Raw genomic sequence first — 230686 nt, 5'->3', positions numbered from 1 at the left:
AATTAGTGGATAATAGCACGCCTTATGCACCTTGGTTCCTGATTGTCTTTCGCTATTTTTGTATATATAAAAATCATCATCCAATTGTTTTTCAGGGTTATGTGGACCAAGTCCATTACATAATACCAATTGCTGTATTTCACCAAGTTCGTTTTGATTTGCAATATATTCTTTATTTGGATGAATATTCCCAGACTTATAATCAATATGGGGTCTTAACGTTTCTTTTTTTGATACTCCATTATTGATAATTTCTTTAGATGCTTCAATCCTAACCGATTCTGTTATTCGAAATAAACTCAAACATATATTATCATAAACAATACCCAATTCTTCATTATTAACTATTTTGTATTGATACCAAGAAATATCTGATAAATTATCTTTTCCATTATGTTTTTTTTCATCCAATACTAAATTAATTCCTTTCTCTAAGCTTATTTCTCTTGGTAATTTTTTTAAAATACTATTTTGCTCCATCACTGATTCCTTTCTACAAATTATAATTTATCTTTCAATTCAACATATTTTCAAAATACCATACTTATCACTTCTAAAAGAACAAGTTTTATTTACCATCACCAATCCCAGCTTCGTAGTATTAGCCTAATGGGTATATGAATAATTTACATTTTTTTATTATTGTTATTTCGATCCAGATTAAAATCATATCTTATAGATTATAACTTATTTAAAAATCCTACCTGATATGCTATGTCTCTTTTGAATTTTGCAAGTGGAACTTCACTAAATTTACTTTTATCAATAGGTCCATTTAATACTACTTGCTCAACAAAATTTGGTATACTTGTATAACATCCAAGTTTTATTAATCTTCTAATTTCTGTATTGCTATATTTTTTTCGCTGTTTGTACATATTTACAACAATATCTTTATGAGTATTATATGAAGACTCTAACTCAAATAAATTAATGCTATGTTGAGTTTCCATACATATTCCTGTTTTGGGTTCAATTTTTATTTTAATATTTTTATTAGTAATAGGTTTTGTATCATCTATCACCTTAAACTTGAATATATAATCATTTTCAAAACCAGTATTGTATAAGTTATGAATATTTAAAATAGTATCACTTTTGAAACTACTATTACATATATTACAACTAGGTATAAGATTAAATAATGACAAAGCTAAGTATGGATAATTTGTTTTAGGATAGAAATGATCTAGTGCTGGCTTATAACTTTTACTCTGACCAATAATTAGATTTGTGTAAATTCGATTACAATACGGACAAGTCATTACACCAATTTCTTTAATAAAATTATATCCTCCCCAGAACAATTTCACTTCATCAGCTCTCATTGTATATTTCAATTGATTATAGTTACCCCAAAATTCGTTTCTCATATGAATCAAATCTAATTTCATACTATCAAATATTTTTAAATCCTCATCCAAAATTATTCTTGTGTTAGGAATAGTAAAAGTTAGAATTTTATTTTTCCATTGATTTGTAATGCTTGTTATTTCAAACTTTGTTCCTATATATATCTTATTCATATTATTAATAGAATTAATAATGCTTTTTCTTAGCTCAATTATATTTAGTGTACCTTTATAAAATCCTTTTCTCTTTTTATTTTTAATTTCCCTTTTCCAACTTGATATAATATTTATACTTTCATTATATAATTTTGCTTCAGAAAAATTTTCATAATCAAATATTCTCATTATTAAATCTTTCATAACAACTTGATTTCCTTTGTTATCCATGATATTCGTTTTATTATTTTCTATATTTATATAATCTTTGTGAATTTTAGAAATTATTCTTTTAATTTCAATATCATCTCCTATTAAAATATTACTTAATTCACAGATAATTTTATCAATAAAAGATATTTCTGAAGTATACTTGCCTCCTGATAACAAAATGCTTCTTTTTGAATTTAATTTATCTTTTATTTTCTTATAATATTTTATTTTGTGAAAATCCTTTGCTCTTTGAAACTTATTGTTTTCTTTGCATTGTATCTTCAACATTACTTTCTCCTCCATTTTTTAATGCATTAATGAGTCTTTCATAATATTCAATCATCTCTGTTTTATAATCTTGTCCCATTTTTTCACTCAGTTTTTCCATTAAACTATTCTGAATCAATGGTTCTTCAATAAGCTTAACTATATCTATATAATATCTTATTTGTTCTTTAGAAATTTCTTTATTATTTGAATCGTTAGAAATCTTCCTTATTACTTCTGTAATGTATTCTCCTTTATTTCCATCTGCTAAAAAAAATGCATCATCTAATAAATCAATAATATTTGCTCCAAGCGTCTTATATTCTGAGTCTTTCTTTATTTTCACTTCATCATTCTCTTTATTTTCACAAAGTAAAACTGTATTATTCTTAGGAATATCCGATAAAATGTATGGTTCATTTGTTGTCATAATAACGTGAATACTCTTATATTTTTCTTTATCAAATAATATTTTCAATAAATTATTTAATAAATATATAAGCTTTCTTTTCCATTCTGGATGTAGATGAATATCTAATTCATCCATTAATATAACAATATTATTAACTTCTTTATTATCTTTTATCATATCTGAAAATTTAAATAATTTCGAGAATATTTGCACGCATGCCTTTTGTCCAGATGAAAGACCACTAGCGTTTATATAAAAAGGTAACACTTTTGTTGAATTATAAAATTCATTTTGAATATTAGCTAATTCCCTTAAAAAGTCAAAAATCTCCTTATTAGATTCAGTTTTATTAATTTCTTTAGTTAATATTGGAACATTTACTTCCACACTCGAGATGACCCCATCTCCAACATCTTTTATATTATCAAGCTTCCTAATTAGTTTTTCTTCAAAGTAACAATTACATTTTATATTTTCTATATTCTTTATCATTTTAGCTGCAGCTAAAATGAATTCTTTTATTCTAGAATGAATAATTTGTATTTGTCTTTTCATTAAACTCTTGTTACTAGGTAAAAAATTATTAATAAATTCTTCCTTCTTTTCTTCTAGGTTAATTGCAATATTTTCAAGCAAATCTACAATTGAATTGAATTTTTTAAAATCACTTCCATCATTTATAAATGCAACTACTTTTTCTTTTTTTATAAACTGCTCAGATAAAATTAATTCTGCTATTAAATCACAAATTCTTTGATTCAGAAAATCAAAAAAATTATTTTGAGATGATTTTTTCATATGCATTTCAATAAATTGTTCAAAGTTAAATTTATCAATAGCATTATTATTAAATCTTTTCACATCTGAATCGAATAAATTATGATTTTCAGAAGTATAATCTAACATAATATTAAAATATTTAGGCGCCACCAACTTGATACTTTTGATAAGTTCTTCATAGATTGTAGAGCACATAAATTGAATATCCCAATTAAGTAGTTCCATTTGCCAAAAATCAAATGGATTTAAAAGTCTATCTTTAAAATCAACAATTTTAAACAAATCACTTTTCCCTTTTAAATAAGTATTTAACAAATAATGATAAGATAGATTTATACTATTACTATCTACTTTATTATCACAAGTTTTTTCATAAGAATTTGATAAAAATAGCGTAGCCACACTATTTAATTCCGGGAATTCAATTGTTTGTCCATCTTCTTTCACATATAATTTTTCTGCAACTACATCAAAAATATTTATGGTATATTCACTTGTATTATTCTCAAAACAATCCAAAGGAATTTTTTTACTATTAATATATATTTCATTAACAAAACCATTTTCAAAGACGATATATTTTTTATTATTAATTTCATATATGAATATATAATTTTTTTTATATTCCTTTGTAACAACTGAACCTTTATTTGATAATATTTCTGAAATAATTTTTAAAGTTGTGGTCTTTCCAATACCATTTATACCTACTATCGCTGATATTTCTACAGGTATTAAATTTTCTTTTTCATCCAATACATTAAAAAAATTATCACTACTTCTCTCTTTACTCACACCAATTAATTTTTTTAATTTATTGTCATATGAAAATTTATGTTACCAGATAAATTACAGTTATAGTTTCTTAAATTTAAATATTCATCACACCAAAAATATAATATTTTCATTTTTCCTCCGTTATTTCTAGTTTATTTTATAACTTTTACATACATCTCTGTTACTTTATTATGTGCTTCCCATTATAGACATTATGTGAACCTCAAATACATAGTTTATTTTTCACTTAAAGAAATAATAAGTATAAATTATCTAATTTAAATAATCTATCCTTATTATACTACAAAAATTTATAATTTTACCTATATTTATCCAGTGTTTTTCTATTAATCTCTATAAATTAACAAATTACATATGATAGCAAATAATTCATTTCATTAAGCCTTAGCTTTCTAAGTAAGAGAATGCATATAATCTTTACATCCTAATCAATAAAAGACAATCCTTTTTCTACTAGCAGCCTTCCTATTTCAAAAATAGCAGCAAACTCAACATTAGTAACTTTAGCTATAACTTTATTGTCTTCAGTCCTAATAAAATTTTCTCCATCACAGTATACATATTTATATACATCACTGATATCATAATAATATTCTGGCTCCAATTCGCCACCTTGTACTATCCCCATAGTAATAGAATGATTTCCTCCATTGACCCAAGCTATTCCCATTGGAAGCCATACTTCAACAAAGTGATTATTAAAATCTTGTTTCCATTTCTTTTTCTTTCGACCTTCACCTATATCTATAAGTGCTCTAATTAGCCTATCCTTGTGCCATGGCCATGGTAGTATTAAATCAGTACTTAGATTTATTTTCTTTTTGCATTTTACCTCCTCTTTTAAATCATGTATATTAAGATATTTGCCTTGGTTATTAGATATACAAGCCCTTTCTTGAAACCCTACACTACTCCAGCTTAAACCATGGACACTATTATCTTCATCTCCATCTATATATAATAAATATTTCATATAGTCCGTTTGTAATCCTCTACCTAAAATCCTTATTACATCAAATATTGGATGTTGTTTTGCATCTTTACTGACGTTAGACTCTAATATTTCTTTTGCAAAATTAATGATATTATCAAAGTTATATTTTGATGATAATTTTGGTACGTCTTTAGATCCTCTTTCTATCTCTGTAACTGTCTTATTTTTAAAAATCAAATTTTTAAACATCATTATTAGCTCCTTTTTATTAAATCCATTACTATAATACTTTGATGCTACATATAATTATTACAATAAACTAACCTTTTTTATCGCTTAATAAGCTAACATTTTACCAGAACTAAACTAAAAAGAGCTGACAAACATAAAAATCACTATGTCTATCAGCCTCTAAATCTAAATAACTAATTTATCCAAGCACCATCGGCATTAACCTTCCACCCATCAGGCGTAACACAATCACAATACATCTTCCCTTGTTCATCAAAAGCATAACATCCACTATCTATACACTTCCACAAAGGCTTATCCTTACTCCCCCTAAGCATTTTGCAATCAGAATCTAAGTAGTACCAGGACTTATTATTAGTATCATAATACCAGGTATCTTGCAATGCATATCCTTTACCATCAAATATATACCACTCACCATCAATTTCTTTCCAACCATTATATGAGGTATAGTAATATTTATTTTCTATATCCGTGCAATACCACCAGCCAACATCATTACTATTCCAACCAAATTTCCATTCTCCATTGCTAGAACCATCGTCTCTAACTAATCCCTTAACAATAGCTCTTGCAATTACTTCCGGATTATATTTATTTGCATCATCACTATCAGCAAATAAACATTCAACTAAAATTGCAGGCATAATAGTTTCGTTAAGAACAATTAAGTTTCTTGTTTTTACTCCTCTATTAGGTAAGTTCAGAGTACTTGATAATTCATTGCATACTTTAGCAGCATATTGATTAGCTACTTCTGATTTTCCAAATGCTAATACTTCAGGGCCACTACCTCCTCCTGCATTAATATGAATCTCAACATAAAGTTTTATATCTTTTGTCTTTGCTATTTCATTAGCTTGATTTGCTCTTTCATAACAATCTTCACAGTTATAGCTATTGCTCTTATCAATCCTAAGTAAGTTAACACCGTAGCCTTTCTCCTGTAAATACTGTGCAACTAAAGCTCCAATTTCTCTTGTACAATTGCTCTCATCTAACTTATCAATAACTCCACATCCAACATTACCACTAGCGGTATGACCTGCAGCTATTATAAAATTGCTCATTTTACATCTCTCCCTATAATTCTTAATTTTTTAATTACTCATATACGTTATATGAATTTTAACCATATATACTATATGTAGAGGTAAATTTAACATTAGACACAATATATGTAAAATATTTAATTCATAACTCTTAGTTGCAGAAGGAGGCTTATATGGATTTTAATTATATTGAAGTTTTAGTTATCAAGTGTAAAAATAATGATGAAGAAGCAAAAGAAAAATTAGCTGAAGAATTCAGGACTTTAATTTATAATATTTCTAAAAGAACTTTCATTGATGGATATAACGCACATGATATTATGCAGGAATGTTACCAATCACTTTTTAAGTCTGTTTACATGTACAATTTAGAAAAGCATAGATTCGTTGCCTATGCTACTAATGCCATTAAAAATAATATGAGTGATTTAATCAAAAGAATTAAAACTAGAAGATCTACTGAAGGTAGTGATGCATTAAGTTTACATGATAATTTTGAAAGTAATCTTCCTTCAGAAGAAATCTCCACTGAAGTATCATTATGTGAAATGTGTGATTATGAAGATTTAAAATTAGCCCTTAAGAATTTAAATGAAGATGAGCTTGAACTCATAGATTATGTATTCTATAAAAATTATACTGTAAAAGAATATGCTTATTTTAAAAATATGTGCTACTCTACTGCTATCCTAAAAAAGAACACTATTCTAAAGAAAATATTAAACAATATATCGCATTATTATGAAAGCATCAAAGCGTAAAAACTCCAAGGCTAACCTAGGAGTTTTTATTTTATATAACTATATTAATCTATATCCACTTATTCAAAATTAAAATTATTAATAACATCTGTAGTCTTATCAATATAGTTTTGAGCTACTTGATCAATGCTATCACAAATATATTTAAGAGAACATCCTTCACATTTATTAAGTATTCCTTCAGTAATTAAAGAACATTGGAGTTCATCATTAAAAGTAGAATTCCTAATTGCTAAAGCAATCTGCTTTTTATCAAAAATCTCTCCTTCTTCTGAATTAAGTTTAATTTCATCTCTAATCATTTTTACAACACACTCCAATAATTTATTTACAGCTTCAAAATTTAGCAGCTGCTATTATGGATATATGTTTTATGCTGTAACATAACATTAAAATAATGATTAAATTTGTATGCATAATCTCTTAGCCCGCATTTTACAAGCAAATTCTTATATTCTTAAGTTCTCGTATTCTTAAGTTCTCGTATTCTTAAATTCCATTATTCTCAAGTTCTTTTATTCTAAAATTCTAAAAAATATACACCTTGAAAAAAAGCAGTTATGCTGCAATTAGGATCATTACATATAAATTCTTTAGAATTTTAGAATCTCTAATAAATAACCATATATCCTTTACGAGGATACATAAAAATAAGGCTAAGGAGGGTATATAATTTATGGCTAGAAGAAAAACATCAAAGGTTCCTAAAAATGATTTTGAATATGATGAAGGTGAAGTATATGGATTTACTAGCGAAACTCCTATAGCTGGTGACTGCATTTCTTCATTCTCTTTTGATGATGACTCTAATATTAATATTATTCAAAATAGCTCTGATAGTAAATCTAATAATACTGTTATTCAAGAAGATCCTAAAACCAATACTCAAGCTAATACTGCTTCTACTATTAACAGCAATTTTGAAAATAATATAACCAACTCCTTAGAAATAAAAAATACTTTAAGCTCTACTAAAGAACTGTTTGATAATAGAAGAACTCCACTGCCTAATGGTGCTACTCCTGCCATTGATGGTGAAACTCCAAATATTAAAAGAAGCTACACCCTTAGAAGCTCTACCATAAGAAAAATAAATGAATTAAAGAGCATACATCCTGATATAAATGTATGTGTCAGTACCATAGTTGATATTGCTATAAATTATTATCATAATCACATTGCAAACGAAGGCGGCACTCAATAATTTAATTTATCTATTTTAATTTCACATAATTATTTATTTCCTAAATATGAACTAATATATTTTATTTCATATATCCATTATAGGAGGTGATAGATTTATGGAAGTAAATAAATTAATTAACCTTATTGTTAATAATGGTTTTCCAGTGGCAGTGTCTGCATATTTGCTAATACGCTTAGAGAAGCAAATTGTTAGCTTAGCAAGTTCAATTAATAAGTTAAATACCATAATATCAGCTAAACTTGGTGTTGCTATCGATACAGATAATTCTACTGATGATTCTCATAAAGTGGCATGAGTAAAAAGGCGATAAACATTGATTATTAGTGTTTATCGCCTTTAAATCTTGCTCATATTATGAGAGCAAAACGAAATAGTTCAATATGAATTTATATTATAAAAGCATACGCAAGTTAAGAATACTATGTAAAAAGTTAATTACTTTGATATAAACTCATCTTTGAAAATTTAATACTCTCTTTCACAATAATTTACTATTATATTTTATAAGAATGTAATGAATTAGTTTGATGGCTTTTTACATAAATAATGCAAAAATAGACTTGCTACTGCTAACTTATATTTTTTCTCGCAGGAAACAGAATTAGTATCATTCATAAAACTTTGCAAATCTCGTAGCTCAAGTCCTGAATATATAGCTAATGTTTCATAGCTAATTCCAAACTCAGCTATTAGCACATCTATTACCCCTTTAACTCGATCATCTTCATTTACCATCCCTATCCCTTCAGATAGCATGAAAATCATGTTGCATAAATGCGAAGGGTTCGGAATATTGGAATTTTTCAAACTCTCTTCATTATTCTCACCAGAATTTACGATATTGGTAAAAAAATCATATAATTTATTTTTTCCATCCATATAATCTTTCAACCAAACATAATCTACTCCTATCATCTTACTCAAAGATTTCAGTTCAATTTTATATTTTTCAAGCAAATTTTCTATATCTTTTCTTATAACATCTTCAGTTTGATTGAAGTTTGTAGAAACGATAGTCTTAATTGAATTAATTTCCATTATAGCCTCCTTTTATAATATTTATAGTTTATTCTTATTTTGCATTTTATTTGATTTGTGCACTAAAAAGTCGCAAATTCAATCATCTTGAATAATGCAATTTTACAATTTATTATTTGATTTTAATAATTTATGATTTAAGACAAAATATACATTTGCTCTTTATAACATTAGCTACCTCCACTATTTTTTAGATCAACATACCATAATCCTAAATCACTTTTCTCTACAGCTATAAAATCAGGTCCAATTCCTGGATTTTCACAGTAATATTTACCTTTCCATAGTGTTTCATTACTCATATATATATCTGTTTTTAACGCCTTTACTAAATATCCGTTAAAAAACAAGTGTGTTCTTATTGAATTTTCAGGTGTTGAATGGCAAAATAAATAACTTCCTGCAAGCGCCAACACTATTATTACAAATATAATATACTTCTTTAGTTCTTTCACTTGCTGCTCCCCCTCCTTTATCAAAATTCCCACTCTATTAATGAACAATAAATTTACTGTTATGACACAATTTAAGAATATTATTCTTCGACATAATATAAAAATTTCTACTAGAAATAAATTTTACAGGTAATTCAAAGGATTATCTAAAATTTCTTGAATGATATTAAAATATTGTCCAATATGTATTCCATCAACCACGGCATGATGTACCTGTACAGAGATTGGCAACTTAATCCTACCATTCTCTTCAAAGTATTTCCCCCATGATATTCTTGGTATGCTATCAACAGGATTCATCTGAATTGGGTGAGTTATATTAGTAAATGAAACCCATGGAATGCTGGTAATGTATAATAGGTCGTCACGCCTTGGTTCATCTTCTATAATAACGTTGTTTTTTACCTTCTCAATTTCCTTTAATGTATTATTTTTGAATTCCTTAAATCCCTCTATAAAATTAGATGTGCAGAAACTAAATATTTCCCCCTCTGTCATCACAGTAAAAGAAGGGCTTACAGTTTTATGTTCAATCACCTTATCTTCTCTTATTCTAAATCTAAATTCTTTTACATTGTTTGCTGCTTTTGTGGAAACATATAACATTGATACAAAAAACGGAAAATCATTTTCTTTAATATATCTATAAAACTTTGTAATATCAAGGTTTCCACAAATATTAAAATGCGGGTAATCAACTTTCTTAAAATAATTATAGTGATCTTTTCTCTTCCAGTTTTCTATATCTATAAATTTCATTAGGATATCACTCTCCATTAAAATTTTATTATCTATATTGCACAATAATTTATTATCAAGAAATATTTTAAAAAAGCCACCTTAAATTCATTTCTTGTTTTCTTCGAGTGTCTCTAAAATGATGTCCAATTTTTCATTCATTTGTTTATTCTTTTTTATAAAACTTTTAAATGCGTTTACCCCTTTATATATTCCTATTATTATTAAAATTATTAACCCAAAATTGATCCAATTCATAATTAGAGTCATATAATTAATTTGCATAAGCTTTCTCCTAACCACATAAATTGTTTACTTTTAATATAATTTTTTATAAGCCTAGAGTTTTTAACTATTTAATATCACTTTATATAATTATTAGTATATTACAACTGAATTTATTTACAAGTTTTCATATTATTGCATCAATATTATTATGTAACAAATTAAAATAATATAAGGAGTTAAGATGGACAGAATAAAGCTATTATAACCATAATGTATTTTCAAATCTAGGTATAGCTTCATTCAGTCCATCTTTTGTAATCCAACAACGTCGCTTCGCTCCTAAGGAAGAGAAGTTCAAGCTAGTTTATAGATTCTACTGTTTTTAGTACCTATATATTATGGGGGTATAGTCTAAACATTTATAATCTCTACTTCTCATTAATTGTTGTAGCCTGCGGCAGCAAGGAATAAATATATTGGAGCACTACGTTCTCCTTGTGGCTGCGCCACTCTATTAGTTTAGTTTTATTTCTACGTGCTTAATTTAAATTATCTTTATATACCACTAACTAGTTTCTAATTAATTATACTTTATCTATGGTCTTTATGTTATAGCTATTATTGGTATAGCTATATACGCATTTTCTAAAGGACAAGTTTATTTGCTTTAGAGTTCTTTGTGTGCCATATCCACCACCCAAAAATGGACAGGTCATATAGCTACAGGCTTCTAACATTGTAAAAGTCTCCTCATCACTCGGAACCTTTTACAAAGTAAGAATCTGTACGCATTAGACTAGCCCATTGTTTGGGTTCCCGGTGGGGCACTTCGGGATGGCTAATTGAATGATTATATCCAAATGTATGAATATGTAATTGGATTGTCTCATTAAAAATTAGTATAAGAATACTTAGCCACCCCTCTGACTGGAATTTTTGTTTATGGTTCTTTTTTAGTTCATTGTTAAATTATGTTTCTGGTATAGGAAAATGTAAAGATAATGTTTAGTTGGCCAGACAAGCTGACAAGAATTTTGGGGGCTTAGACATGCCATCACAATTATATAAGAAAGCATTAGTAATGTGATGGCGTGCCTATCTTGTACAGGCTTAGGTTTATTTCTGTAATATTTGATTATCTGGTTTTTCCTCTCTAAAAATCCAATCACTAAAAATAATAAATTGTATTACAGGGAAATTATTTTTACTGATACGATTTTCAGAGCTGTTACCTATATCTAATTATGCAGAAGTATTAGAAAAGCCAGTCCAAGACCGCCCCCATTGATAAACTCTAGATTATACATTTTATATAGTTTTTTCATATAACATGGTACATTTATTTAAAATGTAGCTCAAGACACGCTTCGCTTTTGGTCTTGACCTGCCTTTTAAATAAATAGGTAAAGTTAATATGAAAAATCTATGTGATATTATACCGCTTGATTGGACATGCTGTTTTTAATTTATCGGTTGAACCTTTAAGAATATAGCTTATATTATTTTCTTTAATCATAGGTTCCTAGTGCTAAGTGCTTGTCCTTATTATCTCTTTATATATAGGGGATTTCTCCCCTTATGTATTTAGTATGACAGCTCCTCGCATGATAAACTTTCTAATATATTTTCATGTTCTGCATTTACTTGTTTATAATATTCTTCCCTGGCTTTTTCTATATCTTCATTTCTTTCAGCTTCATAATCTACAAAACTGTTACCCTCAATTTTGCCTCTAAATGACTTCCAAAATTCATAATCATCACTTGTAACACTGAATATTCCTTTTCTTGCTATATTCTTGTTATAACTTAATTTCAATCCATAAAGACTTAATGGTGCGCCTTCATACTCAATAATTATTGATCCATTCTTTAGTCTATACGCTGTTTCAGAAAATCTGAATTCTTTATTTTCGCTTAAATATCTGTACTCTGCTATTAATGTTTTTGATTCATATTTTCTCTTTTCCACTTTTATGGCCACCTTTTCTTTTTAGTTCCTCTCCTACCATATTTTTATTATGCCCACTTACATAAATTTTAGACATTATTTATGTACAAAAAAGCACCTTTTCAGGTACTTTCATTATTTATAATTTATTCTCCAATACATAGTTTCATATACCCTCTTATCGCTTTACTAACATCTTTTCCATTCCTATGACAATACGCCTCAAAGTCTTCATATAACTTGATTTCACATTCCACATGAAGTTGCTTTGTTGGTGGTTTTTCTTTTTTTATTCTATTTCTATTTTCCATTATTATTCCACTCCTTATCTGTAAAATATTCTAGCCAACAATCAAATTTCTTATACTTAAATAGTTAAAAAATATATACAAATAAGTACAAACGCATACGAATATTTGTTCGCGTAATTGGCAATAATTATAATATAAGGTTAAGAGAGGATTTGAAAAAATATGAGAAACTTCACATTTACAAAATGGCTTACTACTAAAGAAGCTTTTAATTCCTACGGACACTATAAAGAATGGCTTTCTATTTTATCAAAAGAAGAATCTAAAAGAACTGATTTATATTATCACGAAAAATATCAATACTTTATAAATTACCTACAGACTGAATGGGATTAGAGAAATACGCATCTCTATCCCCTTCTAAAAGTTTCTATATGAAAGGATTAAATCTAATGACATTTGCAACATGGCTTATAAAAGAAAAAGGCTTTGTATCAAAAGCTCAATTTGATTCACTTGTAAATACACTACCATATGAGGGCAGAAGAAAGTTAATCATATACTATAAAATAGAATATGAACATTATCTTGATACAAGACCAATGCAGCTTGAAATTGAAATAAAATAATCCTGGAGAGGTCCTCTCCAGGATTATTTTATTTCTTTTAATATTCCACAAACTACAGAATTAACTGCTAAAATTATAGGACAAGCTTATGTTGTTTTTTTAGCAAATACTTAAGCCCATAGAAAATAAATATTGTACAGGGGTGAGCGCAGCGAATTTCCCCTTTACAATATTTATTTTCTATTGGTATAATTGCTCTCCCAAAAAACATTATTTTAGATAAGTTCCATTACTATAATCTTAAAATCCAACTTTTCTTTATTCAACGCTATATCCATTTATTGAAATTATTTTTATTAATGGAGCTTGTTTAAAATTTCCTTTTTGGCACTTCCATATACCATAAATTATCTAGCTCTATAGAGAACAAAGTGGCTGCGCATGCTCATTCCTAATCATATTTTTATAAGCCAACAGCCTCTTAACTATTGATATAATTGGTTTTAAAGACACAAAATCCATAGATATTAAAAAAACACCCGAAGGTGCTCTTACTCATATATCTCAAAAATATTATCTACTAATTCTGTTCCTGTCCCTGTCAAATAAATAATCTCAATAATAACAAACACTAAATCTAAATAATTACCATCTGAATACCCTTCTTCGCAATGAGCAACTTTGTTCCGCATTTTCTCATAGTCATATAGCTTATTATACAAATAACCATATTTCTCAAAATCTACAACACATTCGTGTATTACATCTTTAAATTTCTCATCTATAATTCGCCTATTCATATTTTGATATCTTTCAATTTTATCACAGTATTTATCAAATACTTCAGCATTTCCTATTCTTGGCAGTAAGTTATAATACGCAGTTTCTAGATTTGCATATAGCATTTCTATATATTGGTCTAGTGCCGCAAAAGCAGAAAAAAAAGCCAATCTTTCATTTCCAATGTTGTACATAACATAACTTGTAAGCAAATATTCTACCCACATGGGATAATCATTGTCTATTGGTAATCCATATGCATTGCACTCTAATGTTCGTTCTGAAAACTCAATAATAGTCCAACCATCTATATTGGGTACATAATCAAAGTCACATTTAAAAAAGATTCCAGGTGCAAAATGATCTATTGTAATAATATCGCCTATCATATTACATTCTCTCGCAATATTTACAGGCTCATCAATAGAATCGGGTTGTATTACTATTTCAAAATCTTCAACTGAAGAAAGCAATTTCAAATTTTCAACTTCAAGATAATCACTAAAAGAAGCACTGTATGCTTCTTTAGGCAACTTTACTCCAGCAAATGAAATTTCAAGTTTTAACTTGGTTTGCTCTATTCCAAAGATTTTATACAAAAAGCAATGCTCTTCACAATCATAGATCTCTCTGATTAATGAAGATAAATTTTTTTTCCTCAAATTGTGATTCCATACATATTCTTTTACTTTTGAACCTCCTGACTTATTCTTTTCCATCCTCTTTCTTACCTTATAAACATTAGTCTTAAGAAATGGAACCTTATTTGCATTTCTGTATCCCAAATCCGCTCTAGCTTCATCTTGTAATTGTTCTAATGTACAAATACCTTTCAATCTAATCTTCCCCCAACTCTTCCAATAATAAAACATGCTATAACTGTACAATTACTCTAATTTTTTCTTCAATATTTATTTTTTTATTGTATAACTTAATATTTTCAATTGCAACTTTGTAGTTATCATATTGCTTTACTTACATATATAAAAATTATACATTGATTTAACTTTATTATAATAAAAAAAGAATGATCTATTATTGTGAATAGACCATTCTGAATACTGGTTAATATTTATTTAATAGGGGATAAATAATGTTTAACTACTTTGTGTTTATATATTGCAAGAGATTTGTGACAGCAATATGGCAAAATTGAACTTTCTTGACCTGGTGTTATACTTATAATCTTTCCAACAGATCATAACTCAATGTCCTAAACACCTGACAATATTTTTGAAATCCATCTTGTCCAATAATATAAATATTAGGCATATAATCCATTCTTACTTTTGAATACATAATACGCTCCAAACCATTATCTATAGCTGTATGATTACTTAAAGCCACATCTACTTTTTTACTAATTGCTTCACTAATAAAATAATCTAAGGACTTAAGATATTGTTGTACTTCATCTTTTGTCCATGGTGGAGTTGTAGCCCCCCATAATGCTGCCATGTGGATTTCACCATCATCTTTTACAGGGAATATATAGCTTAATCCTCCTGGAGTATGACCAGGAGTACCATAAACATATATTGTTTTATCACCCAATATTATGGTATCACCATCTTGAACATAAACATCAATTTTATAATCTTTCCACGTTTCTGGTCTATCAGGCTTAGTAGGATGTTCCTCCCAAAAAATATCATCTATTTTAGAAAGATATGTGTAAGCATGGTATTTCTCAACAAACCATTTTCCACAGCCTGTATGATCAACATGTCCATGAGTTAAAACCAGCTTTTTTATAGTATAAGGATTCCAACCTACATCTTTAATCGCAGCTACTATTGCATCAAAAGCTTCCTTTGCTGGCCAAATAGCATCTATTACTATTAGCCCATCACTTGTCTTTAATACAAAGCAATTTGTTTCTTTTTGTGCAACAATTAGTAAATCGTCAAAAATCATAGCATGGGTAAAAAATGACATGTCCTCCATTGCTTTGATTGTTTCTTTCGTAATAACTGGCTTATTTAATCTATTCATTTAATATACACTCCTCTGTACAAAATTAATTTTTTGGTTGTACAGAGGATAAACGATTCTTTGGGTGCATACGTAAAAATATTTTCATGATTCACCTTCCTTATAAATCAAAATTTATCTTTTTTAAATTATAACTATTATGTAAATATCAGACTTTCTTTAAGATAATGTACTATATTAAATATATTATTCATTATTGTTTTTATTAAACCAATAGTTTTTCATCTCTATTAGGAATTCTTTTGTTATTTGATATCCTGAACTTTCGCTAATTATAGAATCTGTACCACAATACGGACAAATACCTGTACCACCAATATCCTCAACCCAATCTACAATTTCTTTTGGACTAAAAATTTTTAAACAATAAAAGCAACCACATTTTTTATCTCTTAACAATTGATTTCTGTGATTAGATGAATATTTATGTGCTTTTATATACTCCATCATATTTCACCTCTTATTTTCACTACCAGCGACTTGAAAATTATAATATTATTACACTAGTTTCTAAAAGCTATTCCTTGAACACTTGCACGATCCTCAGTTAATAAATTTCTAATAATTCATTTTCAGTTACAAAGAAATTTAATTGTGAATAAATATTTGCATTATTGGCTGAAAATTCAAGTTCAATCATGGTTTCATCTGACCAAATTCGCTTAATATTAATACATCCCATTTAAAATACTCCCTTTATCTACTATAAACAAAAATCTGTCTTGTTTTATCAAAAACTACTATCAGAACATATTATAACACATTTTGTAAATAACATATTATTTAGTTTTCAAAGAACAATTTCTTATTTTAATTTACTCTGTCTAATCTACTCTACTCTCATTATAACTACTATTAAAAAAACTTTTATTCCACAGGGCGCCGTCAATGTGCTTGCTTTTCTGCCTGTCCTTATTAGTAATGAGTGTTATTGAAGCGCAAGAAATCGTATCACTAAAAATAATTTCTTCTTAAATATTTATTTCTATTATTTTTAGTGATTGGATTTCTTAAGCGGAAAGAACGCCTTTACTAAAAAGGACTAGCAGGTAAGCATGTACATTGTGGACCTGCCCTCACCCATCAAACCTTATCTCTATCTTGGTGAGGGCAAGTCCAAGGCGCCCTTTTCCCTATGCGTATGCATCACTTCTCCATAAATCATTTAATACACCAAACAGGTTCTCTCTATAATATTTATACTAATTCTCTATTTAGTAAACTTTCAATTGTTCATTGGATTTAAGGCGCAGCCTTTAATCCAATCACTACACTTAAAACATTCTCTTAAGAAAGTGTCAATGTAATAGCAAGGGGCAGAGCTCCGTGGCTATTACGTATTGACTCTTTCTGGAGTTGGAATTTAGAAATACATTTAAAGTATCCTCTTTGAAAATAAAAACATTAACTTTCTCTCCCCATTCTCACATTTCAACAAAAACTCTTATCTGGGCATGCAGCATTATCTCCAGTATTACAATACACCAAAAACTATAATAACACCTTCTCTATAATCTGCACCAGAAAAACCCATTACCACAAAGAAGGCATGTACATTTTGCTAAATAACGTTTCCCGAAGTGTCCCAGCTGAAATTAAGGAATAAACCTTCATTTCTCAAAATCTTTATAACCACAAAAAGACCATAAAAATTCATGGCCATAAATATTTTAGCTTGGACATTTACGGGACAACGACTTATCTTAGCGAAGTGTACTTGCCTTCTTTTCTCCTAATGTCATCAGCTTAAGAAATTCATATAAAAATTAAATATTACATTCCCTTAAACTTGAGATTACTATATCATTATATTTCCCCTCTAATATAATACACAAAAGACTTCGCGTAATCTACACAAAGTCTTTTGTATCTATACTTATGAACATATATAATGGTCTATGTCTTTAATGTTGACAATTAAATTTAAACTCATCACTAAAACTACCTACTCATCTTACTAATTTATTCTATTAATTCTACATTAGCTTGTGTATTATTACATTTACATATATATTAAAAATATATTCATTTTAATGATACATAATGTTTTAACGTTAAGCCTTTGTTTCATTCAAATTAGGTTTTTGAGTATTCTGAGTACTTTTATCATTTTGTGTATTTTGTGCACTTTGCTCATTTTGTACCTTCTCAACTCTCGCAGCTATACTTAATCTCTGTAGTTGAATTAATGCCAGAATATCACCTATACTAGTGAAAAAGAGTGCCAATACGCCTAACTGGTCACCTTCAGTATATTGTTTTGCAATTCCTATAGATAGAACCGCTGTTAAGGCAGTGAGTTCTTCTGGCGATAAATCGAAAATATCCATAAATATTGCCTAAATAATTGCTTATAATTTATTTATATACAATACTTATTATAAAAGTGCCAGGCGAACTTAACTATTTTAATTCTTTTAAACTTTAAATATTAATAACCCACCATATTTTTATGAAATTCTGCCATATTTTCTCTGCCTACAGATTTCATCATATTAGCCATAGATCCATATCTATTATTTTGCATTATATCAATTATCTTGCTATAATCATCATCACTTAGTTAGCCATTAAATTTTTCATGGTATTAAAATCTCTATTTTTCATAGCATTTGCTTCATCAGTAAAACCATTCTCTTTCATTAATTCAATCATTTTATTCATATCATCATCTGATTGAACTCCATCCCCCATCAGGCTCATCATATTTCCTCTATAATCTGATAATGATTTAACCCCACTATCTTGTCCATTAAATTTATTAGAATCTATATTATTGCCACCTTCTGCATATGCAAGTGACATGCCACTTACAGTTACTATGATTGCTAATACTAGAATCATAACTTTCTTTTTCATTGTATATCACTCCCTCAATTGTCTTCTCTTTATGTGTTTATTCTACATCTTAATTGTGGATCAATTATGAAGATGATATAGTTATAATAAAATTTTTTAATTATATTTAATTCCTCCAATTTAAAAAATCATTTCCCATAAACCCTAGTATCAATATAAACCAACACAAAACTTAAACCATTAATAGATCTTGTTTTAAATTTTCTTATTTGTATTAGCAACACCTTAAATCCAGTAATTGGTGTAATTGTATTATTCATTAGTAGTACTGCAATCTATGTTTGCTTAGGTAACTCAGCTAATGCACATGCTTCAATTCTCTTATTATTGCAATTTTTAACATTAGGACATTTTCTAGATTGCTCTGCTGTTTTGCTTAATGTTTGCATTGCATTACCTCATCTCTTTGTCTAGATTATTACGAAACAGTATCTTAAATAAAAAAATATCGCAAATCTATTCTCAGTTTTACGAATAGTGCGATATTCTAATTTATTATTTATTTTGCTAATTAATAATTAAACGACATCACTCTGTAAGTTCCAATGGATTAACAAAAACTGCACCTTTACCAAGTAATATAATTGTGTCATTAGGACCTATAGGTATTGTGTTATGCTTTTCTGAATTAGGTTTTAGTCGTATAGATTGAAGTATATTTTGTTCTTCATCCGTAATAATAATGGACATATTATCCTTTGATGAAACGTTTTGAACTGAATAAACACTGTTTTTCGAAGGGTTAAAATCAGATATTTTATAAATACCTTGGTTAAATGTATTACTGATTGTAACTGGAAATGCAGGTTTTATTCCGAATACAGTAAGCGTTAAACATAAAAAGACCAATAATAAAACAGTAAATCTTTTCATCGCATATCCACCTTTCGGTACTATTATGTCCAATAAATTTAATAATATTTATGCTTATAACCTATACAAGTATATACTTGTTATACCGAACTTTGTAAACATCGCACATTCAATTTTCAAAGAACTTTCGCATAAAGTTAACATATATTTTAAGAGAATAGTATAAGATATCAAAATCGTTTCTATGAACTTTTTAATTACATACATTTTTATTACCTCTCATAATTTTATAATTACATTAAATAATGCTTTTTAATAAACTAATAATATATTATTAATATACAACTATTTATTTAACACCCATACTCATATTATTTAATCAAATGTCATAATTATTAATTATATGTTATAGTAAGTGGGTGTAAATAATGACAGGTTTTGAAAACTTAACTCCTGAAGATTCTCTAATTTTAACAAATGCAATTGTTATTTCTCTTGCAAAAGGTAAAAATGCTGAAGAGCTAAACGTCCTTGGAAACTTCATTGTGGGCATAGGCTGTTTATTAGTAATAACAATAATGGTAACCAAAATAACAGCAATAATAACAACATGAATAATAATGCTGTTGATGATGATATAATAATTGGATAAAGATTTAATCTACCAAAGTAATCCCAAGTTTTTCATAAAACTCTTTATTAATATCATGACATTCTTTAAGGTTATTTTCTTTCCTAAACTTTATTACATACAGTTTCATTCCTTCGCCATATATTCCATCTAAATTTTTAGGATAATAGCCTTTTTCTTTCATTTTTCTTTGCACTTCTAAAACATCCGCCCCTCTATCGCCAGGCTTTAAATTTACAAATCCTTTTTCAAAAGGGCCATATGGGCCTGCGTATATGCATACTATCATTCCACGCTTTACATACTCATATAATTCCTCTATATCCTTATTTCGCATTCTAATACATCCATGGGAGGCTTCGCTCCCAATAGAGTATGGTTTATTTGTGCCATGAATTCCATAAATTCCCCAAGGTACATTTAATCCAATCCACCTTGTGCCAAAACCTCCACTCCATTTAGCCATACGTACCACTTTCCATGTACCTACCGGAGAAGGTGTTTCTTGTTTACCACTAGCTATTGTATATTTTTTTAATATTATATTTTTCTCAGTATCTATTAAATAAAGCCTTTCTTCACTAATATCAACTAATATAGATATATTACTATTAGAATGAATTTTTGATTCCGCATTAACTGCATACCTCAATGAATTTAATATAAAAACAAATATAATTAATAAAATAGTGTTCCTAATAAATCTTCTTCTTTTCATTTGTTACACTCCGTTTCATCTACCCTATTTGTAATATCTTCACGTTACGATATCTTTTTAGACTTTTTGTATACGATTTATTTCTTTATTGGAAAATATAGCTCTTTTGTTTCTTCAGTTATTGTTCTAAATTCATAACCTCTTGATTTATAGTATTTTATTATTTGAGGAAGAGCTTTACACGTATTTTGGTGATTGTTTGTGCAATGCAAAAGCAATATAATCTTATTCTTATTTTCACTTCCATTTATAGCTTTTTCATATAATTCACATGATGATGTTTTAGGTTTTAATCCATCACTATTTTCCAAATTCTAATCATACACTTTAAAATTCTTATCATGTAATTTTTTAAGAAAATTATTACTTAAACGTTTATGACCGCCGCCTGGAAACCTAATTATATTAGGTGTTATTCCAGCAACCTTGTTTATTGCATTCCTGCAATCGATCATTTCTTTAATAAAGTTATCTTCATCACTGTAAATTATGTTATAGTCATGTGTATAACTATGTAGGCCTAAACTATTTCCTTCATTATAAATTCTCTTTACCACCGCTTCCCTGCCTTTAATCTGATTTCCAATCAAAAAAAATGTTGCCTTTACTTTATTCTCTTTTAATATATCTAAAACATTACTTGTCACAGTAAAACTTGGTCCATCATCAAATGTTAAATAAATAATTTTTTTCTTATTTGTTGCAACAGTCTTATCTTCTTCGACTATTTCGCGTGATTCAGATGTAGCTTTCTCATCAGATTTCTCAGTAACATTTTGGCTGGATTTTTCAGATGATGCTTCATTATTGTTTTCTTTAGATTCTGCCTAGCTCTTTTCTTCTTTATTTCCATCAGAATTTTTACTTGGTTCATTACTAGATTTTTCACCTAATTCTTTCTCATCTGATTCATCAGGTTTTGCCTCTGATTGTTCATTATTTATTTGATTTTCAGGAGAAGGTACAGTTTTACCGAACTTACAACCAATAAGCAATACACCAAAAGCAAAGATTAAAATATATTTTAATTTACGTCTCATAATAGTTCCTCCAATCCAGCTTGCTTTTTTCATTGATGAATTAGTTTATATTTCTTATTGTTTGTTTTTTTGTCTTCTTTATTTGTGGTAATTTAAAACACTTCGTAGTACCTATTTAATTGCAAATCACGTGTATCATTAAGATAATTATTAAATTAATATTTACATATTCTTTTAAATAATATCAAGTTGTCAATTATATCCTATAATCATAATTAATGTTTTGACAAAATTTCACCTCACAATGTGGTATTTCTTATATAATATTGAATATTATATAATTATATTGTATTATTATTCCGTTTTATTGTATAATATATCCGTAGCATTATATTATGTAAATATGAGAGGAGTTTTTATTATGGTAGAAAAAATGTTTTGTTATCAATGTGAACAAACTGCTGGGGGTAAGGGATGTACTAAAATAGGTGTGTGTGGTAAAACACCTGAAATTGCAGCAATGCAAGATTTATTGATTTATCAATTAAAAGGAATCAGTGTTTACGCAAAAGAACTTTTAAACAAAAATGAAAAGGTTGACACATCAGTAGCCTCTTTTGTTGAAGATTCTTTATTTATGACATTAACTAATGTTAATTTTGACCCTAAGGCTCACCTTATTCAACTTAAAAAGTCTCAAGAAATTAAAGAGTCTTTAAGAGCAAAGGTTAAATCTGAAAATATCACCTCTCCTGAAGCGTTGTACAACCTAAGTGATTCTAAAGAATCTATACTTGAAGATGCTGAAAAAGCTGGAATAATGTACGATGAGAACTTAGATCCAGATATTCGTTCTCTTAGAGAAACTATAAAATATGGTTTAAAAGGAATCGCTGCTTATTCTCATCAAGCTAGATTTATAAAATATACTAGCGATGAAGTAAATGACTTCTATTTTAAAGCTTTAGCAGCTTTAGCTGATGATAGTTTAAATCTTGAAGATTTGATTAAACTTGCAATGGAAACAGGTACTATGAGTGTTAAGATTATGGAAGTTTTAGATACTGCTAATAATACTACTTATAGTTCTCCATCACCTACAAAAGTTAATGTAAATATTAAAAAAGGTCCATTCATAGTAGTTTCTGGACATGATTTAAGAGATCTAGAAATGTTACTTGAGCAAACTGAGGGTAAAGGAATAAATATTTATACTCATGGCGAAATGTTACCTTCACATGGATATCCTGAATTAAACAAATATCCTCATTTAGTGGGTAATTTCGGAAGTGCATGGCAAAATCAACAAAAAGAATTTGATAATATACCTGGTTGTATTTTAATGACAACAAACTGCTTAATGAGACCAAAAGATTCTTATATAGATAGAATATTCTCAACAAGTGTTGTTGGATTTGATGGTATTAAACATATTGAAAAAGATGAAAATGGATATAAGGATTTCTCTGAAATAATAAATAAAGCACTTGAACTTGGTGGTTTCACAGAAGACGAAGAAGTTAAAGAAATTTTAGTAGGCTTTGGGCATAAGGCAACCTTAGGTCATGCTGAAACAATTATTAATGCAGTTAAAGACGGAAAAGTTAAGCACTTCTTCTTAATTGGTGGATGTGATGGTGCAAAGCCTGGAAGAAATTATTATACAGAGTTTGCTGAAAAAATTCCAAGTGACTGTATTATTCTTACTTTAGCGTGTGGAAAATATCGTTTCAACAAATTACAATTTGGTGAAGTTGCAGGACTTCCAAGATTGCTTGATGTTGGACAATGTAATGATGCATACTCAGCAGTTAGAATAGCTTTAGCTTTAGCTGATGCATTTAACTGTACAGTTAATGATTTACCTTTATCAATAGTATTGTCTTGGTATGAACAAAAAGCTGTATGTGATTTACTAGCATTACTTTCATTAGGCGTAAAAGGAATGTATATCGGGCCAAGCTTACCTGCTTTCTTAACTCCTAATGTATTAAATTTCTTAGTTGATAATTTCGATCTTAAACCAATCAGTACTCCTGATGAGGATTTAAAACAAATATTAGGCTAAACTTTTAAAGTTGGACAAGTATTTGAACTATTGCAAAATGCATAAAGCCACTGTATAAAATTGAAAACCATGCAATAAGGGAGATAAATCTCCTTATTGCATGGTTTTTGTTATTCCTATTTTGCTATTAATTTTCCAAAATCTCTGCATTTGTCTTCATCTTCACCTTCAGGAGATTCCTGCACGGTTAAACCTTCGTTTATTAATATAGCACCATATGACTCCATTCTCTTTTCCCATTCTGTCATCCATTCACCATTGCCCCATCCCCATGAACCAAAAAGAGCAACTTTCTTTCCTTGCAAACTTCCTTCTAATGATTTAACAAAAGGTTCCATTTCACTTTCATCTAATTCTTCTGATCCATAAGCTGAGCATCCTAAAATAAGTATTTCTTCATTATTAACATCATCAAGTGTTGCATTTGATACTTCAACTAATTCGGCTTTCTTCCCCTCTGATTCTATTCCTTCTAGAATTAAGTTTGCCATTTTTTCTGTATTTCCTGTTTGACTAAAATATATTATTTTCATATTAATACCTCCCAAATTATGCTATCTACTTCTTAAATTGTTTTTTTATTTAACTTCTGACATTATTATAACTTTATTTGTTTTTAAAAAATGTGATTGAAATCAAATCTCAATAGAATATTTCATTTTTCTGCCACTCTTAATTATGTATTGATAGATTTATTATAGTAGCCTTAGGTCTAGACATAGATTCAATTGAATATTTTATCCCCTGAGTTCCTATACCAGAAGCTTTCACACCAAGGAATGGGAAATTATCAGGACCTCTTTCTGTTTTATTATTTACTTGAACTGTTCCTACTTCTAACTTATCAGCCACATAAAAAGCATTATCTATGTTCTTTGTAAATACAGCACTTTGAAGCCCATATTCTGATTCATTAGCTATTTCTATAGCTTCATCTTTATCTTTAACCCTAATAATTGGAAGTACAGGGCCAAATGGTTCTTCCCATGCAATTCTCATGTCTAAAGTAACATTATCAAAAAGTGTTGGATAAATTAAATTTCCATCTCTGTTTCCTCCTACAATTAAGTCAGCTCCTTTACCCTTTGCATCTTCTATTAATTCAATAACAAAATCTGCAGCTTTAGAACTAATAAGAGGTACAACATCTACATCTTTCTCTAAAGGATTCCCTACAGTAAGCTTTTCCATCTTTTCTTTGATTTTTTCTAATAATTCATCTGCTACTTCATCTACTACTAAAATTCTCTTTACCGCTGTGCATCTTTGACCTGAATATGAATATCCACCTGCAACTATATTACTTGCAGTTAGTTCAAGATCAGCATCTTCTAAAACTATAGCTGCATCCTTGCCACCTAATTCCATTAAAAGAGGTACCATACTAGTCATCTTAGAAATTCTAGTTCCTACTTCTGTACTACCTGTAAAGTTGATGAAATTTATCCCTTTATGAGTAGTAATATAATCTCCAATTTCACTTCCTTTACCTGTAACTGTATTTAGTACTCCGGCTGGAACCCCTGCTTTTTCGAATATTCTTGCTAGATATAATCCACATAAGCTCCCTTGAGTTGCTGGTTTTAATACAATGGAATTTCCCGCCATTAAACCAGGTGCTATTTTAGAAGCTGATAAATTTATTGGATAATTAAAAGGAGATATTGCAAGTACAACTCCTAATGGTTCCCTTTTTACAACTGACATCTTATTATTCTTAAAACCTGGGAAGCTATCTCCTGGAATACTTTCACCAGATAAATTCTTAGCTGTATCTGCTGTAAACCTTATAAAATCTGCTGTTCTGGATACTTCTGATCTGCAGCTTTTTCTATCTTTTGCAATTTCCATCATCATAAGTTCTGATAATTCATCTATATTTTCCAGTAAAATGTCTGATGCTTTATATAATATTTCTGCTCTTGCATTTATAGTTGTGTTATTCCACTTTCTTTGAGCTTCTTTAGCTGTTACTACTGCAGTATCTACCTCTTCCTTTGTCATAGCCGGTACTCTACCTAACAATGAATTATCAAGTGGTGATTTTATCTCTACAAAGTTTTCACTTCTGCTGCTAACCCATTCCCCATTTATTAAATTTTTAAAAGTATTGTTTTTATTTTTTATATGATTAAACATAATCAATTTCCTCCTCATTTGTTTATACTTTGTTACTCTTTTGTTATATCTACTCCTGCTTCAAACATTTCAAAGTTTATATTTTCCTTTTCAATGGCCATTGATATTAAATTATGATAAACAGTTTTCATAAATGGCACTGGTCCACAAAAATAGAAGTCTCCATCCTTTGGCAAGTTATCTATCATCCATTTCTCTGATATCCTGCCTTGTACATCAAAATCTTTTCCTAATTTTTCATTTTCTTTAGGACGTGTATAAAATACATTACTTTTGAAATTATTATTATGTAATTTTACTGTTTCTTCTTTAAAACTATGATGAGTTGAATTAGGTATGCTATAAATGAAGTGAATTTTTCTATCACTGTTTACTGCATCATAAGCCATTGTAAGCATCGGTGTTATTCCAATTCCCCCTCCTATTAAAACTAGTGGCTTTTCACTATCCTTTAATATGAAATTTCCAAGAGGTGCAGTTATTTGAAGATTATCTCCTGCCTTTATTTCATCACATAGTTTTTTGCTTAAGTAACCATTCTCTTCTCTCTTTACACTTATTCTATAAAATTCTTCATTAGAATTCATGGACAATGTATATTGTCTAGGTTTAGTAAAAGTATTATCTTCATTTTTTATTCTGACAGTTATAAATTGCCCTGCTATAAATTCAGGAAGCTTACTTCCATCTAATGATTTTAAATAGAATGATGTAACTACCTCATCTTCTTTAACTGTTTTATATACAAGGAAGTCTTTAAATCCCTTCCATTTGTTATTTGAATTTATCTTATTAGAATCTATCATTGAAATCCTCCTCATTTTTCTTCAGTTCTTTATTTTAATGCTTGTTTTTCTTAAGCTTGTTTCATTTAGCTCATGAGCCTATTATATCTTTGCAAAAATAAAAACAATATGATTTCAATCAAGTTTTAAAAAAATTCAAATTCTAAAATTAAAATGAAATAAACACTGACTCAATTTATACTGCATTACTAAATTTATAATTATATATAACAAAAAAACTATCTCTAAAATTGAGATAGTTTCTATTTAAATTATTATTATTTACATTTATACACTTTGTTTTAAGCAAGTTTTTAAATCTTCGTCAGGCTCACTTATTGTTTGTAAGTTAAATGTATCAACTAAATATTGCAATACATTAGGACTTATAAACGCTGGAAGTGATGGCCCAAGGAACATTCCTTTTATACCTAATGAAAGTAATGCTAAAAGATCAGCAACCGCTTTTTGTTCATACCACGAAAGAACTATTGATAATGGTAATCCATTTACACTGGTATCAAATGCATCTGCAAGTGCTGTTGCAATTCTAACTGCTGAATAAGCATCATTGCATTGGCCAACATCTAATAATCTTGGAAGTCCAGCAACTTCTCCAAAATCTAATTTATTAAATCTATATTTCCCGCATGCTAAGGTTAGGATAACACAATCTTCTGGAACCTTCTTTGCAAATTCAGTATAGTAATTTCTTCCTGGCCTAGCGCCATCACACCCTCCAATTAAGAAGAAATGTCTAATGCTTCCGTCCTTAACTGCATTAACAATTGTTTCTGCATGACTTAATGTAGCGTGGTGACCAAACCCAACAAGAATTTCTTTTGGTTCTTCTGTTTTTGTAAACCCACCAAGTTCTAATGCTTTTTCTATTATTGGTGTAAAGTCTTTATGACCATCTTTGTCGGCAGGAATATATTTAACTCCATCCCATCCAACTACACTTGTTGTAAAAATTCTATCTTTATATGTTTCCCTAGGTCTCATCAAGCAATTTGTAGTCATTAAAATACAGCCTGGTATACCATCAAATTCTTTTTGTTGATCTTGCCAAGCACCCCCATAATTTCCTACAAGGTGTTCATATTTTTTAAGTTCAGGATAACCATGACTAGGTATCATTTCACCATGAGTATATATGTTAATTCCTTTGCCTTCAGTTTGTTCTAATAACATATCTAAGTCTCTTAAATCATGCCCTGAAACAATGATAAATGGTCCCTTTTTAATATTTACATTAACTTTATGAGGACTTGGATTCTTATAAGTCCCTGTATTAGCTTCATCTAATTTACTCATAACAGCAACACTCATATCACCGGTTCTCATAGTCATTCTAATTAACTCTTCAACGCTTAAATTATCATTTGTTGTACATTCTAATCCTCTAAAATAGAAATTATCAACTTGATCATCATAATAACCTAAACACCTTGCTTGATGCCCATATGCACTTATTCCCTTTAAGCCATAAACTATTGTTTGTCTAAGTGATCTTACATCAGCATCTAAATCTTGGTCAAACATAATTCCAGCTCTTTTTGCATCTTTAAGCATTTCTTCCTTAGTTTCACTTAAGTTATAAGTTGCTTGTTCTGGATATTCTTTATCAGAACTCACTTTATCTCTTAAACTCTCTTTTATTTTTTGAGATTCCTTAAGCATTTCTACATGAACTTCTGCATCAAAATTAACATTTGTAAGTGTAGTGAATAACGAATTTTCTACAAAACTAACTATACTTTTATCTATTTCCTCGCCTTTTTCTATAAGATCCATGACATAACAACTTATACCTTTGCATTGGTATAAAAGTAAATCTTGAAGATTAGCTATTTCAGGTGTTTTTCCGCACACACCCATTTTGGTGCATCCTTTTCCCCCTGCTGTTTGCTCACACTGATAGCAAAACATAGGATTTTCATCCATAGAAATCACTCCTTAAAATTAATCTATATTATTATTTGTATAAATTAAATTATTATTCCTTATTGGTCAAACGTTGAAAATCATTATTAAACTCATTATAATTTTTAATGATGATTTAGTTAGTCGCATAATTTAATTATACATTCAATGTGAGCTCTTCGAAATTCACATTATTTTATTGTTGAAATAAAGAGCCGCTATAAAACAAACTCTGTTAGTTTTATAGCGATCCCTTGCAAGCTCATTGCTTCTCTACTATTTTAGTTCAAAACTAATTTATGCCCTATAATCATATTATTCTACTTTTTCAAAATCCGATTTTGGTACTCCACATAAAGGGCATACCCAATCATCAGGAATATCTTCAAATTTTGTTCCAGGATTAACACCATTATCAGAATCCCCTACCGCTGGATCATAAATATAACCACATACTGTACAAACATAACTATCCATAATAAACCTCCTATCTTTTTATGACTTTGTGTGCGTATATATCATTTGCACTTTAGTTTACTTTAATTCACCGTATGCAAACTTTGTATGATAATCTGATAAAATATAACTTTTTAAGTAAAACAAAAAAATAACAAAGGATATAGTTATTTTTTCCTTATGGGATTTAGCTAATCTTATAAGGTACTTTTTTAGTAAAATACGCCTTACTGTTACGCAAAAAGATGCCTTAGATTAATATCTGAAACATCTTCTTTAAAATATTTATTTCTTTGTAATTGCAACTCGCCATACCTCAGGACCTTCTTCGAGGTATTCCCATTCAAATTGTTCTGGAAGTTCCATTATAAATTGATAATGTAGTGGACGTGGATCATGATCATTTATAAGCTCCATTTTTTCACCAGATCCTAAACTTTCAAAAGTTTTAAAAATAACAGGATGCTTATCTCTTGGTTCATATTTTCTAGCATCCACAGTTGCAGCAAAATTTGACATATTTAATTCCTCCTAAATTCTGTTATTTATTTATAAAATTTATTTTACTTAATTTCTGACTTCATTATAACCTCATTTCTTTTAATAAAATATGATTGAAATCAAATATCAATAAAAATTTATTTTTATATATAATCCTTTAATTTCTTTTCATCTAAAATTATAATGTTCTTAGTTCCTACTATCTTTATTATTTTTTCATCTTCAAATTTTTTAAGTTTTCTACTTATAGTTTCCGGAGTTACTCCAATATAATTCGCCATATCTCCTCTTGAGATTGGTAATTTAATAGATATACTATCTTCAATGTTTTCTCCATAACTGGTCATTAAATCTGTTATTAAATAAGCCATTCTAGAATCCACATCCTTGGTTGCTAGATTCTGTACAAGATCTTCAACCTTTGACAATCTTTCTCTCACAGTTTCTAATAATTTTATTCCAATCTCAGGCTTTCTCATCATTGCATCCTTCAGCTCATCCTTAGTAAGTGTGCATACCTTAGCATCTACTATTGCTTTAGCGTTAAATCTATACGTAGAAGGCTTTATTAGATCTAATTCTCCAAAAAAGTCTCCTTCTGAAAGTATATGTAATATCTGTTCTTTACCATCTTTAGTATACCTATATAATTTTATTTTTCCTTCATTCACGAAATAAAGTGTATTTGCTATATTACCTTCACTAAAAATTATATCGCCTTTAATATATTCTTTATGATTTATCATATTTACAATATCTAATAATTCTTCATCATTTAAGTTTTCAAACATTGGAACCTTGCTTGCACAAAGATTTCCTCTACAATTATTACAACAGTTACCGCAATTATTATTCATTCCATCATCCTCCTTGTTTTAATTTACTAAGCGTTGATACTAAAGCCTAAAAATAAATCCTAGCTACAATTTCGCAGCTAGGATTCTATATTGTAGATTATAAATAGGGTGCATTTTTATTGTGCTCATTCGCTGATCATTTTTAATGAGAACTACTTATTTTAAGCTTCCATAAACATCTTCATATCGTCTTCTACATTAGTGATTCCACCAATACCAAAGTTATCTACTAATACTTTAGCAACATTTGGTGAAAGGAATGCTGGAAGTGTTGGTCCTAAGTGAATGTTTTTAACTCCTAAGTGTAATAATGATAATAATACTATTACAGCTTTTTGTTCATACCAAGCTATGTTGTATGATATAGGTAATTCATTTACACTCTTTAATCCAAATACTTCTTGAAGTTTAAGTGCTATAACAACTAATGAATATGAATCATTACATTGTCCTGCATCTAATACTCTTGGAATTCCTCCAATATCACCTAAGTTTAATTTGTTATATTTATATTTAGCGCAACCTGCTGTTAATATAACTGTATCCATTGGTAACTTTTGTGCGAATTCTGCATAGTAATCTCTTGATTTAGCTCTACCATCGCATCCTGCCATTACAAAGAATCTCTTTATAGCACCAGATTTAACTGCATCTACAACCTTATCTGCTAAAGCTAAAACTTGGTTATGAGCAAAACCTCCAACTATTTGTCCTTTTTCTATTTCAGTAGGTGCTTTACATTTTTTAGCCATTGCTATAACTTTTGAGAAGTCCTTTGTTCCATCAGCTTTAGGTTCAATATGAGGACATCCTGGCATTCCTGTAGCACCTGTTGTAAATAATCTTTTCTTATAAGAATCCTTTGGTATAACTATACAGTTTGTAGTCATAAGGATTGGTCCATTGAATTTTTCAAATTCTTCTTTTTGTTTCCACCATGCATTACCATAGTTTCCTGCAAAATGACTATATTTTTTAAATTTTGGATAGTATTGCCCAGCAAGCATTTCTCCGTGAGTATAAACATCTACTCCAGTACCTTCTGTTTGCTCAAGTAACATTTCTAAGTCTCTTAAGTCATGTCCTGAAATTAATATTCCTGGATTAGTTCTAACTCCAATATCTACTGTTGTTATTTCTGGATGTCCGTAGCTTTCAGTATTAGCTTTATCAAGTAATGCCATACCATCTACACCAAATTTACCTGCTTCTAATGCAAGTCCAACATAATCATCAACTGTTAATGTATCATCTATTGTAGCAGCTAATGCTTTTGCCATAAATGCATGAACTTCTTCATTATTATATTTTAAGTTCATAGCATGCTTCATGTAAGCAGATAATCCTTTTAATCCATAAGTGATAAGTTCTCTTAAACTTCTTATATCTTCATTTTCAGTTGCAAGAACTCCAACCTTTTCTGCTTTTTCATCAAATTCTATTGTATTGTCAGCTGTCCAAGTAGCTGCTTCTGGCATAATCATTTCTGTAGTTTGCATTCCGAATATTTTCTTGAAGAAACCACCAGTTACTTTTACTTCTCCAACTTTACCACCAGAGCTAATTACTTTAGCTTTTAATTCTTCTCTTAATTTTAAAGTTTCTTTAACTCTATCTAAAATAGAATCTCTATCAAAATTAGCGTTTGTAATTGTTGTAAATAAGTTTTCTGTTATATATTTATCAACTTTACTATCCTTAACTCCAACTTTTCTGCCTTCATTACTTACTATAGCTAGTCCTTTAGTTACATATATTAATAAGTCTTGAGCCTTTGCTACATACTCATCCTTACCGCATACCCCTACTTTAGTACAGCCCTTACATCCAGCTGTTTCTTGACATTGATAACAAAACATTGACATATTATGTCCTCCTATTTTACCTTTTATTTTTGTATAAAATTAAATAATTCCTTTTTATTATTTCTTAACTTCGGCAATTTAAAGTTTACTATATTCTTTTCATCATTTCTGTAACACACGTTACTATTCTAAAATTAATAAATTTCTTTTTATTTCTATACGTGAAAAAATAAAAAAGATACTTGATTTCTAGTATTCTGAATCAAATATCTTTTTCATCAAAGTTAAAGCTTAGTTTCGCAATAACACATAAATTTCAATCGTTCTATTTCAAAATTTGATTTAGCTAATATTTCTGGCCAAACCTTAACGATTATATATATCTTATTTTTTTGTCATTAGCGTAAAAATTGTTCTTCATCTACATGCAATTTTAATTGTTTCTTAGATGGAAGATATGATTGCTCCCACTTTTTTCGCATTAGTCAGCATACTCATTTCGAGTATTGCTTCCATAGATCTTGATTCATATTTATATCTCTTGATTTTAAGTTTGGATTCTATAATCTCGTTTAATGTCACTTCCGGATTTCTCCCCCTTGCTTCTATAACTGAGCCATTAGCTTCTCCTATCATCTTTAGCGTAACTACTAATTAAGATTCTAGGAAGTTATTATTTTAACTTCTGTTTTAAATTTGTCATCTGACCTATACATTCTTCTACAATTAAACATTATGAGAATAACTTATTATACTATATAATCCATACTTTTCATCTAGGAATAATTATCTACATCTAGAGAAAAATAAATATAGCAACATTTGTTTATGTTGCTACACTATAAATCACCTAAATATTTTCTTTATTGACCATATTATTAATTTTTATTTTCTCTAATTATTGATTAAGAACTATAAATTTTTTAGCATATTTTATTATCCCTATTATGTAACCAACTACTGCTACTGAAATAAATAAACATCCCCATAATAGAAATAGAACCATATTATATAAATAATTTATTATATCAACCATAAAGATCCTCCTAAATTCTTTCTATCTTAATAATTGCCTAATTTATACAAGCTTAATCAACTGAAATCATTTATTTAGGATTATTTATCTTACTTACATTCTTATAATAAAAAGCTGTTTGTTTTCCATCCCATTTCACATTCACGGTTTCTCCATTATTATATACCCTAACAACCTTCCCAACGGTCTTTATGCCTTGATATTCAATATTAACCTCATCGTCAATCTTAAATTCTATATCATTCGTTTCAAGATCTATTTTATTCTTTTTATCATCCACCTCATTAATTTCAAGATTAAATTCCGTATTAATTAGTTCATTTGAATGATAACTTGGCTTTTGATTATATTCTAATATCCATCCTTTTGGATTTATCACTATAGTTTTTTCTCCAGGTATTATTAAATTAGCATCACCTTTTCTTTTGATATATTGTTTAGGCTTAAGAGCCTCTAACTTTTGTTTTTGTGTTTCATTTATTTTCTTATCACTATTCGCAATAAGTATTTCTTCTCCAGGCATGATTCCCACATCTTTAGGTAGACTAAACTCATTTATGCCACTTGCATTAAAATACAAAGTTTTATCGTCTAATTCAACTAACACTGCGCCACTCAGTGTCTTAACTATTCTGCTACAACTTTGTGAATATAATCTAGTGATTGCATAAAACTTATCCACTTCTTTAGTTTCTTCTTTAATAATAATTTTCTTGGGTTTTATAACTTCTATAGCAGGTAAATCAAATATACTAATTTGTCCTTCGATGAAACATTCACTTTTCATATTCATCCTTTCAATATCTTTAATCTGTTTTAGTTCTTTTGTTCATAAAAAACAAATAAATTTTATCTATTTATGTAATGTTAAGCATTTATCCATATATCATTTATGAAAACAAAATGAAGGAGGTTAAAACTATGGCTGTAACTAAAACTATCGACTCAGTTTCTCTTAGTATCGAGGTTCAAAAAGCTTTAGATAAAGCTGGGGACCCAATTTATACCAAGAAAACTTTCTCAGGTATAAAAACAGATGCTACACCTGAGAATGTCTATGCTGTCGCAGATGCAATTAAAGGTGTTATGGAAGCTAATACTAGAGATTATTTTATTAATGAATCTTCTAGCTTAGCAAATGCTTAGGATCTTATTCTAAAAAAAATATTGTAGGAAACTCGACTCACATTCGTTCGCTGAGTAAGTGATTCACACCGAATCATAGATTCGAGTTCTCTACTTAAGATTGGGGGGAAATTAAATGGAATATTCTTTATCTATGACTTTTTTAACTGTAGCTGGTGAAAAAAGTACTTTAAGTGTTTCTGGTGTTAAACCTACTCTTACAAAAGATGAGGTTAACGCACTTATGGATACTGTAATTGCTAAGAATGTTTTCAAAACTAATTCTGGTGATTTAGTTAAGAAATCTGGTGCTCAAGTTACTCAACGACAAGTTACTAAATTTGATGTAGCTTAGTTTTGAGTAACATTATAGAAGCTTGTCTTTATATGATAAGCTTCTATTTTTTGTACTTTCTTCATTAAGTAACTTGACTCATGGCTCATTAATCTTTTTCCTTATAAATTCTATTCCTTTTTGAAATACCATTGTTTTTATATTGATTTTAGTCTCTCCATTTGGTACTGTATATTTTTGCTCTAATACTCGAAAATACCTCATGTCTACAAACTGCTGATAAGGAATATTATTTTTATCCAAGACTTTCTTTTCTCTTAATAATGAAAATAGTCTATTTCTTCCCATTCTTTTAATGCCAAGAACCTTTGCAACATGGCCCATTTCAATAGAATCTTTAGAGCCTGCAACATCATCATAAAATTCCCCTTTAGGTTCTAGTAATTTTACTTTATTTTCGGCTTCCAACCTTGCTTTTCTCTCTTCTTTTAACTTAGTAGCTGCAGCAATAAGTAAATCTGGATTATCTAATAATTCATCTGTAGCATACATCCCTGTTTTCCTTATGCAAGGTAACACCTCATCAAAAATCCAGGCTTCAAATTTCTCTGCACCTGGTAATTCAGATTTAGCGACTAAGCGATATATATCTCCTTCAGGAATTACACTCATTTCTACATTTTGGATAGCATCAGTTCCATCTTTTCTTTTCCCCGTTACTACCCCTACTCCGTGTTTCACGGACCCTCTACAGTGTCTTGAAATTGCATCATTAGGCTTTTTATATCCTAAAGCTTTTGCTATATCAATCCCAACAGCATAATCTTTATTATTAATTTTTACCCATCTTATTTCTCCAAATCTTTCATTCTTGAAAATTAGTAAACCTCCCATTTTGATTATCCCCTTTTTTAAAATTTTATCCTTTTAATCCTTAATCAATAATTCAAAATATTCATTTCTTCATGTGACTCATTTAATAACCTTTAGATTTGGTTTATTAGTTTCTTTTTTATAATTCTCACTAAACTCATTAATAAAATAATCAAAGTTACATTTAACATACAACAAACCTTTTCTTTCATTCCAGCTTAAAGCATATATCTTATTTATTCTGATTTTTGTATCTTGATTATATATTGTCCATCCATCTCTCCACATACCAACTGGTGGAATATCACTATATAGATTAAAAGGTATACTTTGATCTATATTTCTTATACATCCTTTTTCATCCATGCTAAAATAAAGACAGCCATCTTCATTTCTATTTGTGCTTTTTCCCTGACATTCTCCACCATGTTTATAATTCCTCTTGCAGTATGCGCATTCCAGGCGGTTAGGTAAATCTTTCGGCCTGTTCATTCTAATTCTGTCCTAAAATCTTTCTGCAGCCACTACAAACAAGCACATTATTAAATTCACTTATATCTTTATCACTTCCACAAAAGATGCATCCTTTACTGTATTTCCTCAAAACTATATCATTATTAACCTTAGTTATTTCGATTGAATCCCCTTCATTAATTCCTAATACCTTTCTTATTTCCTTTGGTATTACAACTCTCCCTAAATTATCAAGATTTTTACTATCCCTGATGCTTTCATTTAAATAACTTCCCTTCATAACTTAATTTTGATTAATTCTCAAAAAAATTCATTTTAATGCGAATTTTCACTCTGTAATTGTTTATTGTGAATTGTGCTGTGTGCATTGTAAATTTACTTAAGCCTATAATTATTCCTAATATCCTTCTCAATTTCTACTACATAATCTTTTGACATTTCATATATTCTTGAAGCTACCCCTTCATCAAATGCTAATAATCTATCAATAGAAAATTCGCTGCTGACTATTATAGGCAGAAAATTAAGGTACCTATAATTAATGATTTCAAACATAATATTCACGTCGGTTTCATTGACCTTTCCTTTAAAGAGGTCATCAATCAAAAGGACCTCGCATAATTGATACTTTGAAATTGTCCTAGTATAATATTCTTCATCAATCATGTTTTGTTTTATCTTTGTGATCACATCACGATAAGGCATGTACACTACTTTAATTCTTTGTTTTAAAAAGTTTAATGCAACAGCAATGCTGCAGTGCGTTTTACCGCTGCCAACCTGTCCGCATAATAAAATGCTATTGCGCCTATTGTTTCTAATTTCATCAAACTCAGTACAATAAGCTGCAGCAGTATCCTTAATTTTGCTTGACGCTTCATTCCAAATTTCAAAACTAGAGAAAGTAAGTTTACTTTGCTCAACATTGATTCCTGAATACTTCCATTCACTTTTTAGCTTTTCTATTTTCCTGCATTCACAAGCTACAGCAAGAGGTTGCATATGCTCCTGCTTAATAAGTATCCATCCGGTGTCGCAGCATTTGTCACACCTATATGAGGTTTGCTTCAATCCTCTTTCTTTCAGCTTCTGTAAGCTTTCGTGGTTCCTTTGGCTTGAATCCTGCAAATTCATTTTTATCTGCTGTGTTACTCTTTCTAGTGCCTCTAAAGCCATTTTTCTTCACCTCCACATTATCTTCTGAACATCCATCTCTCTTCCAGTTTTTTAATATTCCAATTGCATAATTTATGTCTGGACAATTTTTTTGAAACCCAACATCCATAGCCTTCTTAACCCACTTTTCTCCGTAAAGATCAATAGCTGATCTAAGCGCAACATACTCACAACTACCTGGTTTTCCTGTTATTTTTTCATGATACTGCATAAGCTCAATTGCTTTAAGATTTATATCATCCTCTGCTACAGATTCACTTTTAGTATTATTATGTTGCTCAAAGAGACTTGACTGACTTACATCTTCATCACAAGTTGAACTTTTATTATTTATATCAAAACCATTATTCTTTTTACTCTCTATGTTTTTATCTATCTCTTTTTTCTTTTTCTTATTCTCTATCTCTTTCTTATTCTGTACCGTTACTGTAACGTTACTTTTATTTCGTGTAACGTTACTGATATTTTTAGTAACAATACAATTATTATCATCACTTCCTATAATATTGTTACTGATATCTTCATTACTATTAGCTCTTTCTGCACTTATATCACTAGCTGCTTCATTAGTATCAGTATTAGTTTTATCATTAATATCAGTATTTGTAGAATCTTCTTCACTAGTTTCTAAATTTCCTAGTATATCATTTTTACCTAGATCTCTGTTTTCTTCTATAGTATAATTCTCAGCGTAATCTTTCTTTCGTTCTAAATTATTAGTTTTTTTTAATTCTACATTTTCATTCAAATCTTGATTTTCTTCTAAATCTATAAATTCTTCTAAGGCTTCATCTTCCTGAGTTTCTTCCTTATTACTTTTAGCTAAATTATTCTCTTCTTTTTTCTTTTCTCTATGATTCTCAACTCTTTTTCTATTTTGTTCACGGACCCTTTCCATTCCCTCTATGTTCTGATGCTTATCCCAGTTCACAATTCTAATTACTTTATCAGAAGCTATTTCAATCATGCCAAAGTTAGATAATACTTTTAATGCAATCTTAATATCCTCTAAAGGCCTAGAAAATAATACAGCTAACATTTTGGCAGTAAGAGGTTTTCCTTCTGATAAGAAAACCTTTCCATTAGCATTAAGTTTTCCACCAAGTAAGAGTATTCTTATCCACACGTAATGAATTGTATCCCTCTTAGGCATTGAATCTATTAACTTCATTTTTTCATCATCATGCATATTAGTAGCTAATTTAATCCATTTAATATCTGCCATTATTTCCACGCTCCCATAAATAAAATTGCCTAAACCTTTCGAGACCATTCCATGATGGGTTTAACTCAATTAACTTACAAACATGTATATAACATTTAAAAATCCTAAAATTCATTTGTAAGTCCTCACTTTCTTTTTATACATTTTTATTAAAAGTTGAATCCCCATACATTCTAAATCAAGGTGTATGAAAATAATTTTACATTTATGTTTTTAATTTAAGATTACTATTTTCTTAATTCTTGGTGAACCATAGAAATATTTTCAAGCCATTGATGAAATAGTTTTTTATCTACCATCACCTTCTTTCCTATTTTAAAGAATGGAAAATCTGAATTCTGCTTTGAAATCTCTTCTTGTAACGTATTGAGACCAATACCTGATATATAAGAACACTCTTTAAGGGTATAAGTAAGTTTATCTCCAGCATTCTCTTTTTCACTATTTTTTCTTAATTCAACTAAAATTTCTTTTAATAATTCCTCCATAGCTTGTCCTCCCGTAACAATAACTATTAGCGTAACATAATACTTTTAAATTGGAATAATTAATTTTAGATTTCTAAACAATATATATAAAGTTATTACAATTTACTTTTTAAGTAATTTATTCATAAAAAAATATCTCTATTGGATTCTTTATATCTAATAGTTTTATCATCTTATCGATTTCATTAGAACCAAATATGCCTTTATTAAGTTTATTACCTAAAGTTTTTGGAGACATTCCTAATTCCCTTGCCAGCTTTTCCTGAGTATATCCCTTTGCTCTCATCTTTCCTTTTAACTCATTAATTAATATCATAAATGCTCCCCTTTCGTTACTTGTTAAGTAATATTTTATATATTATGGCTATTATTGTCAATACCTCTCACGTAATTTTTTCTATATAATGGAAAATAATTGTTGCATATCCAGAAACAGATGTTATAATAAATTAAAATATATAAATTTTGGACTGTTTTCCAATACATTAATATTGTATAAATGCTATAATATATTTTATCTACACTGTCTTAATTTATAGACTTTAACCAATAAATTAAATACAATTGATTATTCTGATTTATAATAACTCTTTAATTGATTGACCTTAATTAAAAATTAAATGCTAATATTTATTACCAGAACTTATCTAAATATTTTTATTTTGTTAGCCATTGTAAATAAATTATATTAATAGTTTCCAAATTAGAATGATTTTTTAATTTACTTTATTGCAGTAAACAAAATAAATAAAAAGTTATTAAGCTTTATTAGGACGCTTCGATTTTACTATAGGTTATCAATAAATTATATATAAATTGATAATCTGTAATTTACTTACTTTTAATATAGAACTAAGAGGTGATATAAAATGGGTTTGAAAGAAAATATCAAGAATAGACGATTAGAATTGAATCTCACATTAGAAGATGTTTCTAAAAGATTATCTATTAGTAAGCCAACACTTCAAAGATATGAAAGTGGTGTAATCTCTAATATACCTTCTGACAAAATCGAAAAACTTGCAGCAATATTAGAAACAACTCCATCTATTTTAATGGGATGGGATGAAAACAAAATAAAAACATCTTTACAACTATCAGAAGAATTAGAATGTTTATTAAAAAAATATAATTCTTTAGATAATCTAGGCAAACATACGGTAAACACTGTATTAGAAATGGAATTTAATCGTTGCTCACAACTTAATAATCAGGATAAAAGCTTTTAATTTCTTATCTATAATGTGAAGTTATTTAATAATAATAAATTAAAAGAAAATACAGAAATTAAATTATAGCACGTCTAATTAAATATACAAATAATTTCTATTACTGATATATAGCATTTTAATTATTAATTTTCATATATAATTAATAACGCTGTATAATTCACTCTAGAATAATACAGCACTTTCACTTCTTGCCTTAAGCTATATTTTAATTTCAAGTTATTTTTAATTACATCCTCCTGCTATTTCACTTTAATAAACTTTCTTTTATTTGTTCTATAATCTACTCATAGATTATAGTTAAAATTCAAATTTGCTTTATAATTTATTTACAACTTATCTTCTCTAATATCCAATATAATTACAACCATAGCTAATCCCATTTCTTGTCTATCCTATTTATTTTATACAGGATTCCTAGTTATATTTTATCTTACTGCATATTAATTAGGCTTGTATAACTTTAAACCTGATTAGTTCTTTATAATTTATTTTATTAACTATCAAATTAAGTATCAGCATTACTCCTTGAAACATTGGCCATATTCTTCTATTGCATCCTCTATAGGTAATGTATTATCTATGTCATACTTTTCTATGAAAACTTAGTATATTTATCTTAATATTTATATAAACGTATATCTATTATGAGTATATTAATTTATTATGAAAGCGGCATATTTAATTAATCTTATAATCAATAACGAGTATTTTGCCAAGTAGCATTATACTTGCTTATTCACTTAGAGAAATAAATTAATAGTGTATCTTTTTTAATTGATAAATAAATTACAAGAATATCAATTAAGTTTAGAGTTATTATAAATACAAATCAATCTAATGATGCCTATCATAAAGAAAGACAATAAACATTTGATTTCTAAGTGTTTATCGTCTTCCTTTACTCATACTATTTTTATTAATTTATTTTATCTTTCTTCTAATAAAATCTTTAGCAAAAAATATATAATATTTTAATCCCTTTATTTAAATGTCTGTATTTTGAGTAGTTTCTAATTATATTTTATTCCTAAGTATTACAAAAGTAACTTTCATTTAATACTTATTATATAATTTATCTTTCAATATTGTGTCTGCATATATAGCTAAAAATTTGCTTATAAAAGCAACATTTTTTACTATATATGCTTATCAATATCAACTCCTCATTAACCTACTATATATTTCTTCCATTAAAATTTTATTTATATAAAAATCCTAAGGAAACATAATTTAATCTAAGTAAATTCTTTACTTATTTTCTTTCAAAACTTAAAATAAGTACAATTATGATTTTTTGAATTTTAATACTAGCTTTAATAACCCAGAGTTTGAATATATTATCCTTCATCATTTTTCCTCCTTCCATTCTAATCTTTTTATTTTAAAAACAAAAAGACTTATAGGGATTGTCTCCCTATAAGTTAGTATAATCAAAATATAGTTTTTTGTCAATTATAACATTAAAATTATATCACATTCAACATTTGTATGTCAATATTTTTTTTATTACTATATATTTTGTTTTAATTCATTATATATAAGGTAATTAAATATTACATTTTTTAACGCAAGTAGTTAGACAGACATAAAAAACTATTGAAATACTTCTTATAATCCAATAATGTCGCTTCGCTTCTAAGCAAATATAGACAAACTAAATTTATAGTTAAATATATTTTATTTAAAGTATATCATTCTGGTGTTTTAAAACAAAATATCACTTTTCAAAATTCTATTTTAAATATATAAATTCTAAAATAAGCTTCAACTTCTATTCCTTTATCTGAACCTTACCCAGTTAAAATAAAAAGATATTAATTACTTTAAGCTGAATACAATATATAAGACCATAAAAACCTTAGTTAAGAAGTTCTATATCTCGTACATTATCTATTGCTTAAAGTATATTAATATCTTCCTTTTTATAATTCTATTTATTTTGTTTTATTAGTTTGAATAGCTATTCTTATTATTTTAATTTCTCTTATAGATAGACCAACCAACTCACTAATCAGTTCGTCACTCATACCTTGACTTATGGCTCTCTTAGCAACAACCTCTATTGATTTTTTTAATTCACCTTGCTCGAATCCTTGTCTATAACCATCTTCCCTTAACATAGTACTTAATTCAGTCATATACTTTCCCTTGCGATACTAATTAGTTTCAATAGTTTTTCTTATTATTTTAATTTGTTCAATTGTTAATTCTGTGAGTTTGCTAATAAGTTCATCACTTATTCCTTCCTTAATAGCTCTTTTTGCAATTTCTATTGAATTTTCTTGCTTTCCTTCCAATTTTCCCTCTTTTATCAAACTTCTACCTAATTCAGTCATTTTTATCTCCTCCCTTACTTTTTCTAAATCTTTACCTTCTAAAAATTTACTTGCAAAAGCATATAGGATTGACTCTACATCATATCTGTAATCTTTATCTATATCTTTAACCACTCTAATTGCATTTATTATCTTATCACTTTTACTAAGCTTCCCACCCATTATTGGTGTAAATGTTAAAGATATAATATCCTGCTTGCTTAGTTCTTCTTTATCATTTATTTTATTTATTATATCATTAAAGATTGCATCTCCATCCTTATTAGCCATTGATATTGCATTGACTTTATAAGAATTTATTCCACTATTGTATTCACTTATAGGATCTTTTATATCTCCTGAATAAACAACGTATGTCACAACATCTTTACCAGTTTGAAAATTAAGGAGAGATTCATAGGTTCTAAACCTTCTTAAATCTTCAATTCCCTTGTTAGTAGTTTGAAATTCAAAATGAATATAAGTATCATCTTCCATTAGGAAAGTGTAATCCATTAGCATATTCTTTATCTCAAGGACAACAATTTCAGTAGATCCAGTATCTTTTACTTTTTTATCTATACCAAAAAATTTCAAACCTTCTTCTGCAAATATATCCATTGCTCTTTTCATTATCATATCTTCATAATTTATTTGTTTCACCAATGCACCCCCTCATGTAAAAATATTTTTATAATAATCTATTCCTCTAATAAAACCTTACTTATATAATTTAAATTTATTAATTTAATTTTAACATATATAAGCAAATTTCTAAATATCATAACACCACTATGCTATATTTTTATTCAATCTCCTATCAATATTATAATCGACATATGACTTATACAAAAGTCTATCCTTTATTATATAAACGCAAAGCACTCATATCTCTAACATTAAACAATTCTTTGTATATTTTATTTCTTTATATAATTTATACTGCCTAATTAATAATACTTATTTAGCTATATCTATTATATAGATTTAATTATTGCCACTTTAATAAATTGTTATCATTGTTTATTCCAATAATTTCCATCTCTATATATTGGCATGTTAAAAATCAAATGAGGAGCACAATACACTATATTAGCTCCTCATTCTAAATCTTTGATAAGAACATGAATATGATTATACATTCTATATTTTATTTCATAATTTATTTTTTATCTAGGAGAGGAGGATTTCCTCCTTTCTAGAAATTCAAAATAAATTAATCATGATTATTTATATATAAAACATATAATTGTTAATGTTAATATGCTAAAAATCATATTTGTTCATATTCCTTTCATCTCTATTCTATTTTAAAATAGAATAGAATTTTCAAGTTATTATGTAGGACGCCTTCAATAATCAACGATTTACGCCATAAGACTTTCCCGATTATTCCCGACTTTTTCCCGACTGAGTTCTAAATCAATATGATATGTTATAATTATCCATATCGCTACAACCTAGTATTTAAGATATTCTACAGATATTTATAATTAAATATAATGATATGTAATTGGTAATTTCCAGACTCAGGAGTTCGATTCTCCTATGGGTCACCAAGTCAGAAAACATCAAGGTTTTAAGTATTTAAAATCTTGATGTTTTTATTATTTTACACCATTTTTACACCATAGTTTTTTATTGATAAATTCACATTTTTAATTTGTGTTTTAAGTCCTGTTGCTCAATTTTATTCTAGCTAAAACTAAAAGGGAGTGTCGCAAAATGATTAAATTTTAATCAGGAGCGATGCTCCTTTTCGGTTTAAGCCAGCAAATCTCCAAATATTTGAAATACAATATTAATTATTTAAAGAATTCTGATTTTTAAGCACACTAAAATAAGCCTAGTTAATTTATTCCATAATTAGGCAGTAGGTTTCAATTCATGAAGATGATTCTGAGTTTTTTCATTTTGTATTTTTGAATGTAATTTGTTAATATTATAACCAAAACAAAGCAAAATAAATTCAGTTTGAACGCTATTTTTTCCACGTGTTAAAAATCTATTGAATTCATAATCACTTTTTAGAACTCCAAATGCTCCTTCGACCTGAATAGATCTATTCATTCTTAATTTAGTTCCAAATTCAGTTGTAATATTTTTATAGGATATTTCACGCTTTTCCACAAAAGTTTTTGAAACCTGCATTTTTCTATTTCCTTTTGCTTTTGTGCATTTTACTTTGTAATCGCAATTATCACAGTTTTCGCATTCATACACAGTTACTTCTGATTTGTATCCACTTGCGGATTTTCTATAAATAATAGAGGTAGGTATTAATTTTCTATTGTTATGACAAATATAAAAATCCGATTCAGCATCATATTTCATATTTTCGCGCTTACTTATATCATTTTTAAAACTTCTTTTTTTCCACTTCTCATAAGTTTGTGGTTTTATATAAGGAGTTTGCTTATTTGATTCTAAGAATAAATAGTTTTCTTCGCTTTCATAACCTGAGTCTGCAATTATATTAAGATATTTACGACCGATTTTTTCTTTCATATTATTAAGCATAGGTATTAATGTTGCTATATCATTTCTATCATCAAATATTCCGACGCCGGTTACGTATTCACTTTCAACTGCGATTTGCACATTATATGCAGGTTTTAATTGACTATTTCTCATATGATCATCTTTCATATGCATGAAAGTTGCGTCTGGATCAGTTTTAGAATAACTATTTCTTTTTGAAAATATTTTTTTACTCAAATTATATTTTTCTTCTCTCTCTTTATATTCAGATAGTTGCTCTGTCCACTTTTGAATTTTGGTTTTTCTTTTACCAATTCCATGAACAAACTCTATGTTTCTTTTCTTTTTTTCATATTCAAGCCATTGAAGAATTTTATCAATATCATCTATTAATGTTTCTTTCTGAACAGTAAATTTTTTTAATTCTCCAAGGTTAATATTTTCTAAAAGAACAAGAATTTTATCAAACATTTTTTCTTCATTTTTTAAAATAGTTTTTTTCCAAACAAATGTATAACGATTAGCATTCGCTTCGATTTTAGTACCATCAATAAATGCATTTTCAAATAGTATTTCATTTTGATTTGCTAAATAATTAACTTGTTGATAAAATAAATCTTCAATTACCTCATTTGAAATATAGTCTTTACGAAATCTACTGATTGTAGCATGATCCGGTGCCTTATAACATTGAAGTAACCACTTAAAATTTATATCTCTTTTGCATGCTTTTTCGATTTTCCTGCTTGAATAAATATTTTGAGAATAAGCATATGATATTATTTTGAACATAATTTTAGGTTCCACTGCCGGTTTTCTTCCAACGGAAGAGTACGCCTTATACAACTTCGTGTAATCTAATCCCTCCAATACATGGCTTAGCAAGCGGACTGAATCATCTGATGGTATTAAATTTTCTAGATTTAATGGTAATATAAGTTGAAAATTATCATTAATCTCAGTATAATCTTTATTGTGTAATTTGGTTTTTAGCATAAGTAAATTATACAATGAATGTGAGTTCTTCGGAATTCACATTTTTTATATCTAAAAAAATGAGCCGCTACAAAACTAACTATGTTAGTTTTGCAACAGCCCCTTAATTCTAATTATATGAATAATGGGAAGTTAAAATATTAGAATTAATTAGTAAAATGATTTTATATTACTTTAATCTCTTAATTTTTTTAAAAGACATCTTCCTTATTGCTTTAACAAACTACCTAAACTTCTTTTTCTGTTATTCGTTTATTAGTTTAAGGCTTGTACTTACAAATTTTTGCACGCCTTAAGCGTGCTTACTACTTATAGTAATATTTTGCAGATAAAAAATTATTGTTATCATCCTAGAGTAATGTAAATTTCGTGAAAATTAATAAGCTATCTATGTTAACACGCAGCAAACATTTTAAGCAAGAACAGGTGGTATATTGTTTGCTAGCTCATCTAATTCTTTTTCTTGCAAATCATATTGTTTCAATAATGGTCCAAAATCTATATTTTTATTCATTATACCATTACTAATCTCTAAAAATGCATTTACCTTATTATAGTCCATGCCTATTCTTTCACACATTGCCTTGAAATTATAACACTCATTGTTGTTAATAGCATTTAATCTATTTATAGTCCATAATAATCTAGCACTACCTATTGGATTTATCATATGCACTACTCCTTCCTATTCACACGAAAATATTTAATCAAATATATATTAATAATAGAGTGTGTAAATTTATAGAATTTATTCTTAAATTTATTATCTATTGAATAACTATACTAATAATAAATTTTATAATATAGGATGATTAACTTCATTATTGATAAGGGCTTCTATACTTTCATCACAACCATTTATTATGTAACCATACTCCTCAAATTCTTTTATTCTTTCTTTGATTGTATTATAATGAATCGCTATGCATGTTAATTTTTGTGCTCTACTTAATGCCACGTATGCATTCGATAACGCTTCTTTATCTGATTGTTCTACACTAGTCTTCTTATTAAGCATATAATCTAAGATTCTAGAAATATCACTTCTATCTCCCCAACTTGTTTTATAGTTACTTTCTAAGTAAAGTGTAGCTAAATGCTTTTCTCCTTTAGCTCCAAATACTGTACTAATATCACTTTCACCTGCGTTTGCTTTATTCTCCTTAGTTACTGCTGCTTCTTCCTTACTAGTATTATCGTCATAGGTAAGAAAATTATTTAATTTAGATTCGTCAAATTCAATTTCAGTAATCTTGTTTAAAAACTCTGTACTTTCTTTAGCTATTTGCAGAAAAACCTTACTAGAATTTATGTTTATATTTTTATACCATTCTATCATTTTAGCTTTGTATTTTATAAATAACTCATAATAGTTCATTTCAATAAACTTAATAAATTCATCTTTGCTTATCTTGTTTCTATCCTTAATTAAAACTAATATTAATATAGATATTAAATTATTATAAAATTCATATAAATTTTTTGATTGTTTTAATTTTATGCATTTTTTTATGTTTAGAGGATAACTTCTGTTTGACTTATCATATGTTGGTACATAAGTCTTTATTGATAAATACGGATCATTTACTTGTATTCCAATTTTTCCTATTACTTTTATCTTTTCTCCATAATTGCATTCAATGCCATATTTATTTAAAATTTTATAAAATGTCTCTATTACTAAATTAACATTGCTATCATCAAAAATTATTATGTTTGGATTGATAGTTTTTATTTTTTTATTTCCTTCCATCTCGCCACTTTTTAATATTCTTAATGGTGATAAAAATTTTATTAATTCATCTCCATATCTTTTACTTGAATTAATTAGCATTGTATTAGAATTCGGTTCCCAACCGCATTGATCTTTTCCCTCTCCTTCACCAATGCTTTGATTAAAATCTCCAAATCTCTGTAATACAATACTATTTTGATTAAATATACTTTTAAAAATTTCTTGTTGATCTTTTTTAGTATCTTGCATTTCATCAATAAATACATATTTAAATCTTTTAGAGAAATATATTTTAAGATTCTCATGTCTACTTAGGTACTCTTGTGCTAATGTAATAGTATCTTCGTATCTTAGATAACCTTTCATGAGTAATTTATCAACCATTATATCTTTAAGTTCATTATAATATCCTTTGCTTTCAAGCGTCGCTCCAGTATCATTAGCTATAAATAATTCTCCATTAACATATTTTATATGTTTGTTTGAAATAAATCTAATAAAATTATTACTAAAATCTCCATTAGGATATAATCCCTTGCCAATGCAAAATTGAATTGCTCTTTTTATTAATGGAAAGTTTCCCGTTGATAACCTTTTTATAATATCAAAATAAATATCATCATCTATACTTCCAACATTGGCACAAGTCAATTTTTTTAAAAATGGTATAGCTAAATATTTATCTATAAACTGTTGTATAGTTCCAAAAAAATTGGGATATTTAAATAGTATATCGCTTTTATCACCTAATCTTGTTTTAATTTCATTAATTGCTACATTAGTATGTGTCAAAACACATACTCCTTGTCCATTATTTAATGGTAATTTTCTAGCTAGTATTATTAACTTTGCCAATAATACAGTTGTTTTTCCACTTCCCGGACACGCATTTACATCGAATGATTCTTGAAAATTTATTATTATGGGTAATCGTTCTTCTTTATCAAACTTATCCTCATTCTTGAGTAACAATTTTTCTGCATATTCAATATCTTCTTCTGTAACATTAATATCCATACTTAGGTTATTCTTCAACATTAACTTTTCCTCCATCGACTTCATCAGTTACATATTGAATAGCTTTAATTATATACCCTAGATATTCATCATCTTTCATTTTATCAATCATCTTGTTATTTTCTTTAACTTTATTGACTAATATTTTAGCCAAATATTGAGCACAAACAGCTTTAGAACATATTCCATTTAGTAATGGTTTATATATTAGATATGCAATTTCATAATCTGATTTCCCCTTATATTCTTCTAATATTTTTTTTGTTGCATCTTCTATGTACTTTTCTTCATTTATCTCACTTATTATATCCTCATTATTTCGTATTTCAGTTCCAATTAAAACTGCTGCAAATAGATACTCTCTAATACAACTTAAAGCAATATCATATTCCATTGTCCATGTATTGGTAAATACCTTAATTTCATTATAAGTATACTTCCGATTTTTTTCTTCTTTTTTGGCTACCTTATATTCTTCATAATCATCTTCAATAATATCTACATTTTCTTGCAAAATTTTTTTACTTATTTGTAATATGTCTAACTCATTTCTTAAATATCTTTTAATATCATCTAAATTTGTATATTTAGCGTTATCTTTCTTTAATTCATATACTGTGTATTTATGCTCTTTATCTTTTTCATCGTCTAAATATTTATAAAATTCTGGTGGTCTTACATCCAAATCTGTAATTATAGATATAGGTACTCCTAATGTAGTATCTTTCCCTTTTGAAATAAATATATTTCTATATCTTAGAAATGCGACATTTCCTACATTAACAATAGATACGCCATATTTATATAGTGGTAAATTTATAATATCTGCAATTACAGGTATCAAAATATTTTCTGCATCACCCTCAACAAAAATAATACCTTTGGCAAAAAACAAGTTTGCCTTAGTAGAATCTAAAAACCTTTCTAGGAATTCATAATCACCTTTTGATAAATTTGTATATTTAGAATTCAAAGAAAATGCTTTTCCATCTCTGCATAGAATTAGGCTTCCTAATTCTACAATAGATGCCAAAGTAATGCTATGTGTTGTCAATATTGTTTGTGTTTTTGTATTCTTTTCTAAATGTTTTATTACCCTTAATTGAGCCTGCGGATGTATATGTGCTTCTATCTCTTCAATTAATGCTAACGAAAATTCATTATTATCATTTTTAACTTCTAATAAAAGTAATTCCATTGCTATATACAATTGATTTAATGTTCCTAAACCCACTTTATTTTCATCTATACTTAACATAAGACGTGATAATATCTTGTTTAATTCCATATTAGATATATTTATTTTCGCATTATATTTTTCTTTTTCTATACCCATAAAATTTTCTAAGGTATTATCAATAAATTTAATTATATGTCCTGGATCATTAATATTTTCTCCATCATTATCCGTAATAAAATATTCTTCTATTTCCTTGTTTGTATGCCTCATAAGTTCTTCTAATTCATGTGGTGAATTAATATCATTTTTCTTAAATAACGGATGATTTTTTAATACCTGAGCAAATCTTGATTTATACCCCGGACTCAATTCATTTTCGGCATCTCTTAAGGGCTTTAAATAAGTAACTCTTAAATTATCTGAAGCCTCAAATGTAACATCCACACCATCTTTTCCTGCTGTTTTTTTAATAATGATTTTATTTTCTTTCAATCTAGCTATAACTCTAACAGTCAAATATGGATATCCAAAATCATCAAATTCAATCCATTCCAAGAATTTTCCACATTCTATGTCACTTAATTGCTCGAATTTACACTCAATTTTTAAATTTTCTTGTCTTTTACTACTTCCTTTATAAAAATCATTTTCTTCAATTCTTACATTATCATAACTTTGAGTTCCTAATGCAATTTTTATTGCATCAATTATAGTTGATTTTCCACTATCATTTTCCCCTACAATCAAATTTAATCCGCTATTAAAATTTACTATAAGATTTGCTTGCTCATTTCTTCCCTCGTCACATCCATATTTTCTAAAATTCCATAACTTTAATTGTGATAAAAACACAAACTCACTCCATTCCCCAGCTTATTACTTATTAATACTTATATACAACAAATTTAAATTTTAAACTTCCTACTATAGACATTATGTGAACCTCAAATCCATAATTTATTTTTTACTAAAAAAATAATAAGGATAGATTACCTAATTTAGAAAAAGATAATCTATCCTTATTATACTACAAAAATTTATAATTTTACCTATATTTATCCAGCGATTTTCTATTAATCTCTATATAAATTAACAAATCACATATGATAGCAAATAATTCATTTCATTAAGCCTTAGCTTTCTAAGTAAGAGAATGATATATCGTTGTTACATCCTAATCAATAAAAGACAATCCTTTTTCTACTAGTAGCCTTCCTATTTCAAAAATAGCAGCAAACTCAACATTAGTAACTTTGGCTATAACTTTATTGTCTTCAGTCCTAATAAAATTTTCTCCATCACAGTATACATATTTATATACCTCACTGATATCATAATAATATTCTGGCTCCAATTCCCAACCTTGTACTATCCCCATAGTAATAGAGTGATTTCCGCCATTAACCCAAGCTATTCCCATTGGAAGCCATACTTCAACAAAGTGATTATTAAAATCTTGTTTCCATTTCTTTTTCTTTCGACCTTCACCTATATCTATAAGTGCTCTAATTAGCCTATCCTTGTGCCATAGCCATGGTAATATTAAATCAGTACTTAGATTTATTTTCTTTTTGCATTTTACCTCCTTTTTTAAATCATTTATCTTAAGATATTTGCCCTGGTTATTAGATATACAAACCCTTTCCTCAAACCCTACACTACTCCAGCTTAAATTAGGAACACTATTATCCTCATCTCCATCTATATATAATAAGTATTTCATACAATCAGTTTGCAGTCCTCTGCCCAAAATCCTTATTACATCAAATATCGGATGTTGTTTTGCATATTTACTGACGTTAGACTCTAATATTTCTTTTGCAAAATTAATGATATTATCAAAGTTATGTTTTACAGATAATTGTTGAAAAAATCTGTATTTTGATTCAACACTTATAAGGGCTAATCTTAATAAGCGTAAACTAGAAAAAGTTGAGGTTAATGTAATTCCTAGCAAATTAATCCCTCCTAAAATAAAAATAAATAGACTCCTACTATATTTTACTATAGTAGGAGTCATCAATCTCAAACAAGATATTTAAAGACGAACTTCATCACCTATGAACTTTTATATTCTTAATACATTATAATTTCATTTAGTTGTACCTTAAATTCTAATATATTTCAACTTATATCAATCTAATTTCGTAACATTTTTTCCTTCTCTTTATTTTATTCAACGCTTTATATTTCAGTAATTACTGGCAAGACCATAGGTTTTCTTTTCATTTTTGTATATACATAAGTATTTACTTCTCTTCTTATGGCACTCTTAATTTCTGACCACCCAGTTACATCATTATCCAGGCATCTTTCTACACTCTTAGAAACTATTCTTCTAATCTCTCTCATTAGCTCTTCTGAATCTCTAACATATACAAAGCCTCTTGTAATTATATCTGGACCAGATATTACGGTTTTACTTTCTTTATTTATAACAATAACTACTGTTATAATACCATCCTTTGCTAAATTCTTTCTATCTCGAAGTACAATATTTCCTATATCACCTACACCTAAGCCATCTATAAGAACCCTACCTGCTGGTACCTTGTTAGTTATTTCTGCTTTATTTCTAGATAATTCTAATACATCTCCTATTTCTAATATAAACATATTTGATTTATCCATACCCATATTTTCTGCAATCTTAGAATGACTTAATAAATGCCTATATTCACCATGTACAGGTACAAAGAATTTAGGTTTTAAAAGTGCATGAATTAATCTAAGCTCTTGCTCACAAGCATGGCCTGAAACATGTATATCCTCTATTGCTTCGTATATTACCTTAGCACCTTTTTCTGTTAAATCATCCACAACACACGATACAGCCTTTTTATTACCTGGTATTGGTGTTGATGATATGATAACCGTATCTCCCTTTTCTAGTTGAATACTCCTATGATTGCCTGCTGCTATTCTTGTAAGTGCTGCCATTGGCTCACCTTGGCTTCCAGTCGTGATTATTGTAACTTTATTATCTGGATATTTTTTAACGTCATTTAAATCTATTATCATTTCTTCTGGTATAAATAAATATCCTAGCGACATAGCAACTTCAGATATTTTTTCCATGCTTCTTCCACTAAATGCAATCTTCCTACCATTTTTTATAGAAGCATTAGCAATCTGCTGCACTCTATGAATACTTGATGCGAAAGTAGCTACTATTACTCTTCCATCTGCCTTAATAAATAGATTATTTAAAGTTTCACCTACAGTCTTTTCCGACATTGTATAACCTGAACGAGTAGCATTAGTACTATCAGCCATTAAAAGCAGTACTCCTTTTTTTCCGAGCTGTGCATATCTTTGCAAATCTATAATTTCTCCATCAATTGGAGTAAAGTCAATTTTAAAATCACCAGTATGAACAATTATTCCTATAGGTGTATGCAAAGCAATTGACACACTATCTGCTATACTATGATTTGTTCTAATAAATTCAATATTGAAATTGCCTGTTTCTATTATATCACCTGGTTTAACCATATTTAATGTGCAATCACTAAGAATATTATGCTCTTCTAATTTACTTTCAATTAATCCCAAAGTTAACTTTGTAGCATAAATAGGAACATTAATTTGCTTCAAAACATAAGGTAATCCACCTATATGATCTTCATGTCCATGAGTTATAAAAAATCCCTTTATCTTATCCTTATTTCTTAGTAAATACGTTATATCAGGAAGTACAAGGTCGATTCCAAGAAGTTCTTCATCCGGAAACGACATTCCACAATCTATAATTACTATCTCATCTTCATATTCAAAGACAGTTAAATTTTTTCCTATTTCCCCTAACCCTCCTAGAGGTATAATCTTTACTTTGCTTTTTATTTTGCTTTTATTTATCATTTTATCTCCTAACTTGTAACTAAGTGCATAAATATATTCTAAGATTCAATTGAAGTTCTTCTAATAGAAATACAACTTCACTTACTTGTATCTTAGAAGAATCTGTCCACTTAAGTGGCACAATATTCCTTCAAGATGAAGCTTGTATACGCAAAGATTCAATGAACTTTTGAGTACAAAAATAGAACTTAATTATCATTAAATTTTTTGATATTAATTTTTTGTGTTATAAATTTTTCATAATTCCGAAGAGCAATATATACTGTTAAAAGCTTTAACTTTTATAAAAGTTATTTTGTCTAAGCATTTAATTAATAATAATTAATTTTGCAAAGATTAAAAATATCTTACAGTATCTGCGCCTTAATATTTTTATGTAATATTTTGATTATCATAAAAAAACTTGAATAAATACAAATTTAATAACTTATATTCATTCATCTTTTTTTATTATTAAATTATAACGAACTTTACACTTCTTACTAAATATTATCATTAATATTCCTATATAGTCAATTTATATTTATGCTATCATTCAATTCTAATCTGAATCTAAGATGAATAAGGTTTACTTATTCATCTTTAATATTAAAGATTTTATCTCTATTTCAAAATGATTTATACACTTTTTCTATATATTTCACCGCATTTTCTAATCTTTTTTCAGACTCAATAATATTTTTGATTTCTTTAGCATTTCTTATATATTCTTTATTTTCCATGTCCTTAAATACCTTTATTAAATCAACTGATTCTAGATTTTTCTCTTTTAAAGTACCTACTGAATACCCTTTTGAAAACAATCTATGTGCCCTGAATGGCTGATCCGCTGTAAATGGAATTATTAACTGAGGTACCCCGCTTAAAACTCTATCCTTCCAACTCTTCACTTCTTTAAATAGAAACGGACTAATTGGATATACTACTGGAATATCTTTTCTGTTTACTTGAAATGAAAGCTCTCCAGCCTTTCTCTTTTTTAAATGAAGTGATTCACTTCTAAAATCTTTAATTTCTTTTATTTCTTATTCAAAACTAAAATTGTTAACAACCTCTGTAGTTTTCTCTACATAACTATCAGCAAGCTGATCTATTCCATCACAAATATATTTCAAGCTACATCCTTGGCATTTATCCAATATACCATCATCTAATAAAGAACATCCAAGTTCATCATTAAAAGTAGAATTTCTAATAGCAAGAGCAATCTGCTTTTTTATCAAAAATCTCTCCTTCTTCTGAATTAAGTTTAATTTCATCTTTAATCATTTTTACAACACACTCCAATAATTTATTTACAGCTTTAAAATTTATCAGCTGCTATTATGGATATATGTTTTATACTGTAACATAACATTAAAATCATGATTAAATTTGTATGTCTAATCTCCTAGCCCGCATTTTACAAGCAAATTCTTAAATTCTAAAGAATATATATTCTTAAAATCTTACATTCTAAAATTCCTTAATTCTTAAATTCTTTAATTCTAAAAAATTTATATTCTCAAATTCTTTAGAACTTTAGAATCTCCAATAAACAGCCATATATCCTTTAAGAGAATACATAAAAATACTGATTAAAAAACACCAAGGGAGGTTATATAATTTATGGCTAGAAGAAAAACATCAAACGTTCCTAAAAATGATTTTGAATATGATGAAGGTGAAGTATATGGATTTACAAGTGAAACTCCTATAGCTGGTGACTGCATATCTTCCTTCTCTTTTGATGATTCTGATAATAATATTATTCAAACTAGCTCTGATTGTAAATCTAATAATAATTCTATTCAAGAAGGTCCTAAAAACAATACTCAAGCTAATACTGCTTCAACTATTAACAGCAATTTTGAAAATAATATAACTAACTCCATAGAAATAAAAAATACTTTAAGTTCTACAGAAAATATATTTGACAATAGAAGAACTCCTCTTCCTAATGGTGCTGCTCCTGCCATTGATGGTGAAACTCCAACTATTAAGAGAAGCTACACCCTTAGAAATTCTACTATAAGAAAAATAAATGAATTAAAGCATCTACACCCTGATATAAATGTATGTGTCAGCAGCATAGTTGATATTGCCATAGACCATTATCATAACTACATTGTAAATGAAGGTGGCACTCAATAATCTAATTTATTTTATCTATTTTAATTTCAGATAATTATTTATTTCCTAAATATGAACTAATATATTTTATTTCATATATCCATTATAGGAGGTGATGGATTTATGGAAGTAAATGATTTAATAAATTTGATAGTGAATAATGGTTTTCCAGTAGCTGTTTCAGCCTATTTGCTGATCCGCTTAGAAAAACAAATAGTTAGCTTATCAAGTTCCATTAACAAATTAAATACCATAATATCAACAAAACTTGGAGTTGTTATAGATAATGATGATTCTAATAAAGTGGCGTGAGAAAAAGGCTATAAACATTTTGTTTTAAGTGTTTATCGCCTTTAAATTTGTTTGTATTAGGACACCGAAACTAAGTAGTTTAATTTGAATTTAAATTATAAAATGATACAAAGTTTACAAGAACACAAAGAGCTCAACTATAAATTGGAATTTATCTTTTAGTTAATTATAGCATATTTTGCAAATATAATAGTATTGAATTTTCAAGAACAATATTTTCATTAATTGCTACATTATTTGATTAAGACGTTGTTATTTATGGCTGTAATAATAAAAGTGGAAACCTTCATTATATGTGAAAATATGATATTCCCATACGTGAATGTGGCAAATATTTAACATTAATATTTTCTCCTACTCTAAAATCATATGATGGCTGATTAAAAAAAGTAATAGTTATATTTTCATTTTTAATATTATCATGCATAGTAAGTTCTGTTTCCATTGTTATTCTATACTTTAAATTTGTACGTTTCAATTCGGCTGATACAACTGGGCCATTAATCTCTCTATAAGATCTCGTTATCATTGTATATATATCCATGTCTAAAGGTAATGCTAAATTTATAAAAATCAAGCCAAATCCTATGGCGAATCCAATAAAAGCTATAATTCCTAGGGCCTTTTGATCTATGTCAGTATTAAATAGTATTAATATACTTAAAATTAATGAAGCTATAAAGAAAGTTAGGATAGATGCATAATTAGTAATTATAAAATAAAGCCAATACTTTGTTACATTTCCAACAAAATAAGTAGCTACTGCACATGTACCAACTAAAAGAGTAATTATAATAAAACTATATGATATAATTTTTGATTTTCCTAATTTTCTTATATTTTTTTTCATACTTTTACTCCAAATCTAAATTATTGTCTCATAATTATAGCTTATTTTATTATATCAGGTAGAGTATATATTTCCTAATAAATGGATAGATTGTAATTTTTGAAGAAGAGCTCGGAAGACTGCTTATGTAAACAATTGGTTTTAATGATGCTTATGAAAATTTCTATATAAATGAGTAGCATGCATATTACCCCTATGTATGTTACTATTTGTTATACTTGCATTGTTTTTAGGTTGTACATTATTAAATAGAAGAACGTATCAACTGTTGATACGCCTTTTAAGTATAACCACTCCTTAAATAATTTCATTTTAATTTTGTAAATATGATCTATTCTCCCAATGCAAATTTATTATTTGTAAGATTTAGTTTAAAGTTTGAAAACTAAATATTATACTCAGAATGTGCTATTTTTTCTTAAGTATCAGATGATGAAAAGAGGCAACCGCTTTAAATTCATCTCTTTCACAAACATTCTGCTCCATGGCAATCATTTGTTTCTGCCATTTTTCATCTTTTTGTATATCTTGATTTTGTTGTAAATCCCAAAATGTTCTCATTCCTAATATTTTTTCTATTTCAAAATCATTTGACCACTTTAGAATATCCATATCATCATAGTAGTGAATATCTCCAAACTTTTCTGTCTTTCCATTCTTTCCTTCTAATAATTCATTAGCATGCTCAAAATTATTTAATAAAACAACCATCTGCATAATTCTTCCTACTCTATTATGTTTCAATATAGAAAGCACTCCATCTTTTTTTAGAATCCTTGCAAATTCTTTAGCAATGTTTTCTCTTTGTAGAGCATATTCAAAAACATTATGACATAATATAACATCAAATGATTCATCTTCAAATTCTTTCAGAGCCTGCATATCTCAATGTATTTGAGTATAGTCATTATCCGTAATTCTTTCTGAAAGCATTTTATTATCTGGTTCAATTGCAACGACTTCATTGTCCCTTGCAAAATGTGAAGCTGTTATTCCCATTCCACTTCCAAAATCCAATATTTTTTTATTATGTATAAAACTCAACTGATTCCATGTTATTTGCTTTTGCAATAATTCCCATACTGGAATACTTGTACTATCCATTTGTATCTTCCCCCACAAATTATAGTTTACCTTTTGGTTAATTATAACATATTTGAATATATAATATTGTCTAACTAAATCTTAATCCGTCATTATACTGACACAATAATACACTATAATAAAGTTATAAGATTGATAAAACTTTTTTTCATAAATATTTACCCTATTATAAAGAAGCAACATTCATATTCCCCTATGAAATGTTGCTTTTTCTTTATGTTCTATACTTTTAAATTATTATTCTTATTAAAAAAGGAATATATTAATATACTTAAAGCAAAAGAAAATCTATGTATTAAAGAATTTCATTTAATATAACTCTTACCTCTTCTATATTCTTTTCAGCTTGAACTAATTAATATCTTCTGATTATGCTCGTTACACTCGTAAGTTAATGTTTTTCTCATCCATCCTGCTTACTTTAGATTTACTTTTAAACTTTAAGTCCAGAAAGAGTCAATCCTTAATACCAATACGCTCTGCTCTATTGGCATTACATTTTTTGTAATCCAATAATGTCGCTTCGCTCCTAATGAAGAGAAGTTCAAGCTAGTTTAAGGAATAAATATATTGGAGAACTACGTGCTCCTTGTGGCTGCGCCACTCTATAAATTTAGTTTTATTTCTACGTACTTAATTTAAATTATCTTTATATACTACTAACTAGTTTATAATATATTTTATTCTAATATACGCATTAGCTTGTACTTCTCTTCCTTTGTCTGAGCCCTGGCGAGTTAAAATAAAAAGATATTAATTACTTTAAGCTGAGTATAATATACGCGAACCCAAAAAACTTAGTTAAAAGGTTCTTTATCTCGTACATTATCTGCTGTTTGAAGTATATTAATATCTTCCTTTTTATAACTTTATTCAATTTGTTTTATTAGTTTGAATAGCTATTCTTATTATTTTGATCTCTCTTTTAGATAGACCAACCAACTCACTAATCAGTTCGTCACTCATACCTTGACTTATGGCTCTCTTCGCAACCTCTATTGATTTTTTTAATTCACCTTGCTCGAATCCTTGTCTATAACCATCTTCCCTTAACATAGTACTTAATTCAGTCATATACTTTCCCTTGCAATACTAATTAGTTTCAATAGTTTTTCTTATTATTTTAATTTGTTCAATTGTTAATTCTGTGAGTTTACTAATAAGTTCATCACTTATTCCTTCCTTAATAGCTCTTTTTGCAATTTCTATTGAATTTTCTTGCTTTCCTTCCAATTTTCCCTCTTTTATCAAACTTCTACCTAATTCGGTCATTTTTATCTCCTCCCTTACTTTTTCTAAATCTTTACCTTCTAAAAATTTACTTGCAAAAGCATATAGGATTAACTCTACATCATATCTGTAATCTTTATCTATATCTTTAACTACTCTAATTGCATTTATTATCTTATCACTTTTACTAAGCTTCCCACCCATTATTGGTGTAAATGTTAAAGATATAATATCCTGCTTGCTTAGTTCTTCTTTATCATTTATTTTATTTATTATATCATTAAAGATTGCATCTCCATCCTTATTAGCCATTGATATTGCATTGACTTTATAAGAATTTATTCCACTATTGTATTCACTTATAGGATCTTTTATATCTCCTGAATAAACAACGTATGTCACAACATCTTTACCAGTTTGAAAATTAAGGAGAGATTCATAGGTTCTAAACCTTCTTAAATCTTCAATTCCCTTGTTAGTAGTTTGAAATTCAAAATGAATATAAGTATCATCTTCCATTAGGAAAGTGTAATCCATTAGCATATTCTTTATCTCAAGGACAACAATTTCAGTAGATCCAGTATCTTTTACTTTTTTATCTATACCAAAAAATTTCAAACCTTCTTCTGCAAATATATCCATTGCTGTTAAGTGAGAATCCAAATTTTATATTTGGTTATTCGAACTTACCCAGCGAGTGCATTGAGTCGGGCTTCATTATCACATCTTCATAATTTATTTGCTTCACTAATGCCCCCCTCATGTAAAAATATTTTTTATAATAATCTATTCCTCTAATAAGACTTTACTTATCTAATTTAAATTTATTAAGTTAATTTTAACGTATATAAGCAAATTTCTAAATATCATAACAGCGCTATGCTCTATTTTAAAATAGAATAGAATTTTCATATTCTGTATCCAACTCCCCATACTGTTTTAATATATCTTGGATTTTCAGGTTCATATTCTATTTTTTCCCTTATTTTCCTTATATGAACCATTACAGTATTGTCTGATTCAAAAAATACATCTCCCCATATCTTCTCATAAATCTTTTTGATACTAAAAACTATACCTTTGTTGCTTGCAAGAAGCTCAAGTATATCAAATTCTTTTTGTGTAAGCCTAACAATATTGTTTGCTATAAATACCTGTCTTGTATCACGATTTATAGTTAAACTTCCAATTTTAATATTAATTTTATCTAATTTTTGATAACTAGGGCTAATTTTATATCTTTTGATCCATAACTTTACTATTTCTATAAGTTCCTCAGAATTAAATGGCTTTTTAACGTAATCGCCCATTACTGATGGCAAGGCTTGAACAGCATTAATGTTTTCTATCTCCTTAAACATAAAAATAATAGGTATAACATTATTTTTTCGAATTTTTAAGCAATCTTCAATCCAGTTCATAGTAAAAATCTTAATATCTATTAGTATAAGGCTAATTTCACTTTCGCATACTTCTTTAAGTGCCTGCTCTCCATTTTCTGCACCCAATACCTCATAACCTTCGTTTTCTAAATACATGCCAGCAATTTTCCTTATTTCATTATCCTTATCCACTATTAAGATTTTATTGAGCATAAAGCCACTCCTTTCTTTTAATGACTTTCACATTTAAAAATATAGGTTTGGAAGGCATTAAGTCAAAAGAATATATATTCATTTCTTTTTCCTATCATACAAAAACCTTACTATATAAAAAGTGCTTATACTTATTGTCAGCACAGCAAAAGTAATACTACAATTAGACTCCATATTTTCTCCTCCTACTAGCATATTTTAAAAATTAACGCTTCTATTCCATCTCCTGTAATTTATATAGCTCATTAGAATTACAACAATAAATGTAGCAATAAATACATATAGAGAATACTTCATGCTTATCCCTAGGAAAGTATATAGAAGGATAACAGGTGTATCAGCCACAAATATAGTTAATACATACTTTGTGAAAGACATTCCAGTTAAAGTAGAGAAGAAACATACTATATCTGACGGTACTACAGGCGACGAAACACCTAAAGCTAGGATTTTAACATTATTATTTTGAATTAGTGAATATATTTTAGGGTACTTATTAATTATCTTTTCTTGATACCCCATACCAATTGTGGCTTTAACAAATAAAAATAAAAGAATCTCACTCAACAAGTTTGCTATGGCAACTAAAACAAATGCTTTTAATGGATCAAATAATATTCCAGCACTAACAATGAAAACAGTACAAGGAATAAAAGTAAAGATCCTAAATGAAGCAATTATTAAAAATAACAACGTACTATACTTAGGATATGATTCCAAAAATCCAGTAATTTTTGCAACTCCATTGATATATAATTGATATTTAATAAATACAAATAAGATTGCTATCCAAAATAAAAAAGCCAGACATTTAAATAACTTATTCATTATTAATCTCTCCATTCTTAAAGTTATTTTTATAATAATATGTAGGTATATCAATATTTGAAATAACTACTTTCTGAATCTGACTTTATTATAAATCCTATTTATTAAATAATTTTCGAGGAAAACATTAAGAATTATTAAGATCTTTTCTTAAATAATTAATCCTTTCTTAACAAAACTAGAAGAAATGTTTTGACAAAAATTAAAAGAGCTCTCAGTGCTTTCTTTAGCTCTAAGAACTCCTTATTTTGTATATGTAATACTAAATTATGAACTTTTCTAATCTATTCTCATTCACTTATTTTAGGTAATTCAATATTAAATTTAATTTTATTATCATTGCATTCTGCCCAAATTCTACCTCCATGAAGTTGAATAATTTTCTTTGAAATAGGAAGTCCCAGGCCAGATCCCTCAATTTCAGCATTCCTAGATTTATCGATTCTATACATTTCATCAAATATTTTCAGTAAATCTTCTTCATTTATATTATCACCTTCATTAATAAAGGAAAGTTTAATGTTCTCTTCATCATCCCACATTATAATTTTAAAAGTTGAGTCTTTATAGCTATACTTTTCAGCATTTTTCACTAAGTTTTCAATAACTCTAACAAATTTTTGCATATCAATTTCATAAATCAATTCATTTTTAGCACATTCAATTTCAACCTTTATATTCTTTTCAGATAAAAATAAAACATGCTCCCCCACTATCTGATTTACTAGAACAGCTATATTAAATGGAACTTTATCCAGTTTCACATAGTTATTTGAAAGCTTAGTATATTCAAAAAGTTCATCAATTAACTTCTTTAAATTTTCACTCTTTTCATAAGCTACTTTTAAAAACTCTTGCTGTTTTTCTGTAAAACTTTCTTTATCTTTATTAAGAAGTTCCAAATATCCAATAACAGATGTTAGTGGTGTTTTTAAGTCATGTGAAACAGCAACTATAAGCTCGTTTTTAGCTTCTTCCTGCTTTTTCTCTTTTTCATAATTTTCTTTAAGTCTCTCAGACATTGTATTTATATCCTCAGCTAACTGAGAAATCTCGTCATTTCCCTTTATCTCTATAGGATTTAAATAGTGCTGTGTCTTTATATTAGTCACACTTTTACTGATATAATTTAAATATTTAATCCTTCCATTAATTGCAATCAGAAAAATAACTATAAAAATTACTAATTCCAATACGAAACTTACGATAACTATGACAGCTCCATATTTTTCGTAAAAATCAATATTGTCACCAATTATTCTATGAAGCATATTAAGAAGAAATCCAAAAAATAATAAACTTATTATTATATCGATAGGAATTAATATCAGTAATTTTATTCCTACTTTGTTGATTATCCCTTTCTTCATATCTTATATCCAACTCCCCAAACTGTTTTAATATATTTTGGGCTTTTAGGGTCTATTTCAATTTTTTGTCTAAGGTTTGTTATATGAACCACTATAGAAGTATCTGATACTGCAAATTGTTCATTCCAAATTGTCTCATATAATTTTTGTACAGAAAATACTACACCTCTATTTTTAGCTAAACACTCCAATATATCAAACTCCTTTGGAGTAAGCTTAATTTTATCACCTCTCACTGTAACTTCATGAGTATCAAAATTAATAGTTAATTCTTCAATAGTAATACTGCTACTATTTTGAGGTTCTGCATTAAACTTCTTATATCTTCTAAGTTGAGCCTTTACCCTTGCTATAAGTTCCATAGAGCCAAAAGGTTTAGTAATATAATCATCAGCGCCAACTGTTAAACCTTCAATTTTATGAATTTCTTCATCTTTTGCCGATAAAAATATTATAGGCATGGTGTAATCTTCTCTAATTTTAAGACAAGCGCTTATGCCATCTAAAACTGGCATCATAACATCTAAAATAATTAAATCAAAATTATTTTCATTAATCAAAATCAAAGCTTCCGCTCCATTTGAAGCTTCCATAATATTATAACCTTCATTCTCAAGATAAACTTTGATTAAATTACGAATACTCTTGTCATCATCTACAACCAAAATATTTGTCTTCATACATACATCCCCTTTCTAGAATTGTACTTATTACACGGCCTAACTCTTCTTACTATATTTTTTATTATTCCTTCACCAAAAATTGTACTGATAATTAATATTACTATTACCATATATCCAATTGATCTATTCTTATAGCCTAGTAATATAAAAACTGCTATTATAATCCAAATAGCTTCTAGATTCCCCATTACTGTTATTGCAGACATTAATATATCTAAATATTTATTATTTATGCATCTCTTTATATAACATAAAATATAATTATCAAATTTATTTATTGTTTTTAAAATATTTAAAACACCCTTTCCCTCCATTCTGTTAGTATAACACCTTACCATTTTAGCTTCCTACTAAATGTTTTTAATTAAATTCACTAAGATAAATATATTTCTACTTTTCCCAGATTTTAATTTTCACATTTCAAAACATAGGCTGGTGGCAGATTTAATAACACCCTTTTCCTTCTAATTTTACTAAAATATATTTTAAAAAGCTTGATTTTTAATAAAGTATATTGGAAAGTTATAAATACGCCGTGGCCCCTTAGTATCTCTTTTGTTACTGACAATATACTTTTACTCATAGAATCAGGTAAACTTGCAAATGGAAGTCCTGACACTATATAGTCAACTTTATTAATATTGTATTTATTTAGATGTTCTTTCAAATTCTCCGCTGAGTCATTTATAAGTACAAAATTTCTCCTATTTTCAAACTTCTCTTTTAATATCTTATAAAAATCTTCATTATACTCTATTGCTATAAATATTGTACTGTCTTTCTTTTTGTCCAATATTTTCTCAGTAAAAACTCCTGTTCCTGGCCCATATTCAACAATACATGACGCATTTAAAAAATTAATGTCTTCAACCATTTTACATGCTAATTTCTCTGAACTTGGTGCTACCGCACCTACTGTTTTAGGATTTTTTATATACTGTTTGATAAAATTACTAATATCCATTATATTTTGCCTCCAAGATTAATATAGGGATAGTATAAAATACAAATATTAAGCTTTTATCAAAAAAAGTATTAAGATTTATTAAGTTTTTTTATTTCATTCTATAATGAAATCGTCACAAGGACCATGGAACCAATGTCATAATCATTATTGAAATATTTTTTATTAAGCTAATAAAGATTGAATATTTCAATAACTTTATAAAATATCAACTGCTTATTACTGCGCTAATACAAAAAATTTATTTGTTCTCTTTAGAATTTGGGATAATAATTTAATATTTTGCATAAAATCAAACCTCACTATAAATCTAATATCTATAGCGAGGCTTCATTTTTTCTAATTATTGTCAAATATTTTTTTATTAATTTCTTATTTATTTCCTTAAGTTTACGACATTGATCGAACGCATGAGTCGGATTTCCTTTTATATCCCTAGGTTCTAATATTCTTAAATTCTTTTATTCTTAAGTTCTCGTATAAATTCAAATCTCATGCAAAACAAGAATTTACAGATATTTTTTTCCTTCGACCCATGCATCTCCGGCTTTCTCACCTAATGAAAAGTAGCTGTTGCTGAACGAATCAAAAAATAACATTCCTGTTTTCTTGGCATCAATTCTGCCGGTTTTATCTAGCACTGACTCATCTGCCGCTACATTGACAATACTAGCAAGTACAGTAGTGAAATTATTTGTTCTTACAACCTCTATGAGTTCGCATTCGATGACTAGTGGACTGCCTTCGATGATAGGGGCATTGACGTGTTCACTCTTTACAGCCTTCAAGCCTGTTTTTGCAAATTTATCGGGAACTCTATGGCCGCTTACAATTCCAAAGTAATCCACTTCCTTTATTAAATTCTTATTAACCAGTGCAACAGTAAATGCGCGTGTCTTTTTAATGTTCTCATGCGTCTTACTGCGTGGACCAATACATAATGCGAGATCCCCGGCATTCGTCCTTGTGCACTCATGCAAATTCATCACGTTGACTGTTCCATCATCATTATAAGTGCCAACCATTAAAACCGGCGCTGGATAACCATACGAAAAAACGTTTGGGCCTAAATTTTTCATCATAATAAACAACCTCCTTGTATAATCTAGTTGTAACATTTGATAGAAAACTATTTATCTTTCTAACGAACATTACACCTCTTATTATTTTTAATATTCTAATTTATTACTTTGCCTACGCCCCGATAGGGAATATGCATTTCATATCTTAAATAGTTTTTTATTTAAATTCCTTAAAGGAATCTAACCAAGTTTTATATAGTCTAGTATAATACTCCTGAATAGAAGATAGATGTAAACCTCCTGGGAGGTCTTTTAGAACCTATACCCGTAAAAAAGCGTATCATTTCATCAGGTAGAATTCTATGTTTAGCTGGTTGGGTTTCCCTTCGGGAATTACCCGTGTCACAAACAAGGTTATAAGCTATCTGACAGAGTGGAAGTTCTATTCTATATCTAAAATTTAATTTAAGGAGATATATACAATGTCTAATTTTTTTTATAGTCCTGTAATAGGAATTGATGTTTCAGCTGATTTTTCATATACTGCAATACTCGCACCGAATGGTGATATTTATAAGAAGTCATTTAAAATAAAGCATGATCTCAATGGCTTCAACCACTTAGTTGATGAAATAAAAAAAGTGGAAGAAGAGTTTAACATGAAAACTGCAATTTTCATGGAGTCCACTGGCGTGTACCATTTATCTCTTTTCCACTATCTTAATAAATATTTCGATAACACATTTGTTATCAATCCACTCGTTACTAAGTCTAACAAAAATGGCGACATAAGAAAAGTGAAAAATGATAAAAAAGACGCTTTATCTATTGCAACAATAGGAAAATTTCAAAACATTAAGTTATCACAACAACTTAGCCTTGATATTTTTCTTCTGAAAAATCTTGTAAGAGAGTATTACAAACTTACAGATACTAGCTCTACTTTTAAGAAAAAATTATCCGCTGATTTAAGAGTTATTTTTCCTGGCTATAATACTATATTTTCAGATTCAACATCTAAAAGTTCAATTGAGCTTTTAAGTCAATACCCAACGCCACAATCAATTTTAGAGGCACCTAAGGAAAATATAATTAAGATTTTCCTTAATAGCTCTAAAAAGGGCATTATCTGGTCGGAAAATACATATTCCAAATTATTTAAGGTTGCTAATGAAGCTAAAATAATTGGCTTACCGTTAGACGGTTTAGCCGTCAAAATAGCCAGCTCTATAACATTAATAAAAACTATTCAATCAGAGATTGATACATTGCTACAGAAAATTAACAATTTTATACAGTCTGAAACTTTTCCTGAATCTATTAGAGCTAATATTGAACTAATTGATTCAATTCCTGGCATAGGGCAATTAACTGCTATTACTATAATAGCTGAAATAGGTGATATTGATGGTTTTCTTAAGCCCAAACATCTTGTAGCTTTCTTTGGTATTGATAGCTCAGTTAATCAATCAGGTAATTTTAAAGGCGATGATAATAAAATTTCAAAAAGAGGAACTCGAATCGGTCGAAGAGCATTATATTCTGTTGCACTAGCTTCAATCCGTAACAATCGTAATGGAGTTCCTATAAATAAAGTCCTATTAGATTATTATCAAATAAACCTTAAAGGCAAAAAGCCTAAAATCGCCTTAGTCGCTATAATGCATAAAATTATAAACTACATTTTTGCTGTTCTCCGAAATCAAACTCCGTTTGAGCAAAGAGATCCAAAAATACATAAGCAAATGTTCCTAGAAAATAACTCTTTAAACAAAGTCGCTTAATTTTATTCCAATTTCTGTAACCGTTCGTGTTTTGAAACGGTTTGTTTGCCATACTCTTTTTCCAAAAACTATTTTTTTTAAAATTAACTTGACTATTATTAGCTGGTCTCTTAGTTCTTCTTTCTCAACTGAAGTCCGTCGTGGTAAGCATTACCGGCCTTCTTACCAACGGACAGATATGACTTATTCATCCAATCGAAAGTGATCGGATGGAATTTTTCAAATGATACCTTGCCATCTTCTCCAAGAATCCGTTCATCCAGACTTACATTGACGATTTCCCCTACCAGTCTCCAGTTTTCCTCATCATAGCTCTTCACTCTGCATTCAACGGCAAAAGGAAGCTCATCGATAATAGGTGCATCTACGAATTCGGACTTTGTTGTATGGAATCCGGACTTCTCAAACTTATCTTCCACTTTATTTCCTGTTGTTATACCAAGGTAATCACAGGCGACTTCATTTTCTACATCCGCCATACTTACGACAAAGGAACCTCTAGCAAGAATTCCCTTTAACGTATTTCTCTGGGATGCTACGGTAATAGTAATTTCTGTTTCGTTCGTGATTCCGCCCCATACTGCTAACATGGCCGTCGGCTTTTCAGCCTCATCATAAGATGAAATCATTAAAACCGGCATCGGTGTGATGTATGGCTTTGCTCCGATATTTTTTCTAGACATATTTATCCTCCTAATTATTTAATAAATCACAGTTATTCGATGCATTATGCTCTTAACAATATGATTTCTTATAGATTTCCAGATAATCTTCATCCGTAAGCGGTAACGGGTCTGCGGTAATGTCGCCGCCGAGCACCTCATGTATTCTCTTCGGATACTTTGTGAGCTCTTCTTCATTAATTCCTGCATCACTCATGCGGAGATCTTTACATCCGACTGATTCGATCAGTTCATCCAATGCTCTGATAAAATCTTTTCCGGATGTCGGATTCTCAACTCCCATTGCTTTTGCCATTTTCATCATCTGTTCTTCTGCAGCCTTACGTTCTGCAAAGAAATCATAATAGGCATGAGCAATCATAATCAAACCAGCACCGTGGACCAGATTTTCGTGGTAGGATCCCATGGCATGTTCCATTGTATGTGCTGATGTGATGAGCATGTAGTAGCCCGCAAGTGAATTAGCCAGTGCCATATTTGCTCTTGCTTCCTGATTGCTTCCATCACGATATACAACCGGGAGATTGGCGGCAATCAGTTCAATAGCTTTCAAAGCAAACATTTCTCCCATCGGATGCTCATTCTTATTAATCACAGATTCAGCTGCATGGAAAAAAGCATCCATTCCCTGAAAAGCTGTAAATTTAGGCGGTACACTCATCATCATATTGGAATCAACAACAGACAGTACCGGGAACATTGATGGAACTAAAAAACCGGATTTTTCACTTACTTCGTCGTTGCTGAGCACCGCGAACAATCCACTTCACTTCCCGTTCCTGCTGAAGTGGTAATAGCGACAATTGGAGCTGCATCTTTTTCTGGATTCTTTTTTCCTCCGTTTAGCGAATAACTGTAATCCCAGATATCACCCGTATTGGTCATCATGAGCGCGATACATTTGCTTGAGTCCATGACGGATCCTCCCCCAAGTGCAATGACAAATTCACAGCCTGTCTCATTTGCTTTCATTGCACCATCCATAATATTACGGTTTGTCGGATTTGGACGTATCTCATCAAAGATCTCATAGGTAACTCCCGCAAGATCCAGTTCTTTCTCAAGCGCGTCCAGATATCCGAACTTCTTCGTAGATGAACCGTTCGATGTCACGATCAGTGCTTTCTTTCCTGGAAGCACTTCTGTATGCAGCTCCTGAAGTTTTCCAGCTCCAAATAATACTTTTGTCGGCATATAAAAATCAAAATTATACATATATTCTCTTCCTTTCAATTTGAACTTTCTTGCTACTACTCCATCATATAGATTTTCACCTTCCAAATCAGCGCTAAATATTAACTTGAATTATGGCGTATTTTAACCTACAATTGGATATAAGAATATCTGATTTACAAAAAACGTTGCAATGCTTGAAAGAATTACTCAGAAATCTGAAGAAAGGAATGTTGTTATGTCTTGGAATTGCGATACTGAAATCGATCACTCATTAGAAAAACTCGGTCAGGACTTTCCGCACCTCAATTGGGACTTTAGCCCGGATCCGTCCTCAGGAAATAACGAACTGATTTCGCATTGGTTGGGAGAAAATTCAGAGGAAGTTATGGTGTGTGCATTTAAAGGGAAAAAAATTGAGGAGCGTTTTCACCGCCAGGACTTTTTTTTCATTCATTTTGCTTACCACGGAGATTATGATGCATTAAGCGCCAACTATAATAATCGGATCACGGTAAAAGAAGGAGACTGCTATATCGGTCAGCCCTACAGCGGCTATGCTGTTAAGCGGGATTCTGATCACGAATGTATTATTCTCGGAGTACTGATTCGTAAAGAAACCTTTTTCCGGGAATACCTTAGTGCGCTCTCAGCAGATAGCTCCATGCTTAATTTTTTTCTAGAACCACAGAAAAACAAATATGCAGAAGAGTTCGTTCATCTGGAAATTCCAGCTTCTTCGCCAATCTGGCAGCTACTGAATGTCATGATTCTTGAATATGCTCATAAAACAGAGGACTCGCAGAAAATTTTAAAACCTATGGTCATGTCCCTTGCAATGTATCTTTCCTATGAGTACAAGCGTCAGCATCTACCTACTGGCACGACATTAATTGACCGGATTATGGAATATATGGAATCACACTCTGATTCTGTAACATTAAATGACATTGCATCCCATTTCGGATATCACCCCGTCTATATTTCCCGTCTTTTGCCGAAAAAGACAGGAAAGACCTTTTCTGCTCTACTAGCTGAATCACGTATGCGAAGAGCCAAACTATTATTGGATCATACGGATCTTTCCATTGAAAAAATTGCTGATATACTCGGATACAGTAATAGCAGCAACTTCTATAAGGCCTTTAAACAGTATTATGGTACTTCTCCTCGTCAGCTTTAATGGTCAATGTTACGGCTTCAACGTGAAATGCATCAATAACGTTATTAAACCCTTTTTAAGCCGTAACACTGATTAGTTCATCATACAAGATCTCCAATACGAATCAAGCGAAGGATACTCATAACCATGCTTGTTAAGGGGCTTTTTATCATCCCTATTTTTAATAAGTTTTTTGGCTTTTTTGAACTGCTCCCTGTCAAGTATACAGGGGATATAATAAAAATTATGCTACTAAGGTATGATTTCAATATTCTAGTAGAGCCATACCTTTTAGCTTATTTTGTAGTCTTCTTGTCTTATAAAATTCTATATATTCATCAATAGTTTTTTAAGATCATCAAATGTATTAAATTTTTTAGATAGTACATTTCAGATTTTAGAATGCCCTAAAAAGCCTTCCCTTGGACGATTAGCTATATCTTATCCGAATGTTGCTCTGACAATTTTTTACCCAGCTCATTTAAAACTTCATAAGCAGGCTCTAAATATTTGCAAATATCCGTCAAAGAATATTCCACATGAGGAGGAATTTTATTAAATTCCTTTCTTTTCACAAGACCATGTTCTTCCAAAGACTGCAAGGAACGGGTTAGCATAATATTAGTTATTCCAGGTATATTTCGCTTAAGTTCATTATATCTAATGCTTTTTGTACGGTATATAACGAACAAGATAGGCAGTCTCCACTTTCCACCAATGATTTCAAGAGCGTCAATAATGTGACATTCGTCCTTGTAATAAATTATCTTGTTTCCTTGTTGATCTGTCATCAGTAATACCTCCGATTTTAAGGCACAAAATTGTGCGTACTTGTTATTATCTTACCTATAAAACTATAATAACACTATACATCAAAAGCAAACAATATGTAAGTGATACAGTGCTCAAAGATTAAGAAAATAGGAGGAAATTTGATGATTACTACAATTCAAAATGAGAAATATATTTCGGCAAACACTATGAAGGCAATTCGGTTCCATGAGTTCGGTGGTCCTGATGTGCTACGTTACGAGGACATGCAGCGTCCTGAACTGAAGCCAGGCGAGGTGCTCGTTCGCGTTCACGCAATCGGCATCAATCCACCCGACTGGTATGTGCGTGAAGGGATGAAGATTCTTCCTCTCGAGATGAGGCCGACTATCCCCTTACCTTACACTCCTGGGACAGATATATCCGGAGTTGTCGAGGCTGTAGCTGCGGATGTGAAGGACTTTTCCATAGGCGACGACGTTTTCGGCATGGTTCGTTTTCCTAAACATGGGAGTAATGCTTATGCAGAGTATGTTGCTGCTCCTGCATCGGACCTAGCACTCAAGCCTGCTGGCATCGATCACGTGCATGCAGCAGCGGCGCCGATGTCAGGACTCACTGCGTGGCAGTACCTGATTGACCTTGGGCATAATGAACTAAACCCGCTTCAACCGGCGCCGCATCGCCCAGTGCCGCTTAGCGGCAAGACAGTGCTTATAAATGGCGCTGGAGGCGGAGTGGGACATTTCGCTGTACAGCTTGCCAAATGGAAGGGGGCTCATGTCATCGCGGTGGCATCAGGTGCGCATGAGACGTTCCTGCGCGAGCTTGGTGCAGACGAATTCATCGACTACACCAAGAGCCTTCCTGAGGATGTCGTGCATGACGCTGATCTCGTTATCGACACCATTGGTGGTCCCACAACCGGTCGTTTCTTGCGCACACTCAAGCAGGGCGGCGCTTTGTTTCCGATTTTCTTTGGTTCCGCTGATGCTGATGAAGTTGCAAAACTAGATGTAACAGTCTCCATGCTCCAAGTTCGCTCGAACGGTTCGCAACTCTCGGAATTGGGCCGCTTGCTTGATTTAGGTACAGTACGTGTTGCCATTGACAGTACGTTCCCACTTGCTGATGCTCGCAAGGCGCACGAGAGGGCTGCCCGCGGGCACATTCAAGGCAAAATCGTGCTTACAGTTGTGTAAGGTCTAAAGCAAGAATGTAACTTTCGTTAACAGCTGGAAGTTTAGCGTGCAAACTTAAGGGAATCAGTAGCTATGCAGACCAAACAACTTAATAAATAAGTCACATGACGAGTCATCATTTTAATAAGTGGTGGCTCTTATTTTGGTCACTTTGTTACATGTTTATAAGTGGTTCTATTTTTAAAAATTAGGTTTATGTTGCAACATAATAAACTTAAAGATAAAACGAAGATATGTCAAAAGATAAAGTACTAATTAACAACTCTTTCATTTCAATTATAGCCATATTATAAATATTATTAAATTTCCAAAGAGCGTTGCTATATAATAAATTCAATAGTATACTATTATAATTAAGTACCCAAAAGTACTATAGCACTTAAAAAGTAACTAATAGTTTTTTAGTATTTTAATACATAGATGCTAAAGTGCAAATCACCAAATATTTACCCTTTATCTTAAAATATAAAAAAGAAAGTATGTGCAATTTATGAAAAAAGAATTACCCTCCTGTTCTGTTGAAACAACATTATCACTTATAGGCGGAAAGTGGAAAGTGTTAATATTAAGAGACCTTATTAATGGAACTAAAAGATTTGGAGAGTTGAAGAAATCAATAAATTCTATAAGTCAAAAGGTGCTTACACAGCAGCTAAGAGAGATGGAAGAAGATGGACTTGTAGAAAGAACAGTATATGCTGAAGTACCGCCGAGAGTTGAATATTCACTTACCGAAGATGGCATTAGCCTAAAACCTGTACTTAATTCTATGTTGGCATGGGGAAATCAATATAAACAGAAGATCAATGATAATCTATAATTAGGCACATGAAAATAAATAAATACAATATACAATAAAAATAGTACCTTAGCTTTCAAAAGCTCAGTACTATTTTTGCTAATAATCCTATTTTTCCACGTTAAATGTACCTTTTATATGATTTCCAAGAACCATTACTTGGTTACTATCTGGTAAGCTGACAACTTCAGGTACGTTGTGTGTGTCAAAATCAACATAAACAAGATTTTCAGTATCGGAAGCATTACTAATTACATGTGCACCTTCTTTACCTGCTGGGAAAGTTATAATATCGCCCGCCTTAACTGATTTTATCCCGTCAGGTGTTCTAACTGAGCCAACCCCGCTAATTATATAGAATACCTCTTCATTTTTCTCGTGATAATGGTAACCAAATGCTTGGTTTCCAGGTGGTACTTCAATAAATGATACTGTACATTGGTTAGCATCAGAACCAGCGACTACTGGTTTAATGTAAAATTCATTATCATTTTGTTTTCTTTGAATTGCTTCAATTGCATTTAAATTTTTAATAGTAAGTTCTTTCATAGAGAAAGCCTCCTCAATGTAATTAATTGGATATTATCTATCTATGTTTTTATAATACGGTTATATAAACAATCTGTAAAGTAAGCACTTCAAAGTGGTATAGGCACCTAAAGGTAACTATTCTATCTATAAGAGGAAATCTTGAAAGCACAAGGCTGGGATCATCATATTAATTTTAACCAAATGATGTTGACTAAAATATTTGGTTCTTCAGAATCTCTTTTCAGTTTTGATACTTATCAATTCGAAGATTATTCAAAAGTAGTTACAAGCGTTGATCCTGAAAAGAAAGCAAAAATACGCAAAGAAGTGTTCCCAACGGATTTTGAAGAAGCTTTTAAAAACTTTTTTACTATTATCTTAATTTAACTAGCTAAATCCATATATCTGCACATGCAGCATTATCTCAACTTGCACACTACACCAAAAACTATAGTAGCACCTTTTCTATCAACTGCAGTATAAAACCCCATTACCATAAAGAAGGCATGTACATTTAGCTAAATAACGTTTCCCGAAGTGTTCCAGCTGAAATTAAGGAATAAACATATATAGTATCCTAATTGATACTTACACGCTATAAAAATCGTACTTGTTATTTATACTATACATGTTATCATTATTGCATAATCAATTTTGACATACAGATATAGGAGGAGTAATCATTATGAAAAAAGCATTGGAATTTTTAAAAGAGAGTGGTACTTTTTACTTAGCTACTACTGAGGGTGATCAACCAAGAGTAAGACCATTTGGCGCTGTTTTTGAATATGAAGAAAAATTATATATTGTTACTAACAACAAAAAAGATTGTTTTAAGCAAATGTTACAAAACCCAAAGGTTGAAATCTCTACTATGAACAAAAAAGGTCAATGGATTCGTGTTGCTGGAGAAGTTGCAAATGATGACAGACGTGAAGTAAAGGAATTTGCACTAGAAGCATATCCATCTTTAAAACGCATGTACAGTCTTGATGACGGGATTTTTGCTGTTTTATACTTCACTAAAGGAACAGCTTCTATTTATTCTATCAACGGTGAAACTGAAACATTTTCACTATAATGTATAATTAGAAAATTCAATTATCAGATACATAAAAAAGAGTGTCGCAAAATGATTAAATTTTAATCATTTTGCGACACTCCCTTAATACTAATTGTATTAATAATGAGAAACTGTGTTTTTTTATGATATAGTTCTCCGTGTCAATAGCAAGTGACAATACATTTTAACTCATATATCGCTTTCTTTCATCTAAGTGACTTAAATGACATACTATAACCATATATTTGATTCCTTACAGACTATATGCACGGATAAACAACTATTATATTACAGTATCGATGTAGTATTAAACCGGCTAGTGGCTGTTTTTTTGCTTATCTCGTTGTGCATCCTACTTGTTCTTTAGCTTCTACTTCTGATTTATTTTTCCCAAAGAAAAAAGATAAAATTAATGCAACAAATGCAAATCCACAAACTATCAATGTTGCAGTTGAAAATCCTGTTGCCATTGCAACTTCATTGGTTGCATGGTGCACTTCTAATGCATTAATTTGAGCTGCTGACATTATTCCAATAAAAAGTGATGACCCTATAGCAGCAGAAACTTGTTGAAGCGTATTTACTATTGCTACTCCATGAGGATAATATTCTTTTGGCAATTGATTCAAGCCATGAGTTTGAGAAGGAGACATAAATAATCCAATTCCCACGCTCATGCATATATATATTATTACTAAGTGCACTAAAGATGTATCACTTTTAGATAAAGATATTAAAAATACAAATACAGTTACTATTCCTGTTCCTAATGGTATTAACAACTTTACACCAAATTTATCGTAAATTTTCCCTCCTACAGGTGCTGCTAGTCCAGCGCAAATTACAGCTGGTAATAATGCTAACCCTGCTACAGAACTTGTTTTTCCAAGAGCTCCTTCCATATACATTGGTAACATTATACTCATAGTAAAAGTAACCATCATTGCTATCATTACTAAAATTGTTCCTATTACAAATTTGGGATATTTAAACGGAGATAAATTTAGCATTGGTTCTTTTAAAGTATTTTGTCGTTTTATAAATAATATCAAACAAATAATACCTATTATAAAGCTTATTAAAGTCGTCCTAATATTCCCTTCACTTATACTGCTTATAGCATATATTATTGTTCCGACTCCAATTGTCGATAAAATAATGGATAGGTAATCCATCTTAGGCTTAGTTAATTCTCCTACATTAACTAAGAATAGTGTTCCTATAATCATAAGTATGGCTACAATTGGTATTAACATTATAAATAACGCATTCCAGCTAAAATATTGTAATATAATTCCTGATACTGTTGGACCAAATGCAGGGCCTAATAAAATTGCTGGCACACATATTGCCATTGATATTCCTAGTTTTTCTTTTGGTGCTACTAATAATATGGTATTCATCATAATTGGTATTATCATTCCCGTACCTGATGATTGTATCATTCTTGAAATCAATAACATAGCAAAAGAATTTGAAAATGCCGCACATATTGTTCCTATAAGCAATAATCCCATTGCACTTAAAAATAAATTTCTTGTTTTAAATGACTGAATAAGAAAAGCTGTAACAGGTACCATTACCGCTGCTACTGTCATATAAGCTGTAACAAGCCATTGAACAGTTCCAGCAGATACATTCATGTCTTTCATAATTGCAGATAATGCAACATTAAGTATAGTTTCATTAAAAGTTGCCACAAAGGCACTTGCTACTAATATAGCAATAATACTTATAAAATTTATTCCTTGATTACTTTCTAACTTATATTTTTTATTCATAGTTCCCTCCATAAATTAGACCGAATAAATAATGGATTACATAAAAATGTAACACTAATAATTATGTTAAAATTTAACTCAGTCTTATTGATTCATTATTAGCTTAATTTGTTCTCCGATTTTCCTTAGGTATTCCCCATTCTTCTCACTCAAACTAATCAAAATAGCGCATTCTGCCATAGATTAAATAGTCATAGCCGTTGATTTTGATTTATTTATCTCAATTTTCGAATCCATTGTAATCACTCCTTTTACATTACTTATTTTTTCAAATGCAATACTTGCTTCGTAATTGTAGCAATGTTTCATTAGCTTTCGTAAGCAAAATTTGTTCTAAATATTAAAAAACTTTTTTTATTAATATATGTTCTCGATTACATTAAAGTTTTGGCTCCATTACACTTAATGAATTATTGGTGATACAGCGATTTGTTTAAAAACTGTATTTAAATGAAACCATTATATATTCGTTTCAGCTTCCCATTATAGGCATAATTGAAGTTTCACTTATCTTTCAAATTGCTATCAATACTTAAACCATTTAGATTTAAGTTTGCCTTAGCTTCTTTTCAATGGTTATAGATATATTCAATGATACCGTTTAGTAATAAAACTAGCTTGACCTATTTTAAATTCTTAGCATCTATACAATTTGTTCAATTAAATTAATTATGATAACATTACTAATATATTTTTAGGTGATGGAGTTCGCCTTTAACTGCGTAATGCTAATGACTCCTACAAAATAGCGGTAATCCGCTTTTTTGTAGGAGTCATTTTTAGTTTTCCAAGTAAGGCAACTTTGGACTTGTTATTTATTTTCACGTACCTAAATGCAGTAATATTTACAATTATAACTATAATAAGAAAAGGAGAAATATAATGCAGAAAAGTAATTCAAAAACTTTAAAAACTATTTTATTTATTAGAAACTTAAACATGAGTACTATCCTTGGCCTCTCATTTTTAAAATGGATTGTAATTAGCACAATTGTAGGATCCCTGATAGAATCTGCTGCTGCTTTCTTTTTAAAAAGTTTGGATATTGCTACTACTTTGAGAAATGATAATCCTTGGTTATTATTCCTTTTACCAATCGGTGGTGCCTTTGTGAGTTTCTTATACTCTAAATATGGAAAAAACTCATCCCAAGGTAATAATTTGATTATAGATAAAATTAACACAAGTGAAGATCATATTCCTTTGCGTATGGCACCTTTAGTCTTTCTTGGAACTTTTATAACTCACTTGTTTGGTGGCTCTGCAGGAAGAGAAGGTACTGGTGTACAAATTGGTTCAAGCATAGCAGAAGCCATTGGAAATCTATTAAAATTAGATAAAGTAGATACTAAAATTATTTTAATGTGTGGTATAAGCAGCGGGTTTGGTTCTGTGTTTGGTACCCCCCTTGCTGGTACTATATTTGGACTTGAAGTAGCTGCTCTTGGAACCATGAATTATGCTGGACTAATCCCTTGTTTTATTTCAGCTTTTGTAGGAAATCTTATGACAGAAATATGGGGAATTCACCATACTCATTACAGCATTTTAGATGTTCCTGATATTACATATGGAGTGATATTAAAAGTTGTAATTGCTGCAATTTTATTTGGATTAATTAGTAAACTATTTAGTGAACTAACTCATAAATTAAAAGAAGTTTTTACTTCTGGTTTTGAAAATACATCTATTAAAAGCTTTATTGGTGGATTTATAATAATTGCATTTACTTATATAATAGGAACACGCGATTATCTTGGTCTAAGTATTCCATTAATTGGTGATTCATTCACTGGTCATGTTAACCCTTTTGCATTTATACTTAAAATTATATTTACTTCTTTTACTTTAGGTACAGGCTTTCAAGGTGGTGAAGTTACTCCCCTTTTTGTAATAGGTTCAACTTTCGGTAATACTTTATCAAGTATACTTAATATTTCACCATCCTTTTTAGCAGCCTTAGGTCTTATTGGAGTATTTGCAGGAGCTACAAATGCACCTATAACATCTTTTGTTTTAGGCCTTGAAATGTTTGGTTCAGCAGGTATGGAATTTATGTTTATGACTTGCGCTATAAGTTATTTATTCTCTGGGCATTCAGGTATTTATACCTCTCAAAAAATTGGTATAAGTAAAAGTAGATTAATTAAAGTCCCTCAAGAATCCACTCTTGCTTACTACAGAAAAAAGAAAAGTGGAGAGAAAAAATCTAAAGATAATCAAGTTCTTGCAGGTCAATTTAAATTTGGAATTTCAAGTATAGAATTGCCTAGTATAGAAGGACTAAATATTTATAAGATTAAATGCAGCAGAAAAGGTATTAGACTAGTGCATCGCTCATTTAATCCCGATGGTGGTACATGGTCAGCAAATCCAATTAAAGGTCAGCTAAAATATGTTCAATTAAAAAATGATACCGAAGAAATTCATGCTATTAATATAACTGAATCTTATGGACAAAAAGATAAACTATTTTTAGTAAACACTAATCTATTTGGGAGTATTGAGGTCTCATATACAGTTCAAAAACATCATGATAAACATAGTTATGAGTATAATAATATAGGAAAAGATGAATTTGATGATTATGATAATGAAGCTAAACAAGTTACATTACAAAATCAATTTAAACTCATGAAATCTAGTGTTGAACTTCCAAACCCTAAGGGAGAAAATATTTATAAAATTTCAGTTAAAGGTGGTAAGGTTAGACTAAACCACAATTCATTTAATCCGGATGGATGTACATGGTCAGCTCCTCCAAGCGGCGATCAAGAACAACATATAGATTTATATGAAGGTGAGCATACAATAAAATTATCCATTGAAGAACATTTCGGACGAAAAGATAAACTCACTTTGGTTAATACTAATTTTAAAAATAACGTTGATATAAACTATAGCGTTAATAAAATATCTGATGATTACAGTTTAGAAAATCTCAGCTAATTAAATAGTATTATTTATAAAATAAATAGAAATATAAAAACTCAAGTATTTATGAAAATAAATTGCTTGAGTTTTTAATATAATCTATATTCTACAATAACCTTACATAATGATGTAGCTAAAATAACTCCTCCTAAGCTCAAGAAAATATTTAGATTAATGGTTTTATTATTTATTCATAATTAAATCTATTGGAATTGCAAATACAGCACCATCCTCAACTAAATTTTTGAGTTCATTTAACAAATCATTTAAATTTTCACATGGAACAATACATTCTATTACAATGGGCATTTTTTCACTAAATGAAAATATTTTTTGTTTATGAATAACTCTATCTTTACCATATCCAACAAGTCCTTTAGTTACAGTAGCCCAAATAACTTTCTTTTTTTGAAAAAACCTCAAAACCTTTTCATATTCTTCTTTTTTAAACCACGAATTATCTTCCTTTGTGTAAATTTTAACTACACAATATTTGTTTGATCCCATATTTTTTTCCTCCATTCCTCTAACGACGCTAACTTGTCCATGTGGAATATTGTTAATAAGATCCTGCCTAGCTCTTTCTATTTTATTATTATCAGCAACTGTTTCTATAATGATCGCTAAATCATTAAATTGTATATCTTCGATTGCTACAGAATGCATTATACTTTTATGATCAAGACTTAATTCACCGCGCCTAATTGTAACTCCTGGGAAACCTTTTTTCCATAAAAATTCTTTTATCCAGTTATAAGTTTTTCCTGTCTTAGGATTAAATTCACATTCCCCTACTACTATCCTTAGTAAGCTTTTCATTTTATCACTTCCCCCTTAACACTTAATTTTTAAAACTTTTCAACTAGTATCAAAACTTAATACCTCCTTACTATATTAAATTATGTTTTAAAAATCTATTTTCTATTGGAATAATAAAATAATTGTCTATTGCTTTACATGATATATATTTATTGTGAAAATCCATCAAAAACAAAAAGACCACCACTATAACTTTATTATAGTAGAAGTCATCAATCCCAAAAGAGATGTTTAAAGAAAAATTTTTTTCTCAATATTACTTTTCTATATAAGTTATATGTAACTTAACCATATATACTATATGTAGAGGTAAATTTAACACAAAACACAATATATGTAAAATAATTACTTTTATTCATAACTCTTATATTGAAGATGGAGGTTTATATGGATTTTGATTATGTTGAAACTTTAGTTACCAGATGTAAGAATAATGATGAAGACGCAAAAGAAAAATTAGCTTATGAATTTAGGCCTTTGATTTATAGTATTTCTAAAAGGACTTTCATTGATAGGTATAATTTCCATGATATTATACAGGAATGTTACCATTCACTTTTTAAATCTGTTTCCAAGTACAATTTAGAAAAGCATAGATTCGTTGCCTATGCTACTAATGCCATTAAAAATAATATGAATGATCTAATAAAAAGAACTAGAACCAGAAGATCTACTGAAGGTAGTGATGCATTAAGCTTACATGATGATGTAGAAAATAATTTTCCAGAACTTGAGATCTCAACTGAAACTTCATTATGTGAGATGTGCGACTATGAGGATTTAAAATTAGCCCTTGAGAATTTAAATAAAGAGGAAGTTGAACTTATAGATTTTGTATTCTACAAAAATTACACTGTAAAGGAATATGCCTATTTTAAAAATATGTGCTACTCTACTGCTATTCAAAAAAAGAAAAACATTTTAATGAAAATCCTTAATAATATTTCATTGTATTATTAAGCATAAAAGTCTGGGAGTGTCGCAAAATGATTAAATTTTAATCAGGAGCGATGCTCCTTTTCGGTTTAAGCCAGCAAATTTCCAAATATTTGAAATACAATATTAATTATTTAAAGAATTCTGATTTTTAAGCACACTAAAATAAGCCTAGTTAATTTATTCCATAATTAGGCAATAACTTTTAATTCATGAAGATGATTCTGAGTTCTTTCATTTTGTATTTTAGAATGCAATTTGTTAATGTTGTAACCAAAACAAAGCAAAATAAATTCAGTTTTAACACTATTTTTTCCGCGTGTTAAAAATCTATTGAATTCATAATCACTTTTTAGAACTCCAAATGCTCCTTCGACCTGAATAGATCTATTCATTCTTAACTTAGTTCCAAATTCAGTTGTAATATTTTTATAGGATATTTCACGCTTTTCCACAAAAGTTTTTGAAACTTGCATTTTTCTATTTCCCTTTGCTTTTGTACACTTCACTTTGTGAGTGCAGTTATCACAGTTCTCACATTCGTACACAGTTACTTCAGATTTGTATCCACTTGCGGATTTCCTATGGATAATAGAAGTCGGCATCAACTTTCTATTATTGTAACAAATATAAAAATCTGACTTAGCATCATATATCATATTTTCGCGTTTACTTATATCATTTTTAAAACTTCTTTTTTTCCACTTTTCATAAGTTTGTGGCTTTATATAAGGAATTTGTTCATTTGATTCTAGATACAAATAATTTTCTTCACTTTCATAACCTGAATCTGCAATTACATTTAGATATTTGCGACTAATTTTTTCTTGTATATTATTAAGCATAGGTATTAATGTTGCTATGTCATTTCTATCATCAAATATTCCGACACCGGTCACGTATTCACTTTCAACTGCAATTTGTACATTATATGCAGGTTTTAATTGACCATTTCTCATATGATCATCTTTCATATGCATGAAAGTTGCGTCAGGATCAGTTTTAGAATAGCTATTTCTTTTTGAAAACAGCTTTTTGCTGAAATTATATTTTTCTTGTCTTTCTTTATATTCAAATAATTGTTCTGTCCATTTCTGAATTTTAGTTTTTCTCCTACCAATTCCATAAACAAATTCTATATTTCTTTTCTCCTTTTCACATGAAAGCCATTGAAGAATTTTATCAATATCATCTATTAATGTTTCACTTTGAACAGTAAACTCTTTTAATTCTCCAAGGTTAATATTTTCTAAAAGAACAAGAATTTTATCAAACATTTTTTCTTCATTTTTTAAAATAGTTTTTTTCCAAACAAATGTATAACGATTAGCATTCGCTTCGATTTTAGTACCATCAATAAATGCATTTTCAAATAGTATTTCATTTTGATTTGCTAAATAATTAACTTGTTGATAAAATAAATCTTCAATTACCTCATTTGAAATATAGTCTTTACGAAATCTACTGATTGTAGCATGATCCGGTGCCTTATAACATTGAAGTAACCACTTGAAATTTATATCTCTTTTGCATGCTTTTTCGATTTTCCTGCTTGAATAAATATTTTGAGAATAAGCATATGATATTATTTTGAACATAATTTTAGGCTCCACTGCCGGTTTTCTTCCAACGGAAGAGTACGCCTTATACAACTTCGTGTAATCTAATCCCTCCAATACATGGCTTAGCAAGCGGACTGAATCATCTGATGGTATTAAATTTTCTAGATTTAATGGTAATATAAGTTGAAAATTATCATTAATCTCAGTATAATCTTTATTGTGTAATTTGGTTTTTAGCATAAGTAAATTATACAATGAATGTGAGTTCTTCGGAATTCACATTTTTTATATCTAAAAAAATGAGCCGCTACAAAACTAACTATGTTAGTTTTGCAACAGCCCCATCTTTATTATAATACCAATATTTCATTTACCTATTCAAAACTAAAATTATTTACAACCTCTGTAGTTTTCTCTATATAATCTTCAATAACTTGATCTATTCTATCGCAAATGCATTTTAGGCTGCATCCCTGGCATTTAGCTAAAATTCTTGCAATATTTTTAGAATTATCATGAAGAATTATTTATGCAATGTATATATTTTAGTTTTATGTACTATTTGTTTTCTAACGTGAAATAATACGTTTTATATCATATATCCCTTATAGGAGGTGATGGATTTATGGAAGTAAATGAGTTAATTAACCTTATTGTTAATAATGGCTTTCCAGTAGCGGTATCTGCCTATTTGCTAATTCGTTTAGAGAAACAAATTGTTAGCTTATCAAGCTCAATCAATAAATTAAATACCATAATATCCGCTAAGCTTGGAGTAGCTATTGATACAGAGATTTCTGTTAAAAATTAATTACCATTCCAATGATAGATTAATTGTACAACGCCAGAAGAGAACGTTCTGGTGTTGACCATTTTTAAATTCAATCTCTGTTTTATATCACTAAACAACGGTTTTCCTTCTCCCAAAATAACAGGGTGAATAGATAATCTAAATTCATCAACAAGCCCTAAATTTATAAAGGTTGTAATGAGACTTGCACCTCCATATAGCCAAATGTCTTTACCTGGCTTATTCTTCAATTTATTTACTTCTTCAAGAATATTTTCATTTATAAATATTGCTTGATTATTAGTAGCTATTTGTGTTCTGGAAAACACGTATTTCTCTTTACTATGAATTAATTTCCAAACTTCTTTTTCATCATCTGAATCTTCATCTTGTGGAATATATTGTCCCCATAAATCGTAACTCTTTCTACCATATAAAATAGTGTCAATTTCATTTAAGAAATTAGTGAATCCCATATCAGCGTCCATAATGCACCAATCAACTTCTCCGTTTTTCCCTTCAATAAAGCCATCTAAAGTAGTTGCTAAATCTAAAATTATTCTTCTCTCTTTTACGTTATTTGACATAACTCTTCCTCCTTCTTATATTCATCCTTGAAAACTTTAATTATGACACAACAATTTACTATCAAGAAATGTTTTTAAAAACCGCCTAAATTCATTTGTTTTTTCTTTATGCACTTATTTCTTTTTAATAATCATAGCTATACCTTAAAATTATTAACCATATTAACTAGCTTATTAGTGCTTACATTAACTTCATTAATTAATTCAACGACATTTCCTGAACTTTCAGATATAGTATTCATATTTTCTGCAATATTATTAGTTCCATCAGCTAATTCAGTATTTGAATCATTTATTTGTTTTACTGCATCCGCAACTCTAAGCATAGAATCCATAATACTGTTAGATTTATTGCTAAATTCTGTTGTCATATCATAAACCATAGCTGCATCCTTACTATACTGCTCTCCTGTTTTAACAATCATCTCATAATCATTTATCACATCAACATTAATAAATTTTATCATATCTTGAGAAGTAGAAACTAAGTTGTCTACTATTCCCATAACGATATTACTAATATTACTTATTTCTGATACAGTTTTTTTAGAATCTTCTGCAAGATTTCTAATTTCTTCTGCTACTACTGAAAAACCTTTGCCTGCTTCACCTGCTCTTTGAGCCTCTATTGATGCATTTAATGCTAATAAATTTGTTTGAGAGGCAATTTCTAAAATAGCTTCTGATAAGGCCTTTATCTTTTCTACTTCTTTAGCTTTTTCAATAGCTTCTAATAATTTACTTTGAGTTTGTAAATTAATCTTTTGAGCATTCTCCATAGAATTAACAGCTTTATTTTTAAGTTCATTAGCTCTCTCATTTATAAGCTTCGAATTCTCAGCTTCACTTTTTGCCTTTTGTGCAATTCCCATCATATCTGAGTTAATTAAATATGTAGTATTACCCATTTCTTCTGTTGACGCTGCTGTCTCCTCCATACCACTTGATAATTCTTCTGTTGTAGTATAAACATTTTCGATTAATCCAGATAACTTACCTATATTTTCATTAGTTTTTTCAACTTTATTTTCAACATTTCTTGATTCATTAATAACGACATTGATAATCTGCCTAAAAGACTCCTGCATTAAATTAAAACTTTTTGCCATTTCACCAATCTCATCATTGCTATGAAAATCAATCCTTTGAGTTAAATCTCCGCCATTATTAGACATTTCATTAAGTTTTGAAAGCATAGTAGTTATTGGTGTAACAATATTTTTAGATATATATCTCCAAGTTATAACAAATATTATTACCAAGGCTAGAACAGATATTCCCATTAAAATTATTGTATTTCTTATATCATTTTCTATACTACTTATAGATATTTCAATGTTTTTTGCTGCTGCTTCGTTAAATTTATCAACTTCCTCATTAATCTTTTCTGAAGTAGAATCAAATTCTTCCATAGATAAATTTCCTTTTTCAGGCCCACCGTCTATGTAAGCTTGCGCCATTTTCTTTCCTGTTTCATAATAAGGTTCAAAACTTTTTTGTATATTATCTAATTCACTTGCACTTTCTGGATTTTTTTCTTTAAGATCACTCAAAACACTTTCTAGATCCTTAGCAAATTTTTCTGCATCATCAAAACCATCATCAAAGCCTTTTGCGCCTCTTGTCGCGCTAATATCTGTAAGGAATTGCTGTACTTGTACAACATCTAATTTTAGTTCATCAGCTTTAGTGCTTGTATAAAAATATTTATTATTCATTTCCCGTACCTTTTTTAAATTATTACTTGTAGAGTTAAATTGTATTGCCATAAACACAATAAAAAACAAACTTATTGATATTAATGGCAACAATACTTTTAGCTTTATCCCTTTTATCATTAAAATCATTCCCCTTATAACTTATTTAAACAAAAAATTATACGCTTATTTATAGTTTATAACTTTCGCCAAAATATTTCATCTATTATCTTAATTTTTTATAAATTTACCTAATTATATCATAAACTTATTTTTACTAATCCAAACTTTTTCCATTAATATCATTAATTTTTACAAAATACCAAGATAGTCAAAAAAAAGAATGATCTACTAGGGTGTAATAGACCATTCTGAATACTTGTTAATATTTATTTAATAAGTAGGGGTAAATAATGTTTAACTACTTTATATTTATATAATACTTAAGATTTGTGACAGCAATTTAGCATATATTCTAAGGAAGAATACCAGTAAAGGAGGACGCTTATGTCTGAGTTTAGCTGTCTATTTTGTAGAGTTTGGCGAGCCCACCATCTGCTGTTTCACGGTAATCGCTGCTCATATCCAGCCCAGTTTCATACATGGTCTGTACAACCAGATCAAAAGATATCTTACGAGTGTTTGACAAGAAATTTGCTAGGTTCATCGCATTTATCGCCCTCATCGCAGCCACGGCGTTCCGCTCGATGCAAGGGATCTGAACAAGTCCGCAAATCGGATCACAGGTCAACCCCAAATGGTGCTCCAACGCGACCTCCGCTGCATACTCAATCTGGTCGATATCCATTCCAAACAGCTCTGAAAGAGCTGCCGATGCCATGGAGCAAGCACTACCAACTTCCCCTTGACAGCCACATTTAGCACCGCTGATGGATGCATTCTGCTTGATTAAGTTGCCAATTAGACCTCCAACTGCCAGAGCCCTGATGATCTGTTCGTCCGTGACATGTTTCTTCTCTTGCATATAACGAAGCACTGCCGGCACAACACCGCTGGCGCCGCAGGTTGGGGCCGTTACAATTGTACCACCGGCGGCATTCTGCTCGCTGACGGCGAAAGCATAAGCACAGACAATCCTGTTTTCCCGCGTCTCTGGGCTCTCATCAATATGCCGCTGGTTATAAAGAAATTGCGCCTTTCGTTCTACGTTGAGACCGCCTTCTAGAACACCTGTGGATGTAAGCCCTTCGTTAATCGAATGCTTCATAGCATCCCAGATTTCATAGAGAAAATCCCAAATCTTTTTGCCTTCGCACTGCTCTATGTACTCGCTTAGGCTGATGTTGTTTGCTTTACAGAGACTGCTGATTTCCTCAAAGGTATTTTCCTTATATATATCCGGTGCCAACATCTCCTCACGCCCATCGATAACTATATCCCCGCCACCGACACTTACAACACGCATGGATGTTGTTTGCCGCCCATCTTTGTAAGCTAAAAAATCAATGGTATTTGGATGAGGCAGAATAAAATCTACGTGGGTAATAAATTCAATCTCAGTTGGAACTGGTGACAGTGCCTTAATAATAGCCTTGTCAGTCATATGACCCTTGCCCGTTTTTGCAAGGGAACCATAAATCAACACCTTGAAGAGTTCTGCGCCCTCATTTTCTGCTTTAAAGATTCTAGCGGCTTTTTCTGGCCCCATTGTATGGGAACTGGACGGCCCACTGCCAATCTTATATAATTCTATCAATGATTTCATATCGCCCTTATCTCCTTTCTCTGTGCTGTTTGAAGATCAAAAGACCTTCCTTCCCCTTGACCAATATATTCATCTAATTATAGGCTAGTTCGTCGAATCGGACAAAACGAGTAATTACCAAATCCTTTTAACGAAATGGACTATCTTTCATTCCCCTGAAAACGTCCCTTGATTTTTACTAATCTCTCAAGCACACCCTCTTCATCAATGGACATGTCGTACAATTGGCGAGTAAGTTGGAAACCTTGATCACTGACTAAGGCTTTTTTCCAAGGACGGGATAAAATTGAATGAGTAAGATGTCTCGCAGAGCGAGGTGCCTGCATTATCATTTCTGCGAGTTCCCATGCACGTGGAAGAAGCTTTTCACGTGGCAGTACTTCACTAACCATACCGAGGTTCAATGCCTCTTGAGCATTAATATTCATGCCCGTGTATGCGTAAAATGCCGCTCTCTTAATCCCTAGTAAATTTTGAAGTGTTAAAACGATTCCATCTCCAGGAGGTATACCACCAAGATAATGTGCATCGAAAAATTCTGTTCCTTCAGCACAAATTGTAATATCGCAAAACGTTCCCAGTTGCCAGTGCGATCCTGTGCCATTGATCGCCCCAATTGTTGGAATGTCAATGCAATATATCATATTTTCAATCATTCTCAAGGATTCATGATACATTTCCAGCTTACGGTTCCTCGGCCAATCCATAAATTTTGTTTTCCAGACTTCTGGATTTCCTATTTGCCACAAATCCCCTGTCCCCGTAAGAATCATCACCTCGTTTTCAGGGTCACGTCCAATATCTGACCATACATTACCATATGCGGTTTGGCCCGGCCAGTCAAATTGAAATGGTCCCCCATTAGTATGAAAACGTACTTCGATTATGCCGTTACGGCGGGTCATTATGAAAAAGTCTTTGTACTTCTCTGAGTATTCTTCGAACCTTGTAGGCCCCACCATACATCTATCAGACATTTCGATTCCTCCTTAGCAAAAATGCCAGTATTTCTTAAAAAACTTAACAAAGGGGCCGTTTGCCTTTAGTTTTATACTTAAAGGCATATAGCCCCTCTGTCACTATTTCTTTACTTCCAATATCAATTTAATGCTATTGTCCTTATTTGCCCATTAAGCGTCCTTTCATCTTTGTCAATCTTTCATGAACACCTTCTTCATCAATGGCCATGTCGTACATTTGATGAGTAAGTTGGAACCCTTGATCACTTACTAAGGCTTTTTTCCAAGGACGTGATAAAATTGAATGAGTAAGATGTCTCGCTGAACGAGGTGCTTGCATTATCATCTCTGCAAGTTCCCAAGCACGTGGAAGAAGCTTTTCGCGTGGTAACACTTCACTGACTATACCAAGCTCTAATGCAGTTTGACCATTAATATTCTTACCAGTGTATGCGTAGTATGCTGCTTTCTTAAAACCAATCATGTTCTGCAATGTAAGAATCATTCCATCGCCAGGAGGTGTTCCGCCAATAAAATGTGGATCAAAAAAGTCCGCGTCTTCTGTACAAATTGTAATATCGCAAAGAGATGCAATTTCACAGTGAGTTCCAGGTCCATTTATCGCCCCGATTGTAGGGATGTCAATGCAGAATATCATATTTTCAAGTAGTCTTAGTGATTCATGATATTGTTCAAGTTTCTTTTGCTTAGGCCAATCCATAAATTTTGTGTTCCAGACATCTGGGTTTCCTACTACCCATTTATCCCCTGTTCCAGAAATAATCATTACCTCGTTTTCAGGGTCACGGCCAATATCTGACCATGCATGAGACCATGCGGTATGGGCTTCCCAATTATGTTCATATGATCCTCCGTTAGTGTGCAATCTTACTTCAATTATTCCATCACGACGGGTCATTGATAAAAACTCTTTGTACTTCTCTGAGTACTCTTCAAATTTTGTTGGTCCAATCATACGGTTTTCTGACATTTTAATTCCTCCTAATTTTGTTTTAATATTATTAATTATTTTCAAGCCAATCTCTGGCAAAAGCCGCATAAACAGCAGCACCTTTTTTAAGCACATCATCCGAGAATATCGCCTTTGGATGGTGCATAGGGTAACTATAGCCTTCTTTAGCATTGCCTGCATTAATAAACACCGAGATACTTGGCACCTCTTGCGTTACAAATGAGAAGTCTTCAGATCCCATTAATTTACCACCGGGTGTTAGTTGTGATAGATAAATATAGGAATCTGCACCAAAAGCGTTTGCTATAGTGGTTCTCATTTGACGGCTAAGCTCGCTGTCATTTTTTATTTCAGGACAGCCCCTGGTATAAATCACCTCTGCCTTTGCATTAAATGTTTCCGCAATACCTGTGGAAATTTCCCGGATACGGGTTTCGATTTTTTCTCTCAATACAGAATCAAAAGTACGTACGCTGCCTTTAATCCTGGCAGTATTGGGAATCACGTTGTTTGTAGTTCCGCCTTCCATGACTCCAACCGTAAGAACTGCACTATCAGTTGGCGAAATTTCATGGCTTATGATACCCTGTAGCGCCAGATGAAGATGCGCAATTACATTTAATGGATCTACTGCGGCATTAGGCATTGCTCCATGTGCACCCTTTCCTCTGATGATGACTTCGAACCAGTCTGAAGAAGCTGAACTCGCTCCTCCAGTCTCAGGCGTAATAAATAACCCAATGGGAAACGGAATTCCTGTCATTACATGTAGCATCATTGCCGCATCCACTTTAGGATTTTCGAGGATTCCATTTTCAATCATCATCTTGGCACCATGCAAGGTTTCTTCGCCCGGCTGAAACATAAGTTTGACCGTTCCTAAAAGCTGCCCTTCATTTGCCTTTAGTATCTCTGCAGCTCCTAGCAGCATTGAAGTATGCATGTCGTGACCGCATGCATGCATGTTTCCGTTGGATGATGCAAAAGGAAGGTCCGTTTCTTCTTTAATTGGCAGCGCATCCATATCTGCACGAATAAGAATCACCTTCCCAGGGCGTTGTCCGCCGATGGTTACCATTAAGCCTGATTCTCCCACGGGAGTTGGCTTAAGGCCAATCGACTCCAACGCCTCTTTTACATAAGCAGTTGTCCTAGGTAAACTTAAATCAAGTTCCGGAATCGAATGAAGATGATGTCTGTACATGACCAATTTTTCTTGTAACTGATTGGCCATATTCAAAAATTCTTCAGTTTTTTCAGCCAAAATTAACACCTCCTTAAAAATAGATTTTATTAGTGAACAACAAATCAAAAAATCAAAATTTGCTCACTTTTTATTTTAAGACATTTTAAGAACACTTTTATTGTACTTTAAGAACAAAAAGTTGTCAATAATAAAATAAGACATTTTAAGAACATATTTTTTTCCAACTACTGGTATCGTTGAAATATCATGTTTTTTATGTTATAATTCATGTCATTAATTGTTTATGAAAGGAATTTGCCATGAAAATCATACTTGGTATAATCACGACGGAATCTTATATAGACTATTTCCGTGACATTGAAGAAGAATTGCAGTCGGTATGTAAGTTTCGGATTCTTACAATCAGTAATTTTAGGGAAACAAAAGACGTATATCTAAAAAACTTAGATTCGGTGGACGGATTTGTTATCAGCGGCAGGCTTCTTTACGAGTCAATAGATAAGGAATGTTTAGATACGAAAGTACCTACGCACATTTTGCAGGATAATGAAACCCTTCTATACAGAGAGTTATTTAGGCTGCTGCTTACTGAACCGGGGCTTGACATATCAAGAATTTATGTGGATTTTGCATATATTATCGATTCTTTCAGTGAATTCCAAAAGTACCTTACTCATCAGGGAAAGCCTATTGACAGCGACAATCTGTTCGAAAGAGTGGAAACAATGCTTGAAAACCATATAACACTGTGGGAAGAAAATAAAATAGACTTGTCCATTACGGCATTCAGCCATTTTGTTCCAGAACTTAAAAAACACGGGGTAAGGTATATCTTAATACGCCCCACTTTGGAAAACGTTAAAGAGACCATAAAAGGAATCATCAACGAAATTATTATCCTCAAGCTAAAGAGCAGGAGTGCCGTTGTGGCATGCTTATCGATTGAAACGGTGCACCCACAGTCCGAAGAGCAACTTCATGAGCTGAAAGTGCTAGCCGGCAGATTTCTGCGTAGCATGAATCTTCCAGACACGGCCCAAGTTTCGGAAGGCTTTGTTAAATTGTACACTACCTACGGAAATTTTACGAAAATCACCTCTAACGCGCAGAACTGTGCACTGTTGAAATATTTGGAGGAGCATGCAAGCGACAAAGTAATAATCGGATGGGGCTCGGGGCATGAATATTATCAGGCTAACGAAAACGCCATCAGAGCTCACCGACAGGCCAATGCATTTACGGGCAGCTGCAGCTTTTTTATAAATGAGGATCAGAAGGTCATCGGACCAATGCAGAACATGAATGTTATACAGTTTTGTGAAAAGGCCGATCCAGCAATCATGGCATTGGCCAAAAGCATCGGAATAAATAACATTAATCTGCAGAAAATCATGTATTATGCAGAAATTATGAGAACAAACAAACTATCCTCTGAGGATGTCGCCCAATGCCTATCCATCACCGTCAGAGGAGCAAACCGTATTCTTAACAAAATCGAAGAAAAGGAATATGCGAGAACTGTATTTGAAAAAAGAGACAGCGGCAAAGGAAGGCCCCAAAAGTACTATGAGCTACTGTTTCTCGACAGCGAGGGAAACCTCTTAGAAGGATAACCACGTTCTTTGTGGTTATCCTTTTTATAAATAAACTATTATGATTTCATAGATTAATTATACATAATGTTTTTTTAAATCCTGGTATATAGAAAATTTCTTACGAAGTTCAATAAGATTTTTGCCAAAACTTTCTTCTAATAATTCTCTATGCTTCTCCATGATTTCCATAATATACAGATCATGAATCATTACTTCTGTTATAGGCATAACCAATCCTTGATGCATTGTCCATGCTGCCCTGCTATCTTTACCGAGTGATACAATACCAGCTACAACTTCTGAATTATCAGCACTAGCTACAAGCCAGCGTCCTCCGTATTCATCGGTAATTTCTGTACTCATATCATGTGGGTAAACATTTGCAAAATCAGCTATTATTTCTCCATAAGCAATGATTGTTACTACTACTCCTTTATCAGCTGCCTTTTTTAATTCAGCTTTCAATTCTTTGAATTCCTCTTTCCAAAGTTCAATCAGAATTCTATGTTTTGCTGAGAGGATGCATTCTTTTACTTTATCAAGTATTTCGTCATGACCAGTTATATTCCAGATATTCTCACGATTCTTTGCAGATTGATTATATTGTTCTAAAGATTTTTCTGCAAGTTTAAAACTCTCTTCAGCTTTTACCCTGCGATTTTTAATAAGTTCTTTTGCTGGAATTGGAACGTACTGTTGTGTATTTCCATGGCTAATTAAAATATCTCCACGCATAGCAAGACTATCTAAAACCTCATATATTTTTGAACGTGGCACACCTGAATTTTTTGCTACTGCATAGCCTGTTAATGGTGATTCTTCTAATAATGTAAGGTATGCTTTTGCTTCATATTCTGTAAAATTTAAATTTTTTAATACTTCTAAAATGTTATCTTCCATAAATCCTCCAATAATATTAGTCGCTACTTTAGTAACTAATATTATAACCAAATCTATTGACACAATCAACTAAAACTGATATCGTAATTACAAGTAGTTACGCAAGTAGTCACTAATATAAAAAAGGGGGATATATATTTCTATGTTAAAGGCCAAATCATTATTAGATAATCAAAAAACAAATATACAAAATGGAACTTTATCTTACTATTACTTGGCTAGTACTGGGGCTGTTGTATTATGGAGTGCATCTTTTATCGCAACAAAATTAGCTTATGAAACTTTTGCTCCTATTCAACTCGCTGCAGTTAGAACTCTTTTTGCTGTGCTTCTCTTTTGGTTCATGAGGAAAATCACATCAAATAATGAACAAATACAAAAGGAAGATCGTATCCGTATCGCATTAAGTGGATTTTTGGGGATTACACTTTATTTTGCAATAGAAAACATTGGGGTTAGTATGACATCTTCTTCAAATTCTGCTTTGATAGTAGCTTCTTTTCCTGCTGTTACAACACTACTAGAATTTTTTATTTATCATTCAAAACCAAATGTAAAAAAGGTACTTGGAATTATACTCGCTATCATTGGTGTTGCAGTTTTAACTCAAATTAATGTAGATGGAAATTCTAAATCTATGTTAGGAAATATAATTCTAATAGGAGCCGGAGTTGTATGGGCATTCTACAACTTTATTACAAGAGATTTGACAAATAAATATTCTGCAATGACGTTAACATATTATCAAATGCTAGCAGGCTTCATCTTCTTTTTGCCATTTGTCATCATCGAGGGTAAAACATGGAGAATGCCTACCATGACTTCAGCAAGCGCATTGATCTATCTAAGTGTAGGTTGCTCTATTGTTGCATTTCTATTATATAATTTAGGACTCAGAAAACTCTCTGCTAGTATTTCAGTGTCTCTTATGAATCTAGTTCCTGTTTTAGGTTTGATATTTTCAATATTAATCTTACATGAAAGTGTATCTACCGTACAAATATTAGGAGGAATTATTGTCATCATAGGTGTTATATTAAGTTCTATTCAGAAAGGATAAAATTAAAATGTATAATGAAGTTAATATTTATTTAGTAAATCTATTTAAATTCTTTAACAAATACCTATATCTACCCATAGGCTATAAATGCACCAAAAACAGATTTGGTGCATTCACTATTATTTAAAGCTCTTGTTCGTAGCTTTCTATCATTCTTTTCACCATTTCTCCACCAATTCTACCATTGTCTCTTGAAGAAAGGTTCCCTTTATCAATGTTTTCATAATCACTTAATCCAATTTCTGAAGCCGCTTCAGTTTTTAATCTTTGTACTCCTGGTTTTGCTTCTGGTATTAACGTTGTATTTCTTCCACTGCTACTTGATGCCATATTATTATTCCTCCTTTTGACTATATTTCTTTACAGAAATATATTAACCATAATTTCAAGCTATAGCCTTCAAAAATAATAACAAAAATAGAATTTATTTATTACTCTACCTATGCAAGGTTGATTTTTCTTGAAAAATTATAAACAAGACTATAAATTTGAATTTTGAAGTCTACGTACTCTATCTTCTATAGTTGGATGAGTGCTAAATAGGTTCATTAATCTTTTCGCACTTAGAGGATTGACTATAAACATATGACTTGCTGCGGGATTTACGTCCATAGGAACCACTCTTGAAGCCTGATCTAACTTAAGTAATGCTTTAGAGAGTCCTCTGCTATGTCCTGCAATCCTCGCTCCTGTACTGTCAGCAAGATATTCTCTAGATCTTGATACTGCCATCTGTACTAACATAGCAGCAATAGGTCCTAAAATAATTAATGGTAAAGCTGCTAGGAATCCTGAGCCTTCTTCTTCATCACTGTTACCCATGCCAAACATTAACGCCCATTGCGCCCAATTAGCCATTGTTGTGATTACTCCTGCCATTACAGCTGCAATAGTACTTATAAGCACGTCCCTATTCTTAATATGTGCCAGTTCATGAGCAATAACACCTTCTAATTCTTCATAATTTAGTATATTCAATAGTCCTTGTGTAACTGCAACAGCTGAATGCTTAGGATTTCTTCCTGTTGCAAACGCATTAGGCTGCGTAGAAGCTGTAATATAAAGCCTTGGCATTGGTATTCCTGCATTTGCTGTCAATCTTTCCACCATATTATAAATTTCAATATTATCATTTCTTGTTAATGGCTTAGCTCCAGTCATAGATAATGCAATTTTATCACTAAACCAATAACTTCCTCCATTCATAACTAATGCGAGCACCAAAGCCATCAGCATCCCTGATTGACCTCCAATACCTCTTCCTATTAATACTACTAATATCGTCAGGACACTCATCAGAAGCAAAGTTTTAATTTGATTTCCAAAACTATTCATTTTGTTTTCCTCCTTTTACTTAATTACTAAAATATTTTGACAATTTTTTCTCAATTCAGAAATTTATGTAACAAAAAAACTCTATAGTTAGAACACGTTCTAACTATAGAGTCTCACTAAGCATTTTTTGCTTTCAAAGCCGGGATCTCTCCGTAATGACGACTTTGAATCCTGTTATAATCAACAGGCAGTTACTCCCCCTATAAATGAGATTATCACTGTCTTTTCAGTATTGTTATTAATAATATTACTATTAAATAAAAAACTTGTCAATATTATAGAAATCTTAACATGATAAACTTTTATTGATTTATTCTTACATAATTGTTATATTATTATAAGCAAGTTTTTTAATCACTTTTTTAAAATCATTATAATTCATACAAAAACAAACTTGTATCAATATTGTTTTTACATAAAATTTCGAATATATTAAAAAATATATATAATTTAAATATAAATTTATCTGAAAGGAGCTACAAAAATGTCTACTAGAAAACATTTATTTAAGTTTTTATTAATTACATTTATAGCCGCTATATTTAATTTAGCCATATGGTATTACATGGGTTCTGAAAGAGCTTTAGAATTTCTCGGAGGATATATTATTGAATTAAGTCTTAGTGTCGATAATCTTTTTCTCTTTTTATTAATTTTCTCGAGCTTTGGAATTACTGCTAAACATCAAAAAAGAATTTTAACTTATGGAATTTTTGGTGCGATTATTTTAAGATTCATATTTGTTTTATTAGGAATTGCAATTATTAATGCATTTAAATGGATTATATATATATTTGGTATACTTCTTATTATAAGTGGTATAAAAATGATGATTAACAAAGAAGATGATGTATCATTTGAAAATAGTAAATTAATTAAACTTCTAAAAAAAATGATACCTGTAACTAAAGAACTTCATGACGAAAAGTTTTTTGTGAAAATAAACAATGTTCTTCATGCAACACCATTATTTGCCATATTATTTTTAATTGAAGGATCAGATTTACTATTTGCTATTGATTCAATTCCTGCAATATTTGCAATAACAACTAATGTTTTCATCGTATATACATCAAATATTTTTGCAATATTAGGTCTTAGAAATTTATATTTTCTTTTAGAAAAACTACATAGCACCTTCGAATATGTTAAATATGGAGTAGCCTTAATACTTATATTTACTGGTATAAAACTTGGAATATCATTTAAGTATCATATATCTATAGGGATTTCCATTTCTGTTATTATACTAATTCTTATAATAAGTGTAATTGCCTCTATAATAATTAGTAGAAGAACCCAAAAATGAATTATTAAATAATATCATATTAAAGAAAAATAAGGCACATGAAAAAAACAGCAAGACCCAAATGCCATGATTATTTTTCATTAGGCAAGGAGTTTAATGATTTTCTTTTAAGTATAGTTTCAAATTCCAATAGTAAAGCAAATATCGTACTATTCAATAATAGCTTTCTTATTCAATATTAACCAATATACTTCTTATATGGTAATCTAACAGCTATTTTTGTGTCATCAAACATATATTGCGTATTATAAAGTGGTTCGTCGCCTTGAAATACGTTCATTCCTATTGCATAAATAGCTTGTGCCATATTCAAAGGATCTTGAATAACAGTACCAGCCATAGCACCCTGCTTAATCAATTCTTTCGCTTCTGGTAGAGCATCTATTCCAAAAACTGCTATATATTTTGATTCAACTCCTTTATTAAATCCATATTTTTGAATTGCTTCAATTGCGCCAATTGCCATGGCATCGTTATTTGATATTATTGCTTCAATCCTATTGCCAAAATTTAAGAATAGTGAATCAGCAGTTATTCTGCCTAAATCTACATCCCAATTAGCAACTTTGACTGCAAGTTCCTTTGTTTTTATTCCAGCATTATTAATTGCAGAAATAGCTGCATCAGTTCTTTCATTAGATTCTATATTATTATGCTGACCTTTTAATATAACATATTCTAGCATGCCATTTTTATTTTTATCTATAATTTCTCTATTCTTGTTCCAAGAATCACTAATAATTTCCCCTTGTAATTTACCTGCCTCTTTAGCATTTGTTCCTACATAATAAGCTTTACCATAGGATTTAATTGCATCTACTTGTAATGGCTCACGATTAAAAAAAATTATAGGAATGTTTTTGTACCTAAATTTATCTATAATATCTTGTGTTGCTTGTGAATCAACTAAATTTACCAGTAAAATATCTACCCTACTATTAAATATTTGACTAATAGTTTCATTTTGTACTGCTTGATTTCCTTTTCCATCAAAAAATTCAAATTCTACTTTTCCTTTATTTTGCTTCTGAATCTCTTCTAAGTTTTGACGAACTAAAGAAATAAATTTATCATTAGAATTATATAATAGTACATCTATTTTTATATAATTTTGTCGTATCCCATTTATCTGAGCATTAACATTTTTAGTATCATGTACTGATGTTATTGAAAATACAATAATTACAATTCCTAAAACAGCTAATACTCTCTTTAATACTCTCATTTCTAATCCTCTCTTTCACTGCTATATAAACTTATTATTCTCATCAATAAATAAAATTATTTGTACTAAGTGATATCTATAAAATTAATAATTATTTTTCCACTAAATTAATCATCTTAATTATGCACATATTTAGAAATAAAGTTTCTTAATTCTATTTAGTAAAAAGTATTATATACAATCACTGAATTTAAGGAAGAGTTTACATAATCATGTTAAATCATAAGACTCGCAATAATTATATAAATATAATTGTGGATTAGATTAAAGGGATGAGTGATATTGATTCAAAACACATTAATAAAAAAGCTGAGAATCTTAAAATTTTAAGGATTCTCAGCTTCTATTAAATATGAAATTTATAAAAATATTTGGTCACAACCTTTTTAATATCAAATATACTTCAATTAAGGCTAATAAAACTAAAGATATTATTACAGAATTTATAATTAAATGATATTGTCCTCCGAAGCCATCTTGTGCTGTATGTTTTATTAATATTCCTATATACGCCCAAATTATAACAAGTCCATATGCAATATCTTTATTTTTTAACATTATTCGAATACCTAAGAAAACTCCAAGTACTATTATAATGCTAGTATAAATCTCTGACATTCCAATGTTCCTTAATCCTAAACTAACCATAAGTACAATTGCATTAGCAATTGTTGCAATTGTAATCCATCCATAGTAAATGCTAAAAGGAAGTTTTAAAAAAAGCTTTTCTCTTAATGACAGTTCTTCATTTTTAACAGTCTTTATAATTAAGACTAAGCTTACAAGAATAACAATCATTAGTATCATTGACAATATAATAATATTGTAATGCCATGATATAATCCACATTGCATTTGCTATAGATGAAATACAGAAATAAATTCTAACTTTTTCAAATGCGTCTTCATTAATCATAGTTTTTTCTTCTTTAAAAAAGCCAAGTTGATAAATTATATATCCTGCAAGTAGAAAATATATTCCACCCCATATAATAAATGTTAGTCCTGCTGGTGCAAAAAGATTTTTATATGAGTCAGATACATTACCGGTAGTCACTCCATTAATTGGTAGAATATTTGCTAACGCATTTATGCTAATCATTATAAAAAATAAAACTGTAGTAAAAATACTAATATTGGCTTTAACTTTTTTATAACTCATTTTAGAGCCTCCTTTACAAAGTCCCCCCCCTTATTCAAAATGATTCAAAGATAGATATTTCAACTAAAGAAAGGATTTCAAAATGCTTTCTTTAGTGTTTTTTGTCAAATATTCTCCTAGTTCCATATCTGAATTCATTATATGATCTTTACACCATTTAACCATCTTTTGTTGAGTATTAATTACGAACAATGATGATATCCCTGTAGTTTCAAAAACTCTTCTTAATTCTTTAAGTTCATTTTTAAACTCTTCATGTTGTTTATGCTGAACATTGAATTTAGGGTACTTATTTTTCTTTTGAATTTCCTCTTCATAATTAAAATGTTTAATTACATATACTTCAAGAAAATCCAAAGTATTAATAACTTCACTTTTACCTTTTCCTTCTTTCATAGCCTCTAATAATTTATTCAAACGATAAAATAGCTCTTTGTGTTGATTATCAATATTATCATTTCCTACAGATAAAGAGTTATCCCAATTTAAAATCATATTTTAGCCTCCTTCAACCAATATGTTAAATACTAAATTTTTGAGATAGTTCACCTAATGTCTCAGCTGTTTCTGCTTGACTTTGAGATGATTTGGCTACTTCTTCAATTGCTAATGTTACTTCATTAATACTAACTAATATCTCTTCAGAACTAGTAGCTGATTCTACCGCTGTTGCAGACAAACTTTCTAACGCAGAATTTATTTGATTTATAACTTCTTTCATTTGTTCTGATGAACTTGCAATATCACTTGCTATATCATTTACAAATTCCGCATCTTTTTCATATTGAATCCCTGTATTTTTTAACAATTCATAACTTGGTTTAACACTGTTTTCAATGTAGTCTAAAACTTCTTGTCCACTTTCTGATAGATTATCAAAAGCATTTTGAACCCTATGAACCATTCCTTGAATGCTAGCTACTGCGTTTGATGATTGTTCTGCAAGGCTTCGTACCTCATCTGCAACTACAGCAAATCCTTTTCCCATTTCTCCTGCTCTTGCAGCTTCTATAGCCGCATTTAATGCAAGTAAATTAGTTTGAGCTGCTATCTCTCCTATGGAATCTGCCATTATCTTAACATCTTGAACTATTTTTCCTTCATCAATAGCTTTAAGAATATTCATTTTATTTTCTTCATAAATCTTATTTCCATCTTCAATATTTTGTATTGCTTTTTGTTTTATTTCTTCTGCCCTTTTCTTTATTTCGCTTGCAGATTTAAAGCTTTTATTTGCCTTATTATTTAATTCGCTAGTTGCATTTGCTATTTCTTCTGCTGATGCACTAACTTCTTCAGTTGTTGCACTTAAGTCCTGAACTCCTTTAGTTATTTGTTCAGTAGAATCATTGACCATTTGCATTTTTGAAGAAACTTCTTCAGCAGTAGCTGACAATTCTTCACTAGCAGCGCTGATATCACCTGAACTACCTACCATTTGAGATATTAATACCTTTATATTTTCTTTGGATTTGTTCAATGCATTTGCAACTTCACCAATTTCATCATTATATTTAATATCTATTTCCTTTGTTAAGTCTCCTTCACCTAGAGCTTTTGAAAAATCAATTATTTTTCTCAATTCCTTTGAAATAGATATAGATAATAACATTCCAATAATTATAGAAGCAATAAATATGAATATAGTAATTACAATAACTATAATCTTTGAACTATTATAAGTTATTATATTATTTTGTGAATTAGTGCTTGCTTCATTAATATTCATAGAAATTATTTTATCTAATGATTTGAAAAGATTTTCTCTTATAGCAGCCCCTTTTGAAATTTCTCCCATTGAAGATTTATTATTTCCATCTAAAGCAAAAGTATATATTTTCTTAGCTACATAGGAATAATCTTTTGCTGAATTTTCTATTTTGGTAAACGTATCTTTTTCATGTTCTGCAATCAGTTCATTCTTATAACTTTCTAAAAGTTTTGAATTATTATCTAATAAAGTTTGCACCTCTTTAACAGTACTATTTTTTTGACTTATATCCATTTCATCATTATATGCTAATGCAGTTAGATCTCCACGAATGATTAAATAGTTTTGTTTTATTTCATCCAGTGTCTGTATAGATTTAAAATTATATTCATACATCAATTTAGTATTATTATTTAATTTGTCCATATTGTGTATCCCTAAAAACCCAACTATACCTGTAAATATAGATACAAATGTAAATAATAAAACTAATTTTGATGCTATTTTTAAATTATTAATCCTTTTAAACATAAATAATCACTCCATCATACTTTGCTGATTTTTATTGTAATTTTAAAATTTAAATTAACAATCCAACTACGCATAGGTATTTCTACTAATCTCATCTTTACATTTTCCTTATTTCATATAAGAAACTAATAAATTTATACGGTTAAATGATTTACATATGCTTTTAAGACAAATAGACAATCTTTCATATCACTCAAAATTCATCAAAACCACCTCTTATATCCATATGTTTTATTATATAATTCTACATATTTCAAAAAATCCCTCTATTTATTTTCACAATATTTAGCATTTTAAAGCATTTTTTATAATACCACTTTCCTTAATTACAAAATAAATATACATCAAGTCGAATTATAACCATTAAATTTTTCATCGAAAATTATGCAAAAAAATCAGTCAATAGTTTTTACTCTTGACTGATTAAGAATATAAAATGCTTCCCTTTCCATAACTACTTTCGACAACCACTTTTCCTCCATGCATTTCTACGAAAGATTTTACAAGAGCCAAGCCTATTCCGCTGCCTTCAGCTTTTCTTCTATATAATTAATCAACCTGTGTAAATGTATCAAATATTCTGCTCTGCATACATAAAGGTATTCCTATTCCTGTATCATCTACTGATATTTTTATTTTGCTTTCATTGCAGATGATATTTACATTGATAGTACCTCCTGTTTTTGTAAACTTTATAGCATTTCACAATATATTTAGCATGACTCTTTCAATACCTATAACCTGTTTTAGTTCTTTTCTTAAATAAGAAAACAAATAATTTTCATCTATTTATGTAATGACTAAAATTTATACATATATCCTTTATGAAAACGAAATAAAGGAGGTTAAAACTATGGCTGTAACTAAAACTATTGACTCTGTTTCTCTCAGTATTGAAGTTCAAAAAGCTCTAGACAAAGCAGGCGATCCAATTTATACAAAAAAGACTTTTTCAGGTATAAAAACAGATGCTACACCTGATAATGTTTATGCTGTTGCAGATGCAATCAAAGGTGTTATGGAAGCTAACACTAGAGATTACTTTATTAATGAATCTTCTAGCTTAGCAAATGCTTAGGATCTTATTCTTAAAAAATATTGTAGGAAACTCGACTCACATTCGTTCGCTGAGTGCTCACAGAGTAAGCGACCACCATCAAATCATAGATTCGAGTTCTCTACTTAAGATTGGAGGTAAATTAAATGGAATATTCTTTATCTATGACTTTTTTAACTGTAGCTGGTGAAAAAAGTACTTTAAGTGTTTCTGGTGTTAAACCTACTCTTACAAAAGATGAGATCAACGCACTTATGGATACTGTAATTGCTAAGAATGTTTTCAAGACTAATTCTGGTGATTTAGTTAAGAAATCTGGTGCTCAAGTTACTCAAAGACAAGTTACTAAATTTGAAATAGCTTAATCTTTTAATAAAAATGGAGATTTATCCTGATTGCAAGGATAAATCTCCATTTTTTTTACTTCTAATTTTTATATGAAAGCTTAAGTAAATTGATAAAAATTCACTTAACTAAAGTATCCTGGATATTGTCTTTCTTATACCTTTGTTGATGTTTTTTTGTATAAAATATCACTATATCCTTTTATGAATAATATAATTGTGATAATGCTAGATAAAAGGTCTGTTATAGGTTGAGCGAACCATAGTCCGTCCTGACCAATTACCTTTGGTAAGAAAAATATAGTTAGTGCTAATATCACTGATTGCCTTGATATACTTAATATTACGGCGGTTTTAGGTTTACCTGTTAGCATCATAAAACCAGAGCCAAAGGTAGGAATGGAAATAAGAAAGATAAGCACTGTATATTTTTTTAAGCCATTTATAGAAATATTCACAAGTTCAGGGTTCTGGGTAAAAAGACTAACGGCGAATTTTGGAAATAGCTGCATAATTATAGCACTAACTGCCAAGAATCCAGTACTAAACAAAACAGCAAGGGCAAGAGTCTTCAGGGTTCTGCCATAATTCTTTTTTGCATAATTATAACCGATAATGGGCTGGAAGCCTTGAGCTATTCCATAAACTGGCATCAAAAATAATATTGTAATGGAGTTTAGTACAGTCATTGCGCCAATTGCTAGTTCTCCACCATATAAATTTAAGGAATAATTGCTTACAATTTGTGCAACACTTACGGATAATTGATTAGAAAATGGAACTAACCCAATTAAGAAAATAGCTTTTACAATTGAAATATGTAATTTGAAATTGATCTTTTTAAGTATCAAAGTATTTTTTAATTTCATGAAATAATAAAGTCCAAGAATCACGGTAGTAAATTGAGCAATGACAGTAGCAATAGCTGCACCTTTTATTCCCATGTGAAATACATATATAAATAAGGCATCAAGTAATATATTAAGAATGCACCCTGTAATTGTAATAGCAGCTGAAAATATAGGATTTCCATCAGAACGAACGATAAAAGGCAGACAAAATCCCAGCATATTAAATACGGTACCAGCCATGATGATTGTAATAAAATCTTTAGTATAAGATAATACTTCACCGTTTATACCGAGCCATCCTAATATTGAATTTTGAAATATCATATATAGACTAGTGACCAAAAGCCCTAAAACAATGCTTAGAGATAGTGCATTTCCTGCAAAATTTTCAGCTTCTTCTTTATTGCCTTCTCCGAGTTTTATAGAGATATTAGAGCTGGCCCCCATTGATATGAGAGCAGATAACGCTACTACTATTGTAGTAATTGGCATTGTAAGGCCAATTCCAGTTAAAGCTAGAGTTCCGACTTCTGATATATTTCCTATAAACATCCGATCGATTACTATATAAAGTGAATTAATCAATAAACTGAGTACTGTTGGAACTGAATATTGTATAAGTAATTTTCCAATAGGTTTTTGTTCAAGTTCTTGTATTTTGTCCATTATGTAATTTCTCCTTTAGATACATTAAAGATATATAATATCTGCAATTCAAATATAAAAACCCATATATTAATGGGTAAATATTTATTCTTTGTTGGTTTTGCAGTTTGATTTATTTTGAGTCAGATCATATAGTTTTTTATCTTCTAGATAATTTTCTAGTACATTTTCAGCTCCTGACATTACTTTTTCAATCAAACATTTGCTATTTTCATTTAAATTGCAAACAAATAATGAGCCAGTTCCTTCAGTGGCCTTAATAACATCCATAAAAGAAATAGACTTCATGTCTTTACGCAAAACGTAACCTCCATTTGCACCTGGAGTTGACTCAATTAAATCAGCTTTTACCAGCTGAGTTAAAATTTTCGAAAGATATGTAGTAGATAAATTAAAGTGTTCCGCTAGAGCACTTACGCTTAGTTTCTCACTTTTCGCATTTTCCATCATATATACAATTGTATGTAGAGCATAATTTGTTGCTTTTGTATATTTCAAATTAAAACCTCCTAAAAGATATTGCAGAGCTTATTTATCTATAATAATAAATATAATAGATTATTTTGTCAATAAGTATTTTATTCACATATTTATAATCTACAAAATTTAATAAATTTAAAATATTGACAAAATTAATTTGTGTCTTTATAATAGCAGACAAATAGACTCTACGATATACTTAATTCTAAAGTAGCTATAAAATGAGGCGTTCTAATTAATAGTAAAAAAAACTGTAAGAGGCTCAAAGAATTACCACTTAATTTCTTTTAATTGAATTTGAAAAGTTTTTAGGTATATTAAAGATATTAAATATCCTTAATATATATTATAACAAGTTATATCTAAAAATTATAAGAAGCTAATTAGGAAACTTACAAACGCTTATTTATGAAGGTTACTTTTTGAAAGAAGGTGATATAAATCTGCATAATTATGTATAAAGTGAAGTTAGTTTACTTTACTTAGATAAGTTTGAAACTTTACTTGAAGCATTTATGTAATAATAATTTTATAAGAATATTATAATATTTTGAATAAAAATTAGAGTTAAAAAAGGAGTTTTTAATAATGAAAGTTGTAGCTTTTAATGGTAGCCCAAATAAAAATGGAAACACTTATCATGCCTTAAAATTAATTGCAGAGGAATTAGAAAAACAAGATATAGAAGTTGAAATAATACATATAGGTAGTCAAGCTATAAGGGGATGCATGTCATGTTGGGGGTGTTATAAAAATCAAAATGAAAAATGTGTTTTAAAGGGAGATTCTGTAAATGAATGGATCGAAAAAATGAAAAAGGCAGATGGGATAATACTAGGTTCTCCTGTACATTATTCAGGAATAAGCGGGGCAATGAAATCTTTCTTGGATAGAGCTTTTGTTGTCAATGAAAATAATGGCAGCATATTAAGACATAAGGTTGGTGCAGCTGTTGTAGCGGTTCGACGTTCTGGAGGTATAGCTGCACTTGATCAGCTAAACAAGTACATTAATTATTCTGAGATGCTAATGCCATCATCAAGATACTGGAACGTTATTCATGGCACAACTCCAGGAGAAGTTATACAGGATGAAGAAGGGGTTCAAATAATGAAGACCTTAGCTAAAAATATGGCTTGGCTGCTTAAACTTGTTGAGTATGGAAAAAATAATATAGAAGCACCAGAAAAAGAAGATAAAATACTTACAAATTTTATCCGTCAATAATATATAGCACTGATAAAGGAAAATGGAGGAATATAGTATGAAAATAGTAGATAATAATGAATTCGGAAATGAAATAAAAGGTGGAGTTACGGTCGTAGATTTTTTTGCAACCTGGTGCGGACCTTGTAAAATGATATCACCCATTCTTGAAGAGTTATCAGAGGAAATGAAAGGGAAAGTAAATTTTATAAAAGTAGATGTGGATAAAAGTGTAGATTTAGCAGATAAATATCACATTTCAAGTATACCTACTGTAGTTATCTTTAAGAATAATGAAAATGTGAACCAGTTTGTTGGCTTTTTACCAAAGGAAGAGATTAAAAGACTGATTGAAAATACTTTATAAAACTATAATCTTCAAACGATATATGTAAAATAAGCTTTTTAAGCTATAGATAAAAAAACTATAACATTTATAAAAGTAAAATTTTCAAACTATTTATCTTATTTCTAATAAGTTAAGTTAGATTGCATGTCAAAAACGTTCTTGAGAAAGAGCGTTTTTTGATTATCATTTATAAATGACCTTCATACATGATTGAAAGTTCTCCATAAACCTTACCCAAATTTTTATAAGGCATAGTCCATCTTTTTGTGGCTTCAAATGTTGTTAAATACAAAGCTTTTAACAAAGTTGTATCGGTTGGAAAAACACTTCTTTGTCTATTTGGCCTACGATAAGTACCATTCAAACTTTCTATTGCATTTGTTGTATAAATTATTTTCTTACCTCAGCAGAAAATTTGAATATAGTACTTATTACATTGCAATTAACAGACAAGCTTTTCATTTAATTTAGATAATGCTCTTGCCGCCTTTCAGTTATTTCAACCATACGCTCATGGGCAACAGATTCTGATCGTACAATGTATATTGTTTTAAGTCATTTTAAAGCATATATCTTATTTATTCTGATTTCAGTATCTTAACTATATATTGTCCATCCATCTTTCCACATATCAACTGGTTTAATCCTTCCCTAAAGCCTTTCTGCATCCATCACAAACAACTGCTCCATTAAATTCAACAACATCTTTATCACTTCCACAAAAAATGCATCCTTTAATATATTTTTTAACAACCACCCCATTATCAACCTTAATTATTTCCATGGAATCTCCCTCGTAAATTTCTAGTACCTTTCTTATTTCTTTTGGTATTACAATCCTTCCAAGTGGGTCGAGCTTTCTTACTATTCCTGATGATTTCATTTAAACAACTTCCCTTCATAATTTAGCTTTGTTTAATTCTGAAAAAATTCGTTTTCATGAGAATTTTCACTCTGTAATTGTTTATTGTGAATTGTGCACTGTGCATTGTAAATTTATTTAAGTCTATAATTATTCCTAATATCCTTCTCAATTTCTACAACATAATCTTTTGACATTTCATATATTCTTGAAGCGACCCCTTCATCAAATGTCAGTAATCTGTCAATGGAGAATTCGCTGCTGACTATGATCGGCAGAAAATTAAGATACCTGTAATTAATAATTTCAAACATAATATTTGTATCTGTTTCATTGATTTTTCCCTTAAAGAGATCATCAATAAGTAGTACCTCACATAATTGATACTTTGAGATGGTCCTAGTATAATATTCTTCATCAATCATATTTTGTTTTATCTTTGTGATTACATCACGATAAGGCATGTACAGCACTTTAATTCTTTGTTTTAAAAAATTCAATGCAACAGCAATACTGCAATGCGTTTTACCGCTGCCAACCTGTCCACATAATAAAATACTATTTCGCCTAGTATCTTTTATTTCATCAAAATCAGTACAATATGCTGCTGCAGTGTCCTTCATCCTTTGTGACGCATTATTCCAAACTTCAAAACTAGAAAAAGTAAGTTTACTTTGTTCAACATTGATTCCAGAATACTTCCACTCATTCTTTAGTTTTTCTATTTTTCTGCATTCACAGGCTACAGCAAGAGGCTGCATATGTTCCTGGGGGATAAGTATCCATCCAGTATCGCAGCATTTATCGCATTTATATGAGGTTTGCTTCAATCCTCTTTCGTTCAGCTTCTGTAAGTTTTCGCGGTTCCTTCGGCTTGAATCCTGCAAATTCATTTTTATCTGCTCTGTTACTCTTTCCATTGCTTCTAACCCCATTTTTCTTTACCTCCATATGATCTTCTGGATACCCATCTCTCCTCCAGTTTTTTAATACCCCAATTGCATACTTTATGTCAGGACAATTCTTCTCAAACCCAACATCCATGGCCATCTTAACCATTTTTTCTCCATGGATATCAATAGCCGATCTAAGAGCAACATAGTCGCATCCTCCTGGCTTTCCTGTTATTTTTTCATGATAATGCATAAGCTCTAAAGCTTTAAGATTTATGTCCTCCTCTTCCCCTGATTCACTTTTAGTATTATTGTGTTTCTTAGATAGATTCGACTGGCTAACTTCATCATCACAAGCTGAGCCTTTATTATTTATATCAAAACCATTATTCTTTTTACCCTCTATGTTTTTATCTTTATCTATCTCTTTTTTCTCCTTCTTATTCTTATTCTTTTTCTCCTTCTTATTCTGTTGCGTTACTGTAACGTTACATTTATTTTGAGTAACGTTACTATTATTTTGAGTAACAATACAATTATTATCATCAGTTTCTAAAATGTTATTACTGATATCTTCATTATCATCAATAATTTCTACAGTACTATTATTACCTGCTTCGCTAGTAGTAATATTAGTTTTATCATTAATATACGTATTTCCAGAAGCCTCTTCACTAGTTTCCAAATTTTCTAATATATCATTCTTACCTAGAGCTTTGTTTTCTTCTATAGTAGAATTCTTAGAGTAATCTTTCTTTCCTTCTAATTCATTAGTTTTTTCTAATTCTACACTTTCATCCAGATCTTGATTTTCTTCTAAATCTATAAATTCTTCTAAGACTTTATCTTCCTGAGTTTCTTCCTTATTACTTTTAGCTGCATTCTTCTCTTCTTTCTTCTTTTCTCTATGATTTTCAACTCTTTTTCTGTTTTGTTCACGGACCCTTTCCATTCCCTCTATGTTCTGATGCTTATCCCAGTTCACAATTCTAATTACTTTATCAGAAGCTATTTCAATCATGCCAAAGTTAGATAATACTTTTAATGCAATCTTAATATCCTCTAAAGGCCTAGAAAATAATACAGCCAACATTTTGGCAGTGAGAGGTTTCCCTTCTGATAAGAAAACCTTTCCATTAGCATTAAGTTTTCCACCAAGTAAAAGTATTCTTATCCAAACATAATGAATTGTATCCCTGTTAGGCATTGCATCTATTAACTTCATCTTTTCATCATCATGCATATTAGTAGCTAATTTAATCCATTTGATATCTGCCATTATTTTCACGCTCCCATAAATAAAATTGCCTAAACCTTTCAAGACCATTCCATGATGGGTTTAACTCAATTAACTTACAAACATCTATATAACATTTAAAAATCCTAAAATTCATTTGTAAGTCCTCACTTTCTTTTTATACATTTCTATCAAAAATTGTATCCCTGATATATTCTAGCTCAATGTGTATGAAAATAAATTTACATTTATTTTTTAATTTAAGACTACTATTTTCTTAATTCAATTAAAATTTCTTTTAATAATTCTTGCATAGCTTGTCCTTCTATAAAAATAACCATCAGCTCAACATAATGCTCTTAAATTACAATATATACGTTGCAATTCCCAATGCACATTTCACAATTACGTATAAAATTCTTGCAGCATTTTTAGAATTGTGATGAAGAATTATTTTTGCAATATATATAATCAATTCTAGATTTCTAATACTATATATATAAAGTAAATACATTTTACTCTTTAAGTAATTTATTTATCAAAAAAAATCTCTATTGGATTATTTATATCTAATAGTTTTATCATCTTATCAATTTCATTAGAACCAAATATTCCTTTATTAAGTTTATTACCTAAGGTTTTTGGAGACATTCCTAATTCCCTTGCCAGCTTTTCCTGAGTATATCCTTTTGCTTTTATCTTTCCCTTTAACTCATTAACTAATATCATAAATGCTCTCCTTTCGTTACTCGTTAAGTAATATTTTATATATTATGGCTATTATTGTCAATACTTCTTACGTAACTTTTTCTATATACTGGAAAATAATTGTTGCATATCCGGAAACAGATGTTATAATAAATTATATTAATAGTCTCCAAATTAGAATGATTTTTTTAATTTGCCTAACTGCAGTAAACAAAATAAATAAAAAGTTATTAAGTTTTATTAGGACGCTTCGATTTTATTATAGATTATCAATAAATTATATTAATTGATAATCTATAATTTACTTACTTTTAATATAGAACTAAGAGGTGATATAAAATGGGTTTGAAAGAAAATATCAAAAATAGACGATTAGAATTGAATCTCACATTAGAAGATGTTTCTAAAAGATTATCTATTAGTAAGCCAACACTTCAAAGATATGAAAGCGGTGTAATCTCTAATATACCTTCTGACAAAATCGAAAAACTTGCAGTAATATTAGAAACAACTCCATCTATTTTAATGGGATGGGATGAAAACAAAATAAAAACACGTTTACAACTATCAGAAGAATTAGAATGTTTATTAAAAAAATATAATTCTTTAGATAATCTAGGTAAACATACAGTAAACACGGTATTAGAAATGGAATTTAATCGTTGCTCACAACTTAATAATCAAGATAGAATCTTTTAATTTATTGTCTATAATGCGCACGTTATTTGATAAAAATAAATTAAAATTAAATATCCAAATTACAAAACACTTCTAATTAATTGCACCAATAGCTATATCACTCATATACAGCATTATTAATTATTAATTTTCATATATAATTAATAATGCTGTATAATTCACTCTAGAATAATACAGCACTTTAATTTCTTTCTTTAAGCTATATTTAAATTTCAAGTTGCTTTTAATTACATATTTCTTCTAATGCTAGTATGGTGCATGCCATATTTCATAGTTTTCCAAAATAAATTTAATAAACTTATATCTATTTAACTAATCAAAAGATTCATTATAGGTTAACTTTTCTCGTAATTTAATATACCACTTTATTTCTAGTGCTTTATTAAATTTGCACCTAATTCAAATGCTTTTTGACAATCTAAAGGAAATTGAATTTTTCTATGTGCTGCTTTTTCTTCTTCAGAGAAGGATTCAACTTTATATTTTGAGTAATCATCAAATTGATAAGTATTATTTGAATACATAACTAATGGTTTTGTAAATATATGTCCAATATTAGATTCCATGCGCTCAAAAGTTTTTAAATAACCAATTTGCTTCATTACCTCTTCTTTAACATTCATTGTATAAATAAATGCTGTTGGCATCCTCTTTGGCGCTAGTGAAGTACCATTATTGTCATACACAAGATAGGGAAATAATAGTCTTTCTAAAAATGATAGGAATTTACCTGTTACATTACTAAAATATACTGGAGAACTAAAAATAAGTCCATCAGATTGAGATACTTTTTCTAAAACTTCTTGAAGATCGTCTTTTACCGCACATTTTCCATAACTGTTACTTCCAAGTCTTTTACAAGCAAAGCAACTTATACATCCAGTATAATTTAAATCATATAAATTAATTATTTCAGTTTCAATTTCTTTATCTTTTGCAGCTTCTTTTACTCCATCTAAAGCTTTTTGAAGCAATGTCGCTGTATTTTTATTTTTTCTTGGACTTCCGTTAATACCATAAATTTTCATAGTAACACTCCTCTTTCTGTATATTCTCTTATGATGTTTTTGTTATAATTAATATAGCATAGGAGAAAAGATATACAAGAATGCAGTTTTTTCTGTGCCAGTATAAAAAGTATACTATTGAATTTGAAGGAGTTGTGATTATGAGTGATTATATGAATTATAATAAAGAATTCCCTGCTGATAATGTATATGAAAGAAAATGTCCTGTTATATATGCACTCGATATTTTAGGCCAGAAATGGAAATTACCTATCTTATGGTGTTTATCCAACAAAGATTTTACTAGATATAGTGAATTAAAACGAAAAGTTAAAGGTATTACTAATATGATGCTTACAAAGTCTTTAAAAGAATTAGAAGAACATACGCTAATTGTTAGAACCCAATATGAAACCATTCCTCCGAAGGTTGAATATTCTTTGACAGAAAGAGGTAAAGCCTTACTTCCCACATTTAAGGAATTATACATATGGGGTGAAGAGCAACTTAAACTTGATACGTCAAAATCAAATTATAAATAATATGAAATAAATGTATAATATATAAATTTACGTAAAAATAAATCTATATATTATCCTTATTATTATAAATTTATATTTCATATCTTTTAAATGCTTCTCATTTACTTTAATACATAATGTAGGAATTTTGAAAACTAGCAAGAAACTATTTATGGCTAGTTATAACATCTTTAATAATTATTATTAAGTATTTAAAGCATAGAATATTAATGAAATTATTCCACAAACTATAACGCTAGTAATAATCCTAGTGAGCAGATACCCTTTCGTTAATTGACTTAAATTACCTATTTGTGAACGATTTACCGAATCTGCGGAGTTATCCATTGAATTTTTTATATCCGTTAATTTTGCATTTATCTTTTTATCCACGAAATTCCTCCCTAGTATTAATTAATCATTGACAATAATTTACTATTACGAATCAGTTATAACATATTTTGTAAACATCCCATTGTTCAATTTTCAAAGAATAATATTTAAAATAGCTACTTCGCATTTTGAGTTGGCTTGATTGCGATGTTGAGACTAAAATAATAGCATAAATTTAAGATATAGCTGAATTTTGTAGCAGCATATCTTAAATTTATGCACCTCAATATCGCAATCAATTACTAGAACGAAGTCGCTAAAAGCCGACCGTCCCATATGGAGATTCAAAACCCATGATTTACACCTAAAATCTATATTTTTATTCATTTGCTAATTCTAGCAAAGTCTCGGAAACAGAAGTAAAAAGAATAGAGTACATTTCTTTTTGATTAAACAATGTCAAAGAATTTAATTGTTCTGGTATAGTAAAAACAATATGAAAGTAATGAGTTGGTAATAATGCTTTACTTCTCTCATAAATCCACATTTCTTTGGCATAAGCCTGACATTTTGGACAATGCCTATTTCTACATGAGTTATATGAAACCTTAGTTTCGGCACACTCATCGCACTCATATACATGGCCGCCAAGCGCAGCAGTTCTACAATCTTTAATTGAATATAGTGCTTTTAGAATATTAGATGGTAATTTCTTTGATTTAATATACGCTTCTCCATGTAAATTAATAATCTCTTGCAGTGAATTCATAATTTACTCAAATGTGTCTAATGGACTCTTTATATTCAGTATTTCATAATCCATTACATGTAAATATATAAATGTTGTTTTGATATTTGAATGTCCTAATAATGCTTGAATTGTTCTTAAATCAACTCCGCCATTCATCAAATGCGTTGCAATAAGAATGTCTTAATGTATGTACCGTAGCATTTCTTGTTATACCTGCTTTTTTTATTGACTTATCCATAACAAGTTCAATTCCACGAACTTTCATTGGCTTTTTAGTCTTTCTAGAAATAAAAAGATAATCATCTGGTTGATAATTTTTATATCCAAATTTGATCCAGTATTCTCTTAATATCTCTAAGTTTTTTTGTGAAAGCAAAGTATATCGTTCTTTATTCCTCTTACCATTTCTTATTCTAATTTTCATTTCTTTACTCATAATATCAGCTATTCTTAGATTAACAACTTCGCTAACGCGTAAGCCGCCAGAATATATAGTCGTAAGAATTGCTTTATGTTTTAAATAGGTTATGGATCCTAATAAACGCTTAATTTCTTCCTTTGTTAAATAACTAGGTAAATGCTTATCATACCTAAGTCTTGGGATTCTCAAATCGTTCCAAGACCTTTCTAAAGTTACTACATAAAAAAATTTTAGAGTACTATTGATATAATTTATAGTTCCTTTGCATAATTTTCTTGTTTTTATGCAATACTCTAAATAATTAATGATTTCAGGTTCACCTAATAATTCAGGTGGTCTGTTATAAAATCTAGAAAAGTTTTTAATAATATATACACGGTTTTTAATCGTGTCATTACTACGACCACATAGTTCTAGATCTTTAATCATTTTTTCGATTTTTTGATACATTTTATCACTCCTTTAAAAGGCGTGTAAAATGTGAGAAGTGAAGTTCCTTGAGAAAGAACTTCACTTCTTATTTTTTCCATATAAAATTTTATTTAATCACTAAACCAAGCCGTCGCTTTTAGCGATTTAGTTCTATATTAGTATTGCGAATAAAAAAATATCGCAAATCTATTCTTTTTTCTGAATAGTGCGATATTCTAATCTACCATTAAATTTTTAAATATAATAATAACACTTATAACCAACTATACAAATTGGAATTTATGGATTTGGCGTTGTGCGCATTATCTAACATTAAATTAAAAACTTCGGAATATATTATTCAATTATATATGCACTTATAATTTCTCCATAATAAGCTGTATGAAAATCTCTGTTTGCACCATGAAATGATCCTTCAACATCTTGCGGGTAAAATTTGCTTTTAATTTCTTCTTTAATCTCACTCTCATCCTGTTTTTGTTTATATAAAACCCTACACTCAAGTGTAAGTGGAAGTTCTTTAATGGCAGGAACTGAAACACTATTAGGCGATTCCAATGTCAAGTTTAGTTCTTTAATTTTATCACTTAAATGACCAGACTTTGTGCCGCAAATTCCCAATATTTTTTTATCAAACTCACCAAATGGTACATTTATAGTAAATTCAGGATTTTTTTCAAGTTGATGTTTTGTAAAGCGATTTTCTCTCACGTAAACTGTAAAAGTTGCTTTCCCCCATTCTATTCCTAGCGTTCCCCATGAAATAGTCATAGAATTAACTTTATCATCTACCTTTGTTGTTAACAAAACACCTGTTTTAAGTGCTTTCATAATTACATTGGCATAATCAAATACTTGTATTTCTTTTTTCATAATGCTATCCTCCTTGAATATTTCTTGTCTCTATGATAAATTAATATGTAATTAGTAGCAAGTATGCACTTTTTTGTTAGATACTATCCAAAAGGAGAGTTAACATGGATAATGAAGTAAATATTAAACCATTTGCTTATGCAATGTCTTTGATTGACGGTAAATGGAAAATGTACATATTATTTTGGCTTTGGAAAAAACAAATTCTAAGATATGGTGAGTTAAAACGCTCCCTTGGAACAATTACTCATAAAATGCTCAGTACACAGTTAAAAGAATTAGAATCAGATAATTTAATTATTCGAAAAGAATATCCTCAAGTTCCTCCAAAGGTAGAATATTCTCTATCCCAAAGAGGTTTAAGCATTATGCCTGTTTTGCAATGCTTATGTGAATGGGGCAATAATCATATTGATGATTTATAGTATTTTAGTTAAGATTATTTCTCTAATCTTTATTTAATTCAACCGATAAATCACAATTTATTTTCCAATTAATCATAGCATATTTTGTAAATATCACATTATTCAATTTTCAAAGAACAACATTTTTATTTACTACGTCAAATCTACATATTGTGCGGTAAAAAAACCGCAAATTCAATCTCTTGAATAATGCGATTTTATAATTTGCTATTTATTTTTAGTAATTCATAATTTAAGAATAGTGTAAATCTTATATATTGATAGGTTGTTGAATAACTAATTTTTACAAATGGTTATTTAAGAAAATATTCTTAGAAATTATATATTCCAAGGATATTTTCTAGTTTTTATTCCTTGCTGCTTTTTGTTAAATTCATCTATTAAGTACGCTAATAAGACCCATTTTATATGACGTTCGTATCGGGCTTGCCCATAAAGCCTTGGGTTTTCTAAGTTATATAATCCCTTTAATACAGAGAATAATTGCTCTATTTTCAATCTGTTTTTATATAATTTTGATCCAATAGGAGATTGAATAAACAAAGCATTTTCATATCGTTTATCAGTAAATGACTCAATACTTTTAGCCTTACGCATATTTATATCAGTTAACAAATTAAATTCTAAGCTAGAAGCAATTTCAAACCATTCTAATGAATCATATGCTGCATCTGCAAGTATTAAAAATGGATTATAAATTTTAGCTTCATATAGTAAATCTGAGACTTGATTATCATAAACATTAGCTGTTGTTAAATAAAAAACTAGAGGAATTATAATATCACTAACTGCTGCAATACAGTGTAATTTATAACCTTTATAATATCCAAGGCGGGTACCCTTACCGGATTTAGCTTCGCTATCGTATTTTGAACTTCTTAAAGCAGTTCCATCTATTGCACACAGTCTAGTTTCAGGATTGATAAGTTCAACAAGCATAGCATAAATACCATAATATATATGTTTCTCTAAAATTTTAGTTCTTAATGAGAATGTAGAATAATCTGGTACTTGATTGAGTTGAATTATAGACTGAAACACATAGTCTTGCTTTATACGATATTCAAGCTCTCTTAAACTGAAAATACTACTTTTAACGCCATATAATATACATGCAACTATTTGTTCATCTGAATACTTACGTGGTCGCCCTTTAGTACTTTTAATATTCGAATTTAATTTAGCAAATGCAATTTTAACAGCTTCAAAAATTTTATAATGGTCATTTTCACTTTTAATATTTGATGATATAATCATATTTGAGTCATTCCTTATGTGATATATTTGGGTTTTTCGCGAAATTATTATATCACAAAGGGATGACTTATTTATTTTTTACAAATTCTGTTTATTCAACAACCTAATTGAATATAAAATTAAAGCATGACCGTAAAACGGAAATTAAACTTGAATACATTTTAGTTTGTTTATTAAAAAAAATAACTATAATGATAGAACATTTCATTTCTTTTATACCCTGATTGTTCATATAGTTTTTGTGCAGTAGTATTATCTATTGCAGTTGATAAGGTTAATCCTTTTGCTCCTGTTTCAAATGCAAACTCTTTTGCTTTATTCATTAAACTTTTACCTATACCTTTCTTTCTCGCACTTTCTTCAACATATAAATCATTTAGTATCCATATTCTTTTCATGGATACTGATGAAAAAGATGGGTATAATTGAACAAATCCTAGAGGTATTATTGAGTCTTTCATGATAATAAAAATTACTGATTCATTATGTATCATTCGTTCTTCAATAAATTTCTTTGAAGATTCTAAATTTGAATCTTGTCCATAAAATATTCTATACTTATTGAATAAGTTTCCAACTAACTCTAAATCTTCTAAATCAGCTTTTTTAATTTTTATATTTTCCATATTCTCTCTCCTCTTTATACTTTATGATTTTATTTCGATATAACTATGCGCTAGTAGTATTTCACCATAATTTACTATCATGCATTAATTATAGTATATCTTGTAAAAATCGCATTATTCAATTTTCAAAGAACATTTTTATAATTTACCACATCAAATCTATATATTATGTAAAGTTTCTAGTATTTTCAGCTCTCTAATTCACCTTTACAGTCTTCTAATATTATTTAAAAAAACTTTTGATAGTTTCACATACAAAATCAACTTCTGCTTCTGTTATTTGAGGATATATTGGAAGTGCAAGTATTCTCTCACATATACTTTCAGCAACCGGAAAATCTCCTTTTTTATAACCTAAATAACTGAAACACCTTTGAAGATGTAATGGTATAGGATAATAAATACTAAATTGAATCTGATTTTTCTTTAAGTATTCTCCAAGTTCATCTCTCTTTTCTGTTAATATATTAAATACATAATACACGGGATTTTGCTCGCCTTTCAAAGTGGCAAATTTTAATTCCTGACAATCTTTTAACCTATCAAAATACCAATTGGCAACAATTTCTCTCTTTTTAATGCTTTCTTTTATGTATTTCATTTTCACTTGAAGAATAGCTGCCTGTATAGTATCTAATCTTGAATTGTATCCAATATGCTCATAGTGATATTTTTTTGATGCTCCGTGAACTCTATACATTCTAGCTAATCTAGCTAATTCATCATTATTTGTTACTATCATTCCTCCATCCCCCAAACCACCAAGAGTCTTGGTTGGAAAGAATGAGAAAATCCCAAAATCTCCAATAGTGCCTGAATGTTTATATTCAGACCCATTTCCTTTCCATCTCATTCCAAATCCCTCAGCAGCATCTTCAAGTACTCTCAAATTATGTTTACCTGCTATGTCCATTATTTTATCCATATCAGCCATTTGTGAAAAAAGATGAATTGGAACTATACCAACAGTATTTTTAGTAACCTTTTCTTCTATTTTATTTGCATCAATATTAAAAGTCTCCTCATCAATATCTACAAAAACTGGTTTTCCACCTCTTCTTGTTATACATGAAGTAGATGCAAGAAAAGTAAATGGAGATGTGATGACTTCTTTTCCATTTTCAAACCCTAAAATATCCGAAGTTAAAATTAGCGCATCAGTTCCAGATGCAACAGCAATCGCATGTTTAGCTCCAGTAAACTCCTCAATAGATTTTTCAAAATCAGTCACCTCTTTTCCAAGGGTTGAAATTCCTTCTTGCATAACGCTAATAACAGCATTATCAAACTCTTGTTTATGTTCTTCATATTCTCTTTTAGATGTATAAAAATCAACTTTCAATTTATGTTCCTCCTTTTGTTTTTTCCATATTTTTCATGAATTGCTACTACAAATCTATATATTGCGCAAATCATATGAATAGCTATTTTTTCTTTATACACCTATTTTAATTCCTACCCTTAGGTATGAGTCAATATTAATATCCTAACTGTTTTCCTACAATAATTACCTTTATCCTATCTTTAATAAACTGCCCTCTAATCGATAGATAAGATTATTTATATACGAACATAATCAATTGCTATCCAACTTCTAATATTATATAGTCCCATACCCTATATATATTGCTGAATTAAACTTACATAATCCATATTAATAACATCTAAAAAGAGTACTTTTTAGATATTTCACTAATATAAAGTACTCTTTTTCAAAAGCTATGTTATATTATTACTATATAGTTTGCTTAGCAGATATAACTGTTATCTCTAGCACTCTACTTAAAAAAGGAAATTTTTTCTTCACCATATCAAAGTCTGGACCCTCTACAAGGAATTTTGCAGTTCCTTCTATTAAAAATCCTGCTCCTGGATGTTGATGTCCCATAACCTCTTTGCTACCTAAAGTAACTTTAACTTTATTATTTGCTTCTATGTTTTTTTGAGTTCTTCTCATGCCTCCTGCAGGTACTAATATCCTACCATCTTCAGTAACACTAAGAAATGAATGCCAAGTATTAACTACATGCGCCTCATTGTTACTACAAGATACTATAGCCACTACACCTTCATGTGATATAACTTCAAGCAATTTTTCATTTAACATTTAAATTCCTCCTCTGTATTTCTACAAATTTAATTATTTTCATATTTTAAAAAGTCTTAATTTGTGCACATTGACTTTTCTATAAAACAATTATACAATCAACGTGTACTCATCAAAAGTGCCAATTCTTTTTATTTTATAGGATACAGTTCATAAGAGGAGTGTTTTAAAAAATGATTTTTCTAGATAACGATTCAAGAGTTCCACTATATTTACAAATTTATGATCAGTTAAAAGAAGAGATAATTTCAGGACAGCTTTTGGAAGGCAGTAAGCTATATTCAACACGAACGCTTGCAACAACATTAAATGTCAGTAGAAATACAGTAGAAAGCGCTTATCTGCAACTTTCTTCTGAAGGATATGTCACAAGTAAAGCAGGCAGTGGATTCATAGTTGAAAAACTAGATAGTATGCTAATCACTAAGCTAAAGAGAGATAACTCTGTCAATATTGAGAATCATAAAACGACGTTACCTGAGATGAATTCTGATAATAATTATAAGTATAATTTCAAATATGGAAAGTTAAATGCTTCTGATTTTCCTTTGCGCTTATGGAGAAGGATATCAAATAAATGCTTGGCCTCTATAGATGCTGAAGTTATGACATCTTATACTAGCAGTAAAGGCGAAAAAGAATTACGAATAGAAATAATGAATTATTTAAATAAATCAAGGGGTGTCTCATGTACCTCAGAACAGATTATTATTACTTCAGGCTTTGAGCAGTGTTTAAGTTTACTATGCCAAATGTTCAGAAACAATTTTTCTAAAGTAGCTTTAGAAGATCCTGGCTACATTGGTGCAAGAAAGATTTTTAACAATAACGGATATGATGTTGTTCCAATTAGCTTAGACAAGGATGGAATAAATATTACTGAATTAGAAAATAGCTCCACAAAGATAGTATATGTAACCCCCTCACATCAATTTCCGACTGGATCAGTGATGCCAATTCAAAAAAGATTACAATTATTAGATTGGGCAAGAAGAGAAAATGGAATTATAATTGAAGATGATTATGATAGTGAACTTCGTTACAATTCAAGGCCAATACCTTCAATACAAGGTATTGATTCAAAAGGCTGTGTTATATATATTGGTACTTTTTCAAAGTCTTTCTCCCCAAGCTTGCGATTGAATTATATGGTATTACCCCAATCATTACTAGAAATATATGATAATTTTTTTAGTAGCTACCAAACCTCAGTTCCAATAGTTGAGCAAAAAATAATTCAACAGTTTATGCATTTAGGACATTGGGATAGTCATCTGCGTAAAATATCTCTTCTAAATAAAAGAAGACATGATATGTTAATCCACTCTATTCATAAATTTATGGGAGACAATGTTATTATTCATGGTAAAAATGCAGGTTTGCATATCTTGCTAGAATTAAACAATGGATTATCTGAAGAAGAGATAATAAAAAAAGCTAAAGAATATGGTGTTATAGTTTCTCCTGTATCTACATATTGGTTGCGAAAAGATAAATATTCTAATAATATGGTTTTTCTTGGTTTTGGTGGAATGACTGAGGGTGAGATTGCTGAAGGTATTAATTTACTTAGTAAGGCATGGTTTAGTAAGTAAATCCTACTAAAAAATCAAAATAGACATTATAAGAGCTGTCGCATTAGCGGATTAAACTCCATTAGCGATAGCTCATTTTTTAGCCTACATAAATTATTTCCTAAATAAGATATTGAGCTAGTTAATAAAAGGTCCAAGTTCTATTTTTTAATCAACATTTGAACCTTTTAAATCTAATCTAATTGTCTTTATGCTATGAATCCAGCTCTTTTCTTTATTAAGAAATAATAAGGGAATCTTAATTATAAGTCCCATGTTATTCTTACCAATTAGATTATTTACTCGCTTTATATATTGGAAGCAAAATATTATTAATAATATCCTCGCTACTCGTCTCATTAGGCCTTCCATACAATACAATTTCATTGATAATTAGCAAAGTAGGTAAATTTAGAGCCTTTTCAGAAATAGTATCTATTGAAAGTGAAATTTCATTGCGCTGATTAGCCCTTGTTATAATAACTTCCATTAATTTACGGATATGATTTTCGTGATTAACAACACTAAATAGATCGTAAGATGTAGTATCGGAAAGCTTATCTGAAATCACCTCTCGTAGATCCTCAGGTCTGATAATTTCAAAGATTGGATCTAAAACCTTAAATAGAGCCCTTAAATCTTCTTTTAATGAACCATGATCACTGATTTCTACTACTATTGGTGGTGCTTTTCGCTCTACAGCAGCAAGAATAAGATGACATTTTTGTGGCCATCGACGATAAATAGCATTTTTATTGGTCTTTGCAGCTTGAGCTACATCGTCCATAGTCAATTTGCTATATCCTATTTGATTAAGCAATAACCAAGCCTGATCTAAAATCGCATTTTCAAGTATAACTCCTCGGCGTCGACTAACTTTTTCATTCATGATATAACCTCCTATTTTTGGTCTACATAATTCCACCATAATATAGTACCATAAACACCAATAAATAAAATAGCCAAAATCGTCAATTTACTGATCCAATTAATAAGCTGAGGATTATTTAAATATATTCCTGAAATTGTCCACGGGATATAACGACCCATGGGCTGCGATCCAAAAATGGCAGCTATAATTATAGCTACAAAGGAAGTACTAACGGGAGCTAATATTCCTCGCGTGATGCTAGCGATAAGTGGGAATAGAAAACTAAGACTACAATTATAGAGTGTTACTATCCCTAACCTTTTTAGAAGAGTTCCAGTCAATAGCACATCAAAATTTGTAAAATCCAAGCACAAACCCATGGCAAATGTCCCACCAATTGCTAATACTGTTATGCCTAAAAAACTTAATCCTAAGGCAAAAAACTTTGCACATACTAAACTTGTACGAGAAATTGGCAATGATAAAAGATCTTTAAAAGTTTGATCCTGATACTCTCTACCAAATACCCAGCTGCTTAAAATACCAAATCCCATTAATCCAATAACAGTAGAATACATAAAAAAAGTATTTTTCAAAAATTCTTCCCACGTTTTATCCTGCATATGGATAAGTAACAAAAAGCTATAAAAGGCTAAAATGTAAATTGGTATATGACCTCGTATTATTTTATAAAACTCAATTTTAGTCATTGACCATATCTGTTTCATAATGATTTGCCCTCCTTAATTGTTCTAATAAAGAATTCTTCTAAGCTTTCATTTACAGGTTGAAAAATCATTGGATTCAATTTCTGATTTCCTAACTGCTGTAATAAAGCAGAATATTGGTTAATGGATATATCCGAAACAAGTATTTCCTGTTCACTTACTGATGTGCATTGCAAGTTTTTTGTAGCAAGGTAATGCTCAAGATTCTTGACAGAGCCATCCGTTTTTATGTAAAGCTTAGATTCTCTGCAGGTTTCAAATTCCGAAAAATTTAATTCTCGTAGCAGACATCCATGTGCTAATATCCCAATTCGACTTACCAGCTTTTCCATCTCATCTAATAGATGGCTTGAAATGAAAATAGTTGTCCCATCTTTAGCCATTTCTAATAGAAGATTACGAACGACTACAAGCCCCTCTGGATCCAATCCATTTGTTGGTTCGTCTAACAAAAGAATTTTTGGTTTATGAATAAGCGCCTTAGCTAATCCAATTTTTTGATTGTTTCCTAAGGAAAGATCTTTTACCTTAACCTGTAGGTAATTATCTAGCAATAGCTGCTGTGAAATGTCATAAATTCGTTTCTTAATTTCTGAATCTGGTATTAGTCTTTGCCTTGCATATAATATAAGATTTTCTTCTACAGTAAAGTTTGGATAAGCATGTGGTGTTTCAATTAGGTAACCCACCTGATTCCAAAATTCAGAAGGCAACTTTGAAATTGATTGTCCAGAGTAATAAATTTCACCAGATGTAGGATTAATCATTTTAAGCAACATCCGCATTGTAGTTGTTTTTCCTGCACCGTTTAATCCTAGAAAACCATATATTTCACCTTCATTAGCTGTCAGATTAATATCATAAACACTATTTTTTGATCCGTAACTCTTTGTTAACTTCTTCGTTTGTATTATTGACAAAACGTAAACACCTCCAAGTTATACTTCATTTAAGGTACTCCAGTACCTTAAATGAAGTATAACATTATAGATTATAAAACGCAATACTCAATATTCATATTTTTTTATTTATTCTTCTAAGTGACCATATATCCCTGTTTTATTAAGCCTTTTTCTCCTCACCGCCTTATTCTATATATCACTTCTATTTCATCAAAATTATATTAGCTTACTAATCTCATATTCTTATCTAAAATCACTCTCCCCCCGCATTTTAGGCGCATATTCTTTAGAATATATATTGTAATAAAGTTTAGAAGATATATTCTAAACCATACTAGAATACATCTTCTCCTATGGTAATATTCTGAAGAATAAATATGGTACAGAATATTAGAATGCGTTGTTTATTCATACCTCCTAACTTAAATACCTCTGTAAGTACTATAGTGGAATTAGCTATAGCTTGTTATTATGAACACATAGCTAATGATGGCTGAATGCAATAGCTCCTATAATAAAATAAACCTAAACATAAATATATACTATTGTAGTACTTATCTATGTTTAGGTTTCAATTTATTGCTCTTTTTGAGCTTAACATTTTGATTTATAAATCTAGCTTTGCTTTTCTCTGATTTCATATGTATTGCATTTTGTGGGCAATGATGTATGCAGGCTAGGCATGTTTCGCATTCATTAGAAAACTTAGGTTTATTCTCAACCTTAATATTATTTACAGGACAAACTTTTTCGCATATCTTACAGCTAGTACAATTATCATTGACCATAAATCTCTTTGCGGCAAAATCATTGCTAAGTTTATCAGCCAGTCCACGGCCGCATTTAGATAAAATATTGGATGCTGCTCCTTTTGTTACAAGAGAATTTCGTCTATTGGTAATATCAGATATTATTTTATTAAGTCTTTCATCAATATCTTCTGGGCTCTTATTTATTATTTCCTCCTCCATCTTAAAGGGTGAAAGGAAATGCTGGTTCAATATGTTGCTTCAGCTGCTGTTAGTGTAATGGAGTGGTGGATTGTAAACTCAATGCCTTATCCTGCAGAATATATTGCTGAGCAGTTGTGGCAACTACTAGAGAGAGAACAAATAACCCACTAATGATATGATTAAATATGTATAAGTTTGACTATATTATAAAACTCAACGATATTATCTTTTCAGTTTGTGGCAAAAAATAATATCATTGAGTTTTGGTATTTCAAAAGAAGTATAATCATAACCACCGTAGCCGATTATGGTTATATTATTTTTCTCACTTTAACAGAAATTGCTTTATCTTTTTCTCTGTATCTGACCCAGGAACAGCAGTGAGTATAGACATTTTTAAGTCAGAATCTGATACAAGCATATAAATAGTATGCTCAAACTCTAGTTCTCCTAAAATTGGATGATTAATATTCTTAAGCATTCCCTCATCTTTCTTAATGTCGTACATTGACCACCAAGAATCAAATTCTTTACTTTCGTTCCTGAGCTCAGTTATAAGATTCTCAATCCATGGATCCCCGACAAACTCTCCATACATTGTGCGAAAGCTTGCAATCATCTTTTTAGCTGAAACTTCCCAGTCAGTGAATTTCTTTTTATATTCTTCATTTGTAAACATAATTCGTAGCATGTTACGTTTAGAAACATTCATCTGATCGTAATCAAGAATAATTTTTGCAGAAGCTCTATTCCACGAAATAACATTAAAGCGAGCATCCTGAATGGTTGCCGGGGAAAATTCTAAGCTGTCAAGCACATGTTGAAACATAGGATTGATATTATCACCGTAAATTTGAAAATCAGTCGGTGGCGTATGCTGTGCAAGAATATAAAGATGTTTTGTTTCCTCCTTATCAAGCATCAGGGCTTTAGCTAAACTTTCAAGTGCTTTTATAGATATTTGTATAGGACGTCCTTGCTCAATCCACGTATACCAGGTTAAACCAATTCCAGAGAGCAAGGCCACCTCTTCTCTTCTAAGTCCTGGAGTTCGTCGGCGTATTCCTTCAGGCATCCCAACCTGCGATGGCAAAATTTTCGCCCTACGCGATTTTAAAAAATCCCCCAATTCCTTATATCGTTGCTTTTCATTGTACATAACTTCTTACCTTTCTTTATCATAGCAGTATTAGTACTAGTATAATTACATATCTATTACTATTATAAATAATCTGATAATATAAATACAATACTAATTAAAGATTGGAGATAATGAAATTATGAAAAAGATAGTCGCTTTTATGGGAAGCCCAAGAAAAAATGGCAATACTGCTACCCTTATTAATGAAGTTATTCGAGGGGCACAAGATGCTGGTGCAGAAACAACTGTTTATAATCTGTATGATATGAACATCAAGCCCTGCCAAGGTTGCTTTGTCTGTCGTAAAACCGGACAATGCGTTATGCAAGATGATTTTCAGGACATGTTTAAACATATTATTGATGCCGATACTGTGATTTTTGGATCTCCCGTATATGTTATGCAGATTACAGCTCAAATGAAGCTGTTATGGGATAGACTCTGTGGCTTGTTTGATGAAAATTTCAAGCCTAGATATGGTACTAAAGACCTGATAATGGTATATTCTCAAGGAAATCCAAATGGACAAGCTCTTCAAACAATCTTTAGAGGAAATGAAGCTATGCTTAAAATGTTTGGCTTAAATGTAGTTGATACTATTTTGCAAACAGGTGGCCAAGACTCCAGTGTAGCAGCTAATAATAAAGAACTTTTATTAAAAGCTTATGAAGCAGGAAAATCTATCTAGAGAACCATCAATAATGTTCTTTGCGAAACAACTGTTTCACAAAGAACATATAAAAGGAGCTTTGCAGTAGCAATTTTCAGTTGCTGCTGCAATAGCTCCTTTCTAAAAAATCTTCACTTCTTATAATATATTTCTCACTTTACTTCTAATTTAAATATTATTTTTAGGTTTCTATCCTTCTGCCTCTATTACCTTTATTTCTTCTTGTTTACCTTGTTTTAATAAAAGTGTTGGAATAATTACAATAGCAGTAATTATTGAAATAACAAGCATGGTATCATTAAGAGCTTGGAGCTGTGCCTTAAGTGCAACTTCTCCAAACATTTTGTTTAAGGCAATTCCTTGAGCATTACCTGCTGACATCCCGCTTTTAATAAACACCCCTTGAAGCATTTCATATAATTTCATGCTATTTTTATTAAAAGATGTCACTTGAGATGCTAAGTTAGAGTAATCAATCACATTTCTATGCTGCATAACGCTTGTGATAATTGTAACTCCTATGGAAGTCCCTACCTGTTTTACTGTATTAGTTAAAGCAGATGCGTTTGACATCGTCATATTAGGTGTATCCAAAGTAATTTTTGACATACTATAACTGTTAATGCCTATAAAAATCAATGCAAATACAGCAAATAACCTAACGTCAAATTTATTACCAATTTTCCCGTATAAGACCATAGATATGGCTGTAGCTATTGCTTCTGGAAATAAAATCAAACCTGTGTTCATTGAATCAAGTCCCCTTATTTGTTGAAGGAATATTGGCATCAGAAACACACCACCATAAAGAGCTAACATTGCAATATTCATGATAATATTACTCATGCAAAAGGTGTAATTCTTCAATAGTTTTAAATCAAGCATAGGTTCTTCAATAAGTAATTCATTCACAACAAATATTACAAGACTGTAACAACCAACAATCATAAGCACGATATTTTTTATATCGTTCCAGTCCAAATCACTTTTCCCAAGTACATAAAGAACGCAAGACATTCCGATACTTGAAGTTAAAAATCCAATAGATTGGCAGTTATATAAAGTTTTTCTTGGTCAACCATTACCGCAAGCGTAGATCCAGCCTGAACATATTGCCCCTCCTCAGCTTCCTTTTTAATAATTATCCCATTAATTGGCGCTCTAAGTAATGAAGAATTAACATTTTCATCTGCTATTCCCTCTTCATCTATGTGTCCTACAATTTGATCTTTAACTAAAGTTTCTCCTTCTTCTACACTAAATTCAAGAAGACTTCCTGAAATTTTTGGAGTTATATCTATAAAATCTCCAGCTACCTGTGCATCTTCAGTTGAAACAAAATACTCATTTTCATACCAATAATAAAACCCAACTCCGCCAAAAGTTATTAACATAGCTATAGCTATACAAAAAATTATTATTTTACGCTTTCCTTGCATTTTTATCATCCCTTCCTAACTTCTTACGCCAACTTTGGCAAACATGCCAGGTTTCAATTGTGCGCTTGAATCTATTAAAGTTATTTTTACTAAAACATTATTACTCTTAGAATTTAATTCTGAATTTATTACTGATATAGTTCCTTCAAATTCTGAATCTTCTATCTCCGACACTTTAACATTTACAGCTTGTCCTTCTTCTAGATTTTTTGCAATACTCAAAGGCACATATGCATTCACACATAAAGTATCAGGATTAGATATTGAAATAAGAGTGCTGCCAGGTGATGCCATTTCACCTTTATTTATATTTTTAACAGTAACTTTCCCTGAAATAGGCGCTGTGATAGCTCCATTATTTAATGCTATTTGTGCTGTTTTTAATGCTTCTTCAGTTTGCTTTACTTCAGCCTTGTAAACATCTATATTCGTTTCTGTAGCACCATTTTTAAGCATTTCTAATTGTTCCTCTGCTGATTTTTGCCCTGACTCAGCAGAAGTAAGTTGCTGCTGTGCAGTTTCAAGCTGCACCTCTGTAGCTGCACCAGCCTCAACTAAAGCTTTTGTACGATCATAATCCTTTTTAGAGGCATCATAAGTTGCTTTAGCACTATCCAGAGCTGCTTGTGCTTGCTCTATTTGTTCAGGACGTGTACTGTTCATAGCATTAGTTAAATTTGCATTTGCAGTATTTACTGCTGCTTGTGCTTGATCTACCTGAGCCTGCAAGTCCTGAGTATCTAATTTAATGACAGTATCACCTTGATTTACAACTGACCCTACATTAACTGATATATCTGAAACTCTTGCAGAAATTTTTGAAGATACATTAACTTGATTATCTGTTTCAAGTTTTCCTGCCATGATATATATGGATTTTTGCTCATTAACCTCTTCTGCTTGAACAGCATTTTCATTTCTATTATTATTTGCGGCGCATCCTGTAAAAAAAGATGTTCCTATAAGCACTGGTAATACAATTAACAAAACATATTTCTTCATAAATTACTTACTCCTTTAACAAATTAATTATCGATAAGAACTCTCATTCTCATTAGACTTTGAAATTTTTATCACCAAATTTATGTAATTAGTTAAGATTCCATTTTATTGAACCTGGCTCTATTGAATTTTTCTTTTGTAATTTCCAACGTTTTTCCCATAGCTATAATTATTCCTTGAAGTCATAATTCCCCTGCTTTCAATGTAATACTCCATTGCTTCCAATCGAAAAAATTATGAGCACTTTGTAACTACAATCTATTGCCATAAAAACACTTTCACTAAATTTGTTCAAAATATTTTCGTCTAATATTTTCAATATATTCATAATAATTACAATTCAAAAAGTTAAAATGGCCCTTAATATCTTTATTCCTGTTGTTTTACTTGAACTGTTTATTTGAAAAATCTAAAGATTTTTCCTTCCTTGACGCTATATTCCAAGCTAGTTCCAGTATGAAATTTCCTTAAAATTATGACAGGCTTTCTGATATAATCGTATTTATTCTATGAATTCAACTTCTAATAAGAAGTAAAGAGGGAATCTTAATTATAATTCCCTGTTATTCTTACTGATTGAACTATTTATGTACTTTATATATGGGAAGCAAAATATTATTAATAATATCCTTACTACTAGCTTCATTTAGCCTTCCATGCAATACAATTTCATTAATAATTAGTAGAGTCGGTAAATTTAGAGCCTTTTCCGAAATAGTATCAATTGAAAGTGAAATTTCCTTGCGCTGATTAGCCCTCGTTATAATAGTCTCAATTGATTTACTGATATCATTTTCGTGATTAACAAAACTAAATAAATCGTAATATGTCGCATGCGAAAGCATATCTGAAATCACATCGCGTAGATCATCAGGTTTTATAATTCTAAAAATTGGATCTAAAACCTTAAATAGAGCAATTAAATCTTCTTTTAATGAACCATGATCACTGATTTTTCCTTCTAATGCTGGTGCTTTTCGATTTACAGCAGCAAGAATAAGGTGACATTTTTGTGGCCATCGACGATAAATAGCATTTTTGCTGGTTTTTGCGGCATGAGCTACATCATCCATAGTCAATTTGCTATATCCAATTTGATTAAGCAATAACCAAGCCTGATCTAAAATCGCATTTTCAAGTATAACGCCTCGGCGTCGACTAACATTTTCATTCATGATACAACCTCCTATTTTAGGTCTACATAATTCCACCATAATATATTACCATAAACACCAATAAATAAAATAGCAAAAATCGTCAATTTACTGATTGAATTAATAAGCTGAGGATTACTTAAATATATTTCTAAAATTGTCCACAGGATATAACGGCCTAACGGCTATGATCCCAAAATGGCAGCTATAATTATAGCTGCAAATGAAGTACTAACTGGAGCTAATGTTCCTCTTGTCATGCTGGCGATAAGTAGGAATAGAAAACTAAGACTATAATTATAGATTGTTACTATCCCTACCATTTTTAGAAGAGTTCCAGTCAATAGCACATCAAAATTTTTCAAATCTAAGCAATAATCTATAGCAAATATCTCACCAATTGCTAATACCGTTATACCTAAAAAACATAATCCTAAAGCAAAAAATTTTGCCCATACTAATCTTGTACGAGAAATTGGCAATGATAAAAGATCTTTAAAAGTTAATCTTGATACTCTCTACCAAATACCCAGCTGCTTAAAATACCAAAACCCATCAATCCAATAACAGTAGCGTACATAAAATTGGAATTTTATCGGTAAATTTAGGTCCGTATTTGCTTAACTCGGTAATGACAAGTTCGGATTTGTTGGGCAGCGTCGATACATCGCCGTTTTATTAGTTTTTGCCTCATGCGCATAGACGACCTCAGAAAGCTCATTCCAGGCGGCCTGAAGGATAGCATTCTCAAGCAACATGTTCCTGCTTGATGGCTCTCATTGCCAATAGACTGAGCATTCTTAGAAAGCTGGTTGCTCTTTTGCTCCTCCACCTTCATTTCCCTCTTTCTAAATTTTTATAATTATCTATTGCATTTTGCCCAAATTCATTATACAATAATCGCATAAGATACTAACGTATCTTATATTCAACTGACATAATCATGAGTAAAGCAGGTGATGTTAATGATGCAACATATATTATGAAGAAAATAAGGAAAAAGATGATTTTGTAAAAATTGAATTAAAAGGAGAAAAGACATGACTAACAAAGAAAAAAATCAAACTGAAGAAAAACTCGCAGGCCAAGCAGTGGCAGAAAACGAGGCGATTTTCCGTCACTCCGTAGGCATGGCCAACAAGTTCGTGTCGCATATGGATTTTCATTTCACACGTACTTTAGCTAAAGAAGCATATGGTGGTGTTTCCGCCGGTGAGTGCTTCGAAACTGCCTCCCATATCGTGGACGGTGATTTCTCAACCTACGCGCCAGCGTGGCAGCCTTTGGCCGAGAGAATTGAGGCCAAAGGTTGGGAATGCCTCAAGAAGGGACACAAAGTGAGTGCACGTGAAGCATTCATGCGTGCGGCCGTATATTGGGGTTGCGTGGGTATGTATACAAGCGATACTGATCCTCTTACCAAAGAATCATGTATGCGAACACGTGCCTTGTGGAAAGAAGTCGGAAAGCTATCCGATCCAATCATGGAACCAGTGGATATTCCCTACGAGAACGGCAGGGTGATGAAAGGCTATTTCATCGCAGCAGGTGCCCCCGGTGAGAAGCGACCTACATTGTTAGGTATGGGCGGCGGTGAAAACTATTTGGAAGAGATTTACTTCCAGTGCGGTGGAGCGGTTCGTCGAGGCTACAATCTACTGATCTTTGAGGTTCCTGGCCAGAAAGCAGCGATATGGGAAAACCCTGATCTCTTCTTACGTCTGGATGCAGAAGTACCGATAGGCTATGTTGTCGACTATGCGTTAACTCGTCCAGAAGTTGACCCTGATCGTATTGCTCTAATTGGACATAGCTTTGGTGGGTACTACGTGATGAGAGCAGCTTGTTTCGAGAAGCGAATCGCCGCTTGTATCGCAAGTCCTATTATTTGGTCAATGCAGCCTGAAATACTGCAAATATTGGGATTCGATTCGACCAAGCCTTACCCTCGCGACATGGAATCACAGATAGATCCGGCCAACACGACGGCGAAATTCGTCTTGGAAGGTGATTTCCGCGCAAGGTGTGGACATAAAAATACTACTATTGCTGAGTGGATGGATTACCTTGGCAAAGGTTCCTTATTGGGTCTGGAAGATAAAATCACTTGCCCTGTGCTGAACATGATTGGTGAGGGGGAATTTGGACCTGAAGAGCTTGAGGCAGAACGACATCACTTTGCCATGCTGAAGAACCCTAAGAACAGATTTAATCTAACCACAGCTCATGAAGGTGGAGAACAGCATTGCACGGAAAACAATCTGCTGCTCAAGAACCAGTTAGAGATGGACTGGCTTGATGAAGTATTTGGATTTAATTTGTGTTAATTGAGCAAAATCGTTATTTTTACCGTTTTGTCGGATGTTTATACTCATCCGACAAAATGGTAAAATGCACTTTAGACGCATAGTAATCCGTGTAATCACTTAATTACAAAAATCATGTTTTCATTGCGGATGCGTTCGGTGCTGAGCATAGCCTTCCACTTAAATTGCAATGTTAAACAGTGAAATATTACTAAGAAAAGAGGACTGAATATGCAAGAATTGAACACTCAGGATAGTCAAATCAAAGAAATCAAGATTGAAGAAAAAAAGAATCAGTTGGGTAATCCCGGACCTTCATTAACCTTTATTTTCACAATGCTTACCATGGAGTTTTGGGGAATCTACGCCGGTATTTTCACCGGCCCCACGATAATGGCAGTCGGTGTGGTGCAAATAGCTTGTTTTATACCTTATCTGATTGGCGCAATCCTTTTCTTTTGTAAAGGTGATTCTACCAACGGCAATGTTTTCCTAATCTTCGCCACCCTATTCGGCGGAGTTGGTGGTTTAACCAATATAACTATTGGTTTTTCAAATATTATGGGTTGGCAGATCTGTACACAGATGACAGCGCTTCCTTTCATCTTGGGCGGTATCTCAATCCTGCCTGTTCTATGGGTGATCCGTAAAAGCGCTGATAAAGTTACTGTCATATGCTATTTAGCTGCTACTTGCTTCCTCACACTTACAGGGTTGGTTAGCCTTAATATTCTAAGTGCCAATTGGAATCCGTTCATCCAATGGTTTGGGCTTATTGTCACAATCACCGGATTATATAGTTGCTTAAACGGCCTGCTACTCGGCGGTGGAAGCAGGGGGATACCAGTAGGAGAGCCTTTCTTTAAATAAGACTATTGCTCAATTCCTATATAAATGATTTTGGTACGAGTGTTCATAACGAAAAACTTAAGAACCTGCATCACATAATGGTTTTCGTCATCAGGCAAACGAATATTATATTTCATTCAGAAACCTTATCTTCTCGTATATCTTAATTGAGCATCTTAGATTCACTTTATGTAATTTTGATGTTTATGAATAAAGAAAAATCAAAAGAGGCTTTATCTAAAGTTAGACGCACTATATGGGACGTAAATCATTAAAACCTATGACAACAAAATTTCATTAAACCGTAATTAATGTTATCCTTTGAAACAGATTGTTTTATTTATAGAATAATCTGTTTTCTTCTTGTATGCCCAGCATGCCAACAACTTGACGGTAAAAATCCGCTGTGGGTTTGAAAGTGTGAACCACTAGTCAAAGATCTATCCTATAGGCAGTTATTAACCAATTAATTAGAAATATATTATATAACTAGTCCCTGATATATAACCTTTTAATTATTAATTTTCATGTTTATTCACTCCATGCCCCTTAAAGACAAGGGGCTCCAATTACATAGTCATCATAAAAAAAAGCCGTGCAATATTGCACTAAGCTTTAATTTGATCAACTAATGATTTTAACAAGTTACTTGTCTTCTCTTTACCTTCCTCTTTAATCATTTTTTCAGAAATAATAAATGATCCACCAACCGCTAAAATATTATCATTACTAATATAATCTATAAAGTTATCTGCATTAATTCCTCCTGTCGGCAAGAATTTCACATCATAGAATGGTCCACTTAATGCTTTAATTGCTTTTAAACCACCATAAATATCCGCTGGAAAATACTTTACAACATGAAGTCCATAACTAACGACTTTTTGAATATCAGTTGGAGTTGCTGTTCCAGGAAAAACTGGAACTTTGTTTTCAATACAATATTCAATTATCTCTGGAATCACTGCTGGAGAAACTATAAAACTTGCTCCATTTTCAATTGCCTTCTTAGCTTCTTCTAATGTACGCACAGTTCCTGCTCCAACAATTAACTTACCCGATTGTGAAAGTTTATTAATTCTTCTAAAGCCAGATTACTTCTAAATGTTACTTCTATAAAAGGTACATCATTTCTTAAAAGAATCTCTTCCAAATCATCTAAATACTTTAAATCGGTTGCAGTATAAAGTGGTAATAACTTTATTTCTCCTAATTTTTTATATACATCTACATTTACACTCATTATTATTGCTCCAATCCATTTTCTTTTTGAGATTTTGTGATAGCTTCATATAATCCTTTTAAATAAGTAAAACCTAAAGCACGATCATATAAACCATATCCTGGCATTGCTATTTCATCCCAAATTGAACGACCATGATCTGGACGGATGACACCATCAAAATTAACATCTATAAGCGCCTTCATAAGTGCATACATATCCAATGATCCATCAATACTCAAATGAGCAGATTCTCTAAATTTTTGTTTTCCCAAAAATTCAACATTTCTTAAATGTACAAATTGAATTCTATTTCCTAATTCATGTATGACTTTGACTAAATCTGTTTCTGGATTTGCTCCTAAAGATCCTGTGCAAAGTGTTACACCATTATAAGGAGAATCAATAATATTTATTATTCTTTTATAATCCTCTAAATTTTTTGTTACCCTTGGAAGATTAAAAATTTCCCATGGTGGATCATCCGGATGAATCCCCATTTTCACATCAACTTCCTCACAAACAGGAATAACTTTTTTTAGAAAGTATGCAAGATTGTCAAATAAATCTTCTTCTTTAATATTTTCATACATTTCCATCAAATCATTAAACTTTTTCAGACGTTCTTCTTCCCATCCAGGTAATTTAAACCCATTAGATTGACTATTTATAAGCTTAAACATCTCACTCGCATCCATATGTTCTACAACAGACTGATCAAACAACAATGAATAACTACCATCTGGGTTTTCATATTTCAAATTTGTCTTGGCCCATCCAAAGATTGGTTTAAAACTATAACATACTAAATGAATATCACATGCTGCTAAATTTCTAATTGTTTGAATATAATTATCAATATAATGATCACAGTCTTTTGTTCTTGCTTTAATTGCATCATGAACTGCAACACTTTCAATACCAAGTAACTCCAATCCCTCTTTTTCAATTGAAGCCTTAAATTCTTTAATTTCATCAATTTCCCAAACATCTCCAGGTAACTTATTTAATAAGGTCCCTACAACACCATCTGTTCCTGGAACTTGCCTGAAATGTTTTAAAGGAATAGAGTCTTTCGCTCCATACCATCTAAATCCCCACTTCATTTTATCCCTCCATCAAAAATCATCATCTTCATCAACCTCATTAGTATCTACATTAGCAGAAAAATGCCATGAACTAATACATTCTTTTGCTTTCTCTGCAGCTGATTTTGCAACTATTTCAATTTGTGTCCCTAAAATTTGATGATTGATTGTTTCTAATAACATAGGTAAGTTAACTCCACCAATAATATAAACTTTATCTTTTAATTCCATCTCTAATTGGTTTGTAACAAGAACTGATTGGTTATATGGGCTTGCGCTCACTAAATCAACTAATAACACAACACCATCACCTTGATTTACTTCTAAAATGGCGTTATTTATCTTCTTACCAAGTTTCTCAATATCATCTCCTGCATTTAAATTTACAGTTGCGATATTTTCTGTATTCCCCATAATAACTTCAGCTGCGTCTTTTATACCGTTGCTTAAGGTACCATGTGTGGCTATTACAATTCCTAACATGATTTAATCTCCTTTTATATTTTGATTTAAGGCATAATCAAAAATAATCATGACTTTTGGGACTCTTTATTTTCTTTCATATGCCTAACAATTCTATTACTTGAGTAAAATGGCTATAATTTAAATTTTTCTTATTTAACTTTGACTTATCTAAGTAAAACTCTTTATCTTGATTCATATCTGCACAAAATAAATAATTGATTTGACCTCTAGGTGATACATATCGAATTTCTTTAGATTCAGCAAGCTCTTCTTTAAATTGTTTACCCATTACATTTAAAGTGGCATCTGCTCCAATAGAATCTAAACAATAAACCTTTGCATTCTTTTTTACAGAACCCATTAAGACATCTAATCCTCGTCTGCCATAACAACCGTCATCGATAAATGCATAAGCAACTTTTTTCTGATTTTGATTCTCTGTTAACATCTGTAGCAAGCAAAGTACTGAAGATGTATTTCTAATTAAATTCTTTCGATTCCACTCACCTTTTGATAACTTTGATAAAATAATAAAATATCCACCGTATATTAGTGCAAGACATGCTGTTTGCACAGAAAATAAAACAAATGGTGTAGAAACCAATTTCATGTATAAAAGTGTTCCTAGAATACCTAGGAAAATCCAAATTAGAGACATACAAAGAACGGCTTTTGTAGTTTGTTTTTCTTGTTTTTTTCTATTGAACAATACATAATCTCCAAAATAGGCTGGAGGTGTATCATAATAAGTACAAACGATTTGATCTGCCTTTTCAATATCTCCAACATACACATTTCGTGCACTGTCTTTTTTTTGATTACTATATTCGATTACGGAAATATCTTTTCGCACTTGTAATATATCTGTTACAAGCGCCTTCAAAAATCTAATTTTCTCTTTCTTGCTATTCCGTGAGCTATACATAAACGAATACCTAGCTAATCTATCGTTAAAAATATCCTCCATGATAAACCTCCAATTTTTATTATAAGGAAAATAATAATCTTTCATTTAAAAACAATTATTTAAATTTACTAACAACATCTTTCAATTCTGTTTTAGGAGCAGAAGGAGTAGCTTGAAAATAGATATTCTCTACTCCATATTTATCTTTCATTTCTACTAATCTATCTACATCCTCTTTGTTTATATAAACAGATTTTGTAACTAGTAAATCTTTACTTGCATCTTTTTGTGCAATACCTCCAATATTCAATTCTTTCATTGGCACTCCATGTTTAACCAAGTCATACATAACTTTTACAGTTTTTGCTATCAAGATACAATTATAATCTTTGAACTGATATTCATCCCAATAGAATTTAGCTTTCTCTGGCGTAATTACTATTGTTTTTTGTCCAGTACGGCTACCTGCATTTTTATATAAATCTCTCATGAATGGGTCTTTTGCTACAACTTCATCTACTACAAAAATTGAATTTACCCCGCTCTTTTGTGAAAGAGTCACCATAACTTGTCCATGAATTAAACGTTCATCTACTCTTGCTAAATTTATAACACCCATTTTTCAACTCTCCTTTTTACTCTATAGAATTCTAACGCTAGCTAAAACAATTAAAATTAATGTTAACCATAATAATGCTGGTGTAACTTTTAAACCTTTTTTATTGTAGAACAAATAAACTCCCATAACTACTGCTAATGGTAAAATACCAGGAGCAACAGAATCTAAAATATTTTGGATAATGAATGCTTTTCCAGAAATCGTAAATTGTAAATTTGCACTAACTTTTACATAGTTACCCGCTAAGATTCCCATCATAAATAGACCTAAAACAGATAAAGTATCGATTGCAGTTTTAACACCTGTACTTCCCATCAATCCTGTTGCGTTACGTCCCATATCAAATGCTTGACGAGCAAAGAATAGACCCAATAAAACTTGGTAAAGTGCAAAGCAAACGAATGGGAACAACGCTCCTAATGGACTACCTTGCTGTGCCCAGGGAACTGCGATGGCAATAAAGATATATTGCACAGTCCCTGAGTCAATTGCATCACCAATTCCAGCAAGTGCACCCATTAAACCAGCTTTTGTGTTATACATCAAATCGTCTTGCATTGTTATTTCTGATTGTTCATATTCTTCTTTTGCACGTTGTGATTCCATGGAAGCCATTAAACCAGTAATAACTCCACCACCCCAGCTTAACTGAGTATTGAAAAATAATAGTTGTCTTTTATAAGCAGCTTTTAACGATTCATCATCTTTGTATAATTTTCTTAAAATTGGCATCATTCCATACAACAAAGAAGATGCAAGATATCTTTCAAATGAATGTGGAATTTCATTCGCAAAATGCCATCTTAAATATGCTTTAGTAACATCCTTTTTTGTGATCTCTTCTGGAGCTTTAGCAGCTCTTTTTACATTTTCACTCATTTTATCTACTCCTTAAAACCCATCATCATAATCATCTTCATCTAATGTCTCTGTACCCTTAGCAACATTTGTACTAGGAACATTCTTTCCTTTTTGAGACATACTGAAAATTAAAGCAATCAATAGACCAAACACAGCATAAGTTACCATTGTAATATTCAATGATTTTAATGAAACACTCATGAAATACGCCAAGAAAAAGAATGCTAAGTAATCCTTACGTCCAATTACATAAACTGTTGTGGCAATACCAATAGCAGCTAATCCACCACCAACAACTTCAAGTATATGAATGACATAACTTCCTTTCAATGCATTGATTACATCTGCAATAATTGGTGCCCCAAAATATAAAGCTACAAATACCAATGGTACAAATAGAGCAAATGATGCAATTGTAGGTAAAAGAATTATCGAACGCTTAATAGCGCCATCATTTAAATCTTCTACAGCTTTATCTGTATATTTACCTAAGAATGTATTGATAAAAAAACGGAATTGATATAAATAACTTCCTAACAAACCAACTGGAACTGCGACAGCAATAGCGGCTTCAGGCTGTAAATTTCCTAATAAAGCAACCGGTACTGCGATAGCTGCTGCAATAGATGGTTCTTGTGGCATGGATCCTCCTGGAGAAAAAACACCCATATAAATCAGCTGCAGCGCTGCTGTAACAATCATTGCTTGGCCAACATTTCCCATAACAATACCAACAATCAAACCGGTCATTAAAGGTGAAAATCGAAGCGTTAGTGAAGCTCCTCCACCAAACCATCTTGACATAACCGCGCCAACCCACAAAGCGATTAAAAAACTCTGTAATACACTTAAAGTTTCCATTACTCTTCTTCTACCTCTTTTCTACATATTTTTCTAAATCAAAGATTGTTTTTTTCAAAATATCTGGCGTAATTACAATAGGAATCAAATGAACTTTTTCTTTTGAATTAATAAAACCAACTATATCATCAAGAACTTTTTCATCTTCTGGATACAATTCCATATAATGCAGAGATACAGGTAGTTTCAAATCTGAATAGAAAGTCATTAAAGAATCAATCGTCGACCACTTGCCTTCTAGAGCCAATTGGTATAAAACCCCATAAGCTACTTTTTCGCCATGAAGATATGAATGGCTTTCCGGAATATATTTAGCTATTGCGTCATGCATTGCATGTGCTGCGGCATTACGGGCATATTTATCTCCCAATCCTCCACATAAACCTGCAACTGCTATCACAATTTCAGACAAATGTACAAATTCTTCCGAAACTACTTTATTCTCCATATCTTTCATTGCTTTAGCCGATTCTTTTACAATTGATTCATTACATAACTTTGCAGTATAACTTGCTAGCTTCAAAAAGGGTTCGTTCTGTAAATGTTTTTGAGCTAAAATAGAATCTGATTCATACCATTTTGCAATTGTATCTGCCAACCCTGCAATGAAGTAACGTACTGGAGAATCAATCACTAAATATGGATCTGTTATCAAGAAACTAGCCTGCCTCATATAATGCTCAGATTTTCCTTCTGATTCTCCACTTTCCTTATACATAACAGATAAAGGTGTCCATGGTGCACAATTACTAACCAAAGTTGGAACGACCCCATATTTAACATTACAAATATGACCAGCATATCCAACAAGATCTACAAGCTTTCCGCCACCAACTCCAATAATAAAATCGATATCATTTTCTTCAACAATTTGTTCTATTAAATCTGCACCATAATAGCTACATTCCCCTGTATATTGATGATAAAAAACATTTTGATCTATCGTTTCTAAAAACTTCATCTTTGGCTTTGCTTTTTCCCAAGAAATTGTTCCATGTACGATCAAGATATTCTTTGATTTATGTTCTTTTAATAATTGCGGAATAAAATCAATTGCACCTTCATGATACCTATAGAACTCAGGACCAACTTTAACCTTTAAATCAGTCAACATTTTTATCCCCCCTATTTTTTAATAAATTTACTTGTTGGCTGAATTGCCCTCTCTGGTAAAACACCTTGAACTATTTGTTCCACATCTGTCACGCATTTATCACCCATTTGCTCTAGACATTCTATAGTATAAGCTGACGTATGAGGAGTTATTAAAACGTTATCAAAAGCTAGATAAGGATGGCTCTTTCTTCCTGGCTCTTCTTCTAAAACATCTGTCGCAAAACCAGCAATTTTTCCAGATTTCAATCCCTCAATAACCGCATTTTCATCCAATAATGCTCCTCGCGCACTATTCGATATGTAAACACTGTCTTTCATTTTTTCTATTTCGTTTTTAGATATCATATGATAACTTTCTTTGGTTAAATTTGCACAAAGACAAATAATATCAGAAGAAGTCAACAATTCATCTAATTCAACTTTTCTTGCCCCATAAGTCTGTAAATACAAATCTGACTTGTATGGGTCATAAGCTAAAACATTACATCTAAAACCATTTCTAACAATCTCTACTACACAACTTCCTGTGTTTCCAACTCCAATAACACCTACTGTTTTATTAAAAAGTGCATGTCCAACAAATTCAGCTCGATCTTCCCAACGATCCGCTTTAACTCGATTACTGGACTCCATTGTTTTTCTTAATACAGCCAGCAAATTTGTAATGTTGTTTTCTGCGACTGCGTCCCGTTCTACTAAAGCCGGAACTATTGTAACAATAGTATCATGTTCTTTTGCCGCATCGACATCAATATTGTTGTATCCAATTCCATGACGTGTAATCAGCAAAAGCTCATCTTTGTAATCAAAAAACTCTTTAGTAAAAAAAGGGGTTACACTTGCAACGATAATATTGTATCCACTTAATAAGTTTGCAAGTTCTTTTCCATTCATTTCATTATCAACTTGAAAATAATCAACAGCTCCTATTTCCTTCAAACGATCAATGTGCTTAGGGAATATCTTTCCAAAACTACTTGAATTAACAATAGCTATCTTATATTCTCTCATATCTATTTATCCTTCTTTACAATAGAATGTCCACCAAATCCGTTTCGTAAAGCCGAAACTACCTTTGCAGAAAAACTATCATCTTCCTGAGATAAATTACGCATAAATAAACTTAAAGCAATTGTTGGTACTGCAATCCCCATATCCAAAGCAGTCTCAATAGTCCATTTTGCTTCTCCAGATGCAGCAACAACTCCTCTGTAGTCTTCTAAATTTAGACTGGCTTTGAATTGTGATTCAGCAATTTCCATAAGCCAACCTCGAATAACAGATCCGTTATTCCAAACCCTTGCAACAGCAGCTAGATCATAATCAAATTCACTTTCTTTAACAATTTGAAAACCTTCACCGATTGCTTGCATCATTCCGTATTCGATTCCATTATGGATCATTTTCAAAAAGTGACCACTTCCTGATTGGCCAGTATATAAGTAACCCTTTTCAACTGATATATCTTTGAAAATTGGCTCTATATCCTTAAATACTTCAAGATCTCCACCAATCATCGTACATGCACCACCGAGTGCTCCAGAAGTTCCACCTGATGTTCCACAATCAAAATAAGATATTTCTTTCTCCTTAAAAGTCTTTGCACGTCGTATTGAATCCTTAAAATTTGAATTTCCACCTTCAATGACAATGTCATTTGGAGAAAGTAAATTCAGCAATTGATTCAATACAGATTCCGTAATTTCTCCAGCAGGTAACATAGACCAGATTACTCTTTTTTCAGTAAATGAAGTAATGATTTTTTCTAAATTATCAAATGTTTTTATACCTTCCTTTTCAGCATTTTCTTTTGCTTTATCAGATAAATCAAATCCCATAACATCATAATTATGATTCTTTAAATTACATGCTATGTTTAAACCCATCTTCCCAAGACCTATAATTGCTATTTTCATACAATCCCTCCATTTCATGTCTCTATTGTATCAAAAAAAATTTTTTTTGTAAATATTTTTATAAAAAAAATTTTTTTTGATACAATTGCGCTTTTCTCATACTTCTATCTCTATCCTCCTCTTGCAATTTCAGAAATACTATGATATTTATATAAAGTAGCAGACATATTAAGTCGTTATAGTTAAAAGATTACTAATGATTTAGTTGCTAGTGCTTTAAAAATGCTTATTATAGTTAGTCTTCTCATAAAAATAAGGAACTGATCTTGACTTGTCGTATTCAAGATATTGACACAAAATTACTATTTGATATACTTATAACAATGCTATTTTTTAATAATTCAACCACTTTTCATACATATTAAACTCAATTGTTCATTCGATTATATGAACAAAAAATCTATATCATTTTTTTTATAAATTTGATTTTTATATATAGTACTATTTAAAATATACATTACGCTCAAAATTTTTTAGTGTTTTTAAAGTTACAATATATCATTTATAAAAAGGAGGACCAACATGGAGGTATCTGTTAGACTTAAAATTAAATCGTTATACAATGGATTAAGTACTAAAGAACAAAATATTGCAGACTATATACTTGAAAATCCCATTTCTGTGGCTCACAATTCTATCAGCTATTTATCTGATGAACTCAATGTTGCAGACTCTACCTTATTTCAATTCGCAAAAAAACTAGGCTATTCTGGCTTTAAAGAGTTTAAGATGGCTATCTTAATTGAAGAAAATAATTTTTCAACTACATCAATTCATGAAAAAATTGAAATTGATGATAATGAATTAACTATGGCACAAAAAGTCTTTGATTCAAACATTAAAACACTAACTAATACTAAGAAAATATTAGGGTTAGACGATTTGAAAAAAGCGGCTGAGATTATATCCAATTCAAATCTACTATATTTTTTTGGTGTCGGCGGATCAGGAATACTTGCAGAAGATGCATATCATAAATTTTTACGTTCCCCAGCCCATGTCCGTCATAGTACTGATTATCATATACAGCTTATGGAAGCATCTTTATTAACACCACAGGATTGTGCAATTTGTATCTCACATACAGGAAAATCAAAAGAAACTATCAGGATTGCTGAAATAGTAAAAGAAGCCGGTGCAAAAGTAATTGTTATCACTAGCCATGCATCTTCTCCTCTAGCTAAGATAGGTGATGTCGTTTTTATTTCTATATCCGAAGAAATCGAATTTCATTCAGAGGCCTTATCTTCTCGTATATCTCAATTGAGCATCTTAGATTCACTCTATGTAATTTTGATGTTTATGAATAAAGAGAAATCAAAAGAAGCTTTATCTAAAGTTAGACGCACTATATGGGATGTAAAGCATTAAAACCTACGACAACAAAATTTCATTGAACCGTGATCAATGTTATCCTTTAAAGCGGATTATTTTATTAATGGAATAATCCGCTTTCTTTTTATGTATCCAGAATGGCAACAACTTTGGCAGTAAAAGTCCGTTGCGGATTTGGTAGTGAAAATCACTAGTCAAAGACCTATCCTATGGACAGTTAGCAACCAATTAATCAAGCTGCTTTTCTGTTCTGGACAAAAACATCTCAAGTGCTTCACTTATATCAATATTCATACGCTCGGCTAAAACAACCAACCACCATATACATTCAGCAAGCTTATGTTCAAGTTCGGAAGTTGTATCTCCACCCTTAGGCCAACGCTCTTGATGAGACATAGTTAAACGTCCAACCAAACCAGCATCTGTTAGGAAAGCCAGTGCATCCTCTTCTACTGTCCATTCTTTCCCATGGTACTGTTTTTCTAATTTGTGATAGAGTTTTCTTATTTTAATAGAACTTTCAACCACATCACTAAAATTTATATCTTTCATCCTATTCATCTTCTTCCTATAAAAATTTGTGTTTAATACCTTTTTATTTTAGCAGGTTCAATTTGACAACAGTTTGTCATATTAAAAATAAACTATTGATATTTTTTATATATAAAAATATATTTATTCATAACAATCTCCTATAATATAAAATTCATAGATAAATATATTAACAAATAATAATTTTAATAAACCATATAATATGACACTATTATGTCATATTATATGGTTTATACTTTATAAAAGGTAGGTGATATTATGCAAATTAACAGACTGTTTCAAATTATATACATACTTCTCGGGAAAAAATCTATAACTGCTAAAGAATTAGCTGAAAACTTCAAAGTATCAACGCGAACTATTTATCGAGATGTCGATGTTCTTTCTTCCGTTGGCGTACCTGTATACATGAGCAAAGGTAATGGAGGCGGAATACATCTTATGGAAAATTATACATTAAGCAAAGCGCTTATCTCTGATTTAGAAAGTAAAAACTTAATGTTATCACTCAAGGCCATGCAGGCAACTCAATATCATGAATTAGATAGTATCCTTGAAAAGATGGGGGCAATATTCAATAATTCTTCCGATTACAATTTCATAGAAGTTGATTTTTCTCATTGGAAAAGCTGTCCTGATGAGAAAAACAAGTTTAATCATATAAAACTAGCTATTCTGCAGCAAAATGTCATTGAGTTTGACTATATAAATGCTCAGGGTAATAAAAGTAAGCGTTTGGCAGAGCCTAATAAACTTATTTTCAAAAATGACACTTGGTACTTACTAGCTTTTTGCCGTAAGCGTCAAGAGCAAAGAATATTTAGAATATCAAGATTGAAAAACTTAAATGTTTTGAACGAGGCATTTGATAAAAAATTACTGAGTGAATCTTCATTGAAAAAATGGGACACTGCTTCTCAGTACTTTATTAACTTGAAGCTTTATGTTAAGCCTCATGTTTTAAATAGAATATATGATTATTTTGATGATTCATTTATCCTCCCAAATGATGACGGGAGTTTTACCCTTGATGTAATACTTCCTGATAATGACTGGCTAATTAGTTATATTTTATCTTTTGGAAGCTCTGTAAAAGTATTAGAACCAGAACATATACGCAAGGCTATTACATATGAATTAAAAAACACATTAAATTTTTACGATTTTTAATTGGAATATGACACACTGTTGTTCTATTGCTCTTTATATAATAAAGAAAAAACATAAGGAGAGATAGAAATGAGCTTAGATTTTATTAAAGTTAATCAAGAGAAATGTGTAAAGTGTGGTGCCTGTGCTTCAGTCTGCATAGGTATTATCGGTATGGGCGAAAATGGTCCTCAGGCAATACGAGATGAAAATCTTTGCATGAGCTGTGGACAATGTGTAGCTGTTTGCCCTAGAGAAGCACTTGATAATGTAAAAACTCCACTAGCTAATCAAGTAGTAAAAAGTACCCAAAAATTTGATGAAGATGTAGCTGCTGAATTCATACGTTCCCGTCGTTCTGTCCGCAGCTATCAAGAAAAACCTGTTCCAAGAGATGAAGTAAAAAAACTTCTTGACGTTGCACGAATGGCTCCATCAGGCTGTAATACGCAAGGGATATCTTATCATGTTGTAGATGATCCAAATTTATTACATCAAATCTCAGAAGTTGTCATTGACTGGACAGAAAAAGTATTAATCAAAACCCCTGAACTATCTGGCACAAAATATTTTGATAATATAGAAATGACTATTGATATATATCATAATACCCATGAGGATGTTGTTCTGCGTTCTGCCCCTTGTTTAGTTATAGCAATGGCTGATAAAGATTTTGCTACAGGACGTGAAAATTCTTATATGTCATTAATTTATACTCAATTATTTGCTACAACATTAGGCCTTGGGAGTTGTTTTTCAGGTTTAGTTGATGGCTGCGCCGCATCTAATCATGAACCACTTTTAAAATTACTAAATCTTCCTAAAGACAAGCAAGTAACCGGTGCAATATTCGTAGGCTATCTAAAGTATACATACAAGCGATTGGTAGACAGAGACCCTCTTCAAGTTACATGGCAATAATTTTAACAGATAATCTGTATTTTCAAGAATCCAAAGACAAAATTAGTTAAATACAAGTGATTTACAGAATAGAAATTTTTTATTATTACAACATAATACTATGTTGCGAAAATAACTTTACATTATTTAATGTAAGAAATTCAGTAAGAAGCTCAATTAAATTAATCTTTGTGAATTGTGCATTGTGAACTGTGCATTGCACTATATATAATATACACCAATATAAAAAGAGGGATAAATTTACTCTATCTCTCTTTTTATACTTAATATATTTAGGTATGATCCAAAATAATAAGTAGATTTACCTGCCTATTTTCCATCATATGCCTTACTAAAATTAATAGGATAAATAACTATTTAACTCTTATTCCAAATCTGCTACTAATTTTACAATTTTGCCTTCCTCTATAAAAAACTGATATAATCCGGTAATTTCATTTTCTGGGAAGTTACCTTTAAATAATACCCGCATATCTACAAAATTCTCTTTCACATGGTACTCTATAATTTCCGTATAGGTTTCATAACCTACAAAATATGTACTGAAATAATTTCTCACTTCATTTTTTCCAATAAGATTGCTCCCTATGGATTTCTCTTGAATCTCACAACTATCTGAAAAAGTATTTACATAGGCCTCCACATCATGTTTATTTGAAGCATCAATATAACTTTCAATAATTTCAGGTAATGCTTGTTTATTCATAAATATCACTCCTCATACTTTTATTATAAAAGAAGTATAGCATCTATAATATGACAACATATCGTCATGTTATAGATACTATTTCAGTATATGTTATATTCAATACTAGATAAATTTGTATACAAAATATGGTTCACTGGTATTACATTAAGCATACTTCTTTATAACTCTTTTCCCAGTAACCCTTGTAATCTTGGAATCAAAAATTTCAAAATCTCATCGGCAAAACCGCAATTTCCCATCGTGACTATTATACTAAAAAATGAAGAAAAATAAATAAATCTAACTTTAATATGACATACTGTCTTCAGGTTTGACATGATAATATGATTACAATGACAATTTATCAAAAATGAATTTTGGAGGTATTATACATTGAAGAAAATTAGTATTGAACCAAGTTTAATATTCTTTCCCCAACCTATATATATTATTGGTACCAAAAATCCCGATGGTTCACCCAACTTCGGTACTGTCACATGGCTAGAGGTAACTATTGACACTACTCCGCATATTGTTATGACCATTGGAGGAAATAAACAGACGAGAATAAATCTCCTAAGAGAAAATAAATTTTCTGCCAACTTAGTCAGTCAGGATATGATTTGGCTTGCAGATTATTTGGGATCAACTACAGGTACTAGTGGAAAAAAAGATAAAGTCAAATATGATTACGTATGGAATGAGGATCAAAATATACCTATGCTTGAACAAAGCAGATGGATATACGAATGCAATGTTAGCAAAGTAATTGAGTTAAATGGAAGTCATTTATTCATTTCAGAAATAGAAAATATACAAATAGATGAGGCCTTAGAAAATATTGATTTCAGTAAGATCGATCTAAACAAACTAGATCCTGCTATTTATGCCCCATTCAATTATTATGCTATTGGTAATAAAATTGGAAACCGTGGAGATTGGATGAAATATTTGAAATAATATACCTCGCCTTACTGATAGTTGGAAAAGTGCTGTAGTTCAAACATTTTTCCAACTATTTTTTAATTAAGTAATACCAATTATTCAAGTTATTCATACTTTTAGTTTACTTCTGATTTTATTATATACTCTATAATTTTCTCTTAAATCTTTTTCATTAAGGTATAGCGCTACTAAAACTTTCAGCGAAATTTACATCTCCACTTCCTTTGTACTCAGGATACGCAGGATATTCTAAAGACGGACGTGTACGACCTTTAGTCTTTTCAGAAAATAAAATTTATAATGTTAAGAGCAATCTGCTTTTTATAACAATATTGTAAAATTCTAAAATTCTTAAAAATATACATTCTTAAATTCTTTAGAATTTAAGAATGTATAACGAATAACCATATATCTTTGACGAGGATTCACAAAAAATACTTTAAAACTCTACAAAAGACTTATCTGATATTTATTTAATATAAAGCTATTCTTTTTTAACAATTAAAATTTTATTTATTCTTTTACTATCACATTTTAATATCACAAACTCACATTCCTTATAATTAATTTTATCATTAACTTGTGGATATGATTTTAGTTGTGAATAAACCCATCCGCCTATAGTATCAATATTTTCAACCTCAATTTCTGCATCTACCAGTTCATTTATATCTTCAATATGAACTTTTCCGTCCACTATATATTTACCATCTTCAATTTTCTTAATTTCTTCCATCTCTTCATCGAACTCATCTTGAATTTCGCCAACTATTTCTTCTAAAATATCTTCAATCGTTACAAGCCCAAATGTTCCTCCATATTCATCAATAACTATAGCCATTTGTATTTTTTCTTTCTTAAATATCTTTAATAGTTCACTTATTGACATTGACTCTGGAACAAATTTGATTTCTCTAATGATGTTTTTTATATTATTATCATTTCCTTCAATTTTAAGCTTATATAAATCCTTAATATGTATAAACCCACTAATATTATCTTTACTATCAGTACATACCGGATATCTAGTTAACTGTTCTGCTAAGGCATATTCAATTATTTCATCAAAAGAACCTTCAAGAAAAATGCATGCCATATCAGTTCTGGGTATCATTATTTCTTTTACTGTCTTCTCAGAAAAATCAAATATATTATCTACAAAAGTTAATTCAGTTTTATCTATTAAACCATGCTTATAACTTTCTTCAACCAATAGCTTTATTTCCTCATCGGTATGAGCTGCCTCATGTTCATCAACTTGAGAAAGCCCAAATATCTTTAGTATAAAATTTGTAGTGTGGTTAAACAACCACATAATTGGATAAGTTAAATTATAAAACATAATCAAAGGTAAAGATGTAAGCATTGCTATCTTCTCTGCGGTTATAATGGCTAATGATTTAGGTACTAGCTCTCCAAGTACAATATGAAGAGTAGTTATAATTGAGAATCCTAAAACAAATGAAATTGAGTGCGCAGTTCCTTCTGAAATGTTAAATAAATTAAATAATGGCATTAACATATCTGACACTGCCGGTTCTCCAATCCATCCTAAACCTAAAGATGCTAAAGTTATTCCTAATTGACATCCAGATAAATATGAATTCAAATTATTTACAACCTTTAAAGTGTGTTTAGCACTTTTATTCCCTTCAAGGACTAATGTTTCTATTCTAGACTTTCTTACTTTTACAACAGCAAATTCAGCTGCGACAAAAAAACCATTCATAAGTACAAGTAAAATCACAATAACAATATTTATTAATATATTCATTTATTCATATACCTCCAAAATAATCTCTACTAACCACCACTTATGCTACAGAATTCAAGAAATAGTATAAAGTGTATGCTAATAAAAAATAAATACAAATGCCTTGCATTTTCTGTAATACATCTATATCATAGTTTAACTATAAAATCATTTCTTCATTCTTAAGAGAAAGTTTTATTTTTTCAATTCTTTTTTCTATCATTTCTTTTATTTTAAAAACTAAATTATCATATTCTACATTTGGAAATTTATATAACAAAAGAACTCTATAGCCTGAATATTTTCCAACTATAGAGTATCACTAATCATTTTTTTCTTTCACATATTTAGAAGTCGCCTTTTTAACTCATCACTCTTTTTTATTTTACTATATTTACTGTTCCTTCTTTTCTTGTTGGAGCTTTTGGTTCTTTCCCTCCATTAAAGCCTAGCGTTGCTGTACCAAATGTCGCATAGTTTTCTGGAATTCCTAGCTCAGTAAGCACATTTCTGACCTTAGGATCATCTCCAACCATAGCTAAGGTATGTACCCAACATGATCCAATGTTAAGTGAATGAGCTGCTAACATTATGTTTTGTATTGCTGCAGCACAATCAGACTGTCCTACTGGTAAGTTTTTATCACAAGATGTTATCACTATAGTAGGTGCATTATAAAATGGGTTAAAGTTTGGATTATTGGCCATCTTATTTATCTGCTCTATAGGAGAATTTTGTAATGCTTCTTTAGCTGCTGAAATCAGCTTATTTATCTTCTCTCTATTTTGTACAGCTGTAAAATGCCAATCCTGACTATTCATTCCGCTTGGAGCAAACTTAGCAGCTTCTAATATTTTATTTAAGTCTTCATCGGAAATTTGCTCTTCTTTATACACTCTTATACTTCTTCTTGTTATGATACTTTGTATTACTTCGTTCATTATTTTTCTCCTTCCATTTAAGCCCCAATATAACTTTATTTATATTATTATATTGATTAGATTAATTATAAATTTGTCTAGAACTTTCATTCTAGTATATAGTATTATCATTTTTGCAATAAATATATAAATCCGGCGCTAATAAATTTATATGATTAACATTCCTTTTCACATAAATTTCACATTACAGAATTATAATTCCCTTATAGCCGGTTATTTCTATATTAATCTATGTTTTTAACATAAAAATAAATTTTTATATGACGTAAGGAGAGATAATTATGAAAAAGAAAAAAATACTAGGAATTGCAATAGCAGCTATGATCTCAATATCAAGCCTTGTTCCAGCATTCGCTGATGATGCTTCTACACAAAATGTAACAAATAGTGTTACTACAGGACAAGTATCGCAAAATAATAAGGCAGATAAACTTGCAAAACTTACTCAAAAAGCTTCTAAACTTGGAATAGATATTACTGGATTAACTAATGATCAAGCAAGATCAAAAATAAGAGCTGCTGTAGCTCAAAAACTTGGGATTGATATAACAGGTCTATCAGATAAAGATGCTTCAGCTAAAATTAAAGCAGCTTTTGAGGAAAAGACTCTTGAAAGACTTAATAAAAAAGCAACTGAATTAGGTATAGATATAACAAATCTTTCACCTGATAACGCTAGAGCTAAGATTCTATCTGCAGAGGCAGGGAAACTTGGAATTGATATAACAGGACTATCAAATAAAGATGCTTCAGCTAAAATTAAAGCAGCTCTTGAAGCTAAAAGCCTTGCCAATTTAACTAAGAAAGCAACAAAACTTGGAGTTGATATAACAGGTTTATCTAATAAAGATGCTAGAATAAAATTAAATCAAGCAGAGGCTTCTAAACTTGGAATAGATGTTACAGGTCTATCAAATGAAGATGTAATAGCTAAAATTAAAGCAGCATCTGAAGCTAAAAAAGAAGCTCATCAAAAGAAAAATACATCAACAACTACAACAACTGATACTTCCGTACAATAATTTCATTAAAGAAGAGATGCTTTCACAAATTTGAAGGTATCTCTTCTTTACTATGTTATAATATGTGAATTTTAAGACCACATTTTCTATAATTTAAAGAATTTTATATATAGGATTTTAAAAATTCAGCTCACTGAAGACTACATCATAAATTATAAAATAATTGAAGTACGATAATTTTATAAAAGATGAACTATATTCTTTATAACTTATATACAAAGATTTATTAAACTTTGCTATTTCTGTAAGCCACATGCCTAGTAACCATCATGGTGTTTTCTTCCCCTGGAAAATATACTGGATTAATTTTAGTTTCATTATACAGATTGATTGCATCTACTACATCTATTGCTAATTCCTTAAAACTAATGAGACCATACATTCTCGGTGGAAGGATATAGATAGGTTTATCAATCTTTGAAGTTTTCACAAATTTCTTAACTTGCATTATTAGATGGGGACAACATACAATTATATCAAATTCATTCATTCTCTTATTTACTAATAAAAATGGAGAAAATTCAATTGAATAATCATTTTGCATATTATTCTCTAATATCTCCTTTTCAACCTTACTGGCTAGGGTACTTGATGAAAAGCCCCCTCCACAGCACAAAAGTATTCTTATCATTTCTAATCCTCCACTGCCTATTATTAATCTTAAACACTAAAGATTTATAGATAAACCAACTATAATCCATACTTATGCGTATAGCTCACCGAAATGAATAATATACTTTTGTTCCAGTTTCTCGGTAATTATGATTGGTGATTCTAAGGCTATAAAGTTGCACCCAAAGTGCTAGCCTCAAAGAACAAGCTTTGAACTAGCACATTTGGAACAACTTATAGCCAAAGAATCACATCCATCAAAATTACCAATGAAACATTCCACAAAAGTATATTACTCATTTCTGGTTGGAATATATTTCATAGTCTAAGTATAGTTTATCATTATATTATCTATATAAATATCAACTTATTCAAATAAATATATTTATTTGAATATACTAAACTTTATCAGTTTTTTTTAATTTGACAATTCCATCTTTAATCGTTATTTGATTAGTTTCCTCTAAATATCTTAGAGTGGGCTCTATACGTTCCTTTACTCTTCCAAGTTTTGAGCCGAGCAGAGTCTTTTGATAAGTTGTGAAACATATTCTATCCAATTCATACAAATTCATGCCATCTGGTCTTATCTTAAGATTCATTATGACTTTTTCTATAGTATTCATAAGATTCCCTCCTTATACATATCTAATTATACAGCAATATGTAAATTTCTTCCATAAAATTTAATTATATAAAGATGAATCATACTTTCCATAGTCCAGCGAAATAAAAATATTTCTACTTTCTATCTATTATCATATAGGTCTAATACATATTTTTTTCATATATATAAAATGAATTATATTATTTAAGACTTCTATATTAGTGATATGAATTTCTTTAAATCCCGTTATCGAGTAGCTCGTTGTATTGATTTATTATGTCGTCTAATCTTTGACTAGCAGTAATAACTTCTATTCCTAATAAACTTTTTTCATTATTTATAATTTCATATAAGGATTGTCTCATTTTACAAATCATTTTCTCTATCTCTATTATTTTTTCCAAATTATACTCCCCCTTACTTTTTTATAAGTATAACTCTAAAAAAATACATTTGCTGTATCAATTGTTACATTATGTAACAAACCTCACTTGTTATATATCGCAATAAATTATATAATCACTAAAAATAAAATATTCTATATTAATATTTATACAAAAAAATCGCATACAACTGTTGAGCCATAGATTTTACTAGAACATAAATTTCCCAAAAATAAAACAAAGCCAAATAAACATTCTACTAAAATGAATATTTGGCCCTACATACATTCTAAAAATTTAAATTCCTTATATTTTTTCAAAGCGCCTGGATAAAACAATTCTATATATTATTCAGAACTTATATATTTCTAGACTTTAAATTTATTTGCCATTTCTATCATGCTATCAGCCATCTCTGATGTGTCTTTTGCCTGATTAGTAACATTATCTACTGAGGCGCTAGTTTCGCTGATACTTGCAAATATCTCTTCTACACTAGAAGCTGATTGCTGTGATTTTGACGAAATATTTACTATAGCATTATTGACTTTAGATACATTATCTGCAATTTTAATTGCTGACTCAGCAATCTCTTTTGACATTTCATTCACAACTTCAGCATCTTTTTCATATTGATTTCCTATAGACTTCAACATTTCGTAATCTGGTCTAACCTGACTATCAATAAATCTCAATATATCTTTAGTATTATTAGTAAAGTTTTCAATAACACTTCCAACTGTACCTATATTTTTCTTTATATCTATAACTGTTTCTGATGACTTCTCAGCTAATTTTCTAACTTCCTCTGCAACTACAGCAAATCCTCGACCTGCATCCCCTGCATTAGCAGCCTCTATGGATGCGTTAAGTGCTAGAAGATTAGTTTGTTCAGCTATTTGACCAATAGCTTCTGCCATTTTTTCTATTTCTTTAACTATCTTTATATCCTCAATTGCTTTTTTAATCTTAATTTCTTTTTCATTATATAGGCTTATTGCATTATTAGATGATGCTTCTGCTTTTTCTTTTACATTTACCGCTCTCTTCATAATTTCATCTGAATCTAATTCTCTCTTTTCAGCATTTCTGCTAAGGTCATCTGTCAGCTTTTCTATTTCCATTGTATATGAACTAACATCTTGAGTTGCCGCACTTAAATTCATGCTTGCATCAGCAATTTCATGAGTTACAGTTTTAATATTATTCATAGTTGCAGACATTTCTTCCATTGTTGAAGTTAGATCTTCATTTGAAATTCTGACATTTTTCATACGATTAGTAAGTTCCATAATAAGATTTTTCACGTCTAATACAGCAATATTCAATGCTTTTGACATATTACCTATTTCATCATATGCATTTATATTTATTTTCTCAGTAAGATCTCCTTCCGCTAAACCATTAGCAAAATTAACTATGCTGTTTATTCTCTTTCTTAACCAAATTGCTAATCCACCACTTAATATGGCTAATATCAATGCTGAAATAACAATAAATATTGCAAGAAATTTAAACGAATTTTTAAAAACTGCGTTACTTGATTCTGATGTTGCTTTGGCCGCATCAATATTTTCATTTATTACAACATTTATATCATTTGCTATCTCTTCTCTTAAAGTAAAATACTCCGAATTATATAATGTAATAGCTTCCTCATAATTATTGTCAGTAACATCCTTTATTATCTTTGTTCTTATATCCCTATACCTAGTTAATGAATCTTTAACTTTTTTATAATCAGCTTCTTCTTTTTCACTAGAATAAGGTATTTTTTCAATTTCTTCAAAAGTTTTATTATTTAAATCAGATAAATCTGCTAAATCTTTTTGTGCCTCATCTATATCATTTTTAAAATTACTATTAATAATATGTTCCATATCAGATAGTCCTAAGTTAATATTACTTTTTACTACGTATAACTTTTGAAGTCTCATTAAATTATTATTATAAATTTTATCTGTATTTATATTTAGTTTGTTCATGCTAAATAGACCAGCTATGCCGACTAAAACTAAGAATACAGTACATATCACACTACTTCCTATTAATTTTTGGGATATTTTCATTTTCTTAAACATTGTATTTATCCTTCCCTTCGTCCTTTAAGATATAAAAGTTATCATGTTTAATCCCAATACCTAATTCCATAATCATTCTATAAACTACTAAGCTTAATCACTTATTTTTACATAAATATCAAAAACTAATAAGCAATTTACTTATACTCTAAATTATACCACAAAATTCACTCAATTTACATGAATCCGATAATTATTCTCATATTGTTTAATTCATTTCCTTTAAAAATAGATATGATAAAAGTTCCACGAGAAAAAATGGATTCAATTTCCATCCGCTGATTATTTTCAATCTTGTTAAATAGATTCCTATGTAACTTTTTCACACTCTTAACCTCATTACAATTTTCCAAAAACAAAAAACAATCTCCTCATCTTTTAATAGAGACTGTTTTTAATTTAGTATAATTCTCTAACTAAATATTTTTTTCTAATTTATTATATCAACAATATCAAACATTGCTGTCATTTCTATAAATACTTGTTTTTTGCAACAAAACTCTCTTTTTGAAATATGACAATTAGCAATTGCTTTGCTCGAGTTATCAGATTTATATTTCTCCAGCTTTTCTTGAAGTTCTTCAAGACATAGATCGTGAATTGCTTTAATAATATCTTCTTCCCATATACAAGCCGGGTAACTATTTATCACTTTTATTTTCATTAATTTCACCTCGTATTAATAATGGGGTGTAAAATCCAATAAATATTAACTACTGAATAATATTTATTATATAATAATCAGATGAAATTAATATTGTGACTGAAACATCAATGCATTGTAAATTACTACTCTTTAGCATATTATGCTTTAAATAAATTTAGAAATCCCCTGTAAATTTATCATCAATTTACAGGGGATTTACTGTTAGTAGGTATAGTAAAATATAGGAGTGTTATGTAACCACATATTAAGGGGTATATGGGAATCAATTTTTACACACTCAATATATTATTCGTTAATAAATATAATTTTCTGACATAAAACATAAATTTTTCTGATAAAAAGTATATTCTCATTGTTATCAATCATAAATTTTATTATCCCTTTATAATTGAAAGGAGTACTTAGTAAATCTCGAAATATTATTATTTTGTCATTACTTTTTTTATTTTTATGTATAATATCTTTAAATTTCGCAAATAATTATTAGTGAAAATATTACTTTTCAACTACACCAAAAGAGATAGCATTTATTAATCTAACTGCTATCTCTTTTCACATTAAAGATCAGTTTCTAAAACTCCTATCATTTTTTTGATTTAATTACTTATACCTATTAGCAATTTTAGAATATTTATCCTAAAATTTAATACTATTCCAATGAAAAATAATATAATATTATTTTTTTTTGCCATTTGCACCTTTTTTATATTTTTATTGTTGAATTAAAACAGTTTATGTCGTATAATGTTAATGTAAATATACAATTTACTTATATTGAAATTTTTCCTAGAGTTTTGATATAGTATTTTCTTTTTTTACCAATTAGAGTAAGGGAGTGTCGCAAAATGATTAAATTTTAATCAGGAGCGATGCTCCTTTTCGGTTTAAGCCAGCAAATCTCCAAATATTTGAAATACAATATTAATTATTTAAAGAATTCTGATTTTTAAGCACACTAAAATAAGCCTAGTTAATTTATTCCATAATTAGGCAGTAGGTTTCAATTCATGAAGATGATTCTGAGTTTTTTCATTTTGTATTTTTGAATGTAATTTGTTAATATTGTAACCAAAACAAAGCAAAATAAATTCAGTTTGAACGCTATTTTTTCCACGTGTTAAAAATCTATTGAATTCATAATCACTTTTTAGAACTTCAAATGCTCCTTCGACCTGAATAGATCTATTCATTCTTAATTTAGTTCCAAATTCAGTTGTAATATTTTTATAGGATATTTCACGCTTTTCCACAAAAGTTTTTGAAACCTGCATTTTTCTATTTCCTTTTGCTTTTGTGCATTTTACTTTGTAATCGCAATTATCACAGTTTTCGCATTCATACACAGTTACTTCTGATTTGTATCCACTTGCGGATTTTCTATAAATAATAGAGGTAGGTATTAATTTTCTATTGTTATGACAAATATAAAAATCCGATTCAGCATCATATTTCATATTTTCGCGCTTACTTATATCATTTTTAAAACTTCTTTTTTTCCACTTCTCATAAGTTTGTGGTTTTATATAAGGAGTTTGCTTATTTGATTCTAAGAATAAATAGTTTTCTTCGCTTTCATAACCTGAGTCTGCAATTATATTAAGATATTTACGACCAATTTTTTCTTTCATATTATTAAGCATAGGTATTAATGTTGCTATATCATTTCTATCATCAAATATTCCGACGCCGGTTACGTATTCACTTTCAACTGCGATTTGCACATTATATGCAGGTTTTAATTGACTATTTCTCATATGATCATCTTTCATATGCATGAAAGTTGCGTCTGGATCAGTTTTAGAATAACTATTTCTTTTTGAAAATATTTTTTTACTCAAATTATATTTTTCTTCTCTCTCTTTATATTCAGATAGTTGCTCTGTCCACTTTTGAATTTTGGTTTTTCTTTTACCAATTCCATGAACAAACTCTATGTTTCTTTTCTTTTTTTCATATTCAAGCCATTGAAGAATTTTATCAATATCATCTATTAATGTTTCTTTCTGAACAGTAAATTTTTTTAATTCTCCAAGGTTAATATTTTCTAAAAGAACAAGAATTTTATCAAACATTTTTTCTTCATTTTTTAAAATAGTTTTTTTCCAAACAAATGTATAACGATTAGCATTCGCTTCGATTTTAGTACCATCAATAAATGCATTTTCAAATAGTATTTCATTTTGATTTGCTAAATAATTAACTTGTTGATAAAATAAATCTTCAATTACCTCATTTGAAATATAGTCTTTACGAAATCTACTGATTGTAGCATGATCCGGTGCCTTATAACATTGAAGTAACCACTTAAAATTTATATCTCTTTTGCATGCTTTTTCGATTTTCCTGCTTGAATAAATATTTTGAGAATAAGCATATGATATTATTTTGAACATAATTTTAGGTTCCACTGCCGGTTTTCTTCCAACGGAAGAGTACGCCTTATACAACTTCGTGTAATCTAATCCCTCCAATACATGGCTTAGCAAGCGGACTGAATCATCTGATGGTATTAAATTTTCTAGATTTAATGGTAATATAAGTTGAAAATTATCATTAATCTCAGTATAATCTTTATTGTGTAATTTGGTTTTTAGCATAAGTAAATTATACAATGAATGTGAGTTCTTCGGAATTCACATTTTTTATATCTAAAAAAATGAGCCGCTACAAAACTAACTATGTTAGTTTTGCAACAGCCCCTTATTTTTTTAACTCACAACATCATCTGCCCATTTTATAGCATCTATATAGGCTTCTGCAAGCTTATTATCATTAACCCCTATTTCCTTAGTATAAAACTCAACATTTTCCCACTGACCCTTTTCATAGTTAATAGCCAATTTCAATATTTTATTCAAGTAATTATCTTTTTCAATTAGTCCTTCCTTTATTTCATCATCTATATATAATTCTTTTAAGATCACTTCAATTGAACAATTTAAAATTGCGTCCATAACTGAAAATAATCCTACCATATAAGCTGAATAAACATTATTTTTATACTCACTCATATTACATATTAATTCACATAACTTCGCTCTCTGCAATGAGACTTTTATAAGTTCATCTGTGTTATTTTCCTTTAGATCATTTAGCAGAACTACATATAACCATTTTATAATCTCTTTTCTTCCCAAAAGTGCAATAGCATATTTTATAGATCTTACTTCATTCTTTAGGCAGTATGCAGACGAATTTATCAATTTGATTATTTTATATGATAAACCTAAATCCTTTATTATTAGTTCCTCTAATTTATTAAAATCAAAATCGTCTTTATTAATTAACTTTAAAATTTTTATTGCTGTATCTTTGTTAGTCGGAATGTTTTTTCTGGAAAGCACTATTGGTTTACTAAAATAATATCCTTGAAAGTATGAATATCCTAGTTTCAAAGCCTCATCATATTCTTCTTTGTTCTCTACTTTTTCAGCTAAAAACTTTATTTTATTATTTATTTTTTTTAGTTCAAATACTTTCTTTCTTTCTCCCCCTGTAGTGATTTTAAAATCTATCTTTATAATATCAGCTATTTCTATTAATTTAATATATTTAGTATGGAATACAAAATCATCTAATGCTAATATAAATCCTCTTTTCTTAAGTCTTTTACACGCATCCACAATTTCATCATTTGGTTCTATATTTTCTAAAATTTCTATCACAACATATTCTTTAGGAAGTATGGTTGCTATTTCTTTCTTTATCAATTCTTCAGTAAAATTTATAAATGCCTTCTTGTTATCAGTAATATCTTTGAAGTCAAATGTATAAAATGTATTAGCTATAACCTTTAAAGTTGCTTCATCCCCATTAGTATTGTTATAGAAATTATTTTGTCCATTTCTAAATAGAAGTTCATATGCAACAACTTCATTTTTCCTGTTAAATATAGGCTGTCTAGCTACAAAAATATCCATAACAGTCTCATCCCCTTCATTAATACTTATATACCTCTTAATTTAACCCTTACTGTAGCTGTAGTATAATTGTAATTCATAAAAATTGAAATCTTCTCTCAATGAGCTTACTTACGTAATGCTTAAACTTAAGATATATAAGTTCTTATTTATATATAAATCAAGTAAATTTTTTCACATAAAAAACCAATTAAAACTAACTAATAAAATAATTAATTAATCTTAATTGGTCGGTTGCACAACTAGCTCCAAACCCTTAAAGTGCCCACTTAGAAAGAATTCTTCATAGCTTCCAATTGTAATATAATACATTAATATGTACTCATTTCATATATATGAAATATTATCATCAATCTATAATAAAATCAACAAATAATATCATTAAGAATACTAAATTAGAGATTTTTAAGGAAATTTTAAGATTATTTCCTCTTTTTATAGAGACATTATTTTTATTTTAAAAATAACTTTTCTTAAATATCGTCTAAAATTATAAACAAAAAAAGATTAGTTACATCTATATTTCCTTGTAACTAATCTTCTTAATATATAATATGTTAAATGCTATCTACTTAAATATTCATCTATTGCTGCAGCAGCTTTCTTTCCTGCTCCCATTGCTAAAATAACAGTTGCAGCACCAGTAACTGCATCTCCACCAGCATAAACACCTTCTTTAGTTGTTAATCCATCTTCACTAGCAACTAAACAAGATCTACCATTGATTTCTAAACCTTTAGTAGTTGATGAAATTAATGGATTTGGTGAAGTTCCAAGTGACATTATTACTGTATCTACGTCTAACACAAACTCTGAATTTTCCTTAACTACAGGTTTTCTTCTTCCTGAAGCATCTGGTTCTCCAAGTTCCATTTTAACGCATTTCATTCCTTTAACCCATCCATTTTCATCTGTTAAGATTTCTGTTGGATTAGTTAAAACATCAAATATTACTCCTTCTTCTTTAGCGTGATGTACTTCTTCTGCTCTTGCTGGAAGCTCTGATTCACCTCTTCTATATACTATATGAGCTTCTGCACCAAGTCTTAAAGCAGTTCTTGCTGCATCCATAGCAACATTTCCTCCGCCAACTATAGCAACTTTTTTACCTGCTTTAACTGGAGTATCATATTCTTCTTTAAAAGCTTTCATTAAGTTTACTCTTGTTAAAAACTCATTAGCTGAAAATACACCATTTGCATTTTCTCCTGGTATTCCCATAAACTTTGGAAGACCTGCTCCTGATCCAATGAATACAGCTTCAAAATTTTCATCTTCAATTAATTGATCTATAGTTATTGTTCTTCCCACAATTACATTAGTTTCAATTGTTACTCCAAGCTTCTTTATGTTTTCAATTTCTGCTTTAACAACATCATCCTTTGGTAATCTAAATTCAGGTATTCCATAAACTAGAACTCCACCCGCTTCATGTAGTGCTTCAAATATAGTTACATCATAACCTTTTTTAGCTAGGTCTCCTGCACAAGTAAGACCAGCAGGGCCACTTCCAATTACCGCAACTTTCTTCCCTTTAGAAGGTTCTGTTTGTGATAAATCTACTTTATTTTTTCTTGACCAGTCTGCGGTAAACATTTCTAATTTACCTATAGCTACAGCTTCACCTTTAATTCCTAGTACACAGTTACCTTCACATTGATTTTCTTGTGGACATACTCTTCCACAAACCGCTGGAAGTGCACTATATTTTGCTATTTCTTTAGCAGCACTTTCAAAATCTCCAGTTTTAGCCTTTGATATAAATCCTGGAATATTGATTGATACTGGACATCCCTCAACACATTTAGGATTCTTACAATTTAAACATCTATTTGCTTCTTTTATAGCATCATCTTCATTATATCCTAAACAAACTTCCTTAAAGTTTTTTGCTCTTACTTCTGGAGCTTGTTCAGTAACAGGTGTTCTTTTCATTCTATCGTTCATCTCTATTACTTATCCTCCTTACATCCACAACCACCATGGTTATGAGTGTTTCCTTCTTCATGTTTTAATAATTCTCTTCCTTCTTCTGTTTTATACATAGCTTGTCTTCTCATTGATTCATCGTAATCTACTAAATGTCCATCAAATTCTGGTCCATCAACACATGCAAATTTAACCTTTCCTCCAACAGTAACTCTACAAGCACCACACATTCCAGTACCATCAACCATTATAGGATTTAAACTTACTACAGTTGGAATATTTAATTCTTTAGTTAACATTGAAGTAAATTTCATCATTATCATTGGTCCAATGATAACAGCTTGGTCATATTTCTTACCCTGATTATTAACTAATTCCTTAAGCATATCTGAACCAGTTCCTTTAAAACCGTACGAACCATCATCTGTTGTTACGTAAAGATTTCCAGCAACTGCCTTTAATTCTTCTTCATATATTAATAAATCTTTATTTCTGCTTCCTAAAATAACATCTACAGCTATCCCATGTTCGTGCATCCACTTAACTTGAGGATAAACTGGAGCTGCTCCTACGCCTCCTGCAATAAAGATAATATTTTTCTTTTTCAATTCTTCTAGATCTTCATGAATAAATTCACTTGGTACACCTAATGGACCTACAAAATCAGAAACATAATCTCCAACATTAAATGCTGCTAACTGCTTAGTTCCTTTTCCTATAGCTGCAAAAACTATAGCCACTGTACCTTTTTCCGCATTATAATCTGCAATTGTTAAAGGTATTCTTTCTCCTTTTTCATCATTTTTTATAATTATAAATTGACCTGGTTTTGCTGATTTAGCAACTCTAGGCGCTTCTATATCCATCAAGAATATGTTATTGGTAAGTTCTCTTTTGTTAACAATTTTGTACACTCTTAGTACCCCCTACGCTTATAAATTCTATTGATAATTTCAAATTAAACTTGCTTAGATAGAGCTTGATCTCCATCTTAATCTTAGCTGAGCTTTATCTATCGTCATGTAGCTGTTGCCTCTCACTAAAAGAAGTCAGGGTGTTACAGCTTCTAGACATCAGGTAAGTCAGATAATTGGAATTTTCATCCTTATTGCCTTATTAACAACAAAGACTCTCTGAGGTTGAGAGCCATTGTTGTTTTATTAATGTTGTAACGATTCTTTTAATAATTATTCAATTGTTTATCTCAATAACTTTTTTAAAGTTATATGATTCTTAATGTAAAACAACGTACTTTATCTCTATAAGATTATGAACTAAAAAAATTGCCTTTATTTATCTTACAAATTAACTTTAGTTCCATAGTATGTGCATTCAAATAATTTTTCCATTGTAGCATCATCTATTTCTCTAGGATTTGATCCTGTACATGCATCTAATACTGCATTATGAGCGACAAATGAAAGATTAGCTTTAAAATCTTCTTCAGTAACTCCATACTCTTTCATTGAGTGAGGAATTTCTAACCTATCATTTAATCCATTAATTAATTCGATTAATGAATCAGTTAACTCAGCATCATTGTTTCCTTTTAATTTTAAGGCTCTCGCAATATCTCCATATCTATTTTCGCATTTTGTTCTATTATACTCAATTACATATGGTAAAAATATAGCATTTGCACATCCATGAGGAATATGGAATACAGCACCAACCTTATGAGCCATTGAGTGAACTATTCCAAGTAATGCATTAGAAAACGCCATTCCAGCTAAACATTGAGCTTCATGCATTAGATTTCTAGCTTCTTTATCTCCTTCAAATGATTTGATTAAATTTTCTTGAACCATTTCTACAGCTTTAATTGCTAATGGATCTGAGAAATTTGATTGAAGTGATGCAGTGTATGCTTCTATAGCGTGAGTTAATGCATCCATTCCAGTATGAGCTGTTAAAGTTTTTGGCATAGTTTGAGCAAGTGCTGGATCAACTATTGCTATATCTGGAGTTATGTTAAAATCAGCTAAAGGATATTTAATTTTTTCTGAATAATTTGTGATAACTGAGAATGCTGTAACTTCTGTAGCTGTACCGCTTGTTGATGGAATAGCTACAAACTTAGCTTTTTGTCTAAGGTCTGGTAATCCAAATGGAACAACTGCTTGTTCAAAAGTAAAATCTGGGTATTCGTAGAATATCCACATAGCCTTTGCAGCATCAATTGGTGATCCTCCACCCATTGCAACTATCCAATCAGGCTCAAAGTTTCTCATAGCTTCTGCGCCTTTCATTACTGTTTCCACTGATGGATCTGGTTCAACACCTTCAAATAATTCTACTTCCATTCCTGCTTCTTTTAAATAATCTTCAACTTGTTTAAGAAATCCAAATCTTTTCATTGATCCGCCACCAACTACTAAGAAAGCTTTCTTACCTTTTAAAGTTTTAAGTGCCTCAAGTGCTCCTTCTCCATGATAAATGTCTCTTGGTAAAGTAAAACGTGCCATAAATATTTCCTCCTAAAATTTGCTCATTCATTATTTTGCACAAGTGCAGAATAATAAGTTAATATGTCTATTTTTGACCACATAAATTATTAAAGCAATATTCATGCCAACTTGTGATTATTTTATCAATATATTTTATATTTATGATAATAAAATGTCAAAATACAGGAATACTTTTCTAACAAAAAACTCGTAATTCCTCATAAATATTATATTTAAAGGTCTTAAATTAAGTTATTAAATATATATAAAATAAGTTATACATAAATTAATTGTTAAGCATCTACTCATTTATATAAATAATTTTTAACAAAGATATGTCCTAAAATAATACAGCATAAATTTAATACAGCGTAATATTTTAGGACATGCTTTATAATTTATTTATGTTTTTTTAATTTTAGGTATAGAGTGTTTCTACTTATACCTAAAGTTTTAGCAGCTTTTGTCATATTATGATCATTTATTCTTACAGCTTCATGAATTGCCTTCATTTCTAGTTCTTCTAGATTTAAAGTATTTACCATATACTCAGTCTTTTCAGTATTAACATTCTTAAGTAAACCATTAGTCTTATTGTCTTCCCATATCTCTTTATTTAAAAAACCATCTTTTAATATTTTCCTATCATATGTTTTATCTGTCTCAAAACTTTGATTATCTTCAAATTCCCATAAATTAAAAGATGATCGTCCATCCAAATTTACTATATTCTCAATATAATTTTCAAGCTCTCTTATATTTCCAGGCCAATCATAGTCTAATAACTTATTATATAAACTTTTATCAAGCTCTGGTATTGATTTATTCAGCTGAAAGGATTTAATTCTTAAGAAGAAGTCAATAAGCATTTTTACATCGCCTTTTCTCTCTCTTAAAGGCGGTAAAGTGATTGGAATTACACATAATCTATAGTACAAATCTTCTCTAAAATTTCCTTTTTGAACTTCTCTTTTTAAATTTTTATTAGTAGCTGCTATAACTCTTACATCTATAGGAATCTCTTTGCTTCCACCAAGCCTTGTGACTCTTCCATTTTGAAGTACTCTTAACAGCTTAACCTGTGCATCAAGTGGCATTTCCCCAATTTCGTCTAAAAACAAAGTACCTCCGCTTGCAATCTCAAACTTACCTGGATTTCCGCCTCTTTTTCCTCCTGTAAAAGTCCCATCCTCATACCCAAACAATTCACTTTCTATTATATTAGCTGGTATAGCTCCACAATTTATTGCAACAAATTTATTTCTTCTTCTTACACTATAATTATGCATAGCCTGTGCTAATATTTCTTTACCTGTTCCACTTTCTCCTTGAATTAGAACAGTTGAAGGACTATTGGCAATAACCTTACAGTTAGTTATCACATTAACAATGGCTGCACTATCCCCAATTATATCATTAAAAGTAAAAAATGCCCCTGTTGCATTTTTGTTGTCTTTTCCTTCTTTTTCATAGCTTATTGTTACAACCATACCTATAATATTTTCTTTATGTTTAAGCCCTTTAAAAACCAACCTTATTTTATGTCTGCTTGTATGCTTTAATTTTAATTCCTTTATAATATCACCGTTATGGTTTTCAAGTTCTTCTATTACATTTCCCAAATCAGGCAAAATATAATGTATATCTTGACTTATTATCAAATCCTTATCTATATTAAATATCTCTACCCCAAGTTTATTTATATTTATTACTTTATACTCTTTATTTACTATCATGATGCCTTTATCAACATTATCTATGACACTCTCCATATAATTATAAGTTTGATTCAATATATCACGTATACCCTTCTTGTCCAGTTCATTTTCGATTGCCTTTACACCAAAAACAACTAAGCCTAAAGTATGTGGATGCTTCATATCTCTTCTACCTGTTAAGTTCAATGTTCCAATAATTTCTCCCTTTGTATTATGAATAGGTGCAGCAGAGCATGTTAAATTGTGGAACCTTTTTATGTAATGCTCAGTTGCAGTTATCTGAATACACCTGTCTTCTTTAATTGCTGTCCCCATGGCATTAGTACCTATACTTTGCTCGTCCATATAAGCCCCAACTTCAAGATTATTCCCCCCAAGCTTACTATTATTTTCTTCTGCTCCTTTAATATATAGAATGCACCCATTTTTATCTGTTAACACTATAATAAATTCATTATCCATAACTGCTGAAAATACCATATCTATGTATATTTTAGATACTTCTATTAATTCTTTATTAATAGTTAATATATTTTCTAATTCTTCACCAGTAAGAATCTTATTTGAATGATCTGAATTTTTTTCAACTCCATAACTTTCGCTTCTCTTATGTGAGTTTTCAATTAATAGTTCTTTATTCTCCATAACGTACCTCCATTCTTTAGTAAAATTCTTTATCTTCACATAAATTTACCTAATCTTTTAATATATCAATACAATTTCTTAGATACATTTTTTCATTTTCATCACTTATTTACTAAAACTCTATAATTATTTACTGATATTTTAATAATTTATTTTTTTATTCTATATTAATACCTTTCTCTCCCTTTACCAAAATACACTTTTAAAATCTACTTATATTTTAACATAAAATAGAGTTTTCTTTACATTAACTCACAATAAACTCCAAAAATCTTAAATCTATCAGATTTAACTCCCTTGTTATAGATATCCAATTTAAGAATTCAACTTATTAGATGAATGTCTTTACAAATTCACTAAAACTTTAAGCTCATATCTTCACTAGAAATCATAAATATATTTGTGAAGAAAACATTTGAAAATGAGCTATTAAAGGCTCTTTGCTGTAGGTTGTTCCATTTTAGCTTGTAAACTGAAAGTTGGAGCATGCTAAAGTGGATACAACCTGCGGCTTAGAACCTTCAGCGATATTTTCATAGCTTTTCGGAATCAAAATATTTATGATTTCGTTGAGGTATACGCATAAGTATGGATTATAGTTAGCTTATCTATATTTCTACATAAAAATAAAAAAAGGTAAATTAAGCGTTATCACTCAATCTACCTTTAAAGATAATTATACTTGTAAAAACTTTTCATAAGTCTCTATTTTATCCTCTCTGTTGTTTTTCTTTAGCCATTTATTATATTCTAAAATGAATTCTTCTACTGTTTTTAAATCTAGCTTAACATTCTTTTTTTTGTTCATTTCAGCGTACATATTAATTTTAATTATATTCCCCATGTTGTTCTCACCTCTTTTAAATATATGATAATATTAAATTCTTGTGATTTTTATACAAAAATAATTAAAACTTTATGACTTTTTGTAAACATTATCACACAATATAAAAATTTTTTATATTGCCTATAATACATTATTGACAACATTTACACTTTCTAATATATATATTACCATTAAATTTTGTCAGTTTTTTGTCAATTGAAAATGTTTTCTTAAAATTTTATTAAAAAATAAAAGTATATAACAAGAGAACCCTATCCAGGGTTCTCTTACACATATGTTTAGTTTAATATTTTGCTTAATGCATAATTAATAGAATCTTTCAAACCTTCAAATGACATTTCGTCCATTGTTATCGAAGGTTCATCTTTTACTACATATTCTTCACCTTTGCAACTTATTAATATTGCTTTTTCTATACTACTGCTTAATTCACGATTTTTATGTTTTGATATTTTCACTTCATTACCATTTCCATCTACACTGTATCTTATAAAAATATTTGCTTTTCTACCTGGGAATATTATAGCATTTTCATCTGGGACAAATTCAACATACTTGTCTGCATTTCTACTACTAAATAACTCATTCATTAAAGTTATTATGCTATTTATCTCTTTATCTACATTTTCTTTACTAATTTTTTTCGGGCATAAGCTATGTACATAGTTTTCAATCCATGACTTCTGATTAAATTCCATATCCTCACCTCTTTCCATAATAATAATTATACAAAAAAGGAGAAATTCCTCTAAAAATATTAAACCTTACTTAACTGTTTCCATAAATATTTTATTATAGACTCTCATTTCCTCTAATTTTGTTATTATTTTTTCATCTATTTTTAATAAGTTCTTATCTATAATTTCAACTTTCTCTGAATCACTTATATTTTCTCTGCAAAAATCCAATATTTTTTTATATGATTCCATTTGCATTTTAATCAAAGCTTCATACTGTTGGTTAGTTAAATCAACAAATTCTATTTCTTTACTAGTCATATTAGCCGCCTTTCTAAAAATCCAGTATGATTTTACATTATCTTTATTAGTACTATCTTATTATCTTTAAATATAGGAACTATTTTCCTCAGCAAATCATTATCTTGTATGTACTTGATTGCTTCATCAAATTCATCAATACTCATTCCTATCTGCTCATATCCCAAAGATTTAGGAACATTAACTCCTTCGATATTTTCACATGGCATATTTTTTATTATTTCTAATATTACATCTACATTTTGATTCATTAACTCATCCCCTTAATATAGATAATTATATAAAAGTTTATATTTACCTTCTATAATTTTATATTAATTCAAATATTAGTAATACTCACCCATTACATTTTTCTTAAAGTATTTCCGTTTTTAAAGCTTTTTCAAACTCTTCACACTTGATTTTTATATACGAATTTTTATCATAACACACTCTACTATCCTCTTGGTGCATACATAATTACAATAACACCTACTAGAGCTATACATCCACCAATTAAATCAAACTTATCAGGTACTATATTATCAATTTTCCATCCCCATAAAATTGACATTACAATAAATATTCCTCCATATGCTGCATATACCTTACCAAAATTAGAATTTGAAGGCTGTAAAGTAGGAATTATTCCATATAAAATTAATATGACCGCTCCTATAACTCCATATAAATAGCTTTTTCCATCGCGTAACCATATCCATATAAGATATCCACCTCCAATTTCAAATATTCCAGCCAATATAAAATATAATATTGATTTTATAATCTCCATATTCTTTCCTCCTAGTGTAAGCATCTAAATAATAATTAAAAAGACATCCTTAAATTTATATCCACTACTAGGCTAAATTATAGCATATATTGTAAACATCATCTAATTGTTGTAAAGTCGCCTTTTAATTGATTAGGTAACCTATGGTTTATCGACATATCTCTTAACTGAATACGCAAAAAAAATCGCAGGCGACTGTGGTTAAGTTCCGTATTGTGCTTCGCACTCTTTTCATATGTGTAGATTTTTTTCACGCATCTGTCTTTTCGAACGCATGTGAGAAAAATCTGCACATCAGAAATAGCAGCTATGCTGCATATAAGAACATTTTATGCAGGCGAATATGATTTATTTTTTTATTCCTTTATAGTAATTAACCCCAGTAAAATATACTACTATAATGTTATCCACAGATTTAATTGCATTATAATTTCTTAAAGAATAAAAAGATACAGCCAAATTATGGCTGTATCTTATATAAAATTTAGGGGAGATTAAGAGTGGGGTTTGGATATCTTTTGTATACATTTATATTAACACAATATTAAAAAATAATCTATATTTTTTGATATTGATTATCAGGTTTTTTTCGACAAATGCTTTTAATATATTTATAGTGCTAAAATAAGAATTTATCTAAGTTTTATAATTATTTTGCCTCTCATTTTATAAATAAGAAAAGAGATAACCATATCTATAGTCACCTCTTTTCGAAATATCTTTAGTTTATTTAAATCTTTAGTTTTTTCAAATCATTTGTTATGTATATAATATACCATAGTATGACATATTAGTCTATATTTTTTGATCAAATCTTTTTTACAAAAAGACAAATTTATTATTTTATTGTTCCATTCGCTTAGGTATATTATTTCTAAATTCTACCGGAGTTATTCCATATGCTTTCTTAAACAATCTAATAAAATGCTCTACATTTTCATAACCAACTTGCTCTGCAATATTTTCTACTGTCATTCCACTTCCTTTAAGTAAGCTCTTAGCTTTATCCATTCTAATTTGTTTTACTATATCCACAAAAGTACTATTTGTACTTTCTTTAATATATTTCGATAAGTAAGGCTTAGATAAGTAAAAAGTTTCTGAAAGCTTTTCTAATGTGACCGTCTTATAGTTTGATTGAATATAATTTAATACCTCTGTCATTCTACTATCTGATCTTTTCATATTCTTAATCTCTTCTAATTGATTAACTGCTACTGCTAAAGCTGCAATTGATGAATTAATAATATCATTTTCTATTCCTACGCCCCAATAAAGCTTATTATGGCATTTAATTCCCACATAAGTAACAGCTTTCGATGATGACCCTCTTGTTAATGAATGTTCTTCATACACATCTAAGTCATAATCAATATCAAAATACTGTTTAATTGCATTGCTAACTGCATCTAATCTTCCGTTTCCATGCGCTGTTATACATTGTATTTTCCCTCCATGACAAATTGTAGTATCGGCTGCCATCTGCTCTCCTTGTATAAAATGACATTCTGGAATTTGAAATACATGGGAGTTACGAATAAACTTCTCTTCTAAAATTTTATAAATTCCTTCTGGTGTTAATTCTCTATGAGCCTTATCTGATACATCCTTTACTGTATAACCAAATGCTTCCTGCATCTGTTTTGGAAGTGATATTCCGAAATTCTTTTGTAATATATAAGCCACTCCACCTTTACCTGATTGGCTATTAATGCGGATAACATCTGAATCATATTGGCGCCCAACATCCATTGGATCAATAGGTAAATATGGAACTTCCCAATACTCACACTCTTTATTTTCACGCCACTTTATTCCCTTTGAAATAGCATCCTGATGAGAACCCGAAAAGGCAGTAAACACTAATTCACCAGCATATGGTTGACGCATACCTACTTGCATATTGGTTAATCTTTCATAATTTTCAACTATTTCAGGCATATTTCTAAAATTCAAATTAGGATCTACACCATGAGAATAAAGATTCATAGCAACTGTAACAATATCTAAATTTCCTGTTCTCTCGCCATTACCAAATAGAGTTCCTTCTATTCTATCTGCACCTGCAAGTATACCAAACTCTGCATCACTCACTCCACTTCCTCTATCATTATGTGGATGTAAGCATAAAGTTACAGCCTCCCTATACTTTAAGTTTTTGTGAATATATTCAACTTGGCAAGCAAATACATGAGGCATTGCATTTTCAACTGTTGTAGGAATATTAATGATTGCCTTCTCTTCTTTTGTCGGCTTCCAAACATCCAATACTGCATTACATACTTCTACCGCATAATCTACTTCTGTTCCCGGAAAACTTTCTGGACTATATTGAAATGAATAGTTTCCTTTTTCTTCTTTTGCTATTTCTTTTAGAAGTTCTGCCCCGTTTACAGCAAGCTGCTTAATTTCATCCTTAGATTTACCAAAAACCTGTTCCCTTTGTGCAACTGAAGTTGAATTATATAAATGAATTACTGCATGCGGAGCCCCTTTAACCGCCTGAAAAGTCTTTCTAATGATATGTTCTCTAGCTTGAGTTAAAACCTGAATTGAGACATCATTAGGAATCATATTTTTCTCAATTAATGTCCTTATAAATTGATATTCAGTTTCAGAAGCAGCTGGAAACCCTACTTCAATTTCTTTAAAACCTATTTTTACTAACATATTAAAAAATTCTAACTTTTCTTCTAAACTCATAGGTTCAATTAATGATTGATTTCCATCACGTAAATCAACACTACACCATCTAGGCGCTTTATCTATATAATCTTTTTTCACCCAATCGTATGTCACTTTTGGTGGCATAAAATACATTCTTTTATATTTTTCAAAATTTTCCATCCCTATCACTCCCCAATATAGCAATTTTATAAATGCGCTTACATATATCTATTAAAATATTAATTATATCTATTTTGGCATTAATCAATAAATTTTATTATGCGCTTTATGAAAATTTTGCCTTTTGCTTTATGATATATAGAATAGCACATTTTAAATATTAATTTTAGTGATAAATTTAATCATTTTTATTGATGTATTTTAACATACTACATATTGGCTTGCATAATTATAGAGCATATAATAAATTACTCTTCAATCTCTATAAGTTATTATCTTTGATAATTTCCGCAAAAATAAAGAAAGAGATATTTAAATTCAAATATCTCTTTCTTATTATCACTTAATCACTAATCTAGCCTTTCAAAAGTGACTCTTCCCATAAACTCTCATCTCTAAAACCAACAAGTACAAAGTCATCTCCAACTACAATAGGACGCTTAACCAACATTCCGTTTGTTGATAAAAGCTTTACTTGTTCTTCTTCTGAAAGTTCTTTAAGCTTTTGACTCAAATTCATCTCTTTATATACAGTTCCACTTGTGTTAAAAAACTTTTTAATTGGCAAGCCACTTTTCTTTATCCATTCTTGAAGTTCTTCTATTTTAGGATTGTTATCAACTATATGTCTATCCTCATATTCAACTTGATGTTCATCGAGCCACTTTTTTGCTCGTTTGCAAGTTGTACATTTTGGATACTCTACGAATAAATAAGACATTCTTATTCCTCCCTTTCAATTTAAAACATTAAATAAGCTTTTTCATCATTATATACCACTTTGCTGTCACTTCCAACATACTATAAAAAAATCGCAGGCGACTGTGGAACCGGAGATTTTTTTCACGCATCTGCCTTTTCGAACGCATGTGAGAAAAATTTGGCAGGCGAATAAGATTTCTTTTTTATTCTTTTTAAAATCCCAAAACTATTCAATCAACCTTTTTTAAGTTATCCACAGATCTTACTGGAATATAAATTCCTCATATGTGTTGATTAACCAAAAAATAGAAGTGAAAATATATAAAAAATGAGGTCATTCTGTAGTAATATTAAAGTGCGAACCAAAATAATACTTAAGGAGAATGCCCTCATGAAAAATACTACCACTATATTTGATATATTTCAAACATTTTTAAGTGAAAAGGAAGTTGAAAAATTTAGTAAAATTTTAGAATATGTTGATACTGCAAGAAAATTCACATTATATGATTTAATAAAATTCTTTATTGCAGCAGCTACGAATGAATATAAGAGTTATAGGGATGGCTTTGAGCATATGGAATCAGTAGGGCTAACACCAGTTGATTATTCAACTATTTCTAAAAAAGCCTCTAAGGTAGATTACAAAATTTCTAAAACTTTATTTGAGATTATTGTTTCTAAATGTAATCGTAGAATGCGAAGAATTCTAAATTTGCCAAAACAATTAATAGCAATTGATTCAACTACCGTGACCGTAGGTGAAAACCGTCTTAAATGGGCAAAATTTAATGGGAAGAAATCTGGAATAAAACTTCATATATCTTTAAATATTAATGACTTTACACCACAAAAAGTTATTGAAACTATTGCTAAAAAGCATGATGGACCGATAGGTGAAGGTTTAATAGATGTACACTCTATTTTAGTTGAAGATAGGGCTTATGAAAATCATGAGAGATTTGATATGTTTAAAGAAATAAAACAATCTTTTGTTATAAGAATAAAAAATAATACAATACTTTCAAAACCAAAGAAATTGAGAAGTTTAGGAGTAGTAGAAAATTCTTCTGTAATTCGAGATGTTACATGTTATTTAGGAAAAGAGACTAAAAAAACTCAAAATAGATTTAGAGTAGTTGAATTTACTGATTATTATGGTAAATCAGTAAAAGTGTGCACTGACCTAATGAACATTACTCCAGAAAAAATAGCAGAAATATACAAGGAACGTTGGAAAATTGAAACCTTCTTTAAATTTATAAAACAAAACTTGAATGTAAAAAGAATATTTGGAACAACTGAAAATGCTGTCTATAATCAACTTTTCATATCATTGATAGCTTATGTTTTGCTTCAATTTACTTATGTTGAAACGACTAAAAATTTAAAATATGTTAAATTATCACTAATTCAATTTGTAAGAAAATTGCTTAAAAAAAGTCTTAAGGTCGAAGTCTATATATCTATTAACTTATTTTTGAAAAATATCAAAAATAAGTTAATAATTTAAAGTAAAAATTTGGTTAATCAACACTTGTGTAAATTCCTAAAGAATAAAAAAACAAGTGTAAGTGTTTATCTACTTGCTTATAGTAAAGTAATCACTTACACTTATACAATATCAATTTAATTATTGCTCAAGTCTTGAATTAGGAACGATGCAACATATAAATTACTATCTGTTCGCAGTACGTGCAAAACTCCAGTATATCTTCTTTTTAATAAGATTTTTATATCTGTAATATTATCATATGCATTATATATTCTATTTCTTATTTCATAGGTATGCTAGCAATCAATATTGAATAATTATCTATATTTACAGTATCTTGTGTTAATATCATCTTTTTGCATGAATTGTATGTTTTTATATGTCTATCAATTACCTCTAGTATTTCCTCTCTCATAGAATCTAAAACCTCACTAGATATATCAGTTTTATCATGTACCAATATAAGTTTTAGCCTCTCCCTCTCTAGACCATTTGATGAAGAAGAAGTTGAAGAAAATAAATTCATCATAATTACCCCCTTGTGTTATTTAATTTTAAAAATATTGTTTATAAAAAGAATTATTACAACTTTATTCTACACAATATATTGTTGCAAATTTGTGGCAAGATATTATTATTTTTAGAAATTAAATAAATAAAAGGTTAAAAATGTAAACATTGTATATTTTTAACCTTTCTTGGAGTATTTATTTTTATTTTATAATATAAATTCTTATTCGAATTATATATAATAGTCTAATATTGCCTAATATTTGTAAATACTTATAGTACTTATCATAAAAATTATTATCTAGTGATTTAAAATGTATTTGTATAATTCTTTTACAGCTGCTGATGGCTCCATCTGCAGATCATTTTCTATCATTTCATAGTACTCATTATAATATTTTTCTGCTTTTTTTATTCCACCGACCTTATAATGTAGCATTAAAGCATTCCCTCTCATTTCCTCATCGTAAGGTTCGTATCGAATAATAAGTTCAACAAGTTTTAAAATCTTAATTGGCTCAGCATTAATATCTTTATAATATTTTACAAGTTTACGTGCTCCATTCAAAAAATATCTATGATAATTTTCTCTTTCAAAATAGCACCAATCGCTGTTAAAATCTTCAAGAAGCATATATTTATAATTAAGTATAACTCTTTCATAATGCTCTATATTAGTAGAATTTATTTCAGCGATATTAAATACTAAGTTTTCTAATTCAAATGCATCTATTCTTATATCTGGTTCCGCCATTTGTAATTTGTATCCATTTCCAGTAGATATAATTGAAATCTTTATAGAATTCTCCCTAAAAGTTTTATTTAATCGGCTAATTGTACTTCGAAGATTAATATCTGCTTTTTCTTTATCTTTATCTGGCCATACTTCATTCATTAATCTCCATTTAGATATTTCTTTATCGTCTTTTCCTAGAAGCATGAAAGCAAAAATTTCAGCACTTTTAGCTGTCATCCATCTAATAGGTTTCTTTTCATCTCCTATATATAGAGATACCCCTCCAAATAAAGAAATTTTTATTTCTTTATTTGGACTAACACTAGAAGTCAAAAATCTTCTCTTTTTCACACGCTCAATTGAACTATAAAGTTCCTCAACTATGATTGGCTTTAACAAATAATCTATAGCGTTAACTCTAAATGCATTGATTGCATATTGATTATACGCTGTAATAAATACAATCTCGCAATCATATTCGATTGAATTAACTATTTCTGCAAACTGCAAACCATTAATTTCCGGCATTTCTATATCTAAAAACAACACATCCGGTTTAAATCGCATTATGTTATCAATAGCTTCATGAGGATTTGTATATCCCTCAACTTCAGCACCTGTATCCCTAATTAATTCACAAATATGATCATTAGTTAAAGTTTCATCATCTACAACCATTGCTTTAATCATAACTTCATCCCTTGCTCTTATATATCTAATTTCATAGGTATATTTATTGTAGCAGTAGTTCCTTGCCCTATCTTACTTTCGATAATTATACCCTGTCCATACTCATTTATCAGTCTTTTGTTAACATTTTTCAATCCACTATTTATGGACACGCTATCGTCCAATAATCCCTTCAACTTATCAGCATCTATACCTATCCCATCATCCTGTATTACAATTTTAATATAATCATTACTTTTCTTAATAGATATCTTTACTCTACCGCCAGAAATGCGTTTCACTAAGCCATGACGTATTGAATTTTCTACTAGAGGCTGTATAACTAATGCTGGAATGGTATTTTTCAAGCACTCTTCATCAACATCAAATTCAAATGTAAGTCTTTCTCCAAACCTAGCCTTCTCTAATTTCACATAAGATTTTACAAAAGATATTTCTTCCTTCAAGCTTATAAACGAATTGTAAGGGTCTATATCAAAGGCGAAACGTAAATATTTACTCAATTCTCCAAGAAGCTCTCCTGCCTTTTTTCCATCTCTATAGCACAGAGAAACAATAACACTTAAAGTATTATACAAAAAATGAGGCCTTATCTGAGATTGTAAAAATACAGTTTCCATTTTCAAAGCTTCTTTTACTGCGATTCTCATTTTTTGAAGAGTTGTTACTCTAGCTTTTAATTCCATAAAATTAAAAGGTTTGGTTAAAAAATCATTAGCACCTGCTTCAAAACCTAATGCTATATCGTCTGGTGTACTTCTGACCGTTAAAAGTAATATTGGAAGTTCAAATAGCTTGTACTCTTTTCTTATCCTTTTACACACATCATAGCCAGATAATCCTGGCATCATTACATCAAGTAATACAATTGATATATCTTTATGTTTTTTAACTAATTCTAAGGCATTTACCCCGTTATATGCAACTAAAGTTTCATAATTACTGTCATAAAATATTTCTTGTAAAACTTTGATATTGCATACATCATCATCAACAAGTAAAATCTTTAGCTTTTCTCCATTGTTTTCAGTTTCAGTTGGTTCACACAATATATTAGCACTAAGTTTTTCATCTCTCCTTGAAGTAGTGATATTATTTTCAATATCCTGCTCTTGTCTAATGATATAACTATTTTCGTTTGCTTTAGGTATCTTTACAACAAATATTGAGCCTTCATCTGGTTCTGACCACTTCAGATACAGTTCCCCACCAATTCTAGATGCAAGCAACTTAGAAATAGAAAGTCCAAGCCCAGACGGAAATATTCCATTAAAAACATCTTTATCTATGTCAATGTTTCTTTCAAATATTTCATCATGATACTTTTCATCAATGCCTATACCTGTATCTTCAATTGTTATATTAATATAATTCTTTTCTGCTACTTCAGCTTTAATTTTAATAAATCCATTTTCAGTATATTTCAAAGAGTTAACTATAAGGTTAAACAAAATTTGCTTAAACCTATTTTCATCTGTATAAACATAATATTCTCCAATTGGTACACTATTAATTAACTGTATCTCTTCATTCTTTCTCATATAAGCCAAAATATCAAACACTGCCTGTACAACACCATTAATATCAAATACTTCTTTATTAACCTTAAGCTCTTCATTCTGTATACTTTGAAAGTCAATTATATCATTTACAAGGCTTGATAATCTTGTCGTTGTAGATATTATGTATGCTAAATTCTCATCTACCTTTGCTGTATTTCTATCGTTTTTATTTAAAATAGCCTGAGCAATATTTATTATTCCATGCAAAGGAGTTTTAAACTCATGGGAAGTGCTGATTAAAAATTCATTTCTTAACTTGTCTAATGATATTAGATCGCTATTTATTGTCTGAATTTTATTATATGCATTTATATGCTGTTTCAAAATAATAACCAAAAACGCAAGTAAGAAAATAAAGTATGTAACAAAAGGAATTACACTGCTCTTAATTATCGAACAATAGTATAATACAAAAATACAATATTGAGTTAGAGCCGCAATAACTCCGCAAAGCAAAAGTATTGTTCCTTTTTTCCCCAATTCTCCATATCTTTTATGATAAATTGCTTTCATAATTGAAAAAGCTACAAGAACAGAAATTAATATATTTATTGTATCAATTATATTTTCAAATAATCCTACAAGGTCCATTGGTATTAGCAAAACTGTAAAAATACTAGCAAAAATTATATACTTTGCTAATTTCATGTTTTTTCTAGTAACAAAATCATTGCCATATTGCCGTATAAATAAGAGTGCAAGATATATACTCAAACTTATTAATGCTAGCTTTATCTTCAAAATCCAAAAATACGGCATAAACGAAAAAATTTTATTAAATATCTTTTCGTTTACTATGGATGAAACAAAAACATAAATTATACATACGCTTCCAATATACAAAAATTTCTTTTGTTTAATATTTTTTAAATAAATTCCAATGTAGTACACCCCAAAAATCCCCAAAATTAATATATTGGCTATATCTAATACAATAAATATGATATAGTAATCTAATATCTCTTCATAATCTCCGAAGAAAACACTTTGGATTATACCTCCACTAGAATTATCTAAATTTGCTACCTGAATGACAATATCTAAAGTATCTCCTTCTGGCTTAAAGCATGTAACAGTCCGTTGAATATCTGAAAAATATCCTTCTTCAAAACTTGGCTTTGGGTTACCTCTTTGTCCAATTTCTTTTCCGTTCACAAATATTTTGTTTGCTGACCGTATATGTGTAGTCTTTATACCATACATTAAGACACTTTTATTTATCTTAATTTTTACTCTGTAAGTTCCAATTCCTTTATCAGATATCACATTATTTGGAATTTGGTTTCTCCATGCACCAGGAGTATTAATATAAACCTTATGTAATTCCACTTCATTATTAATATCTGAAGGAGATAAAAGTTCATTAGGATAGAATTCCCAATATCCATCTAATTTTACATTTCCGTCCTTATTAAAATCCCAATCTGAAAGATCTATAGAACCATTTTCAACTAGAGGCTCTTTATTATAGAAACTTTTACTTACAAAATAACCTATAGAAAATATTAATATAATTATCAATCCAAATAGTAGATATATATATTTCTTTCTCAATTTTACTTAACCCCTCATCTATACCCTTAAAATTCTTATTTTAAAATATCTATTTTTTAATATGAATATGCAAAACTTCTGCTCCTCAAATACACAATTTCTATAACCCCTTCCAAATATCACCTGGTATACTTATCTAAATAATTTATAAATATAATAATGCGCATAAATAAAAACATATGATAAAGACATAGTAAAAAATCAGATAACTACCATCTCATTATATGCTTTCTATAAATAAGAGAATTTTAATATATTAAGCTAATTAATATAATTAAGACCACTTCTTTGTAATTATATTAATATAATAAAAACTTAATCTCATATTCAAATCTTTAAACAAAACAGATCAATCAGGACTAAGGATTAATTAGTTCCAATTGATCAGCTATATAAGCAACTTCAAATACTTAAAACGATCATATAAAAAGGAACTACTTAAAGTTCCAATATCAACATTTTTTATATATACGTTACAAAAATAATTCTTCATCATAATTCTAAAAATATTGTAAGAATTTTAGTCGTAATTGTAAGATGCGCATTGTAAATCGCAACATATATATTTATAATTTTAATACAATTAAATATATTTTATCATTAGAATGCTAGAAAATCAATGTTTGATTCACTTGAAACATTAGTAAAGCAGCCCCAAATTAAGTTTTAACTTGAAGCTGCTTATAGCTTTATATGTTTTTAATCCCAAATACACTTTATATGTAACAACAAATAATATGAACAGATAAATTAACCCTTTAAGACCAATTCTTATTTTTATTTCTCTTATTAAGCTTTCTATTCTCCTTGTTAAATTCCCCGTATTCAAAGTTACTCTTAAACTTGTTTTTTCTATAGGAATAACTTCCATCCTCAAATTCATCATTTTCCTTAGTTGTTCTTGTGTATGCTTCAATTATATCTTTGTATTTTTCTTCTAAATCCATCTCATCTCATCCCCCTGAATATCAAAATTATTATAATTCTTTTAAGTTAAAACACACTCACCATTATCACGATACTTACAAGTATGTATTATTTCTTTTATATTGCTTTCATCATCTAATACATAACAACATCTTATGGGAAATATCTTTCCACAAGTTAGAATATAATTTTCTTTTACTTTTACTTTTACTTTTCTATCTGTGAATTCACAATAAATTTCATAGTTCTTTAATGTTGACATAAGTTCATCATCCTTACAAACATTTTATTAATTTCATTAGAAACACGATCAAATTACAGAATAAACACTTATTAAAGACATTTTTCCTTAATTTCTTTACACTCAAATAGATCTATTTCATTCATCTTTAAATCAGTTAGCTCAACAACTTCTCGTGCAATCTTATTCATTTTAATTAAAAATTCTTCTTTTTCTTCTTCTTTAATAATAAATCCATCAAATCTTATATCAAATTCTTCTGCAAATTTTGAATTTAAATTCACAAGCCAACTACTCATAAATTCCACCTGCCCTCTGTTTAGAATAAATACACTTCCTGATTTATAGCTTCTTTTAATATTTATCATTAAAATCAGCCATAAAACTTCACTACTGGTGGATTAGTTTAGAATCAAGCATCGTTTACATTTCTTTTTTTCATATATATTGAGATATCAGTTCGTATAAAAAGTATCTACTCTCTTTTATATAATTTCTTAACTTTTTGACAAATAATTAGTTATTATTACACAATAAAGCATTCACCTCTCTTCAATTCTTCTTTTATTATTTTTTATTTTAATCAAACTAACGCACTAGTAAAAATACTATAAATAAATCTTATCACAGCTTATCGATTTTTTTTGTCTTATTTTGTATTTTAAAAAAATATTTTTTCAAAATATATATTGGAATTAAATTTTATACATCTTGCCATTAATTAATTCGCTAGGATTACCTAGTATTCTAAATATAAACATATTTATCAAAATTATTGCGTAATAATTTTCCTAATCTAATGAAAATAAATTAATGAATTTCTAAAATAACTTTATTAATCATTCCGATATAATATTAATCTTAGCTTTAAGCAAATAGGAGTCAAATTTTTCATCTGTAGTTATAAAACTATTAATAATTTTTCCTATTTCATATTGTTGCTTTGTGATGTTCATTTTTTTATCCGGGAAAGGAATAAAACATGTGCACGCATCTACAAAAACGCCATATATCACCTTAATTATTTGCTCCCTATATTTAAGAATAAACCTTTTATTATATGCATGTCTATTTGGAAAAATACTTGTCCAATCTTCATAACATGTATCATCGCTATTTTCAAGCCATTTTATATCATTTTTTATAATTATATCGATATTATTTCTATACAAATATACTCCTATATCATCCTCATAACACCAATCACTCATATCACTTGAGCATACTTCTTCAAAATATTCCTCATATTTCATCTCTCTCACTCCATTAAACATAGTTGCCTTTACTATATAGCAGTTAGAAAAGATATTGATAGAATCCATATTAAAATTAGACGTTATCAACTATCTTTTCCGAAATCTATCTTACAGCAAAAAATCTTTTCTATCTCTATACTCATCATCAACATCACTTAACTTCTTCTTTAGTTCTTAACCATTGAATATATTTAATATTTCTAATAATCCTTCATCGCTCCCACCCAAATTACTTAGCAAACAAAGTTATTATGTGTCTTGATACTTTAATTCCTTTTAAACTTTTTTTCACACTCAGCCCCAATAAATCTCCTTGACTTATTAAGCAGTAAGTTTATTACAAAATCTACAATTGATCATAAGAATTTGCTCCTATTTTGATATTAGTCTATTCAATAAATTATTAATTCGTAATATATATAACCAAAATATTAATTATAAGCATAATTACAAACAAAAATATAAATGTAGATACTTTAAAATCTTTCATGAAATCTTTCATAATCTCTACCTTTCTCTGCTAACATAAAGATTAAACATCAGCACTTCATGTGCTAAATATTTTTATCTTTACTTTATAACTTCATTCGCATCATATTAAAAGCTTCTTAACAATTAATTGCGAATTAACTCCCGTCTTTAAATGTAATTCAGTTACCTTTGAATACGAAATATCATTATCATACTCTATGTATGCATTATCTAAGACACAATGTCCTACAAATTCATTGTTAAGAAGCGTATAAAAATCAATAATATACGGCTTTACATTATCGTAGCTTATTTTATTCATAGCATTATAAAGAATGATTATTTCCTCATTATTTAATCTAATATTTATAAATTCTTCGCTCCCATAATTCAATTGTTTTTTTATAAGACTTACTTCTTTTGATAAATCAAATTTAATTTTTCCAACTTGTATGCCATATTTTTCTCTTGTATGCTTAGATCTAATTTCTATATCATTAATTAAATGAACCATATACTTCCACCTTTCATAACCTCCATTGTATTGTACCCACTTTAAAATTCACCACAGTAAACCACTATAAATTTTATTTTGCTGATTCCTTTAAGATTCCATAAACAGTCTATTTAGATATCCATAAGAAACTTGCCTATGTCTTTATCCAATTCTATTATATGTTTTCGCCACCAATATGACATTTTCTGTTGTTCGCTTATTACAAATAACGTAGACACGCCTGTAGTTTCGAACACTTTTCTCAATTCTTTTAAATTATTTTTGAAAATTTCATGTTCCTTATGCTGAATCTCATAATTAGGATAATTATTTTTCTTTTGAATTTCCTCTTCATCGTTGAAATGTCTAATTACATACTCTTCAAGAAAATTCAAAGTTGTAATCATCTCCTCTTTTCCTTTTGCACTTTTCATAGAACATACAAGTAAATTAATTCTATTAAACAATTCTTTGTGTTGTCTATCTATCTTATCAACACCAACCGACCACATTTTATCCCATATTAAATCCATCCATTTTCACCTCTCATACATATTTTTCCAAGTTATAATTTTGAATTACTTTCATCACCCATAATCTACCCCTATTTAAATCTCAGCCTGATTAATCCCATAGTCAACCACCTTTCTAAAAATTCTTTTCTTTTATATAATTAAATTTTTCTACAAAATACACTTAAAAACCTTCTTTTAGCATTATGATATTTTTTCTTTTTTTCGCCATTTAATGGCTTTTTTCTGTGTTTTTTCTTTTTATATCCGAGTTTTTATAATATTATTTGTATCTATTTGTCGTTATTAAATTTAAATTGTAATACGATTTTTTCTATAATGATTTATCCTTTTACATAATAAATTCATTTTTATAAAATTTCATTAATAGATAACCAAAAATCGATATCCCAATTTTAATGTTTAATCAATATTCATCACAGTAATAATAAAAGCTAGGCATATTTTATACCTAGCTATACTCTTTATTTGATTTCCAAAAAACATAATAATTTTCATCAATAACACTATATTTTCACCGCAAGCAATATATTATTCATATATAAATACCATTTTTCATATGCTACCCTCAATATATTAATAACCATATAACATTGAATAGAATTATCCCATTTAAATTTTTAATATAAGATTATCAAATCAAACTAACAAATACAATTTGATATCATGCTTATGATTATATTTACGCGTATTACGTCTATTCATCATATCAAATATAATTTTTTCCTCCGTAATGTTTACTTGATTAATATCTTTTACTACACTCTCATTTATTCCATTAATTTCCTCATAAATCGAAGGACAAATTCTACAATTTAAATTTTTTCTCAACTCTTTTTTATCTTGTTCTAAAATTCCCCGCATAATTTTACACCCTCTTATAAATATTCTTTTTTCAATCAAAATAAATCTAATACTTTAAAACTAACGGATTATCATTTTCATTAAATAAAGCTTCATGCATTGAAGCAAACATTACATTCTTTTGATATTGATCAGCAAAAAAATTTATAACTTCAATATCTTCATCTGATAATTTACTTCTAATGACCATCACTTCATTATAGTTAGTTTTTTCTAGTAATTGAACAATATCTCTCGCGTATGTACTTTTCATCTTTATGCCTCCCATAACCCCTCTTTTTTAGTATTACGTATCCGTTTTCGTCCATATATTATTTTTCCCAAAATCATCAACCCACTTTTAACATTTTCTAATTAAGAAATTAACAATTCTCCTCTAATATATAATCATATGTAAAAATAAATATATATTAAGAACATAGTATAAAAAGTTAATTTAACTCATATATTGACATTTATCCTTATATTGGATTAGAATTATCTAAATATATAAATTAAAATCAATAAATAAGTTTAATAAAAAACGCAAGGTATAAAAACATATTAAATTTATAATTTTAAATTAATTAGCTCAAAGCTTAATTCTACTAAAAATCTTTTTATATAAACTAGTATTTTTTGCTTATGTAGTACTGATTAATAAGGTGATTCAATTTAATGCTAATGCAAATTATCTCATCATTTCTACAAATATCTCCTTCACCAACTAGTTTGTTTAGATGCTCTCTAACAGATTCAATTTTAACTTCCAATTCTTCCATAATACCCTCCTAATAGCATTTTATTGATTTTATACCCTAATTTAATAGTACTCTTTTTATAATTCTCTGGCAACATTTTTTTGCAAATAGTTCATAATTTAATTCAAATAGCTACTTTCATTATATTACTTAAGAATGTACAGTTATATAAAAAGAGAAATAAATTAAATGATATTGATTTCACAGATATTAGAAAACGTATAAAAAACTAAGAGGAAACTTAACGGAATAACTAAAGATTATTTTTAAATAAGTTGATGAAACAGCTTATTTAAGCTAACTTAAATTGGGACAACATCATTTAGATTTTCTGCTTCAATTAGAATTTCCCAAGTTAAATATTCCTTTATTCTTTTAATTTCTTCAAAAGCACATGTATTTTAGTTAGTGTGCTTAATAGTATTTTTGTGAGAAAACTATATGTTTTAATTTTCATAAACGAACTCAAATAGCTTTTTTTGTTATTTGCCTTTAAAATATAAAGTTATATAAAAAAAGGAATGATAAACTTGAATAATATTAATTATATAGATATCGGAAAACGTATAAAGGCTGAAAGAGAACGCAACGGCTTAACTAGAGAAAAGTTTTCAGAATTGGTTAGTATATCTCCAACTTATTTAAGCCAGATTGAATTGGGACAACGTCACCCGTCGCTTCCAACTACAATTAAGATTGCTTCAACTCTACATATTTCTTTGGACTTTTTAGTTTACGGCGAAAGAGCCCTTAATGTTAATAAAGATGACTTGATAGATATAATAAATCATGCTCACGAGAAAGATTTATATGTACTAAAAGAGATTCTTACCGCTATTCTTCCATCCGTAAAATATTAATCAAGAGTATATTTTTATACTTCTGTGCGCAAAAAGTAGACAGTTAGAATTAACTGCCTACTTTTTTGTAATAGTTTAAACTCTCTCAAAATATAAGTTTCAAATCCCAACTTGATAATTATCTTTTTTAGAATGATATTGATATTTATTTAACAATTCACTTCCTAATTCTAAATGCACATTTTTATGTATACATAGAGAAGCATCATGTACGCAAAGAATACTTGAATTAAACTTTTCATTATATCGATTCCAATAATCTTCCTGCTGTAAAAAATATTTTTGCAAAGAAGATTGAATTATCCATCTATTTTTATCATATCCCTTATTTTCAATCATTTTTATTTCTTCACTAAAACTAATTGAATTACTCTTATTACGAATAATTTTTTTCATGTCTTCTATACATATAAATTGCACCTTTTCAATAGAAATTCCATTAATTATAAGTAAATTTTTTAATTTCTTGTAGAGATTTTTCTGAATAGAAATATGAACTTTTTCACTATTTCTTATACCTTCTTCTATATAATCATACAAATTAATAAACAAATTGTAGTCCCCATAATAATACACATCTCGTTGCTTATTACCTACAACAGTATTTCTTCTGCCAGCTTTATAAAACTTAAAAGCATTACAATCTATGCACTCAGCAACCAAATCACCAACATATTGATTCAAAGCAATTATCTCATCATCCAAAAAATTACCTTTCTTTTTAATAATCATACTATCTAATCTCTGTCTCCATTTTTCCACACTACTTCTTAAATAACACTCATTACACATTCTTCTCATTCCCCCACCCTATAATAACATTAAATACCTTTATATTTTTCAAATTTTAATGTTTAATTTTTCCTAATTGATAGATAGATTATTTAATTCCAGATATATAATTATTTTTCCACATTAGACCTCTTAATGCTTTTTTTATATACAATACCTTTATTTAATACTACTATTATTATAGAGCACTTGCAATATATTTTTTACAATTAGTTCATTTTTTAATTCAATTAGCTTTTTAGGGATTAGTTTCAAAATTTACGAGTTCTTATTAAAACTAAGTTAATGCCATAATCGAAAAGTGCATTTACATTTGCAAAAAATAGCTATATGTAATTAATCCAAATTACATATAGCTAAATTGTTCAAAAAATCAATTTCATCTAAAATATTCTTCACAAACGCCATTACATTCAATTATTACATCTCTTAATAAAAGCATCAACTGATCACAACCCAAATTACTAATATTTCCCTAAATTCTTCCATTACCTTTTTTATTTAGTTTTCATTCATTGTCCATTACAAGTTTTTTTAGCGTTTTTTCCATGCTATAGACTGCTTTCATTAATAAATCTTTATCATCATTTTTTGCAGCATTTTCTGCTTGTAACGCAAATTCAGCTATATCATTGACTCTTACAGTACCTGCTGACCCTTTTAGCTTATGCAGAAGTATACATGATTCATTTAAATCATTTTTATCTATACATTCTTTAATTTGACTCAGAATTTTCTTTGATTGCTCACAAAATTCTTCAAGTAATTCTGTGCAAAAACGTTCATCAAATCCCGATTCCTCTATAAGACTTTTTACTATTTCAGTAAAATACTCACTTTGATTCATCTCAAAACCATGGTCATTTAAATCACTTAAAATATTCATATCATCATTATGAATATTTTTCACATGCTTTTCTAACATTTCCATAACTTGATCAACAGTAAAAGGTTTGCTTAAATAATCGATCATTCCTGCTTCCAAACACTTAATTTCGTCATCTTTCATAGAATAAGCAGTCATAGCTATTACAGGGACATTTTTATAACTTCTTAACAAAAGAATTTTTCTTGTTGCTTCATAGCCATCCATAACTGGCATCTGACAATCCATAAAAATTATATCGTATTCCTTGTTCTCACATGCTTTTAACGCTTTTGCCCCATCAATAGCAATATCACAAGTCAAACCATTTAATTTTAAACTATTAACAAAAAATTTTATGTTTATATCATTGTCTTCTACTAAAAGTATTTTTATCTTTTTATTATATTTAGCTTCTTCAACATTTTGCTTTGTTATAAAAACATCATTATTATATATTTTAGAGCCATCTCCTTTAATCACCATTGCAACGCAATCGAGCAAATCACCTCTTTTATAAGGTTTTGAAATATATCCAGAAAATTTATTTTCCTTCGCTATCCTTGCTTCAGAATTTGCGGTAACTGAAGTTAATAGTATCAAAGGAATGTCATTTATTAAGCCTCTTTCCTTCATTATTTCAACAAGCTCAAAACCAGTTATCTCTTTCATTTGGTAATCAATCAAAATAGTGTTGTATGCCTTCCGATTATTTATAAGCATACTTAATGCCGACTCTAAACTTTCCGCCTCATCAATCATACACCCAACCTCTTCAAGATAAACTTTTGCTATATAACGATTCATCTCATAATCATCAATAACTAATATTCGTTTACCTTTAAATATAGAGTAATCAGGAGGCATTTGAATTACTGATTGTTCTGATTTATCTAGTAATAAATCAAAATAAAAGGTCGTCCCTTTATTTTTCACACTTTTCACACTTATAGTACCACCCATCATCTCAACTATTTTTTTGCATATCGCAAGGCCTAACCCAGTCCCTCCATATTTTCTAGTTGATGAAGAATCAGCCTGACTAAATGGTTTGAAAAGCTTACCTATCTCTTCCTTATTCATGCCTATCCCTGTATCTCTTATTTCAAAATAAAGCTGTACTTCAGTGTTCGTTTCTTTTATAACGGAAACTTCAATAAATACTTCTCCATTGTGTGTAAATTTGACTGCATTGCTAACTAAATTGCTTATAATTTGTCTAATTTTAGTAGGATCTCCTACCAAACAACTTGGTATGGCTGAATTTATAAGCATATTAAGTTCAAGCCCTTTCTCTCTTGCTTTTGCATCATAAAGAAATATGGTGCTTTCAATTACAGAACGGATATCAAAAGCAACTTTCTCTATTTCCATTCTCCCAGCTTCAATTTTAGAAATATCAAGTATATCATTTATAACTACAAGTAATGTTTCTGAAGAAGTTTGGATTGTCTCAACATAATCTTGCTGGGTACTATCTAGGTCAGTTTTTTCCAAGATACTCAAAAATCCAACAATTCCATTAAGAGGAGTTCTTATTTCATGACTCATATTGGCTAAAAATTGACTTTTTGCCATATTAGCGTCTTCAGCTGCTTCTTTTGCAATAATCAGTTCATTTGTTCTTTCTTTAACTTTTTCTTCAAGGTTATTTATAAACGAGCACAGTTCTTCCGCCATGCTATTAAAAGCCTTAGACAAACTTCCTATTTCATCATTTCTAAAAACCTTGGCCCTCTCTGATAAATTACCCTTCGAGAATTTATCAGATATCTCTATCAAATGATTTATTGGTTTCAATATAATTTTAGTACTCTTCATATGAATAATAACAGCTATAATAAGAGCAATCACAGTAAGCTCTATAGCTATATTAATATTATTCCTTATTTCTTTTGTAAAAATAGTTTCTGGAACAGATGTTATTATAAGCCAGTCCAGACCATCTTTATTATACTCAAATATTTTAGTATGGTAGTTCTCATTATTAACTTCCGAAATAAAACTTGTATTAGAAGTATTTATATAGTTTTCATATGCATCATTAATTGATTTATCCGTAATATTCTTAACTAAAGTTCTATTAATATTTCCATCAGAAAGTATTTCAAAATTAGTTTTGTTTAACGAATTCGCAACTAGAAATCCAGAATTCTTTTCAACTATATATATTGAAGCCGAATTCTCATTGGCGATTTTTTCCAACGATTCATTAAGAGTAGAAAGAACTATATGAGTTCCCATTACTCCTTGAATACTCCCATCTTTATTATAAATAGGATATGCCGCTGATAAAGCCAAATCATCTTTTGTAAAATGTTTATAAACGGAAGAAAATACTGGCTTTCCATTTTCTTTAGCACTTATATACCAATCTCTTGTTCTAGGATCGAAATCGCCATAATCATTAACAAATTTTCCCTGCTTTAAATTTTCATCTACATTATAATATAAAGAATGACCTTTGGTTTCAGGTGTACTTCTATATATTTCTATATCGTCATTTCCATTTTTTCTAGCACCATAGTATTCACCATCTTCTGTGCCAAAACTAAAACTGTAAATCTCATCACTACTATATTTAACTATTCCTGCAAAAAAAGCATCTCTCTGATCTTTGTTATGCATGTCTATAACTTTGTTTTCAATAAAAGTGTGGTTAACCTCATTGTTATATAGAGGTATGCTAAATAGCGATTGTATTTCATTAAAAACATCCTGATTGGAATCGTCTTCAATTTTCATGATAGTATTGTTCACCGAACTTTTCCAATTATTAAATATAATATAGGTTATAATACCAACAGTTGTAGCCATAAGTGTAATAAATAATACACTTATTAAAAGCCTTAATGAACCTTTTCTTCCTATCACTGTATTTCCAATTCTGTTAATTATAAATATCACCACCCCAATTTCTTATATAAATATGTAGAATTTTAATAGAAATAAATGTAAACTTATATAAATTATTCTTTGAATCTTATTATATCATCGCACTAATATTTATACAATATTTTTAACATTTCATTATTTTTTATTGTAAAAGTTTATCTCATTAATTTATTTCCATTCTTCAAATAAACATTCTTAAAAGCTTATGTATTTTTTTGGCGAAATAGATAGCATTGAATTCTAAGTATCAACAAGTGCTTTATAAAAAAAAAAACAAAACGAGATATGTTTATTTTCTAATTTCAACACATCTCGTTTCAATCTTCAATGATTTACATTTAATCTAAGCACAGATTGGTATTTAGTCGTTCGCATATTGTCTATTAAAAATCGAAGTATCTATTTCTCAAATCTTTTATAACCTCTATATTAGTGCTATAAGTTGCCCCCTCATCTCTAATATCCTTAGAATTTTCGTCATATTCTCCTGAGAAAGACAATAAATTAAAACTTGTCTCCATATAATATTGCTCATCGCAGATTAAAAGCTTATTATGAGAGTTCACCTTTTTTATTTTAAAATTCCCTCCATAATATTTAAATTTATCTTTTAGCCTTTCTGCTATTATATCGCTATTTCTATTCTTACTTCTATTATTACTATCCTTTTTAATGTGATAAATAGAGCTATTTTCTTCTATACCATATATGATTTTGATAGATCCTCCTCTTGAAAGTAAATTTTCCATCATATTTATCAAATTATTGTTAACCACATAATTGTTCATCCATGGGCTCGCAATATTAAGTTCATACTTGGCATCAGAAAAAGCTTTAATAAATTTATCTCTTATCTCTTTATTTTGTAAGTGATACTCTTCATATTTGTTTGTGATTTCATTCAATGTTCCATATATTTCTTTATCTAAAGGTTCTATATTTTTTATTACATATTTATTTTCTTCATAACTTATATATAAATCACATATATTCTTAATCCTAAATTTACTTAACTTATATGTTTTTTCTATTGAGATTTCATCCTTATTTAACAGACCTATAGTTTCTTCTATCTGAATAATACTTTCTTTCCCAAAAAACATTAATGCATTTATTGCTTTACCATCAATATTCACATTCTCATATTTAAAAAATCTTCGAGATAAACTTTCTTTTTTACAGCTGATTACAGAGTTTAAATCATTAGATTTTATTAGACAATAATCCATTTCTTTTAATTGATCATCATACTTAAGAAATTCATTTTCATACTTTTCCAATTCTTCTTTCTTAGCTTTAAGCTCTTCAAACTGTTTTTTTGCAGATTCTAATGTTAGCTTCTCTGCTTTTTTAGATTTTTTAAATTTATATTTAATTAAATTTTTAAATTTAATAGTGTTTTTTGTAAATATATCTAATAATGATATTCTATTATCTTTTTTATTTTCAGAATATAATAAATCCTCCTTCATTCAAACACCTCATTTCCTTACTATTATGGATTACATTCTTTATTTATCCTAATTTTACATACTCAAATTATGTACGTCAATCTATATTTTAAAGAAAAATATTTTTAAGTTTTTTTTCAATTTTAGGAGGATTTTAACCAATTATGTCAAATTAATAATACTGAGAACATTTACTTAGTATATGTTTTAATAATCTAATGGTAGGATTAAAGGGAGGAATAATTATGAAGAAATTATTTAAATGTAGTGTGTGCGGATTTATATGTGAAGGAGTAGAAGCTCCAGAAAAGTGTCCAAAATGTGGAGTTCCTAAAGAAAAATTTGTCGAATTAACTAGTGAAGAGGCTGATAAAATCTATCACTCTGATAGAACTAATGATATTCATTTAGAGATCATTAACTTAGCTGATAAAATTTTCAAACTTTCTAGAGAAGGAATAGACTTAAATTTAGATCCTACATGTGTAACAGCTTTTGAAAAAGCTAAAAATAGTGCTTGGACTATTAAGCAAATATCAAAAGCAGAATTAGCAGCGCATATGAGCAAAGGAAAATGGTAAAATATTAAAACGAAAATTTTTTGTTAATTAAACTATTGTTTAAAAAGCTGAAAATCCTCAGATTTGATGGATTTTCAGCTTTATTAAATATCTATCTAGAATTCCAACAGCTTTGTGATTATTTATTTTCTACAAATTGAATCTTCAATCCATTAGGATCTAAAACATAAAAAAACTTAGTATTAGGATTTGGCTGAAATGGTCCACTATGAATTTCTATTCCTTTTTCCTTAATAAAGTTTATTTTCTCATCTATGCAGTCAACTTCAAATCCAAGAGAAATATGCTCTCCATAACTTACTTCTTTTACTTCCTCATCACATATTAGTTCTATTTTAGTCTCTCCATCTCCTAAAAATACAATTTCCCTTCCTGGTCCTGCATTAAATCTTTTATTAGTCTTAAGACCAACAATCTCATGATAAAACTTCAATGATTCTTCTAGATTTTTAACTTTTAAAGTACTCCAACAAAATTTCATAACTTATTCCTCCTAATATATATCACTTATGTATAAATGTTATATTTTGCATTTATTTTAATATTTATTAACCTGTCTATTGCTAGCTTTTGAATTGCATATGTATTAAAGTATGTCGCTCCTATATTTAATCACTAGAAACATATTACCAATTAATTTAGCAAATTTGTAAATCCAAGTTCAGTAAATATGTTTTTCATTCCCTCTTCATCTATTTGAAGTTTCAATTGATCTATTGTTATATTATTAAGTTCTTCTATATCACACTTTATAGTGGCCAATTGTTTGCAAAGCAAAGCTGCTTTTTTCCCGACTATTTTTTCATTTGATTCCTCAACTAACTTTGATAACGGGGAACGTAATATGCCAAGATCTTTGAACATTTTTTTTACTTCTTTTTCAGGTGAATTTTCTATAAAATCATATATACCTTCCACTGTTTCAAGTTCTTGAAGTAATGGTATAACAGACTTTTCTCCAACTCCATTTATTCCCGGAATATTGTCAGAAGCATCACCTTCTATAGCTTTTCTATCAATAATTTGGATAGGATCTACACCATAAAAATGATTTACATACTGTGTAGTAAATTCAAAAACTCCGCTAGGTATATTAAGTTCTTTAATATTTATTCCAAGACTTTCGTACATATCGGTACACTTTGAAGTTATAAGCCATACCCTTACATTATCATCAACAAGTTGAAGACAATCTTGATCTTTAGTCCAAATGCTAACTCTCATAGATCTTCCAAATTTCTTTGCCAAGGTACCTATTATATCATCCGCTTCATACTCTTTAAACACAAACTCTGGAACATTCATTTCTTTTAGAACTTTTTGAGCTAATGCAAACTGGCTACCCAGCTCACTTCTCATATCCTTTCTAGTACCTTTATACTCTGAATATAATTTTTTTCTAAAGGTAAATTCTTTAGTTAAATCCCAAGCCACAGCAATATGAGTGGGATTTTGATTTTTAATCATTTTAAGCATTGATGCCATCATTGTAAAGACCCCATTAGTAAACTCGCCTTTAGGTGATTGACGTAATTTTTCAATATATTTATCCTTCTCTTCATCAGTTTTAGCAAATCTATATTCTCTTGGAAGATTACCAAAAAAACAGCAAGATAAAAGAGATGAACCGTCTATTAATAATAAATTGTCATGCATAAATAAAAACTCCTAGCTTTTCTTAAGTTTATTCTGATTAATACCTTTTTATATTAAAACGACTAACCATAATTATTATACCACTATTAATTTACATAAAAAATACAGCCAAACTAATGACTGCATTTTTTAGTTCCATATTATTGCTATAAAGGTTTATACATAATTACATATCTATATTACCATATTTTAATGCCATATTAAACATCATTGCATATATTTGTTAAATATTACAAACACATCAATTAATTTATCTATAAATTATTAATTCACAATTTTTCTTTACTGTTATTTATTAGATTCCTTATTATATAATTGCTTACTTTCTCTTAAAATTCATATATTGCTGGCTGGAATATTGCATTTTTGTCATTTCTTCTAAAAACCACAATTAATATTTTGATTGTTTTTCTTTTACTCTCAATAAGTTATCTCACATGTACATATCTATAAACGCCCTTCCATTTTGTAAATATTTTACATTTATGTTATAATTTATTAGAGCCTATTATGTCTCATTAAAAAGCACCAACAAAGGGGAGTGGACAAATGCTAAGAGTAAAGAGGCTAGTGTGCTTATTAAGCATCATTTTAATACTTGATACATATGATGTAAGCACAATAACACCATTTAACGCTTTAGCAACAGATGTTGTAGAAGATAATAATATAGAAATAACACATAAAGAAAAAACAGAATTTAAGGAAAATCCTATAGATGAAATAAATAATGAAAAAATTGAGCAAAGAGAATTGACCAAAAAGAAGGAAGCCGAAGAAAAAGAACAAGAAAAGAGTGTTACACCTGAATGGAAAGACTTTATATTAACTTTTTATACATCTCTTGATTCGGAAAATAGTAGTGCTGGTCCAGTGACCTGTCAAAATAAGCCATTAACTCCAGGTGGCGTTGCAAATAACGTAATACCTCTGAATACCCAAATATATTTGGATGGTTATGGACAAGTTACTGTTAATGATAAAGGTTCAGATAAGTATTTTGGAGTAGATAATAGATTAGATGTATTTGTACAACGAGAACCTGGTGAAAACGATCATGACTACTTTCGAAGGGTGAATAGCTACGGAGTACAAAGAGTTCGAGGTTATATAGTTAAATAAATTACATTGGTAATTACAACTCTTAAATCTCAGTAATATATAGATAAGCCAACTATAATCTATACTTATGCGCATACCTCACCGAAATGAGTAATATACTTTTGTTCCAGTTTCTAGGTAATTATGATGGGTGATTCTAAGGCTATAAAGTTGCACTCAAAGTGCTAGCCTCAAAGAGCAGGCTTTGAACTAGCACATTTGGAACAACTTATAACCAAAAAATCACATCCATCAAAATTACCAATGAAACATTCCACAAAAGTATATTACTTATTTCTAGTTGGAAGCTATTTCATAGTCTAAGTATAGTTTATGATTGCGTTATCTATATGGATAAACAATATACAACTTATGCTTATGCAATAATCTCCGAAAGTAAAAACATTGTTATTTCACATTTCGCTGAGAGTTCTAAATTGCAGGTTGCACCATTAATGCTTGCTCCCAATTTCATTGTGACAAGCGTTAACGGAACAACCTACAATTAAGAGCTTTTAACAGCTCATTTTCAATGCCTGCTGCATAAAAATGTTTTTACTTTCTGGTATGGTATCTATATACCAATACAATTCATAAATATAAAGTTTTGTTTTTGACTTTTTTCGTAATAATCAGATTTAAAAAACTTATCTTTATCGAGCATACCAATCAGCACTTAAGAAATCATATTTTTCTGTTTAACTTTTTCTTTCTTAATCTTATATAAGTCACTATTACTCCAACAAAACAGATAATGGCCGAACAAACATATACATACCTCATTCCATACATAAAGACATCATCTCTACCCTCTATATATCCAAGTACTTTCTCTCCCATTTTCATACTCATAAATGAATATAAAAGCATTGTCGCCATAGCAACACCGGATGATTGTCCCAAATTCCTTACAAAAGCGTTTATACTTCCTGCAATCCCCAACTTATCACTAGATGCTGAAGACATAACTAGAGAATTATTAGGAGGTAAAAACAATCCATTTCCAATTGCAATAAAGACTATATATACAATTAATTGGTACATATTGGAGTTTTCATTTAAAGTCGCCATTAAACCCATTCCAATTCCTATGAGTATCAATCCTAAAAATGTCAGAAATTCTGACCCTATTTTATCTGATAGATAACCACTAAAAGGAGAAATAACTGTTATTAATACAGGCGAGATCATCATTATCATTCCCGCAAAGCTTGGAGTCATTTTCAAAACATTTTCGAGGTAAAAAGGCTGTACAATATTATTACTGTTAATTGATGCATAACATATGAATGTGCATAATATTCCAACCGTAAAAAGTGAATTTTTAAATAATGATAAATCTAGAAGTGGATATTTTAACTTTCCTTCTATTCGTATGAATATTATAAATAGAATTATAGCTGCACTAAAACTAATTCTAATCATGTTATTATCGTAACCAACAGTTTGTCCATTTATAAGAGAATAAAATAATAATACGACACTTATACCAAAAATTATTGCACCAATAAAATCAATGTCTTCTTTCTTTTCATTTGACTTACGAGGCAATACTTTAAAACCAATTGCTGTTCCAATTATTCCTACTGGAATATTTATTAGAAATATATAATGCCAACTTAAGTAAGAAATTAAAATACCTCCTAATGGTGGTCCAATCATTGTGCCAAGAGCTAGAAATGTTCCCGATATTCCAAGAGCTCTCCCCCTTTCATTAGCTGGAAATACTTGCGTTATTATCCCTTGGTTGTTTGCCATAGCCGCAGATGCTCCTATCGCCTGAACTATTCTAAAAAATAATAGGTACGTAAAATTTTTTGATAACGCACAAAATAAAGAACCTATGGTAAACACCAATAACCCTAAATTAAATACTATAGACTTTCCTTTTATGTCACCGAGCCTTCCAAACAGTAATATTGTACTAACTATTGTTATAAGATAGCAGATTACGATTAACTGAATAGAAGACATAGTTACTGAAAATATATTCACCATAACAGGAAGTGCTACATTAACTATTGTACTATCAAGGGTCCCCATAAATGGAAGCAAAACCACAACGGCCAATATTATCCATCTATTCTTATATACATTTTTATTGTATATTTCCATTATTAAAATCATCCCTTTTCATTAATTCTGTTATAAATATACTTTATTATAATTTTGAGAGTTTCTAATATACTAAATGATATACATAAGTATATTCTTTTGGATATGTTATATTTATATATTATACAGAAGTTATAAAATAGATATTATTTATAGGAATAATCCACCTTAATAAAATCACATTGATTTATTCTCTTACTTTTACTCTTTATTTTTTTAAATATTAAGTTTTTTAACTGCCAACTCCGCCATTTCTCTTACCTTCTCATTTTCTTCATTAATATACAAACAAAATACTATCCTCAACCTAAATTTAAACTTTAACATGTATATACATATATTTAAAATAATATAGTTTATTAATAATAGATTTAGGTTACTATTACTTGTTTTCAACTATATCTATAAAGCTATTAATTTCGAATTAATTGACATGCATATGAATTTAAATTAGGGACTTTTTTATCATTAAACAAACTATTTCTATAAATGATAAGACGTAAAATAATATATGGGCTACAACTAAGTCATAAATATGAATTAAATCATTACTTATGTACTTTATTTGGAAGAGTTATTAATAAAATTTTGTATTTGCGCTAACGTTTTTAAGAATTCTTCAAATTTCTCAGCGCCTATCTCCTTCTCTATTGGTGATTGTACTTCATTCCATACAGGAATTGCCTCATCGAGCTTCTTAATTCCGACATCACTTATTGAAATGCACTTTCTTCTTGAATCATTATCATCTGTTCGCACATCTACATATCCCTTTTTTCTTAAAATTTCAATATTGCGAGTTACTGTTGTCTGATCCATTAGCAAAGCCTCTGCCAACTCACTTACAGCAACATTTTCACGAGATGCTATGTCTGCTAATAATGAAAACTGTGGTGCTGTTAATCCAACCGCTTGAAAAACTTGATCAAAATACTGAGTAGTGACCCTTGTTGTCATACGCAAATTTCTACAAACACAACTTCCAATTTTCTTTAAATCATCTAAATTAGACATAAATAAATTACCTCCGTCAAAACCTCTGAATATACATATAGTAATCTATAGCAATTCTTATTGTCAATATACTCACAAGCAGATTTCAAAAAACTAGCTTTATTGAAGAATATATTATTTTTATCTCATAATATCATTAATTTTTAAGTTTAAGATATTATTTCCTGTTAAAAACACAGATTGTTTTGCCAAATCCTGAACACTTACCGCATGATATACATTTTGATGGCTCAGTATTACCTTCGCTCCAACGATTAATAAGATTACTTTCACATACTAATGGTCTGGACAATGCAAAATAATCAATGGAGCTTTCATTAAGAATTTTTGTTAGGGCTGAAATGTCACGTATTCCGCCTACAGAAATAACTGGAATATCAACTTCTTCCTTTATACTTTCAGCATAAAATGTATAGTAAGGAGCTTGTCCTTTCACTATTTTTCTTGAATAACTCTCATTTGGGCGTGAAGATAAACTCCCCCCACTAATTTCAACAGCATCTACGCCAAGCTCTTCAAGTTTTTTGCATACATATTTACATTCTTCAAAAGTCATGCCTTGATCCATAAAATCTTCGCAATTTATTTTAACTAAAACTGGATAATCTTTTCCTACTTTATCACGTATTTTTTTATACGTTTCTATAAGCATTCTAGATCTATTATCAATACTACCACCATACTCATCTATTCTTCTATTATAATAAGGTGTTAAGAACTTACTAAGTAAATATCCATGAGCTGCATGTATCTGAATGCCATCATACCCTGCTTTTTTTGCTCTAAGCGCTGCATTTGCAAAATCTATCTGAATTGAAACAATTTCTTCCAAAGTCATTTCTTTAGGAGTATTTTTATATCCCAAATCTGTTATATTACTTGGGCCTAAAATTGCCTTTTCTTCATTTCTAATAGTTTGTGTGCCTGCTGCTCCAAGTTGCAATATTATATTGGTATTGTGTTTATGAGTTACTTCAATAATTTTTTTATGATTATCAATAAATGAATCATTATAAATTCCCATTTGGCCTGGAATAAATTCCTCTAAATCAGTCACAGATGTTATTCCAGTAATTATAGTTCCTACACCTCCTTTAGCTAAATCTTCGTAAACTTTAAATAGTTCATCATTTATATTTCCTTTTTCATCTGCCATTCCTTCATATGTTGCAGATCTTATAAATCTGTTCTTTAATTTAAGTGGACCAACTTGCGTTTGATCGAATAATGATTTCATAATTAACCAACTCCATTCTAAATATATGCATATACATATATTTCATTAAAATTTTTTATTCAATAAAAATAAATTTATTAAAACAGATATTATATGTATATGTATATGCATATAATATCATAATCGTTAATTAATCGTCAATCAACTAAAAATTGTTATACCTTATTTTAATTAAGACCTTATATTTTATTCGAGCTAATAAAAATTTCATTTATTTTAATATACTTTATTAAAATAATCAACGAAAATTATTCAATAGAAACACTACATTTGAGTATATATTCCTTTTTAAAAATGTATGAAATTGAACCGCTACTTAATTTCAATATATAATAAATTTAATTAAAATAATATCTAAAAATGCCTGTCATAATTAAACACAGTAATATTTAGTAATATTTCACATATTTTATAGGTACAGATTTGATTTAACAATGAAACATCACATTTATTATCATATTATATATTTTTTTCTTAAAACCCAAAAATAGTAGTAGAAATTCTCCTACTACTGCTTAACATATCATCAATGCTAATTTGTATTTTTTACCAATTAATGTTATAATTATTATGCCATCTCAAATCGATATATTATGGAGGCGTAGCATATGAAACGTGCACATGTAAAAAAGCGTTTCGATAAGGATTTAATGAAAAATATATTTCTTTTTCTTAGTGAGCTACTCAATCTAATCTCTATAATTTTAAAACTCTTCAAATAACAATAGCACAAATATATACTTGAAACATTATTTATATTTTTAGGACTAGTATAATTATATTGCTTAAAAAACGTAAGTACCAATTACGCGAGATGGTAAGTTATTATAATTGAACGTCCTTTTTTATTCTTTAAATAATTATAATTCGAATAAATTCATGAATGATTTATACAAAAGATCATTCAAGTGAATTTAAAAATAACCCAAAGAATTTTTATTTTATCTATCACAACACAAGCATAATTATATCACTTTTGGGATTTAATGTAAATATAATTTTATATATTTTAGACCGACTCATTCTAAAAGTATACTTTAGTCTTATGAGTCCAATGCAAGATTACATCCCAACCGATAAGGACTTAGAAAGAGGATTCTTAGGTCTTCCTAAAATCCCTGGAATCCACTAATAAATCAAATATTATTCCTTCTCTCAATAAAACTGAGAGAAGGAACCCTTTTAATCATCTTTAGTCTTCTAAAAACTTTTGTTTTCTCTCATCTTTTCTATCTATAACAATATCATCAATTTTAACGTTATTTGCTCTTAATCTTTGAATAATATCCTTTATAAATGCGTCACTTCCAACTAAATAATACATAGCATCCTCTGATTTCATTGATTGGCTAAGTATTTCATAAAATTCTTTCCTAGAATTTATCCAAAAATTCTTATAATTTTCATCTGCTAATCTATCCAGTTGATTTTTAAATACAAATTTATCTGATGAGTCTATATTTATATTTGATAAGTATGAGATATTAGTTTTATCATTAATAAATGATAAAATAAGAGGTCTCATAGTAGCTATTCCAACTCCCATTGATATTAAGATTATAGGTTTATTTATACGTCTTAACCCCATTCTTGAACCTATCTTAAAAAATACAACTTCATCACCAATTTTTAATTCAGATAGCTTATTCTTGAATTCAGATTTGCTCCCTGGCACTCTTGTTGTTATGGCAATTTTATTTTCCTCTGGTAAAGTTGTAATGGACATGTGTCTTACCCATTCTTTTCTAGGCTGATCACCAATATCAAACCCAATATGCCCAATATGGGTATGTGAGCCAGGTTCCCATGTTAAATTTTCTGGTTTTTCAAAAAAATATGTTTTTGTATTATCTGTTTCATCAATTATATCAATAATTTTTAGTGTATATTTTTCCATAATCCCTCTCCTTTAATAACAATTCTCAATTTAATAGTATCAACTAAAATTTTTCAAGTCAATGTTTATAAATTTCAATTATAGATAATCCAACTAAAACCTGAACTTATGCATATAACTCGCCGAAATGAATAACATACTTTTGTTCCAGTTTCTAGTTGAGATATATTTCATAGTATAAATCTAACTTATAATTGGCTTATCTATATACAGATTTCCCAAGCAAGAATAATAACTTTTAGTTTTCATTTATAATATGTTTTATTATATTCATTAATGATGATGTCATTAATGTCTTATCACGAAAAATGATATATATTACAAAAATAATCCTTCATTATAACTCTAAAAAAATTTCAAAAATTTTATCCGCAATTTTGAAATGTGTACTGTGAATTGCAATATATATACTTTATAAAAAAATCCCAGGCGACTGTGGAGCCGTAGATTTTTTTTACGCATCTGCCTTTCCGAACGCATGTGAGGAAAATCTGGCAGGCGAATAAGATTTCTTTTTTATTCTTTTTCTATACAAAAACTAATTAAATAGCCTTCTTCATAAGTTATCCACAGATTCTATTACATTATAAATTCCCATATGTGTTGATTAACCAAAAAATAGAAGTGAAAATATATAAAAAATGAGGTCATTCTGTAGTAATATTAAAGTGCGAACCAAAATAATACTTAAGGAGAATGCCCTCATGAAAAATACTACCACTATATTTGATATATTTCAAACATTTTTAAGTGAAAAGGAAGTTGAAAAATTTAGTAAAGTTTTAGAATATGTTGATACTGCAAGAAAATTCACATTATATGATTTAATAAAATTCTTTATTGCAGCAGCTACGAATGAATATAAGAGTTATAGGGATGGCGTTGAGCATATGGAATCAGTAGGGCTAACACCAGTTGATTATTCAACTATTTCTAAAAAAGCCTCTAAGGTAGATTACAAAATTTCTAAAACTTTATTTGAGATTATTGTTTCTAAATGTAATCGTAGAATGCGAAGAATTCTAAATTTGCCAAAACAATTAATAGCAATTGATTCAACTACCGTGACCGTAGGTGAAAACCGTCTTAAATGGGCAAAATTTAATGGGAAGAAATCTGGAATAAAACTTCATATATCTTTAAATATTAATGACTTTACACCACAAAAAGTTATTGAAACTATTGCTAAAAAGCATGATGGACCGATAGGTGAAGGTTTAATAGATGTACACTCTATTTTAGTTGAAGATAGGGCTTATGAAAATCATGAGAGATTTGATATGTTTAAAGAAATAAAACAATCTTTTGTTATAAGAATAAAAAATAATACAATACTTTCAAAACCAAAGAAATTGAGAAGTTTAGGAGTAGTAGAAAATTCTTCTGTAATTCGAGATGTTACATGTTATTTAGGAAAAGAGACTAAAAAAACTCAAAATAGATTTAGAGTAGTTGAATTTACTGATTATTATGGTAAATCAGTAAAAGTGTGCACTGACCTAATGAACATTACTCCAGAAAAAATAGCAGAAATATACAAGGAACGTTGGAAAATTGAAACCTTCTTTAAATTTATAAAACAAAACTTGAATGTAAAAAGAATATTTGGAACAACTGAAAATGCTGTCTATAATCAACTTTTCATATCATTGATAGCTTATGTTTTGCTTCAATTTACTTATGTTGAAACGACTAAAAATTTAAAATATGTTAAATTATCACTAATTCAATTTATAAGAAAATTGCTTAAAAAAAGTCTTAAGGTCGAAGTCTATATATATATATTAACTTATTTTTGAAAAATATCAAAAATAAGTTAATAATTTAAAGTGAAAATTTGGTTAATCAACACTTGTGATAAATTCCTATAGAATAAAAAAATTAAGAAGATAAATTTATATTATAGAAATTTATCTTCTTAATCTATATAAATACTATTAAAATATTATTCTTCAGATAAATATTTTATTACTTCAAGGCATTTTTCCTAGATTCATGGGTTTTAATGCTTCTTCAATTTCTTCAATATTTTTACCTATACTACTTTCAACTGCTGCTGTCACAGCTCCCTCAACTATTGGGCAATCTACTATCTTTATTTTTTCCTTCATCTTTTCATCTAGAAATTCTATTGCCATTTCTGCATTCATAAAGGCACTGCCTAAATCAAAAATAATAATTACTCCATCTTCTGAATAAACATCTTCTATTGCAGCTGATATTTTATCCATATCAGTGCCAACTCTTCCGTCTGCTGTTCCTCCAGCCACACCTATAGCTACATTAGGTGCCATTTGACTTGCTAATTCCTTTACACCATCTGCTATATTTTTACTATGCGATATTATCACTATTCCTACCATATATATTCTCCTTCAACGACTATTTTGATGTAACTCAAAATAAAAACTACTAATTTAAAGCTTCATATATTGTTTCTAATATTATTGCAGAAGATGTAGCCCCAGCATCTTGGTGCCCTAAACTTCTTTCTCCAAGATAACTTGCTCTTCCCTTTTTAGCTATAATTTCTTTTGTATGCTCTACACCTTTATAAGCAGCTTCTTTTGCTGCTTTTAAAATTTCCTTGACTTCAATCCCGCTATCTATACCTTCTTTTATTGATTTTAATGCTGGCTCTATAGCATCTATCATAGTTTTATCATCAGCTTGACCTTTACCTCTCATTTTTATACCTTCAAGAGCCTCATCTAGCATCTTTGCGAAATCATTAATATCAACTTCCGATTTTCCATTAACACTTACAGCTGCCTTCATAAAAGCTGTTCCATATAGTGGTCCTGAAGCTCCACCAACATTAGATACTAATGCCATTCCTGACTTCTTTAATATACCTCCGATATCATTTCCATCATCGTCTTTTATCTTTTCTACTACAGCCTTAAATCCCTTGCTCATATTAAGTCCATGGTCTCCATCTCCAATTGCAGCGTCTAGCTCTGATAAATATGCTTTATTTTCATCTATCTTTTCACTTATTTTTTCTAATATTTCAATTACTTTTTTTCCTTGAATACTCATTTCTATTCCTCCTATATAGCCTAATTTAGATGATGCTTATATATTATAAAGCTTCATCTAAATTATAATTCTTTGGTAGTAGAATCCGTCATACTCTTAGATATGCTCTACTAAATTCATCTAATCTCAAAAACTCTACCTAAAAATCTTTGCTTTATATTACTTTAAATGCTGGTGTGTTTGCTGGTGCATCTAATAATTCTTTTAATTCACTATCAAGTTTTAATACTGTTATTGAAAATCCAGCCATTTCAAGAGATGTCATAAATTCACCTACAAATGTTTTATGAATTTTAACCCCTTTTTCCTCCAATATTTCATTTACCTTTTTATTTACTATATATAACTCCATAAGTGGTGTTGATGATAAGCCATTTACCATGACTGCTACTTCTTCTCCACTACTCAATTTGATATCTTCTAGAATTTTGCTCATTAAATGTTCTGTAATTTCATCTGCTGTTTTTATTTCCTCTCTATGAGTTCCTGGTTCTCCATGAATTCCCATACCAATTTCCATCTCATTTTCTCCTAATGTGAAATTTGGTTTACCAGCAGCTGGTACAATACAAGATGAAATAGCCATTCCCATACTTCTAACATTTGATATTACTTTCTCTGCAACTCTTGTAACTTCTTCAAGACTAGCTCCTGTTTCAGCTTTAGCGCCTGCTATTTTGTGTATAAATATTGTTCCTGCAATCCCTCTTCGTCCTGCTGTATAAGTACTATTTTCAACTGCAACATCATCGTTTACTACAACAGCTTTTACATTAATCCCTTCCATTTCAGCCATATCTTTTGCCATTTCAAAGTTCATAACATCCCCAGTATAATTTTTAATTACAAGTAAAACTCCTTTACCTGAGTCTACAGCTTTTATTGCTTCATATACTTGATCTGGTGTAGGTGATGTAAACACTGCTCCTGCTACTGCTGCATCAAGCATTCCTTTTCCTACATATCCTCCATGAGCTGGCTCATGTCCACTTCCTCCACCACTTACTAAAGCAACCTTTCCATCTATTGGTGAATCTACTCTTACTAAAACATCTGCATTTTCTAATTTTTTTATATATTCCGGATGTGCAGCTACCATTCCTTTCAACATATCCTCAAGTACTAGATTTGCATCATTAATTATTTTTTTCATAAAATTCTTCCTCCCATATTTAAATATTCTTTATGATTAAAATTATTTATATCTAATTTATATACATATGTTGCAATTCAAAATGCACATTTCACAATTCACAATTACAGTTAAAATTCTTTTAATATTTTTAGAATTGCGATGAAGAATTATTTTTGCAATATATATAAGTTCTAAATAATATAATTCATTCATTATAAAATTATTAGCCTTTATTACCTAAGTAATATAAGATAACTTTTATGAATTAAATTTTTTAGAATATATGTAAATAATTTCGATTTGTTTTTATTTATATTTGTACTTTTATATAGAGCAATACTCATGCCACAATTTCAATTACTAATTAAATATACTTAAAAGTGTGTATTTTCGAGCCTTCTAGCCTAAAGTGCAAGTAAACATTTACAAAAAATTGTAATATAAATAGTATATCTCTTGGTAAAAAGTATCAAGTTGTTCTTTTTTATCATGATACTTTTTACCAGCTTGCTATTTTTTATTCCCAAGTTACCTTTTTCTCTATTCCATATTGTCTTGCCTTCGCGGCTACTGTTTTATGAGTAAGTCCTAATGCTTTTCCCGCAGCATTATAACTTCCATATTTCTTAAGTGCTTTTTCTATTATAATTTTTTCATATTCCTTTAGCGGTAATATTTCATCTGTTTCAATAAGCATGTCTATTTCATTATTATTTTTACTTTTGATTGCATTTTTAACTGTATTTATATCTTTTCTCATATAAGCTGGAAGATCACTTAATTCTATTACTTCTGTTTCATTTAAAGCCATTATTCTCTCTACCAGATTCTCTAACTCCCTTATATTTCCTGGCCATTTGTATTCTAATAGAGATTCCATTGCATCATTTGTTACTACAGTTATTCTTTTATTTATCCTTTTACCTATTTTATCTATAAAGTGTTCTAATAAAGGCGCTATATCTTGCTTTCTTTCTCTTAAAGGCGGCAAAAATATTGGAATTACATTTAACCTATAATATAAATCTTCTCTAAATTCCATTGACTTTACCATTTCTTCTAAATTTCTGTGAGTCGCAGCAATTATTCTAACATTTATTTTTATAGTTTCTTCTCCACCAATTCTTTGAAATTCTTTTTCTTGAATTACTCTTAAAACTTTAGCCTGCATACTCTTATCCATTTCTCCTATTTCATCTAGAAGTATAGTACCATTTTGAGCTAATTCAAATTTACCTAATTTTCTTTTTATAGCTCCTGTAAAAGCTCCTTTTTCATATCCAAAAAGTTCGCTTTCTAATAAGTTTTGAGGTATTGCTGCACAATTTACTCTAATAAAAGGTCCTTTGGAATTCTTACTTGAAAAATGTATTCCTTCTGCAATTAATTCTTTTCCCGTCCCACTTTCTCCTCTTATTAATACTGTGGTATCTGTTTTCGCTGCTTTTAATGTTGTAGCAAGTGCATCTAATATCTTCCCACTATGACCTATATACTTCGAAAAAGCAGAATCAGGTTTCTTAGTTCTCATAAGCTCTTCTTCTAAATAATCAGCTTTTGCGGAGACCTGAGTTAATTTCTCAGAAAGCTTTTGAACTTCTGTTACATTTTTAACTATAGACACAACGCCTGTTATTTCTCCGTCAATTATTATAGGGTTTACATTTGAAACTATTATTACACCATTTTCCTTATAACTTATAGCCCCTATGATACTTTCTCCTGTTTTAAGTACTTTAATTCTTGCCCCCTCTGGAGATACATCTCTAATATTTTTATTTAATATATCCTCTTCTTTTTCGTTCAAAATTCTAAGATACGCCTTATTTACGTATGTTATATATCCATCTGAATTTATAACACATATACCATCTTGTACTGTTTCTAATATAAGCTGTAGCCTCTCTTTCAAATCTTTCACCGTTTTTAGTTCATCTTTAACTTTTTCTAATTTTGAAATATCATTAAATACTGCTAATGCACCTTTAGGTTTCTTGTCTATTATTATTGGAGTTCTATTTATAAGTAATATTCTATTATTTATTATTTCTTTTACCATTAGCTCTGATTTGCCAGTTCTATTTATTTCATGAAGATTTGTGAATTCTATTATTTCATATACTTTTTTACCAATAGCATCACCAGAAGATATCCCTAATAATCTTTCTGCTTCCTCATTGAATATTGAAATTATATCTTTCTCATCTGTAGCAATAATTCCATTAGGTATATTACTAAATACATGCTCCAACGTTATAGTATTATTATTTATTATGTTATCAACTTGATTAATAGTACTTTTATCTTCTAAATCAAAATCACTTTGTAGAAAATCGCATAATTCATCTAACGGTTCTTTTGGATCTTCTCCATGAACTTCTACTATAATTTTCTCATTCTGCTTTACCTTCAATAAAACCAGGGGCATAAGACTTGTAGCTAAAATTTTCTTTTTATCTTTATAAATTATAAAAAACTTTAAATCATATCTCTTCTCAAGTTCGCTTACCTTATGAACAACCATAGCCAAGACTCTTGCATGCAATCCTTTACTGTGCCTTATAACCACTTCTTTGCTAAGTATCAAAATCTTCACTCCTAATCTTAGTTCTTTAACATATATATGTTGCAATTCACAATGCACATTTCACAATTCACAATTACGGGTAAAATTCTTGCAATATTTTTAGAATTATGATGAAGAATTAGTTTTGCAAAATAATATATATTATTTTAAAATACAATTTTACATTTTCAATAACCATTAACTTATACTCTTTTAACTCAATTGTATAAATTTCATTTTATCAATTTACATATTATACTAATGTAGGTATAAATGAAAGCTAAATTTTACCACCCAATCTCTTAATTCATTGGCTATTTATACAATACACTTTAAATAATGCACTTTAAACAATACTATAACTTAAAATTAACAATATAATATAAGTAATAAAAATCATTCATATTTTTAATTTTCGATTGGCTTAATGACCTTAACTTTCTGAATCAGTGTTTCCATAACTTATACTCTCAAGTGGTACAATGTCCACATGTTTAATCTGAACATAAAGTCCTAGAGAACAAAAAGTCTCCCCCTTATTTTATAAATAAGAGGGAGATAATAATTAATTATTCTATTATTTTAAATTCATAGCCTTGCTGTTTTAAATATTCTATTATTCTTGGTAAAGCCTTCGCTGTTTCTTCTTTTCCATAAGTATCATGCATTAAAATCAGTGCCTTTTCTCTATTACCAATACTTTTTATAGCTTCCTGGGTTAGTTCATCTGCATTCTTTTTATGAGTACCTTCTGCATCTCCTGATAATGCATTCCAATCAATTTGATGCCAATCCTTCTCATGTAGGGCTTTGTCCACTTTTTCTGCTCCTTGAGGATCCTTTTTACTCCATGTTTCTTGTCCACCTGGAAACCTAATTGATCGTGTTGAAAAATCTTCGCCCAAAACGTTTTTTAAAGCTTTATCTGTTTTATCAAAATCAGACATACAATTCTCCAAGCTTATTTTACCCTTTGGAAATAAGTAACCATAGTCATGTGAATATGAATGTATACCAATTGCATTACCTTCTGCTACTTCCCTCTTTACTAGGTTCTTGCTTGCATCATCTTTATCAACATACTTTCCTATAAGGAAAAATGTTGCATGTACATCTTCAGATTTAAGGATATCTAAAATTTGAGGGGTAACTGTTGTCGATGGGCCATCATCGAAAGTTAAGTAAGCAACTTTTTTACCATCAGCTCCATCAGGCTTTTGGTTCTTCTCTTGCTGCTCAATATACTTTTCTAAATATGCAACATCTTCTACGCTGCCATTGCTTTCCTTATTAACTGAATCGCTATTTTCTTTATCATCATTAATACTTTCTCCCGTGTTGCTAGCAGCTTGTACCGTCTTACTGCCTGCTGAAAATTTCTGTGCTGCTACTATGCTTCCTATAATTACAAGTAATGCAACTGCAACAATTAATATAGTAATTCTCGCTCTCTTAATATTTTTAGTGCTATTACTATTATTACGTTTCATTTTTCTACCTCTTATACATTTAAAAATTTATGATCCTCTATAGCCTTAAGAGACTCATGATAAAAAAGCTATATTATTAAATATGATATTACCTATACAATTTATACTAACATATAAATTTTTTTAAATATATAAACATCTTTTTACAGCTGATGCTTAAACTGACTGTTATAAAGTTCTGTATAAATTCCACCTTTATTTACAAGTTCCTCATGATTCCCTCTTTCAGCAATTTTACCATTCTTCATAACAAGGATTATATCTGCATCACGGATAGTAGAAAGTCTATGAGCTATAACAAAGCTTGTACGTCCTTTCATCATTGAAAGAAATGCATTTTGTATTTTTAGCTCAGTTCTTGTATCTACATTACTTGTTGCTTCATCTAATATGAGCATTGGCGGATCAATTAGCATTACTCTGGCTATAGTCAAAAGCTGCTTTTGACCTTCAGAAAGATTTCCTCCAGATTCAGTTATAATCGTATCGTAACCATCAGGAAGTCTTTTTATAAAACTATGAATAAAGGCAGCTTTAGCTGCATTTTCAACTTCTTCTAAAGTAGCATTTGGTTTACCATAAGCAATATTTTGCCTTATGGTTCCTTCAAATAGCCATGTATCTTGAAGCACCATACCAAATTGCCTTCTAAGATTATTTCTTGTAAGGTCATTTATACTCTTACCATCTATAGTAATCCTACCTTTCTCTAAATCATAGAACCTCATAAGTAAGTTAACTATAGTGGTTTTGCCAGCACCAGTTGGTCCTACAATAGCTATTGTGCTTCCTTTTTTTATATTAACGCTGAAATTTTCTATAAGTGGAACTTTCTTATTATAAGAAAATGATACATTATCAAACTCAACATTTCCATCACAGCTCTCTATATTTTCAGCTTCTTTAGAATCTGCTTTTTCTGGCTCCTCATCTATAATAGAAAATATTCTTTCACAAGATGCAAGAGCTGCTTGAAGCTGAGTAGCTACACTAGTAATATTGTTTATTGGTTGCGAAAACTGTGTTGAATAGGTTAAGAAACTTGAAATAACACCAACACTTAACCCGCTTAAAACCGAAAGTATTCCTCCAACAAGGCCAACTAAAATATATGTAATATTATTTACAAATCTTGTGGCTGGATTAGTAAGCGATGAATAAAACTGTGCAAGCTGTCCGCACTTGTAAAGCCTTGAATTAATTCCCGAAAAGTTCTCTTGTGCTCTTTCTTCATATCCAAAAAGTCTTACTACTTTTTGGCTTCCCACGATTTCTTCTATATAACCATTTAATTCACCTAAAGTCTTTTGCTGCTCTTTAAACATTTTATTTGATCTCTTTGTAATGAAAGAAGCAATAAGAAAACAAAAAGGTGTCATTAAAACTATAACCAACGTTAATTTAAAACTTAAACTTACCATCAAAACAATTGAACTTATTATAGTTATGATTCCTGGATAAAATTGTGTTATTCCTTGAAATAACCCATCTGAAACATTATCCATATCATTTGTAAGTCTGCTTATAATATCTCCATGAGGATTTTTATCAAAGTATTTTAAAGGCAGAGAGCTTATCTTATTTAAGGCTTCATTTCTAAGATCTTTTACTGTGTTATATGCTACAGTATTAGCTACTATAGTAAATAGCCACGTAAATAGTGCACTTATTACATATATTACTCCTAGTATTATAATTGTCTTAATTAATCCATCAAAATCAACTTCACCTTTAGCAACTATATGATCAATAGACCTTCCCACTATTAACGGCATAAATGCTATAAGTATATTACTTATTAGCGCAAATATCAGAGATGCAAACATATATCCTTTATATTTTGAAACATAACTAATTAATCTAGAAAATGTACTTTTTTTCATTTACATAGCCTCCTTTGTAATTTGAGAGCTACATATTTCTCTATAAACCTCGGACTCTTTAAGCAATTGTTCATGGTTTCCAACTCCCGCAAGTTTTCCGTCATCTAATACAATTATTAAATCAGCATCCTTTACAGTGCTTATTCTTTGAGTTACCATAATTACAGTTGTATCACTGGAATTTTCTTTAAGAGCTTTTCTAAGTGCAGCATCTGTAGCATAATCAAGAGCACTTAAGCTGTCATCCATTATTAATATTTCAGGTTTCTTTACTAAGGCTCTTGCTATAGTAAGTCTTTGCTTTTGACCACCAGAGAAATTAACTCCGCCTTGGGATATATATGTGTCATATTTTTCAGGCATTTTTTCTATAAAATCTGCTGCCATTCCAATTTCAGCTGCCTTCTTAACTTCACCCATGCTTGCATTTTGAGAGCCCCATCTTATATTTTCTGATACAGTTCCGGTAAATAAAACGGCTTTTTGAGGAACTAGTCCTATATTGTTATCAATTTCTTTTTTATAATAATCTTTAACATTAATTCCATTTAGCAAAACATTTCCTTTGCTTGTATCATATAGTCTAGGTATTAAATTAACTAAAGTAGTTTTTCCTGAACCTGTACCACCTATTATCCCAACCATTTGTCCTCTTTTTATTTCAAAAGAAATATTACTTATTGCATCTTCCTTAGATCCTTTATAAGAAAAAGATACATTATCAAATTTAATTATTGGAATATCTTTATTAATATTTTTACTAAACTCAGAATTTCCACTGTACTTAATACTTGGTTCTGTTCTAAGTACCTCATTTACACGAGCTGCACTAGCTGCTGCTTTAGTAAAAGTAACTATAAGGCTAGCAAGTACTATGAGCGCCGATAATACCATGTTTATATAATTTATATAAGCTATAACCTGTCCTGTTGTCATTCCACCTACATTTACTCTTATTCCGCCAAACCAAATTACTGCCATAAGTGCAAAATTCATTATTACACTTGTAACTGGATTCATAAGCGCAGATATTTTTCCTACCTTAATTGCAGTGCTTGCAAGTTCCTCATTCGATTCTCTAAATCTTACTTTTTCACCTTCTACTCTTGAAAATGCTCTTATAACTCTTACTCCAGATAGATTTTCTCTTAAAATAAGCGACAACTTATCAAGTTTTCTTTGAACCACCTTATATAGAGGAAGAGATTTATTCATAATAAGATATATTGCAAAAGCAAAGAATGGAATTGATAAATACATTATAAGCGACAATTTCACGTCAAGATACATAGCCATTATGATTCCGCCGATGCAAAGAAACGGCACCCTTATAGCAAGTCTTATAAGCATTGCAAGGCCAAATTGAAGCTGATTCACATCATTTGTAACACGATTAATAAGAGATGGCGTCCCAAAATCATCAATCTCATTATATGAAAAAGTTCCTATCTTTTTGAACATCTCATTTCTAAGAGCCGTCCCAAACCCTTGTGAAGCAATAGATGCAAAATACTGACATGTAAAAGATGATAACACACCTAAAATTGCCATAGAAAGCATTATTAATCCTATTTCAAATATATAGTTTATGTTTTTTGTTCCTATTCCTTTATCTGTTATAAATATCATTATTGTTGGTATTGATATTTCAAAGACAGCTTCAAGCAACTTAAATATAGGACCTAATGTAACTTGCCTTTTATACGGTTTTACGAATTTTAATAAATAGTTCAAGATTTATCCCCCTATCTGTAATGTCTTATTGAACATTTTCAAAATTTCCTTTATCATTATAACAAAAACATATCTATATAAAAAATACATAATATGTATCGATGCCATATATTTTTTGTATATCAGAAGGTGGATAAAAAATGGATATTAAACAATTAAAATATTTCTATGCAATCGCAGAAGAAGGTCAAATAACAAATGCAGCCAAAAGACTTCATATGGCTCAACCCCCTTTAAGCTATCAGTTGAAAAACTTAGAAGATGAACTCGGCGTTAAACTTGTTGAACGAGGAAGTCGAAATATAAAACTTACCGATGCTGGAGTTATACTTTATAAGCGCGCTAAGCAGATATTATCTTTAACAAAATCTACTGAAAATGAATTAAAAGATTTTAAACAAGGAAATCACGGGACCTTATCCATAGGCACTGTATCTTCATCTGGAGCGTCACTTTTAGATAGCAGGTTAAATATATTTCACGAAAAATACCCTTTCATAAATTTTGAAATTCATGAAGGGAATACCTATGAATTATTAGAGTTATTGGATAAAGGTATAATTGAAATCGCTATTGTAAGAACTCCATTTAACAATTCGGGAATAAACTCAATTTTTTTACCAAAAGAGCCTATGGTTGCAGCTATGAGAAAAGACTTAAACTGGACTGATAGTGAAATCATAAACATTACTGAATTAAATAATAAACCCTTGATATTCTATAGACGATTTGAAAGTCTCATATTTAAAGTATGCCAAGATTTTAATTTTCAGCCAACTGTATTTTGCAAAAATGATGATGCACGAACTTCCCTGCTTTGGGCGAATTCTGGACTTGGAATCGCCATAGTACCAAAATCTGCAATAAAATTAATAGGTTCTTCAAGTATAATTTACAAAGAAATTGATAGTGACATATTAACAACTCAGATAGCTATAATATGGTCAAAAACAGGGTACCTTTCATCATCTGGAAAGAATTTTTTAGACCTGTTCGAAAATACGTAAATTTTTAATATCGGACTTGATTACTTTTTAAAAAAGTTTAAAACAACAGCAAACTCGCTGATTATTCAAAAACAGCTTTATAAAGTTCATCAGTTATCCCAATAATTCAGTGGTAACTTTACTAATCACACAATATAATTTTTTAGTCTACTTGATTATCTCATTAGAATATGAAATAAATAAAGCTGAGGCTTTCTTATATAAGAGCGCCCCAGCTTTTAATTAATATTTATAACGTCTCAATCATTGTTAAATATTCTCTAACTATACTCTATAATTTAATTTACTTACATCAATATACGTTAAAGATTAGTTATTTATTTTTAAGCTTTTCTTACATTCCATTTTATAAAATACACTACTCCAACGCTAGAAATAGTACTCAGAATAACGATGCTAAAAAGGCTAAAATTAAAATCTATTAATTGTCCAAAAATCAGTTGTCCAGGGGCACGCTTACTGTAGCTACTGCTGTAGAAAAAGCACTGACCTTTCCAAGCATATCTCCCCTTACTTCCTGTTGAATATAGTTTAAAGATATAATATTAGATAAAGCCAAAGATAACATTATTCCAAAACCTCCAAATGAATAAAGCCCTAAAATAAAGAATTTATTTTCAGCATTTAAGTATACAGCTATTCCCATAATTATTAGAGCAATTACCATAGGATACATGGTCTTATGTAATTTTTTCACACTAAATAATTTAGGCCTAAAGGTTATTGCCATGCCTCCTATTATCATGCCTGCAACAAATATAGCTTCTATAAAACCATACATACTGGAAGGCAGACTCATTTGTATATTAATAAAATATGGAGTCACAACACTTAAAATCGGCACCACAAAAATATTAGTCAGAGCATAAGAAACTATGATTCCTAAGACGATTGTCTTTCTTTCCTTTAAATATATAAAACTCTTTTTCATTTCCTTTATTGATTTTAAGATAGGATTTTTAAATTTCTCCCTTATTTCCAAATCAGGAATATTTAAAAATAACTCTAAGATTGCGCATATTAAAAAGCTTATAGCATTTATTATTACAACCAGCTTTATTCCAATAAAACTATATAAAATCCCTCCAAGTACTGGTCCAAGCAAATTAACTACATATCCAACCTGCTGAATTATTCCATTAGCTGAAGGTAATTTTTCCTTTTCTATAATTTGAGGAATAGAGGCTGTAACGGCTGGACTGTATAAAGTATAAATAACACTTAACATAAACATTACAATACCTACTATTATGGTATTATCTCTTCCACTCATAAGTATTATTCCATAGGCGCCCATTAATACACTACTTACAAAATCAAGATAAACCATTATTTTTTTCCTGTTTACTGTATCCGCAAGGAAGCCTGCAATTGGTGCAAATAAAACATATGGAATAGTTGATATTGCTAATATGGTTGAAAAAACTCCAGCACTTCCTGTTAAATTTAAAATATATAAAGACATACAAAATCTCTGAATTGCATTTCCAAATAGAGATATTATCTGACCAATAACAATTATAATAAAGTTCTTATTTCTCATGTTATCCTCTTTCACGGCACAATCAAAAAAATAATAGACCAATATGCTTGCCTATTTCGCGTCATACTGCGTCAGCAGATTGCCCCAATGGGGCTTGGCTATTAGGCTAATCTACTTCCTTGTCTGACACGAAATATTCAGCACATCTTTGGTTTATTATTTTCTTTCATGTGCCTAAGTTCATATTCTACGCAGATTGGATACTCACCATTTTCACTTAATTGTAATTTAACATCTATTCCGTAGATTTTTCTTAAGTTTTCTTGTGTTATTACTTCCCTAGGAATACCCTTGCATATGATTTTCCCCTGCTTTAGTCCAATGATATTACTTGCAAATCTGCAGGCATTATTTAATTCATGAAGAACTATTACAACAGTGATATTATTCTTTTTATTTAATCTCTCTAATACCTCTAATACTTCAAGTTGGTAAGACATATCTAAATAAGTTGTAGGCTCATCTAACATGATTATATCTGTTTCCTGAGCCAAGGTCATTGCAATCCATGCTCTCTGCCTCTGACCTCCAGATAGATTATCTATTTCCCTGTCCGCAAACTCCTTAAGACCTGTCTCTTCTATTGCCCATTCTATGATTTCTTTATCATGGCTGTTTAGGCCTCCAATCATCTTTTGATGTGGAAATCTTCCGTAGGAAACTAATTCTTTAACAGTAATTCCACTTGGACATGTTGGCCCCTGAGGCAAGAAGGCAATCTGAGTTGCTATTTCTTTTTCCTTTTGTTTTTTTATATTTTTTTCATTTACAAAAATTTCACCGTTCTTTGGTTTTATTATTCTACCTATAGTCTTAAGCAGAGTTGATTTTCCACATCCATTGGCTCCTATGATTATACTTATTTCTCCCTTTGGAATCGAAAGGTTCATATTATCTATTATTAAATTATCTTCATAGGCTACGGATAAATTTTTTACACTAATCGCTTCCATCTAATTCTCCTTCATCATTAAGTAAATAAAATATGGCACTCCAAAAATTGAAATTGTAATCCCAACAGGTATTTCAATTGGAGAAAATAAATTTCTTGAAACCGCATCTGCAAGTAAGATTATTACTGCACTTATAATTGCAGATATTACAAGAAAATTTTTATGATAAGGTCCAACTAACCTTCTCGCTATATGAGGACATATTAAGCCTATAAATCCAATATTGCCGGCAAAGGCTGTAGCTGCTCCAGCAAGAATAACGGCAATAGTTAAGAATTTTTTTCTCTCCTTATTTAAATTTAATCCAAGACAGACTCCATGTTCATCTGATAAATTAAGAACATCTAATTTCTTATAATTCATGATTACTAGAGTAAACATTATAATAACTAATGGAATTATTATTTTTGCATAATCCCAGCCTGAACCCCAGAGACTTCCAGAGGTCCAGATTAGCACTCTGTTATAATCACCAGCTCCACCTCTAAAAGTGAAAAAAGTTATAAAAGCACTTAATCCTGCATTTGTTCCAAGTCCTATAAGAAGCAGTCTCTTTGGCCTTACTCTATCTCTGCTTGATAAAAAGTAGAGTATAATTGCTGAAATTCCTGCACCTAAAATAGCCATAAAAGGCAGCACATAAATAGATAAAGCACCAAGCTCACTATAATAATCCTCAGTTTTTAAAGAAATAAAAATAACTGCTGCCACTGCTGCTCCAGCATTAATACCTATTATCCCTGAATCAGCTAATTCATTTTTTGTTATTGTCTGAAGGAGCGCTCCAGCTGTAGATAAGGCTATGCCTACTGAAATTCCAACTAAAAGTCTTGGAAGCCTGGTGTTTAAAAGTGCTGCCTTCTGTAGTTTAGTTCCGCCTCCAAGGAGCGTATTTATAATATCTAAAGGTGATATTTTATAAGTACCCCAGCTCAAATATAATATTAAAGATATAAACAGCAAGGCTGCTAATATTGAAACTGTCATTTTAAAACTTTTCTTTTTCATATCAGCCTTTCTCCTTTCTTGCTACAGCTATAAAGAATGGAACTCCTATTAAGGCTGTGAATATTCCAATTGGGGTTTCATAAGGATTTAAAAACATTCTTGCAGCAATATCAGCATAAGTTAAAAGAACTGCTCCAAGTAAAAAAGAACAAGGTATGTTTATCCTATAATCTTCTCCTAAAATTTTTCTTACAATCTGAGGTACAATAAGTCCTACAAAACCAATATTTTTACCAACAGCAACTGCACCTGCACACATTGGTATCATAACAAGTAAAGTTATTAATCTTATTTTCTCAGGATTTTGCCCAAGGCTTATTGCAACATCATCTCCAAGACTTAATATATTTATCTTTTTTGAAAGTAAAAGTGCAATTATTAAACCTATGGTTGCAATCACTGAAACTAATTTAAAGTCTAACCAGGTTGCATTTCTAAAACCTCCAGCTACCCAAAAAGCAAGAAGCTGGGATTGGTTTGATAATAACCCTACAATAGTTGTAAGAGAAATAAAAAAGGTACTCATAGCAGTTCCTGCTAAAAGTATTTTTGTAATTGAACTATTATTTGCTTTTCTTGATATAAAACCTATTACTATAATTCCACTAAATATAGAACCAATTAAGGCTGCTATCATAACATTTGTAGTATTTATTGAAATTCCCATAGCATAAAATATTGCAATAACCAAAGTAGCTCCCTGGCTTACACCAAGAAGCGATGGTTCTGCTATTGGATTTCTTGTTACTCCCTGAATCATGGCTCCTGTTACACCCAAAATCCCTCCTGTAAATAATACACATAGAACTCTAGGAATACGTACATCTCTAATAAGTACAAGTTCAAGCTGTTCACTATAGTTAAAAATACTATGCCATATTTCAGAAATTCCAATCTGGGTAGCTCCTAGGCTTACGCCTAGGATTAGACCCACTATCAGAATAAAAATACTACAAACTGTAAAAGTTATTGCATTTTTATTATTTCTTTTCATTTAACTTCTCCACTATTTCATCTAAAAGTTTTTCTCTTCCTATTGGACTATAGCCTTGATTAAAATAAGGTGAGGATGGTAATTTAACAACCTTGCCATTCTTTACTGCTGGAAGTCCATTCCATATTGCATTTCCTTCAAGAGTTTTTGAGTCTTCATCAGTTGCAAGAACGAATATATTATCTGCTTTTATTGCTGCAAGTCCTTCATATGTTACAACTGGTAAGCTTATATCAGTCTGCTCTGGCATACCTTCTGGTTTATTTAAACCCATATCTTCATATAATACATTTCCAAATCCAGCTCCATCAAATACATAGAATTGACCACCGCTAGCTAAGAAGGATAAATAAGTTGCATCTTTTCCCTGAGTTTCCTTAATCTTATCTCCTGCTTCTTTTGCTTTTTTATCATAATTTTCTATCCAATCATTTGCTATATCTTCTTTATCAAAAACTTTTGCTAAATTCTTAACATCTTCCTTCCAATTTAATGCTTCTGATTTAATCATAACTGTTGGTGCAATTTCTTTTAACTGATTATACATTTTTTCCTGTACTGTTGAAATTATTATTAAGTCAGGATTTAAATTCATTATTGCTTCAATGTCCATAGTGTCCTGCATGCTATAACCTACTATTGTTGCATCCTTTAATGTATCTTCTAAATATGTAGGTAATTTTTTATAATTATAAGCATCACTATTAGCTGTTCCTATTACTTTATATCCCAAAATTGATAAAACATCACTCTTACCACTTAAATCAACTATTCTTTGAGGATTTGCTGGAATTTCAATTTCTCCTTTAACATCAGTTACTTTAACAGTTTTATTCTCCTCTTTTACTGTAGAATTGCTTGTATTTGTACACCCAACAAATATCATTGACGTTAAGCAAACTGCTAAAAGTTTCTTAGCCACTGAAATTTTCTTCATTTTGTATCTTCCTTTCATAATTTATATTTTTTCCACTATCTAGCTACTATGAAAATCCAACTTAAATTTATACATAGATCATATTCTATCTGAATTAAGTTCCGCTTTATTATTTCCGACAAAAACAATTGTATATGACATTCATTCTCATTTCAATATTTGCACCAGATTTAATTATTTTTGCACCTTAATTGATTATTTTTGGCTTATATATGAATTAAATAACTTTATAATATCAATCACTTAAGCCTGAAACATATTAAAAATTATTGAATCAAATCCCCATTAATCCCCAGTTTATATCCATCAACCGTAGTATCATAAAGCATTTCTCCTGATGTATTTAAATAATACCATTTTCCACTCTCATTTAGCCATCCAGTTTTCATCGCTCCGTTTTCGCTTAAATGGTACCATTTGCTATTTTCATTAATCCATCCTGTCTGCATTATTCCAAAAGAATTTAAATAATACCATTTATTCTCGTCGTAAAGCCATCCAGTAGCTTTAATATACTCTGGCTTATTATAACTCCAGCTTCCATCTGTATTCATTATCCATCCTAATTTTTTTGCTAAAATCTCTTCTGGCCCATATCCTTCTACCTTTATCTCTTCTGTATCCTCTGATTTTATTGAGTAAACATCAACATCTTCACTCCAAATTATCATATGATTTTCATCATAAACCGATAAATTATCCATAGATCCATCTACCTTATAAATCTTATCCCATTCACTGTAATTATCAAATTTATATACAATTCCATTTTCAACCTTCCATAGGTTTCCATTCGTATCGATATCTATATTTTTTATTTCTTCTGCCGCAATATTATAAGCATATACATAATTTTGATTTCCTCGCTCTTCATATAATGAAATAGTTTGAATTGTTATTGTTCCTGAATCTTTTATATACTCAACTATATATCCTCCTGCCACACTTATTTGGGCCCCATCAAGTAGACTTACAGATGTTCCATCTGTACCAGAAAGTATATATGTAACTGTATTTTTAGCATAGTTAGCACCATCTATCTTATCTTCAGCCTGCTCTTTTGAAATCTTTTGTATAGCTAGAAAACTTACTGTTTTACCATCATTTTCACTTGTATCAAATGCATTTCCAGCATTTACATCAATCCCATCTATTTTACTTATTATTTCATCACTTTCAATAGTAACCTTTGCAGTTCTATATATATAATCTGCATCTTGTCCGATTACATTTGACTCTGAAACGTATGCTCTGGTTCCTTCTTTTTTATCAATTGTATTTGTTAATGTAATAATATTGCTCGATGTCGTTGCAATCTTAATTTTACCTAAATTGTAATCCGCATCTATATAATTTCCTTCTGAATCTGTGTAAATATTATAACCATCATAATTAGTAAAATACCAGCTTTTTCCGAATTTGGTATTAGGGATTTCAACTAAATCGTTTTTCAAACTAGTCTCTGAATATCTTCCTTTAGTGTTTTTTCTTATCTTTCTTGATAACGCCAAGTATGCATTATCTACATCATCCTCTATTAAGCTGTTTTCCGACAACTCACCATTTGACATGTCCAAATAGTAATCTCCATAGTTCATCTCAATATATTTATCTAAGTATGTTCTATAAACTTCTCTTTCAATATCTATATCATTAATTTCAGTATACTTATCTCCATTTAAATAATATGCCCCTTCATTTTCAGCCTCTTTTGTCTCTCCCTTAATATAAAACTTACCGTCTTTATAAGCCGCTGCTTCATAAATAGTTCCTTCTTCTGATGGTATTCTAGGATAAGTCTCTGCCTTAACTCGCATTGAACCCGTCACTGACACAATTGCTGCTAAAGCTAAAACTGATTTAATTTTATTTGTTCTTCTTTTCATAATTCCCTCCGACTTCTAACTTTTCTAAAATATACTTTACAACATTTTATAATTAGTTTAGAATTTATTCTTAACCAAAGCAATTGTAGATGATATTCATTCTCAATGCAATATTCACATCTAATTTAATTAGTTTTACATCTTAACTAATCATTTTCTTGTTTTGAGTATCTATATCATATGTCTAATAATATAAAAATTAAAGGAGCATTTTATGATTGTAAAATCTAGTGATGAGTTTAAAGCCGCAGTCTTAAAAAAATTGAATTTTAGTAAAATTGAAAATGAAAATTATACTTTATATACAAATAAGGATAGACCCGAATTTGGTCATTGCATTATTTATTCAAGGGATGGATATTATAGTTTAGGTATTGCGGATTATACTATTCCTAAAGACTTTTTCTTATCCTTTTCTAACCCTGAGCTACTAATGCGTTTTGGATTAGTTTATAAGGGAGTAACAGAATTTCAGCTTGAAAATAATCCTGTATCCTCTTTTACGCCTTCTTCATTCTTTGTTGTAGAAAAAGATTTAAAAGGAAAACAAAAATGGGCAAAAGGTCAGCATTATCATGGAACTGAAATAACTATACATGAAAAATATTTCACCGAAATTATAAAACCTAATTTTTCTAATGCGATCGATTTTGATTCTTTTATTAGAAATTATACATATATCTATCTGCCTCTAGAAATTACAGAAATTATCCGTCAACTACAAAGCTTAGCTAATAAAAACTTATTAAATAGTATTTACTTGGAAAGTAAAATATTAGAATGTATTGCTATTTTAATAAACGAGGTCAATAAATCTCCTGAGAATGCTTTTACTAATCAGATTGACTATGGAAACATTAATATTGGTAATAATAGAATAGTAAGATTAACCTCTTTTGATATTCGTGCTATTCAAAAAGCTCATGATATTTTATCTAAAAATTATCATAATCCTCCAAATATAAATAGCTTAAGTAAGATGGTCTTTTTAAATGAGCAAAAATTAAAGGCAGGATTTTCAAAATATTATCATATGTCGATTGGTGAATATACAAATCATATTAGAATGATTATTGCTGCAAATCTTTTATCAACAACAGATTTAAGTATCGAGGAGATAGCATATAAGGTTGGATACAATTACTCTGCTAATTTTGCTAAAATGTTTAAGAAAACATATGGAAAAACACCTTTAAATTTTAGAAAACTCAAGTAAAAATATTACTAAAAGAATTTTTACATAATGGTATTGACAAATTATAATTTAGATTTATAATTATCTTAAATGATAATCATTATCATTATTAAATAATAATATTTAATAAAATATAAATATAGTTTAAATATAAAAATGAATTTTAGGAGGTAATATATTATGTCATTAATAGGAACAGAAGTAAAACAATTTAAAGCATCAGCTTACAAAAACGGTGAATTTATAGATATCACTGAAGAAAATTTCAAAGGTAAATGGAGTGTAGTTTGTTTTTATCCAGCAGATTTCACATTCGTATGCCCTACTGAATTAGAAGATTTACAAGATAATTATGAAACTTTAAAGGGGCTTGGTGCTGAAGTATATTCAGTTTCAACAGATACACACTACACACATAAAGCATGGCACGATAGTTCAGAAGCCATCAAAAAAATAACTTATACTATGATTGGTGATCCTTCACATACATTATCTCGCAACTTTGATGTATTGATTGAATCTGATGGTCTTTCAGATCGTGGTACTTTTATCATAGATCCAGATGGTGTTATTCAAGCAATTGAAATTAATGCTGGCAATATCGGTCGTGATGCAGCTGTAATAGTAAATAAAATTAAAGCTGCTCAATATGTTAGAAATAATCCTAGCGAAGTTTGCCCCGCAAAATGGAAAGAAGGCGCATCAACACTTAAACCAAGCCTTGATCTTGTAGGAAAGATCTAAGAGGTACGCCTATGATACTAGATAAAGATATAAAACAACAATTAGCTCAATATCTTGAGCTTATGGAAGGCACTGTACTTATAAAAGTCAGTGCTGATTCCGATGATATATCCAACACTATGGTTTCTCTCGTAGATGAACTAGTTTCTATGTCTCCAAAAATAAAAGCTGAAAAATCAAAATTATTAAGAACTCCTAGCTTTAGCATAAATCGTACTGATGAAGAAACTGGTGTAGCTTTTGCAGGAATCCCTTTAGGACATGAATTTAATTCATTAGTACTAGCTCTTCTACAAGTTAGCGGAAGAGCCCCAAAAATTGATCAGAAAACAATTGATTCAATTAAGAACATTAAGGGAGAATACCATTTTGAAACTTATATTAGTTTAAGCTGTCATAACTGCCCAGAAGTTGTTCAATCTCTAAATTTAATTAGCATCCTTAATCCAAAGGTGACTCATACAATGATTGATGGTGCCGTTTTTAAAGAAGAGATAGAAAGTAAAAATATACTTGCAGTACCATCAGTTTATTTAAATGGAGAATTCTTTGCAAGTGGCCGCATGACTGTCGAAGAAATTCTTGCAAAAATCGGAGAAGCCCCAGTTTCAGAAAATTTTGCAGATAAAGATCCATACGATGTGCTTGTTGTTGGCGGCGGTCCTGCAGGTGCAAGTGCTGCTATTTATGCAGCTCGTAAAGGCATTCGTACTGGAATTATCGTTGAACGTTTTGGTGGTCAAGTATTAGATACTATAGGTATTGAAAACTTTATAAGTATTAAATATACAGAAGGCCCTAAACTTGCAGCAAGCCTTGAAGAGCATGTCAAAGACTATAACGTTGATATAGTAAACTTACAACGTGCTAAGACTATAGAAAAAAAAGACCTTATTGAGATTGAACTAGAAAATGGTGCACGTTTAAAGAGTAAAACGGTAATAATTTCGACAGGTGCCCGCTGGAGGAATGTCGGTGTTCCTGGAGAAGAAGAGTTTAAGAATAAAGGTGTGACATATTGTCCTCACTGTGATGGCCCTTTATTTAAAGGGAAACATGTTGCAGTCATCGGTGGAGGTAATTCAGGCATCGAAGCTGCCATTGACCTTGCTGGAGTTGCTAGTCACGTAACTGTTTTTGAATTTATGCCAGAACTTAAAGCAGATTCAGTTTTGCAAGATCGTCTTTACAGTTTGAATAATATAACCGTCTTAAAAAATGTTCAGACTAAAGAAATTACTGGAACTGATAAGGTAAATGGAATTACCTATATTGAACGTGACACAGGAGAAATTAAGCATGTTGAATTAGATGGTGTATTTGTCCAAATTGGACTTGTGCCAAATACTGATTGGTTAGGAGAAACAGTCGATCGTAATAAGTCAGGCGAAATTATAATTGATAACCATGGTGCTACTAATGTACCAGGAGTATTTGCTGCAGGAGATTGCACTAATACCCCATACAAGCAAATAATTATTTCCATGGGATCAGGAGCAACAGCTGCCTTAGGTGCATTTGACTATCTAATAAGAAACTAATAAAAGAATCCCTTTGCTATAAAAACTATTACTGCAAAGGGATTCCTTATTTTTTCTTATATTCTAAATTATTATTTCAATCTAAGAATTAAAACTATTTTAAATTTCAATTCTTTCCAACTATTCCATCTGTTTTCCCTCTACCTTTATCTTTGTTATTAGGAAAACCAATTTCTGCACCAACATCTGACTTTACCGTATTTGAGTCAGTTCTTTTTTTGGATAGTGAATTTTTATGCACTCCGCTATTATTTAATGACATTTGAATCTACCTCCTTAATCATAATTTTATTTTGCAGTAATATGTTAACCACAATTATAAATTATACTCGGTAGTAATATTATCATAAAAAAGATTCTAAAATTATATAACTAAGTTTAACTACTCTATAGTATCTAAGCACTTAATTATACACTTCTCTTTGCTCCATGCTCCATCAATATATTTTCAATAGATTTATTTTTACAAAGATATAGCGGTGTGTGACCTAAATTATTCTTTGAGTTTATATCTAGTCCAAGAGAAACTATTTCGTTTAAGTATTCTTCAAACTTATCAGTATCACGACAAGTTAAATAGTCATCATGCAAAAGAGTATTGCTATACTTATCTCTATGTTTAATATCTGCACCATATTTTATAAGAAGATTTAAAAGCTCTACCGAATAATTAAAGTTACAATAAAAGATAGGAGTTTTTCCTGATATATTTTCAGTATTTACTTTAGATCCCTTCTCTAACAGTAATTTAATTACGTCCATCTTAGGACTTACTCTCGCACAGATTCTATGTAATGGTAGTTCTTTCAAATAACTTTGATTACTATTTATATCAGCACCATTGTTTACTAGAAATTGTATTATGTCAAAGTAATTTTTCTCACAATTATCTATAGCAAAATGAAGCAGGCTAGTATCATTATATTTTTCATTAATATCTCCGCCATTTGTTATAAAATTTTTAAGTTCCTCCAAATCCCCTTCTTTTATTATTTTCAAAATAGATTTTGGTCTTGAACCAAACAAAATTTCATGAATGTTCATGATAATTACCTCCAATAAATTACTATATATCTTTTAGTGATTTTTAATTCGAATTATTTCCTCACAAGTGAATACTTTCTTTTTTAATTCATCTATACATTTTAACATCTGTTTCATCAATTTTTCAATGCTAATATTTTTTAAATTATATCTATATATCTATCAAGGTCATAAAAATATCCTTCATAAGTTTTAAATAATAATCTTTATAGTTTTATAACTAGTTCTAGTTACATTCGAACTTATATTTAGTTTGAGATACAAAGTAAATAAACTAAGTTTTTTGGTTCCTAACTATTTTAAATAATATGCATATTAATATACAATTTTATATTTTCCAGTAATTTAATATCTCTTTATATATCATCTAACTAAATTAAACTACTCATTTTATCTGAATAAAACAGCATGTATATTTATACAATATTTTGACATTATTTGTAGTATGATTTTTTTTGAAAATTTATTTTATGTAGATTATAATTTATTTTATGTGTATAAATTAGTAAAAAGAGGTACTATCATGAATAGATTTGAATTATTTAAGTTAAGATATAATATACGTTTAAGAAAATGTCTCCTAAATAATATGCTTTGTATTCTTTCTCCTAGAAATAAAATAGTTATCCGTATTTCTCAAAATCTGGACAAGCACATTGTTAAATATCAAAAAAAGGCCTAAGAATGAGGATCTTAGCCCTTTTTTGATGATTACTCATCCCTCTCATAATCATTAATTTTATACCCATCCTTATTTTACTATCTTTCAACAATATCTTCACTTATTTTTATATTACTTTTTTATGTGTATTTTTATCTTTTTCTACAATATCCCGGTATAAATTTATTTTTTCATGTCGTTTTAGAATTCAACATAGGATATATAGTATTTTCATGTCATTGATTGTAATACGATTTATTTTGATAAAAAACTCCATGCATTTTATACTTTAATTGTACGAATTTACTTCAATACTCTCTAATTTTAGAGCGGCTTATTTCCTTGATAAGTCGTTCTTTTTTATAATCATTTTTTGAATAAATTCAGAAAACTAACGCAACAAAAATCTATCAATCCAACTTTATTCCTATATAAATATTTTTAATAACTATTAAACTTTATTTTTTAGTTCTTCTTTTCTTTATAGTAAGCGGTCTACTTTTTTGTATAGATAAACAATTTAATAATTAGACTTATTAGATGAACATATTCACCAAGTTGCTAAAACTTTGAATCCATATCTTCACTAGAAATCATAAATATATTTTCATAGCTTTTTGGAACAAAATATTTATGATTTCGGAAGTTACCACATAAATTTAATTTTAGAGTTGGGTGTCTGCATATCAGTGCTAAAAATTTAAATATTTATTTTGTTTATATTAAGTTAATAAATTTGACACAATCATGTAACATTAATAATATACAATTAAACTTGTAAAGTAGTTAAAGCATTATTATTTATCCCCTTAAATAATAATAAAAGAATGACTTATTTCCCTAACTAAGTCATTCTTTTTTTTTGTACTGAACAATATTATTTAAGCACTTAGAAATACTCAATATCACCAATACATAAAATGTTATTATCATCTTGTAACTGTACTTTGTAAAGCTCCATAATCATCAAATTGATAACTCTTGCCTGCATCCAAAATAGAAGTATTAACCATTTTCCCTCTTAGATTTTCGACATCAGTATCTGATTCTCCATCAAAATTAGAAAAGTAGAACCAATTTCCATTAATGCTTTTCCATCCTAAACAGCGTTTTCCGTTCTCCATGTAATACCAGTTAAAACCTTTGGTACTACCCAATTGCTTCCATCCAGTAAAATTCTGTCCATTTTCTGTATAGTACAAATAGTTATTTTTATTTATCATTTTACCAATAACTTTATCATTCTCTATATAATAGTAATTATTAGATATATTCTTGTTTTCTCCATTTTCAATTTTCCATTTATAAGAATTTGAATCTTCATATTTTCCGCTAGGATTGCTTGCTGCAACTCCATTTGAATATATTCTATAACCATTTATTTGCGTATCTTTAGCCATATATCCATTTTGATAGAAATAATACCAATTTCCATCAACTTTTCTCCAACCAGTAGCCCATAGATTTCCTTCACTATACCACCATCCAATATTATCTTGCTTCCATGATGCGTTTGCCCCTACTGGGTTCAATAGCATTATTGATGTGGCGATCATTGATAAAGCTACGGCTTTTTTCCAACAGTTTTTTATCACGTTATCATCCCCTTAAACCTTTATATCATAATTATATATGATTTACATATTTTGTCAAACTAATAATATGCATTGTTGTATTCATTTACCAAATTCATATTATTTTAAATTATGCAATATAGCAAAAATATAGTCTACATAAATTAATTATAATTTTAAGTGTAAATAAAAAAATCGCAGGCGACTGTGGTTAAGTTCCGTATTGTGCTTCGCACTCTTTTCATATGTGTAGATTTTTTTCACGCATCTGCCTTTTCGAACGCATGTGAGAAAAATTTGGCAGGCGAATATGATTTATTTTTTATTCTTTTATAATAATTAACCCTAGTAAAACATACTATTATAAAGTTATACACAGATTTAATTGAATTATAATTTCCTAAAGAATAAAAAAACTTCAGTTTTAGATGATTTCATAATACTGAAGTTTTCATATATAATATATAACCTAATCGCTAAATAAAATTAAAATTTATCAAACCAATTTAATATATATTCTGCAATGCACAATGCACATTTCACATTTCACAATTCACAATTACAGATAAAATTCTTGTAATATTTTTAGACTTATAATGAAGAATTATTTTTGCAATATATATTACCTAGCATTTATCTGCATTTCTATCTTTCATTGAAGTCGAACTTCATATCTAACTATATTATCACTAATTTTTTTGAACATCTCTCTAAACGCACTATAAAAATCATCCATAGTTATATTTGTTTCAATTTCCAAGGCCTTGTATAAATTATTTGTATTAAATTTTTTTCTTGATATATTTGCTAGAAATGCACTTTCAAAATAATTTATAGCGTTTTCTTCAAGCCTTCCTTTAATAGATTTTATTAATTTTTCTTTATCTTCTTTAGAGATTTCGCCATTAACACTTACTAAAATTTTATTCTCATTAGGATGAAATCCAACTGTTTGATAACCATAATCAACCATCATTTTTAATATTCTTTTGCTATCAGTATAATCGCCACTCCTCATACTAAAATCAATTGGTTTATTATCTTTTTTTGTAGTTAAACATTTTGTAACTTTATATTCTTTATAATTATCTTTGCGATTTCTTATTATCGTATGAATCTCACTGTAAGTATAATTTTTGCACTTCCTATCGATTTTTTCATTTTCATCACCAATGATTCTCTTCCACTGATCGACTAGATATCCATTATATCTTTCATAAAGCATTCCCATAAGAGCTTGCACTATCATTCTCTCTTGATTCAAAGAAATACTAATTAGTCCGTCCTTATTTGATGATTTTATCTTTATAGGATTGCCTAATCTTTCACTTTCTTTTCTAATTAGTCTTAATAATTGCACAAAATCATTGTGTGTGTCCAATTTATCTAATGTTCTTTTGTTTATATCTTTAAATTGTTCTGTTACAATAACTTTATCTTCTTTGATCCCTAATTTTTTAGCTGTAGCATATTTCAATGTATCTATTAAATCTTCTCTGGAATTGGAATCTAATAAGTCGTTTTCAAATAAATGATTTTTATATGATTCAAACTCGTTTAAGACATAAAATATTCTCTTCTTTAATGTAGTATCATTTATATTTTCTTTCAATTCCAAAAGATGTTCTAAATTATTACTACATTTAGATATAACCATAAATAATTCTTTATAATCCTCGCCAACACGATTTTCTATTGTTTTTGCTATA

228 protein-coding genes, 8 pseudogenes and 3 riboswitches (2 of these 239 cut by a window edge) are annotated in these 230686 nt (G+C 29.6%); of the genes and pseudogenes, 51 read left to right on the top strand and 185 right to left on the bottom strand.

Annotation, left to right across the window (positions count from 1 at the left end):
• The 5 genes from AXY43_RS26870 to AXY43_RS26850 form a co-directional block, all read right to left on the bottom strand.
• Positions 1-480, bottom strand: partial view of a hypothetical protein gene (locus tag AXY43_RS26870; protein ID WP_105412460.1) — the 5' portion only. 87 nt of this gene lie to the left of the window's left edge; the window shows 480 of its 567 coding nt (coding positions 1-480); its start codon is at positions 478-480; the stop codon falls past the left edge of the window.
• 200 nt (positions 481-680) lie between these two features.
• Positions 681-2009, bottom strand: coding sequence for a hypothetical protein (locus AXY43_RS26865; protein ID WP_105412459.1), 1329 nt, complete (start codon positions 2007-2009; stop codon positions 681-683).
• The gene (locus tag AXY43_RS26860) at positions 1978-3975 is read right to left on the bottom strand and encodes an AAA family ATPase (protein WP_243099122.1); all 1998 of its coding nucleotides are present in this window, start codon (positions 3973-3975) and stop codon (positions 1978-1980) included. The genes AXY43_RS26865 and AXY43_RS26860 overlap by 32 nt, the downstream gene beginning before the upstream one ends.
• Positions 3976-4402: 427 nt before the next feature.
• The gene (locus tag AXY43_RS26855) at positions 4403-5164 is read right to left on the bottom strand and encodes a DUF6710 family protein (protein ID WP_243099121.1); all 762 of its coding nucleotides are present in this window, start codon (positions 5162-5164) and stop codon (positions 4403-4405) included.
• Positions 5165-5337: 173 nt separating this feature from the next.
• Positions 5338-6234 (bottom strand): N-acetylmuramoyl-L-alanine amidase, encoded by an 897-nt coding sequence (locus tag AXY43_RS26850; protein ID WP_105412456.1) that lies wholly within the window; start codon positions 6232-6234, stop codon positions 5338-5340.
• A 155-nt stretch (positions 6235-6389) separates the two neighbouring features.
• Between AXY43_RS26850 and AXY43_RS26845 the strand changes: the two genes are divergently transcribed.
• A complete protein-coding gene (locus AXY43_RS26845) occupies positions 6390-6977 on the top strand; it encodes a sigma-70 family RNA polymerase sigma factor (protein WP_105412455.1) in 588 nt (195 codons plus the stop codon).
• 59 nt (positions 6978-7036) lie between these two features.
• On the opposite strand, the gene AXY43_RS26840 is transcribed toward AXY43_RS26845, so the two are convergent.
• Positions 7037-7279: a hypothetical protein gene (locus AXY43_RS26840; protein WP_078115686.1), complete on the bottom strand. Its 243-nt coding sequence runs from the start codon at positions 7277-7279 to the stop codon at positions 7037-7039.
• A 374-nt stretch (positions 7280-7653) separates the two neighbouring features.
• On the opposite strand from AXY43_RS26840, the gene AXY43_RS26835 reads away from it, so the two are divergent.
• Together AXY43_RS26835 and AXY43_RS26830 are read left to right on the top strand one after the other, a co-directional pair.
• A complete protein-coding gene (locus AXY43_RS26835) occupies positions 7654-8181 on the top strand; it encodes a hypothetical protein (RefSeq protein WP_012058515.1) in 528 nt (175 codons plus the stop codon).
• A gap of 97 nt (positions 8182-8278) precedes the next feature.
• Positions 8279-8479, top strand: a complete 201-nt coding sequence (locus AXY43_RS26830; RefSeq protein ID WP_105412454.1) for a YvrJ family protein — start codon at positions 8279-8281, stop codon at positions 8477-8479.
• Between the two features lie 224 nt (positions 8480-8703).
• Here AXY43_RS26830 and AXY43_RS26825 read toward each other — a convergent pair whose 3' ends face one another.
• The 7 genes from AXY43_RS26825 to AXY43_RS28295 all read right to left on the bottom strand — a co-directional run bounded on the left by AXY43_RS26825 (position 8704) and on the right by AXY43_RS28295 (position 12904).
• Positions 8704-9222 (bottom strand): HTH domain-containing protein, encoded by a 519-nt coding sequence (locus AXY43_RS26825; protein WP_012058513.1) that lies wholly within the window; start codon positions 9220-9222, stop codon positions 8704-8706.
• Between the two features lie 170 nt (positions 9223-9392).
• Positions 9393-9677 carry a hypothetical protein gene (locus AXY43_RS26820; protein ID WP_012058512.1) on the bottom strand — a complete coding sequence of 95 codons (285 nt, stop codon included), beginning with the start codon at positions 9675-9677 and terminating at the stop codon, positions 9393-9395.
• 123 nt (positions 9678-9800) lie between these two features.
• On the bottom strand, positions 9801-10436 hold the full coding sequence (locus AXY43_RS26815) for a chloramphenicol acetyltransferase (RefSeq protein WP_012058511.1): 636 nt from the start codon (positions 10434-10436) through the stop codon (positions 9801-9803).
• Positions 10437-10523: 87 nt separating this feature from the next.
• Positions 10524-10700 carry a hypothetical protein gene (locus AXY43_RS28305; RefSeq protein WP_023976700.1) on the bottom strand — a complete coding sequence of 59 codons (177 nt, stop codon included), beginning with the start codon at positions 10698-10700 and terminating at the stop codon, positions 10524-10526.
• 527 nt (positions 10701-11227) lie between these two features.
• On the bottom strand, positions 11228-11380 hold the full coding sequence (locus AXY43_RS28300; protein WP_023976701.1) for a hypothetical protein: 153 nt from the start codon (positions 11378-11380) through the stop codon (positions 11228-11230).
• Positions 11381-12227: 847 nt separating this feature from the next.
• Complete coding sequence (locus AXY43_RS26810; RefSeq protein WP_038457525.1) at positions 12228-12614, bottom strand: hypothetical protein; 387 nt, start codon at positions 12612-12614, stop codon at positions 12228-12230.
• Between the two features lie 125 nt (positions 12615-12739).
• Positions 12740-12904 carry a hypothetical protein gene (locus AXY43_RS28295; RefSeq protein WP_009168805.1) on the bottom strand — a complete coding sequence of 55 codons (165 nt, stop codon included), beginning with the start codon at positions 12902-12904 and terminating at the stop codon, positions 12740-12742.
• A 162-nt stretch (positions 12905-13066) separates the two neighbouring features.
• On the opposite strand from AXY43_RS28295, the gene AXY43_RS28290 reads away from it, so the two are divergent.
• Together AXY43_RS28290 and AXY43_RS26805 are read left to right on the top strand one after the other, a co-directional pair.
• The gene (locus AXY43_RS28290; protein WP_009168804.1) at positions 13067-13240 is read left to right on the top strand and encodes a hypothetical protein; all 174 of its coding nucleotides are present in this window, start codon (positions 13067-13069) and stop codon (positions 13238-13240) included.
• A gap of 38 nt (positions 13241-13278) precedes the next feature.
• Positions 13279-13473: a hypothetical protein gene (locus AXY43_RS26805; protein WP_172462734.1), complete on the top strand. Its 195-nt coding sequence runs from the start codon at positions 13279-13281 to the stop codon at positions 13471-13473.
• Between the two features lie 491 nt (positions 13474-13964).
• Here the strand turns inward: AXY43_RS26805 and AXY43_RS26800 are convergent, their stop codons facing one another.
• From AXY43_RS26800 to AXY43_RS26775, 7 genes are all read right to left on the bottom strand, one after another.
• The gene (locus tag AXY43_RS26800) at positions 13965-15029 is read right to left on the bottom strand and encodes a hypothetical protein (protein ID WP_009168802.1); all 1065 of its coding nucleotides are present in this window, start codon (positions 15027-15029) and stop codon (positions 13965-13967) included.
• Positions 15030-15372: 343 nt separating this feature from the next.
• Positions 15373-16188 (bottom strand): MBL fold metallo-hydrolase, encoded by an 816-nt coding sequence (locus AXY43_RS26795; RefSeq protein ID WP_009168801.1) that lies wholly within the window; start codon positions 16186-16188, stop codon positions 15373-15375.
• A 186-nt stretch (positions 16189-16374) separates the two neighbouring features.
• Positions 16375-16638, bottom strand: a complete 264-nt coding sequence (locus AXY43_RS26790; protein ID WP_009168800.1) for a hypothetical protein — start codon at positions 16636-16638, stop codon at positions 16375-16377.
• A 97-nt stretch (positions 16639-16735) separates the two neighbouring features.
• Positions 16736-16870 (bottom strand): hypothetical protein, encoded by a 135-nt coding sequence (locus AXY43_RS28595; protein ID WP_009168799.1) that lies wholly within the window; start codon positions 16868-16870, stop codon positions 16736-16738.
• A gap of 1372 nt (positions 16871-18242) precedes the next feature.
• Positions 18243-18518 carry a hypothetical protein gene (locus AXY43_RS26785; protein ID WP_012058507.1) on the bottom strand — a complete coding sequence of 92 codons (276 nt, stop codon included), beginning with the start codon at positions 18516-18518 and terminating at the stop codon, positions 18243-18245.
• A gap of 229 nt (positions 18519-18747) precedes the next feature.
• Positions 18748-19047 (bottom strand): hypothetical protein, encoded by a 300-nt coding sequence (locus tag AXY43_RS26780; RefSeq protein WP_012058506.1) that lies wholly within the window; start codon positions 19045-19047, stop codon positions 18748-18750.
• 528 nt (positions 19048-19575) lie between these two features.
• Positions 19576-19920: a hypothetical protein gene (locus AXY43_RS26775; protein ID WP_012058505.1), complete on the bottom strand. Its 345-nt coding sequence runs from the start codon at positions 19918-19920 to the stop codon at positions 19576-19578.
• 368 nt (positions 19921-20288) lie between these two features.
• Between AXY43_RS26775 and AXY43_RS26770 the strand changes: the two genes are divergently transcribed.
• Positions 20289-20474, top strand: coding sequence for a hypothetical protein (locus AXY43_RS26770; RefSeq protein ID WP_012058504.1), 186 nt, complete (start codon positions 20289-20291; stop codon positions 20472-20474).
• 42 nt (positions 20475-20516) lie between these two features.
• Here the strand turns inward: AXY43_RS26770 and AXY43_RS26765 are convergent, their stop codons facing one another.
• The 3 genes and pseudogenes from AXY43_RS26765 to AXY43_RS26755 form a co-directional block, all read right to left on the bottom strand.
• The gene (locus AXY43_RS26765; RefSeq protein WP_012058503.1) at positions 20517-21209 is read right to left on the bottom strand and encodes a L,D-transpeptidase family protein; all 693 of its coding nucleotides are present in this window, start codon (positions 21207-21209) and stop codon (positions 20517-20519) included.
• Positions 21210-21286: 77 nt separating this feature from the next.
• A pseudogene (locus AXY43_RS26760) lies at positions 21287-21907 on the bottom strand (polysaccharide deacetylase family protein); the annotation flags it as partial.
• Positions 21908-22036: 129 nt separating this feature from the next.
• Positions 22037-22249, bottom strand: coding sequence for a hypothetical protein (locus AXY43_RS26755; protein ID WP_012058502.1), 213 nt, complete (start codon positions 22247-22249; stop codon positions 22037-22039).
• Between the two features lie 361 nt (positions 22250-22610).
• Between AXY43_RS26755 and hcp (AXY43_RS26750) the strand changes: the two genes are divergently transcribed.
• Positions 22611-24257, top strand: a complete 1647-nt coding sequence (hcp, locus tag AXY43_RS26750) for a hydroxylamine reductase (protein ID WP_038457520.1) — start codon at positions 22611-22613, stop codon at positions 24255-24257.
• 116 nt (positions 24258-24373) lie between these two features.
• On the opposite strand, the gene AXY43_RS26745 is transcribed toward hcp (AXY43_RS26750), so the two are convergent.
• From AXY43_RS26745 to AXY43_RS26705, 11 genes are all read right to left on the bottom strand, one after another.
• Entirely contained in the window at positions 24374-24790 is a 417-nt protein-coding gene (locus tag AXY43_RS26745) for a flavodoxin (RefSeq protein ID WP_012058500.1), read from the bottom strand.
• Between the two features lie 139 nt (positions 24791-24929).
• On the bottom strand, positions 24930-26396 hold the full coding sequence (locus AXY43_RS26740) for an NADP-dependent glyceraldehyde-3-phosphate dehydrogenase (protein ID WP_012058499.1): 1467 nt from the start codon (positions 26394-26396) through the stop codon (positions 24930-24932).
• 32 nt (positions 26397-26428) lie between these two features.
• Positions 26429-27202, bottom strand: coding sequence for an FAD-binding oxidoreductase (locus AXY43_RS26735; protein WP_012058498.1), 774 nt, complete (start codon positions 27200-27202; stop codon positions 26429-26431).
• 267 nt (positions 27203-27469) lie between these two features.
• Entirely contained in the window at positions 27470-29128 is a 1659-nt protein-coding gene (gene hcp / locus AXY43_RS26730; protein ID WP_012058497.1) for a hydroxylamine reductase, read from the bottom strand.
• 294 nt (positions 29129-29422) lie between these two features.
• Positions 29423-29584 carry a rubredoxin gene (rd, locus tag AXY43_RS26725; protein ID WP_012058496.1) on the bottom strand — a complete coding sequence of 54 codons (162 nt, stop codon included), beginning with the start codon at positions 29582-29584 and terminating at the stop codon, positions 29423-29425.
• A 264-nt stretch (positions 29585-29848) separates the two neighbouring features.
• Positions 29849-30082, bottom strand: coding sequence for a DUF2249 domain-containing protein (locus AXY43_RS26720; protein ID WP_012058495.1), 234 nt, complete (start codon positions 30080-30082; stop codon positions 29849-29851).
• A 125-nt stretch (positions 30083-30207) separates the two neighbouring features.
• Positions 30208-30921: a Crp/Fnr family transcriptional regulator gene (locus AXY43_RS26715; RefSeq protein ID WP_012058494.1), complete on the bottom strand. Its 714-nt coding sequence runs from the start codon at positions 30919-30921 to the stop codon at positions 30208-30210.
• Between the two features lie 161 nt (positions 30922-31082).
• Positions 31083-32786 (bottom strand): hydroxylamine reductase, encoded by a 1704-nt coding sequence (gene hcp, locus AXY43_RS26710; RefSeq protein ID WP_012058493.1) that lies wholly within the window; start codon positions 32784-32786, stop codon positions 31083-31085.
• Between the two features lie 384 nt (positions 32787-33170).
• Positions 33171-33362 (bottom strand): hypothetical protein, encoded by a 192-nt coding sequence (locus AXY43_RS28810; protein ID WP_023975099.1) that lies wholly within the window; start codon positions 33360-33362, stop codon positions 33171-33173.
• A gap of 262 nt (positions 33363-33624) precedes the next feature.
• On the bottom strand, positions 33625-33762 hold the full coding sequence (locus tag AXY43_RS28280; protein WP_023975100.1) for a hypothetical protein: 138 nt from the start codon (positions 33760-33762) through the stop codon (positions 33625-33627).
• Positions 33763-33832: 70 nt separating this feature from the next.
• A complete protein-coding gene (locus AXY43_RS26705; RefSeq protein WP_012058492.1) occupies positions 33833-34549 on the bottom strand; it encodes a hypothetical protein in 717 nt (238 codons plus the stop codon).
• Positions 34550-34683: 134 nt separating this feature from the next.
• Here AXY43_RS26705 and AXY43_RS26700 point away from each other — a divergent pair, with 134 nt between their 5' ends.
• Positions 34684-34908 (top strand): DUF1659 domain-containing protein, encoded by a 225-nt coding sequence (locus AXY43_RS26700; RefSeq protein WP_012058448.1) that lies wholly within the window; start codon positions 34684-34686, stop codon positions 34906-34908.
• A 115-nt stretch (positions 34909-35023) separates the two neighbouring features.
• The gene (locus AXY43_RS26695) at positions 35024-35242 is read left to right on the top strand and encodes a DUF2922 domain-containing protein (protein ID WP_009168791.1); all 219 of its coding nucleotides are present in this window, start codon (positions 35024-35026) and stop codon (positions 35240-35242) included.
• Between the two features lie 78 nt (positions 35243-35320).
• On the opposite strand, the gene AXY43_RS26690 is transcribed toward AXY43_RS26695, so the two are convergent.
• The 7 genes and pseudogenes from AXY43_RS26690 to AXY43_RS26660 form a co-directional block, all read right to left on the bottom strand.
• Complete coding sequence (locus tag AXY43_RS26690; protein ID WP_012058491.1) at positions 35321-36076, bottom strand: phage antirepressor Ant; 756 nt, start codon at positions 36074-36076, stop codon at positions 35321-35323.
• A 78-nt stretch (positions 36077-36154) separates the two neighbouring features.
• Complete coding sequence (locus tag AXY43_RS26685) at positions 36155-36547, bottom strand: hypothetical protein (protein WP_012058490.1); 393 nt, start codon at positions 36545-36547, stop codon at positions 36155-36157.
• A 1-nt stretch (position 36548) separates the two neighbouring features.
• Positions 36549-36790 (bottom strand): annotated as a pseudogene (locus AXY43_RS26680) (AbrB/MazE/SpoVT family DNA-binding domain-containing protein).
• A 114-nt stretch (positions 36791-36904) separates the two neighbouring features.
• Positions 36905-37531 carry an ATP-binding protein gene (locus tag AXY43_RS26675; RefSeq protein WP_012058489.1) on the bottom strand — a complete coding sequence of 209 codons (627 nt, stop codon included), beginning with the start codon at positions 37529-37531 and terminating at the stop codon, positions 36905-36907.
• A gap of 49 nt (positions 37532-37580) precedes the next feature.
• Entirely contained in the window at positions 37581-38930 is a 1350-nt protein-coding gene (locus tag AXY43_RS26670; protein ID WP_012058488.1) for a phage replisome organizer N-terminal domain-containing protein, read from the bottom strand.
• Positions 38931-39157: 227 nt separating this feature from the next.
• A complete protein-coding gene (locus tag AXY43_RS26665; protein WP_012058487.1) occupies positions 39158-39418 on the bottom strand; it encodes an excisionase in 261 nt (86 codons plus the stop codon).
• Between the two features lie 118 nt (positions 39419-39536).
• Positions 39537-39734, bottom strand: a complete 198-nt coding sequence (locus tag AXY43_RS26660) for a DUF739 family protein (protein WP_012058486.1) — start codon at positions 39732-39734, stop codon at positions 39537-39539.
• Positions 39735-40287: 553 nt separating this feature from the next.
• Between AXY43_RS26660 and AXY43_RS26655 the strand changes: the two genes are divergently transcribed.
• Positions 40288-40647 carry a helix-turn-helix domain-containing protein gene (locus tag AXY43_RS26655; RefSeq protein ID WP_077870082.1) on the top strand — a complete coding sequence of 120 codons (360 nt, stop codon included), beginning with the start codon at positions 40288-40290 and terminating at the stop codon, positions 40645-40647.
• Positions 40648-42584: 1937 nt separating this feature from the next.
• Here AXY43_RS26655 and AXY43_RS26650 read toward each other — a convergent pair.
• The 10 genes and pseudogenes from AXY43_RS26650 to AXY43_RS26605 all read right to left on the bottom strand — a co-directional run bounded on the left by AXY43_RS26650 (position 42585) and on the right by AXY43_RS26605 (position 55504).
• Positions 42585-42788 (bottom strand): hypothetical protein, encoded by a 204-nt coding sequence (locus tag AXY43_RS26650; protein ID WP_077869966.1) that lies wholly within the window; start codon positions 42786-42788, stop codon positions 42585-42587.
• A gap of 18 nt (positions 42789-42806) precedes the next feature.
• Positions 42807-43628, bottom strand: coding sequence for a hypothetical protein (locus AXY43_RS26645; RefSeq protein WP_065416405.1), 822 nt, complete (start codon positions 43626-43628; stop codon positions 42807-42809).
• 1203 nt (positions 43629-44831) lie between these two features.
• The gene (locus AXY43_RS26640; protein ID WP_031276413.1) at positions 44832-46442 is read right to left on the bottom strand and encodes an IS1182 family transposase; all 1611 of its coding nucleotides are present in this window, start codon (positions 46440-46442) and stop codon (positions 44832-44834) included.
• Between the two features lie 412 nt (positions 46443-46854).
• The gene (locus AXY43_RS26635; RefSeq protein WP_105412452.1) at positions 46855-47112 is read right to left on the bottom strand and encodes a hypothetical protein; all 258 of its coding nucleotides are present in this window, start codon (positions 47110-47112) and stop codon (positions 46855-46857) included.
• Between the two features lie 126 nt (positions 47113-47238).
• Entirely contained in the window at positions 47239-49215 is a 1977-nt protein-coding gene (locus AXY43_RS26630; protein WP_181246141.1) for a UvrD-helicase domain-containing protein, read from the bottom strand.
• Positions 49202-51226 (bottom strand): ATP-dependent nuclease, encoded by a 2025-nt coding sequence (locus AXY43_RS26625; RefSeq protein ID WP_105412450.1) that lies wholly within the window; start codon positions 51224-51226, stop codon positions 49202-49204. Before AXY43_RS26625 ends, AXY43_RS26630 begins: the two co-directional genes overlap by 14 nt.
• A 322-nt stretch (positions 51227-51548) precedes the next feature.
• Positions 51549-52331: a DUF6710 family protein gene (locus tag AXY43_RS26620; protein WP_105412449.1), complete on the bottom strand. Its 783-nt coding sequence runs from the start codon at positions 52329-52331 to the stop codon at positions 51549-51551.
• Positions 52332-52377: 46 nt separating this feature from the next.
• Positions 52378-52442, bottom strand: a riboswitch (Fluoride riboswitch).
• 116 nt (positions 52443-52558) lie between these two features.
• Positions 52559-54235: a ribonuclease J gene (locus AXY43_RS26615; protein ID WP_105412448.1), complete on the bottom strand. Its 1677-nt coding sequence runs from the start codon at positions 54233-54235 to the stop codon at positions 52559-52561.
• 608 nt (positions 54236-54843) lie between these two features.
• Entirely contained in the window at positions 54844-55125 is a 282-nt protein-coding gene (locus AXY43_RS26610; RefSeq protein ID WP_181246142.1) for a hypothetical protein, read from the bottom strand.
• A 135-nt stretch (positions 55126-55260) separates the two neighbouring features.
• A pseudogene (locus AXY43_RS26605) lies at positions 55261-55504 on the bottom strand (hypothetical protein).
• 339 nt (positions 55505-55843) lie between these two features.
• Between AXY43_RS26605 and AXY43_RS26600 the strand changes: the two are divergent.
• Both AXY43_RS26600 and AXY43_RS26595 read left to right on the top strand, forming a co-directional pair.
• A complete protein-coding gene (locus AXY43_RS26600) occupies positions 55844-56368 on the top strand; it encodes a hypothetical protein (protein WP_105412447.1) in 525 nt (174 codons plus the stop codon).
• A 102-nt stretch (positions 56369-56470) separates the two neighbouring features.
• Complete coding sequence (locus AXY43_RS26595; RefSeq protein ID WP_017209353.1) at positions 56471-56659, top strand: YvrJ family protein; 189 nt, start codon at positions 56471-56473, stop codon at positions 56657-56659.
• A gap of 289 nt (positions 56660-56948) precedes the next feature.
• On the opposite strand, the gene AXY43_RS26590 is transcribed toward AXY43_RS26595, so the two are convergent.
• From AXY43_RS26590 to AXY43_RS26540, 12 genes are all read right to left on the bottom strand, one after another.
• Positions 56949-57509, bottom strand: a complete 561-nt coding sequence (locus tag AXY43_RS26590) for a hypothetical protein (RefSeq protein ID WP_105412446.1) — start codon at positions 57507-57509, stop codon at positions 56949-56951.
• 408 nt (positions 57510-57917) lie between these two features.
• Positions 57918-58391 carry a methyltransferase domain-containing protein gene (locus AXY43_RS26585; RefSeq protein WP_341457899.1) on the bottom strand — a complete coding sequence of 158 codons (474 nt, stop codon included), beginning with the start codon at positions 58389-58391 and terminating at the stop codon, positions 57918-57920.
• A gap of 3 nt (positions 58392-58394) precedes the next feature.
• Entirely contained in the window at positions 58395-58613 is a 219-nt protein-coding gene (locus AXY43_RS28690) for a class I SAM-dependent methyltransferase (RefSeq protein WP_338108744.1), read from the bottom strand.
• 873 nt (positions 58614-59486) lie between these two features.
• The gene (locus tag AXY43_RS26580; protein WP_065416406.1) at positions 59487-59687 is read right to left on the bottom strand and encodes a hypothetical protein; all 201 of its coding nucleotides are present in this window, start codon (positions 59685-59687) and stop codon (positions 59487-59489) included.
• An 18-nt stretch (positions 59688-59705) separates the two neighbouring features.
• On the bottom strand, positions 59706-60485 hold the full coding sequence (locus AXY43_RS26575) for a hypothetical protein (RefSeq protein WP_087703257.1): 780 nt from the start codon (positions 60483-60485) through the stop codon (positions 59706-59708).
• A gap of 266 nt (positions 60486-60751) precedes the next feature.
• Positions 60752-61438: a response regulator transcription factor gene (locus AXY43_RS26570; RefSeq protein WP_105412445.1), complete on the bottom strand. Its 687-nt coding sequence runs from the start codon at positions 61436-61438 to the stop codon at positions 60752-60754.
• A 198-nt stretch (positions 61439-61636) separates the two neighbouring features.
• Entirely contained in the window at positions 61637-62266 is a 630-nt protein-coding gene (locus AXY43_RS26565) for a TVP38/TMEM64 family protein (RefSeq protein WP_105412444.1), read from the bottom strand.
• 290 nt (positions 62267-62556) lie between these two features.
• Entirely contained in the window at positions 62557-63636 is a 1080-nt protein-coding gene (locus AXY43_RS26560) for a HAMP domain-containing sensor histidine kinase (RefSeq protein WP_242986353.1), read from the bottom strand.
• Positions 63633-64316 carry a response regulator transcription factor gene (locus AXY43_RS26555; protein ID WP_105412443.1) on the bottom strand — a complete coding sequence of 228 codons (684 nt, stop codon included), beginning with the start codon at positions 64314-64316 and terminating at the stop codon, positions 63633-63635. The genes AXY43_RS26560 and AXY43_RS26555 overlap by 4 nt, the downstream gene beginning before the upstream one ends.
• Positions 64313-64657 carry a hypothetical protein gene (locus AXY43_RS26550; RefSeq protein ID WP_105412442.1) on the bottom strand — a complete coding sequence of 115 codons (345 nt, stop codon included), beginning with the start codon at positions 64655-64657 and terminating at the stop codon, positions 64313-64315. Before AXY43_RS26550 ends, AXY43_RS26555 begins: the two co-directional genes overlap by 4 nt.
• A 68-nt stretch (positions 64658-64725) precedes the next feature.
• Positions 64726-65283, bottom strand: coding sequence for a class I SAM-dependent methyltransferase (locus AXY43_RS26545; protein ID WP_087703262.1), 558 nt, complete (start codon positions 65281-65283; stop codon positions 64726-64728).
• 509 nt (positions 65284-65792) lie between these two features.
• Positions 65793-66365: a flavin reductase family protein gene (locus tag AXY43_RS26540; protein ID WP_105412441.1), complete on the bottom strand. Its 573-nt coding sequence runs from the start codon at positions 66363-66365 to the stop codon at positions 65793-65795.
• A gap of 422 nt (positions 66366-66787) precedes the next feature.
• On the opposite strand from AXY43_RS26540, the gene AXY43_RS26535 reads away from it, so the two are divergent.
• On the top strand, positions 66788-68089 hold the full coding sequence (locus AXY43_RS26535; RefSeq protein WP_105410909.1) for an IS110 family transposase: 1302 nt from the start codon (positions 66788-66790) through the stop codon (positions 68087-68089).
• A gap of 110 nt (positions 68090-68199) precedes the next feature.
• On the opposite strand, the gene AXY43_RS26530 is transcribed toward AXY43_RS26535, so the two are convergent.
• From AXY43_RS26530 to AXY43_RS28800, 3 genes are read right to left on the bottom strand one after another with little or no spacing between them, the layout of a single operon-like run.
• Positions 68200-68772: a flavin reductase family protein gene (locus tag AXY43_RS26530; protein WP_105412440.1), complete on the bottom strand. Its 573-nt coding sequence runs from the start codon at positions 68770-68772 to the stop codon at positions 68200-68202.
• Positions 68773-68824: 52 nt separating this feature from the next.
• Positions 68825-69523 carry an iron-containing alcohol dehydrogenase gene (locus AXY43_RS28805; RefSeq protein ID WP_279220056.1) on the bottom strand — a complete coding sequence of 233 codons (699 nt, stop codon included), beginning with the start codon at positions 69521-69523 and terminating at the stop codon, positions 68825-68827.
• A complete protein-coding gene (locus tag AXY43_RS28800; RefSeq protein WP_279220055.1) occupies positions 69502-70005 on the bottom strand; it encodes an iron-containing alcohol dehydrogenase in 504 nt (167 codons plus the stop codon). Before AXY43_RS28800 ends, AXY43_RS28805 begins: the two co-directional genes overlap by 22 nt.
• Positions 70006-70138: 133 nt before the next feature.
• Between AXY43_RS28800 and AXY43_RS26520 the strand changes: the two genes are divergently transcribed.
• Positions 70139-71128 (top strand): helix-turn-helix transcriptional regulator, encoded by a 990-nt coding sequence (locus AXY43_RS26520; protein ID WP_243099120.1) that lies wholly within the window; start codon positions 70139-70141, stop codon positions 71126-71128.
• A gap of 244 nt (positions 71129-71372) precedes the next feature.
• On the opposite strand, the gene AXY43_RS28795 is transcribed toward AXY43_RS26520, so the two are convergent.
• Both AXY43_RS28795 and AXY43_RS26510 read right to left on the bottom strand, forming a co-directional pair.
• On the bottom strand, positions 71373-71450 hold the full coding sequence (locus AXY43_RS28795; protein ID WP_423236891.1) for a hypothetical protein: 78 nt from the start codon (positions 71448-71450) through the stop codon (positions 71373-71375).
• A 91-nt stretch (positions 71451-71541) separates the two neighbouring features.
• Positions 71542-71898, bottom strand: a complete 357-nt coding sequence (locus AXY43_RS26510) for a winged helix-turn-helix transcriptional regulator (RefSeq protein WP_012058467.1) — start codon at positions 71896-71898, stop codon at positions 71542-71544.
• A gap of 144 nt (positions 71899-72042) precedes the next feature.
• Between AXY43_RS26510 and AXY43_RS26505 the strand changes: the two genes are divergently transcribed.
• Positions 72043-73080 carry an NADP-dependent oxidoreductase gene (locus AXY43_RS26505; protein ID WP_105412438.1) on the top strand — a complete coding sequence of 346 codons (1038 nt, stop codon included), beginning with the start codon at positions 72043-72045 and terminating at the stop codon, positions 73078-73080.
• 490 nt (positions 73081-73570) lie between these two features.
• Complete coding sequence (locus tag AXY43_RS26500) at positions 73571-73900, top strand: winged helix-turn-helix transcriptional regulator (protein WP_105412437.1); 330 nt, start codon at positions 73571-73573, stop codon at positions 73898-73900.
• 87 nt (positions 73901-73987) lie between these two features.
• On the opposite strand, the gene AXY43_RS26495 is transcribed toward AXY43_RS26500, so the two are convergent.
• Positions 73988-74428 (bottom strand): cupin domain-containing protein, encoded by a 441-nt coding sequence (locus tag AXY43_RS26495; RefSeq protein ID WP_105412436.1) that lies wholly within the window; start codon positions 74426-74428, stop codon positions 73988-73990.
• Between the two features lie 141 nt (positions 74429-74569).
• Between AXY43_RS26495 and AXY43_RS26490 the strand changes: the two genes are divergently transcribed.
• Positions 74570-74797 carry a hypothetical protein gene (locus tag AXY43_RS26490; RefSeq protein WP_105412435.1) on the top strand — a complete coding sequence of 76 codons (228 nt, stop codon included), beginning with the start codon at positions 74570-74572 and terminating at the stop codon, positions 74795-74797.
• 298 nt (positions 74798-75095) lie between these two features.
• Positions 75096-75491, top strand: a complete 396-nt coding sequence (locus AXY43_RS26485) for a pyridoxamine 5'-phosphate oxidase family protein (protein ID WP_039773497.1) — start codon at positions 75096-75098, stop codon at positions 75489-75491.
• A gap of 317 nt (positions 75492-75808) precedes the next feature.
• Here the strand turns inward: AXY43_RS26485 and AXY43_RS26480 are convergent, their stop codons facing one another.
• Complete coding sequence (locus AXY43_RS26480; protein ID WP_105412434.1) at positions 75809-77254, bottom strand: MDR family MFS transporter; 1446 nt, start codon at positions 77252-77254, stop codon at positions 75809-75811.
• 688 nt (positions 77255-77942) lie between these two features.
• A riboswitch (Fluoride riboswitch) is annotated at positions 77943-78002 on the top strand.
• Positions 78003-78136: 134 nt separating this feature from the next.
• Between AXY43_RS26480 and AXY43_RS28680 the strand changes: the two are divergent.
• Positions 78137-79447 (top strand): annotated as a pseudogene (locus tag AXY43_RS28680) (voltage-gated chloride channel family protein); the annotation flags it as partial.
• Between the two features lie 924 nt (positions 79448-80371).
• Here AXY43_RS28680 and AXY43_RS26470 read toward each other — a convergent pair.
• Positions 80372-81007: a DUF190 domain-containing protein gene (locus AXY43_RS26470; protein WP_105412432.1), complete on the bottom strand. Its 636-nt coding sequence runs from the start codon at positions 81005-81007 to the stop codon at positions 80372-80374.
• A 387-nt stretch (positions 81008-81394) separates the two neighbouring features.
• On the opposite strand from AXY43_RS26470, the gene AXY43_RS26465 reads away from it, so the two are divergent.
• Positions 81395-81967: a sigma-70 family RNA polymerase sigma factor gene (locus AXY43_RS26465; RefSeq protein WP_039773461.1), complete on the top strand. Its 573-nt coding sequence runs from the start codon at positions 81395-81397 to the stop codon at positions 81965-81967.
• 167 nt (positions 81968-82134) lie between these two features.
• Here the strand turns inward: AXY43_RS26465 and AXY43_RS26460 are convergent, their stop codons facing one another.
• On the bottom strand, positions 82135-83745 hold the full coding sequence (locus tag AXY43_RS26460) for an IS1182 family transposase (protein ID WP_435867741.1): 1611 nt from the start codon (positions 83743-83745) through the stop codon (positions 82135-82137).
• 385 nt (positions 83746-84130) lie between these two features.
• On the opposite strand from AXY43_RS26460, the gene AXY43_RS26455 reads away from it, so the two are divergent.
• On the top strand, positions 84131-84316 hold the full coding sequence (locus AXY43_RS26455) for a YvrJ family protein (RefSeq protein WP_077306551.1): 186 nt from the start codon (positions 84131-84133) through the stop codon (positions 84314-84316).
• Here the strand turns inward: AXY43_RS26455 and AXY43_RS26450 are convergent.
• The 6 genes from AXY43_RS26450 to AXY43_RS26425 form a co-directional block, all read right to left on the bottom strand.
• Positions 84313-84882 (bottom strand): dihydrofolate reductase family protein, encoded by a 570-nt coding sequence (locus tag AXY43_RS26450; protein WP_105412431.1) that lies wholly within the window; start codon positions 84880-84882, stop codon positions 84313-84315. The genes AXY43_RS26455 and AXY43_RS26450 overlap by 4 nt on opposite strands.
• A gap of 137 nt (positions 84883-85019) precedes the next feature.
• Positions 85020-86720 carry a methyl-accepting chemotaxis protein gene (locus AXY43_RS26445; RefSeq protein WP_039773457.1) on the bottom strand — a complete coding sequence of 567 codons (1701 nt, stop codon included), beginning with the start codon at positions 86718-86720 and terminating at the stop codon, positions 85020-85022.
• Positions 86721-87096: 376 nt separating this feature from the next.
• Positions 87097-88305 carry an L-serine ammonia-lyase, iron-sulfur-dependent, subunit alpha gene (locus AXY43_RS26440; RefSeq protein WP_105412430.1) on the bottom strand — a complete coding sequence of 403 codons (1209 nt, stop codon included), beginning with the start codon at positions 88303-88305 and terminating at the stop codon, positions 87097-87099.
• A gap of 140 nt (positions 88306-88445) precedes the next feature.
• The gene (locus AXY43_RS26435) at positions 88446-89282 is read right to left on the bottom strand and encodes an enoyl-CoA hydratase/isomerase family protein (protein WP_012058455.1); all 837 of its coding nucleotides are present in this window, start codon (positions 89280-89282) and stop codon (positions 88446-88448) included.
• 142 nt (positions 89283-89424) lie between these two features.
• Positions 89425-90324, bottom strand: coding sequence for an enoyl-CoA hydratase/isomerase family protein (locus AXY43_RS26430; protein ID WP_242986344.1), 900 nt, complete (start codon positions 90322-90324; stop codon positions 89425-89427).
• Positions 90287-91510, bottom strand: coding sequence for a M20 metallopeptidase family protein (locus AXY43_RS26425; protein ID WP_039773520.1), 1224 nt, complete (start codon positions 91508-91510; stop codon positions 90287-90289). The genes AXY43_RS26430 and AXY43_RS26425 overlap by 38 nt, the downstream gene beginning before the upstream one ends.
• Positions 91511-91896: 386 nt before the next feature.
• On the opposite strand from AXY43_RS26425, the gene AXY43_RS26420 reads away from it, so the two are divergent.
• Positions 91897-93057, top strand: coding sequence for a transcriptional regulator (locus tag AXY43_RS26420; RefSeq protein WP_238899855.1), 1161 nt, complete (start codon positions 91897-91899; stop codon positions 93055-93057).
• Positions 93058-93114: 57 nt separating this feature from the next.
• Here AXY43_RS26420 and AXY43_RS26415 read toward each other — a convergent pair whose 3' ends face one another.
• Positions 93115-94002, bottom strand: a complete 888-nt coding sequence (locus AXY43_RS26415) for a TrmB family transcriptional regulator (protein WP_206608184.1) — start codon at positions 94000-94002, stop codon at positions 93115-93117.
• Positions 94003-94081: 79 nt separating this feature from the next.
• Between AXY43_RS26415 and AXY43_RS26410 the strand changes: the two genes are divergently transcribed.
• Entirely contained in the window at positions 94082-94999 is a 918-nt protein-coding gene (locus tag AXY43_RS26410; RefSeq protein WP_105412427.1) for a DMT family transporter, read from the top strand.
• A 123-nt stretch (positions 95000-95122) separates the two neighbouring features.
• Here AXY43_RS26410 and AXY43_RS26405 read toward each other — a convergent pair whose 3' ends face one another.
• Positions 95123-95329 carry an alpha/beta-type small acid-soluble spore protein gene (locus AXY43_RS26405; RefSeq protein ID WP_105412426.1) on the bottom strand — a complete coding sequence of 69 codons (207 nt, stop codon included), beginning with the start codon at positions 95327-95329 and terminating at the stop codon, positions 95123-95125.
• A gap of 150 nt (positions 95330-95479) precedes the next feature.
• Positions 95480-96334 (bottom strand): zinc metalloprotease HtpX, encoded by an 855-nt coding sequence (locus AXY43_RS26400; protein ID WP_105412425.1) that lies wholly within the window; start codon positions 96332-96334, stop codon positions 95480-95482.
• Positions 96335-96800: 466 nt separating this feature from the next.
• Between AXY43_RS26400 and AXY43_RS26395 the strand changes: the two genes are divergently transcribed.
• Entirely contained in the window at positions 96801-97643 is an 843-nt protein-coding gene (locus AXY43_RS26395) for a TerC/Alx family metal homeostasis membrane protein (RefSeq protein WP_308463439.1), read from the top strand.
• A 178-nt stretch (positions 97644-97821) separates the two neighbouring features.
• Here the strand turns inward: AXY43_RS26395 and AXY43_RS26390 are convergent, their stop codons facing one another.
• The 5 genes and pseudogenes from AXY43_RS26390 to AXY43_RS26370 form a co-directional block, all read right to left on the bottom strand.
• Positions 97822-98868 (bottom strand): galactose ABC transporter substrate-binding protein, encoded by a 1047-nt coding sequence (locus AXY43_RS26390; protein WP_105412424.1) that lies wholly within the window; start codon positions 98866-98868, stop codon positions 97822-97824.
• A gap of 375 nt (positions 98869-99243) precedes the next feature.
• Complete coding sequence (locus AXY43_RS26385; RefSeq protein ID WP_105412423.1) at positions 99244-100029, bottom strand: lantibiotic ABC transporter permease; 786 nt, start codon at positions 100027-100029, stop codon at positions 99244-99246.
• 63 nt (positions 100030-100092) lie between these two features.
• On the bottom strand, positions 100093-100524 hold the full coding sequence (locus tag AXY43_RS26380; RefSeq protein ID WP_065417442.1) for a bacteriohemerythrin: 432 nt from the start codon (positions 100522-100524) through the stop codon (positions 100093-100095).
• A 25-nt stretch (positions 100525-100549) separates the two neighbouring features.
• A complete protein-coding gene (locus AXY43_RS26375; protein WP_105412422.1) occupies positions 100550-102271 on the bottom strand; it encodes a methyl-accepting chemotaxis protein in 1722 nt (573 codons plus the stop codon).
• Positions 102272-102694: 423 nt separating this feature from the next.
• A pseudogene (locus AXY43_RS26370) lies at positions 102695-102967 on the bottom strand (ATP-binding protein).
• 157 nt (positions 102968-103124) lie between these two features.
• Here AXY43_RS26370 and AXY43_RS26365 point away from each other — a divergent pair.
• The gene (locus tag AXY43_RS26365; RefSeq protein ID WP_009168792.1) at positions 103125-103349 is read left to right on the top strand and encodes a DUF1659 domain-containing protein; all 225 of its coding nucleotides are present in this window, start codon (positions 103125-103127) and stop codon (positions 103347-103349) included.
• Positions 103350-103474: 125 nt separating this feature from the next.
• Positions 103475-103693, top strand: a complete 219-nt coding sequence (locus AXY43_RS26360) for a DUF2922 domain-containing protein (RefSeq protein ID WP_039773445.1) — start codon at positions 103475-103477, stop codon at positions 103691-103693.
• 134 nt (positions 103694-103827) lie between these two features.
• Here the strand turns inward: AXY43_RS26360 and AXY43_RS26355 are convergent, their stop codons facing one another.
• Positions 103828-105189 carry an MATE family efflux transporter gene (locus tag AXY43_RS26355; RefSeq protein ID WP_242986350.1) on the bottom strand — a complete coding sequence of 454 codons (1362 nt, stop codon included), beginning with the start codon at positions 105187-105189 and terminating at the stop codon, positions 103828-103830.
• A gap of 84 nt (positions 105190-105273) precedes the next feature.
• A complete protein-coding gene (locus AXY43_RS26350) occupies positions 105274-105687 on the bottom strand; it encodes an RrF2 family transcriptional regulator (RefSeq protein ID WP_017209396.1) in 414 nt (137 codons plus the stop codon).
• A 570-nt stretch (positions 105688-106257) separates the two neighbouring features.
• Here AXY43_RS26350 and AXY43_RS26345 point away from each other — a divergent pair.
• Complete coding sequence (locus tag AXY43_RS26345; protein ID WP_105412421.1) at positions 106258-106896, top strand: flavodoxin family protein; 639 nt, start codon at positions 106258-106260, stop codon at positions 106894-106896.
• 37 nt (positions 106897-106933) lie between these two features.
• The gene (gene trxA, locus AXY43_RS26340) at positions 106934-107242 is read left to right on the top strand and encodes a thioredoxin (protein ID WP_105412420.1); all 309 of its coding nucleotides are present in this window, start codon (positions 106934-106936) and stop codon (positions 107240-107242) included.
• Between the two features lie 169 nt (positions 107243-107411).
• On the opposite strand, the pseudogene AXY43_RS26335 reads toward trxA, so the two are convergent.
• The 6 genes and pseudogenes from AXY43_RS26335 to AXY43_RS26315 all read right to left on the bottom strand — a co-directional run.
• A pseudogene (locus tag AXY43_RS26335) lies at positions 107412-107779 on the bottom strand (transposase); the annotation flags it as partial.
• Between the two features lie 85 nt (positions 107780-107864).
• The gene (locus tag AXY43_RS26330; protein ID WP_105412419.1) at positions 107865-108107 is read right to left on the bottom strand and encodes an AbrB/MazE/SpoVT family DNA-binding domain-containing protein; all 243 of its coding nucleotides are present in this window, start codon (positions 108105-108107) and stop codon (positions 107865-107867) included.
• A 113-nt stretch (positions 108108-108220) separates the two neighbouring features.
• The gene (locus AXY43_RS26325; protein ID WP_031275900.1) at positions 108221-108847 is read right to left on the bottom strand and encodes an ATP-binding protein; all 627 of its coding nucleotides are present in this window, start codon (positions 108845-108847) and stop codon (positions 108221-108223) included.
• 49 nt (positions 108848-108896) lie between these two features.
• A complete protein-coding gene (locus AXY43_RS26320) occupies positions 108897-110258 on the bottom strand; it encodes a phage replisome organizer N-terminal domain-containing protein (protein ID WP_105412418.1) in 1362 nt (453 codons plus the stop codon).
• Positions 110236-110373, bottom strand: coding sequence for a hypothetical protein (locus tag AXY43_RS28275; RefSeq protein WP_171781095.1), 138 nt, complete (start codon positions 110371-110373; stop codon positions 110236-110238). Before AXY43_RS28275 ends, AXY43_RS26320 begins: the two co-directional genes overlap by 23 nt.
• A 374-nt stretch (positions 110374-110747) precedes the next feature.
• Positions 110748-110945: a DUF739 family protein gene (locus AXY43_RS26315; RefSeq protein ID WP_105412417.1), complete on the bottom strand. Its 198-nt coding sequence runs from the start codon at positions 110943-110945 to the stop codon at positions 110748-110750.
• A gap of 318 nt (positions 110946-111263) precedes the next feature.
• Here AXY43_RS26315 and AXY43_RS26310 point away from each other — a divergent pair, with 318 nt between their 5' ends.
• Positions 111264-111623, top strand: coding sequence for a helix-turn-helix domain-containing protein (locus AXY43_RS26310; RefSeq protein WP_012058440.1), 360 nt, complete (start codon positions 111264-111266; stop codon positions 111621-111623).
• Between the two features lie 371 nt (positions 111624-111994).
• Here AXY43_RS26310 and AXY43_RS26305 read toward each other — a convergent pair whose 3' ends face one another.
• Positions 111995-112651 (bottom strand): flavodoxin family protein, encoded by a 657-nt coding sequence (locus tag AXY43_RS26305; protein WP_023975160.1) that lies wholly within the window; start codon positions 112649-112651, stop codon positions 111995-111997.
• Between the two features lie 140 nt (positions 112652-112791).
• Here AXY43_RS26305 and AXY43_RS26300 point away from each other — a divergent pair, with 140 nt between their 5' ends.
• On the top strand, positions 112792-113172 hold the full coding sequence (locus AXY43_RS26300; protein WP_031275902.1) for a winged helix-turn-helix transcriptional regulator: 381 nt from the start codon (positions 112792-112794) through the stop codon (positions 113170-113172).
• Positions 113173-113355: 183 nt separating this feature from the next.
• Here AXY43_RS26300 and AXY43_RS26295 read toward each other — a convergent pair whose 3' ends face one another.
• From AXY43_RS26295 to AXY43_RS26280, 5 genes and pseudogenes are all read right to left on the bottom strand, one after another.
• Positions 113356-113544: a hypothetical protein gene (locus AXY43_RS26295; RefSeq protein WP_105412416.1), complete on the bottom strand. Its 189-nt coding sequence runs from the start codon at positions 113542-113544 to the stop codon at positions 113356-113358.
• Positions 113545-113866: 322 nt separating this feature from the next.
• Positions 113867-114253, bottom strand: a pseudogene (locus AXY43_RS26290) (IS91 family transposase); the annotation flags it as partial.
• 3 nt (positions 114254-114256) lie between these two features.
• Positions 114257-114391 (bottom strand): tyrosine-type recombinase/integrase, encoded by a 135-nt coding sequence (locus AXY43_RS28790; protein WP_242986355.1) that lies wholly within the window; start codon positions 114389-114391, stop codon positions 114257-114259.
• Complete coding sequence (locus AXY43_RS26285) at positions 114375-115106, bottom strand: tyrosine-type recombinase/integrase (protein WP_242986356.1); 732 nt, start codon at positions 115104-115106, stop codon at positions 114375-114377. Before AXY43_RS26285 ends, AXY43_RS28790 begins: the two co-directional genes overlap by 17 nt.
• A gap of 318 nt (positions 115107-115424) precedes the next feature.
• Entirely contained in the window at positions 115425-115961 is a 537-nt protein-coding gene (locus AXY43_RS26280) for a flavin reductase family protein (RefSeq protein WP_023975162.1), read from the bottom strand.
• A 104-nt stretch (positions 115962-116065) separates the two neighbouring features.
• On the opposite strand from AXY43_RS26280, the gene AXY43_RS26275 reads away from it, so the two are divergent.
• Positions 116066-116386 carry a winged helix-turn-helix transcriptional regulator gene (locus AXY43_RS26275; protein ID WP_023975163.1) on the top strand — a complete coding sequence of 107 codons (321 nt, stop codon included), beginning with the start codon at positions 116066-116068 and terminating at the stop codon, positions 116384-116386.
• 318 nt (positions 116387-116704) lie between these two features.
• Here AXY43_RS26275 and AXY43_RS26270 read toward each other — a convergent pair whose 3' ends face one another.
• The 4 genes from AXY43_RS26270 to AXY43_RS26255 all read right to left on the bottom strand — a co-directional run bounded on the left by AXY43_RS26270 (position 116705) and on the right by AXY43_RS26255 (position 120376).
• The gene (locus AXY43_RS26270) at positions 116705-117643 is read right to left on the bottom strand and encodes a transposase (protein ID WP_054249135.1); all 939 of its coding nucleotides are present in this window, start codon (positions 117641-117643) and stop codon (positions 116705-116707) included.
• 173 nt (positions 117644-117816) lie between these two features.
• The gene (locus AXY43_RS26265; protein ID WP_087702785.1) at positions 117817-118269 is read right to left on the bottom strand and encodes a GNAT family N-acetyltransferase; all 453 of its coding nucleotides are present in this window, start codon (positions 118267-118269) and stop codon (positions 117817-117819) included.
• Positions 118270-118492: 223 nt separating this feature from the next.
• Complete coding sequence (locus AXY43_RS26260) at positions 118493-119611, bottom strand: DegT/DnrJ/EryC1/StrS family aminotransferase (RefSeq protein ID WP_105412415.1); 1119 nt, start codon at positions 119609-119611, stop codon at positions 118493-118495.
• Positions 119612-120004: 393 nt separating this feature from the next.
• Entirely contained in the window at positions 120005-120376 is a 372-nt protein-coding gene (locus tag AXY43_RS26255) for a pyridoxamine 5'-phosphate oxidase family protein (protein ID WP_012058432.1), read from the bottom strand.
• A 173-nt stretch (positions 120377-120549) separates the two neighbouring features.
• Here AXY43_RS26255 and AXY43_RS26250 point away from each other — a divergent pair, with 173 nt between their 5' ends.
• Entirely contained in the window at positions 120550-121971 is a 1422-nt protein-coding gene (locus AXY43_RS26250; protein WP_105412414.1) for a PLP-dependent aminotransferase family protein, read from the top strand.
• A gap of 274 nt (positions 121972-122245) precedes the next feature.
• On the opposite strand, the gene AXY43_RS26245 is transcribed toward AXY43_RS26250, so the two are convergent.
• The 4 genes from AXY43_RS26245 to AXY43_RS26230 form a co-directional block, all read right to left on the bottom strand.
• The gene (locus AXY43_RS26245) at positions 122246-122839 is read right to left on the bottom strand and encodes a TetR/AcrR family transcriptional regulator (protein ID WP_105412413.1); all 594 of its coding nucleotides are present in this window, start codon (positions 122837-122839) and stop codon (positions 122246-122248) included.
• Between the two features lie 11 nt (positions 122840-122850).
• Positions 122851-123549, bottom strand: coding sequence for an ABC transporter permease (locus tag AXY43_RS26240; protein ID WP_065417429.1), 699 nt, complete (start codon positions 123547-123549; stop codon positions 122851-122853).
• Positions 123546-124469 (bottom strand): ABC transporter ATP-binding protein, encoded by a 924-nt coding sequence (locus AXY43_RS26235; RefSeq protein WP_039770814.1) that lies wholly within the window; start codon positions 124467-124469, stop codon positions 123546-123548. The genes AXY43_RS26240 and AXY43_RS26235 overlap by 4 nt, the downstream gene beginning before the upstream one ends.
• Positions 124470-125005: 536 nt before the next feature.
• The gene (locus tag AXY43_RS26230; protein WP_242986275.1) at positions 125006-125422 is read right to left on the bottom strand and encodes an EFR1 family ferrodoxin; all 417 of its coding nucleotides are present in this window, start codon (positions 125420-125422) and stop codon (positions 125006-125008) included.
• An 18-nt stretch (positions 125423-125440) separates the two neighbouring features.
• Here AXY43_RS26230 and AXY43_RS26225 point away from each other — a divergent pair, with 18 nt between their 5' ends.
• Complete coding sequence (locus AXY43_RS26225; RefSeq protein ID WP_242976432.1) at positions 125441-125575, top strand: TetR-like C-terminal domain-containing protein; 135 nt, start codon at positions 125441-125443, stop codon at positions 125573-125575.
• Positions 125576-125729: 154 nt separating this feature from the next.
• Here AXY43_RS26225 and AXY43_RS26220 read toward each other — a convergent pair whose 3' ends face one another.
• Complete coding sequence (locus AXY43_RS26220; RefSeq protein ID WP_105412412.1) at positions 125730-126563, bottom strand: helix-turn-helix transcriptional regulator; 834 nt, start codon at positions 126561-126563, stop codon at positions 125730-125732.
• Positions 126564-126684: 121 nt separating this feature from the next.
• Between AXY43_RS26220 and AXY43_RS26215 the strand changes: the two genes are divergently transcribed.
• Positions 126685-127233 (top strand): flavodoxin family protein, encoded by a 549-nt coding sequence (locus AXY43_RS26215; protein WP_039770817.1) that lies wholly within the window; start codon positions 126685-126687, stop codon positions 127231-127233.
• Positions 127234-127404: 171 nt separating this feature from the next.
• Here AXY43_RS26215 and AXY43_RS26210 read toward each other — a convergent pair.
• From AXY43_RS26210 to AXY43_RS28270, 5 genes and pseudogenes are all read right to left on the bottom strand, one after another.
• Positions 127405-128259: pseudogene (locus AXY43_RS26210) on the bottom strand (DHA2 family efflux MFS transporter permease subunit); the annotation flags it as partial.
• A complete protein-coding gene (locus tag AXY43_RS26205; RefSeq protein ID WP_435867745.1) occupies positions 128247-128609 on the bottom strand; it encodes an HlyD family efflux transporter periplasmic adaptor subunit in 363 nt (120 codons plus the stop codon). The gene AXY43_RS26205 and the pseudogene AXY43_RS26210, both read right to left, overlap by 13 nt.
• A 60-nt stretch (positions 128610-128669) precedes the next feature.
• Positions 128670-129656 carry an HlyD family secretion protein gene (locus AXY43_RS26200; protein WP_105412411.1) on the bottom strand — a complete coding sequence of 329 codons (987 nt, stop codon included), beginning with the start codon at positions 129654-129656 and terminating at the stop codon, positions 128670-128672.
• Between the two features lie 581 nt (positions 129657-130237).
• Entirely contained in the window at positions 130238-130831 is a 594-nt protein-coding gene (locus AXY43_RS26195) for a TetR/AcrR family transcriptional regulator (RefSeq protein ID WP_077831285.1), read from the bottom strand.
• Between the two features lie 164 nt (positions 130832-130995).
• The gene (locus tag AXY43_RS28270; protein WP_242986281.1) at positions 130996-131292 is read right to left on the bottom strand and encodes a hypothetical protein; all 297 of its coding nucleotides are present in this window, start codon (positions 131290-131292) and stop codon (positions 130996-130998) included.
• Positions 131293-131850: 558 nt separating this feature from the next.
• Here AXY43_RS28270 and AXY43_RS26185 point away from each other — a divergent pair.
• Complete coding sequence (locus AXY43_RS26185) at positions 131851-133137, top strand: dienelactone hydrolase family protein (protein ID WP_039770821.1); 1287 nt, start codon at positions 131851-131853, stop codon at positions 133135-133137.
• Between the two features lie 210 nt (positions 133138-133347).
• Positions 133348-133986 (top strand): hypothetical protein, encoded by a 639-nt coding sequence (locus AXY43_RS26180; RefSeq protein WP_087702796.1) that lies wholly within the window; start codon positions 133348-133350, stop codon positions 133984-133986.
• 587 nt (positions 133987-134573) lie between these two features.
• On the opposite strand, the gene AXY43_RS26170 is transcribed toward AXY43_RS26180, so the two are convergent.
• From AXY43_RS26170 to gnd, 11 genes are all read right to left on the bottom strand, one after another.
• Positions 134574-134996 carry a bifunctional 4-hydroxy-2-oxoglutarate aldolase/2-dehydro-3-deoxy-phosphogluconate aldolase gene (locus tag AXY43_RS26170; RefSeq protein ID WP_243099118.1) on the bottom strand — a complete coding sequence of 141 codons (423 nt, stop codon included), beginning with the start codon at positions 134994-134996 and terminating at the stop codon, positions 134574-134576.
• 17 nt (positions 134997-135013) lie between these two features.
• Entirely contained in the window at positions 135014-135208 is a 195-nt protein-coding gene (locus AXY43_RS28265) for a hypothetical protein (protein ID WP_243099117.1), read from the bottom strand.
• Positions 135209-135210: 2 nt separating this feature from the next.
• Positions 135211-136293, bottom strand: coding sequence for a mannonate dehydratase (uxuA, locus tag AXY43_RS26165; protein WP_039770826.1), 1083 nt, complete (start codon positions 136291-136293; stop codon positions 135211-135213).
• 12 nt (positions 136294-136305) lie between these two features.
• A complete protein-coding gene (locus AXY43_RS26160; protein ID WP_105412410.1) occupies positions 136306-136758 on the bottom strand; it encodes a PTS sugar transporter subunit IIA in 453 nt (150 codons plus the stop codon).
• A gap of 76 nt (positions 136759-136834) precedes the next feature.
• Positions 136835-137707 carry a hypothetical protein gene (locus tag AXY43_RS26155; RefSeq protein ID WP_105412409.1) on the bottom strand — a complete coding sequence of 291 codons (873 nt, stop codon included), beginning with the start codon at positions 137705-137707 and terminating at the stop codon, positions 136835-136837.
• Between the two features lie 55 nt (positions 137708-137762).
• Positions 137763-138266, bottom strand: a complete 504-nt coding sequence (locus tag AXY43_RS26150; RefSeq protein ID WP_012058423.1) for a PTS system mannose/fructose/N-acetylgalactosamine-transporter subunit IIB — start codon at positions 138264-138266, stop codon at positions 137763-137765.
• A 21-nt stretch (positions 138267-138287) separates the two neighbouring features.
• A complete protein-coding gene (locus tag AXY43_RS26145; RefSeq protein ID WP_012058422.1) occupies positions 138288-139145 on the bottom strand; it encodes a PTS system mannose/fructose/sorbose family transporter subunit IID in 858 nt (285 codons plus the stop codon).
• A 12-nt stretch (positions 139146-139157) separates the two neighbouring features.
• Complete coding sequence (locus AXY43_RS26140) at positions 139158-139988, bottom strand: PTS mannose/fructose/sorbose/N-acetylgalactosamine transporter subunit IIC (RefSeq protein ID WP_017212685.1); 831 nt, start codon at positions 139986-139988, stop codon at positions 139158-139160.
• Between the two features lie 10 nt (positions 139989-139998).
• Complete coding sequence (locus AXY43_RS26135; RefSeq protein WP_039770832.1) at positions 139999-141102, bottom strand: iron-containing alcohol dehydrogenase family protein; 1104 nt, start codon at positions 141100-141102, stop codon at positions 139999-140001.
• Between the two features lie 11 nt (positions 141103-141113).
• On the bottom strand, positions 141114-142115 hold the full coding sequence (locus AXY43_RS26130) for a D-isomer specific 2-hydroxyacid dehydrogenase family protein (RefSeq protein ID WP_039770834.1): 1002 nt from the start codon (positions 142113-142115) through the stop codon (positions 141114-141116).
• A gap of 2 nt (positions 142116-142117) precedes the next feature.
• The gene (gnd, locus tag AXY43_RS26125) at positions 142118-143020 is read right to left on the bottom strand and encodes a phosphogluconate dehydrogenase (NAD(+)-dependent, decarboxylating) (protein WP_039770836.1); all 903 of its coding nucleotides are present in this window, start codon (positions 143018-143020) and stop codon (positions 142118-142120) included.
• 522 nt (positions 143021-143542) lie between these two features.
• Between gnd and AXY43_RS26120 the strand changes: the two genes are divergently transcribed.
• Entirely contained in the window at positions 143543-144391 is an 849-nt protein-coding gene (locus tag AXY43_RS26120) for a MurR/RpiR family transcriptional regulator (protein ID WP_023976534.1), read from the top strand.
• A 192-nt stretch (positions 144392-144583) separates the two neighbouring features.
• Here the strand turns inward: AXY43_RS26120 and AXY43_RS26115 are convergent, their stop codons facing one another.
• Complete coding sequence (locus AXY43_RS26115) at positions 144584-144916, bottom strand: MazG-like protein (RefSeq protein ID WP_236887987.1); 333 nt, start codon at positions 144914-144916, stop codon at positions 144584-144586.
• A 249-nt stretch (positions 144917-145165) separates the two neighbouring features.
• Between AXY43_RS26115 and AXY43_RS26110 the strand changes: the two genes are divergently transcribed.
• Together AXY43_RS26110 and AXY43_RS26105 are read left to right on the top strand one after the other, a co-directional pair.
• Positions 145166-146077, top strand: a complete 912-nt coding sequence (locus tag AXY43_RS26110; protein ID WP_105412408.1) for a helix-turn-helix transcriptional regulator — start codon at positions 145166-145168, stop codon at positions 146075-146077.
• 69 nt (positions 146078-146146) lie between these two features.
• The gene (locus AXY43_RS26105; protein WP_105412407.1) at positions 146147-146977 is read left to right on the top strand and encodes a nitroreductase family protein; all 831 of its coding nucleotides are present in this window, start codon (positions 146147-146149) and stop codon (positions 146975-146977) included.
• Between the two features lie 364 nt (positions 146978-147341).
• On the opposite strand, the gene AXY43_RS26100 is transcribed toward AXY43_RS26105, so the two are convergent.
• A complete protein-coding gene (locus AXY43_RS26100; protein ID WP_017212677.1) occupies positions 147342-147683 on the bottom strand; it encodes a nuclear transport factor 2 family protein in 342 nt (113 codons plus the stop codon).
• Positions 147684-148058: 375 nt separating this feature from the next.
• Between AXY43_RS26100 and AXY43_RS26095 the strand changes: the two genes are divergently transcribed.
• Complete coding sequence (locus AXY43_RS26095; protein WP_105412406.1) at positions 148059-148625, top strand: flavin reductase family protein; 567 nt, start codon at positions 148059-148061, stop codon at positions 148623-148625.
• Between the two features lie 469 nt (positions 148626-149094).
• Here the strand turns inward: AXY43_RS26095 and AXY43_RS26090 are convergent, their stop codons facing one another.
• Positions 149095-150384, bottom strand: coding sequence for a hemolysin family protein (locus tag AXY43_RS26090; protein WP_023976540.1), 1290 nt, complete (start codon positions 150382-150384; stop codon positions 149095-149097).
• 359 nt (positions 150385-150743) lie between these two features.
• Complete coding sequence (locus AXY43_RS26085) at positions 150744-151304, bottom strand: nitroreductase family protein (protein WP_023976542.1); 561 nt, start codon at positions 151302-151304, stop codon at positions 150744-150746.
• Between the two features lie 281 nt (positions 151305-151585).
• Between AXY43_RS26085 and AXY43_RS26080 the strand changes: the two genes are divergently transcribed.
• Positions 151586-152326 (top strand): hypothetical protein, encoded by a 741-nt coding sequence (locus tag AXY43_RS26080; RefSeq protein ID WP_105412405.1) that lies wholly within the window; start codon positions 151586-151588, stop codon positions 152324-152326.
• A 226-nt stretch (positions 152327-152552) separates the two neighbouring features.
• Here AXY43_RS26080 and AXY43_RS26075 read toward each other — a convergent pair whose 3' ends face one another.
• The 18 genes from AXY43_RS26075 to AXY43_RS25990 form a co-directional block, all read right to left on the bottom strand.
• A complete protein-coding gene (locus AXY43_RS26075; protein WP_012058413.1) occupies positions 152553-152957 on the bottom strand; it encodes a PTS sugar transporter subunit IIB in 405 nt (134 codons plus the stop codon).
• Positions 152958-153336: 379 nt separating this feature from the next.
• On the bottom strand, positions 153337-153564 hold the full coding sequence (locus tag AXY43_RS26070) for a hypothetical protein (RefSeq protein ID WP_023976544.1): 228 nt from the start codon (positions 153562-153564) through the stop codon (positions 153337-153339).
• 217 nt (positions 153565-153781) lie between these two features.
• Complete coding sequence (locus AXY43_RS26065; protein WP_039770849.1) at positions 153782-153949, bottom strand: aspartyl-phosphate phosphatase Spo0E family protein; 168 nt, start codon at positions 153947-153949, stop codon at positions 153782-153784.
• 347 nt (positions 153950-154296) lie between these two features.
• Entirely contained in the window at positions 154297-156009 is a 1713-nt protein-coding gene (locus AXY43_RS26060) for a methyl-accepting chemotaxis protein (protein WP_023976546.1), read from the bottom strand.
• A gap of 430 nt (positions 156010-156439) precedes the next feature.
• Positions 156440-156673 carry a hypothetical protein gene (locus AXY43_RS26050; protein ID WP_105412403.1) on the bottom strand — a complete coding sequence of 78 codons (234 nt, stop codon included), beginning with the start codon at positions 156671-156673 and terminating at the stop codon, positions 156440-156442.
• A gap of 989 nt (positions 156674-157662) precedes the next feature.
• Positions 157663-159273: an IS1182 family transposase gene (locus AXY43_RS26045; RefSeq protein WP_435867740.1), complete on the bottom strand. Its 1611-nt coding sequence runs from the start codon at positions 159271-159273 to the stop codon at positions 157663-157665.
• 111 nt (positions 159274-159384) lie between these two features.
• Positions 159385-160596 (bottom strand): EAL and HDOD domain-containing protein, encoded by a 1212-nt coding sequence (locus AXY43_RS26040; protein WP_023976548.1) that lies wholly within the window; start codon positions 160594-160596, stop codon positions 159385-159387.
• A 219-nt stretch (positions 160597-160815) separates the two neighbouring features.
• A riboswitch (cyclic di-GMP riboswitch) is annotated at positions 160816-160899 on the bottom strand.
• 261 nt (positions 160900-161160) lie between these two features.
• Positions 161161-162549 (bottom strand): NADPH-dependent glutamate synthase, encoded by a 1389-nt coding sequence (gene gltA / locus AXY43_RS26035; RefSeq protein ID WP_031276254.1) that lies wholly within the window; start codon positions 162547-162549, stop codon positions 161161-161163.
• Complete coding sequence (locus tag AXY43_RS26030) at positions 162549-163439, bottom strand: sulfide/dihydroorotate dehydrogenase-like FAD/NAD-binding protein (protein WP_012058408.1); 891 nt, start codon at positions 163437-163439, stop codon at positions 162549-162551. The genes gltA and AXY43_RS26030 overlap by 1 nt, the downstream gene beginning before the upstream one ends.
• A gap of 384 nt (positions 163440-163823) precedes the next feature.
• Positions 163824-164990: an iron-containing alcohol dehydrogenase gene (locus tag AXY43_RS26025; protein WP_023976550.1), complete on the bottom strand. Its 1167-nt coding sequence runs from the start codon at positions 164988-164990 to the stop codon at positions 163824-163826.
• A 380-nt stretch (positions 164991-165370) separates the two neighbouring features.
• Positions 165371-167335: a sigma-54-dependent Fis family transcriptional regulator gene (locus AXY43_RS26020; protein ID WP_023976551.1), complete on the bottom strand. Its 1965-nt coding sequence runs from the start codon at positions 167333-167335 to the stop codon at positions 165371-165373.
• Positions 167336-168011: 676 nt separating this feature from the next.
• Positions 168012-168179, bottom strand: coding sequence for a hypothetical protein (locus AXY43_RS28260; RefSeq protein WP_181246140.1), 168 nt, complete (start codon positions 168177-168179; stop codon positions 168012-168014).
• Between the two features lie 281 nt (positions 168180-168460).
• Positions 168461-168880 carry a hypothetical protein gene (locus AXY43_RS26015; protein WP_012058405.1) on the bottom strand — a complete coding sequence of 140 codons (420 nt, stop codon included), beginning with the start codon at positions 168878-168880 and terminating at the stop codon, positions 168461-168463.
• A 66-nt stretch (positions 168881-168946) separates the two neighbouring features.
• On the bottom strand, positions 168947-169180 hold the full coding sequence (locus tag AXY43_RS26010) for a hypothetical protein (protein ID WP_017212659.1): 234 nt from the start codon (positions 169178-169180) through the stop codon (positions 168947-168949).
• 32 nt (positions 169181-169212) lie between these two features.
• Positions 169213-169431, bottom strand: a complete 219-nt coding sequence (locus tag AXY43_RS26005) for a hypothetical protein (protein ID WP_023976552.1) — start codon at positions 169429-169431, stop codon at positions 169213-169215.
• Between the two features lie 185 nt (positions 169432-169616).
• Entirely contained in the window at positions 169617-169952 is a 336-nt protein-coding gene (locus tag AXY43_RS26000) for a YnfA family protein (RefSeq protein WP_023976553.1), read from the bottom strand.
• An 843-nt stretch (positions 169953-170795) separates the two neighbouring features.
• Positions 170796-172799 (bottom strand): 2-isopropylmalate synthase, encoded by a 2004-nt coding sequence (locus tag AXY43_RS25995; protein ID WP_039770858.1) that lies wholly within the window; start codon positions 172797-172799, stop codon positions 170796-170798.
• A 355-nt stretch (positions 172800-173154) separates the two neighbouring features.
• Positions 173155-173520: an arsenate reductase family protein gene (locus tag AXY43_RS25990; protein ID WP_012058400.1), complete on the bottom strand. Its 366-nt coding sequence runs from the start codon at positions 173518-173520 to the stop codon at positions 173155-173157.
• A 372-nt stretch (positions 173521-173892) separates the two neighbouring features.
• Between AXY43_RS25990 and AXY43_RS25985 the strand changes: the two genes are divergently transcribed.
• Entirely contained in the window at positions 173893-175014 is a 1122-nt protein-coding gene (locus AXY43_RS25985) for an IS4 family transposase (RefSeq protein WP_243099116.1), read from the top strand.
• A gap of 262 nt (positions 175015-175276) precedes the next feature.
• On the opposite strand, the gene minE is transcribed toward AXY43_RS25985, so the two are convergent.
• The 12 genes from minE to AXY43_RS25925 all read right to left on the bottom strand — a co-directional run bounded on the left by minE (position 175277) and on the right by AXY43_RS25925 (position 185597).
• Positions 175277-175525, bottom strand: coding sequence for a cell division topological specificity factor MinE (gene minE / locus AXY43_RS25980; RefSeq protein ID WP_105412401.1), 249 nt, complete (start codon positions 175523-175525; stop codon positions 175277-175279).
• 282 nt (positions 175526-175807) lie between these two features.
• On the bottom strand, positions 175808-176932 hold the full coding sequence (locus tag AXY43_RS25975) for a response regulator (protein WP_023975852.1): 1125 nt from the start codon (positions 176930-176932) through the stop codon (positions 175808-175810).
• Between the two features lie 17 nt (positions 176933-176949).
• A complete protein-coding gene (locus AXY43_RS25970) occupies positions 176950-180048 on the bottom strand; it encodes a hybrid sensor histidine kinase/response regulator (RefSeq protein WP_105412400.1) in 3099 nt (1032 codons plus the stop codon).
• A gap of 758 nt (positions 180049-180806) precedes the next feature.
• Positions 180807-180995, bottom strand: coding sequence for a hypothetical protein (locus tag AXY43_RS25965; protein ID WP_017212654.1), 189 nt, complete (start codon positions 180993-180995; stop codon positions 180807-180809).
• Positions 180996-181036: 41 nt separating this feature from the next.
• Positions 181037-181237, bottom strand: a complete 201-nt coding sequence (locus AXY43_RS25960; protein ID WP_105412399.1) for a hypothetical protein — start codon at positions 181235-181237, stop codon at positions 181037-181039.
• A 71-nt stretch (positions 181238-181308) separates the two neighbouring features.
• Complete coding sequence (locus AXY43_RS25955; protein WP_017212653.1) at positions 181309-181515, bottom strand: hypothetical protein; 207 nt, start codon at positions 181513-181515, stop codon at positions 181309-181311.
• Between the two features lie 540 nt (positions 181516-182055).
• Positions 182056-182490, bottom strand: coding sequence for a hypothetical protein (locus AXY43_RS25950; protein WP_243099115.1), 435 nt, complete (start codon positions 182488-182490; stop codon positions 182056-182058).
• Between the two features lie 574 nt (positions 182491-183064).
• Positions 183065-183457 (bottom strand): hypothetical protein, encoded by a 393-nt coding sequence (locus AXY43_RS25945; RefSeq protein WP_023975857.1) that lies wholly within the window; start codon positions 183455-183457, stop codon positions 183065-183067.
• A 113-nt stretch (positions 183458-183570) separates the two neighbouring features.
• The gene (locus AXY43_RS25940; RefSeq protein ID WP_065416867.1) at positions 183571-183972 is read right to left on the bottom strand and encodes a bacteriohemerythrin; all 402 of its coding nucleotides are present in this window, start codon (positions 183970-183972) and stop codon (positions 183571-183573) included.
• 639 nt (positions 183973-184611) lie between these two features.
• A complete protein-coding gene (locus tag AXY43_RS25935) occupies positions 184612-184836 on the bottom strand; it encodes a hypothetical protein (protein ID WP_023975859.1) in 225 nt (74 codons plus the stop codon).
• Positions 184837-184882: 46 nt separating this feature from the next.
• Positions 184883-185089 carry a hypothetical protein gene (locus AXY43_RS25930; RefSeq protein WP_012058389.1) on the bottom strand — a complete coding sequence of 69 codons (207 nt, stop codon included), beginning with the start codon at positions 185087-185089 and terminating at the stop codon, positions 184883-184885.
• A gap of 355 nt (positions 185090-185444) precedes the next feature.
• On the bottom strand, positions 185445-185597 hold the full coding sequence (locus AXY43_RS25925; RefSeq protein WP_023975860.1) for an aspartyl-phosphate phosphatase Spo0E family protein: 153 nt from the start codon (positions 185595-185597) through the stop codon (positions 185445-185447).
• Between the two features lie 500 nt (positions 185598-186097).
• Between AXY43_RS25925 and AXY43_RS25920 the strand changes: the two genes are divergently transcribed.
• On the top strand, positions 186098-186436 hold the full coding sequence (locus AXY43_RS25920) for a helix-turn-helix domain-containing protein (RefSeq protein WP_012058388.1): 339 nt from the start codon (positions 186098-186100) through the stop codon (positions 186434-186436).
• A gap of 99 nt (positions 186437-186535) precedes the next feature.
• On the opposite strand, the gene AXY43_RS25915 is transcribed toward AXY43_RS25920, so the two are convergent.
• The 3 genes from AXY43_RS25915 to AXY43_RS25905 form a co-directional block, all read right to left on the bottom strand.
• Positions 186536-187237 carry a hypothetical protein gene (locus AXY43_RS25915; protein WP_105412397.1) on the bottom strand — a complete coding sequence of 234 codons (702 nt, stop codon included), beginning with the start codon at positions 187235-187237 and terminating at the stop codon, positions 186536-186538.
• Between the two features lie 499 nt (positions 187238-187736).
• Positions 187737-190967, bottom strand: a complete 3231-nt coding sequence (locus tag AXY43_RS25910; RefSeq protein WP_077869837.1) for a response regulator — start codon at positions 190965-190967, stop codon at positions 187737-187739.
• A gap of 404 nt (positions 190968-191371) precedes the next feature.
• Complete coding sequence (locus tag AXY43_RS25905) at positions 191372-192460, bottom strand: hypothetical protein (protein ID WP_054249126.1); 1089 nt, start codon at positions 192458-192460, stop codon at positions 191372-191374.
• 224 nt (positions 192461-192684) lie between these two features.
• Here AXY43_RS25905 and AXY43_RS25900 point away from each other — a divergent pair, with 224 nt between their 5' ends.
• Positions 192685-193020: a rubredoxin-like domain-containing protein gene (locus AXY43_RS25900; RefSeq protein ID WP_012058384.1), complete on the top strand. Its 336-nt coding sequence runs from the start codon at positions 192685-192687 to the stop codon at positions 193018-193020.
• Positions 193021-193138: 118 nt separating this feature from the next.
• Here AXY43_RS25900 and AXY43_RS25895 read toward each other — a convergent pair whose 3' ends face one another.
• A complete protein-coding gene (locus AXY43_RS25895; RefSeq protein ID WP_039770871.1) occupies positions 193139-193501 on the bottom strand; it encodes a VOC family protein in 363 nt (120 codons plus the stop codon).
• Positions 193502-193653: 152 nt separating this feature from the next.
• Complete coding sequence (locus tag AXY43_RS25890; RefSeq protein ID WP_077869835.1) at positions 193654-194676, bottom strand: 5'-3' exonuclease; 1023 nt, start codon at positions 194674-194676, stop codon at positions 193654-193656.
• 549 nt (positions 194677-195225) lie between these two features.
• On the opposite strand from AXY43_RS25890, the gene AXY43_RS25885 reads away from it, so the two are divergent.
• Positions 195226-195798: a 3D domain-containing protein gene (locus AXY43_RS25885; RefSeq protein WP_023975867.1), complete on the top strand. Its 573-nt coding sequence runs from the start codon at positions 195226-195228 to the stop codon at positions 195796-195798.
• A 663-nt stretch (positions 195799-196461) separates the two neighbouring features.
• Here the strand turns inward: AXY43_RS25885 and AXY43_RS25880 are convergent.
• From AXY43_RS25880 to AXY43_RS25865, 4 genes are all read right to left on the bottom strand, one after another.
• The gene (locus AXY43_RS25880) at positions 196462-197892 is read right to left on the bottom strand and encodes an MFS transporter (protein WP_077869836.1); all 1431 of its coding nucleotides are present in this window, start codon (positions 197890-197892) and stop codon (positions 196462-196464) included.
• 561 nt (positions 197893-198453) lie between these two features.
• On the bottom strand, positions 198454-198906 hold the full coding sequence (locus AXY43_RS25875; protein WP_012058379.1) for a MarR family winged helix-turn-helix transcriptional regulator: 453 nt from the start codon (positions 198904-198906) through the stop codon (positions 198454-198456).
• Between the two features lie 157 nt (positions 198907-199063).
• Positions 199064-200143, bottom strand: a complete 1080-nt coding sequence (locus AXY43_RS25870; RefSeq protein ID WP_039771987.1) for an NADH:flavin oxidoreductase — start codon at positions 200141-200143, stop codon at positions 199064-199066.
• Between the two features lie 1192 nt (positions 200144-201335).
• Positions 201336-202040 carry an FAD-dependent oxidoreductase gene (locus AXY43_RS25865; RefSeq protein ID WP_023975871.1) on the bottom strand — a complete coding sequence of 235 codons (705 nt, stop codon included), beginning with the start codon at positions 202038-202040 and terminating at the stop codon, positions 201336-201338.
• 704 nt (positions 202041-202744) lie between these two features.
• On the opposite strand from AXY43_RS25865, the gene AXY43_RS25860 reads away from it, so the two are divergent.
• On the top strand, positions 202745-203839 hold the full coding sequence (locus tag AXY43_RS25860) for an IS4 family transposase (protein WP_243099114.1): 1095 nt from the start codon (positions 202745-202747) through the stop codon (positions 203837-203839).
• A gap of 174 nt (positions 203840-204013) precedes the next feature.
• Here the strand turns inward: AXY43_RS25860 and dhaM are convergent, their stop codons facing one another.
• The 7 genes from dhaM to AXY43_RS25825 all read right to left on the bottom strand — a co-directional run bounded on the left by dhaM (position 204014) and on the right by AXY43_RS25825 (position 213890).
• Positions 204014-204403, bottom strand: a complete 390-nt coding sequence (dhaM, locus tag AXY43_RS25855) for a dihydroxyacetone kinase phosphoryl donor subunit DhaM (protein ID WP_012058376.1) — start codon at positions 204401-204403, stop codon at positions 204014-204016.
• A 49-nt stretch (positions 204404-204452) separates the two neighbouring features.
• Positions 204453-205082: a dihydroxyacetone kinase subunit DhaL gene (gene dhaL / locus AXY43_RS25850; RefSeq protein ID WP_023975873.1), complete on the bottom strand. Its 630-nt coding sequence runs from the start codon at positions 205080-205082 to the stop codon at positions 204453-204455.
• 154 nt (positions 205083-205236) lie between these two features.
• On the bottom strand, positions 205237-206235 hold the full coding sequence (dhaK, locus tag AXY43_RS25845; RefSeq protein WP_039771984.1) for a dihydroxyacetone kinase subunit DhaK: 999 nt from the start codon (positions 206233-206235) through the stop codon (positions 205237-205239).
• Positions 206236-206734: 499 nt separating this feature from the next.
• The gene (locus tag AXY43_RS25840; RefSeq protein ID WP_243099113.1) at positions 206735-208813 is read right to left on the bottom strand and encodes a sigma 54-interacting transcriptional regulator; all 2079 of its coding nucleotides are present in this window, start codon (positions 208811-208813) and stop codon (positions 206735-206737) included.
• Between the two features lie 539 nt (positions 208814-209352).
• Positions 209353-210273, bottom strand: a complete 921-nt coding sequence (locus AXY43_RS25835) for a polysaccharide deacetylase family protein (protein ID WP_077831117.1) — start codon at positions 210271-210273, stop codon at positions 209353-209355.
• 143 nt (positions 210274-210416) lie between these two features.
• Entirely contained in the window at positions 210417-212156 is a 1740-nt protein-coding gene (locus AXY43_RS25830) for an ABC transporter ATP-binding protein (protein ID WP_105412394.1), read from the bottom strand.
• The gene (locus tag AXY43_RS25825; protein WP_105412393.1) at positions 212157-213890 is read right to left on the bottom strand and encodes an ABC transporter ATP-binding protein; all 1734 of its coding nucleotides are present in this window, start codon (positions 213888-213890) and stop codon (positions 212157-212159) included.
• Positions 213891-214030: 140 nt separating this feature from the next.
• Between AXY43_RS25825 and AXY43_RS25820 the strand changes: the two genes are divergently transcribed.
• On the top strand, positions 214031-214897 hold the full coding sequence (locus tag AXY43_RS25820) for a LysR family transcriptional regulator (RefSeq protein ID WP_023975879.1): 867 nt from the start codon (positions 214031-214033) through the stop codon (positions 214895-214897).
• A 436-nt stretch (positions 214898-215333) separates the two neighbouring features.
• Here the strand turns inward: AXY43_RS25820 and AXY43_RS25815 are convergent, their stop codons facing one another.
• The 6 genes from AXY43_RS25815 to AXY43_RS25790 all read right to left on the bottom strand — a co-directional run bounded on the left by AXY43_RS25815 (position 215334) and on the right by AXY43_RS25790 (position 222218).
• On the bottom strand, positions 215334-216440 hold the full coding sequence (locus AXY43_RS25815; protein WP_347501371.1) for an MFS transporter: 1107 nt from the start codon (positions 216438-216440) through the stop codon (positions 215334-215336).
• Between the two features lie 137 nt (positions 216441-216577).
• Positions 216578-217393: an ABC transporter ATP-binding protein gene (locus AXY43_RS25810; protein ID WP_105412392.1), complete on the bottom strand. Its 816-nt coding sequence runs from the start codon at positions 217391-217393 to the stop codon at positions 216578-216580.
• Positions 217394-218401 carry a FecCD family ABC transporter permease gene (locus AXY43_RS25805; RefSeq protein WP_105412391.1) on the bottom strand — a complete coding sequence of 336 codons (1008 nt, stop codon included), beginning with the start codon at positions 218399-218401 and terminating at the stop codon, positions 217394-217396. It abuts the gene before it with no gap.
• 1 nt (position 218402) lies between these two features.
• Positions 218403-219395 carry a FecCD family ABC transporter permease gene (locus AXY43_RS25800; RefSeq protein ID WP_105412390.1) on the bottom strand — a complete coding sequence of 331 codons (993 nt, stop codon included), beginning with the start codon at positions 219393-219395 and terminating at the stop codon, positions 218403-218405.
• The gene (locus AXY43_RS25795; RefSeq protein ID WP_039771967.1) at positions 219382-220332 is read right to left on the bottom strand and encodes an ABC transporter substrate-binding protein; all 951 of its coding nucleotides are present in this window, start codon (positions 220330-220332) and stop codon (positions 219382-219384) included. Before AXY43_RS25795 ends, AXY43_RS25800 begins: the two co-directional genes overlap by 14 nt.
• Positions 220333-220598: 266 nt before the next feature.
• Positions 220599-222218, bottom strand: a complete 1620-nt coding sequence (locus tag AXY43_RS25790) for an N-acetylmuramoyl-L-alanine amidase family protein (RefSeq protein ID WP_105412389.1) — start codon at positions 222216-222218, stop codon at positions 220599-220601.
• A gap of 214 nt (positions 222219-222432) precedes the next feature.
• Here AXY43_RS25790 and AXY43_RS25785 point away from each other — a divergent pair, with 214 nt between their 5' ends.
• The 3 genes from AXY43_RS25785 to ahpF all read left to right on the top strand — a co-directional run bounded on the left by AXY43_RS25785 (position 222433) and on the right by ahpF (position 225698).
• Positions 222433-223434, top strand: a complete 1002-nt coding sequence (locus tag AXY43_RS25785; RefSeq protein ID WP_105412388.1) for a helix-turn-helix domain-containing protein — start codon at positions 222433-222435, stop codon at positions 223432-223434.
• A gap of 159 nt (positions 223435-223593) precedes the next feature.
• On the top strand, positions 223594-224157 hold the full coding sequence (gene ahpC, locus AXY43_RS25780) for an alkyl hydroperoxide reductase subunit C (protein WP_105412387.1): 564 nt from the start codon (positions 223594-223596) through the stop codon (positions 224155-224157).
• An 11-nt stretch (positions 224158-224168) separates the two neighbouring features.
• On the top strand, positions 224169-225698 hold the full coding sequence (gene ahpF / locus AXY43_RS25775; protein ID WP_105412386.1) for an alkyl hydroperoxide reductase subunit F: 1530 nt from the start codon (positions 224169-224171) through the stop codon (positions 225696-225698).
• Between the two features lie 106 nt (positions 225699-225804).
• Here ahpF and AXY43_RS28255 read toward each other — a convergent pair whose 3' ends face one another.
• Complete coding sequence (locus AXY43_RS28255; protein ID WP_023975888.1) at positions 225805-225960, bottom strand: hypothetical protein; 156 nt, start codon at positions 225958-225960, stop codon at positions 225805-225807.
• 146 nt (positions 225961-226106) lie between these two features.
• The gene (locus tag AXY43_RS25770) at positions 226107-226742 is read right to left on the bottom strand and encodes an ankyrin repeat domain-containing protein (RefSeq protein WP_023975889.1); all 636 of its coding nucleotides are present in this window, start codon (positions 226740-226742) and stop codon (positions 226107-226109) included.
• 445 nt (positions 226743-227187) lie between these two features.
• Here AXY43_RS25770 and AXY43_RS28785 point away from each other — a divergent pair, with 445 nt between their 5' ends.
• Positions 227188-227424: a Spo0E family sporulation regulatory protein-aspartic acid phosphatase gene (locus AXY43_RS28785; RefSeq protein WP_373866472.1), complete on the top strand. Its 237-nt coding sequence runs from the start codon at positions 227188-227190 to the stop codon at positions 227422-227424.
• Positions 227425-228332: 908 nt separating this feature from the next.
• On the opposite strand, the gene AXY43_RS25760 is transcribed toward AXY43_RS28785, so the two are convergent.
• A complete protein-coding gene (locus AXY43_RS25760; RefSeq protein ID WP_023975891.1) occupies positions 228333-228998 on the bottom strand; it encodes a hypothetical protein in 666 nt (221 codons plus the stop codon).
• 631 nt (positions 228999-229629) lie between these two features.
• Positions 229630-230686: the 3' portion of a hypothetical protein gene (locus AXY43_RS25755; protein WP_039771955.1), read on the bottom strand. 815 nt of this gene lie beyond the right edge of the window; the window shows 1057 of its 1872 coding nt (coding positions 816-1872); its start codon lies beyond the right edge, outside the window; its stop codon occupies positions 229630-229632.

This window comes from Clostridium sp. MF28 (genome assembly GCF_002969175.1).
In the GTDB taxonomy this organism is placed as follows: domain Bacteria; phylum Bacillota; class Clostridia; order Clostridiales; family Clostridiaceae; genus Clostridium; species Clostridium beijerinckii.
This window is presented reverse-complemented; position numbering and strand designations above follow the sequence as displayed.

Bases quoted from the DNA above. Each gene is read 5' to 3' on its own strand.
- AXY43_RS28790 (WP_242986355.1), bottom strand. From the start codon at position 114,391: ATGAATGGCGGAGTTGATTTAAGAACAATTCAAGCATTATTAGGACAT.
- AXY43_RS25940 (WP_065416867.1), bottom strand. From the start codon at position 183,972: ATGGATTTAATATGGGATAAAATGTGGTCGGTTGGTGTTGATAAGATA.
- AXY43_RS26305 (WP_023975160.1), bottom strand. From the start codon at position 112,651: ATGAAAATTTATGGTATTAACGGAAGTCCAAGAAAAAATAAAAATACA.
- AXY43_RS26075 (WP_012058413.1), bottom strand. From the start codon at position 152,957: ATGATAAGAATACTTTTGTGCTGTGGAGGGGGCTTTTCATCAAGTACC.
- ahpC (WP_105412387.1), top strand. From the start codon at position 223,594: ATGTCATTAATAGGAACAGAAGTAAAACAATTTAAAGCATCAGCTTAC.
- AXY43_RS26785 (WP_012058507.1), bottom strand. From the start codon at position 18,518: ATGGATATTTTCGATTTATCGCCAGAAGAACTCACTGCCTTAACAGCG.
- AXY43_RS26495 (WP_105412436.1), bottom strand. From the start codon at position 74,428: ATGAAAGAACTTACTATTAAAAATTTAAATGCAATTGAAGCAATTCAA.
- AXY43_RS26285 (WP_242986356.1), bottom strand. From the start codon at position 115,106: ATGTATCAAAAAATCGAAAAAATGATTAAAGATCTAGAACTATGTGGT.
- AXY43_RS25885 (WP_023975867.1), top strand. From the start codon at position 195,226: ATGCTAAGAGTAAAGAGGCTAGTGTGCTTATTAAGCATCATTTTAATA.
- AXY43_RS28785 (WP_373866472.1), top strand. From the start codon at position 227,188: ATGATTTTTTTTGAAAATTTATTTTATGTAGATTATAATTTATTTTAT.
- AXY43_RS26185 (WP_039770821.1), top strand. From the start codon at position 131,851: ATGACTAACAAAGAAAAAAATCAAACTGAAGAAAAACTCGCAGGCCAA.
- AXY43_RS25965 (WP_017212654.1), bottom strand. From the start codon at position 180,995: ATGGATTTAGAAGAAAAATACAAAGATATAATTGAAGCATACACAAGA.
- AXY43_RS28255 (WP_023975888.1), bottom strand. From the start codon at position 225,960: ATGTCATTAAATAATAGCGGAGTGCATAAAAATTCACTATCCAAAAAA.
- AXY43_RS26565 (WP_105412444.1), bottom strand. From the start codon at position 62,266: ATGAATAAGTTATTTAAATGTCTGGCTTTTTTATTTTGGATAGCAATC.
- dhaM (WP_012058376.1), bottom strand. From the start codon at position 204,403: ATGGTAGGAATAGTGATAATATCGCATAGTAAAAATATAGCAGATGGT.
- AXY43_RS25880 (WP_077869836.1), bottom strand. From the start codon at position 197,892: ATGGAAATATACAATAAAAATGTATATAAGAATAGATGGATAATATTG.
- hcp (WP_012058493.1), bottom strand. From the start codon at position 32,786: ATGTCAATGTTTTGTTATCAATGTCAAGAAACAGCTGGATGTAAGGGC.
- AXY43_RS25950 (WP_243099115.1), bottom strand. From the start codon at position 182,490: ATGTTTAATGGAGTGAGAGAGATGAAATATGAGGAATATTTTGAAGAA.
- AXY43_RS26155 (WP_105412409.1), bottom strand. From the start codon at position 137,707: ATGGAGGATATTTTTAACGATAGATTAGCTAGGTATTCGTTTATGTAT.
- AXY43_RS26045 (WP_435867740.1), bottom strand. From the start codon at position 159,273: ATGCTAAAAACCAAATTACACAATAAAGATTATACTGAGATTAATGAT.
- AXY43_RS26360 (WP_039773445.1), top strand. From the start codon at position 103,475: ATGGAATATTCTTTATCTATGACTTTTTTAACTGTAGCTGGTGAAAAA.
- AXY43_RS28810 (WP_023975099.1), bottom strand. From the start codon at position 33,362: ATGATAGGAGAAGCTAATGGCTCAGTTATAGAAGCAAGGGGGAGAAAT.
- AXY43_RS26560 (WP_242986353.1), bottom strand. From the start codon at position 63,636: ATGAAGAAAGGGATAATCAACAAAGTAGGAATAAAATTACTGATATTA.
- AXY43_RS26010 (WP_017212659.1), bottom strand. From the start codon at position 169,180: ATGACTAGTAAAGAAATAGAATTTGTTGATTTAACTAACCAACAGTAT.
- AXY43_RS26535 (WP_105410909.1), top strand. From the start codon at position 66,788: ATGTCTAATTTTTTTTATAGTCCTGTAATAGGAATTGATGTTTCAGCT.
- AXY43_RS26745 (WP_012058500.1), bottom strand. From the start codon at position 24,790: ATGAAAATAATATATTTTAGTCAAACAGGAAATACAGAAAAAATGGCA.
- AXY43_RS26465 (WP_039773461.1), top strand. From the start codon at position 81,395: ATGGATTTTGATTATGTTGAAACTTTAGTTACCAGATGTAAGAATAAT.
- AXY43_RS26690 (WP_012058491.1), bottom strand. From the start codon at position 36,076: ATGGGAGGTTTACTAATTTTCAAGAATGAAAGATTTGGAGAAATAAGA.
- AXY43_RS26195 (WP_077831285.1), bottom strand. From the start codon at position 130,831: ATGAATGAAAATGTTAGTCGACGCCGAGGCGTTATACTTGAAAATGCG.
- AXY43_RS26205 (WP_435867745.1), bottom strand. From the start codon at position 128,609: ATGTTAATAACTTTTGGCGGAGTTGGGTTTTATTATTGGTATGAAAAT.
- AXY43_RS25975 (WP_023975852.1), bottom strand. From the start codon at position 176,932: ATGATTAAAGCAATGGTTGTAGATGATGAAACTTTAACTAATGATCAT.
- AXY43_RS26545 (WP_087703262.1), bottom strand. From the start codon at position 65,283: ATGGATATTAGTAATTTTATCAAACAGTATATAAAAAATCCTAAAACA.
- AXY43_RS26000 (WP_023976553.1), bottom strand. From the start codon at position 169,952: ATGGAGATTATAAAATCAATATTATATTTTATATTGGCTGGAATATTT.
- AXY43_RS28265 (WP_243099117.1), bottom strand. From the start codon at position 135,208: ATGAGTGTAAATGTAGATGTATATAAAAAATTAGGAGAAATAAAGTTA.
- AXY43_RS26355 (WP_242986350.1), bottom strand. From the start codon at position 105,189: ATGGACAAAATACAAGAACTTGAACAAAAACCTATTGGAAAATTACTT.
- AXY43_RS26225 (WP_242976432.1), top strand. From the start codon at position 125,441: ATGCTGGTTCAATATGTTGCTTCAGCTGCTGTTAGTGTAATGGAGTGG.
- AXY43_RS26060 (WP_023976546.1), bottom strand. From the start codon at position 156,009: ATGTTTAAGAAAATGAAAATATCCCAAAAATTAATAGGAAGTAGTGTG.
- hcp (WP_038457520.1), top strand. From the start codon at position 22,611: ATGGTAGAAAAAATGTTTTGTTATCAATGTGAACAAACTGCTGGGGGT.
- AXY43_RS25900 (WP_012058384.1), top strand. From the start codon at position 192,685: ATGAAGAAATTATTTAAATGTAGTGTGTGCGGATTTATATGTGAAGGA.
- AXY43_RS26380 (WP_065417442.1), bottom strand. From the start codon at position 100,524: ATGATTTTAAATTGGGATAACTCTTTATCTGTAGGAAATGATAATATT.
- AXY43_RS28280 (WP_023975100.1), bottom strand. From the start codon at position 33,762: ATGGTTGATATAATAAATTATTTATATAATATGGTTCTATTTCTATTA.
- hcp (WP_012058497.1), bottom strand. From the start codon at position 29,128: ATGGATGAAAATCCTATGTTTTGCTATCAGTGTGAGCAAACAGCAGGG.
- AXY43_RS26140 (WP_017212685.1), bottom strand. From the start codon at position 139,988: ATGGAAACTTTAAGTGTATTACAGAGTTTTTTAATCGCTTTGTGGGTT.
- minE (WP_105412401.1), bottom strand. From the start codon at position 175,525: ATGATGAATTTATTTTCTTCAACTTCTTCTTCATCAAATGGTCTAGAG.
- AXY43_RS26435 (WP_012058455.1), bottom strand. From the start codon at position 89,282: ATGTCTGATAGATGTATGGTGGGGCCTACAAGGTTCGAAGAATACTCA.
- AXY43_RS28260 (WP_181246140.1), bottom strand. From the start codon at position 168,179: ATGGGGAATATAATTAAAATTAATATGTACGCTGAAATGAACAAAAAA.
- AXY43_RS26735 (WP_012058498.1), bottom strand. From the start codon at position 27,202: ATGATAGATTCTAATAAGATAAATTCAAATAACAAATGGAAGGGATTT.
- AXY43_RS25810 (WP_105412392.1), bottom strand. From the start codon at position 217,393: ATGGAAGCGATTAGTGTAAAAAATTTATCCGTAGCCTATGAAGATAAT.
- AXY43_RS26270 (WP_054249135.1), bottom strand. From the start codon at position 117,643: ATGATTATATCATCAAATATTAAAAGTGAAAATGACCATTATAAAATT.
- AXY43_RS25985 (WP_243099116.1), top strand. From the start codon at position 173,893: ATGAAAAATACTACCACTATATTTGATATATTTCAAACATTTTTAAGT.
- AXY43_RS25870 (WP_039771987.1), bottom strand. From the start codon at position 200,143: ATGAAATCATTATTCGATCAAACGCAAGTTGGTCCACTTAAATTAAAG.
- AXY43_RS26330 (WP_105412419.1), bottom strand. From the start codon at position 108,107: ATGAAATCATCAGGAATAGTAAGAAAGCTCGACCCACTTGGAAGGATT.
- AXY43_RS26570 (WP_105412445.1), bottom strand. From the start codon at position 61,438: ATGCTCAATAAAATCTTAATAGTGGATAAGGATAATGAAATAAGGAAA.
- AXY43_RS26825 (WP_012058513.1), bottom strand. From the start codon at position 9,222: ATGGAAATTAATTCAATTAAGACTATCGTTTCTACAAACTTCAATCAA.
- AXY43_RS26110 (WP_105412408.1), top strand. From the start codon at position 145,166: ATGCAAATTAACAGACTGTTTCAAATTATATACATACTTCTCGGGAAA.
- AXY43_RS26510 (WP_012058467.1), bottom strand. From the start codon at position 71,898: ATGACAGATCAACAAGGAAACAAGATAATTTATTACAAGGACGAATGT.
- AXY43_RS26845 (WP_105412455.1), top strand. From the start codon at position 6,390: ATGGATTTTAATTATATTGAAGTTTTAGTTATCAAGTGTAAAAATAAT.
- trxA (WP_105412420.1), top strand. From the start codon at position 106,934: ATGAAAATAGTAGATAATAATGAATTCGGAAATGAAATAAAAGGTGGA.
- AXY43_RS26455 (WP_077306551.1), top strand. From the start codon at position 84,131: ATGGAAGTAAATGAGTTAATTAACCTTATTGTTAATAATGGCTTTCCA.
- AXY43_RS26245 (WP_105412413.1), bottom strand. From the start codon at position 122,839: ATGAATGAAAAAGTTAGTCGACGCCGAGGAGTTATACTTGAAAATGCG.
- AXY43_RS26505 (WP_105412438.1), top strand. From the start codon at position 72,043: ATGATTACTACAATTCAAAATGAGAAATATATTTCGGCAAACACTATG.
- AXY43_RS25930 (WP_012058389.1), bottom strand. From the start codon at position 185,089: ATGAAAAGTACATACGCGAGAGATATTGTTCAATTACTAGAAAAAACT.
- AXY43_RS26840 (WP_078115686.1), bottom strand. From the start codon at position 7,279: ATGATTAGAGATGAAATTAAACTTAATTCAGAAGAAGGAGAGATTTTT.
- AXY43_RS26520 (WP_243099120.1), top strand. From the start codon at position 70,139: ATGCTTGAAAGAATTACTCAGAAATCTGAAGAAAGGAATGTTGTTATG.
- AXY43_RS26675 (WP_012058489.1), bottom strand. From the start codon at position 37,531: ATGCAACCTCTTGCTGTAGCTTGTGAATGCAGGAAAATAGAAAAGCTA.
- AXY43_RS26805 (WP_172462734.1), top strand. From the start codon at position 13,279: ATGAAAGGATTAAATCTAATGACATTTGCAACATGGCTTATAAAAGAA.
- AXY43_RS26500 (WP_105412437.1), top strand. From the start codon at position 73,571: ATGAAAAAAGAATTACCCTCCTGTTCTGTTGAAACAACATTATCACTT.
- rd (WP_012058496.1), bottom strand. From the start codon at position 29,584: ATGGATAGTTATGTTTGTACAGTATGTGGTTATATTTATGATCCAGCG.
- dhaL (WP_023975873.1), bottom strand. From the start codon at position 205,082: ATGAGTATTCAAGGAAAAAAAGTAATTGAAATATTAGAAAAAATAAGT.
- AXY43_RS26485 (WP_039773497.1), top strand. From the start codon at position 75,096: ATGAAAAAAGCATTGGAATTTTTAAAAGAGAGTGGTACTTTTTACTTA.
- AXY43_RS26255 (WP_012058432.1), bottom strand. From the start codon at position 120,376: ATGTTAAATGAAAAATTGCTTGAAGTTATATCACATGAAGGTGTAGTG.
- AXY43_RS25960 (WP_105412399.1), bottom strand. From the start codon at position 181,237: ATGTCAACATTAAAGAACTATGAAATTTATTGTGAATTCACAGATAGA.
- AXY43_RS26300 (WP_031275902.1), top strand. From the start codon at position 112,792: ATGAGTGATTATATGAATTATAATAAAGAATTCCCTGCTGATAATGTA.
- AXY43_RS26085 (WP_023976542.1), bottom strand. From the start codon at position 151,304: ATGAACGAAGTAATACAAAGTATCATAACAAGAAGAAGTATAAGAGTG.
- AXY43_RS28595 (WP_009168799.1), bottom strand. From the start codon at position 16,870: ATGGGATGTATTAATATTAAGCGAATTTGGTCAGATGAAACCATGATT.
- AXY43_RS25905 (WP_054249126.1), bottom strand. From the start codon at position 192,460: ATGAAGGAGGATTTATTATATTCTGAAAATAAAAAAGATAATAGAATA.
- AXY43_RS26470 (WP_105412432.1), bottom strand. From the start codon at position 81,007: ATGAAAAGCTTACTAAGGATAGTAGTAGGGGAATGTGAATTTAATCCT.
- AXY43_RS26700 (WP_012058448.1), top strand. From the start codon at position 34,684: ATGGCTGTAACTAAAACTATCGACTCAGTTTCTCTTAGTATCGAGGTT.
- AXY43_RS26580 (WP_065416406.1), bottom strand. From the start codon at position 59,687: ATGACTGAATTAAGTACTATGTTAAGGGAAGATGGTTATAGACAAGGA.
- AXY43_RS26135 (WP_039770832.1), bottom strand. From the start codon at position 141,102: ATGTTGACTGATTTAAAGGTTAAAGTTGGTCCTGAGTTCTATAGGTAT.
- AXY43_RS26595 (WP_017209353.1), top strand. From the start codon at position 56,471: ATGGAAGTAAATGATTTAATAAATTTGATAGTGAATAATGGTTTTCCA.
- AXY43_RS26090 (WP_023976540.1), bottom strand. From the start codon at position 150,384: ATGAATATATTAATAAATATTGTTATTGTGATTTTACTTGTACTTATG.
- AXY43_RS25955 (WP_017212653.1), bottom strand. From the start codon at position 181,515: ATGAGTAGTTGGCTTGTGAATTTAAATTCAAAATTTGCAGAAGAATTT.
- AXY43_RS26440 (WP_105412430.1), bottom strand. From the start codon at position 88,305: ATGAAATCATTGATAGAATTATATAAGATTGGCAGTGGGCCGTCCAGT.
- AXY43_RS26280 (WP_023975162.1), bottom strand. From the start codon at position 115,961: ATGAAAAAAGAAATACAAGTATTTGATTATGCCAATGTAATTATGAAA.
- AXY43_RS26670 (WP_012058488.1), bottom strand. From the start codon at position 38,930: ATGGCAGATATTAAATGGATTAAATTAGCTACTAATATGCATGATGAT.
- AXY43_RS25795 (WP_039771967.1), bottom strand. From the start codon at position 220,332: ATGAAGAAAATTTCAGTGGCTAAGAAACTTTTAGCAGTTTGCTTAACG.
- AXY43_RS26070 (WP_023976544.1), bottom strand. From the start codon at position 153,564: ATGAATACTATAGAAAAAGTCATAATGAATCTTAAGATAAGACCAGAT.
- AXY43_RS26400 (WP_105412425.1), bottom strand. From the start codon at position 96,334: ATGAATAGTTTTGGAAATCAAATTAAAACTTTGCTTCTGATGAGTGTC.
- AXY43_RS26585 (WP_341457899.1), bottom strand. From the start codon at position 58,391: ATGCAGGCTCTGAAAGAATTTGAAGATGAATCATTTGATGTTATATTA.
- AXY43_RS26765 (WP_012058503.1), bottom strand. From the start codon at position 21,209: ATGAAAAGAAGAAGATTTATTAGGAACACTATTTTATTAATTATATTT.
- uxuA (WP_039770826.1), bottom strand. From the start codon at position 136,293: ATGAAGTGGGGATTTAGATGGTATGGAGCGAAAGACTCTATTCCTTTA.
- AXY43_RS26795 (WP_009168801.1), bottom strand. From the start codon at position 16,188: ATGAATAGATTAAATAAGCCAGTTATTACGAAAGAAACAATCAAAGCA.
- AXY43_RS26405 (WP_105412426.1), bottom strand. From the start codon at position 95,329: ATGGCATCAAGTAGCAGTGGAAGAAATACAACGTTAATACCAGAAGCA.
- AXY43_RS26080 (WP_105412405.1), top strand. From the start codon at position 151,586: ATGAAAAAGAAAAAAATACTAGGAATTGCAATAGCAGCTATGATCTCA.
- AXY43_RS25820 (WP_023975879.1), top strand. From the start codon at position 214,031: ATGGATATTAAACAATTAAAATATTTCTATGCAATCGCAGAAGAAGGT.
- gnd (WP_039770836.1), bottom strand. From the start codon at position 143,020: ATGAAAATAGCAATTATAGGTCTTGGGAAGATGGGTTTAAACATAGCA.
- AXY43_RS26180 (WP_087702796.1), top strand. From the start codon at position 133,348: ATGCAAGAATTGAACACTCAGGATAGTCAAATCAAAGAAATCAAGATT.
- AXY43_RS26835 (WP_012058515.1), top strand. From the start codon at position 7,654: ATGGCTAGAAGAAAAACATCAAAGGTTCCTAAAAATGATTTTGAATAT.
- AXY43_RS25915 (WP_105412397.1), bottom strand. From the start codon at position 187,237: ATGAGAAGAATGTGTAATGAGTGTTATTTAAGAAGTAGTGTGGAAAAA.
- AXY43_RS25875 (WP_012058379.1), bottom strand. From the start codon at position 198,906: ATGTCTAATTTAGATGATTTAAAGAAAATTGGAAGTTGTGTTTGTAGA.
- AXY43_RS26640 (WP_031276413.1), bottom strand. From the start codon at position 46,442: ATGCTAAAAACCAAATTACACAATAAAGATTATACTGAGATTAATGAT.
- AXY43_RS25920 (WP_012058388.1), top strand. From the start codon at position 186,098: ATGATAAACTTGAATAATATTAATTATATAGATATCGGAAAACGTATA.
- AXY43_RS26865 (WP_105412459.1), bottom strand. From the start codon at position 2,009: ATGTTGAAGATACAATGCAAAGAAAACAATAAGTTTCAAAGAGCAAAG.
- AXY43_RS26450 (WP_105412431.1), bottom strand. From the start codon at position 84,882: ATGTCAAATAACGTAAAAGAGAGAAGAATAATTTTAGATTTAGCAACT.
- AXY43_RS25835 (WP_077831117.1), bottom strand. From the start codon at position 210,273: ATGAAACGTAATAATAGTAATAGCACTAAAAATATTAAGAGAGCGAGA.
- AXY43_RS26655 (WP_077870082.1), top strand. From the start codon at position 40,288: ATGGGTTTGAAAGAAAATATCAAGAATAGACGATTAGAATTGAATCTC.
- AXY43_RS26630 (WP_181246141.1), bottom strand. From the start codon at position 49,215: ATGTTGAAGAATAACCTAAGTATGGATATTAATGTTACAGAAGAAGAT.
- AXY43_RS26310 (WP_012058440.1), top strand. From the start codon at position 111,264: ATGGGTTTGAAAGAAAATATCAAAAATAGACGATTAGAATTGAATCTC.
- AXY43_RS25785 (WP_105412388.1), top strand. From the start codon at position 222,433: ATGATTGTAAAATCTAGTGATGAGTTTAAAGCCGCAGTCTTAAAAAAA.
- AXY43_RS26250 (WP_105412414.1), top strand. From the start codon at position 120,550: ATGATTTTTCTAGATAACGATTCAAGAGTTCCACTATATTTACAAATT.
- AXY43_RS26815 (WP_012058511.1), bottom strand. From the start codon at position 10,436: ATGAAATTTATAGATATAGAAAACTGGAAGAGAAAAGATCACTATAAT.
- AXY43_RS26275 (WP_023975163.1), top strand. From the start codon at position 116,066: ATGGATAATGAAGTAAATATTAAACCATTTGCTTATGCAATGTCTTTG.
- AXY43_RS26855 (WP_243099121.1), bottom strand. From the start codon at position 5,164: ATGATGTTTAAAAATTTGATTTTTAAAAATAAGACAGTTACAGAGATA.
- AXY43_RS26105 (WP_105412407.1), top strand. From the start codon at position 146,147: ATGAGCTTAGATTTTATTAAAGTTAATCAAGAGAAATGTGTAAAGTGT.
- AXY43_RS26770 (WP_012058504.1), top strand. From the start codon at position 20,289: ATGACAGGTTTTGAAAACTTAACTCCTGAAGATTCTCTAATTTTAACA.
- AXY43_RS25890 (WP_077869835.1), bottom strand. From the start codon at position 194,676: ATGCATGACAATTTATTATTAATAGACGGTTCATCTCTTTTATCTTGC.
- AXY43_RS26100 (WP_017212677.1), bottom strand. From the start codon at position 147,683: ATGAATAAACAAGCATTACCTGAAATTATTGAAAGTTATATTGATGCT.
- AXY43_RS26020 (WP_023976551.1), bottom strand. From the start codon at position 167,335: ATGGAGAATAAAGAACTATTAATTGAAAACTCACATAAGAGAAGCGAA.
- AXY43_RS26240 (WP_065417429.1), bottom strand. From the start codon at position 123,549: ATGAAACAGATATGGTCAATGACTAAAATTGAGTTTTATAAAATAATA.
- AXY43_RS26385 (WP_105412423.1), bottom strand. From the start codon at position 100,029: ATGAGTTATAAAAAAGTTAAAGCCAATATTAGTATTTTTACTACAGTT.
- AXY43_RS26830 (WP_105412454.1), top strand. From the start codon at position 8,279: ATGGAAGTAAATAAATTAATTAACCTTATTGTTAATAATGGTTTTCCA.
- AXY43_RS25790 (WP_105412389.1), bottom strand. From the start codon at position 222,218: ATGAAAAGAAGAACAAATAAAATTAAATCAGTTTTAGCTTTAGCAGCA.
- AXY43_RS25935 (WP_023975859.1), bottom strand. From the start codon at position 184,836: ATGCGGGGAATTTTAGAACAAGATAAAAAAGAGTTGAGAAAAAATTTA.
- AXY43_RS26600 (WP_105412447.1), top strand. From the start codon at position 55,844: ATGGCTAGAAGAAAAACATCAAACGTTCCTAAAAATGATTTTGAATAT.
- AXY43_RS26220 (WP_105412412.1), bottom strand. From the start codon at position 126,563: ATGTACAATGAAAAGCAACGATATAAGGAATTGGGGGATTTTTTAAAA.
- AXY43_RS26790 (WP_009168800.1), bottom strand. From the start codon at position 16,638: ATGATGGAGTATATAAAAGCACATAAATATTCATCTAATCACAGAAAT.
- AXY43_RS25770 (WP_023975889.1), bottom strand. From the start codon at position 226,742: ATGAACATTCATGAAATTTTGTTTGGTTCAAGACCAAAATCTATTTTG.
- AXY43_RS26540 (WP_105412441.1), bottom strand. From the start codon at position 66,365: ATGATGAAAAATTTAGGCCCAAACGTTTTTTCGTATGGTTATCCAGCG.
- AXY43_RS26715 (WP_012058494.1), bottom strand. From the start codon at position 30,921: ATGAATAATAATTGCGGTAACTGTTGTAATAATTGTAGAGGAAATCTT.
- AXY43_RS26265 (WP_087702785.1), bottom strand. From the start codon at position 118,269: ATGGAAAATATAAAAATTAAAAAAGCTGATTTAGAAGATTTAGAGTTA.
- AXY43_RS26230 (WP_242986275.1), bottom strand. From the start codon at position 125,422: ATGGAGGAGGAAATAATAAATAAGAGCCCAGAAGATATTGATGAAAGA.
- dhaK (WP_039771984.1), bottom strand. From the start codon at position 206,235: ATGAAAAAAATAATTAATGATGCAAATCTAGTACTTGAGGATATGTTG.
- AXY43_RS28290 (WP_009168804.1), top strand. From the start codon at position 13,067: ATGAGAAACTTCACATTTACAAAATGGCTTACTACTAAAGAAGCTTTT.
- AXY43_RS26325 (WP_031275900.1), bottom strand. From the start codon at position 108,847: ATGCAGCCTCTTGCTGTAGCCTGTGAATGCAGAAAAATAGAAAAACTA.
- AXY43_RS26025 (WP_023976550.1), bottom strand. From the start codon at position 164,990: ATGGCACGTTTTACTTTACCAAGAGACATTTATCATGGAGAAGGAGCA.
- AXY43_RS26740 (WP_012058499.1), bottom strand. From the start codon at position 26,396: ATGTTTAATCATATAAAAAATAAAAACAATACTTTTAAAAATTTAATA.
- AXY43_RS25805 (WP_105412391.1), bottom strand. From the start codon at position 218,401: ATGAAAAAGAAAAGTTTTAAAATGACAGTTTCAATATTAGCAGCCTTG.
- AXY43_RS26685 (WP_012058490.1), bottom strand. From the start codon at position 36,547: ATGAACAGGCCGAAAGATTTACCTAACCGCCTGGAATGCGCATACTGC.
- AXY43_RS26695 (WP_009168791.1), top strand. From the start codon at position 35,024: ATGGAATATTCTTTATCTATGACTTTTTTAACTGTAGCTGGTGAAAAA.
- AXY43_RS26530 (WP_105412440.1), bottom strand. From the start codon at position 68,772: ATGTCTAGAAAAAATATCGGAGCAAAGCCATACATCACACCGATGCCG.
- AXY43_RS28295 (WP_009168805.1), bottom strand. From the start codon at position 12,904: ATGGAAAATAGAAATAGAATAAAAAAAGAAAAACCACCAACAAAGCAA.
- AXY43_RS26145 (WP_012058422.1), bottom strand. From the start codon at position 139,145: ATGAGTGAAAATGTAAAAAGAGCTGCTAAAGCTCCAGAAGAGATCACA.
- AXY43_RS28690 (WP_338108744.1), bottom strand. From the start codon at position 58,613: ATGGATAGTACAAGTATTCCAGTATGGGAATTATTGCAAAAGCAAATA.
- AXY43_RS26365 (WP_009168792.1), top strand. From the start codon at position 103,125: ATGGCTGTAACTAAAACTATTGACTCTGTTTCTCTCAGTATTGAAGTT.
- ahpF (WP_105412386.1), top strand. From the start codon at position 224,169: ATGATACTAGATAAAGATATAAAACAACAATTAGCTCAATATCTTGAG.
- AXY43_RS26430 (WP_242986344.1), bottom strand. From the start codon at position 90,324: ATGCGGCTTTTGCCAGAGATTGGCTTGAAAATAATTAATAATATTAAA.
- AXY43_RS25925 (WP_023975860.1), bottom strand. From the start codon at position 185,597: ATGGAAGAATTGGAAGTTAAAATTGAATCTGTTAGAGAGCATCTAAAC.
- AXY43_RS28275 (WP_171781095.1), bottom strand. From the start codon at position 110,373: ATGAATTTTAGGATTTTTAAATGTTATATAGATGTTTGTAAGTTAATT.
- AXY43_RS25995 (WP_039770858.1), bottom strand. From the start codon at position 172,799: ATGGAAAATTTTGAAAAATATAAAAGAATGTATTTTATGCCACCAAAA.
- AXY43_RS26780 (WP_012058506.1), bottom strand. From the start codon at position 19,047: ATGAAAAAGAAAGTTATGATTCTAGTATTAGCAATCATAGTAACTGTA.
- AXY43_RS26705 (WP_012058492.1), bottom strand. From the start codon at position 34,549: ATGAAAAGTGAATGTTTCATCGAAGGACAAATTAGTATATTTGATTTA.
- AXY43_RS26445 (WP_039773457.1), bottom strand. From the start codon at position 86,720: ATGATAAAAGGGATAAAGCTAAAAGTATTGTTGCCATTAATATCAATA.
- AXY43_RS26345 (WP_105412421.1), top strand. From the start codon at position 106,258: ATGAAAGTTGTAGCTTTTAATGGTAGCCCAAATAAAAATGGAAACACT.
- AXY43_RS25815 (WP_347501371.1), bottom strand. From the start codon at position 216,440: ATGAGAAATAAGAACTTTATTATAATTGTTATTGGTCAGATAATATCT.
- AXY43_RS26005 (WP_023976552.1), bottom strand. From the start codon at position 169,431: ATGAATCAAAATGTAGATGTAATATTAGAAATAATAAAAAATATGCCA.
- AXY43_RS26215 (WP_039770817.1), top strand. From the start codon at position 126,685: ATGAAAAAGATAGTCGCTTTTATGGGAAGCCCAAGAAAAAATGGCAAT.
- AXY43_RS26200 (WP_105412411.1), bottom strand. From the start codon at position 129,656: ATGAAGAAATATGTTTTGTTAATTGTATTACCAGTGCTTATAGGAACA.
- AXY43_RS26115 (WP_236887987.1), bottom strand. From the start codon at position 144,916: ATGAATAGGATGAAAGATATAAATTTTAGTGATGTGGTTGAAAGTTCT.
- AXY43_RS28300 (WP_023976701.1), bottom strand. From the start codon at position 11,380: ATGTTAGAAGCCTGTAGCTATATGACCTGTCCATTTTTGGGTGGTGGA.
- AXY43_RS25830 (WP_105412394.1), bottom strand. From the start codon at position 212,156: ATGAAAAAAAGTACATTTTCTAGATTAATTAGTTATGTTTCAAAATAT.
- AXY43_RS26635 (WP_105412452.1), bottom strand. From the start codon at position 47,112: ATGATAAATCCAATAGGTAGTGCTAGATTATTATGGACTATAAATAGA.
- AXY43_RS26550 (WP_105412442.1), bottom strand. From the start codon at position 64,657: ATGGTAAGGTGTTATACTAACAGAATGGAGGGAAAGGGTGTTTTAAAT.
- AXY43_RS26480 (WP_105412434.1), bottom strand. From the start codon at position 77,254: ATGAATAAAAAATATAAGTTAGAAAGTAATCAAGGAATAAATTTTATA.
- AXY43_RS26460 (WP_435867741.1), bottom strand. From the start codon at position 83,745: ATGCTAAAAACCAAATTACACAATAAAGATTATACTGAGATTAATGAT.
- AXY43_RS26720 (WP_012058495.1), bottom strand. From the start codon at position 30,082: ATGTCAAATTTTGCTGCAACTGTGGATGCTAGAAAATATGAACCAAGA.
- AXY43_RS26660 (WP_012058486.1), bottom strand. From the start codon at position 39,734: ATGATATTAATTAATGAGTTAAAAGGAAAGATGAGAGCAAAGGGATAT.
- AXY43_RS26150 (WP_012058423.1), bottom strand. From the start codon at position 138,266: ATGGGTGTTATAAATTTAGCAAGAGTAGATGAACGTTTAATTCATGGA.
- AXY43_RS26040 (WP_023976548.1), bottom strand. From the start codon at position 160,596: ATGGATATTTTTGTAGCTAGACAGCCTATATTTAACAGGAAAAATGAA.
- AXY43_RS26315 (WP_105412417.1), bottom strand. From the start codon at position 110,945: ATGATATTAGTTAATGAGTTAAAGGGAAAGATAAAAGCAAAAGGATAT.
- AXY43_RS28305 (WP_023976700.1), bottom strand. From the start codon at position 10,700: ATGCAAATTAATTATATGACTCTAATTATGAATTGGATCAATTTTGGG.
- AXY43_RS26615 (WP_105412448.1), bottom strand. From the start codon at position 54,235: ATGATAAATAAAAGCAAAATAAAAAGCAAAGTAAAGATTATACCTCTA.
- AXY43_RS26130 (WP_039770834.1), bottom strand. From the start codon at position 142,115: ATGAGAGAATATAAGATAGCTATTGTTAATTCAAGTAGTTTTGGAAAG.
- AXY43_RS26160 (WP_105412410.1), bottom strand. From the start codon at position 136,758: ATGTTAGGAATTGTAATAGCCACACATGGTACCTTAAGCAACGGTATA.
- AXY43_RS25990 (WP_012058400.1), bottom strand. From the start codon at position 173,520: ATGTCTTATTTATTCGTAGAGTATCCAAAATGTACAACTTGCAAACGA.
- AXY43_RS26050 (WP_105412403.1), bottom strand. From the start codon at position 156,673: ATGAAAATAAAAGTGATAAATAGTTACCCGGCTTGTATATGGGAAGAA.
- AXY43_RS25800 (WP_105412390.1), bottom strand. From the start codon at position 219,395: ATGAAAAGAAATAATAAAAATGCAATAACTTTTACAGTTTGTAGTATT.
- AXY43_RS25865 (WP_023975871.1), bottom strand. From the start codon at position 202,040: ATGGAAAAATATACACTAAAAATTATTGATATAATTGATGAAACAGAT.
- AXY43_RS26755 (WP_012058502.1), bottom strand. From the start codon at position 22,249: ATGAGACGTAAATTAAAATATATTTTAATCTTTGCTTTTGGTGTATTG.
- AXY43_RS25860 (WP_243099114.1), top strand. From the start codon at position 202,745: ATGAAAAATACTACCACTATATTTGATATATTTCAAACATTTTTAAGT.
- AXY43_RS26390 (WP_105412424.1), bottom strand. From the start codon at position 98,868: ATGAGAGTATTAAAGAGAGTATTAGCTGTTTTAGGAATTGTAATTATT.
- AXY43_RS25945 (WP_023975857.1), bottom strand. From the start codon at position 183,457: ATGGTTCATTTAATTAATGATATAGAAATTAGATCTAAGCATACAAGA.
- AXY43_RS26120 (WP_023976534.1), top strand. From the start codon at position 143,543: ATGGAGGTATCTGTTAGACTTAAAATTAAATCGTTATACAATGGATTA.
- AXY43_RS26410 (WP_105412427.1), top strand. From the start codon at position 94,082: ATGTTAAAGGCCAAATCATTATTAGATAATCAAAAAACAAATATACAA.
- AXY43_RS26590 (WP_105412446.1), bottom strand. From the start codon at position 57,509: ATGAAAAAAAATATAAGAAAATTAGGAAAATCAAAAATTATATCATAT.
- AXY43_RS26375 (WP_105412422.1), bottom strand. From the start codon at position 102,271: ATGTTTAAAAGGATTAATAATTTAAAAATAGCATCAAAATTAGTTTTA.
- AXY43_RS25895 (WP_039770871.1), bottom strand. From the start codon at position 193,501: ATGAAATTTTGTTGGAGTACTTTAAAAGTTAAAAATCTAGAAGAATCA.
- AXY43_RS26850 (WP_105412456.1), bottom strand. From the start codon at position 6,234: ATGAGCAATTTTATAATAGCTGCAGGTCATACCGCTAGTGGTAATGTT.
- AXY43_RS26665 (WP_012058487.1), bottom strand. From the start codon at position 39,418: ATGGAGGAATTATTAAAAGAAATTTTAGTTGAATTAAGAAAAAATAGT.
- AXY43_RS26320 (WP_105412418.1), bottom strand. From the start codon at position 110,258: ATGGCAGATATCAAATGGATTAAATTAGCTACTAATATGCATGATGAT.
- AXY43_RS26555 (WP_105412443.1), bottom strand. From the start codon at position 64,316: ATGAAGACAAATATTTTGGTTGTAGATGATGACAAGAGTATTCGTAAT.
- AXY43_RS26575 (WP_087703257.1), bottom strand. From the start codon at position 60,485: ATGGATATATTTGCAGAAGAAGGTTTGAAATTTTTTGGTATAGATAAA.
- AXY43_RS26650 (WP_077869966.1), bottom strand. From the start codon at position 42,788: ATGACTGAATTAAGTACTATGTTAAGGGAAGATGGTTATAGACAAGGA.
- AXY43_RS26015 (WP_012058405.1), bottom strand. From the start codon at position 168,880: ATGGAATTTAATCAGAAGTCATGGATTGAAAACTATGTACATAGCTTA.
- AXY43_RS26775 (WP_012058505.1), bottom strand. From the start codon at position 19,920: ATGAAAAGATTTACTGTTTTATTATTGGTCTTTTTATGTTTAACGCTT.